We start from the raw sequence: 230,686 nt of genomic DNA, 5'->3' as shown, positions 1-230,686 counted from the left end.
TGAGGGCAAACTTCACACTACTTACCACATGAACCACCGTAATTCCCTTTTCTTGAAGCCATGAGGTCCAGGTCCTAGGGTTACCAGCTGATGTAAAAACGATTTTCACACCTTCCTCCACGATAATGTTCATGATTTCTTCTATGTTGGGGTATAGCATAGGCACATTCACCCCAAAAGGTTTATCCGTTGCTTGTTTGCATTTTTGAATGTGTTCTCTTAAAACATCGGGATACATACTCCCCGCCCCAATTAAACCTAAGATACCAGAATTGCTTGCAGCAGATGCTAACCTCCAACCACTATTCCAGATCATTCCAGCCTGTATAATGGGGTATTGAATTCCAAAAAGTTGTGTGATTCTATTTTGAGACATTAATCTTTAACGAGTTTGATGGTTTTATGATAATTTCCAGACTCTAACTGTAATAGATAAATACCACGATCCAAATGCTTCACATTAATGCTATTATTGGTGTTGGTAAGTTTTTGTTGCATCACCATTTTACCCAAGACATTATAAAGTTTTATTGAGGCCGAAGCCCACTCATCGGGTAAATAAATATTCAAATTAGCCTTTACTGGATTGGGATATACCTTAACTTCCGGAAGGTTAATAGTATTATTATCAGTGGACAAGGCTAAATTTAAGGCTAGTGATAAATCAGGGATACCATAACCCAATAAATAATCTGGGGAGTCAAATTGTGAGGCCGATTCCCTAACTAATTGCATAATCTCACCATTATCTAAATCTGGTAAGGCTTGCCATAAACAAGCGATTCCCCCTGCTAAAATAGGAGAACTAAATGAGGTACCGCTAGCAGTTACAATTTGATCATTAGAATTTATTACAGTAGAGCTTTGACCCTGAGCGGCTACATCGGGTTTGATGACCGGTTGAAAATCACTTCCTTGACTACTAAAGAGTGCATAAACACCACTGGAATTAACAGCTCCAATTGAAAACACAAATTCAGAATCTGCGGGTGCATTAACTCCATTTTCACCAGCGTTACCCGCCGAATTCACAATAAGAAGTCCTTTTTCAAACCCTATGTTGGCTCCTTGTGTAATGAAAGCTGTCTCGCCATCCATCTCTTCAGAGCTATAATTATAGGCTGCATTATCATAATAATCTTTGTACCCCAAAGAGGAATTTACTAAATCAACTCCTAAACTGTCGGCACGTTCCAAAGCTTCTACCCACAAACTTTCTTCTACTGGGTTTTCATTTGGGGCATTTTCAGTTCGAAATAAATAATACTCAGCATCAGGCGCTGTACCTACAAATTGATCTTCTACATAACCTGCCATATCGCTTAAAACCAAAGTACCATGTGAACTGGAGGTATTGGCATAAACATCTTCATTTCTATCATAAAAATCATATCCTCCTAAAATGCCATTATTGGTTCTTAACCTATCAAAACCATCCATGGTATCAACGTTGGGAAAGCCTGCATCTATAACGGCGATAACCATTCCCGCTCCCGTGAAATCCATTTCATGAAGCACATCTCCATTAAACATTTCAATTTGATTTCCTGAATTGCCATAAACAAAATCAACCATCACTTCCTCAGTTTCAAATTTGTTAGATATTTCACCTGGTCGTGCATTCAAACTACCATCGGCATAAACGATTTCATCTACAATTTCTAAACTCAGAAGCTCTGATATGGCCTCAAACTCTCCTCTTACATGAACACAGTTCATCCATTTGGATTTGGCTAAAATCGTAATACCGTCTTGATTTTTGATTTCGGATATGTAAGATTCAGTAACTGGAACATCACGGGCATCAATAAGCACGCCATGAGCAGCCTTTCTATCGATGGCTCTTTGAGTTAAAATGCTAATAGGATTTGCTATAGACTCAGTAACATTTTCTTTATCCACAAAATAAACCCAAGCATCTTGTTGGGCAAAATTAGATATACTGAAAATACAAAAAATGAATAGTGTAATTTTTCTCATCATAAGCGTTTAATTCAATTTAGGATATCACTCCAGATCCAATCAACTCATCACCAAGATACCATGCAGCAAACTGTCCCTCTGTTATAGCCGATTGTGGCTCAACAAACTCTATATATAATCCTGAATCCACTTGATATAATTTGGCTTCCTGAAGTTTTTGTCGATATCTTATCCTAGCCATAACTTTCATAGGACCATCAATAGGTAGCTTTAAATCTTCCCGTACCCAATGCACTTCATCATTTTTAATAAAAAGAGCTCTTTTAAATAGGCCTGGATGCGATTTCCCTTGCCCGGTAAAAATGATATTCTCTTTGACATCGGTATCTATAACGAAAAGTGGTTCAGTTGTTCCACCAACGGCTAGTCCTTTTCTTTGGCCTTTAGTAAAAAAGTGAGCCCCTTGATGTTTGCCAACAACCTTGCCATCGGTTAAGGCAAAATGATGCTTTCTAGATAAATAAGCCAACTTTTCTTCTTCTGAATTGAAATCTACAGACTCCTGAAGAAACTTCTCATCATTCTCCGGAATTTCAACAATAACGCCTTCTTTTGGTTTTAACTGTTGTTGGAGAAAATCGGGCAATCTAACCTTTCCTATGAAACATAACCCTTGAGAGTCCTTTTTATCTGCTGTAATGAGATCTAAACGTGATGCTATTTCCCTAACCTCTGGTTTTGTTAATTCTCCTATAGGGAATAAAGAACGTGATAGTTGCTCTTGACTCAACTGACAAAGAAAATAGGATTGATCTTTATTAGAGTCCACTCCTGCCAATAGTTGATAGATTTCTTTTCCATCTTGTACCAAAGTTCCTTTTCTACAATAGTGACCAGTTGCAACGTAGTCTGCTCCAAGTTCTAAGGCAATCTTCAAGAACACATCAAACTTAATTTCTCTATTACAAAGAACGTCCGGATTTGGGGTTCTTCCTTGTTCATACTCATTGAACATATAATCGACAATCCGTTCCTTATACTGTTCACTTAAATCTACAGTTTGAAATGGGATCCCCAATTTATCAGCCACTAACATGGCATCATTACTATCATCTAACCATGGGCATTCATTTGAAATAGTTACAGATTCATCATGCCAATTCTTCATAAATAAGCCGATAACCTCATAACCCTGCTCTTTTAACAAGTATGCCGCTACACTGGAGTCAACACCTCCAGACAATCCAACTATGACTCTTTTTCCTTCCATATTTAAGTGCAAAGATACATTTTTTAAACATCAAATTTGGACTCCTCTAGAAATCCAAAATTTAAAACTGTTTAAGTTTTTTATAATTTATTAAACATTTAACATCTTTTTGTTTAATCTTTTCTTAAGTTTGTTGAACAACAATTTAAAATCACTGATTATGAAAACATTAAAACTATTAGCAATCTTATTTATTGCTCCTTTCCTCGTAACTAATTGTAGTGACGATGATGACATGACTCCAATTAACACTCCTACTCCTACGGCAACTACTATTGTTGATTTAGCTATAGATACACCTGAACTAAGTTCTCTTGTGGCAGCTTTGCAACAAGCTGATGGTGATTTGACCACCGTATTGAGTGGTGATGGACCCTTTACTGTCCTTGCACCAACTAATGCAGCCTTTGCAACCTTTTTAAGTGCAAACGGTTTTGCTTCCTTAGACGAGGTTCCTACTGATATCCTTTCAAAAATATTATTGAATCACGTTATTTCTGGAAATGTTATGTCCACCGATTTAGTAGCCTTGGGCGAAGGATATACCTCCACAAGTACCAATGGTGCAGGAGGAATGCCCATGAGTCTTTATTTTAATACAAGCAATGGTGTTATGTTCAATGGTATATCTTCAGTAGAACAAGCGGATATAGAAGCTTCAAACGGTACCATTCATATTGTGGATGCTGTGATAGGCTTACCAAATTTAGTTGACCATGCCTTGGCCAATCCTAACTTCACCAATTTGGTAGGAGCCCTATCAGCTGCAGATGGAGATCTTGTGGATGTCGTTGGCAACAATGGTCCGTTTACCATACTCGCTCCAGGTAACGATGCCTTCGGAACATATTTAACTAATACCGGTTTTGCTTCATTAGATGAAGTACCTACAGACATTTTGGCACAAGTGTTATTAAACCATGTCTTATCCGGAAGTATCTCATCTTCCAATTTAGTAGAAGCAGGGGCAGGTTACACGACCACAAGTGCTACCGCAGCACCAGATGGGAATGCTTTAAGTCTTTACTTTAATACAAGCGATGGTGTTAGTTTTAACGGTGTTTCTAACGTTGCTACACCTGATATTGTGGCGACCAATGGTATTATTCATGTTGTAGATGGTGTTATAGGATTACCAACTGTTGTTGATTTTGCTTTGGCAGATCCAAACTTTACCTCTTTAGTAAGCGCTTTAACTCGCGATGATTTGACTTTTGATTATGTAGGAGCTTTATCTACACCTAATGGAACTGCACCCGCACCTTTCACAGTATTCGCCCCTACAAATGATGCATTCGCTTCTTTATTAGACGAACTGGGAATCTCAGGCTTAAATGATATTTCTGAACCAGTTTTAAAAGCAACTTTAGATCACCATGCCGTAGCTCAAGCCAATGTATTATCCTCAGATTTAATGGATGGAATGACTATACCTACCTTAGGTGGAAATATCACCGCACAATTAGAAGGTGGTGCTGCCTTGGTAGATGCAAACGGAAGAATTTGCCATATAATAGCTGTGGATGTTCAAGCTTCTAATGGTGTAATACATGTTTTAGATAAGGTTGTTTTACCACCTTTATAAAAAATAACAGAATTAAAAACGCTGTTAATTAGATTGTTATATTATTTTCGATTAAATGCCTGATTAAAAATTTGGGTGTGATGTAACAATTACATATCTTCGGAATCGTTATTTTTAGGTAACTTCCCACAAATAGATTGATTAATAGCTTATTCAAAAATGTGATAATTGATACCTAAAAAAGAAAAGCTCCTTTTTCAAGGAGCTTTTTCTTTTAATAAATTTAATATACCTACTTTTTTTTATAAGGATTTTTACTAACTCTAGTGAAGTCTTTTTCCTCCTTCAATTCACCATTTTCGTAATATTTCCATATACCATCCTTTCTGTCATTTTTATATCTTCCTTCTTGAACTAACTGCCCAGAGCCATCATAAAATTTTGCCTCTCCATGCAATAATCCATCTTTGTAATGGTAGATCTTAGTCACCACCCCTTGATCTGAATACCATGTAGCCTTCCCGTCTACGTTTCCATTTTTAAACATGCGTTTTTCAGCAATGTTTCCATTGGTGAAATAAACAATGCTCTCTCCTTCTAATACACCTCGTTCATTATAATTCTCTCGGTTCATGACGGCATTTTTATCCTTATGATAATAAATCCATTCACCTGTATGAAGCTTTCCTTTCATTTTGCCCTCACTTATCTTTTTACCTTTCGATGAGTAAAAAGTCACCTTAGCCTTACCATCTGGCAAAAATTCACGAGTAGCAGCCAACACAGCCTTTCCATTGATGTTTTTATAATATTTAAAGGTTCCTACTTCTTTACCATGGTTAAATTCACCTTCATACCTTAGCACATCAGAGTCTTCAAACTTTTTCTTCCAAACTCCATGTCGCTGCCCTTTATCATCCATTTGGTTTATATCTTGGGCATTCAAAACCATCGTTCCCGTGAAGAAACATATTAATACCACAACAATTATTGATTTCATTCCTGTCATATTGTTCTCTTTTATATCCTTAAATAACAAAAAAGCTGCCAATTTATTTGACAGCTCCTTTAATTATTTTTTGCGATTCTGATTTCGTTGCTGTTGTTCCGCCTGTTCCATCATTTCCTTCATCTTCCTCTGGAACTTGCTTTCCTTTTTAGGCTGAGCCTTTTTAACTTGAATTTGTGCATGAATTTTATCTTCATCCAAAATGTAGTTTTTGATGACTATCATAATTCCAATACTAATCAAATTGGATATAAAGTAATACAAACTCAATCCCGAAGCATAGTTATTAAAGAACACCAACATTAATAAAGGAGAGAAATAAATCATCACCTTCATCATTTTCTGCATATCAGGCATCCCCTCTTGCTGTGGTTGTGACATGGCAGTCTGTTGGCCTGTTGTCATTTTCATGTAGAAGAAAATTGCAATAGCCGCCAAAATAGGGAACAAACTTACGTGCTCTCCGTAAAAAGGTATCTTAACAGGCAATTGAGCTACCACATCATAAGAAGATAAATCTTCTGCCCATAAGAAACTTTTCTGTCTCAAATCAAATGCAGATGGGAAAAACTGAAACAGTGCATAAAAAACCGGTAGCTGTATCAGAGCTGGCAAACACCCACTTAACGGACTGGCACCAACCTGAGTTTGTAAAGCCATAGTTTCTTGTTGGATTTTCATCTTATTATCCTTGTGCTTTTCTCTAATTTGATCCAATTCTGGTTTGATCACCTTTAATTTAGCTTGAGACAAGAACTGTTTGTACTGAACGAAAGACATCAAAAGTTTGATCAAAATGGTCATGACAATGATAGCTCCCCCATAAGGCAAAATAGTAATCAAGAAGTTAAATAGAGGGATAAATAAGTATCTATTGATCCAACCAAAAATACCCCAACCTAGTGGAATGGAATCTTCTAGGTCATAATCATAATTCTTTAGAACCTTGTGATCTGTAGGTCCAAAGTACAATTTCAAATTTTCATTCAATTCACCGGCATTTAAAGCCATAGGTATTTTAGAACCGAATGTTTTGGTAAATAGTGTATCAACATCCTCATCTTCCACCATATCTTCTGAAGTCAATTTTACAGACTTATATGGTTTTTCAGAAATTAAAATAGAACTAAAGAAGTGCTGTCTGTAAGATAACCAAGTTAAATCTTCTACACTTTCATCATCAGATCCTGTAGGTGATAATTTGCTAATTTTACCATCATCATGTTGATAGGTTAATCTCGTATATCGATTTTCATAACTGATACTCTTATCATTCCTGAAACCTTTAAGACTCCAATCCAAATTTACTTCTTGGGAGCCATTGATTACTTGGCTAAGCCCTTGCGATTGGATTGAAAAATCCATCATATAGTCATTGGGCTTCAGAACATATCGGTACTCTAAATACTTAGTTGCAGAAACCTTCAATTTCATTGAAACCACTGTATTCTCACCATTTTTGGTTACAGATGGTTCAAAATATAAATCTTTGGTGTTTAAAATTCTGCTATCAGTCGTTCCAAAATTAACATTAAAGGAGCTATTATTCTCTTTGATCAAGTAGATAGGAATGGAATCATAATCTACAAAAGGCTTTAGGCGTACTTCTTTTAAAAACCCACCCTTATTGCTGAATTTCAAATCCAATAACTCGGTTTCTACCTGCGTAAATTCATCCTTAGCCGATGGTAAAGTAGCTGAGTATGCAAATGCTCCCAGTTTATTTTGTAATTCCAAAAACTTTAGTGAATCTTGTGCACTAGCGGTCGAGAAATCTTCTGAAGTTGCAACTTTAGGCTCTTGTTCCTGTTGCTTTTTTTGTTGTTCTACCTGTTCTTGCTTTTGTTTAGCCTCCAACTCCTCTTGGGTTGGTGTTTGCATGTAGAACATGTACAATAAAATTCCGAAAATAAGTACAAACCCTATTATCGAATTAATGTCTAATTTCTTTTCTTCCATTTAAGTATAATTAGTCCTATTCTCCTTGAAGAGAATTAATAACAGCATTGTGCAACTCAAAAAGTTGTCCAATTTTATTTTTGTGCCATACTGACACTTTTATTTTTCTTATGCTTGAATGCAGCTTTAACGAAAGCTACAAATAAAGGGTGTGGGTTGGCCACCGTACTTTTATATTCTGGGTGGTACTGAACACCTACAAACCATGGGTGTTCTGGTACCTCAACGATCTCAACCAATCCAGTATCTGGATTCAATCCCGTAGCAATCATACCTGCTTCTTCGATACGTTGCTTGTAATCGTTATTAAATTCATAACGGTGTCTGTGACGCTCTTGAATCAGGTCTTTCTTATAAATTTGTTTAGCTAAAGACCCATCTTTAATTTCGCAATCCCAAGCTCCTAACCTCATGGTACCTCCCTTATCGGTGATATGCTTTTGTTCTTCCATGATATCTATGACCGGGTCTGGGGTATCTGCTCTCATTTCGGTAGAACTGGCCTCAGACAATCCCAAAACATTTCTAGAATATTCAATAACTGCCATTTGCATTCCTAAACAAATTCCGAAGAAAGGAATGTTGTTTTCACGAACATATCTTACGGCATCAATTTTACCTTCAATACCTCGTTCTCCAAATCCAGGAGCTACCAACACACCATTCAAATGAGAAAGTTTGATTTTTACATTATCCTCATTTAAATATTCTGAGTGAATAGGCTCCACTTTAACCTTTACTTCATTGGCAGCACCTGCATGTATAAAGGCCTCTAATATAGATTTATAAGAATCTTGAAGTTCTACATATTTACCAATCAGACCAATGGTAATTTCGGTAATTGGATTTTTATGTCTTTGAAGAAATTTATTCCATTGCGTTAAGTCTGGATCAGAAGCTTCCAATCCAAGTTTCTTTAAAACTACCTTATCCAAACCTTGCTTCAACATTAAGTTTGGTACATCATAAATGGTAGACGCATCGATAGATTGAATTACAGCTTCTTCCCTTACATTACAGAATAAAGCCAATTTGGTGCGAAGCTCGATTGGTAAATCATGTTCAGTTCTACAAACCAAAACATCTGCTTGCACCCCACTTTCCATTAGAGTTTTTACACTATGTTGGGTAGGTTTGGTTTTTAATTCACCTGCAGCAGATAAAAATGGTACTAAAGTTAAGTGAATCACAATACCATTGTTTTCTCCCAAATCCCATTTTAACTGACGAACTGCTTCAATGTATGGCAAAGATTCAATATCCCCTACAGTTCCTCCAATCTCTGTGATAACGATATCCCACTCTCCAGATTTACCCAGTAATTGAATGCGTTCCTTGATTTCATCTGTAATATGAGGAATGACCTGAACAGTTTTCCCTAAGAATTCACCTCTTCGTTCTTTCTCAATAACACTTTGGTAGATTCTACCTGTAGTCACATTGTTAGCCTGACTGGTAGGTACATTTAAAAAACGCTCATAATGACCTAAATCCAAATCAGTTTCGGCTCCATCATCGGTTACATAACACTCCCCATGCTCATAAGGATTCAAGGTACCTGGATCAACATTAATATAGGGATCCAACTTTTGAATGGTTGTTCTATATCCTTGGGCTTGAAGTAATTTGGCTAGAGAGGCAGCTATGATTCCTTTTCCTAACGAGGAAGTCACACCACCGGTTACAAAGATGTACTTGGTATTCGTATTTGTTGTCATGTTGCGCTTTTAAACGCAGGCAAATTTACAAAATTAAAACCGTTAATAAAGGAATGTAGCAGTAGAAAAATAAGATTTATTAACACTGGTCATTTTGAAACCATCCAATTAAATATCAATCGCTTAGAAACTTACTTGGGATAATTCTCACGAATGTTTCTCACCAAAATTTCCAAGCCGTTTACTTTAAGTTCGTAAACCGTTTGAAGCATCTCCCCTAACTGACCTTTTGGGAATCCTTTATTATGATACCAAACCACATAGTACTCGGGTAAATCTATTAGGTATCTATCCTTATATTTACCAAAGGGCATTTTTGTATGAGCCAACTTAATTAAAAACTCCTTGCTTGGTCCTAAATTCATTTATACGATTCCAATTGTTTTAATTGGGTTGAAATATACGCTTGCCATTTTAATTGATTGGCCAAATCTCGAGAAAAATTGGTTTCACGATCATAGTCTTCTTGCATTTTGGCCCAATCCCTATTAATCTGTACGTGCAATCTATCTATGTCCTGAACTAGTTGCCGTGAAATTTTAACAGCATCCAATTCCATTCTAAAACGGCGGGCATGTAATTCCGTAATATCAAAATGCAATTGTTCATGATTCAAAATAACCGAGGTAGTATCAGCTAGTTTTACCCAAGATTTCTCAGGATAAAAAAAGGCATTCACCTTGGGTTCAAATCCTATTATGTTATCATCTGATGTTTTTAGAGCGTATTCAAACACAATACCTGATGCGGTAAGTGCCACTGCCTTGGTATTGTTATTGGGTTTCCCCTTAAAATCGTCCCATTGCAACTTTTGAGCTCCACTCCATTTTATGGAAGGCTCTGAACTTTTATCTGATATGAAAAAGGGAGACAAGCAAAGCAATATCCAAAAAACTAGTTTCATAGGTAAACCATTTACTAGTTAAAAACGAACAATCATCAAACTTTATTACTTGACTACAACAATCTTAAGATTATCATATTTTACTAAATAAGACGTATCGTTATAGTACCCCCCAAACAATTTTTTCTTGTATGCGAATTTATTTTCCACATACTCTGTCATAGGAGCATCTATAACCGACTGATATAGATCTGGCGAAGTCACCAATCTTAAAACAACATCCATTGTTAAATCAAAACCTCTTGTCGCCACCTTGTTAGGTGTAATATCAAAACGCTTTTCATAAGCCTTAACAAATGGATTTTGGTCATCTTCACTATATGATTTGGCAATGGATGGAAAATGGAATTGCAAATTAGACAAATGGTAATTTGAAACCTCATCATCCCTAAAAGCATCATTCATATTAGTGGTTGCAAGAATAATGGATTTATCTTCCAAATTAGTCATGGAATTCAATTTACTGGTCACGTTTGAAATAAATCCTGGATTATCAGACTCAAGGAAAACCAAGTTGACACCCTCCTTTAATCTACTCAATATATCATCATCCAAAACATAGAAAGCATCCTTCCCTTCCTTGTCCTTTCTTGAAAATACCTGTGATGCATACATAAACTGACGCTTCAACTCATCTGCTGCCTTAGTATGTTTTTGGTCTGAAATTATAATGGTATTCTGAATGAGACTATCTGCTTTAAAATAGTCTAATACGGTATTGTATAACAAATCTTCGGATGGTCTTGATTGGAATACATTATCAAACAACTGAACATTTTTTGTTACCGGCGAAATAACCGGAACGTTAAATGCTTTTAATTCAGATGCTACCCTTTCGATATTTGAGGGCATCAATGGACCAATAACAGCATCAACATTTTCAAAAGAATGATCTCTTAAAATCTCATTGATGGTGCTAATTTGATTTTTGGTATCATAGGTGTCCACTTTTAAATTAACACCTAATTTTTGAAGCGAATCAAAGGCTACGACAACCCCCGAATAAAAGTCTAACGACATATTTAAAAAAGGATCAGTATGCATCTGCTCCTTAGTATCCTGAATAGAATCCATTTCAAGTTTATTCAACTTAAATGGCAGCATCACAGCAATATGCTTTAACTCTCTTGATAACAGTTTTTCATCCAAACTAACCTCAGGTGTATCAATAGCAACACCATTCGCTTCCAACGTTGGATCGTAAGGCACCTTTAAAATCATACCTTCTTTCAATCCATCTATTTTCAAATCTGGATTTAAGGCTTCCAATTGACTTTGATCCAATCCCAATTTAATTTTTAACCTATAAAAACCTTCTTTTGGATTTACCTTATAATAAGAGTATTGATTGTCTATTGGTTTTTCAATTTCTGCAGAGATATTTGGCACATTAATCACTTGCCCCACATCCAAAGTATCTGCTATACCAGGATTAAGTTCATCTAACTCTTGAACAGAAATACCATATTTATATGCGATTCGCCATTTACCTTCTTTAGGAAGAACGGTGTATTTTTTTGTTTTTGAATTATCTACCACCTCAACAACTTCCACCACCGTTTTATAGACTGGGATTTTTATTTTATCACCCTTTTTCAAGTTACTGGCATATAAATCTGGATTGTGTTTTTTAATTTCTGAAACCTCAACCTGATATTCCTTAGAAAGACTAAACAAAGTCTCTTTTTTCTTGACCCGGTGCTCTTTAAAACCAACCAATTCCTTGGTTATTTTTGGTTCTGCTTTAACCTCTGCTCCTGATTTTGGGACAATAAGAACGGTGTTTGGCTTCAACTCTTTTTTAGCATCTGGATTCAGTGCATAAAGCGTTGAAGTTGAAACATTGTAGGTCTTTGCAATACTTTGAATAGTCTCTCCCTGCTTGACTTTATGGGTTCCGTAGTTTTGAGCCTGTATAGACGTCAAAACCCCCAGTCCAAGCATGAAAATAGTTACTAAAAATATTTTTTTCATGAATGAGGTTTTACACTTCTTGATAAAGTTAATGGAATATCCGGTAATTCAAAATTTAATGAATATACGTTCTATTCCCACTCTATGGTTGCCGGTGGTTTAGAACTTATATCATATACTACTCTATTCACACCTTTAACTTTATTAATGATTTCATTTGAAGTCTTTTGCAAAAACTCATAGGGTAAGTTAACCCAATCGGCTGTCATTCCATCTGTACTTTCTACAGCTCTTAAGGCCACACACTTCTCATAAGTTCTTTCATCTCCCATCACACCCACACTATTTACAGGAAGTAACATGGCTCCAGCTTGCCACACAGAATCATAAAGACCCCATGATTTCAAATTACTAATAAAAATGGCATCTACCTCTTGAAGGATTCTCACTTTTTCCGCTGTGATATCTCCCAATATTCTGATTCCTAAACCTGGTCCTGGAAATGGATGTCTTCCCAATAAATTTGGACTCATTCCCATAGAAGCACCAACTCGTCTTACTTCATCTTTAAATAACAGTTTAAGAGGCTCTACAACCTTCAATTTCATGAAATCTGGCAATCCCCCAACATTGTGGTGACTTTTTATGGTAGCACTAGGACCTCCAGTGGCCGAAACACTCTCGATCACATCTGGATAAATAGTTCCTTGAGCCAACCATTTTACATCACTTATAGCATGAGCTTCATCATCAAAAACTTCAATGAACACACGACCAATAATTTTTCTTTTTCCTTCTGGGTCACTTTCACCTTTAAGAGCATCCAAAAAACGTGCCGAAGCATCAACTCCCTTTACATTTAACCCCATTCCTTTGTATTGTTCCAAAACATCTTGGAACTCATTCTTCCTTAGCAACCCGTTATTAACGAAGATACAGTATAGGTTTTCACCTATGGCCTTATTCAATAACATAGCAGCCACAGAAGAATCTACACCTCCAGACAAACCAAGGACCACTTTATCGTCTCCTAATTTCTCCTTCAGCTCTTCTACGGTTTCTTCTACAAAGGATTGTGGTGTCCAGTCTTGATTCACACCAGCTATTTGAACTAAAAAGTTTTCTAAGATTCTTTTACCATCCATGGAGTGATAGACCTCTGGATGAAATTGAATGGCATACGTTGTTTCCCCTTCAATTTTATATGCAGCATTTTCCACATCGTGAGTACTGGCAAGAAGAACGCCATTAGTTGGTAAATGTTTAATAGTATCACTATGGCTCATCCATACCTGACTTCCTTCTGATACACCTTCAAAAAATGCATCTTCTTTAATGAATGACAAGTTTGCTCTACCGTACTCCCGTGTATTTGAAGGAGCTACTTCTCCACCAGAAAAGTGTGCTAAATATTGTGCTCCATAACAAACTCCCAATAAAGGTTTTTTTGCTCGAATGTTTGAAAGATCTGGGTGTGGAGCTTCTTCTGACCTCACTGATGAAGGACTTCCTGAAAGGATTACAGCTTTATAACCATCAATATCTTCTGGAACTTTATTGAACGGGTGGATTTCACAATAAATGTTGAGTTCTCTAACTCTTCGGGCAATCAACTGCGTGTATTGGGACCCGAAATCTAAAATAAGTACCTTGTTGTGTTGCATGCGCAAAATTAAAATTTATAGCTGAAATAGCCAGCTACTTTTTAAAATTATATCATAGACTCCAATATCGACTGGATATCTTGTTCGGTTGTATCAGGATTAATAAAACAAAAACGGGAAACAGTTTCAAATCCACTTTTTGATTTCCACTTAGTTGGTGTCACCAATGCAAACCCAGATTTATGGTTTTTATAGGTCCATTCCCTATAATCTTGAGGCTCCCAGTCTTTTCTTCTGAATAATACACAGGATAAGCTAGGTTCCCTAACCAGCTCCACATGATCCATTTCTTCAATCATTTTCCCAGCTATTTGAGCTAGCTCCAATCCACGTTCAATAGCTTCTTTGTAAGTATTTGTTCCATGCATTGCCAAGGAAAACCACAAAGGCAATCCTCTCACACGGCGTGTTAACTGAATTTGATATTCTGTAGGGTTAAAACCTATAGCACCTTCATCATTAAATATTTCCAAATAGGATCCTTCTTGATGATGCGCTAATTTAGCCAGTTCTGGTTGCTTGTAAATGACAGCTCCACAATCATAAGGAGAAAACATCCATTTATGAGGGTCAATAGTAATACTATCAGATTTCTCAATTCCTTTAAACAAATGTCTTACGGAATCAGCCGCCAGTGCTCCACCTCCATAGGCAGCATCAACATGAAACCATAAATTTTCACGTTCACAGACATCTGCGATTTCATCAAGTTCATCAATAATTCCTGCATTGGTTGTTCCGCCTGTTGCTACTACGGCAAATAACCTTCTCCTTTCAGCCTCCGAAAGTGAATCAATCATTTCAGTTAATTCCTTACCTGAAAGCTTTTCTTCAGAATCAACCAACATAATATCAACATCTGCAACCTTGGCCATAGCTTTAATAGATGAATGCGCTCCTATAGAGGTAATGATCAATCCTTTTTCGCCTTTAAATTCTTCCTTCTGCCTCCAACTTTCTCTTGCTGTTACTATTGCCGATAAATTAGCAGCTGTACCACCACTGGTAAAAACCCCAAAGGCACCTTCAGGCAAACCTGTTAAAGAAACTATCCACCTCATGGCTTCATTTTCACAATAAATACCACCAGCTCCTTCCATCCAATAGGCTCCATGAATACAAGAGGCCGAAGTCACCAAATCAAACATAACCGCTGCTCTCGATGGCGATGCTGGAACGAAGGCTAAATGCCTAGGATGATCGACAGGTACATTGGCTTTGGATAAATGTTCTTTCCATAGATTAAAGGCATTTTCTCCCCCAATCCCTTTTTCGGTAATGGTTTCACCCACTAAAGATTTTAGTTCCTTTTCTGATTTTGGATGACCTATGGGTTGGTCGGCGACGGTAATTCTATCAATAGCGTATTTCATGACGTCTAAGGTCATGGCAACCAAATTAAAATCTATTTTGTGCATGCTTAATCTAAGTTTAGTATTAAAAACTCACCTGACAGAGGTTGCAAATTTAACACTAACTGTTGGATTAATTGGTCTCCATACTCCAAATAAAACTCTGAAAAATTAGCTTGGCGTTCTTGAAGACTTTGGCTAGGAAAAAGTTCATTTTGCAGGTTAGAAGCCCTGTCCAAAACATCGTGCCATTTTCTTTTCTGGGCTTTTAAAAGTCTTTTCTCCAAATGCTCCAGACCTTTTATTTGTTTTCTTTCCTGTGCTCCAACCGCTCCAATAAACGAAGGGTCTGTTTGCTGAGCTACTTTATAAAGCTCTTCAAATTGATTTTGAAGAAACTGCTTTTGCTCAGAAAAGTCGATGTCAACCTCGGAAAGCTGCTTGGTTAATTTTGTTTTTAATTCAGACTGTTTTAAAAATAAATCCTGAATCTTGAGATTAAGTTTATCCAACTTAAGGCGCTGCTTTTTATTGGTGATTAAAACAGAGTTCCTAAGTAAAAGAACAGGAAATACCACTTGATTTTTATCAAAATTAGACTTCAACTGAAACCAATAAGCTAGTTCACCACCACCTCCAATATAACATAAATTAGGAAGGATTACTTCTTGGTACAATGGTCTTAAAATAACATTAGGACTAAATCTTTCAGGATAGTTTTCAAGTTCATTTAAAATACCATCTTTATCCCACGACATATTGGTTTCCAAAACAGAATAAGTACCTTCCTGCTCTACAATACGTTCGCGTATTCCTCCATGAATATAGAATAAATTGATTTCACGTGGATTTACCTGAATCTTATAATTTTTGGGTAATTGATTGATGGATTCATTTGTTTTTGAAACTTCTTGAAAAGAGGACTGCTCCAATAGCTCCTTTTTCATGTAAGGAACAAACAAGTTTTTTAACTCATGACTATTGGCATCTATAATCACCAAACCGTATTCAGAAAACAACTCATTAGCCAAGTATCTAGTAGCATCTGCCAAACTGCTGCTTTCCAAATAGGCATTTTGAAACAGCTTTTTTAGATACGTTGCATTTTTACTAGAGTTCAATTGATTTGAGAATACCTCAAAAACTTGGTCTACACCATCCAAACGCAATTCACCCACAGCGCCACTAGATGCTCTATCCCACTTTATTTTTTTACCTTCAAAATTGAAGTAATTGATTTCTTCAAAATCATGATCTTCTGAGGCCATCCAATAAATGGGAACAAAATTATAATTTGGGTAGGTCTCTCTTAATTCTTTACACAGATTAATCGTTGAAATGATTTTATATAAAAAATATAAGGGTCCTGTGAATAAATTTAATTGATGCCCTGTTGTAATTGTAAAAGTATTTTCATTTCCTAAGGCAGTTATATTTTGCTGGGTCTGTTCTGATATGTTCAAACCCTTATATTGCCTATTTAATGATTCAAGTAAAATTCGTCTGCTTTCAATTGGGTAGTTTAATTGCTTTTCTTCAATTTGTTTTGAAAAATTCTCTTTACTTGGGAAATGATTGTAAAAGTGTTTTAATTCTTCCTTTTGGTCTAGATAATCGTTTATTAAATCAGAAAAATAATTGCTCTCTTTAAAGGAAATACAGTCGGTTGGCATATAATAATTCAAAATTTCTGTAAATATACGGCTATTCCAATTTGAGAATTCTAAAAAATAAGTTAAGAGAATACCTTTATCCATTTGACAGGATTACATCTTTATATTATTGAATTGCAAACGAAAACCTAAAAACATTATCAAATTCAGAAAAATTCCGTATCTTATCAAAAGAAAATTAGGTAGACAAAACTAATAATCTATGAAGTCTCATGAAAACTTTACGCGTAACTTCACATTTCCCCAAATCGTTGCTCCTTCTAGCTGCCTTTTTACTTTCGGCATGTTATTTTAACGTTTCTGCTTTTTCAACTGAAAACACAACCTTAATTCAACAAAATTATGACGAATACAAAGGAAGTGTTTATGATGCCAAAACTAAAGATCCGCTCACTTTTGCAGATATCACTTTGAAAGGAACCAATATAAGCACCATCACCAATACTGAAGGTGAGTTTATGTTAAAAGTTCCAAAGGACCAAAGCAATGGTATCATTGAAATTTCATTCTTGGGCTATACCAAGAAAGAATTAAGCTTAACTGAATTTAAAAACAATTCTAAAATCTATTTAGAACCTTCCGTTTCAGAACTAAGTGAAGTGGTCATCAACAGACCAGAAACAGCATTAGCCCTGGTTGAGGCTACTTTAAAAAAGAAAGGTGAAAACTACATCAACCAACAAAATATTATGACTGGTTTTTATAGGGAAACTATTAAAAAACGTCGCAAAAACGCCTCCCTCTCAGAGGCCGTTGTAGAAATATACAAACAACCCTACAATTCCAATAAAAAGGATAAAGTAAAAGTCATTAAGTCAAGAAAAGATGTAGACTACTCAAGATTAGACACCTTAGCTCTTAAACTTCAAGGTGGCCCTTTTAGCACCCTGTATGTTGATATGATTAAATACAACGAGTTTATTTTTGATTTTGACACGATGAAATACTATGATTTCAGTTTTGATAATTCTACTCAAATCAATGATCAAAATGTTTTCGTGGTCAACTTCAAGCAAAAACCTGAGGTCGATTCTCCTCTTTATTATGGTAAGCTCTTTATAGACACTGAAAATTATGCCTTAGTAAGTGCCGTCTATAATTTAAATGTGGAAGATGAGAAAGAAGCGAGTAAGCTCTTTGTCAAGAAAAAGCCAGCAAGGGTTGACGTTTATCCTAAGGAAGCCGCCTATCGTGTAGACTACAGAACACATAATGGAAAGTGGCATTACAGATATAGTAATGTGCAACTCATGTTTGTGGTCGATTGGAAAGGAAAATTATTTAATAGTAGGTATTCGCTTAATAGTGAAATGGCCATTACCGATTGGAAAGAAGATGCTTCTAAAAGATTGTCTTCTGGCGAAAGCTTTAAACCTAGCATGATTTTAATGGAAGAAGCCTCTGGATTTTCTGATCCCGAGTTTTGGGGAGAGTACAATATTATCGAACCTGAAAAGTCTATAGAATCAGCCATTGAAAAAATCAGTAAAAAAATGGCTAAAAACTAATTTCAATACTTACCAAAAACTGAAAAGAGGCCGTCAAAATTCATGACAGCCTCTTTTTTATTTTATTAAACTAGTTTTCAATTAATACCTTCCTAAGTCAGTGACTTTCGCCCATGCTTCTACAAAATCATTTACAAATTTGTCTTTGGCATCTGCACTGGCATAAACTTCGGTCAATGCCCGCAATTCAGAATTAGATCCAAAAATTAAATCAGCTCTGGTTCCAGTCCATTTCTTTTCTCCTGTGGCTCTATCTTTTCCTTCAAACAACTCATTGTCCTCAGAAATAGGGCTCCATTTGGTACCCATATCCAAGATATTCACAAAATAATCATTGGTTAAAGTTCCTGGACTATTTGTTAATACACCAAGGCTGGATCCGTCATAATTAATATTAATGACCTTTAATCCTCCCATCAAAGCAGTAAGCTCAGGAGCTGTTAAAGTTAGAAGTTGCGCTTTATCAATCAACAATTCCTCTGAACTAACAGGAAACTTGGTCCCTCTGTAACTTCTAAATCCATCTGCAAATGGCTCTAGATAATCAAAAGCCTCAACATCAGTCTGTTCTTGAGACGCATCCATTCTACCCGGGGTAAATGGCACTGACACATTTTTACCTGCATTCTTAGCAGCTTTTTCTACCCCTGCATTACCAGCAAGGATAATCAAATCGGCCAGTGATACCTTTTTGTTACCACTTTGGGAATCATTAAAATCTTTTTGAATACCTTCTAAAACACCCAACACTTTAGATAATTGTGCCGGATTATTTACTGTCCAATCTTTCTGAGGTTCCAGTCGAACTCTAGCGCCATTAGACCCGCCACGTTTATCTGACCCTCTAAATGTTGAAGCAGAAGCCCATGCAGTACCAACCAATTCCGAAACGGACAAACCGCTTTCTAAAATTTTTGATTTAAGTGATTCTGCATCATCACTAGTTATCAAATCGTGATTAACTTCAGGCACAGGATCTTGCCAAATTAATTCTTCTTGCGGCACTTCTGGACCTAAATATCGCTCTACAGGGCCCATATCTCTATGAGTTAATTTAAACCATGCTCTAGCAAAGGCATCGGCAAACTCATCTGGGTTTTCATAGAATCTTCTAGATATTTTTTCATATTCTGGGTCAAACCTTAAGGACAAATCTGTAGTCAACATGGTTGGACGATGCTTTTTATTTGGATCAAATGCATCTGGTATACTTTCCTCTGTACTTTTAGCTACCCATTGTTTAGCACCAGCTGGACTTTTGGTCAGCTCCCATTCATTTTCAAATAAATTCTTGAAGAAAAAATTACTCCATTGTGTAGGCGTTTGTGTCCAGGTCACTTCTGGTCCGCCGGTAATAGCATCTTTTCCACTTCCTGTTTGAAAGCTACTTTTCCATCCAAATCCCATTTCTTCTATAGCAGCGGCTTCTGGCTCAGCTCCCACATATTTACTTGGATCAGCCATTCCATGTGTTTTCCCAAAGGAATGTCCGCCTGCAATTAAAGCAACGGTTTCTTCATCATTCATGGCCATTCTTTTAAATGTTTCCCTAATATCAACTGCTGCTGAAACCGGATCACCATTTCCATTGGGTCCTTCAGGATCTACATAAATCAATCCCATAACCACAGCTGCTAACGGGTCTTCCAAATCTCTCTCACCCGAATAACGTTTATCCCCTAGCCACTCCTTTTCAGAGCCCCAATACACATCTTCTTCTGGCTCCCACACATCTTCACGACCGCCACCAAATCCAAAGGTTTTGAAGCCCATGCTCTCTAACGCCACATTTCCAGCTAAAATCATTAGATCTGCCCAAGAAATCTTATTACCATACTTTTGTTTGATTGGCCACAACAATCTTCGCGCTTTATCTAGATTAGCGTTGTCTGGCCAACTGTTTAAAGGCGCATATCGCTGCTGTCCAGCTCCTGCTCCACCTCTACCATCACCTATTCTATAGGTTCCGGCACTGTGCCAAGCCATTCTAATAAAAAGTCCTCCGTAATGTCCAAAATCTGCTGGCCACCAATCCTGTGAATCGGTCATCAAATCATTCAAATCTTTCTTTAATGCATCATAATCCAAACTTTCAAAAGCTTCTTTATAATTAAAATCTTTATCCATTGGATTGGACAGTTCAGAAAACTGACGTAGAATATTTACTCGCAATTGGTTAGGCCACCAATCTCGGTTTCGAGTTCCTCCACCAGCCGCTTTTTGAGGCGCTGCCCCAGAAAAAGGACATTTGGCACTTGACTCATTAACTTCCCAGGCATTTCCTTGATCATGCCCATTTGAATGCATATGATTTCCCATATTTAATATGTTTTAGTTTATGTTTCTTAAAATTATAATAATCAATTCTTATGAAATCTAATTTTCAATCAATAAAATTTATATCGATATAAACCTCATAAAACACCTTTAATTTACGGAATTTCAAAGAGGTAGAAAAGACCTAAACGTTAATAAGCTATTAATTAAATACCGTTCTAAATAAACCTACATATTATACTTCTAATACTTATTTTTATCTGATATGATTATAAATTACCAACAAACTTATTTTTAATGTAATACATGTTACACAAGTTACGTTTGATATGTATTAATTTCATCCTCATGAAACACATATGGATTGGTTGCTTTTTCTTTTTAGCAACCCAAATGACAATCGGTCAAAACTGGATGACCAATTTTACCCAAGCAAAGAGTTTAGCAGCTAAAGAACATAAACCAATTGTTCTTGTATTTCAAGGATCAGATTGGTGTGCTCCTTGTATCAAATTAGATAAAGAAATTTGGAGTACCGAAGAATTTAAATCGTATTCCAAAGATCATTTTGTCATGCTCAAGGCAGACTTTCCACGGAAAAAAAAGAATACCCTTTCTCCAGAAATACAAAAACAAAATGGTGAATTGGCTGAAAGGTACAATCCCAATGGATTTTTCCCTTATGTTTTAGTATTAGATGAAAAAGGTCTGGTCAAAGGAAGTACGGGCTACCAAAAAACAACACCCAAAGAATTTATAAAACTTTTAGAATCATATCATTGAGAAAACTTGTTCTCATCGGGTTCGTAATTTTATTGGCTACCTCCCTGCAAGCCCAGACACCTTTCAAAAGGGTTTTGAAATTGATGGGAAGCCGCTTTGAAATTACTGTAGTGGCCAACTCTCAAAACGAGGCAGACCAATATATAGATCTGGCTGTTGATGAAATGAGTCGGATTGAAAAACTGATTTCCTCATGGGACCCAAAATCCCAAACATCCAAAATCAATGCCATGGCCGGGATAGAACCTGTTCAGGTGGACAAAGAGTTATTTGATTTAATCAAACGGGCTATTGGAATATCAAAAATTACTGATGGCGCCTTTGATATCACCTATGCTTCCATGGATAAAATCTGGAAATTTGATGGTAGCATGACCGAGATGCCTTCCCCGGAAGCCATTAAAAATTCGGTTTCAAAAGTGGGTTATCAGCACATCGTTTTGAATGAAAAGGAGCTTTCGGTTTACCTGGATCAAGAGGGGATGAAAATTGGCTTTGGCGCTATAGGAAAAGGCTATGCCGCAGATGTAGCCAAAAATTTATTAATAAGTAAAGGCGTTGTGTCTGGAATCATCAATGCCTCTGGCGATATGAATACTTGGGGAAAACAACCCAATGGAGAGCCATGGCAAGTGGCTATCACCAATCCTATGGACAAAGATAAAGCGTTTGGACTATTGCCAATCGAGCATGGAGCTGTCGTAACTTCTGGGAATTATGAAAAATTTGTCACCTTCAATGGTATCAGATATACCCATATTATTGACCCCAGAACTGGGTACCCTGCTACTGGTATTATAAGTGCCACCGTATTTGCACCCAAAGCCGAACTGGCTGATGCCTTGGCAACTTCCATTTTTGTTATGGGAAAAGAAGTTGGATTAAATCGAATCAATCAATTACCACAAATTGAATGTATTATCGTGGACGAAAACGGCCATGTTTTTACCTCAAAGAACATTAAAATTAATTAGTAGCTATGAAAAAATTAGGTCTTGCTATTGTTATTCTTTCAACTGTCACTTCTTGCATGACCGTTAAGGAATATGAAAAAATAAACATCAACGATCCAGATATGGCCCTTTCGGACAAACCTGCAGATCGTAACGTGACCACCTTCCACTCCTACAGAGAAGCCGCTTCTGGAGCCAACGGAGGAAAAACAGGAGGCGGTTGCGGATGTAATTAACCTTAATTCAAAAAAAGATGACAATTAAATCTCTCATATTTACCTCTGTAATCAGTCTGGGATTTGGAAGAGTTGTACAAGCACAAAACTCGCCCGTTTCAGATTCTACAAGAGTTTACAAAAAAAGAGTTCTTGAAAGTACTGAAGTGGATATTTTAAGCAGTTACTACAGTCAAGACGGAGACAATGCCGCCGTTTCAGGAGGTATCGGAACCGAAGAACTTACCGATGCAACAGGAACCATCATTGTGTCAATTCCACTTAATGATGATGATGTACTGACTATTGATGCCGGAATTTCAGCATATACTTCTGCTTCTTCAAGTAATATCAATCCATTTGACAGTAACGATCCGGCAGATCCTTTCACAGCAAGTTCTGGAGCATCCTCAGGCGACATTTGGGTTAACGGAAATATTGGTTACAGTCATTCTTCAGATGATAGAAATACCATTTATTCAGGAAAAGTATCGGTAGCCTCAGAATTTGATTATTTCTCTTTGGGATTTGGTGGAAGCATCACCAAATTATTTAAGGAGAAAAATACCGAACTGAGTTTACATGCTAGTGTCTATCTAGATACTTGGAAAATACTATACCCGTATGAATTAAGGCCATTTGCTGATAACGGACCAGGTTTGAATGATGAATTTTATCAGGGTCGCATCATTACAGGTAATCCAGATTATGCCCCCTCTTTACATGAAATAGATAGCAAGGGACGAAACTCCTATTCCGGTGGATTGAACTTTTCACAGATATTGTCAAAAAATATGCAGGGGTCCATCGCTTTGGATGTGGTAAAACAACAAGGCCAATTAGGAACGCCTTTCCAAAGGGTTTACTTTGCCGATGTAGCCAATTCCTATATTGAGAATTTTCAATTAGCCGACGATATCGAACAATTACCGGATTCGCGATTCAAAATAGCCGTTGGTGGCCGTTTGCACTACTTCATCAATGAATTCCTGGTACTGCGTACCTATTACCGCTATTATTCTGATGATTGGGGAATCAGTTCACATACCGCCAGTTTGGAAGTGCCAGTTAAGATATCAGATAAATTTACGCTTTACCCTTCATATCGCTATTACAATCAAACCGCCGCTGATTATTTTGCACCTTACGAAACCCATTTATCCACTCAAAACTATTATACCTCAGATTATGACCTTTCAAAATATTCGGCCAACCAATACGGTTTTGGAGTCTCATACACCGATATTTTCACCAAGGCCCATATTTGGAAGTTTGGTTTAAAAAGCGTCGACTTAAAATACTATCATTACGACAGAAACACATCCTTTAATTCTAATATCATTACGGTGGGTGTAAAGTTTGTTCAGTAGATATTCAAATTAGGTTGTATGGGTGTAATTTCTTATTATTATGAGAAATTAGCATCTCATGAAAAACAAATATATGGGGCTAGGTGTCGCTCTAGGCGTTGGATTAGGCACCCTTATTGGCTCTCTCTTTGATCAAACAAGTGTTGGACTAGCCATTGGAATTGCCATAGGCATTTCATTTGGATTGATGATGGATAGGAGAAAAAAGAAATAAAATAACGTTCAAAGTCATTTCTTTTCTCTTTAATCATTTCTTGTTCTAAACTCTAAAGATCACTTTTATGAATATATATATCATCGCGGCCATTCTGGTTTCCCTGTCAGCCGTATTCGGTTATATCAATACTCGATTTATTAAATTACCCAATACCATTGGTCTCATGCTTGTGACCATCATCTTTACCTTTTTTGCCTTTTTGGTAGGCTATTTTGATGATACCATACTAGATGCGGAAACAAATTTTGTGAAACAAATTGATTTTGAAACAGTTCTAATGGACGTCATGTTGAGCTTTCTGTTGTTTGCCGGAGCTTTACATACCAATTTCGAACAACTAAAAGTACAACGCTGGCCGATATTATTATTCTCTACGTTAGGCGTTGTTACTTCCACATTTTTGATAGGTGGTTTGACCTATGGCTTACTGGCATTATTGGATTTTAATATCCCATTTATATACTGCTTACTTTTTGGCGCCCTAATTTCCCCCACCGATCCCATTGCTGTTTTGGGTATATTAAAACAAGCAGGTGCTCCAAAAAAATTGGAAACCAAAATCGTAGGTGAATCGCTGTTCAATGATGGTGTGGGTGTTGTTGTATTTCTAACCATTTTCAAAATTGCTTCTGGAGGAACCGATATTGAAGTTGGCGAAGTGTTGCTCCTATTTGTTGAAGAAGTATTTGGTGGTATTTTATTAGGTGGTGTTTTAGGGTTTATAAGCTACCGACTCATGAAGTCTATTGATAATTATGATATAGAAGTGATTATAACGTTAGCTGCAGTGATGTTGGGTACGGTTATCGCACAACAATTACATGTATCTGCCCCTTTGGCTATGGTTACTGCTGGCTTAATTGTAGGTAATGACACCGTTAGAAAACATACCATGTCTGAAATCACCGAAACCTATGTGGATAAGTTTTGGGAGCTTATTGACGTTCTTTTAAACAATATCTTATTTGTATTAATTGGATTGGAAATCTTAATTCTATCAGTTGAAAAAAACTACGTTCTTGCGGGCATATTAATGATCCCTATAGTGTTAGCTTCAAGGTTTCTATCACTATTGATTCCGGTAAATGCTCTGAAGAAAAAACTTGATTTTGTTCCTAACACCAATTTGGTGATGACTTGGGGCGGATTACGGGGAGGAATATCCATCGCCTTGGCTTTGTCGCTTTCTCAAGATATGCACCGTGATTTGTTTTTAGTGATTACCTATGCCGTGGTGGTATTTTCAATCGTGGTACAAGGCTTGAGTGTAGGAACCTTGATTAAAAAATTAGGAATTAATGTGGAGCCTTCTGAGGGTGGACATTAAAAAAATTCAGAACTAGAAAACGAATTGTAAAAAAAGTTTAAAACTTAGATACTTGAATCAATAATCAACATTGAATGAATCATAATCAGTTTTACTAACAAAAGATTTATATTTACACTTCAAAATTCCATTTTAATATAATCACAATTGTGTTGTGATTTCTATAAACAACTGATAACCGTCCCAATGAAATTAAAAACCTATCTATTAAGCATCTTATTATTTTCATTTTTAATCAATAATATGTCTGGTCAAACTGAACAAACAAATTTTGATTATGGAGAAATCGATAATAATATTTATAAGAATTCATTTTTCAACTTTACGATTAATATACCAACTGATTGGGCCATTCAAAATAAGGAACAAATTGAAGCCATGAAAAGGCACGGAGAAGCTTTAATGGCTGGTGACAACGCGCAAATGAAAGCTATCCTGAAGGCCTCCGAAATTAATTCTGCCATCCTTTTAGGGGCATTCAAATATGAGCTTGGATCAGCAGTAGAATACAATCCAGGAATAAGTATCGTGGTAGAAAATATAAAAAATTTCCCGGGGATAAAAAGTGGAAATGAATATTTATATCAGGCTCGAAGAATCATGAAAAACTCTCAAATTAAGTATGACCATATTGATGAGGAATTTGAAAAAATTGAAATTGATGGTCTAGAATTTTACCGTATGAATGCCGAAATGAACTATATGGAACTAAACATTAAGCAAATATACTATTCAACTACTTTAAACGGATTTGGGTTTTCAATCATTGTGTCTTTTGTTAAGGAATCTAATAAGGAAGAATTGATGAATATTTTAAATACAATAAAATTTAGAGATTAAATAAAAGAAGATAGTCCAATCCTTAGGTGAATTTGATAATTTCATTATTTATTTCAAAATATTGCTAACCATATGTTATAAAAAAACCCATCTGAATTGATGGGTTTAATATTATATCTTTAAACAAGTTTAAACGACAACTTCCCCGTACAAATCAAAATCAGCGGCATCCGTAATTTTTACTTTGGTAAATTCTCCTGTTTTCAAATAAGTTGTTGAAGCATCGATTAACACTTCGTTATCGACATCTGGTGAATCAAATTCGGTTCTTCCCACAAAATAATTCCCTTCTTTTCTGTCTATTACCACCTTAAATTCTTGACCAATTTTTTCCTGATTCAGTTCCCAAGAAATTTGTGATTGAATCTCCATAATCTCATTGGCGCGATCTTGCTTAACTTCTTCTGGCACATCATCTTCTAAATTAAAGGCATGTGTGTTTTCCTCATGCGAATAGGTAAAACAACCCAAACGCTCAAAACGCATTTCTTGAACCCATTGTTTCAATTCTTGAAAATCCTCCTCAGTTTCCCCCGGGTATCCAACAATTAGAGTCGTTCTTATGGTCATTCCTGGAACTGCCTTTCTAAATTCTTGAAGCAGTTTGGTGGTCTTCTCTTTGGTGGTACCACGTCTCATACTTTTTAAGATGTGATCAGAAATATGTTGTAGAGGAATATCAATATAATTACACACTTTCTCCTCACGGTTCATGACTTCCAATACATCCATTGGAAATCCCGTAGGGAAGGCATAATGCAAGCGAATCCATTCAATTCCTTCCACTTTTACCAAAGCTTCCAATAACTCAGCTAAATTGCGCTTTTTATAAAGATCCAGGCCATAATATGTTAAATCCTGTGCAATCAGTATCAACTCCTTAACGCCACTTGCTGCCAATTTTTCTGCTTCAATGACCAAATCTTCAATAGGTGTGCTTTTGTGCTTTCCTCTCATAAGCGGAATCGCACAGAAACTACACGGACGGTCACAACCCTCAGCAATTTTTAAATAGGCAAAGTTTTTTGGAGTGGTTGTCAAGCGCTCTCCAATCAGCTCATGCTTGTAATCTGCTCCAAGTGCCTTTAATAATTGAGGAAGTTCTGTGGTACCAAAATATTGGTCCACATTTGGAATTTCCTTTTGTAAGTCTGGTTTATAGCGTTCACTTAAACAACCGGTCACAAAAACCTTATCCACCTCACCTGCTTCCTTTTTCTGCATAAACTCCAAAATGGTGTTGACGCTCTCTTCCTTGGCATTATTAATAAAACCACAAGTGTTTATAACAACGACATTTCCCTCTTCTTCATGAACAACTTCCTTCCCACTTGCCTTTAATTGTCCCATCAAAACCTCACTGTCGTAAACATTTTTACTACAGCCTAAGGTTACCACATTGATTTTATTCTTTTTAAGTGACTTGGTTCTCATAATAAATTTTAAGGATGCAAAGATACAACCTTAATTAAACCTTTTATATTTTTATACATCTAAATGTAAAACATTGTTATGAAGCGCCTTATCTACCTATTTTTAATCTTATCCCTATATGTATTTGGTTGTCAATCGTATGACGACGCACCCAATACAGACCCAGAAAACAATCTTCCCGAAACTCAAGATCTTTATTTCCCGCCTTTGAATTCTGAAGAATGGGAATCTATTCCTCCAACTTCATTGGGGTATCATGACAGTCAAATTCAACCCTTGTTGGATTTTTTAGAAGAAAAAAACACCAAAAGCTTTATCATGCTCCACCATGGTAAAATTGTGCTGGAAGCTTACATGAATGGTCACCAAGCAGGTACGCCATGGTATTGGGCAAGTGCCGGTAAAACACTATCTGCAACGGTTGCCGGCATCGCACAAGATCAAGGCTTTTTAAATATTGAAACACCTGTTTCCAATTACTTGGGAACTGGATGGACTAGTGCCCCTATGGAAAAAGAAAATTTAATAACCAACAAGCACCTCCTTACCATGACCTCGGGTCTGGATGACAGTTTGAGTGATGATGTCTCTCCAGAAAACTTGCAATACCTGGCAGACGCTGGTAGCCGATGGGCCTACCACAATGTTTATGTGAAAATTCAGGATGTGGTTGCAGCTGCCACAAACCAAAATTGGGACACCTATTTTGAAAATCAATTGAAAAATAAAGTAGGGATGTCGGGAAGTTGGATTGATCTGGACAATTTAAATGTCTATTTCAGTAACACAAGAAGTATGGCTAGGTTTGGACTAATGATTTATGCCAATGGAAAATGGGAGAATGAACAAATCGTTTCAGAATCCTATTTACAACAAGCGACCAACACCTCACAAGACATTAATTTAGCTTACGGGTATTTATGGTGGTTAAATGGTAAGTCTAGTTTTCATCTGCCTCAATCGCAATTAGAATTTCCAGGAGAGCTTATTCCTAATGCACCAGCCGATATGTATGCTGGTCTAGGGAAAAATGACCAAAAGATATATGTTGTTCCCAGTGAGCAATTGGTCATTATAAGAATGGGAGAATCTGCCGATGACAGTAATTTTGCCTTATCTAATTTTGACAATGACTTATGGGAAAAGATAAATGCGGTGATTCAGTAGTTAGTTTCTATTTTCAAAAGGAATTACGGTGCCTTTTTCAAGATAGTCTTTAAGTCCGTTGAGTAACATGCCCCAACAAAACGAAGAGAATTTTAGGTGATCGTTCATCTCGGGCCAATTGACATGACTAAACTTGACATAGGTTCCTTGGTCGTGTTCTTGTAAATCAAATCCAAAAGTAGTAGGATCCCAATCCTTGTCACTCTTGGTCATTTTAATATGGAAAGAATTATTTGGTTCACAAACCACTACTTCACCATACCAATCATACGCATCAGTAAAATTCAAATTGTAGGTTGTCCCAAGTTTTGGTTCGCCAGAACTTTTTAGAGGCCACCAATTATCCAAATGTTGTGGTTGTGACACAGCGTCATACACCTCTTTTTGTGGAGCTTTAATAATGAAGTTATGATATATGGAATGAGATGACATAAGCAACTATTCCTTTAAAGATACAAAATTCTTTACTTGAAAAATGAATCTACAAATTCATACTTATTGAAAACTTGAAGATCTTCAATTCCTTCACCCACGCCTATATACTTCACTGGGATTTTAAATTGATCAGAAATTCCTATCACCACACCGCCTTTAGCAGTTCCATCCAATTTGGTAACAGCTAATGAGGTAACCTCTGTAGCAGCGGTGAATTGTTTGGCCTGTTCAAAGGCATTTTGACCTGTAGAACCATCCAAAACAAGTAGAACATCATGAGGTGCATCACCCACCACTTTTTGCATCACGCGCTTCACTTTGGTGAGCTCGTTCATCAAATTCACTTTATTGTGCAAACGACCTGCCGTATCTATAATAACGACATCAGCATTTTGGTTGACCGCGCTTTGTAAAGTATCAAAAGCTACCGATGCCGGATCGCTTCCCATGGCTTGCTTTACAATAGGTACATCTACCCTATCTGCCCATACCTGAAGTTGGTCAATAGCGGCTGCCCTAAACGTATCTGCGGCACCCAAGACCACCTTCAATCCTTTCTTCTTAAATTGGTAAGCCAATTTACCAATGGTTGTGGTTTTTCCAACACCATTGACACCTACCACCATCATGACATAAGGTTTCTTATTTTCAGGAACAACAAATTCGGTAGCTTCTCCATAGTTGGTTTCACTCAACAAGGCCGCAATTTCTTCTCTAAGGATTTGATTAAGCTCATCGGTACCAAGATATTTATCTCTAGATACACGTTCTTCAATACGTTCAATGACCTTAAGCGTCGTATTTACACCCACGTCACTTGTTACCAATACTTCTTCAAGATTATCCAAAACATCATCATCTACTTTGGACTTTCCAGCTACAGCTTTGCTTAATTTATTTAAAAATGAAGTTTTGGACTTTTCAAGTCCCTTATCTAAAGTTTCCTTTTTTTCTGAAGAAAATATTTTTTTAAAAAAACTCATGGTCTGTTGATTATTGGCAATAAGCAAGTCAAAATGCTTGCCTAATTTTCAAAAGTGAAAATTTGTCATTAGTTGAAGAGCAAATATAAAACAAAAGCAGCTTTCAAAATATTGAAAGCTGCTTGTATATCTTAAAAAACTTACTGCTTGGTTTAGTTTTGTTTGCTTAACCAATCGTTAACTTCTTCAGGAGTCATAATTGATTCTACAAATGTATATGCCCCACTCTTAGGAGATTTAACCATTTTGATAGCTTTAGTTAATCTCTTAGATCCTGTTTGTAATGATGCTACTGATTTCTTTGCCATGATTCAAATGTTCTTTGAAATTTTTACAAAATGTAAAAAATCCTAATTATTTAATTTCTTTATGAATTGTCATACGCTTAAGAATTGGATTAAATTTCTTAATCTCCATTCTATCTGGCGTATTCTTTTTGTTCTTAGTAGTAATGTAACGAGAAGTACCTGGCATTCCAGACTCTTTATGCTCTGTACACTCTAATATAACCTGTATTCTATTCCCTTTCTTTGCCATTGTAGGTGTTTTTTCGCGTTATCTATTATTTTAAATATCCTTTAGCTTTCGCTTGTTTGATAGCGGCAGAAATACCAATTCTGTTGATCGTTTTCAAAGCGGCTGTAGAAACCTTTAAGGTTACCCACTTATCTTCTTCAGGAATATAAAAACGTTTTTTGATCAAATTTGCATCAAATTTACGTTTTGTTTTATTCATCGCGTGAGAAACATTGTTCCCAACCATTGCTTTCTTACCAGTAAGTTCACAAACTCTAGACATCTTTTTCTGACTTTAAATTGTTCTTATTTCAAAACAGGGTGCAAATTTAGTAAAACTTATCTATATCAACAAACTAATATTATTACTTTTTTAAAATTTCTTTATGTAATAATTCCAAAGCTTTATTTGCAGCCTTATTTATAACCCGTTCCCGATGGCTCCCAAAATGAAATTCATGCGTCAAAACCCCTTGTTTAGTGGCAATAGCAATAAATACCGTCCCCACTTCTGCTTCTGAGTCTCCTTTATCTGGACCTGCATTACCCGTGGTGGCTATAGCGTAATCTGTATTAAAAAGTAGTCGAGCTCTTTCTGCCATGGCTTGGGCTACCTCGGCACTCACTACCGAATATTTTTTAATCAATTCTTCCGAAAGCCCCAAAACCTTCACCTTGGTTTCCGTCGCATAAGTCACCACACTTCCCTTAAAATAGTGGGAAGCTCCCGGATGTGCTGTAAACATTTCAGCAATTTTTCCACCTGTACAGCTTTCGGCAGTTGCTATTGTTTGATGGTTTGCCTCTAAAGCCCCACCTATTAGTTCCTCAATACTTCCATCGTTCTCAAATCCTACAAACACATCTTCTATTTGAGGCATCAACAAATCGATTTGTTGCTTGATCTCATTTTGGATTATGGTTTTATCCATTCCCTTTGCGGAAAGACGTAATCGAACCCTTCCCAAATTTGGCAAATAGGCCAACTTGACAAACTTAGGTAAATGGTCTTCCCATGTTTCAATTCGTTCTGCTAAAGCACTCTCCCCTATACCGTGGGTTAGAACTGTTTGATGTTCTATATATGGAAACTTAAATTTCCTTCGGAGTCTTGGCAATACCTCATCAGTCATTAAAGCCTTCATCTCAAATGGCACTCCAGGCATGGAAACAAATACTTTCCCATTCCTTTCCAACCACATACCGGGAGCACTCCCGTTTACATTCATTAAAGCGGTTGCTTTTGAAGGCACAAGAGCTTGATCGATATTAACCTGAATCAGCGGTTTTTTTATATAGGTATCCCAGATGCGACGAATGTTTTCAAGAACAGCTTCATCCCTAATTAAGGTGTCATCAAAATACTCTGCAATAGTTTTTTTGGTAATATCGTCTTTGGTGGGTCCCAGTCCACCAGTAATCAAAATAATATCGGCATTCTCCTCAGCTTCAGCTAAAGCCTTTAGAATATGTTCCCGATCATCTTGAACAGAGGTGATTTGATATACCGAAACCCCTATCTGATTAAGGGCTTTACTAATAAATGCGGAATTGGTATCAACGATTTGGCCGATTAAAATCTCATCGCCAATGGTAATAATTTCTGCTTGCATGGGTTACAATCCAAAATCGGACTTGATTTCCTCAACAGCTTGGTCAACGGCAGTCAAAACAATGTCCAACTCATCCGATATATCCAAACCCGTTTTTTCAAACTTTCCCCAATCCTGAACTTCAATCAAGTTTGACAAAACACCCAATTCAAACAAATCTACGGTTGGTTTCATTTTATGGGCAGCCTGATAAGCCGTATAATAATCTTTTTCTGCTACTGCTTTTTTCAATCGTTCAGCATCTTCTGGAACTTCCTCCAAAAAAGCTGCAGCCAATGCAGCAACAAAATCTTCATCGCCATCGGCCATTTCCCTTACTCTATATAATTTATAATGCGCTTCCATAGTTATTTTACAGTTACGGTAAACATAGGTTGATTACCAATGTAACCTATTAATTCATCATTCGCTTCTACTTTACTCACACCGGCAGGTGTTCCTGTAAAGATAATATCTCCAATTTTTAAAGTGAAATATTTGGACACATATTCTATTATCTCATCAATTTTCCAGAGCATAAGACTCGTATTGCCCTCTTGCACCTTATTTCCGTTTTTGGTTAATGAAAACGAGACTTCATTCAAGTTTTCAAATTGCTCTTTTGGCAACCAGTCTCCTATAACGGCAGCGCCATCAAACCCCTTAGCCTTTTCCCACGGCAATCCTTTGGATTTTAATTGTGCCTGCAAATCTCTAGCCGTAAAATCAATTCCCAAACCTATTTGGTCATAATATTTATGAGCAAATTTTTTATCGATATGTTTTCCTACTTTACTGATTTTTACAAGAATTTCAACTTCATGATGTACGTCATCAGAAAAATCAGGAATAAAAAAGGGGTGTTTAGCAGGCAAAATAGATGTATCTGGCTTCATAAAGATGACCGGATCTGTTGGTCTTTCATTTGCCAACTCTGCAATATGATCGGTGTAATTTCTACCAATACAAATGAGCTTCATTCTAACTCAATTTATTATTAAAGTTTCTCAATTTAATAGCTGTTAGCACTTTTTTGGTATACAACGGAAAATCGGCATTTAACAACCAACCAAAATAGCCTGGTTCTTCTGTAAGTACGTCCTCGACTCTTTTGCCCTTATGTTTCCCAAAGGAAAAGCACTCCTCTCCTTTTTTATTAAAGGCAATAAAACCTGCAAAATCGGCATATTGTTTTCTGGAGCTAAACTCGGCTAAAAACTTCATGTCATTTTCCAAGGCTTCATAACGCTCTACTTGAGCCTTTAAAACCTCATAAGTTGCTTTGGTATCTGCTTCAGCACTGTGGGCATCCTCTAAGTTTTTATCACAATAGAATTTATAGGCTGCACTAAGTGTGCGTTGTTCCATTTTATGAAATATAGCCTGAACATCCACGGCCAATCTGTTTTTCATATCAAAATCTACTTCAGCCCTAAGCATCTCTTCGGCCAACAATGGAATATCAAACCTATTGGAATTAAAACCTCCCAAATCGGCATCTTTAATCATTTGACTCACCTCCTTGGCAATTTCTTTAAAGGTAGGCTTATCTGCTACATCAGCATCTGAAATACCATGTACTTTAGTTGTTTCTGCAGGAATAGGAATGGTTGGATTGACCAACTGTGTATAAATATCCTCCTTGCCGTTTGGATGGACTTTTAGAATGGAAATCTCAACAATTCGGTCTTTTGAAATATTGATTCCTGTTGTTTCTAAATCAAAAAAGCAAATAGGTTTGTTTAATTTAAGAGACATGCTACAATTTTTGGTAAAGATAAATAAATAAAAAGGCCTTAATCAACATTAAGGCCCTATATATTCTAAATTTAAATCTCTCGATTAGGATCCCAAGCTTCCAAATAATTTTTTACGGCTTGAACAAATTGTCCTCCCAGAGCTCCATTCACCACTCGGTGATCATAAGAGTGCGATAAGAACATGCGGTATCTAATACCAATAAAATCACCTTCTGGTGTTTCTACCACAGCTGGCACTTTTCTAATAGCTCCCAAAGCCAATATCCCTACTTGAGGTTGATTGATAATAGGCGTTCCCATGACACTACCAAAGGTTCCTACATTTGTAACTGTGTAAGTTCCCCCTTGAATTTCGTCTGGCTTTAATTGATTCAATCGAGATCTATTAGCCAAGTCATTGACTTTTTTAGTCATTCCTACCAAGTTCAATTGGTCAGCATCCTTGATCACTGGAACAATTAAGTTGCCATCAGGTAAAGCTGCCGCCATCCCTAAGTTGATATGTTTCTTTTTAATTATTTTATCATCTTGAACAGAAATGTTCATCATTGGAAAATCTCTAAGAGCCTTTGCAATAGCTTCCATAAAGATTGGTGTAAACGTCAAGTTTTCGCCTTCACGCTTAGCAAAACTGTCTTTAACCTTTTTACGCCAGTTCCAAATTTTGGTTACGTCGGCTTCAATAAAACTTTGAACATGGGCAGAGGTTTGCACCGACTGAACCATATGATGTGAAATGAGTTTCCCCATTCTCGTCATTTCAATTACTTCATCATCTCCTGAAGGAATTGGAGCTGGTTTAGGAGTTTCCTTAACAGGTTCTGATTTTTGAGGAGCAGAAACAGCTTGCTGTTTTACTGGCGTCGCATCAGTTCTATTTTCCAAATAACTTAAAATATCATTTTTGGTAACGCGACCGTCTTTTCCTGTTCCTGGTAAGGCATCCAGTTCCTCTTGTGAAATATTTTCTTTTTGAGCTATATTTTTCACCAAAGGTGAGTAAAAACGATCTCCAGATGAAATTACTGGTGCTGCCGTATCTTTTGCCACCTCAACGGTTTGATTAATTTCAGACACTACATCAGCATCAACACCTTCCTCGGCTTCAACTTGGGTCTCTTCCTTTTTTGGTGCACTTGCTTCCCCTTCGGTTTCAATAATGGCGATAGTCTGCCCTACTTGGACAACCTCATCGGCTTCAAATAATTTTTCCACCAAAACTCCATCCACCTCACTAGGGACTTCACTATCTACTTTATCAGTTGCAATTTCCAATACTGCCTCATCGGCTTCAATGGTATCACCAACTTCTTTTAACCAAGATGTGATGGTTGCTTCTGCAACACTTTCACCCATTTTAGGGAGCTTTAATTCGAATTTTGCCATATCCTCAATAAAATGATGTTTTTTTATTTTTCGACTGCAAAATTACTGAAAAAATATCCAATTCACTGAAATTTTGCTAATCATTATTTTTTAAATAGATTAATTCGCCCCGATTTTTTGAGCTATTACTACCTACTAAGTAGTGTGATTTTTGCATTAAAAACTTAAAGGTAAGACTTTTACTTTCCCGCCACTCCAAAAGAAATCCTATAATTTCCTTAAATGTCAAAAAGTCTGTATCAAACACTACTTCATCCTCTTCCTGCAAATTCCCTATATCTTCCAACAACTTTAACGGTTTATTCAATTTCTGCCTTAAGTCTGAAGGAATTTTATCAGAAAACAGTACATAACGCTCCACTTGTTTCTTCTCTTCTTTGGGTTCTCGCCTCATTAAAAAGGCCAATTTGATGCCCAACCAAACAACGGCGTTAAACAACGGGTTCTTTTTAAAATGCTTTTGATAAAAAATCTGCATTGCTCCATAGAACCTTTTGGCATAATGTAAATTCTTTAATGTACTTTCTCCCTTAAAATGAATGACAGTAGTATCACCAAAATAAAAGTTTTGATACCCTTTCTTTATCGCCTTATAAGAAATATCCACATCTTCTCCATACATAAAATAATCTTCATCAAATCCGCCTATATCTTGATATACCTCTCGCTTTAAAAACATAAATGCCCCCACCAAAATAGGCACCACTCCTTGCTGGGTTTCCTCCAATTGATTGGCGTAATAGGCATTGGATTTTCCAATCATTTTTTTCAAAGCAACAAAAGGTTTCGGAGTATTTCTTTTGCTTTCTGGCAGAAATTTACCTTTCCCATCTATTAATCTGCAGCCTACAATACCGAGATTTTCTTTAGAATCAGAAAAGGATAATAGCTTCTCAAAAGTATCTTCTGCAACAACCGTATCTGGATTAAGAATACAGATAAACTCTCCCTGAGCCTGCTCCACTCCAATGTTATTCCCTTTTGAAAACCCTACATTTTCTTTATTTTCAATAAGCTTTACATTAGGAAATAGTTTTTTAACCATCTCGCAACTCTCATCTGAAGACTGATTGTCCACCACAATAATTTCGGCATCCATATGCCTAATAGCGGACTCCACACTTTTTAGACATAATTCTAAAAAATAGCGAACATTATAGTTTAATATGACAACTGAAAGTTTCAAAAATGTGGTGTTACGATTTTATAGACACCTCAAAAGGAATACGGTTTATGATACTTCTTCCCAAAGTAATTTCATCTGTGTATTCCAATTCATTCCCTACTGAAATTCCTCTAGCAATTGTAGTTGTTTGAACTTCGTAGTCCTGAATTTGCTTATAGATGTAGAAATTTGTGGTATCGCCTTCCATAGTAGATCCCAAAGCAAAAATAAGCTCTTTCACCTCACCCTGCTTTACCTTATCTACCAAAGGTTGAATATTAAGATCATTGGGGCCAATACCATCCATAGGAGAAATTTTACCTCCCAATACGTGATAAAGCCCTTTAAAGGAGCTGGTATTCTCAATGGCCATGACGTCGCGTATATCTTCCACCACACAAATAATCTCTGGATTTCTGCGGGGATTGGAACATATATCGCACAATTCCGTATCACTGATGTTATTGCAGCTTTTACATAGTTTAATTTGCTGTCTCAGCGATTTTAGGGCATCTGCCAATTGTATTGTTTGCCCCTCTGGCTGTCTCAATAAATGCAAGACCAACCTTAGCGCTGTTCGCTTCCCTATGCCCGGTAATTGTGACATTTCGTCAACAGCTTTAGCCAACAATTTTGATGAAAATTCCATAAGTGCGAAGTTACAACTTTACATTAAAGAAATACTTATACATTTGTAATTTGTAACCAGGAATTCTTAGCTTGATGTCGCCCATTGTTATTGCCAGTCTTATATTAGGTTATTTTATTGTTTTAATCGCCATTTCCTATTTTACAGGAAAAGAAGACACCAACGAAGCCTTTTTTAAAGCCAACAAATCAGCCCCTTGGTATTTGGTTGCTTTTGGTATGATTGGAGCTTCTCTTTCTGGAGTCACCTTTATTTCGGTCCCTGGTGCCGTTGAAGACAAACAATTTGGTTACATGCAAGTAGTTTTTGGCTATTTGTTTGGTTACATAGCCATAGCTTATGTACTCTTACCCATTTATTACAAACTCAATCTGACTTCCATATACACCTATTTAAGGGACCGTTTTGGAAACGTTTCTTATAAAACAGGTGCCATTGCTTTTTTGGTTTCTAGGATTGTAGGAGCTGCTTTCAGGCTCTTTTTGGTAGCCAATGTCATGCAACTATTGATTTTTGATCAGTTCAACATTCCTTTTGTGGTAACCGTATTGATTACCATAGGTCTTATTTGGCTTTATACTTTTAGAGGAGGAATAAAGACCATTATTTTCACCGATACCCTACAGACCCTATTCATGCTGGTCTCAGTTATTGTTACCATCATTTTTGTGGCTAGTAAAATGAACCTAAATGGCATTGGAGATATTTACCAAACGGTGGTTGCTAGCCCTATGAGCAAAATGTTTTTCTTTGATGACATTAACGATGCCCAATATTTTGTAAAAAGCTTTTTATCTGGAATGTTTATCACCATTACCATGACTGGTTTGGATCAGGACATGATGCAGAAAAATTTGACCTGTAAAAATCTAAAAGAAGCACAAAAGAACATGATATCCTTTAGTGTGATCTTGATTTTTGTGAATCTTCTTTTTTTAACCTTGGGACTATTATTGACCCAATATGCGAGACAAAATGGCTTTGATGTCAACAAAGATGATTTATTCCCTACCATTGCTATGTTACCAGATATCGGACTGGCCATTTCCGCCTTTTTTATTCTTGGTTTGATTGCCTCGGCATACTCCAGTGCCGACTCAGCTTTAACATCCTTGACAACCTCCTTTTGCATTGATATTATAGAATTGGATAAAAAACCGCAATCCAAACAAAAAGATATTAGAAAGATTGTTCATGTGTGCATGAGTCTTGTCTTAGTATTGGTCATTCTTATTTACGACCTCATTTTTAAAGATGTATCTGTTATCTGGGAACTTTTTAAAGCCGCTGGTTACACCTATGGACCACTATTAGGATTATTCGCTTTTGGTATTTTCACCAAGCAACAAATTAAAGATCACTGGGTATGGATCATAGCCATAGTAGCCCCGATTCTTTCCTATTTTATCAACCAATATTCCACCGTCATGTTTAATGGTTATCAAATAGGATTTGAAATTTTGATCATCAACGGGTTGTTGATGTTTTTGGGCTTAGTACTGATTCGTAGAAAGGAGCACTAAAGTACAAGACGCCTCAAAAGGAATCTTTGCCTCTCTTAATATTTGATATAGCTCTGGATTTTCGGTTCCTGGATTAAAAATAACCCGCTTCGGATTTAAGGAAACGATATAATTATAGTATGCCGTTTGATTTTTAGGACCAAGATATAATGTTATTGTATGGACATCATCATAAGGAACTAGCTCTGTTTCGATAGATATCCCAGACACTTGTCCTTCTCTTTTACCAAAAGCGACCACATCATATCCTCTATCTATTAGACGTTCCAATGCATAATTGGAATATCTGTTAGGTTTTGTCGATGCCCCCATCACTAAAGTTTTTTTGCTCATATGTTAAAGTGTTGTTAAGGATTTTTAAAGATAGTAACATCCATCCACAACAGACGTCTATACTTTAAACAATCAATCAAAAAATCGATCATCAAAGAATGAAATCATTTATTTTATTTCTTGGCTTGTTCATGTGTTTTACATTTACCTATAGCCAAACTTCAGTAAACTTATTGGATAAACAAGGACTCATTACCGGAAAAGTATTAGACTCCAAACTCCAACAACCCCTTCCCTATGTAACCATTGTAGTAAAAAACAAATCAGGTGTAACCATTACCGGAGGCATCACCGATGACAATGGCGACTTTAAAATCACATCCGTTCCTGATGGAGATTTGGTAGTAAGTGTGCAGTATATAGGATATAAAACCGTTTCAAGGAACATTACCATTGATAAAAACAATAAAAACATTGAGCTAGGTAATATTCTCCTAGAGGAAGAAGCAACGAGTCTCAATGAAGTGACTATCGTGGCCGAAACTTCTACAATCGAACAAAAAGTAGACAGAAAAGTGATCAATGTGGGAAAAGATTTAACTACTTCTGGGGTATCGGCTTCTGATATCATGAACAACATCCCATCGGTGAGCGTGGATCAACAAACTGGAAACATTAGTTTAAGAGGGAATGAAAATGTAAGAGTGATGGTAGATGGAAAACTTTCTAATGTGCCTGTGGCCCAACTTTTGAAACAAATCCCTTCCACATCCATTAAAAGCATTGAATTGATTACGAACCCTTCGGCTAAATACAATCCAGAGGGAATGAGTGGGATCATCAATATCATCCTTCATAAAAATACCAAACTTGGATTTAATGGAAATTTGAATTTTGGATTGACCAAAGAAATCAATGCGCGATTCAACAGCTCCATCGATATGAATTACCGAAATGGGAAATTTAATTTATATGGTAATTACGGAAACAATATTGGAAGCAACACCAATTACGGGACTATTTATAGAGCATTTAACGAGTCAGAACAGAATGTCAACTTCCTTAATAACAATAAATCCCATTTATATAAAGTTGGTTTGGATTTTTACATGAACGATAAAAACACGCTTTCGTTTTTTACCAATCAAAACCTTTATGACGGCAAAGGCAATGGAGTTACAACTATCTTTTATGACAATGCCCCTACAGAAATCCAAGATTCCAATGACGAAACAGATAATAATACCTCACAATATAACCTAGCCTATAAAAGGGAATTTAAAAAGGAAGGTGAGCAACTGGATATCGAAGTTGACTACAATGTTTTTGATCAAAACCAAACGGCCAACTTTGATTTCACCAATATTCCAACTACGGATTATACGGATCATGTGGATACCAATAGAGACCAAACAACTATTAACGTAGATTATGTCAATCCATTAAATGACAACACCAAATTGGAATTGGGAGGTGAAGTGCGTTTGTTTAATAGTGACATTTATTATGACTCCTCTGGGTTTACTTTTAATTCTGAAGGTAATATAGCCCCAACTCCAAGTACTGATTTTGATTATGGCAGAAACATCTATTCGGCCTATGCTACCTTTGGGAAGAACTACGAAAAATGGACCTATCAAGTTGGTGCTCGTTTTGAAAGTGTCACTGTTGATGCCGAGGCATTACGCTATACAGAATCAGGCACAGAAGTAATCCCTTTTGAGAATGATTACATCCAAGTGTATCCTTCAGCCTTTTTAACTTATAATCCTAGCGACAAAAATACTTATCAGTTAAGTTTTAGCAGACGTGTAGATAGACCTGGCTTACAACAAGTCAATCCCATTAGGGAATGGAGTACGCCTTTAATTTCCTCTTATGGGAATACAGAATTACAACCACAGTTTACGAACTCCATAGAAAGTAACTACACCCGAAAGCTTAAAAATGGTTCTTTGACGGCAGGTGTTTTTTACAGAATTATTGAAGACGAAATCAACCGTGCGGTTTTTATTGACCGATTAGATTTGGAAAAAGTCATCCTGTCTTATGATAACTTTAGCAACACCTCGGCTTATGGTCTAGAACTATCCAGTAATTACAGACCAACCAAATGGTGGAGCTTTAATGCCAGTTTTGATTTGTACTCCAGAAAACAAAAAGGCGTAACCGAAATCCTTTCAACAACGGTAGATAATGCAACCATTGATGATATTTCTACCCAAACAGTTACTGCAGACAATGTGGTATGGAATTTTAGAGTTTTCAATAATTTTAAAGTCACTAAACAACTTGCCTTATCGTTGTTTGCGATGTATCGTGGACGTGAAGAAGGCATTCAGCTTAACAGAAAACCCATGTATTTTGTTAATAGTGGGTTAAGGTATTCGTTTTTACAAGATCAACGTGCTACCTTTAGCTTTAATTACAATGACATATTCAACACCATGCAGTTTAGGTTTGACGGGGACACACCCTATCCATCTACTGGTGAGTTCAACTGGGAAAGCAATACCTGGAATGTCAGTTTAGCCTATAGATTTGGTGGTGGAAAATATAGAGCCTTAAGCAGAAAGCAACGTGACAATAACGTTAAATCTGGTGAAGGTGGATTTATGTAAGATATTTAATAGCCAATACATAATAGTTGATGGTTAGTGTTAATGTCAGGCTATTAAATAAGAAAACCCAAAGTGTCACTGCTTTGGGTTTTCGATTTGTATAAGGTTTGTTAAAACCTAGTTAAATGTGTTAATGTTTGAAATAATTTCAAGGTTTTACCGTCTATATAAATGAGTGATAAGTTTTAAGTAATTAAGGATTTATAGAACATTCTAATAAAACAGTTTCGTTTTATAAATTTAGTGTTAGTTAAGTTGGTTAATAGTGAAAAACCCGAGGTAATTTTAAAATGCCCCGGGTTTTTCTATTTATTTTAATTTTATTTTGAAATTTACCATTTTATAATGGCACTTCCCCAAGTGAAACCACTTCCAAAGGCTGCCAACACAACCGTATCTCCTTCCTTAATCTTCCCTTTTTCCCATGCCTCTGTCAAGGCAATTGGAATGGAAGCCGCAGTGGTATTTCCATATTTTTGAATGTTGTTGTAAACCTGGTCGTCAGACAATTTAAACTTCTTTTGAATGAATTGTGCAATTCTCAAATTGGCTTGATGCGGAATCAACATGTCAATATCCTGAGGCGTCAATTCATTTTTATTCAATCCTTCCATGATCACTTCACTAAAGCGAACCACTGCATTTTTAAAAACAAACTGTCCATTCATATACGGATAGTAGCTTTCATCCTGCTCACTGTTATCAGCCAATATATCGGTCACCCATCTTTTCCCCATTCCGGGAGCGATAAGACTTAATTCTTCAGCATGTTCCCCTTCAGAATGCAAGTGGGTGGATAATATTCCTTTTGTTGTATCCTCCGTTCTCGATAAAACGGCTGCTCCAGCCCCATCTCCAAATATCACCGAAACGCCTCGTCCTCGTGTGGTTTTATCCAAACCATGAGAATGAAGTTCGCTACCAATAACCAAAACATGTTTATACATCCCTGTTTTGATAAATTGGTCTGCCACAGATAATCCATAAACAAATCCAGAACATTGATTTCTCACATCAAGTGCTCCCACCGTTTTGATACCCAATTCCTTTTGAACAGTAACACCTGGACCTGGAAAGTAGTAATCAGGGCTTAAGGTCGCAAAGACAATAAAATCAATGTCATTTTTATCTATTCCGGCGCGTTCAATCGCAATTTTAGCTGCTTTAACGCCCATAGAAGAAGTTGTTTCCCCAGAACCGGGTTTCACCCAACGACGTTCTTGAATTCCAGTTCTTTCTTGAATCCATTCATCACTGGTATCCATCAATTGGGTCAAATCATCATTACTGACTACGTGGTCTGGCACATAATAACCTAACCCACTAATTTTTGAATTGTACATAAAATTTAGAACATATTTGCTTGTGCAATTTAATTAATTCACCCCTATTTTATCAATAAAACAAAAGCTATCGTTATGCATGCATAACATATACAAAATGTCACTTTGTCATCTTTTTTCGGTTGGTATTTTTTTTGACTACCACTTTTCGAAAATTATTAAAAAACAGAAATTAAATTTTAGATACTATGGCAAAAGGAAATATTAATGTTTCGGTTGAAAATATCTTTCCATTAATTAAGAAATTCCTGTACAGTGATCACGAAATCTTTTTGCGTGAGCTAATCAGTAACGCGACAGATGCGACTTTAAAACTAAAGCATCTTACAGGTATAGGAGAAGCCAAGGTTGAATATGGCAATCCTCTTATTGAGATAAAAGTAGATAAAGATCAAAAAACCCTTCACATCATTGACCAAGGTATTGGTATGACGGCAGAAGAGGTAGAAAAATATATAAACGAGGTTGCTTTTTCGGGTGCCGAAGAGTTTTTAAACAAGTATAAAGACTCTGCCAAAGATAGTGGCATCATTGGGCACTTCGGATTAGGTTTTTACTCAGCATTTATGGTGGCCAGTAAAGTTGAAATCATTACTAAATCTTATTTAGAAAATGAGGAAGCTGTACACTGGACTTGTGATGGGTCTCCAGAATTTACCCTTGAACCGCATGATAAAACCGAAAGAGGTACTGAGATCATTCTTCACATCAATGATGAAGACAAAGAATTTTTAGAAGATTCAAGAATTAGGGAGTTGTTGGTGAAATACAACAAGTTTATGCCTATTCCAATTAAGTTTGGAACAAAAACGGAAACCCTACCAAAACCAGAGGATGCTAAAGAAGATGAGCCAGCTCCAACCCAAGAGGTTGATGATATCATCAACAACCCAACTCCGGCTTGGACCAAACAACCAACCGATTTAGAAGATGAAGATTATAAAAACTTCTATCGTGAGCTTTACCCAATGCAATTTGAGGAGCCTTTGTTCCACATTCATTTGAACGTAGATTATCCTTTCAATTTAACGGGAATCCTTTATTTCCCTAAAATGACCAATGACCTAAACGTTCAAAAGGATCGGATTCAATTGTACCAAAACCAAGTGTTTGTTACCGATAATGTAGAAGGAATTGTTCCTGAATTTTTAACCATGTTGCGAGGGGTTATTGACTCTCCAGACATTCCTTTGAATGTTTCGCGTTCTTATTTACAGGCAGATGGTGCGGTTAAGAAAATTTCTTCTTACATCACCAGAAAAGTAGCCGATAAATTAAAATCTCTTTTCAACAACAATCGTGAAGATTTTGAAAAGAAATGGAATGACATCAAAATTGTTATTGAATATGGAATGCTTTCAGAAGAAAAATTCTTTGAAAAAGCTGAAGCATTTGCACTTTATCCAACAGTTGATGGAAAATATTATACATATGAAGAATTGTATAACGCCATTAAGGCCAAACAAACTGACAAGGACGATAAATTAGTCATCCTTTATGCCTCTGATAAAGATGCCCAACACAGTTATATTGAAGCAGCTCAAGCCAAAGGCTATGAAGTATTGTTCCTTGACTCACCTATTGTTTCTCACTTAATGCAGAAATTGGAAGGATCTAAGGAAAATATCACCTTTACTCGTGTGGATGCAGATCACGTTGACAATTTGATCAAAAAGGATGAAAATAAAATCTCTAAATTAACAGAAGACCAACAAAAGGAATTGGATGAGTTATTAAAAGAGGTAATTCCGGCGGAGAAGTTTACCGTGAAATTAGAGAACATGGATAGCGATGCTGCACCATTTATGATTACCCAACCAGAATTTATGCGTCGAATGAAAGAAATGCAAATGACTGGTGGTGGTATGTTTGGAATGGGTAACATGCCAGACATGTACAACCTAATTGTCAACACAAATTCAGAATTAGTTGGAGAAATCATTAGCACCAAAACCCGTAAGAAACAAGAACGTTTAATCAACCAAAGTTTGGATTTAGCGCGCTTGTCCCAAGGTTTACTTAAGGGTGAAGAATTGACTAACTTCATTAAAAGAAGTTATGAAATGATCAAGTAAATGGTCTTTACATAAATGAAAAATAAAAGCCACTTCCCAACGAAGTGGCTTTTTTATTGGCGACAGCCTCATTAAATAGCCCCCTTAACTCAACCAAAGGGAGCTTTTGCTAAGTATGGATTTTATCATGGGTAATTCTTGAATAGGTTTGAGAAACTTTAAATTTCTAAATCATGAAAAATCAATTTAACTTAAACATCAAAACACCTTGCCAAGAGAATTTCAATTCATTTAGAAAAACCCCTAACGGTGGATTTTGTCAATCCTGCAAGCACGAAGTAGTCGATTTTACGACTATGGACCATAAAGAAATCTCTCTTTACTTCAGTTCAAAAGAGAATAATAATACCTGTGGTAGATTTAAGCAATCACAATTAGCCGCTTTTACAATTCCGGTAAGCAAGACTAAGATTAATTTCTTTAAAGGCATTGGATTGGCTTGTATTTCCTTTTTCTCTCTACACAATTTACAAGCCCAAGATGTAATCAAACAAACAGACTCCATGAACAATAGCACCAACATTCAAAACCAGGTTGCAAATAATCCTATAACAGTTTCAGGTATGGTTACAGAAAATTCAATACCATTACCCGGTGTAAACATTCTTTTACAGGGAACGAACATTGGAACAACCTCAAATTTTGATGGGTATTTTGAGTTTCCTAAAAAATTAAAAAAAGGCGATGTGCTTTTGTTTAGCTTTATAGGCATGGAATCCCAAAAGGTGGTTATAGAGGACGAATCTTCACCTCAATTAGAACTAAAAGTCAACATGAATTCCGATTCCTATATCTTAATGGGAAAAGTTGCTGTAAAAGAAGTTTATAAATCCAAGTAAACCATGAAGTATTCCTTTTTGATAGGCTTGTTCTTCATTTGGAAGTTAAGCTTTGGGCAAATTTTAGATTTCCATACGGTAGATTTTTCAAAGGCCGATTACATGGCCAAATTGAATCACGGCAGGAGCCTTGACAATTTGCCATTACTTGCACATCGTTTAACTTCCAATCTCACCACTGATGTTGAAAAATTTAGAGCTATTTATACGTGGGTATGTTATAATATTCAAGGGGATGCTGCTCAGGATTCTAAGGTTAGTAGGAAACGGAAAAAATTTAAAAATGATAGTATTTCCTATTTAGACTGGAATGACTCCTTCAAAAAAAAGGCGTTTAAACAGCTTCTCAAAAATAAAAAAACCATGTGCACGGGTTATGCTTATTTAATAAAGGAGTTATGCTTTTTAGCGAATATTGAATGTCAGATTATTAATGGATATGCACGAACAGCCGAGGCCAATATTGAAGAACTTGACATCGCTAATCATTCTTGGAATGCAGTGAAACTAAATAATAAGTGGTATCTATGTGACGCTACTTGGTCCAGTGGATATTTTATAAGGGATGTATTCATTAAAGATTTTAATGAAGGTTACTTTTTAGCAGATCCTGTGCTTTTTTCTCTTAGCCATCGCCCGTTGGACAACCAATGGTTACTAAATGATGATCTGACTAAAAATCCATTTACTCCCGCCCCTATCGTTTATGGAGAAACCTTTAAAAACCAAGTAGTCCCAGTTTATCCAAGGGAATTCCATATTTCAACCAAGAAGGGTCAGGAAGTTACGTTTAGCTTACATCCTCTAAATCCTAAATTTGAAGATTCCATTTCCTTGGTCCATTTTGTGGGTGTTGAACAACGACCCTTTTCTATTTATGACATAAAAAATGAAGGCGAAAAGATTTCCTTTAAATATACTTTTAAACATAAAGGCACTTATGATGTCCATTTAAAAGTTGGCGATGACATAGTGGCCACCCATACTGTACAGGTAGATAACAAATAAAAAATCTCTGAACCTGTTTAATTATTGAAAGGGTAGCGTTTAAAATAAATGAGAATGAAATCCCAAAACCACAACCCTCTATTTTTAAACCACTTGAAGTAAATTGTCCCTAATTTTTGTATTTTTAATTAAACAATTTTCTCATGACCATTTCAAAAATCCCTCAACCATTTCTACTGCTCCTTTTTCTGTCAACAATTTTAAATGCCAGTCTTTTTGCCCAATCCATTGAAGATGACATAAGCGCCTTAGTTAGTAAAGAATATCCCGAAGGAGGACCAGGGGTATCTATTTTAGTAGCCAAAAATGGGAAACCCATTTATAAAGAAGCATTTGGAATGGCCAGTATCGAATTAAACGTTCCAATGACCCCTGAAAATGTATTTGAAATTGGTTCTATTACCAAACAATTTACTGCAATTGCTGTTCTTATGTTAAAAGAACAAGGAAAGCTGAACCTTGAAGATGACATTACAAAGTACCTTCCAGATTACCCAACACATGGAAATTCAATCACGATTCACCATCTTCTTAATCATACCTCGGGCATCAAAAGCTATACAGATATGCCCAGTTTTATTCAAGAAGCACGAACCGACTTCACGCCGCTGGAATTGATCGACACCTTTAAAAACGAACCCATGGATTTTGAGCCGGGAGAAAAGTTTAGATATAATAATTCTGGATATATTTTATTAGGCTATATCATTGAAAAAGCAAGCGGTGAAACCTATGAAGATTTTATTGACAACCATATTTTTAAACCATTGGGCATGTCTAGTTCCTATTATGGCTCCAACTTAGAAATTATAACGAATAGGGCCTCTGGATACCAACAAGTGGAACAAGGGTTTGCCAACTCAAATTATATTAGCATGACCATTCCTTATGCAGCCGGTTCTTTGATGTCTACCACCACAGATTTATTGAAATGGCAAAATGCTTTAAATTCTCACCAACTTATCACCAATGCCTCTTATGAACTTGCCATTCACGGTTCTACCCTTAACAATGGTGAGCATATTGATTACGGGTATGGCTTAAGTGAAATGACTATTCAAGGTTCCCAAGCCATTTCACACGGAGGGGGTATTTTTGGTTATACAACCATGGGAATTTACTTTCCAAAAGAAGACATATTTGTTTCTGCTTTAAGTAATTGTTCCTGTAAAAATGTAACTGGTTTAGCCAATAAAATTGCAGCCATCGCGATTGGAAAACCGTTTCCTAATGTGGACGACGCTATTACTTTAAATGAGACCCAATTAAATAAATGGTTAGGAGCTTATCAATTTGAAAATGATATTGTAAGACATATTACTTTAGACGAAGGCAAACTATACAGTCAAAGAGAGGGAAGCACCAAGCTTCCTATTTTTCCATTATCAGAAAATCAATATCTATTTGAAGATGTTATTTATACGTATGATTTTTTTGAGGAAGACGGTGTCAAAAAGGTTACATTCAAATCACCATCCAATACCCAAATAGGCATCTTTACAAACAAACTTCCTCCTGCGGAAAGAAAAACTATCACCTTGACCGAAAAAGAAATAGAGCCCTATGTTGGTAAATATGAATTGATGCCTGGATTCATACTTACCTTTACCAAAAATGGAAACAAACTTTTCACCCAAGCTACAGGACAGCCGCAATTTGAAGTTTTCCCTGAAAGTAAAGACACCTTTTTTCTAAAAGTAGTTGAAGCGAAAATCATATTTAAAAAAGACACTCAAGGTAAAATTACCAGTCTTGATTTACACCAAAATGGCGTCATTCAGAATGCCAAAAAAATTGAATAAAGCCTGATGACCATTCAAGAAAAAGAATTTATGCAAAGAGCTATTGACTTAGCTAAAGAGGGCATGGACAAAAATGCAGGAGGCCCATTTGGTTGTGTGATTGTGAAAAATGGAAATATCATAGCCGAGGCACATAACTGTGTTACATCCTCCAATGACCCTACGGCCCATGCAGAAGTAACAGCCATAAGGAATGCATGTCAACATTTAAACGATTTTCAACTTGTAGATTGTGTTATTTATACCTCATGTGAACCCTGCCCTATGTGTTTAGGTGCCATTTATTGGGCTCGTCCCAAAAAAGTTTTTTACGCATGCAATAAAGATGATGCTCGTGAAATTGGCTTTGATGACCATTTTATTTATGAAGAAATAGATAAAAAGACAACTGAAAGATTGATACCATTTCAACAAATCTTACAAGAAAATGGCATAAAAATCTTTGAAAATTGGAAGGAAAAAATTGACAAAACTCCCTATTAATTTTTTATCTTTAGTACTCGCAATTACCTGACCAGCAACATTATGAAAAGACATCCAATTCAATCTCCGTTTCTTTACTTTCTACTATTTATGCTTTGTAATTTTCAATTAATGGGACAAAATGATACCATTGTTCTTAAAAACAAAGACAAATTGGTTGGAGAAATAAAACAAATGGAGAAAGGCGTCCTGACTGTCGAAACCGATTATAGTGAAGATGATTTTACCATTACTTGGGTTGAGGTTGGAGAAATTCTTAGTTCGCAATCTTATTTAATTACCCTTTCGGATGGTAGAAGAATTAGTGGCACCATTCATACAATAGATGATCATTTTGGTAAAGTTTTAATTAAAGGAGACGGTGAGGAATTTGAAGCCGACATTTCCGATATTGTATTTCTTAAAGCTGTGAAAAGTAGTTTTAAATCCAGATTGACCGCATCTCTTTCGGTAGGTTTTAACTACACTAAAAGTAATAATCTATCACAATTCACTGTTAGAAGCACCATTAGTTACACTACCTTCAGATGGTTACTTACAGGAAGCTACAACTCGGTAAGAAGCAATCAAGACAATGTGAGCGAAACACATCGTACAGATGCCAATGTTACCTACAAGTATTTCATGAATAAAAACAGGTATTATGAATTAACCTCTGCTTGGTTATCCAATGATGAACAATTGTTAAAATTACGTACCACTATCAGAAGTGGTTTGGGACAATATTTTATAAGAAATAATAAACTTTATTTAGGTGCTGGTGTAGGTTTAGCTTGGAACAACGAACAGTTTATTCCAGAGGCCAATCAAAGTGTTCAAAATTCAATGGAAGCCTATGGTGCAGTGGTTTTCAATATGTTTGATGTTAAAGATTTTAGTTTGAATACCAGTTTGGCAGTCTATCCTAGCTTAACGGAAGGTAGTCGTATAAGATGTGATTACACATTAGACCTCAAATATGATCTCCCTCTTGACTTTTTTATAAAATTGGGTCTGACTTATAACTATGATAGCAAACCAGTAGCTGGAGCTTCTACGAGTGATTATATTTTTCAAACAACTTTCGGCTGGGAATTCAACTAAACTATGTTGATAAAAAAACAGGTGTTTCTTTCACCTTTTATTCACACAAATTTAAAAGAGGTGTGCTTTTGAGTTCTTTATTAAAAACCAAGTCGTTTGTTATAAAAATGTTTCATCCAACTTACTTGAACCAACAACATCAAACCTAGAACCAATAAGGCGTACATGACTACTTGAGGCCAGTTTGTAGAAAAAGAAATTGCTGGAAGATTAAAGAATTGATCAAAGTCTATTTGACTAAACCATGAACTATTAACCAGGGTTGTTTTAGAAACCAAATATCCCATAAACGCCAGAAACAAACCACCAATTACAAACCAAACAGGCTTTGAAATTAAAGGCTTGTACTGAATTAACTCTTTCTCCCTCTTATTAGGAAGATTATCCATAACATGTGATAAAAAATCATTAGAGGGACTGTCCAACTCTGTTGATGACATGATTCTTTTAACAAATGCATCCAATTCTTTATTTTCTCGCTCTTCCATAACTTTCAATAATTTCTGGTTCCAGTTGGCTCTTTAGAATTGACGCCAGCTTTTTCCTAATTCGAAATAACTTAACCTTAACATGATTTGATTCGAGTGAAACAATCTTTGAAATTTCGTCCATACTCAAATCTTCAAAATAATATAATGTAATCAAAAACGCATCCTCACTAGGCAACTGTTCTAAACAAAATTGTATTTTCTGCTTTTGTTCCTGTTCCACCAACTGATTAAAGGCATTTTCCATTACTTCCACCTGTATAGGTCTGTCTCCATCCATAGATACATCCAAATAATGTCTTTTGTTCTTTTTCAATCTATCTAAACAAGCATGATAAGCTATCCTATAAATCCAAGTTGATAATTTAGAGTCTCCTTTAAAATTTGACAAAGACTTATATACTTTAATGAACGTATCTTGAGACACCTCTTCAGCTTCTTCACGATGTTTCATCATTCTTAAAGCTAAAGTAAAAACCAAATCCTTATAGCGATCTACCAGTATAGCAAATTGCTTACTGTCACCGGCATTAATTTGATTGATGATTATTTCGTCGCTGGTTGGTGTCATGTTTTCTTTGGACGACACCACTACTCAAACGGTTACAAATGAAATAAAAATATTTTTTGAAAAAACTGTAACCACAAGAAAAGTTATATCGTCATAGGCTATAAACAATTAAAATTAATCAATTAAAAACAAACAGTATGGGATCAGAATTTATCATCATGCCTCTTTTAATAGCGGCCGTTTTTGGAGTATTTTATCTTTTTTATTCTACCAGAAATAAAGAGCGTATGGCTCTTATAGAAAAAGGAGCCGATGCTAGTATATTTATCCAAGGAAAAAAACGAACAGCTCCCATTTGGAAGGTTGTTATTCTAAATTTAGCCCTACTACTTATGGGTATTGGTATAGGTATTTTTCTAGCGTCCTTATTAGACACATATTCATCATTAGCTTCTGATGCCATTTACCCAGCTACCATTTTTACTATGGCAGGAGTTGGTCTTTTTATAGGCTTCCATATGACTAAAAAATTAGATCAGGAATAAATCAAGTTACGTAAACTCTTAATAAGCAACCATCTTTTATCAAAGATGGTTTTTTTATTTAGAACTTTTTGAAAAAATAAGTATAACCTAGTAATAAACCAATAGAGCTGTATTTAGCCTCGGTAATGGTGGTAGCTCCTTTAAGCAAACTCCCTTCCGTAGGATTATTTAAATTTCCTTTTTGTTCATAATCATCCTTAGTTCCAGTACTATAAAGTAAACCAAGGCTCAAGCTACTATTCTCTCTTTTAAAAATAGCCCCAGCAGTAAAATGTAATAAGTCCCAAGAGCTTACTGTTGTTTTAATACCACCGTTATCTGCTCCTGTCTTATCCTTATCGTAATATGACATATCATTACGAACACTGGCCAATAACGATAAATGATCCTTTAAACGATATTCATAACCCAAGGCCACATTTACAACAGAACGTGCTCCACCCCTCACACTCAAAAATTGATCACTACTCAACTCAGGAGCTAAATCTGCCGGACGAACAAATGTCCTAGCTACAACATCCATGATTTCATAAGAATCCAATCCCGAATAATAATTAACCGATAACCCTAAAAAAGATTTTCCTTGATCGTAATTAACACCTACCCCTATTTGAAGTGGCGACTTAAACTTCGTTTTTAATTCTGCTTGCCTATCTGTTGCCACACCGCTTTGCCTATCAACACCATTAAATTTAACATTCCTAGCTGCAATATTGGAAGCCACTGTTCCCTGACCTCCAATATTTAGGGAAGGTGTAGTAAAGGTTGCTCCAAAGCTCCAAGATTCCATTTTATAAATAGCTCCTAATTTTAAAGCCATCCTTATGTTATAATAATCCACATTTTGGGAAAGATTCCCACCCACGAGAGATTCTTCTACATCATTTAAGAAAATATAGGCCGAATAGTTTCTATTATAGGTTTGAGAACGCACCGTAAACAAAGCGCTTGCTCCCACAGAAAAATTTTCACTGATGACCCTACCTGCTCCAAAGGCAAATAAAACTTCACTTAACTTGGAAGTTAAGCTACTCTCACCTACTAACTCTTCCAGTCCCGGACTCTCAGCTTCTTCTATAACATCATAATCCCCATCAACACGAGCTATCCCTTTAAAACTAAAATCTGTAGGAGCCATAAAACCATATCCTAATTTCCATTTAGGATCCTTCAATTTTATCATTCCGCCAGCCAATAATGGTACTGTTCCTAAATTGCTGCTTTTAAAATCAGCTCTATCACCAAGGGCATTAAAGATTTTTATATTCTCAATACGATAAGCATTTGCATTTACTGACAAGGAAGTATTTTCTAACAGGCCCAATCCTCCAGGATTATAAAACACCATAGAATTGTCATCAATCCCCCCTAAAATGGCTCCTGAAAGTAAAGCGGTTCTTGTTCCAAATTGTTGAGAACCATAATGGGTGTCTTGAGCATTAAGTTTAGAAAAAAAAAGCAAAGGACATAGAAATAATGACCAAGCGACGAAATGAAATTTTCATAGATAAGAATTTAAGGTTTGATCTTCCAACTTCAATATTTTATTAGACAACCTCAATCCTACAAGCAACGTGGAAGAAAATAAAAATAACACAAGTAACTTTAATGTTTAGTAAATATCATGTAACTTACTACTAAAAATAAACAATTAAATATCAATTCTTTATAAAAATATAATTTAATTCCATGTCCTTTTAACAGGTACTCTATCATCCTATGAAAAAATCACTTTATTCTAGTTTTTTAATACTGTTTTTTACAGTTTGTAGTTTCGCTCAAGAGGGCGAAATGGAGTTAGAAAATGAATCATTTGAAAGACATCAAATAGGTTTGTTGATTTCCCATGTCCATACTCCAAACACTTATAGTGGCGATAAAAAACAATGGCGGGCACTCCCCGGTTTTTCCCTTTATTACAACTTTTGGTTCAATAAGCATGGGGCTATTGGTTTACATACAGACCTCATTAATGAAACCTTTCAAGTTGAGAAATATTTAAGCTCAGAGGAAGAGTCACTTTTAGAAAGAGAACGACCTATAGCACCGGCTTTAATGGGCGTCTATAAACCGGGAGAGCATTTTGCTTTTTTATTGGGCGCTGGAGGCGAATTTGCCAAAGGGGACAATTTATTTTTAATAAGGGCCGAGGTTGCATACACATTAGAAATCCATAATAGACTGGAGTTTGAAGTGACTTTTGGAGATGATTTCAGAATTGATGCTTACAACACCCTTACACTGGGTGTAGGTTTATCTAAATCGTTCTGATAAAATGGATCATCACGTGGAATAAAACCTTAATTATGAGCCTAAACACCTTAACCATAGGACTTTTAATTATAGCTTCATTTTTTTGTCTTGCTAGCAATGCCCAAGAGCAACCTAAAGATTCTGTGCTTCTCGATTTTCACCCCTACGGAAGCTTTAGAGCCCATATGGCATACTACGACGATGAGTTGGAACTTCAAGAAAATGTCTCTAGAATTGGTTTTCAAATTGGCGTCACAAATAACAAAGGGCTTCGTTTTTTTGTTGGTGCTGAATTAGCGATGAATTTATTTAAGGGTCCTGTTCAGTTTAATACTGATGGAAATACCAATAGTGGTTTTTTGGCTATTCAAAATTCCCAAAACCGTCAGGTATTTTCCACTAGACTGGGTTACGTGGGTATTGATTTTAAAAAATATGGAACAATCCAGATGGGAAAGCAATGGAGTGTATATTACGACATTACTCAATTTACCGATAAATTTAATGTGTTTGGTGGACAAGGAAGCGCCACTTATGTAGGCAATTCAGATGGGGGTGGTTCAGGAACAGGAAGAGCTAACCAATCCGTTACCTATCGATTGCATTGGCACAACTGGTTTTTGGGTCTTCAAGGGCAATTTGACAGCACCTCTAACAACTATTTAGTAGATGGATATGGAATAAGTTTGCAATACGAGCTATTAGATGGATTAAAAATAGGTTCTGCCATTAATAAAAAACACCTTTCACGAAGTATTAGAGAAAATACCCTAGGACTCGATGGCAACCCTCTTTATTGGAGTCTTGGGGCTTCCTTTGAGAATTCCCATTGGGATCTTGGATTTGTTTATGCCTATCAAGAAAATGGTGATTATGCAGATACTGTAATTGAAAATGAATTGATTATTGGCATTTATGATGCTATTGGTCTGGAACTTTTTACCAAATTTAAACAACCACGCTATTCATTAATAGCCGGTTTTAATACGTATCAACCCAAAATTTCAAATGTTAAATTTCAATCAGACTTAAAACATAATTATATCATTCTGGGAGGGGAATACAAACCTTTTCGGTTTGGATTTGTTTACTTAGAATATCGAATTTCTAATGCCACAGATGAATTTGGAGTTAGTGATTTTAATGTATTAACGGCTGGATTAAGATTGGATTTAGAAACCAAGGGTTCCAAATTCTTAAAATTCCCAAAACTCTCACAAGAGCCATAAAAAAGTAATGCCCACAGTATCATATACTGAAGGCATTACCATAAAACAAAACATAAATGAAATTTATTTTTCTTCTTTGACTTCTACGATTTCATACATATTCTTGCCATCCACCTGAATAGGTTGATAATAAGTTTCTCCAAACTGCACATACGTTTGTTCTCCAATTTTAACTTCTTCTCCACCTTCAGGCAAATGAGGAACAATAGTTCCGGCGGTTGCAGGAACAACAATATACCCTTGATCATTTTCTTCGTAAAAAGCGCCTCCATAATAGTAATTATTTGTAGTCTCATTTACCGTCACCTTTTCCTTTTCTTCAGGCAATGAAGGCACTTGCGCTCCTACAGGCGGCTGCACAGCGACAAACCCATCTTCTGTTTTAAGATAGTAGGTTCCATTATCATAGTGGTACTCAGCTTTTTCATCTTCCTCATTTTCATGGATAATACTTACTATGATTGCCGTAGTTGCCAAAGAGGTAACAAAATACCCCCAAGGATGGTAATAAGGTCCCCAATAGAAAGGCACATAAGGATGATAAAAATAAGGTCTATGACAATAATACCCAAAGCCACCAAAGATATAAGGCGGTCTCACATAACGAACGGAGCTACTTCTTACTCTGGTATTTCGCACGTTGTAATGCCTGCTGTTATTGATATTGATGTTTACATCACCTCTATTTCTACTTCGATCAATGTTTACCTTATTTCTATCTTTGGTTTTAATATTTGAGGTTGGACGATTTCTAGTAGTTGCATTCCCCCGGTTTACCGTTTTCTCTTGTGTCTTAATTTTGGTATTAGCCCTATTATTATTGGTCGTTCTTGAAGGGGTTCTATTCTGAGTAGCTCTGTTGTTTGACGGTTTTGTAAAATTTCTAGAACTAGTTCTTTGGTGTCCGCCATTAATGGAGCCTCCCCTATTAGTAGGTCTTGCCGCGGGTCGTTGCATACTTCTACTTGGAGAATGGGACATGGTTCTAGCCCCTCCTCTTGAAGCTCCATGTCGCATTCTTTGAGCCTCCATATTTAAAGGCAGAATAAAAACTAGTAGGGTAGCAAACAATAATACTTTATAATTGAATGTGAATTTTAATTTAGATACCATTTGAAAGAGTTTAAATTAGGATTTAGCTAGGATACTGATCAACTTCGCATTGGGAGGCGGTGTGAAAGAAAAAATCGATTCTGGAATATCAGGATTCAAAATCCATTTTTCAAACGTAGCTTCATATTGCAAGGAATGGTCGTTTTTATAAACAATCAATAATTTTTTAGGTAGCATTTGACTATCATTGGTTACCCATAATTGGACTTGCATTTCTGAATTAGCTGCTGTTATATAAAAGCAAGGTGTATCATCTATTAAGCGCTTACCCATATATCTCACAGTATCATATCCTTCTATGATATCATCCGTAAAGTTTGGATAGAAAAAATCGGCAGCTGGAAATTTAAAATCATAGGCAACGTGCATACTGTCGATCATGGTTAAAATGGTATCTGGGGCTTCCAACGTCACATAATTATTCTCGTTATATGAATAATAGGACAAATAATCTCCGTCATACCAATAACCATATTCCCCTTTATCTCCTTGAACAATGGCCGTAAATTTATTCGGCCCCACCATTGAAACCTCACTATGCGCAAAATAGGTGGATAGTTCTCCATGAGCATTTAATTCATCTACAGATGTTTCCATAGAAAATTGAACAGCCTGCAGATCTCCTATGACATCTGCCATTTTATCCAAAATGTAAATAGCAGTGGAATCTTTCTGTTTTTCGTTTTGTGCTAAAAGAAAACTGGGACAAAGGCAAACTCCCAGAATAAAGAGTTTGACTTTAAAATTACAATACTTCATAAATGGGTTAGTTTAAAGTTTAAGATAATACGTCGTGGTGAACTAATTCTTTAAAAGGGATATTAAAATTAGGTAAATAATCATTTGAAAACAAACAAATTAAGTTAACATCTAGCAATAATTTCTGATTTATAAATAGTCTTTAAAAACTCAGAAATACCATTCGAAGATTTTAAGTCTTCCCTAAACCAATTCAGACATCAATTAGAATATTCGAAGAAAGAAAGTAAACAAGCATCTTAAAAAGTTCTCAATATCCTGAAACGAACCACCAAATCATTAGTTCTTATCAATTTATTGTCGTCTGCTCCCTGTTTTGTATAATGGTAGGCCAAACTGAATAGGAATTTAAAATCTGGATTAACTTGATACCCGATACCAGGGGAAATCCTTATGACATCATTAAACTGGGACACTTTTACTAAATTAAAGAAAGCCTCTATGGAAACAGGCAAGTAAAACCCACGGCCCTGTTGAAAAAGCACCCCCTTAAGATCAATGGTTCCGGTTACTTGGTACCGCAATCTCAAGCCAAAAAACTTATGGGTTTCATTGTTAGTAAACAAAAAGCGTTCTTCTGCTCTTACCAGCTGTCCCAAATTGAAACGTGGACTGATATTAAATCCTAAACTATAACCTTGAAATGGTCTGATTTCAAAACTATTTGGCTGATAATCGCTCATAAAGAAAAAAGTCCCCACCCCATACTGAAGCCCCTCACTATGTTTAAAGCCTTTAAATAAAATACTGTCTTTACTGGTGCGTTGGGAAGCCCGAAAAATCAATCTATGCCAGCTTTTGGGTTCAACTGTTCGATAGCTCACTTCTCCAACTAATTTACTTTGCTCACTTAAATGCCAAGATGGCTCCAAGTCAAACCATAATTGCCGAGTAAAATCATGATCCTCTATGGGGTCATCATTTTCTACTTGAGCCCAACCAATTGAGAATACAAGAAAGAGAACCAAAAAAATAAGAACCGTATATTTTTTCAAGACCAGATCTTTGTTTAGAATTGTTAATAATTGCTGCTTACAAAATAAAAAAGTCTAAGTTTAGAACTTAGACTTTTCTATTACTTGAATATTAAGGTTACTGATGTCCCTTTTTAACAACGGCATCCATCACACTAGACATATCAAAACTTTTACCGCCTTGTACTGGTGGGTAATCCAAAAGTGTTTTAATATGTTTATTCATTTGCTCTCCCATTGGGGCCATTAACCAAGATACCTTTTGCATAAGATGCCCATAAGCATCTTCAGAGTCGTAGCTTTCAAAAGGATCCATTCTTAAATTAAATATTAATGGCGCCGTTCTGGCCTCAGCTGTTCCATAATAAGTTTCCTTATATATAAAGTGGAATTTCCATGGTCCCATTCTTACGGCATTCAGCTTACTCTCATAATAATAATAAAACATATCTCTTTCCGATCTATTGGTTTCCCCCTTCCAATACGGCAGATTGTTGACGCCATCAATGTATTGTTTCTTTTGCTTCATCAACAAATCGGCCGCATCTGGTACACCTGCAGCAGCAGCTAAAGAAGTGAACATATCCATATGTGCCTGAATTCCATTTTTGACTTGTCCGGGTTCAATAACTCCTGGCCATTTTACCATACTTGGTACTCTTACTCCTCCTTCAGTAGTCCCCATTTTTTCCCCTCTAAAAGGAGTAGTTCCTCCGTGAGGCCAAGAATTGTGTTCAGGACCATTATCTGTTGAATACCAAATAATGGTATTTTCATCAAGACCATTGGCTTTTAAAAATTCCAATACCAATCCCACATCATGATCATGTTGCATCATCCCGCTACCATAATAATCAGCTTCTGAAGTATATTTCTCTGCGGCGTAACGCCACTCCTCATTTAAGCGCGTATACAAGTGCATTCTTGAAGTATTTAACCAAACAAAGAAGGGTTTACCATCCGCTTTAGCGCGTTTCATAAAATCTTCGGCAACAGGAATAACCTCACCTGCGTCAAAATTTTTCATGCGCTCCTGGGTGAGAGGTCCCGTATCTTCAATTCGTTGCTTCCCAACAACACCGAATCTAGGATCATTGGTATTGTCCATTTTATTGGTGGCCCACGAGTGAATAACACCACGGGTTCCAAATTTCTTTTCGTAACTTTCTAAATCTCCAGAATACTCTTTGGCAAAATTTTGATAATCGCGTTGCTCAGACTCCTCTTGAGTATTTAAATGATATAAATTACCATAGAACTCATCAAAACCATGCGCCGTAGGCAAATGTTCATTACGGTCTCCTAAGTGATTCTTACCAAAATGCCCTGTAGCATATCCCTCTGCCTTCAACACCTCAGCCAAACATGGAGATGCAGCCTGCAAGCCTAAGGCATCCCCTGGTTGCCCCACTGTGGTCATCCCACTTCTTATGGGATACTGCCCAGTAATAAAGGCAGCCCTTCCCGCCGTACAACTGGGTTGTGCATAGTGATCGGTAAATTTAATTCCATCATTCCCAATTTTGTCAATGTTGGGTGTGGTGTACCCCATAGTCCCCATACCATAGGCACTTACATTTTGCCAGCCAATGTCATCCCCCCAAATTACCAAGATATTGGGTTTTTGCTGGCTCCATCCCAATAGTGGCAATAAAAACACTATTGGGATAATAATCCATTTACGTAAAAAAGTACTCATAAATTTAACTTTAGAATTAATAACTTGATTTATTAGCTTTGAGTTTATGATATTGAACATTATCAAAAAACATTATTTCAATTCAAATACTACTTCACCCTCTTTAATCGTTTTAAACACTTTTATGTCTTTAATTTTCATGGGGTCAACTTTCAATGGATTTTTATCTAAAATTACAAGGTCAGCCATTTTGCCCGGTGTAAGGGTTCCTTTTCTATCTTCTTCAAAATGTTGGTAGGCTCCCCAAATGGTAATGGACTTTAACGCCTCATAGGGCGTCAATTTTTCAGTCTCTCCAATTACTTTACCGCTTCTAGAAACCCTGTTTACAGTAGTCCAAAGAATCATCATTAAATTAGGCAGTGCCACCGGAGCATCTGTATGGCTCGTCACGACTCCACATTTTTCCAAGGCAGTTTTGATAGGACTGATTTTATCACCTAGCTCTTCTCCAATTATTTGTTTGTGCCAATCTCCCCAATAATAGGTATGCATTGGGAAAAGCGATGGTATGATATCATATTTCGCTAAGCTGTCAATTTGATCATACCTAAGATACTGACCATGAATTAAAACATTTCTTCTGTCTGTATTTCCATATTTTTCAGCAGCTTTTGATATGGCGTTTATCATTTGATCAATGGCGGCATCTCCATTGGCATGAGTTAATAACTGCCAGTTATTTGCAAAGCAGGTATCAACTATTTTCTGAACTTTTTCCTCATCTGGAAATGCTGGGTACCCTTTATAATACTTATCTGCCCCAGGAGGAGGCATTAAATAAGGTTGCGTTCTCCAAGCTGTCCTTCCTTGTGGTGATCCATCCAAGGTAAGTTTATATCCAGCGATACGATAGTGATTTTTATAGGTTTTACTGAACCATTCGGTAGCCATGAGTTCTGGCCTAGAGTAATCAATATAAGCAGGTACATCAATTTTAAGTTTGCCACTTTGTGCAAAACTTGTTAAAGCTTCATGGCTAGAGGTAGTTCTGCCTTCCTGAGCTGTTGTATAACCATAACTAAAAGCCAACTTTTGAGCGGCATCCGTAAATTTATCAATCTTATCAGGCTCGGTTGGCGAAAGTATCTTTAACATATGAGGAATTGCAGCAAGTTCGTCTAAAGTGCCGTCTGGTTTCTTTGTACCATTGACCCTTCTTATTTGCCCCCCTTCTGGATCTTTTGTTTCGGATGTTATACCCAGTACTTCGAGCCCCTTACTGTTCACAGTCATGAAATGACCAGAAATATGGGTTGCCGCTACCGGAATATCGATTGAAACTTTGTTGAGGTCGTCTTTATTGGGGTGCCTTCCAAGGATGGCATCATCATAACCAATACCAACAATCCAGCCCCCAAATAAAGAAGTATCATTATTTTCGGACCAATTTATGAGCTCAGCAACCAAATTATCAACCGTTTCAACTTTTCCATCGGGTTCAGCTAGTAAATTAGCAGCCAATGCCTGAGATCCTAACGCTGAAAAATGAATGTGGCCATCAACAAAGCCAGGAACCATGGTTTTACCTTCCAGATCGACTTGTTTGGCATTTTCATAATTGGTTAAAGCCAAATCTTTTGCTCCAACAAAAATAATTTTACCATCTTCTTCCACTAGGGCTTCGGCATAGTCAGGAGTATCTCCTTCCATGGTAATGATATCCCCATTGAAATACATGGTTTGGTTTGAAGAAATAGCTTCTGGTTCCTTTTCCTTTTTTTGATTACACGAAAACAGCGTTAAAAGGGCAATGATAATAAGACCTGATTTTCTTGTCATGGTTCATGGATTATTAATTCTTACTCGATATGCGAGATTTAAATCCTCTGCAATCCGGTTCTTTAATTATCGGAAAGAGTAGTCGTCAGTATTTCGAGCTTAGAGGAACTGGAATATTTTGGTCATGTCCAGTTCCAATTTGCTTTGCTTTTGACTTAATCTAGTTTTTACTCGTCGGTGTTAATTTTCTAAGCTCTTCATCAACATTGAATTCCATACTTTTCATTCGGGGTGGATATTCTTTTAGAGATTGCATAAATTCGCTTATTTTTCCAAATGCAGGGGCGTATGTCCAAGCTCGGTCCTCTAACCATTCGTTATAGCCTCTGGAGTCAATAAAGCGCTCAAAAGGATCTAATTTTAGGTTAACAACAATAGGCGTTACCATATCTTGCTGCACCCCATTAAACCACTTATCTTGTTTTTTGAATAAAAATTTATAATCCCCATAACGAACGCCGTGAAGCGTGGTTTCGGTAAAATAAAAGAACTCTTTACGTTTAGATGGGCCTTTTTTGGTAATAAGGTCTGTTTGATCATATCCATCAAGATGAATTTTTTCATAGCTTCTTTTTCCTGCTTTATAACTATTAAGCATTTTTTCTTTAAGATTGGGCTCGCCTAACTGAGACATGATGGTTGGCAGCCAGTCTTCCATAGTCATAAACTCACCTGTAGTAGTTCCAGGAGGAATAACACCAGGCCATTTGACCATTACAGGTACCTTAAACCCACCTTCATAACCACCAACTCCTTTTTCACCACGAAAAGGATGGTTTCCGCCATCGGGCCACACAAAAGAATAAGCACCATTATCCGTAGAAAACATAACAATGGTATTATCGTCTACATCTAATTCTTCCAACAAGCCTAATAGCTCACCAACAATATCGTCCATTTCCTTAACTCCATCGGCATACAATCCGTATCCTGTAATACCATCGTATTTTTCAGAAAGGTGGGTATGCATATGCATACGCGTTAAATTATGCCAAACAAAAAACGGCTTATCATCTTTTACCGCATCACTAATGAACCGTTTTGATTCTTTTAAAATTTCCCAATCCAAAGTTTTTTGACGTTCTGCACCAAAACCACCTTTGTCTTCTATTTTTTGGCTACCGTCTGATTGTGCCCAGGAATGAATAACGCCTCGTTGTGCAAATTGTTTAGCGACTTCAGGGTCTTTCGGGAAATCGTAAAGCTCAGTGTATTCTCCTGCATTTAAGTGGTACAAAATTCCAAAGAACTCATCAAATCCATGATTTGTTGGTAAATGCTCATCGCGGTCACCTAAGTGGTTTTTACCAAATTGTCCGGTTGCATAACCCATAGGTTTAAGTAACGTTGCTAATGTTGGATCCTTTTCACTCATCCCTTGAGGAGCACCAGGAAGTCCCACTGTGGCAAGACCGACACGAATAGGATATTGTCCAGTAATAAACGCGGCCCGACCGGCAGTACAGGAAGGTTGCGCGTAGTGATCCATAAACAACATACCTTCATCGGCAATTTTATCTATGTTAGGAGTCGTTCCTCCCATCATACCGCGATGGTAGGCACTTAAGTTCCACATACCCACATCATCACCCCATATAATTAAAATATTAGGCTTCTTTTTGTTTTGTGCAGATGCAAACAAAGGAAGAATGAATACTAATAATAGTATCCGTTGAAATAAAATTTTGGATTTAATCATAATAATAGGAATTAAATGTTAATCATGATTTGTAGTATAATTCTTAAAAATACGCATAATAACAATTAAACGCAATAGGCAGCTTATTATCAGAATATTAAATTCAAAGAAATTACTATTTGCTGTTTTATAAAAAAAGTAAAAGAAAATCCCAGGTAATTGCCCAGGATTTTTGATATAACGTGTTTTATTGTTTACCTTCTCCTAATTGTTTTACTAGTTCAGAGAAATCTAACGTGGCTGCTTTTTGTACCGGCGGATATTCTTGAAGTGATTTGATATGTTCACCTAGAATTTCCTGAACAGGTTCATTTAAGAATTGTTTCTTTTGTACGATATCTGAACGATCTGTTAGGTTATCAAAACTTTCATAAGGATCGAAATGGATGTTATACATAATAGGAAACTTTTGTTTTTCATATGGTGCGTAATAGTTTTCGCTTGTTTCAAAGTGTAGTTTCCATTGATTAATTCTAATAGCTCTTATCGTAGATTCGTGATAATATATAAAGTTATTACGATTGCTATTTTCACTTTTACCTAACCAATAATCTAGGTTATTAACCCCATCGATATATTGTTTTTTCTCTTTCATCATTTTATCGGCTACATCAGGAACACCTGCCGCGGCTGCTATAGTTGTAAAAATGTCCATATGCGATTGAATGCCACTAAGTGTTTTACCAGCAGGAATATGATCTTTCCACATAACCATCATAGGAACGCGAACGCCTCCTTCATATGTGGTCATCTTTTCACCTCTAAATGGTGTGGTCCCACCATGTAAACGAGCACTGTGTTCTGGTCCATTATCAGTAGAATAGACAACAATGGTGTTTTCTAAAGCACCCATTTTTTCTAGTTTATCCAGCATTTCACCTATCATCATATCATGTTCCATCATACCACTACCATAAAAGTCGTGTTCTGTAGTATAAGGCTGTGCTAAATAGCGGTTTTCTGGTTTTAAATGGGTATACATGTGCATTCTACTTGGATTAAACCAAACAAAGTAAGGTTTACCATCTTTTTGAGCTCTTTTAATAAAATCGATGGACGCTGCCATAAACTCTTCATCTACGGTTTCCATGCGTTCTTTTGAAAGTTGTCCTGTATCTTCAATACGTTGTTTGCCAACTTTTCCAAAACGAGGATCTTCAGTCGTGTCATCTTTATCGATCGCCCAGGTATGTAATACACCTCGAGTCCCATATTTTTTAAAGAATTCAGGATCTTGAGGATAGTCTTTTTGTTGGTATTCTTCTTGTGTATTTAAATGGTATAGATTTCCGAAGAATTCATCAAAACCATGAACTGTTGGTAAATGTGAATTAAGGTCACCTAAGTGATTTTTACCAAATTGTCCTGTGGCGTAACCTTGTTCTTTAAGTACTTCGGCAAGAGTTGGCGATTCTTTTTTTAATCCTAACGGACCACCCGGTCTACCAACAGTAGTCATACCACTTCTAATAGGGTATTGACCAGTAATTAAAGCGGCACGTCCTGCTGTACAACTTGGTTGTGCATAATGTTCGGTAAACTTAGCACCTTCTTTAGCAATGCGGTCTATGTTTGGTGTTGTGTATCCCATAACGCCATTGCCATAAGCACTTACATTACTCCAACCAACATCATCTGGAAAAATGATTAAAATGTTGGGTTTCTTGTCTTGAGCAAATGATAAAATGGAAAACAGCAGTAGATTTAGAATCACTAATCTTTTAATAGCATCATGTTTTTTCATAAGAGTTAAGTTTATATAAGTTTTATAATTAAATGAACTCGTTTGATTGCTATTAAATTAAAAGGAGCATGAAGTTAATAAAAATCAAACAAATACTACCTTAAAAATAGAAACAAAAATGATATTAACAGTCATTTATTGTAAGTATATTCAACAAAATCATCTATATGAATGAATAAAAAAAGGGTCATAATTATGCCCCTTTTTATTAAATGAGATGGATTTTTATCGACCTCCCATGGTTGATTTAAGTTTTTCTTCGATGGAACTTAAATTAAATGAACCCGGGGTTTGACTAGGAGGGTACTCTTTCATAGTCATTAAAAAATCAGCAGCCAATTGCTGAATAGGCACTAAAACATAGGCCCGATCCAATAACCAATCATAATACACATTAGCATTATGTTGTGCTTTTTCAAATGGATCTCTTCTTAAATTTTCAATAACCGGAACTCGCAATTCTGTGAATGGCTCCATCCATACACCAAATTGCAGCCCTCTATTTTCTAGAAACACAACCTTCCAATCATCATATCGAGCTGCTACAATTTGACCATCATCATTAACATACCAAAATTCATGTCTTGGAGATTCTGCGGTTTTTCCAGATAAATAATCATTCATGTCATAACCATCAATGTAGGTTTATAGCTGCGTTCATTTTACATTTTATTATGAAATACAAGTTAATTTCACCCTAAAAATCATCCCTATCCTCCTCATTTTTAAAAGTAAAAAAAGAATAATATCAACACATACAATGAATTTCCGTATCTTTTATCTTGTTAAAAATCTTTGCATTTCATGTTCAATTCCTTTAAAACTTACAGAAAAAAGAGCTTCCTCATTTACGTGTTTATTTTTCTAATTCCAGCTTTAGTTTTAGCTCAGGAAAAGGATATAAAAAAGGACAGTACCTATACCCCTTACGAATTACTTTCAACTTATTACAATACCCATTTTAAACCATTTAAAAAGCGCAATGTCTATGTTGGGTTTGCCATGTCGTTTGAAGATAGACAACTGGAAAATACTAATTTTCTGGTACGGGAGATCTTGGATGGCGATCAAACCAAATATGATCTTAACTTGAAAGGTGGTTATTTTATTGGCAACTATGCCATGGTAGGGATCAATCTCAATTATAATCAAGATAAATTTACCGGGCTCGTCCTGAACGAGGGTGATACCATAAGTTCCAACTCGTTGTCTAGAGGTTTTGCCATCACCCCTTTTATAAGATCGTCTGTCCCTCTTACACCCAACGAGCGTTTAAGCTTTTTCACAGAACTAGGTCTAACTTATGGAAAAGGAACGAGCCTAACTAGAGATATTTCAAATGCGGATGAAATCAATAAAATCTATGAGACTAACAACCGGTTTAGAATAGGTATAAGTCCGGGCATCACTTTTTTTGCCATGGAAAACTTTGCCCTTGAGATTGGGCTAAATGTCCTTGGGTATGAAATAAATATACGTGAAAGGACTGTCAATAACATCGAGGAATCAAGAAGAACCACTCAAAATGTTGATTTCGAAATTAATATTTTATCATTACAATTAGGTCTTGCTTACTTTTTTGGAGCTGGAAAATAACATTGGGAATCATGAAAAAGATCATCTTTATTTTTTTAATTACGTTAGCTAGCTCATTCTTGAATTCATGTGTTGAAGAAGATTATTTTGGAGCATCTTCCTACGGTAATATCAAAGAGATTTTGGTTAGCAACCAAGCTGGAAATGCCATTATATTAACCGACAGTCTTCTAGTTAAAGTAGAAATTCCAGGCGGTGTGGATTTAACCCAAATTACTCTTGAAACATTAGAAATATCATCTTTTGCTTATGCCGATAAATCTGTAGGGGATGTTTTGAATCTTCAGGAAAATCAAATGATAGTGGTTACTGCAGAGGATGGTTCTGTCCATCCTTGGACCATTGAAGCCATTGTCGCTTCAGAAACGCCTCAATTAAGCAATGGAGATTTAAATCAATGGTATCTCACTTCATCAAATTATTATGAACCTGGCTCTGATGCCAACACAACCATCTGGGGAACGGGAAACCAAGGCACTCAAATTCTAGGTGATTTAGCCACTTTCCCAGAAAATTTGGGTAGCGGTAATTTGGCAGCCAAATTAATCACCTTGGACTTAGGACCATTGGCAGGAACCTTTGGAACCCCCATTGCAGCTGGATCTCTTTTTACAGGTTATTTCAATCCGGATAATATAGAAATAAGTGATCCAGAAGCTGCTATTGAATTCGGGACCCCTTTTGCAGCCAGACCTACCAAGCTTCGGTTTAAATACCAATACACACCTGGACCGGAAAACGAAGATCAAGATGGCAATCCTTTAAATTATGGAGATGCATGCGACATTTATGCCCTTTTGGAAATAAGGCAATCTGGAAATATTCAAAGGTTGGCAACTGCCTGGTTTAGAAGTGATGCAGAACAGGGAAGTCTTACTACACAAGAAGTGGACTTTATCTATGGCGAATTAGATGCCAGTTACCCAGCTTATATGTTCCCGGAGAATGGCATTTTTGTAAGTGATGATCTGGCGCAATTTGGGCTTTCTACCCATATAACCTTTGTGGCTTCATCAAGCTTTGATGGCGCTCATTTTGCAGGTGCCGTTGATAGTGAATTGATTATAGATGACATCGAACTAGTCTACGAATAATATTGAACTAAAAAGCTTCTCCAATTCTAAAATATATACCCCAGTCGTCTTTACCCAAAGCAGCATCCAAACCAATGTTAAACTTGGTTTGTTTAAAGGCCTGATATCTATAACCTATTCCTCCGCCAGGAAGAAACTCTCCATTGAAATCCTCATTGTCGGAGTCAAATAAGGTTGCAACCCCCACAAATCCAACAAAGCCCATTCGATTTATGTTGTAACGGTACTCGCCTTGAAGTGCCATAACGATATTGCCTCGGTACTTTCCTTCCGAATATCCTCTTATATCTTTCCCTCCCACTACTGTTTGTTGCTCAAAAGGCACTCTGCCCAAACCAAAGTCCCCTGAAAATCGAGCTGCCAAAACATCTTTTTCATGTCTCATTGGGAAATAGGTGTTATAATCTGTTTTAATTCGATTGGTTACCTCATCATTTCCAAACCAAGTAGGATATGTAATCCATTTCGCATTCACCTTTACACCTGAATGCGGGTAATACACATTATCTCTCGTATCGTACAATAAGTTGAAGTCTAAACCGTGAGTAATGGTAGTAGTTGCCTCCAAGATTTGGTCTTCATAGTCTGTATCATATTTAGCATAGTTATAGCTAAGTCCCCCATAAAAACCCTTAATAATCCTCTTTTGGAGACCAACACTTAACATGGTGGCATTTGTTGTATAATTGTAAAAACCAGCATTATCAAAACCATCCATAAAAAATTGGGAGTTAACATCTCCGTTAAAAAGATAAAAAGTTCCTCTCCAATTGTCTTCTTTAAAATAAAATCTATTAAAGATACCCACTACATATGACTTATTAGTCGTATAAACTGCTGAAGCACCAGATAAAGATTTAGGAGAAATGGTATCATTTTCTTGAAGACGATACATGACCATAGGAATGACTCCAATCATGAAATCTAAATTTCTATTGTAACTTATAAATGGCATGATGGTCAAGTCAACTTTTTTAACTTTCTGCTTGACATCGCTCAAACTATCCTTTTGGGTATTTTGGCCTTGAATCTGGATTGAAACCAAAAAAAATGAGAATACCAAAAATACGTTTTTCATTGACTGGGATATTAAAGAATTACACGTGATTATGGCTATTATTTAATTGGAATACTATAAACTTAAACATTCTAAATGACAATTACGACAGTACGAGCCTTCAAATAATCACACTTACAATTTTTAGGATGGTTAGTATCAAAAATAAATGATTACATTTATTGAAGCTGAAAAATTCACCCCTTATGAAACCGAAATACCATACCTTCCTAAAACTCACCTTTATTTTGGGAATGTTCTTTTGTTTTTCAACATCATTTTCTCAGGATTCTCAAAATTATATGGTTCAAGACAGCCTTGGAGTTAATACTCCTAAAGCCATCCCAACCATTCATGTGATTCAATGGATTGGATCCAAAAATCTTCAGATAAAGAAAATAGAAAGAGAATTAAACAACAACCACATCATAACAAAGTTGGATACGGTTTTACCTGAATTCAAAAAAAATATAGATAAGCAACAAACCTATGCTGTAGAATTTATCAAGGCCAATCCCAACAGCCAAAAAATAGATAATCTATATTCCAAATGGTTCAACTATGCAACTACTTTAAAAAAATGGCTCGCTGATTTAAATGACGAAGAAATAAAATTGATCCAGATAGCTCAGGATGTGGATTTTGACGAAAAAACAATTGAGCTCACCTATACCAATGCGCAAATAGAAGGCGTGCCTCCAGAATTATTGAACAATATCAAAGAATTATGGGATAAAATAAAGGGTTTAAGAAGTCGGATTTACAAACAGAGTAACCAAATGCTGCGATTGGAAGCCAATTTGGATAATCTGGGTATCGACATTGACCAAACCATGAATGACCTTTTATCCTTAAAGGATGCTGAAGTTTATGACATTCTTTACCAACGACATCCTGCTATTTGGAATTTATCATTTCAAAAGCCAACCTTTCAAAATCCTATTGATAAAGAAGAGTCGATTGTAGGCAATCTTAAATCGGTGGTTAAATATCTGAAAGAGAACATAAGCAGATTGGTCATCTATTTTATTTTATGCCTATTATTATTCGGTTTAATAAGACATCTAAAAAAGGCCTATACCAAATACCCATATCATGCTCCAAATAAGAATCTTGATATAGCCAAAAACGTCATTAGTGAATATTACATTGCTTGTACCTTTTTGTTGTCGTTTACATTATTTCATATCCTATTTCTGGATAGCCCAAAACTACTTTCCATTTTCATTTCCTTATTATTATTAATAGCTGTTTCTGAAATTTTAAAAACTAGTTTAGCACCAAAATTCAAGTATTTGCCCTACGCACTTATTTGTTTTTTTATTATTGATTCCATAAAAACCTTTGTTTGGTTTCAATCACTTTCATATCGAGTTTATTTAATCATAGAAGCCCTTTTAGTGGTCATCTGCCTTTACTATTTTACACACCCCTATTTAAAAATCAGAAAACTTGAGGTTAGTAAGCTTAGTAAATTCTTTATAAAATTAACTCCCGTACTTTATGTTTTAACTGTTATTTCTATTATCTCCAATTTATTGGGTTATACAAACCTTACCGACCTAAGTTTAAAATTATGCACCAAAAGTGGCGCCCTTACCATGATGATTTACGCCTTTTTACTAGCTGTTCAAGGAGTTTCAATCGGAGTTATTCATAATAGGTTTAGTGTCAAATCATTTGTTGATTATGAAAAAAAACAGTTTATAGAAATTAAACTACTTAGGAATGTAAGAATCGTTGTTTTCTTTTTATGGACGTTTTTCTTTCTTGCTATGTTGGGTGCCTTAAAACCCTTATTTACATTTTTAGGAGATATATTTTCTGAATCTTACACCGTAGGAAGCCTTACCTTTACTTTTGGAGGGATTGTAGGTTTTATTCTCATTTTATCCATATCTTTTCTAGTTACAAGGTTTATTTCATTTATCATCAACGACGGTGAAGGGGTATTAAAACCACTTAATTTACCAAAAGGAATTCCCGCGGCTATTTCTTTGGTAATTCGATATTTTATTTTGGGCTTTGGTTTTATTTTGGCTATTTCATCCTTAGGAATTAGTTTAAGTAAATTCAACCTAATGGCTGGAGCACTTGGGGTGGGTATTGGTTTGGGGCTTCAATCTATTGTTTCCAACTTTTTCTCCGGACTCATTTTGGTTTTTGAAAGACCTATACTACCAGGTGATACCGTTGAAGTGAACAACCTCTTGGGAACAGTGAGCCGGATAGGCATTCGCTCATCAAACATTAGAACCTTTGATGGCGCGGAAGTGATTGTTCCCAACAACAATCTAATTTCCAACGAGCTGATCAATTGGACCCTTTCTGATAGCATCAAACGGGTAGAAATACCGATAGGAACCTCCTATGATTCGGACCCCAACCAAGTCATTGATATTCTCAAGGAAATAGCAGATCAAACTCCTGAGGTCCTAAAAAACCCTCCTCCCATGGCATTATTTATGGAATTTGGTGACAGTTCTCTCAATTTCGTCCTTCGCTTTTGGATTGCCTATGAGGGCAGTCTTCAGGCACAAAGTGATGTATCTATTGCTATCTATAACAAGTTCAAGGAAGCCAATATTGAAATTCCTTTCCCACAAAGGGATATTTTTATCAAAAACCTTCCTCAGAAAAAGGAAGAAAATGATATTTAAACCTAAAACTTGATTTCTTAAATTTTAGTTTTGTTCCGTCCAATCCATTTTTCTGTAAACAGAATGCACAAAGGTTTCGACACTTTCCAAATGTATCTGGTATTGTTCTTCATTTAATAGGCCCTTGGCTTCTGTATTTAATTTTTTTATTTCATCATCAAACTTTTCTTTCATTTCTGGAAGGCTTAAGTTCTGATCTAAATCGTTCAACCTACTTACTTTGTAATAATGATAGCCTATGATGGAATTATAATCATCTCGCAAATTATCGTTCATATTCATTTTCTCAACTTGATCGTTGAACCAAACTTGCCTATTCCAGCGCTCTTCTTGAGTTATTAAGGTATCAATCTTATATTCCTCTCGAGCTAATTGTTTAGCCGATTTTTTTTGAGAAAAACCATGTTGAGCAATCAACACAAAGAATAGCAGTAAAAAGAATTTGAAGATTTTCATTATTTAAAAGACTTAAGATTAGACAACCCTAATTTAATAAATATGACTATACCAAATATGAATTTCGCTTATAATATTTTAGCAATGAATAGCTTACCAATTTGAATAACACTTAAATTAAAAGAAGTTTAAATTTAGGTGTAAAACCACCCAAATGTTTTCATTCGTTATAAAAATTTCTTTTTTTATTTTTCAAAAGGATAGATTATAGACCAATCTTTGGCCATATCAACAATAGTCCACCCCTTATTAACTGCTTCATCCCAACCTTTGTCAAAACCACCAATATGGGAACCTCTGTCATAAGACCATTCCCTAACAGAATCGGTATGATGAATATACAATTCGAAGTTTTTATAATCGGAAGACGCTGTCCATTGTAACATTTGAAGATCTCCGTCAGAGTTTCCAGCAGCAAAAACAGGTTTTTTCCCAATAAAGTGCTGTATTCCCACCGGTTTCCCTTCTTTATCATCAATAAAATCCAATTCCGGCAAACGCACCAAACGAGGGCCTTCATCGGTCATTTCAAATTGAGTTTTTATTACACTTCCTACTATTTGATCTTCTGGAATGCCATAAGCGTCAACGGCCCAAGCCCTCATAAAGTCTATGCCACCACCCGAAACAATATAGGTTTTAAAACCATTAGCTCTTAAAAATTCTAAAAGTTCCAACATGGGTTGAAAAATCATTTGATTGTAGGGTTGCTCTGTTTTGGGATGTTTTGCTGTAGCAATCCAGTTGACAACTTCTTCTTCAAAATCATCTGTGCTCATACCAGCATGGGTTGTCATTATCAAAGTCACAATAGCCTTCATGCCTTGTTTTGATAGAGAAGTCATATCTCCATCAATAACGGCTTGGTATGGTTGCTTCCCTTCCCACTCTGGATGGTCTTTGGCCATTTTTTTTACCTGATCTATAGCAAACAATAGTTGAAAATAAGCGGGTTGCTCACTCCATAAGGTACCATCATTGTCAAAAACCGCAACTCGATCTTTTATTGGAATAAATTCAGCTCCTCCTTCTTTAGTAACCGCATTCACATAATCTATAATGGCTTGTTTATTTTTCGTATCGTTCCAAGAGGGTAAGACATCCGTTATTTGTTCTTGTTGACCAACTGTTTCCTCTTGAATCGATTTTGGTTCCTCATTTGATGATTTACAGGAGCTCAAAAAGAATAGGACAGCGATTGCTGAGAATATTGGCTTTAAAAATGATTTTTTCATGATTTAAGAGGATTTAAGTTTACAGTATTAAGCATATAGGATTAAAAAATAGCTCATCTAAGGTAACAAAAATCACATCAACCTCAAACACAAAAACAACTGTAAATCAAAGTTTTAAAATAAAAAAAACCACTAACGCAAATGTTAGTGGTCTTCTGAGTTCTAATTTTTATAAGACAATCTCTATTCTGATTTTAATACACCATCTTCAATCATCTGATGTATGATAGCTTCCGAATAACTTTTGATGAAATCTTCCATATCTGCCGGATCATAGGTCTTTGACTGTGCAGACCAAAGCAACTCTTCAGTTTCTACATCATAAAGATTGGTTTCCAAATAAAAAGTTTTGGTTGTATCATAATATCCTGGCGTATATGTAATGGGAAAGGAATAATTATAATAGCCATAAAAGCTGTTATAATAGCCATACATATAAGGTGAATAACCAGACACATACATTTCATTTCCAGGATGGTATCTTGTTGTGGTTTCCTTGTCTTGTAGGTTGACCGTAAAAATAGTCTTTGCACCAGTAGCCTTAATTTCCCTTAAAAGATATTCTTTGGAAGGCATATCCTCTTTGGTGAATTTTTGTATAAAGATGTCCTTACTCTTGGTTGCTTTAATACCTCGTTGACCAGCTTGAAAGGCAATTTCTTCTTCCATAACATTTTTGGCCTGAGTATTATTGGTCATTGCCAAAATAAACACAGAACCTTTAGTCCTAGTGGCCAATTTATCTTTATTGGTCCAAGCACCTACAATTTTTGTTGATGACCCGCAGGAAACTAGTAACACACTAATACACAAAATAAGTAATTTTTTCATTGAATGATTTTATAGATTGATTATTGATTAACATTTATTATTTGGATGGCTAATGAAAGTTATTGCTTTTTAGGATAAAGCAATACCAGTCCAAACCGAAAACCAAAATCGGCAGCATTACCATTGCCATAATGAATTCTAGGTCCCAATAAAAGCTGTGCCATTTGGCTTCCCATAGTGATTACTTTAGATCCAACAATATTTATAGAGCCCGATGTCGATTTATAATCCCAATTTTGGGTCAATTCTGTATTAAGTGCCAAAGCATAACCTCCCGCAAAATTTTTAGCAAGAAACGGTTGTAAAAACGTAGCATTGACATCTTGCCGATTACTATCTCCAGCCACAGACCAAATATGGTTTACCAAAGCACCGGCAGTTAAAGTACCTAACTGCTTCAGGACAACTGCCGTGGGTCCCATCCCAAATTTTTTAGTTCCTAAATAATCATCGGTTGCTGTAGGCACCAACAACACGGGTCCAGCACCCCAAATTAATCCACCTGATGTCGGCTCCTTAGGCGAAAAGAACGCACTTACTACGGCATCACTTAACCCTGTTTGATTTCCGCTGTTACCATAAATGTCGGTTTGAGAAACAACAGGCAAAATAACTCTACCTATTAAATTCCAATTTTCGCTAATACTTATAGGGATGACTGGTTGGATATTCAAAGTGAATTTTGTTCCATTCTCGGGATTATAACCAAAATCCAAATTCCCTTGAAACGGAACACTTATCAAACTAGCAACAGGATTTTGAAGTTGCTTAGCTAAGGCATCTGCAGAGCTTGTCTCGTCTTGGGCATAAATAGAATATCCAAATAGTAGTGCTACGGCAAGCAAGCATTTTGAAAATAAAGACTTCATACAATAATTGTTCATAAAAACTTGTTTCCAAATTATCCCCCAATGGGCCTCATATAATTTCGAATTTAGAGCCTAATACTTTAAATTCAGTAAGGCTGCTAAACGTTTCTCTTTGAGCGTCAATCAAATGTACTATTTATTTGACAGATGTTAACTTTTTGGATTCATTTTTTGAAACACACTTTGAAATTTTAAATCTCCCAAATGTGTTTTTTAAAACTTACACTATAAAAGAATCGACATCAGATTTGACTTTGACCATATTTTATTAATATCTTTTGACTATGAAAAAATGCATCCTTTTAATAGTCCTTTTAAGCTTTGGATTGAACTTTGCACAAACCAAAATAATTGACAAAAAAACCAATGACCCTGTTTCATTTGCAACCATATCATTTGGTGATGGATTTGGAGTCTTTGCCAATGATCAAGGTAGCTTTACTTTTACAAAAAAACTTTATCCCGATATTGACACTTTATACATTTCTGCTTTAGGTTATAAGGACCTTAATATTCCTGCTGAACCACTCCCAGAGACCATCTTTATGGAGGAAGAAATAGATCACCTAGACGAAGTGGTAATTTATGCTAATTTAGAAGATCGCAAATACAAAGTAGAAAAACTAAAACCCTATTTAGATGATGACTATTACAGTTGCTGGCTTCCAACTTTGGAATCAGAAATTGCCGTGTTTTTCAAGAATGAGGGGTCCGAATTAAAGCAATTAACTTCTGTACAGTTTCCCATTGCCTTGGAATCTGAAGATTGGAACAAACGGAAACGGTCCAATGCTGATAAAAAAGAATTTTCGACCTTATTTAAAGCCCAATTTTATAAAAACGAAGGTGGTTATCCAGGAGACCCATTGACTTACCAACAAGTCACTTTTAGAGTTACCGAGGAAGATGGCGACCAATATGACTTGGATGTCACATCTAACCAAATCTTTATTCCAGAAAACGGTTTGTTTATTTCCATTCAGGTGATGGGTTATACTGATGAACAGGGAAATCTACTTCCTAACAAACAATATAAAGAAATCAAATCAAGAAGTGGTATGGTTAAAATACCTACCAACTTTAGACCTTTGTTGCCTTTTACAGATGAAATTCGAGAAACAAGAACCTTTATAAAAAGGGTGTTTCAATATACCAATGAATGGTCACCATTCCAAAAAGGAAGCTTTCAAGGGTCTACCCTTTTAAAGGCGGGTAAAAACAATTACGGCATGGGAATAAGTTACAGGAAATATAAAGATGAATAGTAACCCATGGCATCTGTACCTCATGGGAGGTCTTTACATCCTAGCAGGATTGATGCATTTTATCAAACCAAAGATGTATATGAGGATTATTCCTCTTTATTTACCTAACCATAAACTTCTGGTCTATTTGAGTGGTATCATGGAAATCCTTCTAGGCATTACTGTTTGCATCAAGGCCACCAGACCTTTTGCTGTTTTAGGAATTATTTGCATGCTACTGGTATTTTTAACGGTTCATTTCTATATGTTGAACGATGAAAAAATCAGTGCGAAAATCCCAAAATGGATTTTAATCTTAAGGATACCTTTACAGTTTTTTTTAATGTATTGGGCTTTTTATTACTTTTAATTAAAAGAACTCTCGGTATTGCATCACCCTAAAATCAAAGGTTGTAAAACTTGGGTTTCGCTGTTTTATTTGTTTGTATAATGGCATACTACCAACTGCCCTATTAGCACTACCGGAAGGCGCCGTCAACGAAACTGTTCTTATAGTTCGAGTCATATTTTTTTTATCCTTAATATCAAAAATATGAATTCTAGGAACCTCTTGACTTACCGGTGTAAGTTTCAATCCATTCAATTTTAAATGTTTTCTAAAAAAATATTCCGGACCATTTTTACTGTTCCCCCCAGTAAACAATAAGGTATCTATTTTAGGATGAACTTTAATATACCCCAGAAGATCTCTTAACACCACATCCTGCATGCCTATGTCGGAGGCATCTACTTTATCTCGAAGCGCACTTTCAACCATATCACAAATACCAATGCCATGTGATTTCAAAAAATTTTTACGCTGATCAATGGCATATTTGGTGTTTTCATAGACTAGATTTAAATCAAACAATTGGTCTAAAATTCGCCACAATTGCCCATCTCTACTTCCATAACAAAAGTCCACGTCGTCTGGTTTTAGATTGCCTGTTGAGAATCTGGGAGGTGGCAGTGTACCTACTATTAGTTTTGTAGCCTGCTTTGGAATGAATGGTTTATATGGATGTTTATGAATGAACATGAAATTCAGCTCTCATTTTTTCAACCTCCACAATAGTAGAGCGATAAAGCCTTCTATTCATTTTATTCATATATTTTGACTCCTGAAAAATTTCTTCAATTATTTCTTCACCATCTTCAACCTTGTTATTCCTCAACAAAAACTTGGCTAAAAGTAGTCTTTCCTCATAATTTGAATATCTTACATCTATAGGACGTAAGTTTGTTTCAGCCTCGTCTATTTTATTCAGTTTTTCTAAAGCCTGTCCAAATATGAATTGGGTTTTTGAACCTTGAAAACTCGAATCCTTTTTCAGCCTTTCACCATATAATAAAACTTCGTTATAATTTGAATTGAAAAACAAGGCCAGAATGAGGTTTTCTATGACATAAACATCATTTTCATTATGGTCTTCTAAGGTCCTTTTAAAATGAAAAATAGCATTTTCAAAATCTCCTATTTCCATATAAGCATCAGCAAGATCCACCCTGTTCTTATAAGTATCAGAAAACTCCAAACGTTTTCCTAAATCCTTTACCTTTTTAGTGGGATTAATAATAGAAGTTACATTGCTATTTATTTTACTCACATCTCTCCTGTTCAAAACTTGAGTAAGCAAATAAATAATACCTCCTACAAGAGGTAAAAACATAATAATTAAGTACCAGTAGTATTCTTTATGATTTTTTATGGCATGAAATATACAAAAGCCCTGAACGGCAATGACTAAATAATAATAACTCACTTCTAACGATAATTACAACAGTGAAAATAAAAAAATTATTATCTTGAGGACACACAATGCTAAAAAAATAAAATGGGCAAAGGAGACAAAAAAACCAAACGCGGTAAAATTAATAGAGGTTCACACGGGGTAAGGAGACCCCGAATCAAAAAGAAACCAAAACCTGAAGATAAGATAAACGTTAACAAAAAAGCACAGTAAGAATCCTAGGTACTTATCTCACTATCTTATCTAGTGAAAACCAATTCAGTTTTAGAAGATAGTTCTTCGCTGAAACCATAGCCTTCATAATTAAATCCTTTAAGGTCTTCCACGGTTTGAGCATTTGTTTCAATAATATATCTTGCCATCAACCCACGGGCTAGTTTCGCAAAAATAGCTATGTTTTTATATTCACCTCCTTTGAATTCTTTAAAGGTTGCTGTAATCACAGGTACTTTTAACGCTTTAGCATCAACAGCTTTGTAATACTCATTACTAGCCAAATTTAGAAACAATTCGTCATCTTCTAATTCCTCATTAAGCGCTTGGGTTACTTTCTTCTTCCAAAACTCATAAAGGTTCTTATTCTTGCCAACGGGCATTTTGGTTCCCATTTCTAAACGATAAGGCTGAATTAAATCCAGAGGCTTTAAAACCCCATACAAACCTGATAAAATCCTCACTGTATTTTGTACCCGATCCAATTTATCTAAAGAAATCTCATAAGCATCCAATCCACGATACACATCACCATTGAAAGCATATACAGCCGGTCTAGAATTTTCTGGTGTAAACGGCAATTCCCATTCTTGATTTCTCTCATAATTCAATTGCCCTAAACTATCGGATATATGCATCAATTTTGAAAGACTTTTGGCCGACTTCTTTTTTAATAATTTATTCAGTCTATCTGCCTCTTTTAAAAAACAGGCTTCCGTGTGTTTGTCTGTAGGTAATTGACTTTCGTAATCTAAAGATTTAGCGGGTGATAATACCAGTTTCATAAATTGATTTATTTACTCCAAAAATACAAATGGAAAGGCGATTCAGCAACCACATTCTTAAGAGTTTTACAATAAAGGAATAAGGAAAAATTATAATAGTTCCTGATGTTTTGCATAATTGCGCCATTTCTCTATACACAACTGCATATCTTCAGGCAACTCTGTATCAAAACGCAATGTTTCTCCAGTTTTTGGATGAACAAAACCAAGTGTTTTTGCATGAAGCGCTTGTCTAGGCAAAGTCTTAAAACAATTTTCTACAAATTGCTTATATTTTGTGAAAGTAGTCCCTTTTAAAATAAGATGTCCTCCATAACGTTCGTCATTAAACAAAGTATGTCCGATATGTTTCATATGCACACGGATTTGATGGGTTCTTCCCGTTTCCAACTTACAGGATACCAACGTTACATAACCTAATCGCTCCAATACCTTGAAATGGGTGATAGCTGGTTTTCCTTTATCAGCTTCATCGCCTTCAAAAACTGTATTTTGTAATCTATTCTTTGGGTGACGCCCGATATGGCCTTCTATGGTTCCTTCATCTTCCTCCACATTTCCCCAGACCAAGGCTACATACTCCCGTTCACTGGTTTTATCAAAAAACTGTTTGGAAAGATGTGTCATGGACTCTTCAGTTTTGGCAATGACCAATAAACCACTCGTATCCTTATCAATTCTATGAACCAAGCCTGGTCGATTACTAGAATTATTGGGCAAATTTTCAAAATGATAAATCAAGGCATTGATTAAGGTTCCAGAGTAATTTCCATGGCCTGGATGTACAACCAATCCAGCGGGTTTATTAATGACCAATACCTCATCATCCTCATAGACAATATCCAACGGTATATCTTCCGGCGTCAATAAATATTCATAAGGTGGATGTTCAAACATCACCCTAATTTTATCAAAAGGTTTGACCTTGTAATTTTGTTTTACAGGAATATCATTGACATAGATATTTCCACTCTTTGCGGCCGCTTGAATTTTATTTCTGGTTGCATTCTCAATAAAATTCATAAGGTATTTATCTATACGTAAAGGTTGTTGCCCTTTCTCTGCAGTAAAAGCATAGTGTTCATAGAGCTCATCATCCTGCTCATCGATATCATTGATTACCTCAGCCATAAACTATTCTGGTCTATTTCCGTTTCCTAATACTAAATCTATTTTGGATTTTTTGGGCAGCATTTCACCAGCCTCCAAAGGTTTTCCATCATAAATCACTCCTAAAACCACATCTTTCGCAATGTTGTCTTTATACGTTAATTCCCCCAATTCAAAACCCAAAGCCTCCAAGGTTGGTTTGGCCTGTCTTAAGGTTCTCTCCCTTAACTCTGGAACCATAACTTTTCTGTAACCGGATGGATTCAACGTTAAATAGATTTTTCGGTCCTCCTTAACTTGTTTCCCAGCTGGTGGATCTTGTTCTATAACCGAATACTTTGGATAATCGGGATTAAAATTTGAAGAATCCAATACTTCCATTTGCAAGTGGTTATCATCCAAGGCTATTTTAGCAACTTCTATGGATTTCCCCGTTAAATCTGGAACGGTCTCAAATTCACCATGATTGGTGGTACTATTCAACCATCTCAACAACAAAAAGCTGATAACAAAAATGGCTACTACAGCCAAGACAATTTGTTTTAAAAAAGCTTTACTTCTTAGGAAATTAATCAGACTCATTTATAATTTTTTACCCAACAAATATATAAAAACCGAACTGTTTTTACTTTTGATTTATTAGTGATATTTTAGCTTAACGATATTTTACCATCGTTTCTTATCTCTATGAAAAAAAACATAGCCATCATAATGGGAGGATATTCGAGTGAATATGAAATATCCTTAAAAAGCGGTAACGTAGTATACGAAACCTTAAACTCCAATAAATATACCCCTTATAGAATTCACATTTTCAAAAACAAATGGGTTTATGTGAATGACAATGACATTGAATTTCCAGTTGATAAAAATGATTTTTCAATTATCCATGATGGAGAAAAAATCACTTTTGACTGTGTTTTCAATGCTATACATGGTAGCCCTGGTGAAGATGGTTTTATGCAAGCCTACTTTAATTTATTAGGAATTCCCCAAACCAGCTGTGGGATGTATCAAGCAGCCTTAACATTTAATAAAAGAGACTGTCTTAGTGTTTTAAAACCATATGGCATCGCAACAGCAGAATCCTTCTATTTGAATTTTGGGGATGATATTGATGAAGAAGCTATAATCAAAAAAGTTGGGTTACCTTGTTTTGTAAAAGCTAATAAAGCCGGAAGCAGTTTTGGAGTCACCAAAGTTTATGAAAAGGAAAAATTGAAAGACGCTATTAATATTGCTTTTAAGGAAGATGATGAAATCATTATTGAATCATTTTTGGATGGCACCGAAGTTTCAGTAGGAGTCATCTCCTACCGGGGAGAAATCAAAGTATTGCCGATTACTGAAATTGTAAGCGACAATGATTTTTTTGATTACCAAGCTAAATACTTGGGACAATCTCAAGAAATCACCCCAGCCAGAATAAGTGAGGAGTGGACCAACAAGGTTTCGGAAAAAGCCAAAAAGATTTATCAAGTTTTAAAAATGACTGGCTTTTCTAGAAGTGAATTTATTTTTAAGGATGGAGAGCCGCATTTGTTGGAAATCAATACCGTTCCTGGCCTAACAAAAGAGAGTATTTTACCTCAACAAGCCAAAGCAGCTGGAATATCCTTGTCTGAACTCTTTGAAAATGCCATTGAAGAAGCTTTGAAATAAAATCTGTAATTTTATAACCTCGAAGGTTTATAACTATCAATCAAAATCTGCTACAAAATATTAATCGATGAAACGAGCTATATTTCCTGGATCTTTTGACCCAATCACATTAGGCCATTATGATATTATTCAAAGAGGCGTCAAGCTGTTTGATGAAATTATTGTTGCCATTGGAATAAACTCCGACAAGAAGTATATGTTTTCATTGGAAGAGCGAAAAAAGTTTATTGAAGATGCCTTTAAAGATGAACCCAAGGTGAAAGTGGTAACCTATACGGGTCTTACTATTGATTTTTGTAATGAAATAGAAGTTCCCTTTATCTTGCGAGGTCTGAGAAATCCAGCTGATTTTGAGTTTGAAAAGGCCATTGCACACACCAACAGACATCTTTCTGGAGGCATTGAGACTGTTTTCCTTTTAACGGCAGCCAAGACCTCCTACATCAGCTCTAGCATTGTTAGGGATGTTATCAAAAACAATGGAAACTACACCCAATTGGTTCCCGATAGCGTAGTCATTAAATAAACCTTTTAGAAATCGTATTCAGATAAAGATTTGGTGAATTTTTCAGGATTGGCAGCCAAATGATATCTGGGGTCATCAATATCTTCTACTACTACTTCCCTAAATTTAGGACTGGATTTATAAAGCAATTCTTTACAATCTTCACTTAAGTGTTTCAACTTGATTGACTTTCCTGCTTCTTCATATTTGTTAACCAAATTGTAAACTGCTTCCAAGGCAGAATGGTCACTAATTCTAGATTCCACAAAATCAATTTCTACCTTTTCTGGATCATTTTTAACGTCAAACTTTTCATTAAATGCCTTAATAGATCCAAAGAAAAGCGGTCCCCAAATTTCATAAATTTTAGTACCATCGGCACGCATTCTTTTTCTAGCTCTAATGCGTTTGGCGTTTTCCCAAGCAAAAACCAAGGCACTGACTATCACTCCTGAAAAAACCGCTATGGCCAAATCAAAAATTACAGTTAACCCAGAAACAAGAATTAAAACAAAAAGATCACTTCGAGGAATTTTATTGAAGATTCTAAAACTACTCCATGCAAAGGTCCCTATGACTACCATGAACATTACACCTACTAAAGCTGCAATTGGCACTTGTTCAATAAGCGAAGAACCAAAAAGAATAAACATGAGTAATCCTATAGCGGCCACAATTCCTGATAATCGTGTTCTTCCTCCTCCTTTTATATTGATAATGGATTGTCCAATCATGGCACATCCTCCCATTCCGCCAAATAAGCCAGTTACAATATTTGCCCCTCCTTGAGCTAAACATTCCCTATTGGCATTTCCTCTAGTTTCGGTTAATTCATCAATAAGATTTAAAGTCATTAAAGATTCTATTAACCCAACCGCTGCTAAAATCAGTGCATATGGCGCAATGAATTTTAAGGTTTGTAAATTAAGAGGTACTTTATTAAAAATATCCCATTGGAAAGAAGGAAGTCCACCTTCGAGACCACTACCTCCACCTTCACGAATAAAACTTCCTACGGTAGCAACATCCAAACCGCCAAAAATAACAATGGCCGATACCACTAATATAGCTATTAGGGCCTCTGGAAGTTTTTTGGTCAATTTAGGCAACCCAAACATAATTCCCATGGTAAGAGTTACCAGCCCAATCATTACCCATAATTCTTTTCCATGCATCCAAACTGCCGTTCCATTTTCTATGGATGTAAACATCCCAAGTTGGGCAATAAAAATAACGATGGCCAAACCATTGACAAATCCCATCATTACGGGGTGTGGAATCAGTCTTACAAATTTTCCAAGTTTAAAAACACCAGCCAACATTTGAATGATCCCCATTAAAATAACGGTTGCAAACAGGTAATATAATCCTAAGTTCTCCCCTTCTGCCCCCATCGCATTTCCTTCGGCAACCAAATGAACCATCACTACAGCCAGTGCCCCAGTGGCACCACTTATCATTCCAGGACGGCCTCCAAAAATTGATGTGATCAAACCAATCATAAAGGCTGCATATAAACCAACTAATGGATCAACTCCGGCTACAAAAGCAAAAGCAACCGCTTCTGGCACTAAAGCCAGAGCTACCGTAATTCCACTTAAAATATCATTTTTAGCATTTGCCGCTCTCTTTCTGATGAATTCCGTCATGATAAGTTGGTTTAAGCTGCAAAAATAAGGTTAATATCCAAGTTTACAAGTTTTAAAAGCAAACATAGTAGTCTGCTCCTCTATTCTAGAATGCCTTTAATAAAGATTCAAAATTGCCTATCTGAAATAAAATTTACAATTTTAGTCCCTAATTATTTTCTTCAAAAAGGAATTCCATGAAAAAAAGATTTTTTTACATCATTACAGGAATCTTATGCCTTTCGTTTAAGTATGGTTTTTGCCAAGAAAATTTCGTTACACAATTTGAAAAATCCAATGGATTGGAAACAGCTGCCTACTATGACGTCATTGCCTATTACCAGAACTTGGCAGCGGCCTATCCAACAATTACTGTGGACAGTATGGGCATTACCGATTCTGGGGAGCGACTTCACCTAGTCACCTTTGATCCTGATAAGAATTTTGATTTTGAATCAAACAGAAAAAACAAGAGTATCCTCTTAATTAATAATGGTATTCATCCTGGTGAACCAGATGGTATTGATGCTACCATGATGCTTTTTAGAGATTACGCCAGTGGCCAGCTAAAAGCTCCTAAAAATACGATTATAGCCACCATTCCTATTTATAATATTGGCGGTAGTTTGAATAGAAATTCAGGAACCAGGGCCAATCAAAATGGACCTAAGGAATATGGTTTTAGAGGCAATAGTAGAAATTATGACCTCAATAGGGATTTTATTAAATGTGACACCGAAAACGCTAAATCCTTTGCAGAAATATACCACTTGGTAAATCCAGATGTGTTTATAGACAATCACGTGAGTAATGGTGCCGATTATCAATATGTTCTCACGCATTTATTTACACAACACAATAAAATGGGAGGCCCCATGGGTGCCTTTATCAATGAAACATTCAGACCTCAACTGGAGCAAGAACTTGCATCAAAATCATGGGACATAACGCCTTATGTCAATGTATTTAACGCAGTCCCCGAAAAAGGATTCAGTCAATTTATGGACTATCCACGCTATTCCACAGGCTATACAACTTTATGGGGCACACTGGGAATGATGCTTGAAACCCACATGCTCAAACCCTACAAGCAACGTGTTGAAGGTACCTATTTATTCATGCAGACCGTTGTGAACTTGACCGAGACACATGGAGAAAAAATTCGAGTTTTTAAAGAACAACAAACTACTAAATACAAGCCTAACGAAAGCTACCCTTTAGATTACAAAATCGATACTACCAGATTTTCGACACTTGAATTTAAAGGTTATGAAGGAGAAATTATTACCAGTGAAGTCACGGGGTTAAGTCGTTTAAAATACCATCGCGACCAACCTTTTTCAAAACAGGTCAATTATCAAAATTATTTTGTTCCTTCGGTTGAAGTGGATATCCCAAGAGCTTATGTCATTCCTCAAGGTTGGCATCATGTGATTGAGCTTTTAAAACTGAATCAAATAGAAATGACCCAGATTCAAAAGGATACCACCATTTCTGTAGAAAGTTATAGAATCCAATCTTTCGAAACACGAAATTCTCCTTATGAAGGTCATTACCTTCATTACAACACTCAAATTCTTTTGTCAAAAGTTGAAAAAACATTTAGAGCAGGAGATTTCATCATCAATACACAACAGAAAGGAATCAGATATTTGTTGGAAACTTTTGAGCCTCAAGCACCAGATTCCTTTTTCAACTGGAATTTCTTTGATACTATTCTGCAGCAAAAAGAAGGCTTCTCACCTTATGTTTGGGAAGACAAAGCTTCCAAAATGCTGAAGCAGAACCCCGATTTGAAACGGGAATTTGAAAACAAAAAGTATACCGATGGTAACTTTGCAAAAAATTGGTATGCCCAATTGGAATGGTTATTTCAAAAAAGCGATAATTACGAGCTTGCCCACATGAATTACCCGATTTATCGTATTAATTAATAGAAAAGTTAAAATAAGTGTCGGGGAAAGGTTCATTTCTCAAAGTGAAATGCCACCATTCCTTGGAATAGCTTCTAAACCCATGTTTCTGCATGACTCTTTGTAGACGCAAACGGTTCTCCTTTTGTTTTGCCGAAATATTTTGATAAGACACCCAAGATTGAACACCAAAAAAATCATATGGACTACCCATGTCAAGGGGTTCTAAAGTCTCTGCATCAATAATGGTCAAATCTACAGTGCTCCCTCTACTATGTCCCGATTTGGAAGCTATATAACCTTCTTTAAAAAGGTTACCTTTTTTGACCTCTGGATAGAATTCCTGTTTATTTATAGTATCATTTAATTCCCTTGCCCAATGCACAAAGTGATTAACCGCCTGTTGTGGTCTATAACCATCATACACTTTTAGACATAAATTTTCATTTTCTAAATCTTCTTGAACCATTTTTAAGGCCTCTGCCGTCTCCAAGGTGAGAATCAATCTATTTGCATGATATCCGGCAATGGTATCGCCTACAAAATTATGGGTGGAATAATAACGTAATTCAACTTCTAAATCAGGGATGATTTCATCAACATAAACAAAGCCTTCAGGAATTGGTTCCTTTTGGGCGGAAAAAAAACCGAAAATCGCAAAGATTAAAACACTTATTGTATATTTCATAGAAAGCTAATTTAAATAAAATGTATGACTCTTTTTCCTAAGGATTTACAGACATTCCAATTGCCAGATGCTGAGCTAATATATAACCCTTGTTTCTATGATAAAACCACAGCTCTTCAAATTTTCAATTCACTAAAAGAAGAGATTCTTTGGCAGCAAGACGAGATCGCACTTTTTGGTAAAATTCATAAACAACCTCGGTTAACATCGTTATATGCCACCAATAGCATTCCTTACTCCTATTCAAATATTACTATGAGGCCCCATAAAATGACTCAACTTTTGTTGAAGCTTTTAAAGGATGTAGAATCGGCAACCAATGAAAAATTCACTACCATCCTTTTAAACTTTTACAGACATGGTAAGGATAGTAATGGATGGCATGCCGATAATGAGAAAGAATTGGGCTCTTCACCTACGATTGCATCCTTAAGTTTTGGAGAAACAAGAAAATTTCAATTTAAGCACAGAAATTTAAAAACAGAAAAACATCAATTGGATTTAACTTCGGGAAGCTTATTAATCATGAAACCTCCCATGCAACAATTTTGGTTGCATCAAATTCCAAAAACGCAAAAAGAAGTAGGAGAAAGAATTAATTTAACCTTTAGGAAAATTGCATAAAAAAACCGAGGCCCCTCAACCTCGGTTTAGTTTTATTTGCATCTTTTATAATGTAGTTAGATTTAGGGTCTCTAGTATCAACAACATAATGCAAATATTAATTAATTAATCCATTGAACTAAAAAGTATGTCTTTTAGTACATTTCAAAAGTATTATTTAATTTGATTTTAAACGTTTAAATACATCTTTTTTCGATGAAATACATATTTTTTTAACATATGTAGGTGAAATAACGCTTTTAATCGACGAATTACATAAAAAATAGAATGATAATTTATCATAAAATTCCATGGTAAATAAATTATTTGGTAGGATATTTACGTTATAGAAGTAGTTGCTAAGTCTATCCTTATTATTGTTTTATGTATATTAAATATTTTGTCATTGTCCTTTTCTTTTTGTCCGCCACTATAAAGGCACAGGAAAATGTGGATCTAGTGGAAGAAAACATTGCTATCAATGCCATGATTGACGGTAGTTTGTTATCTCCAAAAGAAACCACCCAGACTCTGGCAATCATTATTGCTGATTCTGGCCCTACCGATAGAGATGGCAATCAAAATTTCCAAAAGAACAACTCCTTAAAAAAATTGGCTATAGGCTTAGCACAAAATGGTATCGCCACTTTTAGATATGATAAGAGAACCGTTAAACAAATAAGAAGAGGCAATCTAGATTCTGATATTGTATTTAATGATTTTGTTACAGATGCAAAAGCTATAGTGCATTACTTTAAAAGTGAACGTCCCTTTGATAAAATTTTCATAATAGGTCACGGACAAGGAAGTTTGGTTGGAATGCTATCCAGCGAACAGCATGTAGATGGTTTTATCTCACTCGCTGGATCGGGAAAATCTTTTGATGACGTTCTTATTAAGGAAATTGAAAAAACAGCTCCCATGTATAAGGCAGATTCAGAAAGAGTCATTGCCATTTTAAAGGAAGGAAAAACAACCAGCGACTACCCGCAACAGCTTTCTTCTATATTCAATGAAAGTATTCAGCCTTTTATGAGCAGTTGGTTTCAATACAAACCAACAGAAGTTTTGTCTCAATTATCTATTCCTATTTTGATTGTCAATGGCTCCAAAGACTTACAAGTCCCCATTGAAGAAGCAGAATCTTTGCACAAAGCATCAAAAAATTCAAAATTGGTGATTATTGACGATATGAACCATGTTTTGTTTACCATAGAAGGTGATGATTTGGAAAATTCCAAATCTTATGCAGAAACCTTTAGAAAAGTAAACCCCGAATTGCTTACTACCCTGACAAAGTTTATAAAAAACCCTTCCAAGTAAATCGAAAAAAGCACCCCGAAAGGTGCTTTTTTACTTAACTAACCAACCAAAAAATATGAAAAAGTACTACACGCTTTTCAAGTAACCACACTGTCCAAGCACAATGTGTAGTAACATCTTGTATAAGGCAATTCCCGTGCCAAAGTTACCAAGTACAAAATTTTAAGAAATTATTAGCACCTATTAATTAATTTTAATATATTTATGATATCATTTTAATATCATAATCATGAAAGAAGAAAAAACTATTGTTCCTGCCAACGGTTATCTCATGTTGTTTGTTTTCCTTATTCTATTTTTTGGAGGTATTGCAAGCACCATTATTACTCAAAATCCGTTATTTCTTTTAATCATTGTACTTTCCTTACTCGTAGCTCCAGGTTTTATTATGGTACAGCCTAACGGTTCCAGAGTATTATTGCTATTTGGAAAATATGTAGGTAGTGTGAAACAAAATGGATTTTATTGGGTTAATCCGTTATATACTAAAAAGAAGATTTCTTTACGAGCTAGCAATTTTGATAGTGAACGATTAAAGGTAAATGACAAATTGGGAAATCCAGTTATGATAAGTACCATTTTGGTATGGAGAGTTCAAGACACCTACAAAGCAGCTTTTGATGTAGATAATTATGAGAACTTCGTAAAGGTTCAGACCGATGCTGCCGTGAGAAAACTGGCAAGTATGTATCCCTATGATAATTTTGCTGATGACGGCCATGAAGAAGACATTACCCTTCGGTCAAGCGTTAACGAGGTGAGTGAAGCTCTTGAAAAAGAAGTAGACGAACGCCTTTCAATAGCAGGGATAGAAGTTTTGGAGGCCAGAATTGGCTACCTTGCATATGCTCAGGAAATAGCCAACGCCATGTTGAAACGCCAACAAGCAACAGCCATTGTAGCAGCCAGACATAAAATTGTTGAAGGCGCCGTAAGCATGGTAGAAATGGCTTTAAACGAACTTGGAAAGAAAGAAATAGTGGAACTTGATGACGAGCGTAAAGCTGCTATGGTGAGTAACCTCATGGTGATACTTTGTGGAGATAAAGATGCCTCTCCTGTAGTAAATGCGGGCACATTAAACCATTAGAAATGAAAGAATATAAAGTAGTCAATACAAAGGCTGGAGTGATCAAGCGTAATGAAAAGCTGGAAACACTCCTAAATCAATACTCTCGAGAAGGTTGGGAATTAAAATTTATGCATCAAACTTTTTCAGTGGCCATCTTTGAACGCGATAAAAACAGATAGTAGCAACATGATTAAAGAATTTAACGAAACCCAACGCGTCGGGAATTGGATTTACATATTATTAAGCACCGATTTACTTGTCGTTTCACTTATTCTTTACAATGATGTCAAAAAAGGTAATATGAGTATGAATGAATTTATGTTTAGCCTAGGAATGATTTTATTGCTAAATGTTTTCATTGCTCTTTTTATAAGATTTTCCGCTTTGTACACCAAAGTGGATGCCCAGGGAGTTTCTTATAAGTATCCACCGTTTTGCATAAAATGGAAGCTTATTCCTTTTGAAAATATCAATGATTTTCAAATTCAAAATTATTCCAGCATGAATCATGGCTATGGTGTAGGTAAGTGGAATTTTTTTTCTAAAACGGATAGTATCACTTCCATTGGCACAGATAAAGCAATCAAAATAAATTATAATTCAAAAAAACCCATTTTAATAGGAACTCAGAAAGCTTCAGAATTTTACAATGCCATAAGAAAATTCAAGTCGAAAGAGTACGAAATTTAAAACCAGTACTATGAGCAAAAAGAAAGCCTTTGCGTTACGAATCAACGAAGACATGCTGAAAGCCATAGAAAAATGGGCTTCGGATGAATTTCGAAGTACCAATGGTCAAATAGAATGGATGCTCATGCAAAGTCTGAAAGAAGCCAAAAGAGAACCCAAAAAAGATAAAAACGACCGGTAGGTCGTTTTTTGTTTTATAAAGTATTCGGTAATTTGCCACTTTAACTTTTTATTTATGATAAAGGAAACTGTTTTTACCAATGATGCCATCGTTTTTGGTTTATTAATGTTGGCCTTAGGCTTTGTATTTTATACTGAATCTAGAAAAACAGGTTTTTGGCCTAAGTTCTACAAATACATTCCAGGACTCTTAATGTGCTATTTTATTCCGGCCATCTTTAGTTCTTTAAATTTAATTTCTGATGAGATTTCCAAAACCTATTTCATCGCCAGTAGATATCTTCTACCGGCATCTCTGGTTTTACTCACTCTAAGCATCGATTTAAAAGCGGTCTTTAATCTGGGTTGGAAAGCACTAGTTATGTTCTTTACTGGCACTATAGGAATTATCATTGGTGGACCCATCGCCATTTTAATCATTTCCATATTTTCTCCCGAAACGGTTGGTGGTGCCGGATTTGATGCCGTTTGGAGGGGATTGGCTACTTTGGCAGGAAGTTGGATAGGTGGTGGAGCCAACCAAGCAGCCATGTTGGAAATATATGAATTCAACCAAGAACTTTACGGCGGCATGGTCTTAGTTGACATTGTGGTGGCCAATATTTGGATGGCAGTTATCCTATTGGGAATCGGGAAACGAAAAAAAATCGACTCTTGGTTACAAGCTGATAACACAGCTATAGACGAACTTCAACACAAAGTTGAAAACTTTAGTGAAAAAATAAAAAGAATTCCCACGGTAACCGATTACATGCTCATATTAATGTGTGCCTTTGTGGCGGTAGGATTAGCGCATTTTGGCTCAGAAAAAATCTCCACTTTTTTAAGTAGTCATTTCGAAATTATTAGCGACCCTAAAAGTGCTCTATCATCCTTTGGAAGCGGGTTCTTTTGGCTAATTTCTATTGCTACTTTGATTGGTATCCTCCTTTCTTTCACAAAAGCAAAAAATTTAGAAGGCGCCGGAGCCAGTAAAATTGGAAGTGTTTTTATTTACATATTGGTGGCTACCATAGGAATGAAAATGGATCTCACCAAATTGTTTGAAAACCCGGGACTTATTTTAATTGGACTGGTTTGGATGCTAATTCATGTTATTCTTTTGATTGTAGTAGCTAAAATGATAAAAGCCCCTTATTTTTTCTTGGCCGTTGGTAGTCAAGCCAATGTTGGTGGTGCAGCCTCGGCCCCAGTAGTTGCAGCCGCTTTTCATCCCTCATTGGCGACAGTTGGTGCTCTTTTGGCTGTCTTTGGATATGTGGTGGGAACCTATGGCGCCATTGCTTGTGCCGAATTAATGAAAATAGCCTCGGGAGGTTAGTAAAAAACCAATAATTATAAGATATTTGCTTCCATTAAAATTTGAATTAACTCAATGAAACATCTAGCAGCCCTTATCTGTTTATTAGCCATTCTCTCTTGTAGTAAGGAACGTGATCTTACTGTAAAAGGACATATTGAAGGACTAAAAAAAGGAACCATTTATTTAGAAAAACAACAAGATTCTACCATTGTAACTGTGGACTCTGTTGCCTTGAATGGCTCCTCAGATTTTATACTTTATAGTGATATAGATACTCCAGAAGCTTTCTATCTAAGCTTAGATAAGAACAACCAAAGTAAACCAGATGAAAAAATTGTCTTTTTTGCAGACAAGGGGATTACCGAAATAAACTCTACCCTTAAAAACTTTATGGTAGATGCCAAAATTAATGGGTCTGAACAACAAAAATTGTATGAAGATTACCTAAAGGTTATTACTAGGTATAAGGATAAAAATCTGGAATTGATCAAGGAAGAATTTGAAGCCAAAAAAGCTGGAGATAGTGCCTTGATTGAAAAAAATATTCAAGATTGGGAGAAGTTACTAAAAAGCAAGTATTTATTTACCGTAAACTTTGCGATCAATAATAAAGACAGTGAAGTAGCTCCTTATGTTACCTTAACCGAGATTTACGATGCCCAAACCAAATGGCTGGATACCATTTACCAATCACTCACTCCAAAAGTGCAGGCCTCTAAATACGGGAAGATGCTTGAAAAGCATATAGCAGACAATAAAGAATAAAAAAATTCCACCTAATAGGTGGAATTTTTTTATGAGCCTCCAGAGGGACTCGAACCCACGACCTGCTGATTACAAATCAGCTGCTCTAGCCAACTGAGCTATGGAGGCAAAACGGCTGCAAATATCAATCATGGATTTGACATCTGCAAACATTTTTTTTAAATCTTAGCTCAGTTTATTTACTTTTTCTATCAGTTCTTTTCCTTTGCTTTCCAATTCTTGGTTAATAGATTTAAAGTGTGCTTTTTTATCTTCAACACTTCTATCACTAACCTTTGCCATTAATGAATCAAAAGTTTCAATTGCTTCATCAATAATTGCCTCACTTTTTTTAGTGTCCTTTTCCGGATTGGAATATTCCCAAACGTAAACAGCTTCAATAATATCACCTAAAACATAATTGATGTCTTTCTTAAGGTCTCTTTTACTTGCCATAATTTATAATTTTAATGTATCTGCAAAATTATACATAAACTTCCAATAGCTTTGCATTCTTAGCCAATATTTTAAAATGCTCTACAGCCGCTGGAAGAAGCACGGTTTCTCCTAGCTTAATGGTTTCTTTGTAATCTTGGGTTTGAATTTCTGCTTCCCCTTCCACACACATATAAATCAAGAAGGAATCCTTACTGTTATGCTTAATTAAGGTATCTGTCAAATGGATGAAGTTGGTTTTAAAATAGGGACATTCTACCATCTCATTTGTTTGGTTAACCGTCTTCTCATATGATATTTTGAAATTATCAGGCATATCATAGTTAATGGCATCTATAGCCAAATCATTATGAAGCTCCCTGGAATTTCCATGGTCATCTAGGCGATCCCAATCATAAACCCTATAGGTAATATCAGATGTTTGTTGGATCTCAGCTACCATAACTCCCGCACCTATAGCATGTATTCTACCTACTTCAATAAAAAAGGTATCACCTGCTTTCACTTTCTCAGTATTCAGAATAGCCGGTAAGGTTTTATTTTCCAAATTTTCCAAGTAAACTCCTGGAGTCACCTTCTGATTAAATCCCACAATCAAATTGGCATTTTCATCGGCCTGTACCACATACCACATTTCGGTCTTTCCAAAAGAATTATGACGCTCCATTGCCAATTGGTCATTTGGGTGCAATTGAATTGACAAATCTTCCTTAGCATCAATAAACTTGATTAGTAAAGGAAACTGGTCATTAAAGATTTTATAATTCTGAAGTCCAATAAGCCCCCCTTTATATTTAGTGAGTAATTCCTTCAATGTTGTTCCTTGTAAAGGTCCATTGGATACCACAGAGGTATCCCCTTTTACATCACTTATTTCCCAGCTCTCTCCTACTTTTTCCAATTTACTGGATTTTCCAAAATACGTTTTAAGCTTGGTACCTCCCCAAATTCGTTCCTTAAGTATAGGTTCAAATTTAATGGGGTATAATAATTCATTCATATAATTAACTACCTGTATAGGTTACAAAATTTCTTGGGGTTTCATAAAGGGTAACTTCCAAATCTACTTGTTCTCGTAATTTGGGACGTAATTTTTTATAAATAACGACAGCTATATTCTCGGCGGTTGGGTTTAAATCTTTAAATTCTTCAACTTCTAGATTGAGATTCTTATGATCAAAAGCCTCCTCTATTTCTTCTCTAATCAATTCCTTAAGAAACTTCATATCTATTACAAATCCAGTCTCAGGATTGATTCGCCCAGTGACACTTACAATTAACTCGTAATTATGACCATGGAAATGGGGATTACTACATTTACCAAACACCTCAAAGTTTTTTTCATCACTCCAATCCTTTCTGAATAATCTATGAGCTGCATTAAAATGTGCTTTTCTACTAACCGTTAATCTCATGCCTTTGAAATATTGATATGTTCGTAAAATTTATCAAAGATTATTTTAAACCACGCTGTATATTTTTCAGGATGTGAAGCTATGTCAGCATGAACTTCTTCCAACGTCATCCATTTCCAATCCATAACTTCATCCGGGTTGAGTTGTGGAGCTTCATTATAGTGCCCTATTAGAATGTGGTCAAATTCGTGTTCTGTCAATCCGTTGTCAAAAGGAGCCTTATAAATAAAGGATATTGTATCCTCTAAATCACAAGAAAACCCCATTTCTTCCATCAACCTTCTCTTTCCAGCTTCTATATTGCTCTCCCCTTCTCTTTGATGGCTACAACAGGTATTGGTCCATAAAAATGGGGAATGGTATTTATGGGCAGCTCTTTGCTGCAACATAAGTTCATTTCTATCATTAAAAACAAATACTGAAAAAGCCCTGTGAAGCAAACCCTTTTCATGTGCTTCCATTTTTTCCATCAACCCAATGGGTTCATCCTTTTCGTTAACTAAAATAACTTTCTCCTCTTTCATAGTGTAAAAATACCAATCCTGATTTAAAAATTTAATCAAACTTATATTAAAATTAAATCATAGACATACTCACTATCGATATGACATTAATAATAGTATCTTTGCAACCCATTTGAGTGAAAATATGAGTTTTATAAAAGAAATCAACAGAAGAAGAACCTTTGGAATTATTTCGCATCCAGATGCAGGTAAAACAACCTTAACAGAGAAGCTACTTTTATTTGGAGGTGCTATTCAAGAAGCAGGTGCTGTAAAAAGCAACAAAATAAAGAAAGGAGCAACTAGTGACTTTATGGAAATTGAACGTCAACGTGGAATTTCCGTTGCAACCTCTGTTCTAGCTTTTGAATATGATGGTTTTAAAATTAACATTTTGGACACTCCCGGGCACAAGGATTTTGCCGAAGACACCTTTAGAACCTTAACGGCTGTAGATAGTGTGATTGTAGTAATTGATGTGGCTAAAGGGGTTGAGGAACAAACTGAAAAGTTGGTTGAAGTTTGTAGGATGAGAAACATTCCTATGATTGTTTTCATCAATAAATTAGACCGAGAAGGAAAGGATGCCTTTGACCTATTGGATGAAATCGAACAAAAATTAGGGCTTCACGTAGTGCCATTAAGTTTTCCTATAGGTATGGGATATGAATTTAAAGGTATCTATAATATCTGGGAGAAAAATATCAATCTATTTACAGGTGATAGTAGAAAGGATATAGAGGAAACTATAGAAATCAATGATCTTGGTGCTCCCGAATTAGATAAATTAGTAGGAGAAAAAGCCGCCAATACTTTAAGGGAAGAGGTTGAGTTGGTTGAAGGTATCTACCCTACATTTGATAAGGAGGCTTACTTAAATGGAGAACAGCAACCAGTATTTTTTGGCTCTGCTCTTAATAACTTCGGAGTGCGTGAACTTTTAGATTGCTTTGTGGAGATTGCACCGAAACCCAGACCTAAACAAAGTGAAGAACGCTTGGTACAACCTGATGAAACAAGTTTTTCCGGATTTGTATTTAAAATCCATGCCAACATGGATCCCAATCACAGAGACCGATTGGCCTTTATAAAAATTGTTTCTGGAGAATTTAAGCGCAATACACCTTACCTACACGTACGCCATGGTAAAAAATTAAAATTCTCAAGTCCGAATGCCTTTTTTGCTGAGAAAAAAGAAATTGTAGATATCTCCTTTCCAGGAGATATTGTAGGACTTCACGATACAGGAAACTTTAAAATTGGAGATACCTTGACGGAAGGAGAAGAAATCCATTACAAAGGAATTCCTAGTTTCTCTCCGGAACACTTTAGATACATCAATAACGCTGATCCACTAAAATCAAAACAACTAAATAAAGGTATTGATCAATTAATGGATGAAGGTGTTGCCCAGTTATTTACATTGGAACTCAACGGTCGTAAAGTCATTGGAACTGTAGGAGCACTTCAATATGAAGTCATACAATATCGATTGGAGCATGAATATGGGGCTAAATGTACTTATGAAAGTGTTGCGGTACACAAAGCATGCTGGGTAGATCCTAATGATCCAAAAAATGAAGAATACAAAGAATTCTTAAGAGTAAAACAACGCTATTTGGCTAAAGATAAAAGAGGCCAACTCGTATTTTTGGCAGACTCGATGTTTTCATTACAAATGACACAACAAAAATATCCTAGTATTAAGTTTCATTTAACATCAGAATTTAATTAATAATTTAAATAACGATATCAATTCCGTAAGAATTATTATACGAAATTGAGAATATTTAAAAATAAAGATGCTGATTGTCGATTTTTTTATGAAAATATTAAAAACAATCTGTAAATTCATACTTGATTATAAACCCCAAAAATAATCTACTTATGGAAACACATGCCAATGTGTACAGTAATGAAGACATTACTGTAACCTACGAACCTAGGTTGTGTATTCATGCCGAAAGATGTGCTAAAGAACTTTCGGATGTTTTTAGAACATCAGTTATTCCATGGGTTAAACTCGATGGTGCTGAGTCTGAAAGAATTATCAACCAAATCAAGAAATGCCCTTCAAAGGCTTTGAAGTATTGTAGAAACACAAAGAAACAAGCAAGCTAACTAACTTTTAAAAAACAAAAAACCCTTTGAATGTTCAAAGGGTTTTTTGTTTTAATTAGGCTTCACCTGTAGGCCCAAAATTCAATGGAATCGGTGGTTGCTCATAATCTTTGATTTCACCATGATTATTTTCAAATCTTTGCACATTATCGGCTAAGGCTTTCAACAAACGTTTGGCATGTTGTGGTGTCAAAATAATACGAGATTTCACCTTACTCTTAGGTGTTCCTGGCATAATACTTATAAAATCCACTACAAATTCTGAAACCGAATGATTTATTATAGCCAGATTGGAATAAGTTCCTTCTGCTACTTTTTCATCCAATTCAATATTAATTTGTCCTGGCTTTTTATTTTTTTGATCTTCTGCCATAATACTTTGATATGAATTAAAAAAAGAATCCCGCTTAACGCGGGAATTCTTTTTAGTTATAATTTACTTCTTGTTTGGCTTGCATCATCTCTTCAAACTCCTCTTTAGAACCAACTATTATATTGTCATAGGTTCTCATACCAGTACCAGCTGGAATTCTGTGACCTACAATAACATTTTCTTTTAGTCCTTCAAGATAGTCTACTTTTCCATTTACAGCTGCTTCGTTAAGAACTTTAGTAGTTTCCTGGAAGGAAGCTGCAGAGATAAATGACTTAGTTTGTAGTGACGCTCTTGTAATACCTTGTAAAATCGGAGAAGCTGTAGCTGGTCTAGCGTCTCTAGCTACAACCAGATTCTTATCTTCTCTACGTAAAATAGAGTTCTCATCTCTCAATTCTCTTGGAGTAAGAATTTGACCTGGCTTCAAGTTATCAGAATCACCAGCATCTTCAACAACCTTCATTCCGAAAATCTTGTCATTTTCGTTAATGAAATCAGATTTATGAGCTAATTGATCTTCTAAGAACGTGGTATCACCAGAATCAATGATTTGTACCTTACGCATCATTTGTCTTACAATAACCTCAAAGTGCTTATCATTAATCTTCACCCCTTGTAAACGGTATACTTCTTGAACTTCGTTCACTAAGTACTGTTGTACAGCAGATGGTCCTTTGATATTTAAGATATCATCTGGAGTAATTGATCCATCAGACAATGGCATACCAGCTTTCACAAAGTCATTCTCTTGTACCAAGATTTGATTTGATAGTTTAACTAAGTACTTCTTAATTTCTCCTAATTTGGACTCAACGATAATTTCACGGTTACCTCTCTTGATTTTTCCGAAAGAAACAACACCATCAATTTCACTTACTACTGCTGGGTTAGAAGGATTACGTGCTTCAAACAATTCTGTTACACGTGGTAAACCTCCCGTAATATCCCCTGCCTTAGCAGATTTACGAGGTATCTTAACCAAGATTTTACCTACTTTAATCTTCTCTCCATCATTAATCATCAAGTGAGCGCCAACCGGTAGGTTGTAAGATCTAATAGTTTCTCCCTTAGAATCTTCGATATGAAGTGTAGGGATTAACTTTTTATTTCTAGATTCAGAAATTACTTTTTCTTGGAATCCTGTTTGCTCATCGATTTCAACTTGATATGTCACACCTTGTTCGATGTTTTCATATTTCACCTTACCAGCAAACTCAGAGATAATTACCCCGTTATATGGATCCCATTGACATACTACATCTCCTTTCTTAAGATCTTGACCATCTTTAATAAAGATGCTAGAACCATAAGGAATGTTGTTTGTACTTAAAACAATTCCTGTTTTCTTATCAACAAGTTTAAGTTCTGATGTTCTAGAGATAACGATATCTACTTCATTACCTTCATTATCTTCTCCCTTAACAGTTTTAAGGTCATCGATTTCAGCAACACCATCAAACTTAACGATCAATTTATTTTCTTCTGAAATGTTACCTGCAATACCTCCTACGTGGAACGTACGAAGTGTTAACTGAGTACCAGGCTCACCAATGGACTGTGCTGCAACAACACCAACAGCCTCACCTCTTTGAACCATCTTACCAGTAGCTAAATTGCTACCATAACATTTAGAACAGATACCTTGTTGTGCCTCACATGTTAATGGAGAACGTGCTTCAATCGACTCTAATGGAGAGTTTTCAATAGCCTTGGCAATTTTCTCATCAATTAGGTCACCTGAAGAAACCAATAACTCATCAGTTAACGGATCGTATACATCATTCAATGAAATACGTCCAATTAATCTGTCAGATAATGACTCAACAATCTCATCATTTTTCTTAAGTGCAGAAACCTCTACTCCTCTTAACGTACCACAATCCTCAGTGTTGATAATAACATCCTGAGACACATCCACCAAACGACGGGTTAAGTAACCAGCATCTGCCGTTTTAAGAGCCGTATCCGCAAGACCTTTACGAGCACCGTGGGTAGAGATAAAGTATTCAAGAATTGAAAGACCTTCCTTAAAGTTAGAAAGAATCGGGTTTTCAATAATTTCACCACCACCAGCAGTTGATTTTTTAGGCTTAGCCATCAAACCACGCATACCAGTTAACTGACGAATCTGTTCTTTAGATCCCCTTGCACCAGAGTCAAGCATCATATATACCGAGTTGAATCCTTGTTGATCTTCTCTAATACGTTTCATTGACAATTCAGTCAATTCAGCATTGGTAGAAGTCCAAATATCAATCACCTGGTTATAACGCTCATTATTGGTAATCAATCCCATGTTATAGTTCATCATGATACCGTCAACTTGTGTATTGGCACGGTCAATCATGCTTTGCTTCTCAGCAGGGATGATAATATCTCCTAAACTAAATGATAATCCACCTTGGAAAGCGAAACGATATCCTAATTCTTTGATTTCATCCAAGAAATCAGCTGTTTCAGGAACACTAGTAACTTTCAAGATTCTACCGATAATATTTCTTAAAGATTTTTTAGTTAAAACCTCATTGATATATCCTGCAGAATGTGGAACTGTTTGGTTAAACAATACACGTCCTACGGTAGTTTCTATAATTTGAAGTGCAATTTTTCCTTCTTCATTGAAATCAAAGGTTCTTACTTTAATTGCAGCATTCAAGTTAACACGCTTCTCATTATAAGCAATTACTACTTCTTCAGGAGAATAGAAGGTCAATCCTTCACCTTTGATTTTAACTTCATCAGTAGAACGACGCTCTTTGGTCATATAATAAAGACCAAGTACCATGTCCTGAGAAGGAACCGCTACAGGAGATCCGTTTGCTGGATTCAAGATATTGTGAGAAGCCAACATTAATAATTGAGCTTCCAAAATAGCTTCTGGTCCTAATGGTAAGTGAACTGCCATTTGATCCCCATCAAAGTCGGCATTAAAAGCCGTAGTTACCAATGGGTGCAACTGGATAGCCTTACCTTCAATTAATTTAGGCTGGAAAGCTTGAATACCTAAACGGTGTAATGTAGGAGCACGGTTTAGTAATACTGGATGTCCTTTAATGACATTATCCAAAATATCCCAAACCACAGGCTCTCTTCTATCTATAATTTTCTTAGCAGACTTAACGGTTTTTACAATACCTCTTTCAATCAATTTACGGATTACAAAAGGTTTGTAAAGTTCAGCCGCCATATCTTTTGGTAAACCACACTCATACAATTTCAATTCTGGTCCTACAACAATTACAGAACGAGCAGAATAGTCAACACGCTTACCTAATAAGTTTTGACGGAAACGTCCTTGCTTACCTTTAAGCGAGTCTGATAAAGATTTAAGGGGTCTATTTGAATCTGTTTTAACAGCAGAAGACTTACGAGTGTTATCAAATAATGAATCCACAGACTCTTGTAACATACGCTTCTCATTACGCAAAATCACTTCTGGAGCCTTGATTTCTACCAAACGCTTCAAACGATTGTTACGGATGATTACACGACGGTATAAGTCATTTAAATCTGAAGTTGCAAAACGACCACCATCTAATGGCACTAACGGACGTAACTCTGGTGGAATAACTGGAATCACCTTCATAATCATCCATTCTGGACGGTTTTCCCTGTTTTCGTTAGATTCACGTAACGCTTCAACAACTTGCAAACGCTTTAAAGCTTCTGTTTTACGTTGCTTAGAAGTTTCATTATTAGCCTTATGTCTTAATTCATATGATAAGCCATCAAGGTCAATTCTTTCTAACAATTCAATCAAACATTCAGCACCCATTTTGGCGATGAACTTGTTTGGATCTGTATCTTCTAAGTATTGATTTTCTTGTGGAATCGATTCTAAAATATTTAGATATTCTTCCTCCGTTAAGAAATCCATTTTTTGTAAAGGTTCTCCTTCTGCATTTTTAGCAATACCAGGTTGGATAACTACGTATCTTTCGTAGTAAATAATCATATCCAACTTTTTGGAAGGCAATCCTAATAAATAACCAATTTTGTTTGGTAAAGAACGGAAATACCAAATATGTGCTACAGGAACAACTAGGTTAATATGCCCAACGCGATCACGACGAACCTTCTTCTCAGTCACTTCAACACCACATCTGTCGCAAATAATTCCTTTATATCTGATACGCTTATATTTTCCACAAGCACATTCGTAATCCTTAACAGGACCAAAAATACGCTCACAGAACAAACCATCACGCTCTGGTTTGTGAGTTCGATAATTAATAGTTTCTGGCTTTAGAACTTCACCTCTAGATTCTGCTAAAATAGATTCAGGAGAAGCCAAACCAATAGAGATTTTATTAAATCTCTGTACTGTATTCTTATCTTGTTTTCTTGCCATAATATATGGTACTATCGAATTAATTGTAAACTAATGTTCACCACCAAAAAATTGGTGGTGAACGATATATTATTCCTCTAATCTAATGTCTAGTCCAAGACCTTTCAATTCATGCATCAATACGTTGAAAGACTCTGGTAATCCAGGTTCTGGCATAGGCTCACCTTTAACAATACTTTCGTATGTTTTAGCTCTTCCTATAACGTCATCAGATTTAACGGTCAAGATTTCTCTTAGAGTACTTGAAGCACCATAAGCTTCAAGAGCCCAAACCTCCATCTCACCAAAACGCTGACCTCCAAATTGTGCTTTACCACCTAAAGGTTGTTGCGTAATCAATGAGTAAGGACCAATAGAACGGGCGTGCATCTTATCATCAACCATGTGACCTAATTTCAACATGTAGATAACACCAACAGTTGCAGGTTGGTCAAAACGATCACCTGTTCCACCGTCATATAAGTAAGTATGTCCAAATCTTGGGATTCCAGCTTCATCAGTAAACTCATTGATCTGGTCTAGAGTAGCACCGTCAAAAATAGGAGTAGCAAATTTCTTCCCTAACTTTTGACCAGCCCATCCAAGAACCGTTTCATAAATCTGACCAATGTTCATACGAGATGGTACCCCTAGTGGGTTTAACACGATATCAACTGGTGTTCCATCTTCAAGGAATGGCATATCTTCTTCTCTTACGATACGGGCAACAATACCTTTGTTACCGTGACGACCTGCCATCTTATCCCCTACTTTCAGTTTACGTTTTTTAGCAATGTAAACTTTAGCTAGTTTGATGATCCCTGCTGGCAATTCATCTCCTACAGAAATGGTAAACTTCTCACGTCTTAAAGAACCTTGTAAGTCGTTTTCCTTGATTTTGTAGTTGTGAATTAAATCAGCAACCAATTTGTTTGTATAATCATCAGTAGTCCAAGAACCTGAAGTTAAATGCGTGTAATCATCAACAGCATGTAACATTTTCAAGGTATATTTTTTACCTTTTGGCAATACTTCTTCACCTAGATCATTAAAGATACCTTGAGCAGTTTTACCATTCACAATAGCGAATAATTTATCTACCAAGTTATCCTTTAACTCATCAAATTTACTAGTGTAAGCTGCTTCAAGTTGGGCGATATCCTCCTTATCTTTTGCACGTTTGCGCTTATCTTTGATAGCACGAGCAAATAATTTTTTATCGATAACAACACCATTCAATGAAGGAGAAGCTTTTAAAGAGGCATCTTTAACATCACCAGCCTTATCACCGAAGATAGCTCTCAATAATTTTTCTTCTGGAGTTGGGTCAGATTCTCCTTTAGGTGTAATCTTACCTATCAAAATATCTCCAGGTTTTACTTCAGCACCTACTCTAATCATACCGTTTTCATCAAGGTCTTTAGTAGCCTCTTCTGAAACGTTAGGAATATCATTTGTCAATTCTTCATTACCTAATTTGGTATCACGAACTTCCAATGAGTACTCATCAATATGAATAGAAGTAAAGATGTCTTCTCTTACTACTTTTTCAGAAATCACAATTGCATCCTCAAAGTTATACCCTTTCCAAGGCATGAATGCTACTTTCATGTTTCTACCTAGCGCTAATTCTCCAGTTTGAGTTGCATAACCTTCACAAAGTACTTGTCCTTTAGAAACTTTATCACCTTTTCTAACAATCGGTTTCAAGTTAATAGAAGTACCTTGGTTGGTTTTTCTGAATTTAACTAACGGATAGGTTTTGGTTTCAGCATCAAAACTAACTTTGGCTTCATCCTCAGTTCTATCGTAACGAATAGTAATTTCTCTAGCATCAACATATTCAACAACTCCTTCTCCTTCAGCATTAATCAATACTCTTGAATCTTTCGCTACTTGTCTTTCAAGACCAGTACCAACAATTGGAGAATCAGGACGTAACAATGGTACAGCCTGACGCATCATGTTAGATCCCATCAAAGCACGGTTCGCATCATCATGTTCCAAGAAAGGAATTAATGAAGCTGAAATAGAAGCTACTTGGTTTGGCGCAACGTCTGTGTAATGAACTTTATCTGGTTCAACAACAGGGAAGTCACCTTCCATTCTAGCAATAACCTTATCATTCAATACCTTTCCAGCGTCATCAACTTTTACGGTTGCCTGAGCAATCAATTTTTCTTCTTCCTCTTCGGCACTTAGATAGATTGGTTCTCCCTTAATATCAACAACACCATCTACAACAGGACGATAAGGCGTTTCAATGAATCCCATCGAGTTTACTTTTGCGTAAACTGAAAGAGAAGAAATCAAACCAATATTCGGTCCTTCTGGTGTTTCAATTGGACATAAACGTCCGTAGTGTGTATAGTGAACGTCACGAACCTCAAATCCAGCTCTTTCTCTTGATAAACCTCCAGGTCCTAAAGCAGATAGACGACGTTTGTGAGTGATCTCAGCCAATGGGTTCGTTTGATCCATGAACTGAGATAACTGGTTGGTACCAAAGAATGAGTTGATTACAGATGATAATGTCTTAGCATTGATCAAATCGATAGGAGTAAACACCTCATTATCACGAACGTTCATACGCTCACGAATGGTACGAGCCATACGAGCTAAACCAACACCAAACTGAGATGATAATTGCTCACCTACTGTACGTACACGACGATTTGATAAGTGATCGATATCATCGATTTCAGCTTTTGAGTTGATTAACTCAATTAAATATTTAATAATGGTAATGATGTCTTCTTTGGTAAGCACTTGCTTATCCATTCCGATATCAAGACCTAATTTTTTATTCATTCTATAACGCCCTACTTCACCTAATGAATAACGTTGATCACTGAAGAATAATTTATCAATGATACCACGAGCCGTTTCCTCATCTGGCGGTTCTGCATTACGCAATTGACGGTAGATGTGCTCTACTGCCTCTTTCTCAGAGTTTGTAGGGTCTTTTTGCAAGGTGTTATGGATAATAGCATAATCACCTTGTTGTGCATTTTCCTTGTGCAATAAGATCGTTTTTACACTAGTCTCAAGGATTTCTTCAATATTATCCTTGTCCAATACGGTATCACGATCTAAAATGATTTCGTTTCTTTCAATAGAAACTACTTCTCCTGTATCCTCATCAACGAAATCCTCATGCCATGTATTAAGTACACGAGCAGCCAATTTACGGCCAATAACTTTTTTCAATCCTGCTTTTGAAACCTTAACTTCTTCAGCAAGGTCAAAAATTTCAAGAATGTCTTTATCTCTTTCAAATCCAATAGCTCTGAAAAGAGTGGTAACAGGTAACTTTTTCTTACGGTCAATGTAAGCATACATTACACTGTTGATATCTGTAGCGAATTCTATCCAAGAACCCTTGAATGGAATAACTCTAGCAGAATATAATTTGGTTCCATTTGCATGGAAAGATTGTCCAAAGAAAACTCCTGGTGAACGGTGCAATTGGGATACAACAACACGTTCAGCACCATTGATAACAAACGTACCGCTTGGAGTCATGTATGGTATGGTTCCTAAATATACATCCTGAACGATGGTTTCGAAGTCCTCATGTTCTGGGTCTGTACAATAAAGCTTAAGTCTAGCTTTTAAAGGAACACTATAGGTAAGTCCTCTTTCAATACATTCCTCGATGGTATATCTAGGAGGGTCAATAAAGTAATCTAAAAATTCTAAAACAAATTGATTACGTGTGTCAGTTATAGGGAAATTTTCCATGAAGGTGTTATAAAGACCTTCTTTCCCTCTCTCTTCTGATTTAGTTTCCAACTGGAAGAAATCCTGGAAGGATTGAATCTGAATGTCCAAGAAATCGGGGTACTCAGTTCTATTGATAATAGAAGAGAAGTTTGTTCTTTCAGCTTGTTTTGCTAACATCAATGGACGGAATTTTGATTAAAAAATAAAAAGGTGTGCGTACGGTGCATTTATATACGCAAAATGGTCTAGGCCTAAAAGTGTATAAACTTTAGGCCTAAACCTTTATAAGTTTGAGCGTTTAAGCTTATTTAAGCTCAACTTCTGCTCCAGCTTCTTCTAAAGAAGATTTTAAGCCTTCAGCTTCGTCTTTAGCAATACCCTCTTTGATTGGGCTAGGTGCGTTATCAACTAATTCTTTAGCTTCTTTTAATCCTAAACCAGTTAATTCTTTAACCAATTTAACTACTGCTAATTTAGAAGCACCAGCTGCTTTAAGAATAACATCAAATTCAGTTTTTTCTTCAGCAGCAGCATCTCCACCACCAGCGGCTGGACCAGCTACAGCCACAGCAGCAGCTGCAGGCTCGATACCATATTCTTCTTTTAAGATATCAGCTAACTCGTTTACTTCTTTTACTGTTAAGTTAACTAATTGTTCTGCGAAATCTTTTAAATCTGCCATTTTTTCTATCGTTTTAAAATGTAATTAATTTATTTGTTGTAAAAAGTGCGTACTTATCAAATATTATCCTTCTTTCTCGGATAACGTTTTCAAAATACCTGCTAATTTTCCTCCTCCAGATTGAAGCGCTGAAACAACGTTCTTCGCAGGAGATTGTAACAATGCAATGATGTCTGCAATAACTTCTTCTTTAGACTTGATATTAACTAAAGCGTCAAGTTGTTCATCACCAATGTAAATTGCTTCCTCAATAAACGCTCCTTTTAATAAAGGTTTGTCTGATTTTTTACGGAAGTTTTTGATTACTTTGGCTGGACCATTACCAGTTTCAGAATACATAACAGAAGTGTTTCCTTTCAAAATAGAAGGAAGGTCACCAAAGTCTTTTTCTGAAGCTTCCATTGCCTTGGATAACAAGGTATTTTTAACAACTGCAAGCTTGATGTTAGCTTTAAAGCAAGCACGACGTAAATTAGAAGTGCTATCTGCATCCAAACCAGAAATATCTGCTAAATAGATATTAGGGTTATCGGCTAACTGTGCAGTTAATTCTTCAATTACTTGTGATTTTTCTTCTCTTGTCATAATGAATTTATTTAACTACTTAACCGACTTTTGGATCTACAGCTACACTAGGACTCATAGTGCTAGACATGTGAATGCTTTTCACATAAGTTCCTTTTGCTGCAGTTGGTTTAAGTTTGATTAATGTATGTATTAATTCGTTTGCGTTTCCTGCAATCTTATCTGGGCTAAATGATGCCTTTCCGATAGATGCATGAACGATACCAGTTTTATCAACTTTGAAGTCAATTTTACCTGCCTTTACATCGCTTACTGCTTTAGCAACATCCATGGTTACTGTACCAGTCTTAGGGTTTGGCATTAAACCACGAGGTCCTAATATACGACCTAATGGACCTAATTTACCCATTACAGCTGGCATAGTGATGATAACGTCAACGTCTGTCCATCCACCTTTGATTTTATCAAGGTATTCGTCCAATCCAACGTAATCTGCTCCAGCTTCTTTAGCTTCTGCTTCTTTGTCTGGAGTTACCAATGCTAAAACTTTCACGTCTTTACCAGTACCATGTGGAAGGGTTACAACCCCTCTAACCATTTGATTTGCTTTTCTAGGATCTACTCCCAAACGTACAGCAATATCCACAGAGGCATCAAATTTGGTATTGGTAATTTCTTTTACTAATGCTGATGCTTCAGCAACAGAATAAAGTCTTCCTTTTTCTATTTTCGCTAAAGCCTCTTTTTGCTTTCTAGTTAATCTTCCCATTTAATAAATTTTTAGATTACTTAGGGGCTTCGCCTCCTTTTACAGATATTCCCATTGATCTGGCTGTACCGGCTACCATTCTCATAGCAGAATCGATAGTAAATGCATTTAAATCTTGCATTTTGTCTTCAGCAATGGTTCTTATCTGATCCCAAGAAACTTTAGCTACTTTTTTAATATGAGGTTCTCCTGAACCCTTCTTCACCTTGGCCGCTTCTAATAATTGTACAGCTGCCGGAGGGGTTTTAACAACAAAGTCAAAAGACTTGTCCTTATAAACCGAGATAACAACAGGCAATACTTTACCTGGTTTGTCTTGGGTTCTAGCATTAAATTGCTTACAGAACTCCATGATGTTAACTCCAGCGGCACCTAAAGCGGGTCCAACCGGTGGCGACGGATTCGCAGCACCTCCCCTAACTTGTAGTTTAACTACTTTACTTAACTCTTTTGCCATTTTTAAAATAAAATTTAAAAGCGATGCATTTCTTTAAGTTGGAAGCAAAAGAACTGCACCTATCTATAATGTAACAACTATTATACTTTTTCTACCTGCATATAACTTAATTCCAATGGTGTCTTTCTTCCAAAGATCTTCACCATTACCTCAAGCTTACGCTTTTCCTCGTTAATTTTCTCAATAGTACCATCAAATCCATTGAATGGTCCATCAATTACCTTTACAGTCTCACCAACTTTGTAAGGAATCATCACATTAGAATCTGCTTCTACTGATAATTCATCAACCTTACCTAACATTCTATTCACCTCAGACTGTCTTAACGGCACTGGATCACCTCCCTTAGTTTCACCTAAAAATCCGATAACATTGGTTACAGATTTGATGATATGTGGAATTTCACCAGTTAAATTGGCTTGAATCATTATGTAACCCGGAAAATAAACCTTCTCTTTGTTTATTTTCTTACCGTTACGTATCTGAACCACCTTTTCCGTAGGAACCAAAACCTGATCAACATAATCATCTAAACCTAATCGAGCTATTTCATTCTCGATATAGTTTTTAATCTTATTCTCTTGACCACTAACGGCTCTGACTACGTACCATTTTTTCTCGCTCACTTCAGACATAATCGTATATTAACCGTTAATCAATTTAAAGTAGTAACCCACAACTTTACCAAAAACAGTATCTACTCCCCAAGTTGCCAAGGCAAAAATTACAGAGAATACTGCTACTAGTATAGTTAAACTTTGTGCCTCAGGCCAAGCTGGCCAAGTCACGTGGTTTTTCAATTCTTCAAATGATTCTTTTATATAGTTTACAATTCCAGCCATTATAATATCTATTTGCACGGGTTGAGAGACTCGAACTCCCGACACCTGGTTTTGGAGACCAGTGCTCTACCAACTGAGCTAAACCCGTAAATACAAGTCAAGGCATTCCGATATTTCGGAATACCTTAACTCTATATTTATTAACTAAATTAGTCTAAAATTTCAGTTACCTGACCAGCTCCAACTGTTCTACCTCCTTCACGGATAGCAAAACGTAAACCTTGGTTTAATGCAATTGGTTGAATCAAGTCAACAGTAATAGTTAAGTTATCACCTGGCATTACCATTTCAACACCTTCTGGTAAAACAATGTTACCGGTTACGTCAGTTGTACGTACGTAGAACTGAGGACGGTAGTTGTTGTGGAATGGCGTGTGACGTCCACCTTCTTCTTTTTTAAGGATATAAACCTCTGCTTTAAATTTAGCGTGAGGAGTAATAGAACCTGGCTTACAGATAACCATACCACGACGGATATCAGTTTTCTCGATACCTCTTAATAAGATACCAACGTTATCACCAGCTTCACCTCTATCTAAGATTTTACGGAACATCTCAACCCCTGTGATAGTAGAAGTCAATTTTTCAGCTCCCATACCAATGATCTCAACTGGATCTCCAGTGTTAGCAACACCAGTCTCAATACGACCAGTAGCAACAGTACCACGACCAGTAATAGAGAATACATCTTCGATAGGCATCAAGAATGGCTTGTCAACTTCACGCATTGGCTCTTCGATCCAGTTATCAACTGCATCCATCAATTCCATTACAGTGTCAACCCATTTTTGCTCACCATTAAGAGCACCTAAAGCAGAACCAGAAATTACAGGTCCGTTATCTCCATCATACTCATAGAAGTTCAATAAATCTCTAACTTCCATTTCAACAAGCTCTAATAATTCTTCGTCATCAACCATGTCCACTTTGTTCAAGAAAACAACCATACGAGGAATACCTACCTGACGTCCTAATAGGATGTGCTCACGAGTTTGCGGCATAGGACCATCTGTAGCAGCTACCACTAAGATAGCACCATCCATTTGAGCCGCACCAGTTACCATGTTCTTTACGTAATCCGCGTGACCTGGACAGTCAACGTGAGCATAGTGACGGTTAGCTGTTTGATATTCTACGTGAGATGTATTAATAGTAATACCTCTTTCTTTTTCTTCTGGAGCGTTATCGATTGAATCGAAGCTTCTCAGTTCAGATAAACCAGCGTTAGCTAATACAGTAGTAATAGCAGCTGTCAAAGTTGTTTTACCGTGATCAACGTGTCCAATTGTACCAATATTTAAGTGGGGTTTGGAACGATCAAAAGTTTCCTTTGCCATTTTTAATAAATTTAATCTTAGTTATATAATAATATTAGTGTCCTTTTTCCTGTTAAAACAGATAGAGCCAATGACGGGATTTGAACCCGTGACCTCTTCCTTACCAAGGAAACGCTCTACCCCTGAGCTACACCGGCTTTAAAAAAGAGCGGGAGACCGGGTTCGAACCGGCGACATTCAGCTTGGAAGGCTGACGCTCTACCAACTGAGCTACTCCCGCCTGATTTTAGAATAAAAAACCTCAGTTTTTCATTCAGCTCGGGGTAAACCCGAATTCAGTTTTTTCAATCTGTGCTTTACAGGAAAACAAACGTTTCAAAAGCCAATTGAAATTTAAAATGTGGGGAGAGCAGGATTCGAACCTGCGAAGTTAAAAAACAACAGATTTACAGTCTGTCCTCGTTGGCCGCTTGAGTATCTCCCCATTACCTTATTTTCTATATTTTTTAAAGAACTTATGAGCCTCCAGAGGGACTCGAACCCACGACCTGCTGATTACAAATCAGCTGCTCTAGCCAGCTGAGCTATGGAGGCTTTTCACTGCTTTTTTATCTAAAAAAAAGCCCGCTATTTCTAACGGACTGCAAATGTATATATTTATTTTCTTATTCAAAACATTTTTTGAAAAATTTTCTCATAAATGTGGTCTTAATTTTTCTTTTCTTCTTTTTAACTGTCTTTCTAAAGAGGCTACAGCCATATCTGCTCCCTCTTCAAAGGTCTTACATTGTTTTTTAACTACCAGACTATCACCGGGTACACTTATTTTTGCCTCAAATATTTTGTTGGCTTTGTCACTAGTGTTAGCGACCTTTAGAAAAACATCGGATTGAATCACCCGATCATAAAACAAATCTAACTTGTTCATACGCTTTTGGATAAAGTCTATCAATTTTCTGTCGGCAGAAAAGTTGACTGATTGCGTGTTTACTTTCATACTACATTGTTTTTAGTTAGACAAAAAGGCTATTTGATTTAATTTTGGTTTCTAGGGTGGGCATCTAGATAAACTTTTTTAAGTTCGGCAATACTATTATGGGTGTACACTTGAGTAGCTGCCAAACTAGAATGCCCTAATAATTCTTTTACTGAGTTCAAATCGGCACCCTGGTTCAATAAGTGCGTCGCAAACGAATGCCTCAAAATATGCGGACTCTTTTTCACCTTAGAGGATGCTAAACTAAAATACTCATTTATGATTCGGTAAACAAGATTTTCATATACTTTAACGCCTTTTTTGGTTAAAAATAACATCTCTTTATCGATGATCTGCACCAAGCTATTTCTTTCCTCCAAATAATTTTTTAAGCTAGTTAAAACTGAAGGTAACAATGGTACAAAGCGCTCTTTATTTCTTTTCCCTAAAACCTTAAGAAGTTGATTGGAGGTATCTATGTCACGTAATTTAATATTAATCAGTTCAATTCTTCTTATTCCAGTAGAATAAAACAGCTCAATCATCAATTTATCCCTTAAGCTTTCAAAATCATCCCCAAACTCAAAATCATCTAGCACAACTCCCACCTCCTTTTCTGAAAAAGGAACTTGAATTTTTTTACTTATTTTTAAAGCTTTGTGTTTGGCCAATGGATTCACTTCTAAATCCCCAACCTTCATTAAAAACTTGTAATAGGTATTTAATGCAGAAATTTTGCGGTTGACACTTCTATTCGAAATACCACTTTCAACCATAAAAACAATCCAACTCCTAATTTGAGAATAATGAATACCTGAAATTTCTGTTGTTTGGAATTCTTTTTCAATAAATTCTAAGAAACTATTTAAATCCCTATGATAAGCATCAACGGTGTTTTTGGAATAATTCTTTTCCAGAAGTAGGTAGTCCAAAAAGAATTTAAAAGACATTTAGTTGGGTTTTAGGTAACATTAAATATACTAAATTCTTTCCAACTATCTTTAATGAAATAAAAAATCCCGCAAGTAACTTACGGGATTTTTAAATATTATTTCACTCAAATTAGATATTCTCTTGATCTCTCAATCTTTGAATATACTGAGCTTTTTGTACTTGAGATCTTTTCTCTACAGAAGGTTTAGTAAACTGCTTACGTTCTTGCAACGCACGTTTAACTCCAGTTCTATCAAACTTTCGTTTGTAACGCTTTAAAGCTCTATCGATATTTTCTCCTTCTTTTACTGGTATAATTAACATAGAAACATCACCTCCTCTCTTTTAGTCATTTCGGTGCGCAAATATACTAACTAAATCTAGTTGCACAACAAAAAAAATATTTTTTTTAGCGTTGACCGCTAACTAGTTACAATTCAAGGCTATTATTATATTTCTACTCTTTATATAAGGAGTACTTTTGAGTTAAATCTTCTATAAGTTTTTCCTCCTCTTCGCTCTCTAATAAGGTGTTGTAACTTTTCCAAAATGACTTATCATAAGGTTTCGGGGAAAACATATCGGCATCCCAAGATTTACCAACAATTTGTTCTTGCACCTCTTCAGGATCTACAACTATCTCTGTAAACAAGACCTCCTGAACCGTAAAATAATAGCGTTCATCATTATTAGCGTTGTCTTGATTTGACTTATCGCCTACATTAACCAATTTTGGTGTTTCATAATATATGTAATTGAGATACATCCTTTCGTCATACTCCATATAGGATAATTCCAACTTGTGATTAACATAAGTATCAAAAAGCGTTTTACTTCTACTTTTTTGTGCATCTGAGGCAGCAACCAATTCATACTCTATTTTTTTTATAGCATAGTTATCCCAGTAAACATAGATCCAACCTTGAGCTTGAAACCCGTTATTAAAAATGCCTTTGGTATGGAGGTCTACAAAATCATTCCCTTCCTCTATTTTAATCTTATAGATCTTTCTTTCATTGTCTACCAAAATAGTATCTAATTCAAACTGGTGGCTTTCCAACATATTTTCACCGAACAATGCCTTGGGATCATGTGAGTTTCGAACCAAATTCAATTTACCTCTAAACAGGTTTTCCAATCCATTCACGCGACCGTCATTCCAGCGAATGGCTTTTACCAATGACGATGTCCTGATGGTGTCTCTTTTTAGGTTCCTTGATTTCATTTTGAAATTCCTAACATGATTTTTTAGATATGATGTATACACCAATAGACTGTCAACATCTCTTAAATCATAGCTCTTTCTTACTTGATCTACATTTATTTTAATGTTCTCATTAGCCGCAGATGGAAAACTGGAATCATACAACGTAATGGCACTTTCAATGAGCCATTTAAATTCCCTCTTATTTCTCTCCTTGTGTCTAATAAACCCCTTTTGAAGATATGGAGATTCTGGCAAATTACGCGGAAGGCGCTCTAGCGCTCTTTCAATAATTTCGTTTGCTGTTTCTGGTCTCGTATCGGCAACCAGCAAGACCTCATTCAAGGAAGCAATATCCTCCTCCAAAATAATTTCCATGGAGTCATCAAATTCGTTTACCGGAATTTTATAACTTTTATAACCGATATTGGAGACAATCAACGTATCAGTCTGATGCTTTTCTGGTATCAATAAAACAAACTTACCATCCTCATTAGTCACAGTTCCTATGGTCGTATTCTTCACATATACACTACAGTTTTCCAATGGAAGAAAGGACTGGAAATCCACCACTTTATTTTTAATTTCAATTTGGGAATGACCAATAAACCCTATCATTCCTATCACCAAAAAGAGAATCAGTCTTTTCATATTATTTTGGGGCGTGTTCTAAAGCAGGTTTATATTCTACCTTATCGATAATCATTTTTGACAAAACTTCTTTTAGAATTTCGGCAGTTCCTCCGCCAATAGGTCCCAACCTACTATCTCTAAACAAGCGAGCCATAGGGTACTCTTCCATATAGCCATATCCACCTAAAAATTGAATACATTCGTAAGCCACTTCATCAGCCATTTTGGTGGATTTTAATTTAGCCATAGTCGCTTCTTTAACCACATACTCTCCTTGATTCATTCTGTAAGCAATACCATAATTAAACTCTTTACAGAAGGTCATGTCAGTATATAGGTCAACAAACTTATGTCTCAACGCCTGAAACTCAGTAAGGGATTTACCGAAAGCCCTTCTGTTATTCATATAATCAAGAGCATATTCCAGAGCAAATTCAGCCCTTGCATGTGCATTGATCCCCATAATTAGACGTTCCAATGCAAAATGCTGCATGATATAAGAAAAGCCCTTGCCTTCCTCACCCATTAGATGGGATACGGGCACCTTCACATTATCAAATGCAATTTCTGCTGTATCTGATGCACGCCAACCTAATTTATCCAATTTGGTTGCTGAAATACCTGGAGTATCTCTATCGATTAAGATGATACTAATACCTTTGTGACCCAAATCGGGGTTCGTTTTTGCTGCAACTACCAAATAATCACTATAAACACCGTTGGTAATAAAGGTTTTGGAGCCATTTATGATATAATGATCACCGTCACGAACAGCCGTCGTTCTCATTCCAGCCACATCACTACCTCCAAAAGGTTCTGAAATACAAAGACATCCAATCAAATCTCCATGAATACTACCCGACAAGTATTTTGCCTTTAGCTCCGGACTCGCTTCAGCATTTACGTGTGTCATCGCTAAATAGGCATGTGCCCAGATATTGGCTGCAAATCCTCCAGAATTTATTTTCTGCAATTCTTCCAGTAGAATAACAGTATAGAAAAAGTCTAAATTCAATCCGCCGTATTCCTCTGGGGATGCTAACCCCAAATACCCCATATCACCAAATTTCTTCCAGATAAACCTCTCTACGGTTCCTGACTTTTCCCATTTATCTATATGAGGAACCACTTCTTTTTTAAGAAAATCCTTCAGGCTTTCTCTAAATAAATGATGTTCCTCTCCAAAATATAAATTGTTCATTAATTTCTAAGTCTTATTTTTTGTGTTTTTCTAATCTAAAGTCAAATACAATTTAATTATTTCCAATTTCACAATCGGAAAATCTTTAATTTTTAACAATTCATTAAAATTTTTAAACCCATCTCGCAAGGTTCTTTCTTCTATTATTTCATGAGCAATTTCATAATCAATATACTTGATTTGCACCAACTCATTTACTGAGGCCGAATTTAAGGCTATTTTGTCAATATGCCTTGGGGTTTTTATGGTAAAGTGCTTCCCTATTTCCTCAATAACTTCTGCAGATAGACCATAAACCTCAAACAGTTCAACCTGATCGGCAAAGCCATTTATCTTTGTACGGAATTTTATAATCCTTTCTGAAAGCGTTGGCCCAATACCGCGCACCTTTTGTAAATCACCAACAGTGGCTAGATTCAAATCCTTTTTTTCTGAAGGGTAATTACTATTGTTCGAAAACGAATTGGTCTTTTGTTTATTGTTAGAGCTTTTAGTCCATTCAGGAAACTTGAAATAGGGTGATATTTCTTTTAACAGGGAATCTGAAACTAAGGTTACTTTTTGAAATTCGCTAACAGAATTCAACCATTTATTTTGCTCTCGATACTTTAACAACCGATCTATTTCTTCATTGTTCATTCCTAACACATAACCTTTGTAATCCGTGATATAATTGGGATTGAAAGGATAAATTTTAGGCTTGCTGTTTTCCTCATAAACCTTAACCAAAGAATCCCTTTCTTTCAAAAAAGCATCAATCTCCTCTTGATTTCCATAGTCAATAGGCTTTGTAAAATCTGACACATAATAAATTGCCTGAACAGCCAACACCACAAGGATCAATAAAAAAATCCCATTTCGTTGTCTTCTTGTAAACAGGAAATGGGATTTCATCATATCTTATTTTTAAAAATATTACATGTGCTTAGTCAAATCTTCAGCCCCTTCATCCAAGGCCTCATGTTTCACATTAATAGCCTTCATATACTTCCTTAATTCTTTGCTAATGATTGGAGATAAAATGACAACCCCAATAATATTAGGTACTACCATGGCAAAAATCATAGCATCTGAAAAATCAATAACTGCCCCTAAACTAATTGAGGAACCTAATACCACAAAAATTAAGAAAAGTATTTTATAAACTAGATCACTTACTTTTCCTTTTCCGAATAAATATACCCATCCTTGCATTCCATAATAAGACCATGAAATCATAGTTGAAAAAGCAAATAAAATAACTGCAATGGTCAAAATAATAGAGAAATGCGGGATAACAGAATCAAACGCAGTTGCTGTTAGCTCTACCCCTTCCTTAATAGGAACACCATATTCCATAAATCCGCCTTCATAATTGGTGATAATGATTACCAATGCTGTCATAGTACAAATCACTACAGTATCAACAAAAGGCTCTAATAACGCTACTATTCCTTCAGATGCTGGGTATTTGGTACGAACAGCAGAGTGAGCAATTGCAGCAGAACCAACGCCTGCTTCATTAGAGAATGCCCCTCTTCTAATACCTTGAATCATAACTCCTACTAAACCTCCCGCAATTCCTAATCCTGAAAAAGCACCTTCAAAAATCAATCCGAAAGCATCACCAATATGCTTGTAGTTAGCTCCTAAAATAATTAGTGAAGCCAAAACGTAAATTCCAGCCATAAAAGGAACTATTTTCTCAGTAACCGAAGCAATCCTTTTAATACCACCTATTATTACCACGGCTACGATAACCGCCATAACCATACCGAAATACATTCCAGCATTATCACTTTGAAATTCAAATAACTTGGTAAACTGCGCTGCCGCTTGATTGGCTTGGAACATATTACCTCCTCCAAAAGAGCCTCCAATCACAAAAATGGCAAAAATAACAGCCAACACTTTTCCTATTCCCCCCATTCCTTTCTCTCTGAATCCTTTTGTTAGGTAGTACATTGGTCCTCCATAGACTGTTCCGTCTTCACCTACATCTCTATACTTGACACCAAGGGTACATTCAGCAAACTTAGAAGCCATACCTAAAAGTCCGGCAACAATCATCCAAAAAGTAGCCCCAGGACCACCAATGGATAACGCTACGGCAACACCAGCAATATTACCCAATCCAACGGTTGCGGAAAGAGCTGCTGTTAATGCTTGAAAGTGAGAAACCTCACCATGGGCACTATCATCTCGTAAGGTCTCAATGATATTATGATCTTCATTTGGTGTTTGATCACCATATAGTGTATCGGCACCATGCTTTTCAATATCCTCATATTTCCCTTGCACCACACGTAAAGCCGTTCTAAACCCAGTAATGTTGATGAACTTAAAATAAATAGTAAAGAAGATGGCACCACCTATCAAAACAATTAAAACCCATGGAATTTGGTAATTTTCAGAAAAGGGAATTTCATAAAAAATACCTTCAACAAACCAGCCAGTATACTCCTTGAAAATTCTATCAAATTTTTCAGAGGCCGATTCTTGGGCAAAGGTGATAAGGGGTAAAATCAAAGTAAAAATTGTAAGAAGATATCTTCTCATGCTATTTTAAGTTTTAGTTAGATTTATATTTCTTTTTTGTAAAGGGCGACAAGATGCAAAAAAAAATGCAGTTATTAAAACATTGGTTGTTAAAAACCCTTAGCTCAAGTTGAATTCAGAATTGAGTTTTTGGATCTGCTCTGGCCTTCCCAAAACGATAATTTTTGAGTTGGGAACTAGATTAATATCAGCATCTGGATTAACTATATATTCTCCTTCTGGACTTTTAAAACCTATCACATTACATCCTGTCTTTTTCCTTAGGTCTAAATCTCGAATGGTTTTTACAGTACTGGTATCATAAAGTTTTTCAACCTCTACTTCCTCGATATTGATATTGGACTTTCCTACAATAGAAAGGTTATCTATAAATTCTATTAAATCTGGAATAACTACTAAAGAAGCCATATGGTCGCCACCAATTCGGTCTGGTAAAATTACGTTATTAGCACCCGCAAATTTCAACTTTTCATAGGAAGTTTCTTGGGACGCTCTACTAATAATTGTCAACTTACTATTTATTTGTCTAGCAGAAAGAACCACAAATACATTATCTGCATCATTTGGCAAAGCGGAAATCAATGTGCTCGCTCTTTCAATTCCAGCTTCCTTTAATACATCATCTTCATTGGCATTTCCATTGACATACAAAATGTTCTCTTCATCCAATTTCTGTAAAAGTTCCTTATTTCTCTCAACCACCACAAACTGCTTTTTATAAGCCTTTAATTTTCGTGCTGCCTGACTCCCATTACGACCATATCCACAAATGATAATATGGTTATTAAGCGCTTCCATTTCCTTTTGCATCTTTTTGATCTTTAAATCTTCATAGTTATTTCTACTTAAAATGTATTCCGTAATCACGCTTATGGCATAACCCACAATAATGACACTTGTTAAAATTAAAATGATGGTGAAAATTTTCGAGGCATCATCCAAAGGCTGGACTTCACTGAAACCTACTGTGGTCATAGTAATGACCGTCATGTAAAGGGCGTTTATCCAAGAATAACCAGACAGAATTTTAAACCCTACCACTCCAGTCCCGACCAATAATGCTAGCAGGAACATCGCTGTGTAGATTTTAGACCTAAAAATTCTAAAAAAAGCTACTCTGGAAATCATAGATCGAAAACAGATGAACGCTTTGTATAAACCAAATCTTTAATACGCATCCAAAATGCGATGAACAAATACAAAGCAAAACCAAACCCTAAGGTTACAAATGTCAAGTACATAAAGGAAGTCCTAACCACCTTAGCCCTAATCCCCAATCTATCTGCAATTCGCTGACATACATGATACCCCCGTTTCTGGAAATAAAGTAAGCTATTGTAAAATATATTCATACCGCAAGATAAACATTTATTTGTACTATGAAATGTTGGTTTGCTCAAGATATCCTGAACCAAACCTTAATAAATCATTTAACTATCAATGCATTTCCTATGGCACATTGAAGGCATTTATTTTTATCACAATATTCTGTTTTCAGCTGCAGTAACCCTTGGGTTTGCAAAGAAGAAAAACCCACTTTTTTTAGTTGATCAAAAGCTTGGACTATATGATTTTTTTCAGGTTTAATTTCATGGGCCAATTGAAACAAATCCTCGGAAGGATCTTTTCCTAAAGATTGATAATATGCAAATTTTAAAGGGATTATGGTATTAATCATAAGCAAGTCAACAAACGATTTGCTCATTACCTTTTTGGACGTTTTGGATTCCTTTCCAAAACTATAATGAGAGTCCCAATAAGGAGAGGTCGATTTACGCAACAATTTATAAAATGCCTCCTTTTTGTTAAGGTCCATCAATTGAGAAAACAAATGTTCCTCTTCATGATATAACGTGGCTAGCTGTGACAATCGTAAAGTTGGAAAATTTTGAGGTCTCAATCGAAAAAACTGAATGGGCAAAACTCCTTGATTAGACAACTGAAACTTTTGATTCAAAAATTGATATTCCTTATTGAGGCTTTTAAAATAACCATCCTCCTGTTCGCCATCCAACAAACCAGCTTGCCCAAACAGTAAAGCTTCAATGGCCATTTGATTGGATCGTACCTTTCTTACAACATTAAAATCTAATGATTCTGCTAAACTTTGAAATGCCTCTCCATTAACCTTAAGGCCAAAGTTCTTTGCTAGTAAAACAAACAAAACAGCCTCCCAGTTATTCTTGGTCTTTTCTAGAAGTTTAAAAACGGCCTGGGATTTTCTTTCCAACCTTTCAACAAACAAGCGCTCCAACCAATTATTAATTGTAAATCCATGAACCTCGGAAAAATGGGTTTCACAATTAATCCATTTATCCTGCTTTGAAAAAAGCTCACGATATCCTGCTACAGTTCTTTCATCTAAGTAAGGTTTCAACTCCACGGTTGGTAACGTTGAATTATCACTACGGAAGACCTCAGTGTCATGTTGATAAACCACATGCAGAATCACATTATTATAGGCGGGGTCATTTTCATGATTATGCTGAAACCAGTCACTGGAATTCATATGAATTTCCACATTTCCAGCCCAAAGCTGGTCCCCTATTTTAATTTGAGCATTAAAAAAATCTGGACCAGAATTATGGTTATGGGTTCCTACATTCCAAATTTCAACAGGCTCATATTGGGTTGTTTCCAATTGCTCCTGATGAAATTTTTTATGTTTCCAGATAAAATGTAGAAAATCCTCTTGCATGGATTAAATTTAGCAGATATTAATCTCAAATGCAATAAATTAAAAATCCTCTTTTAGGATTGCAGTTATATTAAACTGTAAACTTGTCTAGCAATTTCCAATTCTTCATTTGTTGGGACAACCAGAATAGAAACTCGAGAATCTTGACCATGAATTGTCCTAACCTCTCTAGATCTTTTTTCATTCTTATCCAAATCCAATTGAATTCCCAGATAATCCATATCCCTACAAACCAAAGACCTCAACACAGAACTGTTTTCACCTATTCCCGCTGTAAACACAATGGCATCGAGACCGTTCATAGCAGCTGCATAACTACCTATGTACTTTTTAATTCGATACGCATTCATTTCTAATGCCAATTGACAATTTTTATTTCCTTTTTCAGCCTCCGATTCTATATCTCTCAAATCACTAAACCCTGTCAGACCCAACATGCCACTCTTTTTGTTGAGTAATTCATTAATTTCTTTAGAGGAATACCCATACTTATCAATCAAATAGAATATTACCGATTGGTCAATATCTCCAGAGCGTGTCCCCATGATCAACCCATTCATAGGTCCAAAACCTAATGAATGATCGATACAGATTCCATCTTTCACGGCTGATATGCTACAGCCATTTCCTAAGTGCACGGTTACCAATTTGGAGTTTTTTAGTTCCAACACTTCATTTGCTTTCTCTGAAACATATTTATGGCTCGTTCCATGGAACCCATAAAGTCTGATTTTTTTCTCGTAAAACTCGTTGGGAATGGCATATTTGTGTGCCTTTTCAGGAATAGTGGTATGAAAAGCGGTATCGAAAATAGCCAATTGTTTCGCGGATGGGAAAATTTCCTCAGCCACCTCAATTCCTTTAAAATTGGGAACATTATGCAAGGGAGCCAATGAAAATAGATCTTTTATTTTATCCTTTACCTCTTGATTCACAAAGGTTGTTTTGGTGAAATTTGCTCCACCATGAACCACCCTGTGTCCAACAGCATCTATATCATCCTTATTTTCAACGACTCCATTTTCCTTATCCAATAATAGTTGGGAAAGAATATTTAAGGCTTGGGTATGATCTGAAACATTTTCTTCCTTTTCGATAGAAAACGATTCCGATTGATATTTGATATTTGATTGCTCCAGTCCTATTCTATCTACCATTCCAGAAGCCAAAACCTCTTCGTTAGGCATTTGCAATAATTGAAATTTGATTGAAGAACTTCCGGAGTTTATTACTAAAATTTGTTTCATTTGATATCCATCAACAATATTAATACTATAGTTTTAGATCTTGGCAAAACCAATTATAATTGAGCCTGAATAGCAGTTATAATAATGGTATTGTATACATCATCAACTGTACATCCTCTACTTAAATCGTTTACTGGTTTATTTAGACCTTGAAGCATGGGACCTATTGCCAGCGCACCAGTTTCTCTTTGTACCGCTTTATAGGTATTATTCCCTGTATTTAAATCAGGAAATATCAATACATTGGCTTGACCAGCAACTTCAGAATCAGGCATTTTGCTTTTCCCAACAGCCATATCTACTGCGGCATCATATTGAATAGGGCCTTCTATTTTTAGATCTGGTCTTTGTTTTTTCACTATTTCGGTCGCTTCGCGCACTCGGTCGACATCTTCTCCTTTCCCTGAAGTACCTGAGGAATAGGACAACATGGCAATCTTCGGTTCAATACCAAAGGTTTTACTACTTTCTGCCGATGTAATAGCAATTTCAGCTAATTCAGCAGCAGTAGGATTTGGGTTAATGGCACAATCTCCAAAAATGGAAACTCGATCTTCCAAACACATAAAGAATATGGAAGATACCACAGAAACACCAGGCTTGGTTTTAATAAATTGAAGTGCTGGTCTAATGGTATGCTGTGTTGTATGTGCCGCTCCAGATACCATACCGTCGGCGTGCCCTTTGTAAATCATCATGGTTCCAAAATAGGAAACATCACTCATCCAATCCCTGGCGATATCCATATTGACATTTTTATGCTTTCTCAATTCATAAAACGTAGAAACATAATCTTCAAAATAATCGCTTTCAACTGGATTGATAATTGAAACCGTATTTAGATCCAATGGAATTCCATGAAGCATGACTAATTCTTCAATTTTATCCTTTTCTCCCAACAAGGTTAAATCAACCAAGTTTAAACCAGAAAGTCTTGCTGCCGCCTGAAGAATACGTACGTCATTACCCTCAGGTAAAACAATATGTTTTTTCGTTTTTTGGGCTCTTTGCAACAATCCATATTGGAACATTCTAGGTGTCATTCCTATAGGCTTGAAATTGATTAATTTTTCAACCATAGGGTCTATGGGAACATATTTTTCAAAGGCATTAAGACAAGTCTCTATCTTTTGAGAACTACTGGCATAAATTCTTGATTTTATTTGACCTATTTTATTCGTCACAGAAAACGTTCCTCCTTTAACCGAAATGATGGGAACAATTTGAGACAATCCCTCTATTAATTTCAAAATAGGTTCTTCAGGAATCAACCCTCCAGTCAACACGATTCCGGAAACTCTTGGGTAACTGGCAGAAATATTGGCTTGAAGTGCGCCCAAAATAATATCTGCACGATCCCCCGGCGTGATCACCAAGGCATCTTCCCTGAGAAATGTCAAATAATTTCTTAATTGCATTGCCCCAACCGCATAACTTCCTGTTTGATTATTAAGATATCCTTCTCCAAACAACACCGTTCCTTCTAGCTCATCTATTACCTCTTTAATTGTTGGGTTGGCCAAAGTTGGGATTTCTGGGATGGCATAAACTGCTACATCACTACCAAAAAATGCCTGAAGTTCCTTCTTTGTTGGTTTTAAATTGTCCTGCGAAACTTTATTGGCAATTACTCCCAGCACAGGCACCTCTTTTTGAGAGAATGATTGAAAGGCCATTTCCAAACCGTTTAACATCTCAGCTTGCGATTTATCTTGACCACTCCCAATTATAATAGCAGGGATTCTAAGATTTTTAGCCATTAACACATTAAAATCAAACTCAAACACCGTACCGTCAACCAAAAAGTCACTGCCCTCGACCAAAACGAAGTCAAAATCGTTTTCAAGTTGCTTGTATTTGTGAATGATTAAATCTAAAACCTGTCCAGACTTTCCTTGGTTAAGCATTTGTACCAATTGCGGTCTTGTGTAAGCATAAGCCTGCTCATAATCCAATTTTAAGTCAAAATTGGACAAAACCGTATCGAGATGGTTATCAACTCCGGTTTTATGGGTATCTATAATAGGTCTGAAATAAGCAACTCTAGCTACTTTTCCCAAAAGGGAATTCATTAGACCTAATGTAATCAGCGACTTACCACTATGAGATTCCATAGTGGCAACATATAGTCCTTTATTCATGATTAATTTTGTTGTATTAATTTTCAGATACTTCTGATAATGAACGAGTAAAGTTAGAAATTTAATAGTTAAATTTACTGATGTTTGTCATACTTTTGCTTATAAAATTTGATAAGAAAGAAGGAAAAATCGCAACATTTCTTGAAATTTCCTTCAAGAAAAAAGCCATTCCAAAATTTTGGAATGGCCTTAAAATTAAAACGACTGATCACACCATTACTGCCAACCGCCACCTAAATTTCTATAAAGGGTAACTCGAGCCAATAATTGTTCTTTTTTGGTTTCTACTAGTTCAATTCTAGATTCCAATGCATCTCTTTGAGTTAACAGAACTTCCATATAATCGGCCCTTGCTGATTTAAACAGTTTATTGGTAATATCTATTGATTGATTTAAAGCATCTACTTGATTCTCTTTAAGTTCATAGCTCTTTTTTAAATTGTCGATTTTAGACATTTCATTAACCACTTCTATATAGGCGTTTAAAATGGTCTTTTCATACTCAAAAATAGCTTGAAGTTGCCGGTCGTTGGCATTGAAATATTCAGCTTTTATAGCATTTCTATTGATTACAGGCGCCACCATATCACCCACCACCGAATACAATAAAGAAGCCGGGGATGTAGTCAAATATTTTAGGTTAAAAGACTCAAATCCCACACCTGCTTTAATGGTGAAAGAAGGATAAAAATTAGCTTTAGCCACTTTGACATCCAACTTGGCCGCAGCCAATTCATACTCCGCTTTTCTGATATCGGGTCTATTATTGAGTAATTGCGAAGGCACACCTGAGAACAAAGTATCCAATTCCTTTTCTACAAACACATCAGAATTTCTAACAATGTGTTGTGGCGTTCTTCCAATGAGAAAGTTGATTCTATTTTCGGTCTCTACAATTTCCTGTTTGACTGAAAACAGTTCACTTCGGTTTTTATAAACCTCAGCCTGCAATCTTTGTACTCCCAATTCGGTAGCTCGAGCGGCTTGTTTTTGAAGCTCAACTGTTTTTAAGGCGTCATTTTGAAGTTTTAGGTTTTGCTGAATGATCCCAAGCTTATTGTCCAGGGCTTCCAACTCGTAGTAGGAGTCAGCGATTTCGGAAATCAAATTGGTAACCATAAAGTTTTTTCCTTCAACAGTGGCCAAATAATCCATCATAGCTGCCTTTTTGGAATTTCTTAGCTTTTTCCAAACATCCAATTCCCATGTAGCAAACGCTCCAACTTGATAATTTGGAAGTGGTTCTGGAAATTCCTCGCCTGGTCTAATGTCCGAATTGGCATCATTAGCTCCTTGACTTGTGTATCTACCAACTTTCTCAACTTCTCCGGCTGCCTGAATTCCAACAAAAGGTAAGTACTCTCCTTTCCTAGCTCTAATTTCATTTTTAGACATATCCACCTGCATCATTAATATATTCAACTCTTGGTTGTTCACCAAGGCTGTATCAATAAGTGCTATTAACTGATCGTCATTAAAAAAGCTTTTCCAATTAATGGTAGCTACATTTGTGGTATCTCCAGAAATTTCTTCCTGATAACTTTGGGGAAGAGAGGCATTCTCTTCCCTTATTTCCTTAGTCGGGACACAACTGAAAAATAGCAGTATCACCAGACCCAAAAGACCCCAAGATTGAGGTATGTTATATTTTAAGATTATATTACTTCTCATCTTTTCGATTCTTCATTAATTTTTTCAATTGTTTATTCATCTCATTCAATTTCTGTCTTAAGCCACTTTGCTCCTCTCCATGCCTCATAAATTCTTCTGACATAGGCTCAAGATTTTCGTCCTTGATTAAGCTTCTGCCTTCAGCCATTTTTCCAAAAATGAAATACAATCCAGGAATTACCAAAACCCCAAATACGGTTCCAATCAACATGCCTCCTAAAGATGAACCTCCAATGGTTCTATTTCCAATAGCTCCTGCACCTGAGGCTAGAACCAAAGGAATCAAACCGGCAATGAAAGCAAATGAGGTCATTAAAATAGGTCTGAACCTCATCTTTGCTCCTGCAATTGCTGACTCAAGGATGCTGGCTCCTTGCCTATTTTTTTGCACCGCAAACTCGACGATCAACACCGCATTCTTACTCAATAATCCCACTAACATAATCATACCTATCTGCGCATAGACATCATTGGAAAGTCCCATAAGTTTTAGCATTAAAAAGGAACCAAAAACCCCAATGGGCAAGGATAAAAGGACAGCAAAAGGCAACAAGAAACTTTCGTATTGGGCAGCCAATACAAAATACACGAAAATGAGAACTACTATAAAGACATAAAGGGCATCATTTCCACGTTGCGCTTCATCATATGACAATCCTTCCCAAGCAATATCATAGCCTCTTGGTAATGTTTCCTTGGCTACTTCCTGAATCGCCTTTATCGCATTATCACTCGTATAACCTTTGGCTGGCAATCCTCTAATGGCAGCCGAATTGTATAAATTATAACGCGTGATTTCGTTAGGTCCCAGCTTTTTTTCCAAAGTCATAAAAGAAGAATAAGGCACCATTTGTCCTTCTTCGTTTTTCACAAAGAGTTTTTCAAGGTCTGTAGGAAGACTTCTGTATTCTGGAGCTGCTTGGGTATATACCTTAAAGAAGCGACCAAATTTGATAAAACCTTGCTCATAGGTACTACCAATTAAGATATTCAAATTTTCCATGGCCTTTCCAATGGAAACACCTTTTTGCATAGCCGCCTTATTATTAATCTTCAAATCGTACTGCGGATAATTGGCTGCAAAAAAGGTAAACAGACCGCTCAACTCTTTTCGTTCTCCCAAGGCTTCCAAAAATTCGTTATTGATTCTTTCAAATTCATGGTAATCAGTGCCATTGGTTTTATCAAGGAGTCTCAAAGAAAAACCTCCTGAGGAGCCAAATCCAGGAACTGCAGGGGGTTCGAAATATTCAATCACCGCACCAAGATTCTTTCCTTCTTCTTCCAATTCCTCCATAATCTCATGAACCGAATGCTTCCGGTCAGACCAAGGTTTTAAGTTGATTAAACAAGTTCCTGCATTAGATCCACGTCCTTCAGTCATAATCTCATAACCAGCCAAAGATGATACAGATTCCACGCCTTCTATTTCCTCACAAATGGCTTGAAGTTTACGTGCCACATCATTGGTACGTTCCAAAGTTGCACCTGGTGGGGTTTGGATAATGGCGTAGATCATCCCTTGATCTTCACTTGGAATAAATCCGGAAGGCAATATTTTATTCACCAATCCTGTTCCTACACAAAATGCAATTAGAACTGCAAAAGTAATTACCCTTCTATGCACTATATGCTTCAAAACGCCTACATAGCGCCCCGTCAACCTTTCAAAAAGTCTGTTAAAACTATCAATGAAACGATTCATTAAGGACTTTTTCCTAGGCTGCCCATGATTATTCTTTAAAATCATAGCACACAACACAGGAGTCAAAGTCAAGGCCACAATAGCCGAAATCACGATTGAACCAGCCATAGTTATGGAAAACTGTCGATAGAATACCCCTACCGGTCCTGTCAAGAAAGAAATAGGAATAAACACGGAAACCATGACCAATGTAATTGCGATAATAGCACCACCTATTTCACCCAAAACCGCCTGAGAGGCCTTATAAGGACTAAGATGTTGTTCTTCCATTTTTATGTGGACCGCCTCCACGACCACAATGGCATCATCCACAACAATTCCAATGGCCAAAACCAAGGCAAATAGGGTAATCAAATTGATGGAGAGTCCGAAAATTTGCATGATAAAAAATGCACCTACCAAGGATACTGGAACTGCAATTATCGGGATCAGGGTCGAGCGCCAATCTCCTAAAAATAGAAATACAACAATGGCCACTAAAATAAAGGCATCCCTTAAAGTATGAAGTACCTGTTCGATGGAAGCATCGAGGAAATTTGACACATCATAACTTATCTTATAGTCAATTCCTGGAGGCAAATCTTCTTTGAGTTCCTTGAGCTTCTCCTTGACAGCATCAATGACATCACTACCATTACTTCCAAAGGTTTGTTTAAGTACAATTGAAGCAGAAGGTTTTCCATCCAAATTGGAATAAATATCAAAAAACTCACTTCCCAATTCCACATCGGCAATATCTCCGAGGGTTATCATCTCCCCTTCGGCATTTGCTCTAATGATAATGTCTTTATACTGTTGGGGCTCACTATACCTATCTTGATAGGTCAACACATACTCCAAGGCCTGTGATTTTTTCCCAGAACTTCGACCAATCCTACCGGGACGTGCCAAAATACTTTGATCTTGCATTGCTTCAAGAACTTCTTCGGCTGAAATATTATAGGCCCGCATCCTGTCAGGCTTCAGCCAAACCCTCATGGCAAACTTACGGCTACCTAAAATCTGGGCACTGGCAATACCGTTTATCCTCTGGATTTCAGGTACAATTCTGGTGTAAGCATAATTATAAAGGAATTTTTCATCGGTATTATCCTTCTTGCTATAAAGGTTGACATACATCAACATACTGGGCTGAACAGGAGTTATGATAACCCCTTCTCTTTGAACCAATTCAGGCAGCAAAGGCATCACCTGATCAACCCTAGTTTTCACCCGGACTACGGCATCGTTGGGATCGGTACCTGGATCAAAAATAATTCTTACTGTTCCTTCTCCTGCACTAGTGGCATCGGAAGCAATATATCGCATGCCTTGGACACCATTGATAGCCGTTTCTAAAGGAATCAAAGTTGATTTCACCAACACATCGGCACTAGAACCTGGATAGGCTATAAAAATATTTACTGTGGTTGGTGCAATTTGCGGAAACTGCGAAATGGGCAGTTGTTTTATGGCCAAGAATCCCGTAAAAACAATAATTACAGAGATGACAATGGCCAATACTGGTCTTTGAATAAACTTTTTAAACATTGTCTGATAGTTTTGGGATTTCTACTCGGCGTATATGTCTAAATGAGCTAAAACGTCATCTGCCTTTTCCAACTCAAATTTTATTTTCTGACCATCCTTCACAAGTCGGATCCCCTCCAACAGAACTTTATCGTTTTCCTCAAGCCCTTGAGTAACTTCAAACAAATTGGATAATTCGGCGCCAACCTTGACTTCTCGTTGCCTAACTACATTATCCTGATCAACAACAAAAACGAAATGTTTATCCAACACCTCAAATGTGGCTTTCTGAGGAATCAACAAGGCATGATTCAAAGCTGTTTTCATAAGAACTGTTCCTGTTTCTCCATGTCGCAAAATGCCATCAGGATTTGGGAAAGTGGCCCTGAAAGCTATATTCCCGGTCTCATTATTGAACTCACCTTCAATGGTTTCTACAATACCATTTTGATTGAACTTTTTATTGTTGGCCATGAGCAAGCTTACTTCCTTTTTTTCTTCTTTTTTGGCGCTCATGATGTAATCTAAATATTCGGCTTCAGGAACATTAAAATATACCCACATCTGACTGTTATCTGAAAGAGTAGTAAGTAATTCTCCTTCTTCAAGCATACTTCCTTCTCTTACATGCAAATGGTCCATGATCCCATCAAAAGGCGCTTTAATATTTGTAAAACCTAAATGGGTTTCTGCCAGTTTCACTTCAGCTTTCGATTTTTCAAAATTGGCTTTTGCAAGTGCTAACTCATTGGGAGAAACCACTTGATTATCTGCCAAAAGCTTAGTGTTTTGATATTCAATGGAAGCCGCATCATTTTCTGCTTTCGCTTTTTGAAGTTCTGCTTGATATATGTTTGGCATGATTTGGAACATCATCTGTCCCTTTTGGACTTTTTGTCCTTCATCTACCTTAATTTCTTGAAGGTAGCCCTTTTCCATAGCTCTCAGTTCTATATTCCTGATGGAGTGAACCTGACAAACATATTCTTTGGTGATAGATGTATCTTTGTAAATGGGATTGGTTACTTGAAAAGTGCGTTCTTCGTGCTTCTCCTCTTTGTGGGATTCGCAACCAATACTAATAATAAACATGACCAACAGGCCCATGTAAATTGGGTATTTTTTCATAGTACAATGAAATTTTAAAATGAATAAATGTTGATAAGTAGTAGCCTGACTTAATTCTAGGACAGACTCATTTTGGGTAATGAAACGGATTCAAAAAATGGTAAATGAGATTTTACCATTGAAGATTTTCAGATTCTAAAAACTTGAAATTGGATATACTTCTTGTATACAGTCCTTGATAAGGATTCTTTTCGATCAAAAAGCGGGTTAGAATGTGCTTCTAATGTTCTTAAACAAGAAAAAGCATATAAAAAGGCAATACTTACCTGGTGGTGAAAAGAAATGGAATTGCCATTTTGATCATGACTACCTTCAACCTCCTCACTTTCCGTGATTTCAGTAAAAAACTTTTCGAAATCGAAATGACCCTGATTGTCTTTTGAAGATAAGGTCAACTGATTTGCATTGGAAGCTTCGGAAACATTTCCTATGATATCCTCTACAGAATCAACATTAAAATTGGAAGTTGCAAACAATTGGGCTAAACCTCCTAAAAGGATAGCGATACCTAGCAGATATTTTGCAAAAGTTTGCCTCATGATTTGGCACAAAAGTATTTTGGGGTTTTAATATGCACAAGAAAAATTTGTTAAATTCATGATAAACCTTAGACTTAACAATATAAAGGTTAACATTTCATTTATATGACAATTTAGGGCCCTAATATTTGAATAATTACCAACAAAAATTCTCCAAAAGAGGATTTAACCCACTGACAAAGTTGATTGCTTTTATTTTTTTTAGTATCTTTAAGGGAAATAGTATTTACTTCCTTAAGAGCAATCCGTAGCATGGAATTGTATGATTTGGATTTCTTTTTGAAATTCATACACCAATTTTTTTAATCTATCCCTAAAATTGGCCCCGAGGTTATTTGTCCCACTTCGTTAATTAAATGACATATTAAAAACCAATTTCTAACCTTAATTCAAACATTATGAAACGACTAGGGATTTTAATTGTACTCATTTTCGGATTTCAAATGAGTGCCATACCACAAGAAACCAGTAATAACGATCAATTACAAATTAAAGAAGCTATCGACACCTATTTTGTAACCATGTGGGAATTAGATAATGTTACCTATGTAGAAGAATTTAATCACAAAGGCCCCAACAGTTCCTCTTATTTTGAATCAGAAGTTTTAAAAAATTATAGTAAATACCATATTGACAAAATTAACCTCTTGTCTTCTAATAATGTAATAAGTAATTCACAATTGGATCAAGAAAAGGCAGAAGTCAAAGTCTATTTCGATACCTACGAAAGTGGGGGATTCTCTCATTGTGGCATGAAAATATTCAAACTCTCAAAAAGTTTAGGAGATTGGCGAATCAAATCTGTTGAATCTTTTGTACACCCAGAGGTGTGTCCTGAAATTGTAGATTAAAACATTTTTTTATTTCATAGAATTGAAAAATTAAAATGTCTATTAAGGATTTTAGCTGTTTATTGTTCTAGCTTATTCAGTCGTTGATTTTTATTAATCTGCACCATGGCCAATAAATTAAAATGATTATATTTAGCTGAATAACAACCTGCTATTAATCTAAATGCAATACATAAAACAACTTGACAGCTTACGAGCTATAGCTGTACTTTTTGTTATATTTCATCATTGGAAACCTGCCCAACATGTTAATAGATTCTCTTTAGGAGCTATGGGTGTCTACATATTTTTTGTAATTAGTGGATTTCTTATTTCCTCCATTCTTCTATTTGCCAAAAAAAATCACGAAACCAATCATACCTCTAAAAAGACCATTTTAAAAAGTTTCTACCGAAGAAGGGTTTTAAGAATATTCCCTCTATATTATTTTGCAATTACCTTAGGTTATATACTACAAAATCATATCAATCTGTATGTTGATTTTGAAAAGCTTCTTCCCTATCTCGCTACCTTTACCACCAATTATTACTTTTTATTCAACGAAACTTGGGGAGGTTTGTTCTCTCATTTTTGGTCTCTCGCTGTCGAAGAACAATTCTATTTAATTTGGCCTTGGATTTTGGTCTATTGCCACAAAAAATACCTGCCGGTGGTGATCATTATTTTCATCTTTATAGGAATTGGACACCAATATCTTTCTAATTATGAAATTGAACAAGTTGGTATCTCAACCCTTTCTTGTTTTGATGCCTTGGGTTTGGGGTCATTACTAGCCTTTTACTATGTATATAACCCTCCTACATTAATTAAATTTCAAAAAGTATTTGCTCCCTTGGGTATTATTATACTTGTATTATTCTTAATGAAATACCTATTCCTATATGGCGTAATTTTTATCCCAAATTTACCCTTAGGAACCTCAATGGCCATTATGACCACTGCTCTAATCAACCACTTCATAGTTCATCATGAGAACAAAAATTTTAAAGAAGCTTTCTTCTTTAAAAATAAGATTCTAATTTGGATCGGGAAATTGAGTTATGGTTTGTATGTATACCACTACTTTATTCCAGAAATATTTGGCCCTATTATTTTTGGCCAAAACACCCAAACATTCAAAAATCAAAATTTTAGTTTAAATCATTCGTTTCAGTTTGTTACCTACCTCCTTATTACTTTGTTTATTTCATTCATTTCTTACAGATTCTTAGAGCAAAGATTTTTAAAACTTAAAAACCTATTTAAATATTAGTTCTATTCTATCAAACTCCTGAAGTACAGGCAAATATTAACTTTTCAAATTTATATTTAAAGTAAAAAACTTGTATCTTTATTAGCATCTTAAGATACCTAGAAATCATTTTAAATACATTCATCATGTTTGCGGTTATCTATTCCTTTAAAGTAAAACCTGGGTTGGAGTCAACCTTTGAAAGAGCATGGAATGAAGTCACAAGATTAATTAAGATGCATGAAGGGGGATTAGGTGCCGTACTTCACAAAAAATGCCAACAACACTATATTGCTTATATGCAATGGCCAGATGAGGATACTTGGCAGCTGGCTGGTAAAAACCTGCCTTTAACTTCCAATAAAATAAGGAAGTTTATGAAAGATTCTTGCAATTCCATTGAAACCTTATTCAAATTAGAGGTTTTAGATGGCGTACAAGGCTCCTTTATTCAACAACATTAATTTTAAGTAAACTCTCATTCTCATTTTCTTTCAATCCATAGGTATCGGCATATACCTTAGTGAATTGCGCTCCAAAAAAGAAAATTAAGGATGCGTAACTAGCCCATAAGAGCACTAAAACCAGTCCTCCTGCAGCTCCATAAGTAGACCCCGGATCTGATTTCCCAAAGTATAGTCCGAGTAAAAATTGGCCCAAAACAAACAAAACTGCTGTAAAAAATGCACCTATCCATACATTTTTCCATTCAATTTTACGGTCTGGCATAAATCTAAACATCAAGCCAAACAATAGAAAAATAATAGCTGATGATAGGATTCCGTCCAAGCCATAAGCCAAATAAACCACCAAATCTGGAAAAAGAGTTCCCAAATAATCAGTAGTTGCTGATAAAACTGCCGTCAAAGCAAAACTAATCAGTAATAAAAAACCAATGACCAAAATGAATGCAAAGCTTCTTGCTCTATCTGTAATCAATTCCCAAATTTGGTTTTTAAAATGTTTTTTAGTGGATTCCACACGCCACAATTTATTCAATGAAATTTGTAGTTGATAAAAAACACCGGTAGATCCATAAATCAAGGTGGCTAACCCAATCACCGTAGACCAAATACTTTTCTTTTGATCTTGAGTATCTTCTACAATTGCCACAATTGTTTGGGCAGCATCGGCACCCAAAGCTGATTTTATTTCATTGATCAACCCACCTCTAATTAATTCTGAACCCCAAATCCCACCAATGATGTTGATAATAACTACCAACAAGCCAGGCAAAGACAATACAGCGTAATAAGCCACAACCGCACTCATTCTCCAAGGGTCTGAAGCCATCCAAGCCTTAAAGGTTTTGGCAGTTAATTTTGGTAAATGCTTGAATTTAAATTTTTGCTCAGTCATGTTAAAAGGTTGAATAGGATTCCCACTCAAACCTTGAAGCTAATCATTTTGATTTGTAAAGGAAAATTTACTCTTGTTTTTTAAAGATTCATTCAATTCAAGCCTATTCCTCCAAAAAACCCATTTTTTTCATCCAATCATTATTGAACATCTTGCCAACATACCGGCTACCGTGGTCATGAAACAATACCACCACAACATCATCTTTGGAGAAATGTTCCTTTAGCTGCAATACACCTTTAATGGCGGCACCAGCAGAATTTCCTAAAAACATGCCTTCTTCCTTTGCTAATTTCTGAGTAAAAATGGCAGCGTCCTTATCTGTTACCTTAGTAAAACCATCAATAATACTGAAATCAACGTTCTTTGGAAGTATGTCTTCACCTATACCTTCTGTTATGTACGGATAGATTTCATTTTCATCAAAAACACCAGTTTCGTGATACTTTTTAAACACACTTCCATAGGTATCCACTCCCCAAATTTTAATATCTGGATTTTGCTCTTTCAAATATTTTCCAACACCAGAAATGGTACCCCCAGTTCCTACACCCACCACAAAATGGGTGATTTTACCTTCTGTTTGTTTCCAAATTTCTGGACCTGTACTTTCATAATGTGCCAAAGCATTACTAGGGTTATCATATTGATTGACATACCAGGAGTTAGGTGTCTCCTCAGCTAGCCTTTTAGATACTGAATAATAACTACGAGGATCATCCGGTGCCACAGCCGTAGGACAAACCACCACTTCTGCTCCCATAGCTCTGAGTACATCCATTTTTTCCTTGGACTGTTTATCGTTTATTACAAAAACACATTTATATCCTTTTACAATGGCAGCCAAAGCCAATCCCATACCTGTATTTCCAGAAGTACCTTCAATAATCGTTCCTCCAGGTTTTAACCTCCCATCCGCCTCAGCATCTTCAATCATCTTTAAGGCCATTCGGTCCTTAACAGAGTTTCCTGGATTAAACGTTTCATATTTGGCTAATACCAAACAAGGTAATTCCTTGGTGAGTTTATTGATTTTCACCAAAGGTGTATTACCTATGGTATCCAAGATATTTTTAGCGTATTCCATAATGTGGTTTTGGTTGGCAAAAATAGGGAAAAGAAAAAGTTTTCATAAAAATCCATTCTTAAATCCTTGAACTATTCAAATCTAATTGCCTTAACAGGAGAAATTTTAGTGATGATTATCGAAGGTATTAAAAGCATTGCAAGACACAATAAAAAGGTTCCCAAATTAAGGGCTAAAATATATCCCAAACTCATATAAACAGGGGCTTCTGTCACATAATAGACTTCTGGATTTAAAGGAAATAGTTTTAAGTACTTTTGAGCAAATAACAATCCCAACCCAATCAGATTCCCCCAAAACAACCCCAAGACAATTAAATAGGATGCATTGTATAAAAAGATTTTACGGATGCTCCAGTTATCACTTCCCAAAGCTTTTAAAATCCCAATCATTTGTGTTCTCTCTAGAATTAGTACTAGTAGAGCCGTTATCATATTAATCCCGGCAACAATAATCATGATGCCAATAATTCCATAGATATTTTTATCAAAAATCTTTATCCATTCAAAAATAGAGGGGAATTTTTCTTCAACACTATAAGTATTCAACATAGAAGGTGTGTTCTGATAAACTTCCATCATTTTTTCATTTATTTGACTGTAATCGTCCAAATAAATTTCAAAATTCCCTACTTCATTTGGCCCCCATCCATTCAATCTTTGTAAGTGACGAATATCACCAACGATATAAGTTTCATCAAATTCCTTAAATCCAGAGTTGTAAATTCCAACCACATTATAGGTAATCATGCTTGGTGGTTTATTAGGATCTTCCTTTCTGAACAGAGTTGTAAACCGATCCCCCACTTTAAAATGCATTCTATTCGCCAAATAATCTGAAATCAACACCTCTTCACTCCTTCCATTGGAATAATCAGGGAGACGCCCTTCAAGAAGAAACTCTTTAAAATAGTTCCAATGATAATCCTGCCCAACTCCTTTCACTATGATGGCTTCAAAGTCATCCTCTGTCCTTATAACACCAAATTTGGAAGCCACTCCTTGAATATGTTTGATACCAGAAACCGATTTGAACTCCGGATAAAAATCTTGATCTAGAGAAACAGGGACACCACTTTCTTGGGAATTGTTACTATCAAAATTGGAAATAATAAGGTGCCCATTAAACGCTGAAACCTTTTCTCTTATTTTTTGCTGAAGCCCTATCCCCGTTGCTATAGCAACAAGCATAACGATAATTCCAATGGCAATTGCCGTGATTCCTATTTTTATAATTGGAGCCGAAACGCTACTTTTATACGTTTTACTATCAATTATACGTTTAGCTGTAAAATATTCGAAATTCAAATTATGATTCACGGTTTAAAGATGCTCAAAAATACCATTTTATTCTTTGTCTTGATACTCATTTCCTGTGGAAACATTTCCAGACCAAAAGATTCTTTAAATAATAGAGAAATGTCTTCGTCTAATAACGAGATAGAGGACCAACCTATTATAGTTGGTGCCAACAGAACCGAAATTTATTTACCAGAATTAAAAGGAAAGAAAGTTGGTATTGTAGCCAACCAAACCAGTGTCATTTTTAAAAACGACCAAAGCTATACCCACCTTGTTGATTCTCTTGTGTCCTTGAACGTCTCTATTAAAGCCGTTTTTGCTCCAGAACATGGATTTAGAGGTAAGGCTGATGCAGGTGAACATGTAAATGACGGCATGGATTCAAAAACAGGTTTACCAATTATTTCTCTTTATGGTAACAATAAAAAACCAAAACCTGAACAACTTGAAGACATTGACGTTCTTGTTTTTGACATTCAGGATGTAGGTGCTCGATTTTACACATATATATCGACCTTACACTATGTAATGGAAGCTTGTGCTGAACTGAACATTTCTATAATTATCTTAGACCGTCCTAACCCAAACGGACATTATGTTGATGGCCCTATTTTAGAGCCCGAATTTCAAAGTTTTGTTGGAATGCATCCCATTCCAGTAGTTCATGGTATGACTATAGGTGAATATGCCCAAATGATTAATGCTGAGGGTTGGTTAAAAGATAAAATTACTTGTGATTTACTGGTAGTCCCTATGGATAATTACAATCATAAAAAATCTTATGATTTGCCAATAAAACCTTCTCCAAACCTACCAAATGCACACGCCATTAATTTATATCCCAGCTTGTGTTTTTTTGAGGGCACTAATGTAAACGCAGGAAGGGGTACTGAAAAGCAGTTTCAGGTTTTTGGAAGTCCGCATTTAAGGGCTTCCACTTTTCCCTATTCTTATACTCCTGAGTCTAATGAAGGAGCCAAACACCCCAAGCATGAAGGTAAGCTTTGCTATGGTATGGACTTATCCAATTTAGAACCTTTAGATCAACTAGATTTATCTCATATCATTAAAGCCTACCGACATACAACTAATCAAGAAGCGTTTTTCAATTCTTTCTTTGATAAATTGGCTGGAACGAAAAAGTTAAAACAACAAATAATGGATGGCCTTTCAAATGAAGAAATAAGAGCCTCCTGGAAAGAAGGATTGGAAGTCTTCAGAATGAAAAGAGAAAGGTATTTGATATATCCGTAAATGAAAAAGGATGGCATCTGCCATCCTTTTTTTAAAATACTATTCTACTAATTAAAGCTGTAAGACACTCTTGCATTGAAGCTATTGAGTCCTGTTCGATCGGCAAAATTCAGCACTTTGGAATTAGTCACGTATCTAATGCCAACATTGAATTTAGCTATATCAACGCCCACACCTAATTGCAACCCATAAATAACATCTCTAAGTTCAAATACGTAGTAATTATCTACCTCAACGTTATCCTTATGCTGGTCTACCTCCATAGAACCAGATAACGAATAATTAAAGCTTGGACCAGCTTCTAAAAAGGGAACTATCTTTTGATTATTAGTATTGAAACGGTATCGTACCATTAAATTCAAATAAATAGTAGATAAATCAAACTTCAAATTTTGGTGGCTCTTATAATCTAATGCGGCACTATATACATAAGAGTATTCATATGAATCTTCAACTGAAAAATATCCCAGTTCTCCTAAAACAGACCATTTTTTCAATTGGTCATTTATAAATATCTCATAAAATCCGCCTACATTATAACTAACCGTATGCTCAGGTTCAAATCCTTCAAAAACACCAGTTGTTCTTTCAAATTTTAGTTGGGTTAGTCCTACACCCACAAAAACTCCGTAATCACTTTTTATTTTATTTTTCTTTTTGAACTTATAGTCCGTTTCACCACAATGGTTGTACTTTTCAATTACCTCCATTAACTCTTCTCTTTTATAATCCAGAGAATTACTCGCTTTGACACTTTTACAATCGGAAAAAAGTAAATTCAATTGGCCAATAAAATTTTTCTGAGGTCTCAACTTGGAATCCTTTGTTAACATTTGCCTGTAATTCAATTCTCTAAAATCATCTCCTTTCTCAACAAAATAGTGACTTCTACTATCAAAATATTCAAAAAGATTTATGGTTCCACGAACTATTTGTTTCATAAAAACATGCACATCCATAAACTCAACTGGCGTATCTGCATGCATTTTATCTAAATTTTGTTCGGTCACATCCAATGATGTATATCTAGAAATATATGTTTCCTGATTTACAGTAAATTCTTGAAGCAAATCTGGCGTATAAATCATAGTTTCATTACCATTTCGAAACTCAATTTGTTTGGGAGATCGTTTCCAATCTTGAAAATTAATTTCTCCATTACGTGTTGTCCCTTCAGCAGTAATGACACTTCCTGGGATAAAATTATTTTGTGCATGCATTAGCACAGAAATGAAGAAAAGGCCTAAAAATGAAATTTTTATTCTCATGTTGTTTAAATGATATATAATGGTTAATTAAAGTTGTAGTAAGCTCTTAGCATAAATGTTTGTAAATCACTAGAATCAGCAAAACTGAAAACTTTGGAGACAAATCCATATCTCAATTCAAGGGCAAACTTGGAAACTTCCAATCCAGCCCCTAAGGAAAGACCAAAGTTCATCTTTCTAGGTTCAAACTTATAGTGATTTGTTCCATCAGATCCATCTTTGGTCTGAAAAACTTCTAAATTTCCAGAAGTGAAATTTACTCCGACACCTCCGCCCAAAAACGGAATCAGCTTTTGATTATTCGTATTGAATCGATACCTAATTAATAAATTGAAATCGACAGATGAAATTTGGTATTCAAACTGTTGGCGATTATGATAATCAAACAATTCAAAATAAACATGGGAATACTCGGTATCCCCTTTAACTTTAAAGAAACCTAGTTCTCCTAAAACGGACCATTTCTTTAAATCTTTATTGATAAATAGTTCATAAAACCCTCCAAAATTGATGGACATATTATTTTCTGGGCTGTAGTTTACAAACGCCGATTCCGAACTTTCTGTATTCAAATTTAGTTTGGTAACCCCAACACCTATAAAGGCCCCAGAGCCGTTTTCAATTTCTCTCTTTTTTTTGTAAACATAGGTTTGGTCTCCACAATGGTTATACTCATTTATCAATTTGACTAGTTGTTCCTTTTTATAGCTCATTGATTCCTTGACATGAACATCTTGGCAATCGGAAAGTAATAAATTCAATTGCCCAATAAAGGTTTTCTGAGGTTTCAACTTCAAATTATCAGTTAACATCTCTCGATAATTCAACTCTCTAAAAACGTCATCCTTTTCAAAAAAATAGTGTGACCTATAATCAAAATATTCATAAAGATTAATGTTTCCTTCAACCAGTTGTCTTAAAAATATATGAACATCCATAAACTCAACAGGAGTTGAAGGATGCATTTTATTCAAGTTTTGTTCGGTAACATCCAATGAGGTTAATCTCGAGATATAAGTTTCTTCCCCTACTGTAAATCCTAGTAATCTCTCAGGGCTAAAAGTAATGGTACCATCACCGTTTCGAAATTCTATTTGTTTTGGAGATCGTTTCCAATCTTGAAAATTAATATCTCCCTTATGGATAGTTCCATCCAATTTTGTGATACTTCCGGGAATAAAATTGTTTTGTGCGTGCAAGAGCACAGAAAGAAAAAATAAAAATAAAATGGTTCCTGTTTTTCTCATTCTTGATAAAAAATATATAGTGATTAATTAAAGTTTGCTTATCTATTTGGCAAAAGATTGCCTGTTCAAATAATCTTTGAACACTGTATCTTAAAAAACTTGAAATGAATTAATTAATAAATTTTTCTAGTAAATCTCCCTGGAATGATTGCTGAGATCATATTGATGGGATAAAGTTGAAAGTTGAATCATGTAGGTTAAATATTTTTGGTTTTTTTAATTTATTAGGGCTATTAATTTATCTGGGTAATCTGTAATTATACTATTCACTTGGTAGGCTATCATCCGTTCCATGTCCTCTGGATCATTAACGGTCCAGGGAATTACCAAAAATCCTTGATTTTGGTAGGCACTCACAGTTTCTTTGGACAATAGTTCAAAGTAAGGACTTAAAATTTTTGGCGTAAAACTTAGTTCTTTCAGCTTGTCTTCAATTGATTCCTTTTCATCTATCAAAAGGGCGACAACCATATCAGGATCTTGTTTTTTGATTTCCTCTAGAACTCTGACATCAAAAGATTGCAAATTACAACGAGAAGCCACACCATATCTTCTAACCTCATCCAAAACTAGGCTAACAAACTCATGTGGTTTAGGAGTATATAGGTCATCAAAATCTGGTTTTGATTTGATTTCAATATTATATTTAATATTTGGATTTAAGGAATCTGATAATTTAAAGACCTCTCCTAACAATGGTTTATGGGTCTTAAAATTCCTTTGATCTGGAAACCTAGGGTGCTGTTTACTGCCGCAGTCAAATTGTTTAATTGAATCATAGGTCATTTGAAAAAAATTGTACTTCATATCCAATCTTCTTGGAATAACCTCTCCATATGAATCCAAGCAATAATAACGACTAATAAAAGGCTCATGAGATACCACAATTTGCCGATCTTTTGAAATGGCTAAATCTAGTTCTAGCGTGTTCACCCCCAACTCTATGGCCTTTTGAAACGCGGGCAATGTATTTTCTGGTAGCAATCCGCGACACCCTCTATGTCCCTGAACACCGATATTTGGATTTGATTCACAACTCATAAGAACCAGGGTTGTTAAAATGAAAACAAAGGATTTAATTAGATTCATTCGTTGGTAAAACCGTTGGCTTTTTATATTTCTGAAAGGGCTGAGTCAATAGATTGCCTAAATTCCCATTTTCCTTTTCATTAGGGAACACATCTACCCCATAGACTAATTCATCTCTATTTAGCTCCATGTATGTACCAAAGATACGATCCCAAATGGAAAAAATATTTCCATAATTAGAATCGGTATAAGGCAACACATGGTGATGATGTACTTTATGCATATCTGGGGATACAAAAAAATAACTAATCATTTTATCCAATTTGGGCGGCATCTTTATGTTGGCATGTGTTAACTGAGTAAAAACAACTGATAGGGATTGATACATAAAAACTAGCGCTATAGGTGTTCCTACCACCAATACCCCCAATGTTGTAAACGCAAATCTAATAACACTTTCGATAGGATGGTGACGGTTTCCCGTAGTGGTATCCACATGATGGTCTGTATGATGTACTAAATGGACCATCCATAAAGGTTTAATCCTGTGCTCGACATAATGAGCTAGATAAGCTCCAAAAAAGTCCAAAAGCATAACCCCTAATAAAGCATATAACCACAATGGCATATCGGGCAACCAATTGATTATTCCAAAGTTATTGGCTTTAACCCAATCGGCTGTTTTCAATAAAACAAAAGCCAAACTGAAATTAATCAAGATGGTGGTGAAGGTGAAAAAGAAATTTGGAAAGGCATGACGCCATTTTTTATACTTAAAATGGAATAGTGGTACGGCACTTTCTATAAGCCAAAAACAGGTAATTCCCCCAACCAGAATAAGGCTCCTGTGTAAAGATGGAATGGTTTCGAAGTAGGAAATGATTGATTCCAAATTAATTGTCTGTATGATTAATTAATTGCATGATCTTTTTTAAGTCTAACATCGACATCTTCGAGCGCCATTGAGAAGCATTATCTTCATCATTTAACATTCTGTAAGCCGAAAAGTACAAAAAAGCGAGCAATTTTTCATTGGCTTTATCCAATTCAGTTGTATCAATTCTATTCAACTGCCTCAACACCTTTTTAGGTTTATTGGTCAGTAGCGAGGATTGTATTTCAAGTAGCTCAATTCGTTCCAGCATGACCTTTTTATCTTCTTCATCGGGAATTCCGTTCAAAAATTCCAGAGCCTCCTCCAGATAAATCAAAGATAAATCGGTTACTTCTGGTCTGATATCCTCCTTAAGAAAAAAGGCAAAATCCATATACTTGGCTGCCAAATAAAATGCAGAATAAAAGTTTTTTTCCTGTCTGTAATTAATGTATTCATTTTTTATGAGTGACACATCCAACGCATATTTACCTATGAACTTGGAAAGATTAGTCAAATAAACATCTTCATCCATTTTGTTAAGAATGTTGCCATTGACATCCATAATTTTCATACTATCATCATTGAATTTCTGAATATAATCATAGGATCTATCCTTAATCTTGGCGTACAAATCTGGATATGCATCTTCACTTAAAACAACAGGTACAAAATGGGCCCACACAAGACTATCTATAACGGGAGAATTGTAACTGTCTTCTATAAGAACCTCTTTCCCTTGCTCGTTATAAAGTATGGCAGGTGTCTTTTGATAAAAGGCATTTTCCCATACAACCAACAACAATTTATTCTGAAATAAGGCCAACCGTTCAGCAATCTCTAAGTTGGTCATCCAATCTTGTGATTGTCCAACAAAGCAAACCAAGAACATCAAAATTGTTAATACCTTTCTCATGGTTTTATCATTTACTTTATTCGCTTTTTCATTTCTTCAACAATATTAAAAGCTGCAGGACAAATGGCCACATTCTTTAAGGTCAAATTAGATATTTGCTGAAACTTTTTCCGATCGGTATGTGGATACTCTCTACAAGCCTTTGGTCTTACCTCATAAATCGAGCAATAATTATCTGCTCCCAAAAAGGTACAGGGAACCTGCTGCAGTACATAATCCCGATCTTCATCTATACGCAAATAGATATCAATGAACTGCTGGGGCTTCATTTTGAAATGCTTGGAAATACGCTCCACATCTTTATCTGTAAACAAAGGTCCAGTGGTTTTACAGCAATTAGCACACTTCAGACAGTCCGTTCGCTCAAACTCTTCTTCATGCAATTCCTGCATGATATAATCCAGATCCTTTGGAGGCTTCTTTTTAAGCTTCTGAAAGAATGATTTATTTTCCTTATGCTTATCTTTGGCCAATTCTGGCAGATGTTTAATGACCTCTTCCATAACACAAAAATAGTGTTTTAATATACAACCTTGACAAGGCCTAAAAACCTGATTCTTTAATAACCATGAAAGATATTTTTGGACTAGCTCTTTTAGATTTTCAAAACGGAAATTATACAGAAGATTTGATTACTTGGACTAACATTTCTGACGAAGATGAACTCCCACTTCCCTATTTGTTCAGAAGCTTTAAAGACATGCCTGCTTTAGAGCAAAAGGCCCTGAAACTAGCTAAAGGGACTGTTTTAGATGTGGGTTGTGGAGCAGGTAGCCATAGTCTTTACCTTCAAAAAAAGGGATTACAGGTCAAAGCCATTGACATTTCTCTAGGAGCTGTCACAGTTGCCAAGGCCAGAGGTGTCATCTCAGTTGAGAACTTAGACATATTGGCTGAGACCGGAACCTATGACACCATCTTATTGCTCATGAACGGAACCGGAATTTTCAAGGAACTTTCACAAGTGGCCACTTACTTGAAACATTTAAAAAGCCTATTAAAACCCAATGGACAAATCCTTATTGACTCATCAGATATACAATATATGTATGAAGACGAAGATGGTGGTCTGTGGATAGACACTCATGCCAACTACTATGGTGAATTGGATTATTTCTTGAGCTACAAAGGACAGGAAGAAATTCCCATGACCTGGTTATATCTGGATTTCAATACACTTTATACGGCGTGTACTGCTCTAGGTTTAACATGTGAATTGGTAGCCGAAGGTGACCATTATGACTATTTAGCCAAACTTTCACTTTCGTAAACCACCTCACCTCCAATAACAGTCTGTAAAACCTTTGTTTGCGGAATCTTTGCAACTTCAACGGTCATCAAATCTTGATCTAGAATGACAAAGTCGGCCAATTTCCCTATTTCTATACTTCCTTTTTCGTTTTCTTCAAAGTTTGAATAAGCTGCCCAAATGGTCATCCCTTTAATTGTCTCCTCTCGACTCAAGTGGTTTTCCATTTGAAATCCTCCTTCTGGAAAACCTTTTAAATCTTGACGTCCAACAGCAGCATAAAATGTTAAGAAGGGGTTCACTTGCTCAACAGGAAAATCGGTCCCTAAGGCTATCTTACCATAAGCATCCAAAAGTTGTTTATAAGCATAAGCCCCTTTAATTCGCTCCTCACCCAATCGTTCCTCTGCCCAATACATATCACTTGTTGCATGCGTAGGCTGGACAGAAGGCAAGATGTTATTGAATTTAGAAAAATCGTCCGAGGCAATGACTTGGGCATGCTCCATTCTCCAACGTCTATCATTCTGTCCCTCTAGGGCCTTCTCATAGGTATTTATAAGTAAATGATTGGCAGAATCCCCAATGGCATGGGTATTCATCTGGAAATCAGATTTGGCTATACGACCGGCAATTTCAGTTAATTCTGAAACTGGAGTTAATAACAAACCAAAATGATTGTCTTTATCCTGATACGGGGCTCTCAACAAAGCACCTCTAGAACCAAGCGCTCCGTCTGCATACACCTTAAAGGAACGTACATTAAGACGGTCTGTTTTATAAATGCCTTTGTTTAAATAAAGATCCAAATTCTTTGGGCTATTGGACACCATAGCATAAACTCTTGTTTTAAGGCTTCCCTCCTTTTGCATTTGGTCAATCATATCAATAATTGCTGGTTCCAAACCTGCGTCATCCACAGTCGTCAATCCAAATTTTGAACAAATGACTTGCGCATCCAACAAACCTTTTAAAATTTCCTTTTCTGTTGGCTGTGGCCATTGGTCTAAAACCAAATCTACCGCATTGTCAATTAAAATTCCAGTAAGCTTTCCATCCTTCACCTCAATCTCACCACCATCAACTTTGGTATTGACCGTGATCTTACCCAGGTCTAAAGCAGCTTGATTACAAATAGCTGCATGTCCATCAACTCGCCTAAGTATAACTGGCATATCAGGAAATAATCTGTTTAAAAGCATATTGGTTGGAAGTGTTTTATCTTCCCAGTCGGTTTCATCCCATCCTCTCGCTTCAATTTGTCGCGGTTGCGTTTGGTTATTGAAATCCAAAACCCGTTTCATGACATCATCAAAATTTCGTGTTCCTACCAAATCAACGGTTTGTTGATTCATCCCCATACCATAGAAATGGCAATGGGCATCAATTAACCCAGGAAAAATAGGCTTACCCTTTAAATCTATAGTGTTTTGGGATCGGTATGTATTGGTTATCTTTTTGGTGGTTCCCACATCAATAAATTTACCGTCTTTGATTGCAAAAGCCTCTGCAATGGCAAAATCTTGGTTAACCGTATACACTTGGGCATTGAAAATTATGGTATCTACTTCTTCCTTGTTTTGACAGGATAGTGCCAAACAAAGAACAAGCAAAAGGGCGAATTTTTTCATTGGGTTGTTAGTTTTATGGAGCATAAAAATAGAAATTATGATTTAAAGTTGTAGGAACAAGAAATGAATTAGGTTAAAATGGATTAACTTATTCTATAATGCTAAAACAAGCACCTCAAAACATTTTATTTCAACCATGACATAAAACTCATTTTTTTTTCTTTACTTGATAACTCATTTTCAATCTTTTGTGCAATGTCTCTGAAACAACTATTTAATCATTTAGTAAAAAAAAATAAAACAAATAAAGAAAAAATAAATTGGGTCACTAATCCTCCAAAAAAAGACTTTATAGATTTTATGACCAATAAAAATTCTGTAACTAAGACAATTGGAGATGAGTGGGAGGGTCATGCCTATTATGATAAAGCGGAAAACTGGCTTTATAAATTCTGGGAAGAAGACACTGTTTTTTACCAAAGATTTCAGGAATTAGACTGCACCCATATAGTGGAAATCGCATGTGGACATGGTAGACATGTGCAATTCTATTTGGAGAAAGCAAAATCCATTACATTATTGGATATAAATCAAAATAACATTGAATATTGCAAAAATCGATTTTCAAGTGAGAGCAAAATATCCTATTATGTTACAAATGGAAATAGTTTAACAGGAATTGAAACTAATTCACAAACAACAGTTTTCACTTATGACGCTATGGTTCATTTTGAGATGCTTGATGTAATTGAATATTTAAAAGAAGCCAATAGGGTTTTAATCAAAGGAGGAAAAATTCTTTTTCACCATTCTAATGCTGGCTACTTACCAACGGTTTATTACACTTCCAAACCTCATTGGAGAAATTTTATGTCAGCAGATATTTTTGCTCATTTAGCTTCTAGATTTGGATTCCAAGTAATAAGTCAAGATATTTTTTCTTGGGGAGAAGGCGAAGACTTGGTTGAAAATGTTGATTGTTTGTCTTTGTGTATTAAAGTTAAAAACATTGACCCCTGACAAAAACGTTTAGGATTAAACGACAATCTAATTTTATTAAAAATTAAACTTATAGGTCACGCCTCCCAAAACTTGAATGCCTTGAACGGGAAAGTTCATCCATCTTTGGTAGTTTTGACTCGCTAGATTATTACCCTTTAAAAATACCGACCAACGATCATTAATGTGGTAACCAGCATGTAGGTTCAAATCAAAATAACCATCCAAAGAAACTACCGAAGACTCCATAGGCACTAAAGAATTAGCAAATACTAACTCATCCTTTCTTTCTCCAACAAAAAACATGCTAGCACCTGCAAACCAATGTTCGTCTATTTGGAAATCCCCAAACAACGAGCCTTTAAAATTAGGCAAGTTCCACGCCTCGGTTTGATCATCTGTACCGTAGATAAAGTAATCGGCTTTCACTCCTACCGTAATGTTTCTATTTAAATCCACGCTCAGCTCACCACCAATATTGAACGTATTGACATCGTCATAAACCACATTAAAGGAATTTCCGTTTTGGTAAACTTCCTCGGCGCCCACGACCAAAACTTCGTTGCTTTTGAATAACGCTTTACCTCTATCGGCCATATAACCTCCAGAAATGGTATAGCTCATGGTATTGCTTACCTTTCCTCGTAACCCTACATAGGCATTATACTGCTGATCGGTTGGCATTATATTCAACGTTGGTGATATAAATGGGTTCTCTTGGGCAAAATCATAATATGAGTTCTGGATCAAGCCTCCTTTAATTCCTCCATAAGCAATCAGTACTTCGTTTACAATACGATAGGAAGCTTCAATATTCGGGTAGATATAGAACTTGTTACCACCATTTTCAAAGTCATTTAAATAATAAGTACTCACCCCTAAATCAAGTGTTAAATCATCTTGTATCAATCTGTAGGTAGGTGCCAGCCCGATATTGAAATTCCCATATTTAATTTCATCGGAAGTCCAATAATTTCTATCAAAAGAACCTCCTACATAATCAAACATAATATCTGCAGTGATAGCTGCCTCACCGATAGTCACATCTCCTGAAACTTTGGCATTGAATCTATTTTCTCCAGAGCCGTTATTATCTCCAAAATGCCTTAACAACACCTTTGCGGTTTTAATATATCCATCTTCAAAGCCTATATCCCCTCCTATATTCCCACCATAAAATGTGTGACTCACGCCAAGAGAACTTTGCTCAGATAGTGGTGTGAAAAATGGTTGTGGCAATCCATACCAATTATAAACTTGATGGATAAATCCAGCATCTACATTCCAAGTTAAATCCCGTAAATATCTCGAATAATTCAAATCAATCTTAGAATCATAAAAATAATGATCCAATAAGGCTTCGTCAATACCGGTTTGGGATGAATGATGGCTTACAGAAGCACCCACATGATCTGTCCTGCTTAAGGCATAATTTAAATACACATCACCTACAAGGGTTGTATAGCTTCCACCTGCTAGTGTGGCATAATTATCAAACAATTTGGCTGGGGTTGTTTTTTCCAAAGTAGCGGCTTTTCCCTTTGCTGGTGTAAACGTAGAAGCTACTGGAACTGATAAAATATTGTATTGTACATCCTTTTTGGTTGTATTGACATCATCATCCAAATTAGGCGTTTCCTTGACCTTAAAAGCGTCTGAAATAGATGGCGTGTATGGTTTGACAACATTAATGACCCCTGTTTGTAAAGTATCATTGTCTTTATCTTGAGCCCAAAGGCTTCCTACCGTTAAAAATAAAAATATGTATAGAATTTGAATGTGCTTACGCATAGAATCGTTTTAAAAATGATGAAATTAATTACCTGCCTCGGGTTGAATAGATGAATTTGTTTTAGCTTGCTCTTTCTTGATTTTTGAAAGTTCGGATTGAGCTTCCTCTACCACGTCTTCAAAATCCTTGAAATTTTCAATAACACTTTCTAGAATATAGGTTGCTTGAAAAGCATCTCCCAATTCATTGAAGTTTTTGGCCATGACAACCAAACCTTTGGCACTGTAATATTTATATCCTGAATAATCCTTAACTAATTTTTGAATGGACTCATTGGAAGCTTCATGGGCTCCTTCCTTATTTTTGAAGAAAGCATTATAGAACAATGCTTCTGCAGCAGCCTCACCTATAGCTGTTTTTTCCACTTCGGCATAAGCCGCTTTGGCTCTTTGCTCATTGCCAGTCTTTATGGCCGAACGTGCTATGATGATTTGAGCATCGCTTTTTATTTTATTATCAATACTGCTTTGAGCCAATACCTTCTCTGCATAGTTTACCGCTTCGTTATACTTATTCAGCTGGTAATTGGCCTTCATAAGGTTTGACTGGGCAAAAACAATATTCTGAGGGAAACTCGATTCGTTTTCAAGTCTTTTTAATACAGGTATGGCCTCCACCCAATTCTTTTTTTCCAAATAAATTTGGGAAACCCTAGATAATGATTCCTCGGTAAACTCACTAGGGGTTGCCTCCAATACAAATTGGTAATGTGGTAAGGCATTTTCGCCTAATTCCTTTTTGGTGTACAATTGCGCCAAATAGAAATGGGCAGACAAAGCATTCATTCCGCGAGGAAACTCATTAAGATATTTATTGAACTGACGGATGGTGTCATCTGTTTTGTTATCCAAGTATTTTTTCTCGGCAGATTCATAAGTGGCATTATCCAAATCGGCATCAGTAACATCCACATAATCCAAGGTTCTCACCCATGAGGCATAGTCTTCAACTTTACCCATATCAATATAGATCAAACGGGCAGTCGAAACGGCTTGATTTGCTTCTGGTGTGCCAGGATAATCAGTTGCCACTTCCTTAAACTTCACAAGGGCATAGTCATTTTTCCCTGCATTATAATGAATCAAACCTTGACGCAGCAACGCTTTAGGAACAAAGGCACTCATTTGATACTCGGCTCTTAAGCGGTCATAAATTTTTATTGCTTTTACATCTTCTCCAGCCTTTACATAGGAATTACCCAACTCATACATGGCATCATCCCTAAGCGGGGAATCTGGATACTTTTGAATAAAGGTTTCCATTTCAGATATCTTTTTAGAAGCATTCCCCATATAACCATAACTGATAGACTTCTGGAAAAAAGCATACCCTGGATCTACATTGTTCATAGCGATGGCTTCAGAATAAGCATCGATAGCTTTGTTGTAATCACTTGAAACAAAATAGGCATCACCCAACCTTAAATAGGCATCATTTAACCTAACCGCATCATTAGGATTACTTTGAATATACTGATTGAAAAAAGATAATGCTTGTGAATAATTTTTTTGCTTAAAATAGGTGTAGCCCAAATTGTAATCAATGTTTTGGCTCTCTGGAACTGAAATTCCCGAAGACATACTCTTGAATTGTTTTAATCCGATCAAAGCCTCTTCAAAATTGGATAAGTGATAATCGGTTTCTGCCTTCCAGAAGATAGCTCTTGCTGTAAAAGTTTCATCAATGGCCTCTTTGGCAGATTTTTCAAATAAGGCATGCGCTTCCTTATAATTCCCATCATTGTAAAGTTCCAATCCTCTGTAAAAGGCAACCTTCTGGTAAGCCTTTTTATTTTCAAAACTTCTTCTCCCCTCCAACAACAATAAAGCCTCTTCATAATTCTTTGAAGTGATATAAGAATCAATAAGTAAAGTTTCAACTTCTTCCCGATGTGCCGATTCTGGGTAGGATTTCAAATAGCCATCCAAAACTTGTGGAACCGATTGATACGGATTCCCTATCTCATAACTGATTTTTGCATAATTTAAAAGGGCATCTTCCTTTATTTGAGCATCATATTCCATTTGAGAGGCGTTTCTGAAAGCATTCAATGCCTCTTGCTTCTTACCTTGCTCCACATAACTTTCCCCTAAATGATAATAGGCGTTCTGAGCAACAAAGTCGTTACCTCCAATGATTTTGTTGAATTCGGAAATGGCTTTTTCAAAGTCATTTTGTTTATAGTAAGCATAGCCCAATTGGTAGTAATCGGTATTGCTCCATTTACCACGCTTACCTTGGTATTGGGTTAGATAAGGGAGCGCCTGATCATACTGCTCTAAATTAAAATAACTTTCGCCTATAATTTTATTAAGCTCTGAAACTTCATTTCTATCGCTTTTGGGAAGTTGTTCCTTTGCTAATTTGATGGCTTCTTCAAACTTGCCCAGTTTAAAATTCAAATCGGCTTGATAGTAAGAAAGCTTCTCTTTGTATTTCTCATTATCTCCAACCTGTTCAAAATATTGATTGGCTTGTTGATAATCATCGCCCTGGTAGGCCATATAGCCAATATAATATTTGGCTTGAGCACCATATTTTTTAGAGTTTTCTACCTTGCTCAAGTATGATTTGGCATCGTTATAATTTTTTGTAGAAAATGCTACATACCCATTATTAAAATTGAATTTCTCCCTTTCATTAATCGCTAGAGAACCCTCATCTACTTTATCATACCATTTCTTGGCATAGGCATATTTGGCATTGTTGAAATAATATTCTGCCACATCCACATAGGCGGTGTTGCGCTTGGGACTGGTAGGGTATTCCTCCACAAATCGCTCCATTAATTGATCAGCATTTTGTTGATTTAACCTCACTGCACAATTGGCTATATAGAAAGCACAATCAGATTTCACCACATCTGTAGAAGCTTGATTTTTAACTTCTTTAAACAATGATTGAGCAGCCAAATATTGATCATTATTGTACAAGGACAATGCTTTTTGGAAATCTACCAAGTCACTGGTATATGCTGCTGTTTGTTGTGAATATATATGTAGGGAAATACTTAATGTCAGAATGAAAAAAAGGATGCTTTTTCGCGTCATATAACTTGTTTTTATCACCATCAAAGATAATTTAATCTAACTTCTATAACGTAGAATTAGTAGGATAATTATAAACACATTTATTAAAGTTTTGCTTTTGTCTTCAAAGGAGAACAGACAGTCATGCTTTTTAGCTTTTGGTTTTTCTAATTTGGTTTTTAGTGATACATTTACAAATGAAAATTAAAGTTTAGCACATGTCAAATCCCGTATTAAAGTTGAAGGACGTTTCTATTTTTCAAGGAGACAATCTCGTATTATCTGATGTCAATGTAGAAGTCAACAAAGGAGATTTTGTCTATTTGATTGGTAAGACAGGAACGGGCAAAAGTAGTTTGATGAAAACTTTATATGGTGATTTACCTTTAACCAAAGGAGAAGGTCACATTGTAGATTATGACTTGAGCCAACTGAAGGAAAAAGAAATTCCTTTTTTAAGGCGAAAATTGGGAGTCGTTTTTCAAGATTTCCAACTTTTATCTGACAGGACGGTAAACGGCAATTTGGAATTTGTATTGAAAGCAACAGGCTGGAAAGACAAAAAAGAAATTTCTGCTAGAATTGAAACGGTACTTGCCAAAGTTGGAATGAAAACCAAGGGTTTTAAATTCCCTCATGAACTTTCTGGTGGTGAGCAACAACGTGTCGCCATTGCGCGTGCCTTATTGAACAACCCAGAACTCATTTTGGCCGATGAGCCCACTGGTAATCTAGACCCCCAAACCAGTATTGAAGTGATGGAAGTGCTGCAGGATATCAACAAAAATGGAAACACCATTTTGATGGCAACCCATGATTATGCTCTGTTATTAAAATATCCTAGTAAGACACTAAAATGTGATGAAGGACAAGTTTTTGAAGTGGTTCAACGTAAGGCGTCAGCTGGTTAAAAGCATACCTTTGTTTTTGCTTCAGAATTTAGAACAGAGACAAATTCCTCAAGAATACGACATTTAAATTCAGATAAGATGCATTCATGCTTTCCATCTTAATCCCTACATATCATTATAATGCCTTCCCATTGGCTTCTAATGTTGTTTCTCAAGCGGAAAAGGAACAAATTCCCTTTGAGTTATTATGTATTGACGATGGCTCAAATTCGGAGTTAAATAGTGAGAATCATAAAATAAATGATTTAAAAAACAGCTCCTTCATTTCTTTGAAAGAGAATGTAGGTAGATCTTCAGTAAGGCGAATACTTGCTGAAAAAGCCCAATTTGATTGGTTGCTATTTTTGGACGCAGACGTTATTCCCAAGTCCAACGACTTTTTAAAAAATTACATCCAATTAATAAATGAAGATTTTGAGGCCATATTCGGTGGATTTGCATACACAAGCAATTATGAAAGTTCGGGTAAAGAACTTCGGATTACTTTTGGAAAAAATCGTGAAGAAGTACCTGGATCAATAAGGAATAAAACGCCCTACAAAGTCATTATTTCAGCCAACTTTTTGATAAAAAGGAATATTTACACAGACGGTTTAAATATCAGTCAAGACAACCTTTACGGCATGGATTATTTATTTGGAGCCCTACTTAAAAAACATCAAATAAAAATAAAACATATAGACAATGAGGTTTATCATCTAGGAATAGATTCCAATGACCTTTTTTTAGAAAAGACCAAGAAAGCGGTAGAAACATTGGCATATTTGGTGCGCACTGATAAAATGAAAGAACATCAAAATTCACTTTTAAAAACATATAAATTTTTAAAATCCATGCATTTTGACACTTTGTATGGTAAATTAAGTAAAATGATTAACCCTCAATTGGAGAAAAATTTGAAGGGGTCCAATCCAAATTTATTTGTATTTGACTTATATCGATTAGGCTATTTGTGCCAAATTATGAATTAAACCTCTTTTGATTTCAAAAAGTTATTAAAATCCCTAATATAATCCCCCTCTTCAAACACATCTGACGCAAGTACCAAACATACAGCGCCAGAAGAAAAGTTATCCAATTCTCTCCAAATACCTGTGGGTATTAGCAATCCTTTATTAGGTTTGTTGAGAGTCACACGCCTAGAGCCCATACCATCATTTAAAATCACCTCAAAACTACCGCTAACCGCAATCAAAAATTCCAATTGTTCTTTATGAGCATGCCCACCTCTATAAGCGTCACTGGGGACATCATATAAGTAATACACCCGATTAATTTTAAAAGGAATGGTATCCTTTTCTATAACCGAAAGGTTCCCACGAGTATCTGCTATTTTTGGGACCTCCATTATTTTAATATCCTCAAGTGATGTTTTCATACCAAATAAAACTATTAAAAAGATAATTTATTTCTTTTCCAATCCTTTAAAATCTCTGATTCCTTTAAATCCCATGCTCACCTTATTAAAAAACTCGTTGGCCTCAATCTCTCCTTTCCTCCATACCAAATACAAATATTTCAATATCCTTACGTAACCTAAATACCCAGAATATTTATAAAATAAAGCTCCTCGAGCATAAACTATTCGATCACTACCTGCATCTTGACCCGAACTCATTTTTGGATGAGACAAAATAACTTTGGGTTGATAGTAAATTTGAAGGTTGGCAGAGAGGGCGTTCCGTAAAAAAACATATTCATTTGCGGTTTGGAAGGTTGATCCAATACCAAAATGCTCATCAAATTTAACTCCTTTATTTTTGACTGCTTTCAAAAAAAAACTAATCACTACAGAATTAGCTGTGCTTATGCTTTTTTTGTCGTGTTTGGTTTTATTTGGATAATCCCTGAACAAATTTCCCTCATCATCCTCCATTTGAAAAGTTATCATTTCTGCCCTCTCATTTTCCTGATAGGATTCTAAAATACTCTTTTCAAAATCTTTAGCATATATGACGTCGTCATCAGCAATTAAACAGATATCCCCTAAGGCATGCTTCAAGGCTAAGTTCCTGCTGGCTGGCAACCCTTTTTCAAATGTATTTACCACCCTAATTTTTTCGATTTCGGAAATCAATAAATTATCAGGTGAGGTCTGGTTAATAATTAAAATATTATAATCCTTACCTTGATTATTAATAAACATATCATCCAAAAAGCTCAAAGAACTTCTATTCATTGTAGAAATTAGAATTTCTAAATTGAATGCTTCTATGTTTGGATTAATCATTAACAACTATATTTATGGCAAAAATAAGATAATGAAGATTCTTTTAATAGGAGAATTTAGCCGATTACATAATTCATTGAAAGAAGGTCTAATATCACTGGGGCATGAAGTTACTTTAGCAGGGACTTCTGATGGTTTTAAAAACTTCCCAGTGGATTTAGATTATGGCGTAAAACTTCTATCCAAACCAATCTTCAAACCTCTAGTCAAAGTAACACACAAGTTTTTTGGTTATGATTTATTTGCACTTGAACACTATTGCAGATTTAAAAGATTTCTACCTGATTTAAAAAACTTTGACGTGGTACAAATCATCAATGAAAACAGCATTAAAACCACACCTACTTTAGAAAAAAAGCTTCTTCATTCCATATTCAGTAACAATAGAAAAGTATTTCTTCTTTCCTGCGGTACAGATTATATTAGTGTAAAATATGCCCATGACCAAAAGTTTAAATATTCCATTTTGACTCCTTATTTTGAAAAACCTGAATTAAAAAATTATTATCAATTTATCTTAAAAAAAATATCTAAAAAGCAATATCAGTTACATCAATTCATTTATAACCATATCACAGGAGTTATTGCTACAGACATGGATTACCACATACCTCTTTTAGGGCATCCTAAATACCTTGGCATGATTCCAAACCCCATTAACTCTGAATCAATAAAAAAAACCGAATTAGACGTATCTCACAAAATAATTATTTTTCACGGAGTTAATAGAAGCAACTATTTTAAAAAAGGAAATGACATTTTCGAAAATGCTCTCGAGCTACTAAGGGAAAAATATGCTTCCCAAATTGATATTATTCAAACCGAAGATGTTCCTTATCAAAAGTATATTGAAAGCTACAACAAAGCCCATATCATCTTAGACCAAGTATATGCCTATGACCAAGGTTATAATGCCTTAGAAGCCATGGCTAAAGGCAAAGTAGTTTTTACTGGCGCCGAGGAGGAATGGTTAAATTACTACCAATTAGAAGAAGATACAGTTGCAATTAATGCTTTACCTGACAGCCAACTAATTTTCAATAAATTAGAATGGTTGGTTACGCATCCAGATAAAATTTTAGAAATTTCGAAGAATGCCAGAAATTTCATAGTTAGTCATCACGATTATAAAAAAATTGCGCAAAACTATGTTGCTATATGGAATTCTAATTAAGTTATTCACTTAACTTGACCAATAACACTTGCCGGGTTTCCCGCAATTATAACATTATTTGGAAAACTTTTGGTCACCACAGAATTGGACCCAATCACAGAATTCGCTCCAATAACAACACCTTTTAGAATAGTCACATCATTACCTATGAATACATTTCTATCAATGATTACTTCCTGTGGGCTAGGATCTGTTTGTTTTCTTTTTTCAGCATTCAAATCGTGAAAGTTACTATCCGTTATCTTACAATTCAACCCAATAAGTACGTGGTCATTTATGGTAATTCTCTTTTCTGAAACTGCTGAAAAATTGTTGTTAACACTAATATTGTTACCAAAAACAACCTTTGCTTCCTTGTTTCTTGCTTCTAAATAGGCATAACTATTATGATAAAAAGGCGAATTCACCACGCCCATCTGTACATTTTCTCCAATGATGATTTCTCCCTGACCTCTGAAAACAACAGGATACTTTCCCTTAAATCTTCCCGACACAAACTTATTGTTGGACCAAAAGGAATATTTTAATTTCCTAAATTTTAAACATAAATCCCTAATCATTTTCATGGTCTAAATCCTCATTATCATCTTGTAATAGTTCCTCTTCTGGTAATACGCCAAAAAGTGAATGATTAAAAATGAATAAAATAAGTGCAAAATGCAAGACTTGGGTTACAAAATGCCCTATCACTGCTCCTTGAACGCCAAAAATATCTACAAACAAAATACTCGAAATATAAAGGATTGAAACAGAAAAAGCCTCCACTATCAAATAATGCCAAACCATATTTTTTGCCAAAAATTGATATGCTATAACTATAGATAACACATTGATAAAATCCCCTAAAAGTTGCCATAGAAACAAGCTTTCAACTGGTTTAAACTCACTTGAAAAAATAACAGCTATCAGTATATGCCTCATTAAATAGATAGCCAACAAACCTAAACCAAAAATAGGGAGAACGGTTTTGTAGAAATTAAAAACCTCAGTTCTAAATTCCTTGATGGTATTAATTTCAGAAAATCTAGGAAGGATATAAAGAGACATTAATGAGCTAATAAACATTAAATAATATTTAGAAATCCGGTTCATCGCTTCCCAAAAACCTGCTTCTTTAAAACCTACATGATCTATTAAATAAGTTCTGATTGCTATAGCGACTAAAGGCAGCGCCATAGCCGAAAATATTTTCATTATTGAAAAAGAACTTAACTTTTTTACGAAATCTAATCTGAAATGACTCAACTTTAAAAGAGGTGCCAAAGACCTTTGATTAGAAATACCAACTAGCGTAATAAGAAAAATAAGGGATTCAGAAATAGCTACTGAAATGAGAGCCCCGTCTATTCTTTCCTGATAAATCAATAATAAAGTAATGGAAGCAGCCAAAATCTGCCCAATTATATTGATGATAATAAGAATCTTAAACTTTGAAAAACCATTTAAAATAGAATATGTAAACATATTCAAAGAATAAAATGGCAAAGCCAAGGCAAAAATTCTTATGATATAGGCGTAATCATTATAAGTTGGAAAAAGGTAATTATTGATTTCATTTGAAAAGAAATAACACAAAAACCCACAAAGCACAGTGGACATAAAACCCATATAGTAGGCCGTAGACAACATTTTACTGAGCTCCTTGGTGTTATTCTTAAACTCAGCGACATACTTTACTACACCATTATAAAGCCCTAAAATAGAGAAGGATTGCAACGTCCCAACAAAATTTCTAAAATTACCTATCAAAGCCAAACCTTCTGCTCCTACAAACAAGGCAATGGCTTTAGAAGTAAGAAAACCAGCAATAATTCGAGTAATTACCGAGGCAGAATTTAATGAGGCAACCCTTACCAATACATTGTTATTAATGTACTCTACAAACTTTTTCAACTAGTAATGGTTTATGGTTTTAATAACATAATCAATTTCATTCTCTTCAAGAACTGGACTTATGGGCAAACTTACCACTCTCTCATGAATGGATTTGGTCAAAGGCAATTCCAATTCTTGAAATTGTAGAAAAGCTTCCTGTTCTGAAGGGGAAATGGGATAATGGATTAAGGATTCAATATTACTATTTTTTAAATACTCAATGAAATTTTTTCGATGATCTACCATCACCACAAACACATGAAACACATGATTTTCAGAACCATCGTATTGGGGTAGTACCAGTTTTTCATTATTAATTTCTTTAAGATACCTTTTTGCAATCTGCCTTCTTCTTATGTTATCTGCATCCAAAGTGGCCAATTTAATATTTAAAATACCAGCTTGAAATTCGTCCAAACGGTTATTGAATCCAGCATATTGATTGATGTACTTTTCTTTATTTCCGTAATTACGAAGTTTTCGAATGACCTCTTTCAACTCCAAATCATTGGTTGTTACCGCTCCAGCATCACCTAATGCTCCTAAATTTTTAGACGGGTAAAAACTGAATCCGGAAGCAATTCCAAAATTACCAGCTTTAACACCGAATTTATTTTGGGCCCCATGTGCTTGAGCTGCATCCTCTATGACCAATAATCCATTGGCTTCTGCAATGGGCCCTATTTGATTCATATCAGCTAATTGACCATACAAATGAACAACAAGAATAGCCTTTGTTTTAGAAGTTATTTTATCAAGAATATGATTGGGAGAAATGTTATAAATATGCAAATCTGGCTCAATAAAAATTGGGTTTAAACCAGCATGTAAAACGCTTAAGATACTCGCTATATAAGTATTTGCAGGAACTAAAACCTCATCCCCTTCCTTCAGCTTTCCCAATTGTTTTAATGCCTCAAATATTAGGATTAAAGCATCTAGACCATTACTTGTACCCACACAATATTTAGTTCCACAGTAAGACGCAAAGTCTTCTTCAAATTTTAATACTTCTTTACCTAGGATATAATGTCCCGAATCTAAAAAAGACTTGAATTTTTCCTGAAATTCCGTTTCAAAACGAGCATTCAGTTTATGAAGATCTAAAAACTTGATCATATTAAAACTTGTTTCAGTTTAGAATGGTTTGTCACGTCAACCCTGTAAAAATCCTGAGTAATGGTTCTAGCCCCAAAACCTTCTTTCCAATATTGCAAACCTTGGTTGACATGTCTTCCTTGACTTTCATTTGAAATTCCAAAGTCAAAATAGGATTTGTTTTGGAATACGTTTTTCAATAAATAATCATGTAAAAAGTCCAAACTACCCAAACTATTTTTATCTGGATTCCCCGAAATATACTGAGAATGAGCGACAAGTTTCGATATAAAAATAGTGGTTCCAGCAACCAATTTATTATTATGGTATACATTGAACTGTTTAATTTGAGCAGGAAATTTTTTCTTTAAGGACTTTATTTCATTCAAGGTGTGCACCGGTTTCGCTTGATGTTTTCCTTTCAGGTTTGGGATAAGTATGGTGTTCCAAAAGTCATCAAACACATCATCTTCCACTATTTGAAGTTCATTTTTAAAACCTCGTTTAATGCCATCTCTTCTATCTTTAGAGTATTTATATGGAATCTGTAAATTCAGAACAGATAAAGAATCCCTTCTTAGCAATTGAGCGTCCAATAAAAACATCAAGTACGAAAGTTCTTCATTCGGGTATTCAGAATAAATAGAAGGAAGCATTTTAAGTTCCAAAAATTTAATTCTTTTAGCTTCACAATACTGCAGCACTGAAGCAAATATGTCTATAACCTGATGAAATTTTAATTTATGATGGTAAATTAAACCACCGTAGGTGAGCCCCTGATGAGAATAAAGCACATCACCCAAAATATTGGCTGGAAGGAGAGCAATTAGAATATCCCCTTTAAAAACCATTAGGGAATGGTCTTTAAACCTATCCTGATGATAATCCATAAAGTCTCGATAAAACAAAAAAGTACTATTTTTTGCTTTCGAAACGAATTGATCCCATGTTTTCTGGAATCTTGAATTATAAATTACAACTGAAAAAATAAAGTTTAGTTTTTAGAGAATTCAACGTAAAAATAAAGTTAATATTTATTTTCGACCAACATTTTTGTTTATAGATCAATTAGATCCTTGTCTTTACGCATTCGACAAAGCCCTTTCAAGTCATAAATTGGAAAAATGCAAATACCGTTTCGTTTTATTTTTCAGCTTCTCTCTTAATATTCTAGAAACAAGAAAGTAAAAATTAGACATTGCCCTTTTAAGAAATCAAATTAACAAAGAAGAAGTCCTTAATAAAAAAGCCAACTCCTTAGAGTTGGCTTTTTTAAATTTATATCGCTTTACTTCGTTTTCTATCAACATCCTTTAATAGGATTTTTCTAATACGTAAGTGGTTTGGTGTCACCTCTACATATTCATCTTTCTGGATATATTCCAAAGCTTCTTCCAATGAAAATTTAATAGCAGGAACAATTCGAGCTTTATCATCGGCACCAGAACTACGCACGTTACTTAATTTTTTGGTTTTAGTCACGTTGACAACCATATCATCTTGACGGGAATTCTCTCCGATTACCTGTCCTTCATAAATATCCTCTCCCGGATCAACAAAGAATTTACCTCTATCTTGAAGTTTATCTATAGAGTAAGGAATCGCTGTACCTGTTTCCATAGAAACCAAAGAACCATTTTGTCTTTCTGGAATACCACCTTTTATTGGTTGATATTCTTTAAATCTGTGCGCCATAATAGCTTCCCCGGCAGTAGCTGTCAAAATTTGATTTCTCAAACCAATGATACCTCTTGAAGGAATGATAAACTCACAAACCATACGTTCTCCTTTGGCCTCCATACTTAGCATCTCCCCTTTTCTCATGGTCACCAATTCGATGGCTTTCCCAGATACAACCTCTGGCAAATCAATAGTCATTTCTTCAACGGGCTCACACTTTACACCATCAATCTCCTTGATAATTACCTGCGGTTGACCAATTTGAAGTTCGTAGCCTTCACGTCTCATAGTTTCAATCAAAACAGATAAGTGTAATACCCCACGTCCGAAAACCATAAACTTATCGGCGCTATCTGTTTCTTGAACTCTCAAGGCTAAGTTTTTCTCTAATTCCTTAGTCAAACGATCCTTAATGTGACGAGAGGTTACAAACTTTCCGTCTTTTCCAAAGAAAGGTGAATCATTAATAGTGAATAACATGCTCATTGTTGGTTCATCTATGGCAATAGATTTCAATCCTTCAGGATTTTCAAAATCGGCAATCGTATCACCAATTTCAAAACCTTCCAAACCAACCACAGCACAAATATCTCCAGCAGTCACTTCCTCAACCTTAAGTCTTCCAAGACCTTCAAATGTAAACAGCTCCTTAATACGTGATTTGGTAATACTTCCATCACGCTTCACCAAAGAAACAGGCATTCCCGCTTTAAGCATTCCACGTTGAAGTCTACCAATGGCAATTCGTCCTGTAAATGAAGAGAAATCCAAAGAAGTAATCAACATTTGCGGTGTACCTTCAACATCTACTTTTGGTTCTGGGATATGCTCCACAACCATATCTAACAACGGTTCAATGTTTGAGGTTTGATTTTTCCAATCTTCACTCATCCAATTATTCTTGGCCGATCCATATACAGTTGGGAAATCCAACTGCCATTCTTCTGCCCCTAATTCAAACATCAAATCAAAAACGGCTTCATGTACTTCATCTGGCGTACAGTTTTCCTTATCAACCTTATTAACGACTACACAAGGCTTTAATCCTAGACTAATGGCTTTTTGCAAAACAAAACGTGTTTGTGGCATTGGCCCCTCAAAGGCATCAACCAACAAAAGTACACCATCTGCCATATTAAGAACACGTTCTACCTCACCCCCAAAATCGGCGTGACCAGGAGTATCAATAATATTGATTTTGGTTCCTTTGTAAACAACAGAAACGTTCTTTGAAGTAATGGTAATTCCTCTTTCACGCTCCAAGTCGTTGTTATCCAGAATCAAATCCCCGGTATTTTCATTTTCACGGAACAATTGACAGTGATACATAATTTTATCTACCAAAGTTGTTTTACCGTGATCTACGTGTGCAATAATTGCAATGTTTCTCATATTAGCCATAAGTGAAGCCTTGTTTTAAGCGCGCAAAGGTAAGCTATATTTTAACATCTTGGACAGGTATTTACTAATTTTTAGTTAATTATATGTTAGACCCTTTCCCCTTGAAAATATGGATTGTTATATTTCGTTCACATATAAAGTGTTTACTAATCAACCAAATCATGTAAACCTTTAAACAAACCCTTATGAATTTAATTAACAAATACGCCAAGTTCATCCCCTATCTCTATTATATAACGGTTATTGCCTTTTGGTTCACCTCCATCAATAGAGCTGAAGGATTGATAGCTTATCCCATCCTTTTAGCAGGGGTACCTTTTTTATGGCAATTGGTTAAGCCAAATAAAAAACTAAATGCTTTATTGGGTATCACATTTGCCTGTCTTTCATCCTACATGATTATTGCATATGTTTCAGATAAACTACATGTCATACAGCTTTCTTATGGTCTTAAGGAATATTTCTTCTACGGAGGTTTCTTTGTCCTGACCAATTTTGTGATGGCTGTTTGGATGATTAAAAATGCTTTAAGGCAGAGCTTTTAAAAAAAAGGTCTTCTAAATTAGAAGACCTTTTTTTTTTAATTTTTAACTATTCGCCTTAGGACAGTCCTATTCTTCGTCTGTATCCGAGCAAAATAAACACCAGATTTAAGACTATTCAAATTTAATTGACCTGATTTTTTTTCTTGATATACCTTTTTTCCTAAAACATTAAAAAGTTGAACATCCAGAATATCTTGACCTCCTAATAAATCAATATTAACAATACCGTTCGTTGGATTTGGATAAATTCTAAATGTATCTTCTGCATCAAATTCCATAACCCCTAAAGATTCTGAGGTTGCAATTAATTCAGATAAATATGCAGAAGTTGGTAAAGGCCCTACAAAACTAAGCATCAAATGCTTATTATTATTTGTAATATTTATTGAAATTGGATTGGGAAGATCTGAAGTTCCAAAAACACCTCCATTGGCCAATACATAATTGGAATAATCAGAATAACTGTAATCACCAGAAGTATTTTGACTTTGGTTTGCGACTGCATCTAAAATAATATATGTTCCCGGTTGAGACCAACCTGCAAGACTTACTGAATAATTTCCAGGCTCCAATTCAGGGCTAATTAAAGTGAATAAGTTGTTCATCCCAGCACCAAACCCATCATAAAAACCATTAAAATTAACTGAATTGCTTCCAGAATCTAATAGAACCCAACAATCTGGGATACTAGTATCTGAAATGCTTAAGGTTATAGATGATTGGACATCACACTGAGCGACAAGCTTATAAGAAGGAAATAACAGAAGTAAATAAAGTAATTTTGTTTTCATTAATGTTTATTTTTTTATTAACTAATTTAAAGACAACTTAAGAAGCATATAGGGTGACAAATTGGATTGAAAAATTTCAAATTTTTAGGAGGTAGTATAGATTATACTAATTACCTATCTTTGTAAAAAATCTTTATCATTTTAATAAAATGAACCTGGAAACGATCCCTCAAATAAAACATACCCAATCCGACAATTTCTTTTTATTGGCAGGCCCATGCGCCATTGAAGGCGAGGAGATGGCGTTAAGAATTGCCGAAAAAATTGTTGAAATAACCAACAAGCTTGAGATTCCTTACGTTTTTAAGGGTAGCTTTAAGAAAGCAAATAGAAGTCGTATTGATAGTTTTACAGGTATTGGTGATGAGAAAGCTTTGAAAATTTTAAGAAAGGTTTCTGAAACCTTTGATATACCAACCATTACAGATATCCATGAAAATAGTGATGCCCAAATGGCTGCGGAATATGTGGATGTCCTTCAAATACCCGCTTTTTTAGTTCGCCAAACAGACTTGGTGGTAGCTGCGGCGGAAACAGGCAAAGTTGTCAACCTTAAAAAGGGACAATTCATGAGTCCTGAAGCGATGAAACATGCCGTTCAAAAAGTAAAGGATACGGGTAGTAATAAAGCATGGATCACCGACCGAGGAACCATGTTTGGCTATCAAGATATGATTGTTGACTTTAGAGGTATTCCAACTATGAAAACCTATGCCCCGGTAGTTATGGACGTTACACATTCCTTGCAACAGCCCAACCAGACTAAAGGTGTTACTGGAGGCAGACCAGATATGATTGAGACAATAGCAAGAGCTGCTGTTGTAAATCATGTGGATGGCTTATTTATTGAAACCCATTTTGATCCGGCAAACGCCAAAAGCGATGGAGCAAATATGTTGCATTTAGACAATTTGGAAGGCCTACTTACCCGCTTGGTAGCTATTAGAAAAACAATTACTTCCTTCTAAAAATTCAGACAAGAAAAATTTCATATACTATTGCAAAACTAAAATATAATTACTTACTTTGTTTTTCAAAGTACTTTATATGGAATCATCAAAAGACTATTTGAAAGACATTTCTGAGATCAAAAACCTCATGAACAAATCCTCGCGATTTATTTCACTGAGTGGACTTTCAGGTATTATGGCTCGTATTTATGCCATAGTTGGGGCGGCAATAGCCTACTACCTTGTCATCAATTACAGCAGTGGCACCCTATTACTGGATGGAAAAATATTCAGATGGGTCATGTTCGATTTGTTTATGATTGCCTTTTTGAGTGCTGTAACTGCCATAGTCTTGACTACCAGAAAAGCCAAAAAAAATGGAGCAAGCATATGGGATCCTTCATCAAAACGCTTGATCATAAACTTTTTAATTCCCATGGCTGTAGGAGGCATTTACATATTAACCATATTGAGCCAACAAAAGTATGGACAAACAGGAGCCCTCATGTTGATATTTTATGGTTTGGCCTTGGTCAACGCATCAAAATATAGTTTGGGAGATATCAGGTATTTAGGATATTGTGAAATTGTTTTAGGCCTTATTTGTGCCATTTACCCGGGATTTGGATTTTGGTTATGGGTATTAGGTTTTGGCATTTTACACATAGTATATGGCACTGTGATGTACCTAAAATATGACAGACAATAGTTTTGAGCATTATAAACAATATAAATAAAGCATTTGACCACCGCATCAGACTAGGTATTATGTCTGTTTTGATGGTCAATGAGTATGCAGATTTCTCTACTTTAAAAGAGCTTCTAGGTGCTACAGATGGCAATTTGGCCAGTCATGCCAAAGCTTTGGAAAAAGAAGGATATATTAAAGTTGAAAAGCAATTTATAGGACGAAAGCCAAATACTAGATACTCAACAACCAAATCTGGAAGGGAGGCTTTTCAAAAGCACATAGATGCTTTAGAAAAATTAATAGGCAAACCATAATTTTTTTATCAATCCACTTTGAATTTCAAAGTAAAAAAAAGATAACATGACACATAAATTAATCTTCAATAAGGCATTAGATTTCAAACGCTTATTAAAACGAACCAAAATTTCGTGGCTTGTGGCCTCATCACTTCTAGTTTTGTTCTTAATACTAATTTCTTTCAAAGTAGGAAAAGTAGAATCATGGATGTGGGTACCGTTAGTGACTGTATCAGTTGGCAGTATTGCCGCGGGAATTCTATACTATTTCCTAGTTGACCACCTAGCTTCAACACCTAAAATCAAGTTTCTGATGACATTTGTTTCCATTTTGGGTTTTATTGTAGCCTGTTGGTTGTCTTTTATTTTCGCCCTTGATCAGGTTGGTTTATGGCATTAATCAAATAACAATTTACCTATGAAACCTTTTGTAAACAAAAATTCCATCGTTCGAGAAATTTGGGGGAAAAGTGATACCATTCTTTTCGTCTTCGCTGGAGCATCTGCAGAATTCGCCTTAAATAAAGCTGTGGATTGGCTCTATTATACTGGTAAACTTCCTAAAGATCCTCTAGGTCGTTTGTTCTCAACCGTTGCTTATGCCCGTCATATTGTTTTTTCGGATGAGTCTACCGCATATCAATCCATAGATATGATTAATAAAATCCATCAGAATGTAGAATCCTGTCGGCAAAAGAACATTCCAGATTGGGCCTATAAAGATGTTCTCTTTATGTTGATTGATTATTCTATCAGATCCTATGAAATGTTGGAACGAAAACTGAGTTTGATGGAAAAAGAAGATGTTCTTGAAGTATTTAACAGGGTGGGAACTAGAATGAATATCAAAGACCTCCCCCCTACCTTTGAAAAGTTTGAAAAAATGCGTCTGCAGCATATGGAATCAGACCTGCAATTTGCTGTATACACACAAGACCTTTACAACCAATACCGAAAACATCTAGGTTGGTTGAGATACAAATTACTGTTGGAAGTCCAAATTAAGTTGCTCCCAACCCCAGTACGCTCCAAATTGAACCTAAGAAAACATTCATTTATTGGAATACCTTTAATCGCCTATAAATGGAGCCGATTATTACGAATCGATTGGTTTATAAAAGATCTCATTTTACCATCAGAATACAAACCTAATATCAAAGCCTTAGATCAAATGGCTGCCTAAAACAAAAATTTTTAACTATATACTTTGTATTTCAAAGTACTTTAACAATTAAAAAAACATTATGGAACATTCATCACCTCAAAACAGCAACAAATTTGGAAACTGGTTTAAAACTTCAATCACTGCACGAATGCTTATGGTTGGTTTTTTAGTCTTAATTTTATTAATCCCTTTAGCTTTTATTGACAACCTAATCTTAGAACGCTCTCACCGACAGGATGAAGTTGTTGATGAAATTAATGATAAATGGGGTAGCGATGTTTTGGTATACGGTCCCATGGTAAAATTGCCTTATAAAACTTATTCTGAAACAAAAACTTATCATGAACCCACAAAAACATACATTAAAGAAATTCAAACCCATATCAACTATGCCTATATTTTTCCTGAGGAACTAGCAGTAGACACCAAGGTTACTTCCAAATCCTTAAAACGAAACAATTATGAATCGGCCGTATTTACTACAAACATGTCTTTTAGCGGCCAATTTTCTCAGATCGATTTATTAAAAAAAGATATTAAAAATGAAGATATTATTTGGGATAAGGCCAAACTACTCATCAAAACTTCTAACTTAAAAGGTATTAAAAATGAAATCATTGCTTCTATCAATGACCACCCCTATCCTTTTGAAACAATTGCAGACAATTCTAATGAATACTCTGGTTCTCTAGATGGTTTAGAAACTTCATTCTTAACCGAAAAAGATTTCTCTAAAGAGTTAATAACCTCTTTTAAGTTAGAAATGACCTTTAATGGTTCTGAAAGCATAAAAATAATCCCAGTGGGCAAAACCACCAAAATGTCCATGACCTCCAATTGGGCCAACCCTAGTTTCACAGGAAACTATTTACCAGATGACGAAACCAAAGAGATTACCCCTCAGGGTTTTAAAGCCAATTGGAAAATTCTACATATCAATAGACCCTTTTCACAAGAATACTTGAATAAAGTTCCTGTACTTAAAAAATTTGCTTTTGGCACAGACTTTATAGTATTAGTTGATCAATATCAAAAAAGTCAACGGTCTTCAAAATATGGCTTTTTGGTTATCGGATTAACCTTTTTAATTTTCTTTTTAATTCAAACATTAAGTAAAATTTCAATTCATCCGTTCCAATATCTCATGATTGGATTAGCATTAACCATGTTTTACACCCTATTGATCTCCATTTCGGAACATAGTACGTTTTTAAAGGCTTATTTTATAGCAGGTATATCAGTCATAGGCTTAATTACTCTTTACTCTAAAACAATTTTAAAGTCCACCAAATTTTCGATTTTTATCGGATTATCTTTAACCTTGCTTTACACCTTTATTTATGTCATTATCCAATTGGAGAATTATGCTTTATTAGTAGGAAGTATAGGCTTATTTTTAATCTTGGCTACCGTAATGTTTATTTCTATAAAAATCGATTGGAACCATGATTAATAATATCATCCTCCTTAAGATTCCCTAAAAACATGAACCTCACTTTCAACCTAAAATACTTCATGGCGTTTTTAGTGCTTTTTATTACTGAAGCCCTCATCGCCTATTTCCTAAAGTCTGGTTTTATACGGCACACTTTTGGAGACTTTTTGATTGTCATTTTGATGTATTGCTTTTTAAAAAGCTTTTTAATCATAGCTCCAAAGAAGGTTGCATTGGTAGTATTAGTAATTTCATTTGCTATAGAAATTTTACAATACTTCAACCTGAATCATTTTTTGGGACTACAAGATTCCCATTTAGCCAAACTCATCTTAGGAAGTACTTTCCAGTGGTCTGACCTATTGGCCTACTGCCTAGGTGTCCTATTTGTTTTAATACTAGAATCTCTATCAACCAAAACCTCAAAATCATGAAATCTTTCTTATTTAAACATTATTCTATATTATCTCAACTATTCCTATCCATGGGTTTTAGCTTTTTCCTATTAATGGTTCGTATGAAACTCAATCAATCCTTTTTCCTATTATTCATGGTCTGGAATTTGTTTTTGGCAATCATTCCTTATGCCATTTCCAGCTACCTACTTAGCAAAAAACAACCATCAAAATTAACCGTACTAACATGATTGACTTTGTGGTTGCTGTTTTTACCCAATGCCCCCTACATGATTACTGATTTATTACATTTAAAACACAATGCCACTTCCCTAATTTGGTTAGATATTTTGGTAATTACATCTTTTGCCTTAAACGGACTCGCTCTCTTCTTTCTATCCATTTTTGATGTCAAAAAACTTCTTTCCTCCATTCTAAAACCTGTTTGGGTACAGATATTAAGTATTACCATTTTAATTGCTACAGCTTTCGGCATTTACTTGGGAAGGTTTTTAAGATACAACTCATGGGAAATACTCCATAAACCGGGAGAACTGTTACTTGACATCGGAAATATTCTTTTGTTCCCCAAGCAACATACAACCGCCTGGTTGTTTACCTTTTGTTTCTCCACTTTTCTTTGGTTTGGGTATAAATTTGCTGGACATTTTCTTATAATTAACAGAAAATACTGACAAAAATAAATGATAGTTTTCTATATTTGACTGAATGTGAACCATTAGCACTTTTAATGTTTTAATCAAATCTCAATCTTTCCATGAAAAATCCAATTATTTATTTAGCCATTTTATGTACCATATTATCTTGTAAAAAGGAAGAAAAAGAGGTGGTACTTAAAAAGCAAACATTAGGTCATTTCACCCTATCTAAGGACAAAATACAACCGGGTGACACCCTACAAATATCCTATAACGGAGAAGACTCAGACATGTCTGCCATCTACTATTATATGGTTAATAATACTTATTTCCCTGAAGATATCGAGTTTAAAGAAAAGGAATCTCAAATTATAGTTCCTGATTCGGCTACGGGATTGGCATTCAATTTTAAGGAAAATGGACAATATGATTCCAATAACAAGAAAGGTTATTTACTTCCGTTATATACCAAAGATGGAGAAATGCTCCCAGCCAGTCAACCATCTTTATATTATTACACTTTAAACGAAGGGAAAAACTATGACATTGAATTTGAGAAGGAAAGCATCTTAGATTCCTTAAATAAAGCTGTTTCAACCAATTCTGAGTTAAAAGAATTGTGGGGAGACAACTACATATACTTTATTTATAGACAGGACAAAGAAGCTGGGAAAACGCTTATGGAAGATGAAGTAATAGCATTAAATGCTAACGAGGACCTCACCGAAGATGATGCCATTAGACTCTACGGTTTTAAGAATGCCTTAGGAGAAAAAGAATATGCAGATTCTCTAAAAACTGTGATTTTAGAAAAGTATCCCAATGGAAGTTTTGCCAATAGGCAAATCGTCATGGAGTTTAGTCGGGAAAAAGATTTCAACAAGAAATTAGAACTCTACAATTCATACCAAAGCCCAGTTGAAGGAGAGGATAATATGAAAAATTACATGTTAAGCCAAATCGCCAATTACTATGCTGGCCAAGGAGATTTTGAAAATTTTAAAGAATATGCTCAGCAAATGGATAGCAATTCTTCTAAAGCATCTTTATTTAACAGTGTTGCTTGGGACAATGCTGAAAAGGGACAATATCTAGAAGAGATGTCAGTGATTTCAAAGCAATCCTTAGATCTAATTAAAGAATTGGAAAACGACCCAGACAACAAACCAAACTACCTTACCACATCTCAGCACAAAAAAAATCTTGAAAGAAACTATGGTATGTATGCAGACACCTATGCCTACATTCTTTATAAAACGGGCAACTTAAAAGAGGCTCTTGAATACCAAAAAGTGGCTTTTGAACAATATGAGGATGTAGAAATCGCCGAGAGATATCTAGAATACCTTGTAGAAGATAACCAATATGAAAAAACGGAGAAAGAAGCTTCAAGCATGATTGAAAATAGTATTTCTTCAGATAAGATTATCAATCTATATGAAACAGCTTACAAGGAGACCAAACCTAACGATACTAATTTTAGTGAAACCCTATCCAAACTTGAAAAAATAGCATTTGATAAAGAAACTGAAGACATCCGAAATAAGATGGTAGACAAATCTGCTTATGACTTTACACTTAAGGATATGTCGGGCAAAGAGGTTTCTTTAGCAAGTTTGAAAGGCAAAACTGTGGTTTTGGATTTCTGGGCCACTTGGTGCGGTCCCTGTAAAGCATCCTTCCCAGGAATGCAACAAGTTGTTGACAAGTATAAAGATGATGAAAACATAGAAATATTGTTTATTGATACTTTTGAAAATGGACCTAAGCGCGAACAGCAAGTAGCTGAGTTTATTAAAAACAATAAATATACCTTCCATGTTCTTTTTGATAAATCTGAAGAAAAATCAAATGGTTTTGAAGTAGCAGAAGCCTATGGAATAACTGGTATTCCCACTAAAATAATCATAGGCCCTGATGGCAAAATAAAATATGAACAGGTTGGTTTCTCGGGAACTGAAAAGTTGGTTCAAGAATTGGAAATCCTTTTTGAAATCTTGAAAAATTCTTAGTTAGAAAATAAATTAGAAAGCCAAAGAAAATTCTTTGGCTTTTTTTTTATCGGTTATTTACCATCCACATAATCCTGCAAGTATTTAAATCTAGGGGTCAAATGTCCGTTTTCGGTGATTTTTGCCCTTTCTAAAACACCATCCTGATCACCATTAAAAAAGGCCGGTATTACATGTTCTAAAAACATTTCCCCAAAACCTTCACTGGCATCTTTAGGCAATTCACATGGTAAATTATCGACAGCCATAACTACAATGGCGTGTTCATCCATAAAATCAACTTCGCTTTCAGTTTGTGGATCATATCCATAAACGGGTTCCGCAATAGTAGATGGTCTGATAGTAGAAGCTACTGGCCCATCTATATCGCAGCTGATATCGGCCACCAGTTTAATATTAAAATCGTCTGACTTGGCATCTTCCCTAGTAAATAAATAGGGCGCGCCATCTCCATAAAAATGGCCAGCTATAAACATATCAGACACTTTGGCAAAACGCATAAAGTTTGATTCATAAGCCTCTGGATGCTCATAAAAATCTTGATTATCCAAAGTACTTCCATCTTTCCTTTGGTTGTAATCCAACACATCAATCAAACAGTATACAGGCTCATTGAAAGATTCCCTTAAATATGCGTCAACAGAAACCTGTCTCATGTTCATGGCATCCAACATTTCTTTGGCTCCAAAGGCCACCTTTCCACTTCCAGTCAATAGCACCTTAATTGGTGGTACTTCACATTGTTTTAATTCTTTAATCAATGCTTGTTGATCAGCCAATGTTTCCGCCTTTGGTAATTCCCAAGATTGGTATTTCAAACCCCAAGCCCGAAAACCATTATAAGCCCCCACAATACCAGCATACCTTCCAAAACCAATCAATCGTGCACCGTTTGCCTTAACAATGGTTTCATGATCATATAGCTCTATGTTCTTCTCTAAAATGGTTTTTAGCAATTCCCTATTGTATGGCTGTTTTTTAATAGTATGCGAAAAGAAAAAGTATTTTTTATTCGGAATGAGTGCCTCTTTAGGCACCTCTTTCACTCCCAACATGACATCACATGAACTCACATCAACTGAAACATGAAATCCTTTTTCCTGATAACTAGCATCAGAAAACACTCTAATATCAGATGATTCCACCTCAAATTCAGCATCAGGAAATTGCTCCCTAGCTTTCACTAATTCGTCTGGAGAAAATACCACACGTCTATCAGGTGGATTCTTACGTTCTTTAATGATGGCAAACTTCATGTAAATATCATTTTTATTGAAACCTGACACCGCCAGGTTGGTATGGAATTTGCACGAAAATACATAGAATTGGAAGGTTGCACAACATTTTTTAGTAACTTCGCCATCCATTTAAAAATGGTCTTTGAATTATTGGGGTCGACTGGTTTTGACAGCGAGACTTATTGAACTGTAAGCATGCCGTGTAATGAAATTGAAACACGTTAAAGGCTATTTCAACAGTTAAACGGCGAGAATAACTACGCTTTAGCTGCTTAATAACTGAATTATAGTAAGTTATAGCCTTTGTCCCGCGAGGCGGGAAAGCTAAATGTTCCTGAAAAGCCTTGGTTAGCGGCGTTTCGTCAAGGAGCATCGTAAAAGTTAACATAGAACGGTTCTTGTTTCGATAACCGTTTGAAATTTAAGAAACTAAGCTGTAGGTGGGTTGTTTTTTGCCAGCCTATAGCCGACAATTAAGTTAAAACTAAGCATGTAGAAAGCACTTTGATGGCTTGTTTGGACGAGGGTTCGAACCCCTCCGACTCCACAAAAACCCTTGTAAACACCAATGTTTATGAGGGTTTTGTTTTTTAGTTGACATTTTAGTTTGCATTTTCAAATATTGTAAAAAATCATTTTACATACATATTTCTCTAACCAAAACAGGGGCTTTGTCAATAGTGATTATTGATCTTAATCAATCCTTAAGAAAATTATTCTTGACATACCTTTTTGAATAACCAACCCTTTTGGAAATCTCTTCCAATGAGTTACCATGGTCATACATATCAATTGCAATTTCTTTCATCGTGGCTTTAAGGAGCACCAAACCAGTTGTTTGCTCATTTTTTAAGTGTCTGTTAATTTGAACCACACTCGTATTTAAAAATTCGGCAAGTTGTCCAACAGATAATATTTTAGGATTATTAATGAGCACCTCCCTTATTACCTGCTTTTCTATAACAGTTTTCTTTTTAAGTAAATAATTTTTTTTGTTTTGTTGCTTCTTCTTTTTAATCATTAATAAAGAAACAAAAAGAAGGATCAAAATGACTACTGTTGAAGTAATTATTATAAAAGTATGATCCGTCTTCAAGATGGTTGGTCGATTAAAGATTATATCTTTTAACTGGTTGTTTTTAATAACATATAATCCGTTTACACTACCAGCATAAAGATAGTACTGATCCTGATGAAGAGCCATTTTATTGAACTCAATATTCTCAACTAACGGAGATATCACTTCTTCCGAAAAATAATACAAACCCAAATTGTTACTAAATATTATCTTTCCCTGATATTCTAATGCTTGCACAATTTCAGTATTAGGTATTACCTCCAATATTTTAGAATCTTTTAAAATAAAGAGCCCCGAACTCGTTCCAATTAATAAACCACCATCAAAAGTGCTTAGGTCATTGATGGGTGCTTTTAAATTATATTTTGAAATCCCTCCCTCTACATTCATTTCATACAGAACAGAACTTAATGAAGATATATAAAGTTTGTCCTTATACTGCAGGAAATCAGTAAATTCGTCATGTATCAAATAGGTCCTCTCTTCTGTTTTTAAATTGACTTCTCCAAACGCATTGTTGTAAAGAGCAAATATCTTGTTATTAAACTTCAGTAATTTTCTAAAACGAGGACTACCCTCTGTATTTATAACCGTTTCGGGTTCTTTAGAAACCCTACTATATTTGATTAAATTGTCTTGGCACAAATAATACAAGGAATCTAGCTTCACAAATTCACCATTGGAATACTTTGTCATGTATTCATCCATTTTAATATTAGAGAATTGGTCAAAAATAGTATCGATGAAAACGCCGTCATAAGATGATATAACTCGAAATCCTGGTTCGGTGTAAATATGCCTAATTGAATTTCCCCTATGGATTCTTGTAATTTCGGGAGTAATATTATATTCAAGCACTAAACCATTATAGCAAACATATAATTTGTTGCCTAAATTTGCGATGGTGGTTGTGTAGTTATAAGTACCTGGAAGCAAATTGGCCATCCTTTTTGAAGAAGTTATAACACTTTGTTTAATGATGTCATTATGGCTAATCACTTTAGCATTTCTTCTAACATCAAAGTTTACCCAGCTATATTTAAATTTTCCTTCTTGAACAAAGTTCAATTCATCAAAATCATTCCAGGTATAAAGACTATTATCAAATCTTAAATAAAGAAACTCGCCATCAGAATCTATGTTTCGCACATTTTTATTTAAAGGAAGTGATCTAATAAACGTTGTGTCTTGAGAAAAAGTAGCTATGACAAATAAAAACGTCATTAAAAACAAAAATTGTTTCATTTTATACATTTTGTTTCATATGAGTCAACTATTGTTCTCAATTATAACCTTTCAAAAAAACCAATTAAGGGTAAAAATACGAGTTTTGTTTGAAATTACATACAACATTAAGAAGAAGTTACACCTTTATTTGAACAAAGAATTGTCATTTAAAAAATCAACAATAACACTTCAAAAAATTGCGGAATCCGAAAAGCACGAGAGTAGGAATTATTAAAAAATATAAAAAATGAAAAAAAGAATTGCCCTATTAAGCTTATTGTTTATTTCACTTTATTCTGTTGCCCAAGAAAAAGGCACAAACGATATTAATTTTGGTATTGGATTTGAAACTAGTAATGAATTCCTCAATACTGTAGAAGATATTATAAGTGGAGTTTCTTATAGAAATACTACGGTGACGCCAGCATTTATACTAACCTATAAAATTGCTGTTAAAAATAAATGGTTTGTCTACGCAGATGGAGCATATCAGCAAGTAACAGAAGATGTGGTGGAAAATAATTTAACAACAGGAGATGCAACCCATCGCTATATCACTGTTGGATTCGGTTCTAGCTATCACTACATTTCAAAAAATTGGTTTCAAATGTATTCTGGGGCCAGTGTAGCTTACACTTCCCAATATTCTAATTTTAGTACGTCCTCAAATTTAGAAGATAAAAGTGACGGCTATTTTAATTTTCATGTAAGTGCTCTGGGATTTAGGTTTGGAAAAGCATTAGCTGGATTTGCCGAAATAGGAGTTGGGTACAAAGGTTTTGCCAATGTAGGTATATCTTATCAATTTTAGAAAGCACTAAATTCTTTATTAAGGATTAATATAATCCAAAAATTATTCTTTTTTATTAAAGTCAATAATTTTCACGCATAAAGACCTTTTAATCAATTTTTTAAAAACTTTTTAGTAACACTAATTTATTTAAAAATGAAAAAACTTATTTCGATAACCCTGCTAGTTTTTTTCGGACTTCTTACTTCATGCAGTAAAGATGACGTAAATGATTCACTTGATTGTTTTGGTGAGGCATTGGTGACCCATATACATCATCATACGGACTCCACAAATTCCCATATCATTAATTTTGATGTTGAGTATAATGGTGATAGAACCATATCTTCAGTTAAATGGAATTTTGGTGACGGTAGTACAGGGACAGGGAATGAAGTATCACACACTTATGCGACAACAGGTACGTATGAAGTTAAAGTGTCCATTACAGTCACAGAAGGTGGAAAATCATGTTCGTTTGTTCCTATCAAGAGCGTAACCATTAATTAAGTTTTGATTTCAAAGTATTTTAGACTTCTATCTATAAAGTAAATAGAAGTCTATTAATTTATAATTCTATTGCCATGAAATTCTTAAAACCTGCTTTATTTTTTTTGTTTTTATTCCTTTCCAATTGTCTGTTGGCGCAAAACGATATCGTTCTTAAAACAAATGGGGATGAAATGAGAGGACATGTGACTAAAATAAATGATAAGGACATTCAGTTTATATACGAAAATGAAACGCTGGAATACAATATTCCGATTTCAGAAATCATAAAAATAACTTTTAGTTCTGGAAGAATAGAATATTTTGATAAGGAAGAAAAAGTTTCTTTCCAAAATCTAGAAGACCATCACAATAAAGTTGCCATTTTGCCTTTTGGTTATATTAAAGATCTGGAAACCAGTAACGCCACAATGACCAAGAAAATTCAATTAGAAACTTATACTATTTTTAAATACAAGGCTGTAAACTTACAATTTCAAGACCCAAATACAACCAATTCCTTATTAATAAAAGCCGGCCTTATTAACAATAACATAGAAGGTTATACGATGGGAGAGATTTGTAATATTTTAGGAGTGGAATATGTAGTGCAAGGTTTGGTTTCAATTGAAAGATCTACTGTGACAGGCTTTAGCAATACCCAAACAACAAAAAAAGACCACCATAACAATGCCTATGTAGATCGAAGAGGTCATATTGTAGGTGATATTTCAAATAACAACAGGAGCAATACCAGCTCCTTTAATACAACAACACAAAATTATTCAACCAATATTACCATGAACATCTATACAGATAAAGGTGATAATGTTTTTAGTAAAGAGCATAGTTCATTTTGGCAAACAGAAGATGCTTACAAAATAACATTAGATTTTTTAGCTAGAAAAACTCCTTTGTTCAAAAAATAAATTAAAACCTTAAGATTAGTAATCAATCAAATATAATTAAGGTCTTCCTCCGACTCCACACGAAAAAACCTTGTAAACTTTTTGTTTACAAGGTTTTTTTATTTAGAATGGAATTTTCAAATTTAATTCCTACACATCGTCTGAAGAATTTACCCAGCTTGTATAAATTTGGTGCATTATAGCCAACACTACGGTCCCTACAAACAGTCCAATAATACCATGAAGCATAACACCTCCTATGGCTCCCAAAAATATTATAACTGTAGGCGTTTTTAAACCTTTAGACAGCATAATAGGTTTTAAGAAGTTATCCAATAAAGAAACCATTACGATATAGATAGTAAAAATAATAGCATGTGTGGTATTCTCCATAAGAGTAAAAGCCAAGGCTATTGGAGGGATAACAGCCAAAGTTACCGGAACTTGAATAATAGCACAGAAAAGAACTAACAAAGTAAATAATCCAGCCAATGGAATACCAGCTATTTTAAGGCCAATAAAACTCAACAGGGCCTGTATAATGGCCACCAACAAAATACCTTTTACAACACTACGAATGGTATTCCTCGAAATTATAACAAAATCCTCGCCATCTTTACCAATGACTTTTTTTGCAAATTTTAGAGCTGTTCCATAAGAGGAATCAGCATTTGACATGAAAACAACGGCTATAATGAATGACACGATAAATAAGAGAAGGGTTCCCATAAGCCCTAGCAAGCTTCCAAAAATATTTTTCCCTTTTTCAAGTAGATATTCTCTATGATCTATAGCATATTCCTTGGTATCTATTGACAATTGATGCCATTCCCGATACAATTTTTCCCCAAATAAAGGCAGCGTTCTCACCTTCTCGGAAGGAGGTGAAATTTCAAAAGTACCAGCCTTTAGGTCCTTTAAAACTTCGGTAGTACTTTCAATAGCAGAACTAAAGACCATATATGACGGCACAGCCATAATAGCTATTACCACAATTGAAAAAATGAAACTTTTCAACTTAGACCCTTCAATCCTTTTTTTATAAAAAGGATAAATCGAAACGGCTAAAATAACAGCCCAAGCAAGTACCCCAATGAATGGCGACAACAATTTAAAGGTCCAAATCAGTAATAGAGAAACAAGGGCAATCCTGATAAAAATGGTTAATGTAGACTTATTCATAAGATTACTTTTTAATTGATTATTATGATTGATTCAAACTCCAACCACCTCCTAAAGCCAGATATAACTTAACAATAGAATGTAATTGCAGTTTATAGCTTTCCGATGCATTTAACTGCGCTTCAAATAGCGAATTTTGAAGATTTAAAAATTCTAAAAAAGAAGAAACTCCTTCATTGTACCTTACCCAAGATAGATTTAAGGCTTCTTCAGACAGCAACAATTGTTCATTACGAATGTCTACCTCCATTTTATAGGTATTGATAGCAATTAAGGCATCCTCTATTTCTTGAAGAGCGACTAAATAGGCCTGTTTATATTCATTCTCCAATTGTCTATAAACTTCTCCCTGTAATGCAATGGCATTTTTGATTTTATGGCTGTTAAAAATAGGGCCTACTAATTCACCAATTATTGAGGAAAAAAACATGGAAGGGTTTGTTAATTGACCTCCCAAATCAAATGAAAGGGTAACATTTGGATATTGTAACGCCTCTGTGGCTCCTACTGTTGCCAGTTGTGATTTCAATCGATGTTCTAATACCATTATGGAAGGGCGACGTTGTAATAATTGAGATGAGACACCAACCGGTAATTCTGAAGGAAAAACTTGCTCTTGCAACAACAATCCTCTTGGGATAGATTTAGGTTCACTACCCAAAGCAATGCTAATAGCGTTCTCTAATTGCTTTCTAGCCCGTAAAAGAGTTTGCAGTGCAATTTCAACATCCTTTATTTCAATGGTAATTTGATTTACATCTACCTTAGAAATAAACCCTCCATCATAACGAGCATCTATAATGTTTTTGTAGTCATTCATGGAATTCACCATATTCTCTGCAACTATAATTTTGTTATCCACATCTCGCAACGAAAAATAGAGCGTAGCAATTTGGGTTACTAAAGTTGCTTGCACCTGATAATATGCCATTTCGGTACTAAGATAGGCTTCAAAAAAAGCAAGGTTTTCATTTTTTATCCTACCCCAAAGATCTATAGTATAGGAAACATTGGCAGCGATTAATGCTTGATCTGTAATGTCTGAAGTGATGGAATTAGTGGAAGCTTGGTAAGAGGCACCATAATTAATGGCTGGAAATAAATCGGCACGCGCGATGTTATATTGCAGCTGTGATTGCTTAAGAGCAATAATGGTATTTTGTAGTGATAGGTTATTTTCTAAGCCTTCTTCAATAAGTTCGGATAATGTTGGGTCATTGAATATGTCCCACCATTTTGTATCTGCAAAACTGGTTGAATCAGTAGTTTTATCACCTATAACATACGAATCTGCCACTTCAGGTGACACATAGCTTTTTTGAATGGAACACGACATGAATGTTGTCATCCAACCAAAAACACCCAACAAATATGTAGCCCTAAGCAGTTTCATTTTCAAGAAAAGGATTATTTAATGTGTTAACTGTTTTGAAAGCCACTATGAGATATAAGATAGCAAGCCCCAACTGTAATAACCTGTCGGAAATAGTACTGGCTGCCGATGTATCTGAAACAGAAACAGAACCCATAACCACAAAAAAAGTTTTAAAGGCGAGGTCATAAATAGCAGCTGTTTGCTGGCCAGAAAATATTTTTTGCACAAAATAACCTCCTACGGAAATGATTAATAAAATATAAATCAAATAATTAGGTGCAATAACCAATATATTGTAGGCCAAAAGCCCTAAAGCTCCACCAAGTAAATTACCTATAAGCATAACTTTTCCTTTGTTAGAGCGGTACATAAAAGGATCAAATCCCAATATAACTATAAATACCAGGGTTATGGGAAGAATGTTAAGGTTATAAATTAAGAATATAGCCACCACAGGCAACAGGACTATTACACCATTGAGAGCAAGTTTGTCTAAATTAAGTTTTGGCTTTTCTAATGGCTTTTTCTGTTCTTCAGTTTGGATTTGAGTCGAAACTGGAAAAAGCAGGAATGAAAACTGAATGACAGCCAACGCAATTGCCAAGTGTAGCAATAAAAGTTTCACAACAAATGTCCCTAAAAAGTTTCCTTGCACATTTACAAAAGTCAATAAAACAGCAAGCATTAAAAATAATAACCTCACGGCTGCAGGTATTTTGTTTAATCGATAGCTCCAAAAAATAATGAGCCCAAGAATGGGAAGAACCACCAATGGCATATCAATTAAATATTTACCAATAGAATTGCCAATGACTCCCAGTAGACCAAACGCAATCCAAATTAAGATTGACTTCTTTATTGTTGGTCTTTCCCCTTCCTTTCCCAAAAACATAAGAGTTAGAATAGGAGTAATGTGGGGTGTGAATAAATTAATAGAAGTCGTCAAAATGAGGGATAAACTGACACCGAATAAACATCTTAGTAATGCATTGTCCGTTTTTATTTGGAGCCTTATGTAGTTAATCCTATCTAACATAAGAGAGTTTTGAAAGCAACCATATTCTAAAGGCCGCTAAACCGTTAAGTACAAAGTTATTCCCAGTGTAAACAACAACCTCAGCTTGACTTCCTTGACGTAGTTCTTTAATGATTTCACTATTATCTATTTGAATAATTACTGGAAATCGCTGTGGATCTCGCAACCAACCCTGAGATGAGTTTACAGTCGGTAAATCACCGGAATTCGTTCTATCTGTACTGACACCATAAGCTACGCTACTAACAGCACCCTTGTAAACCTTTCCAGGTCGTATATCAAATACAATTGAAACTTCATCCCCAATTTCTATATTCCCAAGATTATTCTCTTTGAGATTAGCTTGGATCCAAATATCCTGATTTGATACCAGAGTTACTAGTGAATTTCCAGCTCTTGCAAAATATCCCTTCTCTATATTAAAGCTTTCAATAATCCCTTCAGATGGAGCAACTATGGCAGTATTGGATAAATCCCATTGTGCTTTCTCAATTTGATTCAAAACCGCTTTAATGTTTGGATTGTTTTCATCAGTTGGCCCCAAAGCAGCACGTTGTTGGTCCAAAGCTGCTTGAGCTGAAACCACTTGTTCTACAGCATTTAAATAAGAAGCTTCAGAACGATCTTTGTCTGCCTCAGACAAGGCACCAACATGTTTTGTAATCACTCGCTGGGTGCGTTCCCAGTTCTTGGATGCTCTATCTAAATTAACCTTAGCTCGATTTAAACGAGCCACAGCCGACTTGATTGCAGAGGTTCCCGCATCTACAGATTGGGTTGCGTTTTCTAAGTTACTTTCAGCAATTCTAAGAGCAATTTCAAAAGGTTCTTTATCTATAAGGAAAAGAGTGTCTCCTTGCTTTACCTCACTGTGAAGCCCAACATTTACTTGGGTAACATAGCCGCTCACCATGGGCGCCATAGGTAAAATTAAACCTTTTACTCGAGCCTGATCTGTACTAGGAGTAAGTCTATCTGAGAATATATTCCAAATAAATATCAAAACCGTAAACAACAAAGTATAACGGGTAATAGCCTTGGTGGCACTTCCTTTTTTAGGAGATTTTATCATCTTTCGGAGTATTTTTTTGTGAATTTTTGTAATAATGAATACATCATTGCTGTTGTCCAACCAATCAGCATAATTCCATTAATAGCCTCAAAACCTGACAACAATCGCCAATTACTATTTAAAGTAATATCTCCATAACCTAAGGTTGTAAAAGTGACCATAGAAAAATAAAGTGCCTCAAAATAATCATTAAAACTGGAGGTCGTTAATGGATTATAGTAATAACCCATCGCCCAAATAGCCGTTTGAACAAAGTGCAAAAGAGAAAAAACCAAAAAAGAAAGAATTAAAAGTTTTAAAACCTTATGCGTATTTAATCTCCTCTCATTCAAATATTTAGAAACTTTTTTTAGCCAAAAAAGGGTACAATAAGCTTGTAACAAAACACTTATAGCGACCAGAATACATCCAATTAACAGCAGACTAATCATTTAAATTATGTTATTCATAGCAGAATTAAACTTACTTAAAATCGAAGATTGGAAGAAACGCATACAACAGTCTAAACTTCAATTCTATAACTAATGTAAGAAATAAAATACTTAATTCGCCTCTACTTAATAAAAGTTGTTCTTTCTAGAAGAATATCATAGTTTATAACATTTAATTTTTTTCGTAATGGGTCTTTCTTCCAAGCACAACTAAACTTATTTTTCAAGCAAAAGATTAAATTGACGAAATACATAGGATAAAAAACGAAAGCCATCGCCACTCTAATTATAATAAACCATTAAGTTGTGAAAATTTAAAGAAATGGAATTGATGCTCTTTTTGTTATCTTCAATCAATAATTCTTAAAAACACTTAAATGTTCTCAACAGAGGTAAAAAATAATAAATCGTCTTTGCCAAAATCTTTTTTTTTGACACTTCAAATTTTAGGGGTTGCTTTTTCACTCTTATTTACTACTTCTTGCAATCAAAAAGGGTACAACAAAATCCCTCAAAAATCCTCTGAAACTTCTCCCCAAAAAAACAACCAAGAATTCGCTCCCTTCCCAGAATATGCAGAAAAAACAAAAAAGCATGCTACTTTCAATGGTAAAGTAAGTGAGTTTATTTGGCAAATTTACCAAGACAAAAACGCACATTATTGGTTTGGAACAAACCATGATGGCATCTTATTCTATGATAATAACTCACTAAAACACTACACGTCAAAAGATGGCATAGGTGGAAATGCTGTAAGAGCCATTTTAGAGGATCAAGAAGGCAACCTTTGGTTTGGAACCTCTAATGGCCTAACTAATTACAACGGTAATATCTTTAAAAATTATACTGTAGCAGACGGCTTGATAGACAATGAAATTTGGTCCTTATCAATTGATAGAAATGGGCTGATTTGGATTGGAACAGTTGGCGGTGTCAGCACCTTTAACGGTACAACCTTTAAAACATTTGAGGTGCCAAAGCCTCAAATATACAATGCAGAACCCATGCTATCACAAAATAGAGTTAGTGATATTTTAATTGATAAAGACAATGAGATATGGTTCGTAAATGATGGTTATGGGGTGACCAAATACAATGGGCATACTTTTGAATTTTACAGCAAAGTAAATGGACTAACAGACAATAGTGTAGCTGATCTATTTGAAGACAGTAATGGTACCATTTGGATTGGTACTTATTATGGGGGGGTTAGCACTTATGATGGCAAAGACTTTACCAACTTCACTGAAAAAGGTGTCATTAAAGGAATCGAAACCTATAATTTTTTTGAAGACAAAAAAGGCAACATTTGGTTTTCAGCTGAAAATGAAGGAATCTATCGTTACAATGGTAACGAATTCAAACTATATACCATGGCAGACGGATTGGCAACCAATGGCATACAAAGCATCTTCCAGGATCATAAGGGGCAAGTGTGGTTTAGCACCTGGGATGGTTTAAGCCTATTTGATGGCACCCAAATTGTTAATGCTTCTGAAAGAGAGCCTTGGACAGATTAAAAAATCATTTGTTTTTGATTTTTCTTTCAGAAGTGTGAAAGCATTTTAATAGTATCTATAAAAAACCCTGCAACATAGTTACAGGGTTTGAGTATCATAATTCCTTTCAGTTTTTTTAATCATCATCAGTCATATATGTAACAGCTCCTTTGGGTTCCAAAATGCCGTCCACAACTAGCCAATATATAATCATTCTTCTTCCAACCATGATGCTTAAGGCATGTCTACCTATAGGCATTTTATCTATTGGTATATCAATTTTATTGGCATTGACTTGTACCTCATAATTAAATTCGTCACTAAAAATTTCTACATCCTTGATTTTGGTAAGACTTGTAATTTTCAAGGTATCGTTCATAACATCAGTCGTTATCCCCTTACCGTTTACATTCGGCATGACATAACTTTGTCCGCATACCCAAAAGGGTATTAACAAAAATAGTAGGTTCTTCATTTGGTAGTAGATTTGGGTTAATCTTCATTAAAAACGTCTCATTCTGGAATTTATTCTATTCCAAATTTTTTATCATCTAATAAACGTACTTTTCAATTCGGATTAACTTCTGGGTAAGGATAAATATAGGTTAAAATTTTTAATATGGAGCATTTTCAATTAATTTAACGACAAAACGATTATCTAAAAAACAAATATTATCATTTAAAAATCAATCATTTACAGTCAATATTTTGTCGCCATCAGTTTGAAGTCGTTCTATTTTCCAAACTCTTTTTCTTTTTTCTTTTTCCCAAAAAGACGTTTAAAAAACCCATCTCGCTTTTCGGGATTACAGTCCAAAGATTCCAAGACTTCTTTTGAAGGAGCATTAAATTGAGCCAAAGTATAAGTTCGATAGTCTCGGTCATTATTCAACTCAACTAAAAAATTAGCAACAATAGGCAAAGCCGAGTTGGCACCTTGTCCTATAGCTGTTGTTTTAAAACCTATTTGATGGTGGTCATTTCCTACCCAAGATGCCATAATTAAATTGGGCGTAATCCCAACAAACCAACCATCTTTATTATCCTGTGTAGTTCCCGTTTTACCTGCGATATCATTCTTTAAACCATAGGTTGAGCGAAGACGTCTGGCGGTCCCTTCATTTACAGTAGACTTCATAAACTCTATCATGGTTTCTCTGGTTCTGTCTGAATAAGCCGGTTGAAAAGAAGCTTCAGGCCTATACTCATATAAAACAGTTCCTGATCTATCTTCTATTTTATTAATAAAATATGGTTTCACCGAAACATTGGAATTTGCAAATCCGGTATAGGCAGTAGACAACTCAAGAAGTGAAAGTTCTGCTGTTCCTAAGGCCAACGAAGGGACTTCTGGCAATTCGGAGGTTATTCCCATATTTTCTGCAAGCTGCACTACAGGCAGTATACCCACCTCATCCAAAACTTTAACGGCAATCGTATTAACCGAATGACTTAAGGCTTTTTCTAAAGAGTAATTCATATGAGGATCATTCTCATCTTTAGAGGCATTTGAAGGAGTCCATCCTTCTTGATCCGTATATGTTACTTCCTTAATAGAGAAATAAGTGCACGGATCCATTCCATTTTCTATGGCTGCCGTATAGACAATTGGTTTAAAGGTAGAACCCACTTGTCGCTTTCCCATACTCACATGATCATATTTAAAATGCTCAAAGTTGATACCCCCCACATAAGCCCTTACTGCTCCCGTATGTGGATCTAAGGCCACAAAACCAGCATTTAAAAACTTGAGATAGTGTTTTAAACTATCAATGGTTGACACCTCCATAATGGTATCTCCCTCAAGGGTGAAAAGAGATTTCTTTTCCTTTCTTTTAAGAGAATCTAAAATTTGTGATTCAGATAATCCTTTTTTCTGAAGTTCCTTATACTTGGGAAGATTTTTCACCAATTGATTTAATAGCTTTTCATCCGTAATCCAAGGTGCTGAATTTCCATAAGAAGCCTCAAACTGTTGTTGCAATTTTCCCATGTGCTTATCTGTAGCCCGTTCTGCATAGGTTTGCATGCCATTATCCAGGGTGGTAGTAATTTTCAACCCATCGGTGTACAAATTATAAGATGATCCATTTTCGTTTTTGATAGAATCCAAAATAGCTTCCGCCTCAAGCCTTACATGCTCTCTAAAATAAGAGCCTAAGCCTTCATTATATGAAAATTTATGATAATCAATTTCCAGCGGTTGGTTACTAACTTCCTGTCTCTTGATTTCATCGATGTAACCGTATTTTTCCATTTGCTGAAGAACAACATCCCTTCTCAGCTGACTTCTTTCTGGAAACAATCTAGGGTTGTAGCTGTGATTAGCTTTTAAAGTACCCACTAATGTAGCTGCCTCTGATAAGCTAAGGTTTTGGGTGTTGGTATTAAAAAATTTTTGGGAAGCACTCTCAATACCAAAGGTATTCTCACTAAATGGGACAGTATTCAGGTAGAGTTCAATAATTTCTGCTTTACTGTAAACCTCTTCAATGCGAGAGGCAGTAATCATCTCCTTTATTTTATTAACTGGCATTGAAAATGGCCCATAGCTCTTGCGACCAAATAAATTTTTGGCTAATTGCTGTGTGATAGTACTACCTCCACCACTCGATGCATCTTGCATCAAAATACTTTTGAAGGCCACCCTAAAAAAACTGGTATAGTCAATACCATGATGGTCGTAGAATCTAGCGTCCTCGGTCGCTACCAATCCATCCACTAGATATTTTGGCAAGTCCTCATATTTGACAATCTGCCTATCAAAAACAAAATATTTCCCTAGGATTTTTTGATTGTGATCAAATACAATACTAGCCTCTGCTTGTTTGAAATTCTTTAAATCCTTCTTTGAGGGTAGGCTACCCCATAATCCCACATAAATACTTAGAAAAAAAAGTAATGAAAACAGTGCCAAGGCACCAATTATCTTAAGAAGTTTGGAAAGCCATTTTTTTTTGTTAGCTCTAGTTTTTTTATTCACAAAATAGGATTTGAAATCTTTAGTTCCTGTTAATTAATAAGTTTATACGTCTAAAAGGTAAAAATAGATTTCAAAATAGGCATTAGAATTAAGAGTTTCTTATGAAATGTAGAATCCAAAAAACACATGTATGATTTACAAACTATTTTCCATTCTATAAATCAGGGAAAAAATTATTCTGGTAAAATGACTTTTAAGCCTTCGTGCTCCCATGCCGAAATACCGCCGTCCAAATCATAGACTTTTACAAATCCAGCTTCTATCATCTTTTTGGCGCATCTAGCGCTTCTGCCTCCGGTGCGGCAATAAAGAATTACAGGTTTTGTTTTGTCTAGTTTTTGAATATCCTCATTAAAGGTTTCCGATTCAAAATCAATATTTTGGGCACCAGCAATAAAGCCTTCGTCAAACTCCTCGGGTGTTCTGACATCCAATAGTTGCACATCATCCATTTCCAGTAAAGTTTGCATTTCTTCCGTGCTAATTTCCTCTATTCCGTCATAATTTTCATTAATACAGCCTGACACTGCCAACAAAATTGACATCAGGAAAAGGAATACCCATTTTTTCATAACCAATTACTTTGTTACTACATCACCTTCCCATTCTATAAAACCACCCAAAAGGTTGTAGGCTTTATCAATACCTATTTGGTTTAAAATGGAACAAGCTTGCCCGCTTCTAACCCCAGAACGGCAATAGATATAGTAGGATTTATTTTTATCAAATTTTTGAATTTCATCCATGAATTCCTGTGACTCGTAAATATCCAAATGTAGAGCATTAGGAATCATACCTAACTCCTCTAATTCTTCTTCGGTTCTTACATCTAAGATCACTGCATTTTCATCATGCGATAATTGCTCCATCCACGCTTCTTGTGATAGATCTGCCATATGTTTGTTTAAAAAGGTTTGGAACAAAATTAATGTTTCTTCCGAAATATTAACGAAAAAATCCGAAGAGTTAGTACCCCTCGGATTTTTTAAAGCTCACTAAACATTCACTTTAGCTACACCTTAATGGTACAACCAATAGCTCTTGTGGTCTTTTCTTTAATTTCTTTTCCAGCTAAAAGAGCATCAACTGCATCTTCAACATACTTTTGGTTCACAGCGTTCGCATCTTGGAAATTATCATCGATAGCTCCAATATATTTAACTTCATTTCCTTTTGAAGTTTTTTGTAGCACATAAACATGAGGTGTTTTGGTAGCGCCGTATTGTGGATAAATTTTTTGTCCTTTATCCATTAAGTAAGGAAAGGTGTAGCCTTTGGCTTTGGCTCTTGCTTTCATTTCTTCCATACTATCTCCTGGTTTCACATCGGTATTGTTGGGCATAATAGCAATAACAGGATACCCTTTTGATGCATATTTCTTGTCTAAAGCGATAATTCGATCTTCATAAGCGATGGCATATGGGCAGGTATTACAAGTAAAAACAACAATAAATCCTTTGGCGTCTTTGTAATCAGATAAAGAGACCATAGTCCCATCAATATTCTCTAGTTCAAAATCGGTCGCCATATCGCCAATTTTATAACCATCGCTATCACTCTTTATGGTGAAAGCAGATAAGGCGACGAAAGCCACCATTACTAATAAAGTTTGTAAAGTTTTCATAGGTATTTTAGTTTAAAAAAGGTTTTAGTTCATTCTCCAATTCTTCAAGCGTAAATGATTTCTCAAAGAATTTTCTGGTTTCCTTATTATAGATAACTGTTGCGGGAATAGCGCCAGACCAACCTTCATCCACTTTAGGAATCCATGTGTTCATATCAGGGTCGTTCAAAGCAACCACTTGAGAGGTCAGCTTTTTCTCTTGGATAAACGGCTTCAATTTACTATCATATTGGTTTGGAAAATCCAAGCTCACCAAAAGTACTTCCACATCCTCATCTTTATATTTTTGATTTAATTCCTCGAAATGAGGAAGCTCTTTGACACAAGGCACACACCAAGTCGCCCAAAAATTTACCACATACGTCTTTTCATCCTTTTTATTCAAAAGACTCTCGAGACCATCAAAATCGTAGATCTCCAAAGCCACTTCTGGACTTTCAACTTTAGTTTCTTCAACCGCCGGAACCTCATCGACAGAAGATTCAGGATGAGACGATTGGTTCTCCTTGCAACCGAAGGCAAGTACCAAACCAATCATTAAGATCATTTTATTCATAAGTTAAAGTTAACAAGGGTATTTAAGGAGACTTTGGTTTTTAACAAAAGATTATAAAATACCCATAATATTTGAATTGCAAGATTCCATAACAAGTAATCCCCTCATCATAAAAAAATCAAAACTATTTGAAAATCAATTTAGGATTTCTATCTTTGAACTCTATTTCAAAGAGAATGAAACATTTATTAAATAACAATTGGTGGTGGAGCTTCCGAAAATCAAACTTCGTGAAGTAGATCTCCTATTGTATATTTATCTAAAAATATAAAGGCTTGTCTTCACGACAAGCCTTTTTTAATTGAAAAAAATGAAGAAATTCAGCCTTTACACCCATTACAAAAAAATCCTCGCAGACACCATTACCCCTGTGAGCATTTACCTAAAGCTTAGGGATAAATATCCTAAAAGCATTTTATTGGAAAGTAGTGATTACCATACCAATGACAACAGTTTCTCATACATCTGTTGCAACCCAATCGCCACCTTTAAAATTCAAAACCACGAAATCACAGAAACCTTCCCAGATGGCAGTCAAATGTCTTCTAAAATTGACAAAGAAACCCAAGTTTCTGAGAAGATTCACAAATTCACTAGACGTTTTCGAGTCAACTCTGATACCCATTTTAAATTTATTAATAATGGCATTTTCGGTTATATGGCTTATGATGCCGTGACTTATTTTGAAGACGTTGATATTTCAAAAAAAGAAGGGACGTTAGGTATTCCTGATGTTTTTTATGCTGTTTACCAAAATATCATTGCAATCAATCACTTTAAGAATGAGGCCTATATTTTTGCTCATTGTTTTAATTCAGAAAACAACATTGACGAAATCCATCATGCCATACAATCTAAAAACTTTACCTCTTTTTCATTCCAACCAGACGGTGAAACCCAATCCAATTTAACCGATGACGAATATAAAGGTCATGTGGAACTAGCAAAAAAACATTGTGCGCGAGGTGACGTTTTTCAGCTTGTGCTATCCAAAAAGTTCACTCAAAGGTTCAAAGGTGATGAATTCAATGTGTATCGGGCTTTAAGAAGTATCAATCCTTCCCCCTATCTCTTTTATTTTGACTATGGTGACTTTAAGATCTTCGGAAGTTCGCCAGAGGCGCAACTTATCGTCAAGGAAGGAAAAGCAGAAATTCATCCCATTGCGGGCACCTTTAGAAGAACCGGAAATGATGAACAAGATGCCGAGTTAGCCAAAAAACTATCAGAAGACCAAAAAGAAAATAGCGAACATGTGATGTTGGTAGATTTGGCTAGAAATGACCTAAGCCGACATGGTCGTCAAGTGCAAGTTGAAACCTATCGAGAAGTTCAATTTTTCTCCCATGTGATTCATTTAGTAAGTAAAGTAACTAGCATGAAAGATAAAGAATCAACTACCATGGAGGTAGTCGCCGATACTTTTCCTGCAGGTACCCTTAGTGGTGCTCCTAAACACCGCGCTATGCAATTAATAGAACAATATGAAAAAACAAGCAGAGAGTTTTATGGTGGTGCCATAGGTTTCATGGACTTCCAAGGTAATTTCAACCACGCCATCATGATCCGGACCTTTTTAAGCAAAAACCATGAATTACATTGGCAGGCTGGTGCTGGCCTGGTATCAAAATCCAATCCAGACCAAGAATTACAGGAAGTGTATAACAAACTTGGTGCTTTAACAAAAGCCATCGAACTAGCAGAAACCTTATAAAATGAAAAAGATTTTAGTCATAGATAATTACGATAGTTTCACTTATAACTTGGTGCACTATTTAGAGGATTTGGATTGTGATGTGACAGTCAAAAGAAATGACCAATTAACATTAGAAGAAGTAGAACCCTTTGAAAAGATCCTATTATCCCCTGGCCCAGGCATTCCCGATGAAGCAGGCCTATTAAAGGATATTATAAAGACTTATGCCAACTCCAAAAGTATTTTCGGGGTTTGTTTGGGACAGCAAGCCATAGGCGAGGTTTTTGGTGGTAGTTTACAAAATTTGGACACCGTTTATCATGGTGTCGCTACCACCATTGATGTTTGTGTGGATGACGAACCTATTTTCAAGAATCTACCAAAGCAAATGGAAGTAGGCCGGTATCATTCGTGGGTGGTAATCAATGAGCTTCCAGATGAATTGGAAGCTACTTCATTTGACGAAAACGGACAAATCATGTCACTAAGACACAAAACCCTTGATGTTAAAGGGGTCCAATTTCACCCCGAATCCGTATTAACACCAAACGGTAAAGACATGTTGAAAAACTGGATAAATAGTTAAGATGAAAAACATTTTAAATAGATTGATCAACCAAGAGAGCATCTCAACAGAAGAGGCCAAACAAGTCTTGGTGAACATTTCAAAAGGTGATTACAACCAAAGCCAAATTGCTTCCTTCTTGACCGTTTACATGATGCGTACCATCACCGTTGAGGAGCTGCAAGGGTTTAGAGACGCCTTATTAGAGTTGTGCATTCCAGTAGAATTGGAAGGATACAACACCATTGATTTATGTGGTACTGGTGGTGATGGAAAAAACACATTCAATATCTCAACACTGGCGTCCTTTGTAACTGCTGGCGCTGGAATTCCTGTGACTAAACATGGTAACTATGGTGTATCATCTGTTTCGGGATCCAGTAATGTGTTGGAATACTTCGGAATCAAATTCAGTAGTGATATTGATTTTTTAAAAACCTGTTTAGACAAAGCGAATATTTGTGTTTTGCATGCCCCACTTTTCCATCCCGCTATGAAACACGTGGCGCCCATCAGACGGGAATTAGGCGTCAAAACCTTTTTCAATATGCTAGGTCCTATGGTGAATCCAGCCTTTCCAAAGAACCAATTAGTAGGAGTTTTTAGCTTGGAATTACTAAGGCTGTACAGTTACCTTTATGAAAATTCAGATAAAAATTACTGCATCGTTCATGCCATGGATGGCTATGATGAAATTTCACTGACCAGTGATGCCAAAATAGTCAAAAATCAAGAAGAATTGATTTTAACACCAGAGCATTTTTATTCTCCAAGATATGACCAATCCACAATTCACGGTGGAGAAACCATAGAAAGTTCGGCAAAAATCTTTGAACATATTATTATGGGACAAGGTACCGAAGCCCAAAATAATGTGGTCTGTGCAAATGCCGCTTTGGCTATTTCAACCGCCAAAGGATGCTCCATCCAAGATGGCTTTGATGAAGCCGTTGACTCCCTATTAAGCGGCGCAGCTAGAGAACAATTTGAAACCCTAATAGAATTAAGCAAATGACCATTTTAGACCAAATCATAAACGATAAACGCCAAGAGGTTAGTCTTAAAAAAGGTTTGATTCCTATATCCCAATTGGAATCATCGATTTTATTTTCAAAGCCCACTTATTCTTTGTGTTCTGCCCTAAAAAAAAGTGCTTCAGGTATTATTGCTGAACACAAAAGACGTTCACCTTCAAAAGCAGTTATAAACCAAAACTTAGACGTTGAAGCCGTAGCCAAGGGATATGAAAAAGCTGGCGCTTGTGGGATGTCTGTTTTAACGGATGGAAAATATTTTGGAGGTTCTTTAGATGATTTGCTACTTGCTAGAGCGTCATGCCAACTGCCTTTACTTCGGAAAGAATTCATCATCGATGAGTACCAAATCATCGAGGCTAAAGCTTATGGTGCGGATGTGATTCTACTTATTGCTGCTGTTTTAACACAACAAGAAATCAAGAAGTTTTCAGAACTGGCCAAATCCCTAAACCTAGAAGTCCTTTTGGAAGTTCACAATTTAACTGAATTGGAAAAATCCATCATGCCAAGTTTGGATATGATTGGCGTTAATAATCGCAACCTTAAAACCTTTGAGGTAAGTTTGGAGATCAGTAAAGATTTGGCATCGCAAATTCCAAATGATTTTGTTAAAGTGTCTGAAAGCGGTATCAGTTCGGTTGAGGCTATCAAGGCATTGCAGCCTTTTGGATATAAGGGATTTTTGATAGGCGAGAATTTCATGAAAACAGATGGACCAGGTGAAAGTGCTCAGGAATTCATTAAACAACTTGAGTCATGAAATTGAAGGTGTGCGGCATGAAATATGGGGAAAACATTAAGGCAGTTAGTCAATTGCAACCTGACTATATTGGCTTTATTTTTTATGATCAATCTGCCCGTTATTTTGATGGTGACATCCCTGAGATATCGGAAAGCATCAAAAAAGTAGGCGTCTTTGTAAATGCCTCTATGGACGAAATCATTACCAAGATAAACACATATCAATTACAGGCGGTCCAACTGCACGGGGATGAATCCCCTGACCTTTGTAATGCGTTGAAGCATCAATTTCCACAATTGGAAATCATTAAAGTGTTCTCTATTTCTAATCATTTTGATTTTAAAAAATTGCAACCCTATGAAACATATGTTGATGCCTTCCTTTTTGACACTAAAGGAATACTCCCAGGGGGAAACGGCTATACCTTTGATTGGAACGCTTTGGAAGGATATCCTTCCGAAAAGCCATTCATATTAAGTGGTGGCATTGGCTTGGATGAAGTACCTCAGTTGAAAACCTTCTTAAAGTCGCCCCTATCCAAACACTGTTTGGCAGTTGACATCAACAGTCAATTTGAAATCGAGCCCGGACTAAAAAACGTTCAAAAACTTAAAGAATTTAAATCTGAATTATGAGCTATCACATCGATAAAGACGGATATTATGGAATTTTTGGCGGCGCCTACATTCCCGAAATGCTCTATCCGAATGTGGAAGAGTTAAAACAAAACTATATCCAAATCATGGAAGACCCTTCGTTTCAAGAAGAATTCCATCAGCTATTGAGGGATTATGTTGGTCGACCCTCTCCATTATACTTTGCCAAACGTCTTTCAGAACATTACGGTACCAAAATATATCTAAAACGTGAAGATCTCAATCACACAGGTGCCCATAAAATCAATAATACAATTGGACAAATATTGGTTGCCAAAAGATTGGGTAAAAAACGGATCATTGCCGAAACAGGTGCCGGACAGCATGGAGTGGCTACTGCCACAGTTTGTGCCCTAATGGGTATTGAGTGTGTGGTTTATATGGGCGAAATTGATATTGCCAGACAAGCACCCAATGTAGCCAGAATGAAGATGTTGGGAGCGACCGTGATTCCGGCTACTTCGGGAAGTAAAACGCTTAAAGACGCTACCAATGAAGCCATTAGGGACTGGATTAACAATCCGGTGGACACCCATTACATCATTGGCAGTGTGGTGGGCCCCCATCCGTATCCCGATATGGTCGCTCGATTTCAAAGCATCATTTCTGAAGAAACCAAAAAGCAGTTATTAGAAAAGGAAGGCAGAGAAAGCCCCAATTATGTCATGGCTTGTGTAGGTGGCGGTAGTAATGCAGCTGGCGCTTATTATCATTATTTAGAGGATGTCGATGTCAAACTGATTGCTGTTGAAGCCGCTGGCCATGGTATTGATTCAGGTGAAAGTGCTGCTACGTCGGTATTGGGTCACGAAGGGATTATTCATGGCAGTAAGACCCTATTGATGCAAACCCCTGACGGACAAATAACCGAGCCCTACTCCATTTCCGCAGGATTGGATTATCCTGGGGTGGGTCCGTTACATGCTCATTTGCACCAATCAGGACGTGCCAAGTTCATCTCAATTACTGATGAAGAAGCCATGAAAGCTGGTATGGAATTGTGTCAATTGGAAGGCATCATTCCCGCTATAGAAAGTGCGCATGCTTTGGCGGCCTTAAACAAAAAGACGTTTAATCCCGACGACATTGTGGTATTATGTCTCTCGGGACGCGGTGACAAAGACTTAGAAACGTATATCAACTATTTTAATTTATAAGATGGCAAACCGAATTCAAAACAAATTACTGGAAGATAAAAAACTCCTTTCCATTTACTTTACGGCAGGTTACCCCCATTTGAATGATACCGTCAATATCATAAAAGATTTGGAACAGGCTGGTGTAGATTTCATTGAAATCGGATTACCGTTTAGTGATCCTTTGGCAGACGGCCCTACCATTCAGGAAAGTTCTACCCAAGCGTTAAAAAATGGCATGACTACCGAGGTTCTTTTTGAACAACTCAAGGACATCAGAAAATCAGTTTCCATTCCGCTGATTGTAATGGGGTATTTTAACCCGATGTTACAGTACGGCATTGAAAAATTCTGCCAAAAGTGTTCGGAAATGGGTATTGACGGACTCATCATCCCAGATTTGCCTGTGGATGTTTACCACAAACAATACCAATCTATTTTTGAAGCTCATGGACTGACCAACATATTCTTGATTACACCACAAACCTCAGAGGAACGCATCAGGTATATCGATTCCATTTCCAACGGATTTATCTACATGGTTAGTTCGGCGAGTACAACGGGTTCGCAATCTGGATTTGGAAAGGAGCAACAAGCCTATTTTAAACGGATTGCAGATATGAACCTCAACAATCCACAAATTATTGGTTTTGGGATCAACAATAAAGAAACCTTTCAAACCGCGACCCAATTTGCTAAAGGCGCCATCATAGGAAGTGCGTTTATAAAGTATGTAACTGAAAAAGGAACACAAAACATTTCTGAGTTTGTAAACAAGATCATTGACTGATTTTATAATAGTTTTAATAAAATTAGAGTTTCTATTTCTTATCTTCTATGTGAACCCAAAAAACAAAAATGATGAGTATTACAGAAGACAAAAGAAAGTTTAAACGTAAAAAAGAGCAAACTAATCCTACCAACCCAACTGGGAATAGGAATATCGATACCAACGATTTTGATATTGACAAAAAAACCATCAAAGATCAACAAAACAAGAAATAAGATCTCAAGCTAGCAGTATAAAAATATGAAACTGCCATTCTGAACGTGTCTGCCCACAGGCAGGCTTGTTTCAGAATCTAAACTCTTGAGTTATCTGTTTTTATAAGAACCTGAAACAAGTTCAGGTTGACATAAACTATTTTTTAAATAGAAACTTCTGACGCTTAGAGTCTACAGTGATGTATTCACTAAAACAAACCTACGTAGTTCTACGTAATTTTGGTGTTGTTAACCATTTAATAACCTCCAGGACGGTTTTTATGTGATAAAAATCAAAAGACTTTTTTATATTTAGGCAAAAAAGCATGAGAAAGACCTACTATGTTTTATTGCTTTTGTTCTCACTCTTAAGCTTAGGAGGCTGCAAAAACGATGACGACAACACCCCAGAAATAAACAAACTACCACCCGCCACACAAACGGGAGCAGGCACTTTTGGTTGTCTTGTTAATGGGGAAGCATTTGTAGAAACAGGGACTTATTTTAATTGTTATTATCAAAATGTTGATGGCGAGTATTATTTTGCCTTAGGAGCTGAGAATGATTCTCACAATATCATTAGACAAATTATATTAGGATCTAACGCAGCCGAAATTGATAGTAACTATTCTTATGAATTAGGTTGTTTTGAAATACCTCATTCGCATTATGGTGAAGTTTCATTTACAAACATAATGGGAGATTATTTCACTTGCGAAACAGATTATGGCTATTTAGAAATAACCAAATTAGATTTTACAAACCATATCGTTTCAGGCACTTTTGAATTTGATATAGAACACCCAACCACTGGTGAAATTATAAAGATTAGAGAAGGCCGTTTTGACACCCTCTTTACCCAATAAAACTTAACCCCATGAAATCCCAAGTCCTTTTTCTTTGTTCTTTTCTCTTTGTTCTACTAGGTTGCAACAACGATGACGATAACACCCCAGAAATAAACAAACTACCACCCGCCACACAAACAGGAGCAGGTACTTTTGGCTGTCTTGTTAATGGGGAGGCCTTTGTAGAAACCGGGACTTATTTTAATTGCTTCTATCAGTTAATAGATGGAGAATACTATTTTTCTATTTCAGCAGAAAATGATGATATGGAACCGTGTAATATATACCTAGGGAGTATCGCTTTGGAGTTAAATGAGGACAATACATATTTATTGACCTCCGTTTCAGAGGGAAATGCAGGAGCTGGAATCTTTTTTTGTAATGAACTTGAGGATTATGAAACCAATAGTGAATACTCAGGCGAACTTACAATTACCAAATTTGACTTTGAAAATCATATTGTTTCAGGCACCTTTAATTTTAATGTATTAAACACACAAACCAATAAGCTTTATGTTATAACCAATGGGAGGTTTGACACCCTCTTCACCCAATAAAACTAAAGTCTATTTTCTTTGTTCTTTTCTCTTGGCTCCTACTTTCTACATTCTATCAGGCACCTGAATCCCAAGCAAACTAAAACCGTTTTTAATAATCTGTCCTACCGAATGCGCCAACTGCACTCTAAACAATTTTTCGTTGGCATCATCTGCGCCTAAAATAGATACATTTTGATAAAACGAATTGAACTCCTTCACCAAGTCATACACGTAATTAGCAATCAACGCTGGACTAAAATTTTCAGCAGCCTGTTGAATCACTTCTGGGAACAGTTGCATTTGTTTCAGAAGTTCCTGTTCCTTTTCGTGAAGTTCGATGTCTGTAATTTCAGCTGTTAAATCCAAACCATCAGCTTTTCTAAGAATGGATTGAATTCTCGCATAGGTATATTGAATAAAAGGCCCTGTATTCCCTTGGAAATCGATAGATTCCTTAGGATCAAAAAGAATACGTTTTTTAGGATCAACCTTTAAGATATAATATTTCAAAGCCCCCAAACCAATGGTTTGGTACAGGTCTTTTTTCTCTCCTTCAGAATAACCGTCCAGTTTACCTAATTCTTCTGAAATCTCCTCGGCTGTATCTGCCATTTCTTGAATCAAATCATCGGCATCTACCACGGTTCCCTCTCTACTTTTCATTTTCCCACTAGGAAGATCGACCATTCCATAACTCAAATGGTACAAGTGTTGTGCCCAATCATATCCCAATTTCTGTAAAATCAAAAACAGCACTTTAAAGTGGTAATCCTGTTCATTTCCAACCGTATAAACCAAGCCACCCACATCTGGATAATCCTTGATTCTTTGTATGGCCGTACCTATATCTTGAGTCATGTAAACGGCTGTTCCGTCTGCTCTCAACACCAACTTTTCATCCAAGCCTTCATCGGTCAAATCACACCATACTGAACCATCCTCCTTCTTGAAGAAGACCCCTTTTTCCAGTCCAATTGCGACAACTTCTTTTCCAAGCAAATAGGTATCGCTTTCATAATACAAACAATCAAAATTGACACCTAGATTCTCATAAGTCACATCAAACCCTTTATATACCCATCCGTTCATGGTTTTCCATAAAGTAACTACTTCTGGATCACCTGCTTCCCATTTTCTGAGCATTTCCTGGGCTTCCAATAAAATAGGTGCTTCAGCTTTAGCTTCTTCTTCGGTTTTTCCGGTAGCCATTAATTCTGAAATCTCCTTCTTGTATTCTTGGTCAAATTTAACGTAGTAATTCCCAACCAATTTGTCTCCCTTTATTTCTGAGGACTCTGGAGTTTCTCCATTTCCGAAGCGTTTCCAAGCCAACATACTTTTACAAATATGAATCCCTCTGTCGTTAATGATTTGTGTCTTATAAACCTTTTTACCAGCAGCTTTAAGTATCTCAGAAACACTATAACCCAATAAAATATTTCTAATGTGTCCCAAATGTAGGGGTTTGTTGGTGTTGGGAGAGGAATACTCTACCATCATGGACTTTTCACCTTCCTGAACAGGAACAAATCCGTAATTGGTTTGTCCTTTCATTCCATTAAAAAAGTCCAAGTAAAATTGTGGATCAATTTCTACATTCAAAAACCCTTTGACCACATTGTATCCCTTTACGGTCTCAACATGTTTCACCAAGTGTTCTCCAATGGCTTCTCCTATCTGTACCGGATTTCCTTTTACAACACGAAGCATGGGAAATACAACAACAGTAATATCGCCAGCAAATTCCTTTCTGGTGGCTTGAAATTCGACTGTTTCCAATTCTTGGCCGTAAATATTTTTTACTGCTTCCTTAACGTGTTGAGCGAGGGTGTCCTGAAGGTTCATTGTCTTAACTTTAAATGAATGTGCAAATTTAAAATTTTATGTAGGGAAATTCGATAATCTTTAGAAGAATTTATCTGTTTAAAAAATGACCTAAAGCAAATCCATTTCATGAAAAAAATCGACGAAATGCATCAGCGATATCCATTTTTAAAATTGTGCATTTCATCGACAAAAGTGCCGTTATTCCTATATATTTGCCTTTTGTCGAAGTTCAAAAATCAGGCGAAAAAATAAGGCATCCTTTCGTCTAATTTTTTGGCAATAAAACGCATAAATTAGTTAAAGAATAGCCTTTTTACAAAATTTGTTTGTCAATGCTATTTAGACCCCAAATGAATTTTCTTAAACTAACTAAAGACTTTACACTTGTAATTAGAGTAAGCTAACTTAGCTTAAACATGTTGCGGTGACCGTTAAAATGAAAAAGTTAACTTCTTTAATTGCCTTTTTATTGGTAAGTGCTTTTTGTTTCTCACAAACAAGGGAACAAGATAGTCTTACTATTCAGTTAGCTTTTCAAAAACCAGATACGGCAAAAGTTAAAACGTCTTTAAGGCTAATTCAATCGCTATACGATTCCCAAGAATATACAAAGGCTCTACAATATATTTCCCAAAGTGAGAAGCTATCAAACGATTTAAACTTTGAAGTAGGTATTGCTGAAATCACTTATTTCAAAGCTCTCATATATGCCGAAAAAGGAGACTATATCAATGCTGTCAATAACTACCTAAAATCAAAAGAACTTTATTCCAAACTACAGGATACTTTAAGTTTAGCTAAGGTGAACAACCGTATCGGTTTGATTGAGATAGAAAGAGGCAATTATGAAAAAGGGTTGGAATTTTCACTTTCAGCCATTGATATTTTTGAAAAACGAGGACTCACAAAAGACCTGCTGTGTGCCTATAATAATTTGGCAAATGCCTACCACAGTATTCACAACTATGAAAAGGCCATTGAGTTTTATGAGAAAACTTTGGAGCTTGAAAAACAACTTAACAAACAAGGTTCCATCAACACCTTGCAGCGATTAGCTGAATTGTATTCTCAAAAACGTGAAAACCGTAAAGCTATAGACTATTACGAAAAAGCTTTGGTAGTTACGACTTCCAATGATTCTGTAAGAGGTGAAATTCTTCCCAAACTTGGTGGAGAATATTTACTTTTTAAGGACTATGAGAAATCGGCAGATTATTTGGTTGAAGGATTAAAACTGAACAGACGCACAAAGAATGAAAACGGTCTCCTTATCTCTTTAAATGCCTTAGGTGACCTTAACTTGCAAAGAAGTTATTTGAAGTATGCTGAAGATCAATTAATGGAAGCTTTAAGCATTGCTGAACAAGTTGACAATAAAAGTGAGCAATTAAAAAATTACAAACTTTTAAAGGCATTAGATTCGACCAAAAAGAAATACGACCGTGCTTTTGTTTGGCAGAGAAAATATTACGATCTCAAAAGCGAAATAGAAGATGAAAACCGTCCTAATTTTGAGAGGTCATATACTAGCAATGTATTATTCACTCCAGACTTAACTACTAAAACAAAGGAGCCTACCCCTGAAACAGATTTGGTTACTGAGCAACAAGTTCTGGACAGTCAAAAAGAACTGAATAGATTAAAGCTTATATTCTATGCCTTGATAGGAGCACTTTTGGTAGTCTCTACATTTTTGGTACTCATTTACATGAAACGAAACAATCGCATTAAATACATGCGAGAGCTGGAGGAGAAAAACAAAAAAATTGAACTTCAAAAGGAAGCGCTCTCAGAACAGGCGCAACACCTAGAAGAAATAAATAAAGTAAAGGACAAGTTGTTTTCTATTGTTTCCCATGACCTTAAAGACTCTTTGACATCCATCAAAGGGTTTATTGATTTACTTAGGGATGGTTCTTTGACCAAGGAAGAATTCAACAACCTAATTCCTGAACTTAGTGAAAACGCAAACAATGCCTCCCTTCTACTTTTCAATCTATTGAATTGGTCCAAATCACAAATGCAATCTTTGGAGGCCAAACCTACCTTGTTTGATGTTCAGGAGGTGTTTGAGGAAAAAGTACAGTTATTGGAGCAAAAACTTCTGAATAAATCCATTAAACTGAGAGATAAAACCCTGAAGGACTTTATCTATGCCGACAAGAGCATGGTGGAAATCATTATCCAAAATTTAATGACTAATGCTATTAAATTTAGCCGCCCAGGAGACACCATCACCGTTTCAAATCATATTAGTGGAGGGAAAGCGATTATTAGCATTTCTGACACAGGCGTTGGTATTTCCCAAGAGAATATTGACAAACTCTTTAAAAATACTTCCTTCACAACAACGGGAACCAACAATGAAAAAGGAACTGGTCTTGGTTTGACCATTTGTAAAGAATTAGTCGAGCTAAACCATGGACAGATTTGGGTTGAGAGTGATTTGAATGTAGGAACTACCTTCTATGTGGAACTCCCTAAATCAAAACCCCAGCACCTAGACTAAGCTTTTGGTAAAAACACCTCTGCCATCATACATCTGGCACTTCCTCCTCCGCATGCTTCTATAGTATCTAAAGAACTTGTAATGATTTCACAGTGCTTTTCTATGGCCTTTACCTGTTCTGGTTTTAAGGAATTATAAGCCGCCTGACTCATCACCAAATATTTTTGGTTTTCTGTCCCAGACACTTGTAGCATATTACCAGCAAAATTATTGACCTGTTCCTCTGAAATAGAAATAAGCTCCAAACCGTCTTCTTTCAAACTATTTGCTACAGCTTTTCGCTCCTTTTTATCGTCAATACAATCCAAACAAATAACAGCAAACGTTTCTGCAACACACATCATGACATTGGTATGGTAAATCAACTTTCGCTCATTATTAACCGTTTGGTATGCGTGAAATATAATGGGCGTATATTCAAAATCTTCGCAAAATTCTATAAAAAGGTCTTCGTCAGCTCTTGGTGAAAGTGCGCAATAGGCTTTCTGATGTTTTCTATCTAAAACAATACTGCCTGTTCCTTCCAGAAATATCTCTTCTTCCTCTGCCGAAGTATAATCAAAAACTTGATCTATATGGAATCCATCATTCTCAATTTGTTCCAAAATATCCTCACGACGTTCCAACCTTCTGTTTTCAGCAAACATAGGATACAGGGCAATATTACCTGACTGATGGAATGAAATCCAATTATTAGGAAAAATGGAATCTGGTGTATCAAATTCGCTTGAATCTTGAGCAACAATCACTTGAATTCCCTTAGCTCTCAATTTATCTACATAGGTATCAAATTCTTGTTGTGCCTTGGCATTCACTGTTTGTGGCATTAAATTATCCAGTACTTTTTGGTAATAATTGTTAACGGCCGTTTGTTCGTTCATCCTGAAATTAATAGGGCGAACCATAAGTATGGTATTAGTTGTTTGTTGCATCCTGAGTTATTTTCCAGGCACAAAATTAATCCAAATATTAGGAAAGATATGTTAAAAGAAAAAAATCTGTAGTTACTCTTTGGCGACCAGCATAAATTCTATAGGACCGCCATCTATCATAGCACACTTCAACATGCCGTTGTCATAAACATATTTATTGCCACGTTTTCGAAGATCCATTTTCACATAAGTATGCTCCCCTACCTGTTTAATTTGATTAAATTCACCTAATTGTTCTGAGTAACAAATATCTTGATCCTTCGGCTCAAAGAAATAAAGCATGATTGCGGTAAAAGGAATATCAGTTTCAACCCTTATGCGATCCTCATCTTTATGAATAATGTAACCATCATGCTTTTTAACCGTGACAGTCTCTGTATGAGATTTCCCATCAAGATCTACCTGCACCTCTGATCTCTCTAATACACCATCTTTGTAGACAACCTCATAGTGGTAATCTATTTGCAACTTTTTAAAAAACACATCAGCCAATACTGAGGTCTCACATGAATAATGGATTTCATTTTGATTTTCGGTCATGGTAATACCCAAAGTGCCATAAACCTTATTCTCATAAACAATGTCAAAATCAACAATTTTCTCTTGGGACAAAAGCCCGATTGGAACCACAATACTTATCAATAAAAGCATGTATGGTCGTGTAAATAGGGCTACAATTCTCATAAGCTTTAAGGTGTTGAATTAGATACCTGTAATAATTTTCCGTTATAAAATTTATTGCTATTGAGGGAGAATTCAACTATATAATCGGCCATTTCCATAGCCGTAATTGGAGCTTGATAACCTGGAAAGGCTTCCTGCAGCATTTCTGTTTGGACCGCTCCAAGAGCTAAAACATTAAAAGAAATTCCAGAGTCCTTATATTCTTCGGCAAGTAATTCAATTAGGGTTATAACAGCTCCCTTGCTTGAACTATAGGCTGATAAACCTGCAAATTTCATACTACCTTGTACCCCACCCATTGAACTTATAGTAACGATATGGGCCTTAGGTTTCATAAAAGGAATAACTGTTTGAATCATTTTTGCAACACCAAACACATTTGTAGCATAAACCCTTTCAAAATCTTTCATAGACGTTTCGGAAAAGGGTTTATTTACCAAAGCACCTGCGTTGTTTATTAAAACATCAACATGAGACCAATTTTCACTTACAAAGTGATTGACTTTCTCAAAATCATCCTCTTTTGAAAGGTCAAAAGAAAAGCTAGTTACACCTCTTAGCTCTTGTATATCAATGGGATTTGAATTTCTTGACAGAGCCAGAACGTTATGTCCCATACCTGAAAAAAGTTTAACCATTTCAAAACCAATGCCTCTACTTGTACCTGTAATGATGATGTTTTTTGACAAATCTTAAATTTTAAAGCTTATTAAATATAAAAAAATCCTGCTTGTTGCAGGATTTTAATATTTGTTTTTAATGAATTCTTGCGAATTCATATTTAAAATTTTTATTCTTTTAATTAATTAAGTCTCTATTTAATTTTTAACAATAACTTTCTCTGAATGATTATTCCAATTCAGAATATAAACACCAGCAGAGACAAATGAAGGAATCGTAATTCGTGCTATTCCATTACCTAAATCATAGCTAACTTTTTGAATTTGAATATCTCTACCACTTAAATCATATAATTTAAATTGGGTTTCACTATTTATATGGGTTACTAAAATGTCATGACCAGATTGCACAGGGTTTGGATATAATTTAGAATAAACCATAAAATCAGGCACACTTAAAGTACCGTAGAAATATGGTACGGCAAAATCGTAAGCTTCCACTCCTATATCAGCCCCCATCAACCTACCCGGAACATCATCTGATGGTGGGTGAATACCACCCCAAATACGAGACAAACTACATTGATCTGAAGCATCTCTATAAGTCGCCCATTGCAAAATAACATCCACAGATGGTCCTTCTTCAAATACTAAAAATTCATTTTGTCTGGCCACAAACTCACCCATTCCTCCAGGAAAATATTCATCCCCAGTAATTAAGGTCATCACTTCAGCTGCCGCCCTCGAGAATGTAGAATGACCCGAAACATATCCCGCAAATGGTGGAGTCACGAAAGATGGTCTTTGGTAAGGCCACCAATTTTCTGAAAGAATCCAACCTACTCCGGCCGTATCTGTATCTGGATCGTAAACAGCGCTATGTCCCAACCAAGAATACAATTTTATTTTTCCTGCGAATTGGTTTTCAGCTCCTGCTAGAGGGTCTCCTTCTTGAACCAATTCTACATAACCCGGAATTAATGGAATCCCTTGAGGATTATAACTAGGAAGGTTCTCATCACTACTTTGTCCCATGCTGGCCATATAGCGTATGGCTGATATGGGTCTGATGTAATCATACCACCCTTTTACACTCCAAGCACTGATGGCTGAATCATGCATTGCACCTCCCAGAATGAAATATGTTTTTACATCCCATTCTAAACTTGGAAGTACGTCTCCCTGTCCGTTTAACTTCTTTTCCAATAAGGGATGATCAGACACATAGTTTAAGATAGTAAACCAATGCCCGGGAGGTGTTTCAGAATGAGGTCCATCTGCCCAAAACTCGGCCAGTACTCTTGTATAATCACCTCTAGGAACCAATTGTTGGTCATAAGGCATTCCTGTAGATGGATTGATATCATGGCCTGTTCCAGGGTCACCTCCATCAAAAAAATCATAAAAATTAGGATGCTCTAAATAACTTGTAGGCAACGACTCCAAAGTCAGTCCACCGATGCTATTTGGTGAAACATCCCACATAACCCCATCGGTTGGATCTAAATGAGAACCCCAAACCGACACCATTTCAAATGCCCACTTGTAAGCCTCACTAGAAGTACCTATACCATCCTCAGATAAATACGGAGGATCTGAAGGATCGTGATATACATAATAAATATCTCCATCCCGTTGGTAAGTAGATTGATCTTCATCTGAAAGTGAAAAACCATGAACATTACCCCATTCTGGGCCTAAAAAATCGATCATATCTCCCTCTATCAAATTACCACTCTGATCTATATATACATCCAAACTTAATGGTTGCCAACGATTGGGATTCAATACCGTGCTGTTTTCATACTGTGGTGAAAGTGGGGGGTTTACTGATTCATAATACTCATTGGCATAACCTCCAGATTCATTAGATCCATCTCCTAACCCATAATTAATAATCGTTTCAGCTATATAATTTCCTAAAGCCGCCGGATCGCCGTTAATGTAATCAGTGGCTGTATTGTTTATATCATAATTTAGTTGATCCATGAGATAATCAAACCGAGCCTGTGTTTGGGCATGATTAGGTGACTCCTGGAATCTATGAGTTAAAAGTCGATACATAGCAAAACTAATAGCCTTATTTCTGGATTCCGGAATGTCTTCATTGGACACAAAATCCTCAAGACTACTACTAAAACCATGAACAGTCTTACCCACCAAATAAGTTGTAGCTTCTTCATCATAAGCCGCCCATGCGTCATACATGGCCACACTGGAATGAAATAAGTTCCTAGCATGAACTGTAGGTCTTGCATAATCTTTTCTTATGGCGGCTAATAAAGCTTCATTCCATAATCGCGCTACAGTTACATCTTCTGGAACCCCTTCGTTACCTAAAACAATTGACAAAGATGTTGATTGACTTACACAATCTCCATTATTTTCAATGACTGAAATTTCACCAGCTTGATTTAACCCCCATTTCACCAAAATACTTCCGGTCCCCTGTCCTTCTAGTAATTCTCCTCCAGTCACTTGCCATTGTGCGGAAGACCCAACCGATATTGGATATACATAGGTCTCTTCAGACAAAAAGCCTACTGCACTAGGCCCTGAAATTTCTTGAGGTGTTAAATAAATACAACTATCATCACTCAAAGTAGCTTCTGGATTATAATTACAAGAACTAGGATCTGTACATCCGTAAATTTTAGGACTTGGAGCAATATTCAAATTGACTATTCCCTCTCCTTCTGTGGCCTTAAAGAATGAATTAATTAATAATTCTTCAGAATAAATTTCTTCAAGTCCAGAAGGCCACTTAATAATTAACTCCTGAATAGTTTCGTCGGCTTGAAGCCCAAAATGTAAAGGCTTGATGCTTTGGCTTAAAAAACCAACTCCTGAAAAATACCTGTGAATGGTTCTATTTTCAGTGATAAGAATAGCAATCGTTCCTATAGCATTCCTGTTTGATTCAGTTCCTTCCAACGAAAGTTGAAACCAGTTAGCATTGCTTACTTCTGAATCAAAATTCAATAATTTATTTTCATAGAAAAAAGAAAAGGTATCAGAATTAGATAGAAACAAATCCAAATCACCATCATTGTCATAATCAAAATCAACAGTACTGATACTAACAGTTGATTCTGAAATCCCAACCTCATTTGCTTGGTTAGTAAAAACATTTTGTGGTGCATTAGGATCATTCACATAATAGAAGTTGTTATATGAACCAGAATTATAATAGCCATTAGCAACAAACAAATCCTCATCACCATCACAATCAAAATCGGCAAAAATAGGAGCCCATGCCCAACTATTATCAAATACACCCTCATCAGAAGCCACATTAACATAAGATCCTTGATCTGATTTCAAAAGAGCTGACTCTCCAATACCAGTGACAAAAAAATCAAAATTCCCATCTAAATTAAAATCACCCACAGCTACTCCCATATCATCAATCATACTGTTTACACCATAACTTGAAGCTCCTTCTGCAAATGATCCATTTCCTTGGTTCATGTACAAATAGTTAGGGGCATCAAAATCATTGGTAACATATAAATCCATCCATCCATCAGCATTAAAATCAAAAGGCACCGCCACAAAACTGTATCTAGAGTTGGTTTCTAAAATGTTAGATTCTTCTGTAACATTGGAGAAAGTACCATTGGCATTATTTTTAAACAAGAGATTTGAATCACAATTACCCCACTCACTGATATAGATATCCAAAAACCCATCGTTATTATAATCAAACCAAGTAGCACCTGTGTATTGGCAATCAGTGGCTAGAGAAAAACCAGCGGATTCCGTCACATCAATAAATGTTCCATCACCTTGGTTTTTAAATAGTAAAACATTGTATGTGTTTGTAAAAAAAAGATCTAGGTGACCGTCATTATCGTAATCGCCCCAAAAAGCACCAACTTTAGGTCCATCAAAAACATAAAAGGTATTGTCTTGACTGTAATCCTGATCCAACATATTGCTTAATCCAGCCTCCTCTGTCACATCTGTAAAAGCTCCATTATTCTCATTTCTAAAAAGTCGACTACGAGACCATTCCAAACCATTTTGATCTAGGGCTTTTGCAACAACAAAAAGATCTAAATCGTTATCCCCATCATAGTCAGCGACAGAAACACCATGGTTTTCTTTGAGGATCCCTAAGCCAACTACATTATCGACCCTTTCAAAAGTTTGAGACCATGAATTAAAAACAGAAAAAGTAAAGGAAATGAATAAAAAACAGGGAAGTAATTTTTTTACCATAAGCTATTGTTATTGGAAAATGCTATTAGTTAATTAGAGCGGTAATTTAACATAATTTTAGCAATTCACTAACATTTTAACAACAATCCTTTCAATTCTACGGATTGAAAGAAAAAACCTTCATAAAACAAAAAATCCCACCTTTTAAAGGTGGGATTCATATTATAGAAAATATTTTGACAATATTCTTAAACCAGCATGGTTACAGGGTTTTCTATGTACCCTTTTAACGTTTGTAAAAACTGTGCTCCCGTAGCCCCATCAACAGTTCTATGATCACAGGCCAAACATAATTTCATTGTGTTTCCTGGTACCACTTGACCATTCTTAACAACAGGCTTTTGGACAATAGCTCCCACAGAAAGAATCGCAGAATTCGGTTGGTTAATGATTGAAGTGAAACTTTCAATTCCAAACATTCCTAAATTAGATACAGTGAAGGTACTTCCTTCCATTTCCTGCGGTGTTAATTTTTTATTTCTTGCTTTAACTGCAAAATCCTTAACTGCAGCTCCTATTTGAGGTAAGCTCATTTCGTTAGCAAACTTAACTACAGGAACAACCAAGCCATCAGGAACAGCAACAGCCACACCCACATGCACATGATTATTCATTCGCATTTTATCTGCAAACCACTGAGAATTTACCTGAGGGTGTTGCTTTAATGCCAAAGCACAAGCCTTAACAACGATATCATTAAATGAAATTTTGATATCTGGCAACGAATTATATTGCTCACGGAATGCGATAGCATTATCCATATCAAATTCAACATTCAAATAATAATGTGGAGCTGTAAACTTAGACTCTGCCAAACGCTTAGCAATTGTCTTACGCATTTGAGAATTTGCTACTTCATCAAAATCCTCTTGTCCAGCTGGAACAAATTTCCCTACTGAAGCAGCAGAAGCTGCCGGTGTATAATTTTCAATATCACGTCTAATGATACGACCGTTCTCACCACTTCCTTTAACTTGAGATAAGTTAATATTTTTCTCTTCAGCCATTTTTTTGGCCAATGGTGAAACAAATATGCGTTCTCCACTACTTGCAGTAGCAACTGTTTCTTGAACTTGAGGCTTAGCTACCTCTTGTTTAGGTGCTTCTTTTGGCGCTTCCGCTTTAGGAGCCGCTGCTTTCTCAGCTTTGGGCTCATCTGCTTTTTGAGAAGCCCCACCTACTTTAAAGTTTTTGGCAACATCAGAAACATCAGTTCCTTCTGGGCCAATGATAGCTAATAAAGAATCTACTTTTGCAGATTGTCCCTCTTCAAGTCCGATAAATAGTAAGGTACCCGATTGAAAAGATTCAAATTCCATAGTAGCTTTATCTGTTTCAATTTCAGCTAAAATATCTCCTTCCTCAACAGCATCACCTACTTCCTTTAACCAAGTGGCAACAGTTCCTTCTTCCATGGTGTCACTTAATCGTGGCATGGTTACAACAGTTACGCCATCAGGTAATTCGGCAGTCTCATTAGAAGTTTCTTCCTCTGAATTAGGTTCAGCTTTTTCTTCCTTTTCTTCTGAAGTTTCTGGCGATGCTTCTTTTTTAGTCTCTACGGGCGAACCATTTACTAAATCAGAAACATCTTCACCTTCTTCTCCTATAATAGCTAATAACTCATCTACTTTAGTTGTCTCTCCCTCCTGCACCCCTATGTACAATAAGGTCCCTTCATGAAAGGACTCAAATTCCATAGTTGCTTTATCTGTTTCTATTTCAGCTAATATATCTCCTTCTTCAACCTTGTCACCTACTTTTTTTAACCAAGTAGCAACAGTTCCTTCCTCCATGGTGTCACTCAAACGAGGCATGTTAATTACTTCTGCCATAACTATAGTTTATGTTGTAAAAATGGATAATCTTCTTGCTCGTAAACTGAATCATACATCACATTTAGCTCTGGGAATGGAGATTCTTCTGCAAATTTCTCGCATTCGCTTACCAAATCTTTCACTCGCTTATCAATCTTTTTGATTTCAGCTTCAGTAGCATATTTGTTTTCAAGAATAACGTCTTTCACCTGGGTAATAGGATCGATCTTTTTATATTCTTCAACTTCTTCTTTGGTTCTATAATGTTGGGCATCACTCATAGAATGACCTCTGTATCGGTAGGTTTTCAATTCCAAGAAAGTTGGTCCATCACCTCTTCTTGCCCTTTGAATGGCTTCATCAAAGGCCTCTGCTACTTTCACTGGGTTCATTCCGTCTACTGGTCCACAAGGCATTTCATAACCCAAACCTAATTTCCAAACATCTGTATGGTTTGCAGTACGTTCTACCGAGGTACCCATGGCATAACCATTGTTTTCACAAACGTATACTACAGGAAGTTTCCATAACATGGCCAAGTTAAAAGACTCATGCAACGCCCCTTGTCTAGCAGCACCATCACCAAAACAGCAAATGGTTACGGCTTCTTTTCCTCCAAACTTATCTCCAAAAGCCATTCCGGTTCCTAAAGGAATTTGACCTCCAACAATACCATGACCGCCATAAAAACCGTGCTCTTTAGAAAAGATATGCATAGAACCTCCTAAACCTTGTGAAGTCCCTGTGGCTTTACCATAAAGCTCAGCCATAACCCTTTTGGGATCAACTCCCATACCAATAGGTTGCACGTGGTTACGATAGGCCGTAATCATTTTATCCTTACTTAAATCCATAGCGTGTAAGGCACCAGCCAATACTGCTTCCTGACCATTATAAAGGTGAAGAAATCCTCTAACCTTTTGTTGAATATAAACTGCAGCTAGTTTGTCTTCAAACTTTCTCCAGAATAACATGTCCTCGTACCATTTCAGGTATACTTCTTTCGTTATTTTTTGCATCGATTACATTATAAATTATGAACGGGATAACAAAAATACTACTTTGTTTACTAATGGAAAAACTGTAAATAGTAAAAAATTACCGAAATCGTTATAGAACGGAGCGATCGAAAATAAGTGGAAGCAAATTTGCCAAAGATTTTGATTTCACCACCTTACCAGTCTCACCCATAAAATAAATTTCTATCGATTCTTTTTGATTTACCTCATACTCCGCGATGGCTTGTCGGCAAGCCCCACAAGGTGGAATGGGCTCTGTAGTGGGATGCAAATTGGACCCTGCAATTATGGCCATCATTTTCATTTTGGAATGGGGAAACTTGGCTCCAGCATAATAAATTGCAGTTCTTTCTGCACATAAGCCCGAAGGATAGGATGCATTTTCTTGATTGCTACCAGTGACTATCTCTCCATTTTCCAATAGCAAAGCGGCTCCCACACTAAAATTGGAATAGGGGGAATAGGAATCCAGACGAGCTTCTTTGGCTCGATTCATAAGCTCTTGAACGGGCTTGGGAAGCTCATCCAGTTGCTCGTAAACCTCTAGTACGGTCTCAATTTTAATTTCTTTCATAGACAAATATTATATTAAATGTAACCATTTTAAACAAAAAAGCCATCGTTTCTTCAACAATGGCTTCTTTAATTTTTATATAGACAGTTTTAATATTCGCGGTATGCTTCCCTATCGATATTAAATGACAAGGAAAACCTAAGAGTATTTTCTAAAGGACTAGGAACCTTTGATGCCGAAAATAAATAAGAAATATCCAAGCCTACAATATTGTAATTAAAACCGGCGCCTAAAGCAAAGAATTTCCTTGCTCCCTTATCATCACTTTCGTTAAAATAACCTGCTCTGAAAGCAAACGAATCCTGATAAGAATACTCTGCTCCCAATGCCCAAGTTATTTCTTTCATTTCTTCACTGAATCCTCCCGGGGCATCACCAAAAGACTGAAACATCCCTTTTACAAATCCCACATCATCATCTTTTCCTTCTACAATATAATTGGGATCATAGGCCAATAAATTATCTTCATCGGGATCAAACTCACCATTTCCATTTATATCTTCATATTGCCTGTAGGTTCCTCTAATTGGTGGTGTAGGCACTAAAAGTTTAGTAACCTCTGCAGTCACTCCTAATTTATTATAATTATCAAAGATGAAATCAAATCCACCTCCCAATCTTAGGGTTGTTGGTTGAAAATTTTCACGACCCTGTTCGTCATATTTAAATTTAGGTCCTACATTTTGAATAGCGAATCCCAGTCGGGTTCTTCCGTTAAAGCTATTGAAGGCCTCCTCTTCACTTTGATAATATCCCGATATATCCACTCCAAACGTACCTGCTGCCTTAGTATCTGTAAATTCAGAAGGAATTCTTAAATCGGAATTCAGATACCTCATGGTTACTGCCATGGAAAATTGTTGACTTAATTTTAATGCATAAGAAACGTCAACGGTAAACTCATTAGGTCTTTGCACTAGAGGAATTGAAAATTCATCTTGCACAAACTCAATATCTCCCAATGAAAAATATCTAAAACTAGCTGCAAAAGCACTCTTTTCATCAATTCGATTAAAATAAGTAATGCTCCCCAAGAAAATATCTTTCACCAACTTGGTTAAATAAGGTGTATAACTTACACCCACCCCCTGTTTAGTTTCTGAAAACGCATATTTTGAAGCATTCCATTGTTGAGAAAAGGCATCAACTGATGTGGCTACCCCCATATCTCCCAAAGAACCTGCACGGGCATCAGCAGCAATCAAAAGAAACGGCACTCCAGTTGTTATCACCCTTGTATCAAAGGGGTTTGGAGTAATTTCGGTGATGACTTCCTGGGCCTTTATGTTTAAAGTTAAAAGAAATAATCCAAGAATTAAAATCTGGTGTCTCATGTGTTATTTTTAGTTCGACAAATATAATGCTTTATTAAAGTATCACAAGCTTTTCAATCTTCTCGACCGTTTTATTCAGGCTAGGAGAATGTACTTTAAGCTTATAAATATAGACTCCCTTCCCTATACGGTCTCCAAAATCATCTCGTCCATCCCAAATCATATCTCTTGAAAGGGATGAATTCCCATTATTACAGCAATTTGAGGTGTTGGTTTGTCCGTTAATCGTTTTAACCAATTTACCTGAAACAGTAAATATTTGTACTGAAACGTCTAAAGGCTGTGAACTATTGTGGTTAAACCAAAATTCTGTGTAGTTTACAAAAGGATTTGGATAATTAAGAACTTTATCGATAACGAGTTCTTGATTTTCGTTCTGCACCATGAATTGTATTTCTGCGGTGGCCGAATTGTTATAAACATCCCATGCTTTTACCGTTAACGTATGCAAACCATTTTCTAGATCTCTAAATGGATAGTTTACAGTACCTCTTTGGTAATCATCAAGCTCTGTCTCATAATAATCATTAAGTACATATGGAGAAGTTTCATCACCATCCAAAATAGCTACAATATCATGTCCAATACCACTTGCCGTATTTATACCATTGTCATCTTGAAGCTTCAGCAAAAGGGCCGGAGAATTATTGGTAAGGCCTCCAGACACAAAACTTTCATCATTCATGAAAACTTTAATCAAAGGTCCCTGTTCATCCGTTTCAGCATTTGGGTTCAATCCCCCTATTTTTACTGTTTCTACACTTGCTCCTGATCGATCAAAAAGGACTCCTTCCTGTTTGGCATAAAAACTTACCTTGCCGTAGCCTTCGGGGATAGCGATATCTCTAGGAACAACAAACTCCATTTCAAACTGACCTCCTGTAATGGTAGATTGCCCTTTAAATATAGTGGGACCCAAAGTTTCAAAATCCATAATAATCAAACCATTTGAGCCAGTGACACCATTGTTCCCAAGAGTTTGCCTCTCTATGTTTTTATCAAATACCGTAGTAGATAAAACACCGTTAAAATTGGAAAGTAAATTTCCTGAACCATCGATTACTTCACCCGCCAATTTAACTTTACTGAGAGCTTGTAATACGTCTGTATTTCCACTAATTGGCTCATCATTAATAGTTATCAATTGAATATTGGGTTTACCAAAGGTTAGCTTCATTGCTGGGTCACCTATAAAAAACACCAATCTTCTTTGATCATAACCAGAAATTTCGGGATCAATTTTGGTTAACCTAAGTGCTTCGGCCATAGATGGGTATTCGCCTTCTGCAAAACTATCATCATAACCAAAAAGGAACTTCTCCAAGTGGACATTAAAGTCGATACCCACGTTAACAATTACCTGTCTTGTGGTGGTTATCAAACCAATTGCCCCTCCTTGCGTATTCCAGAAAGTATATTCTCCTGCTGTTGGCCTTAATGGATTATCAAACCGAGTGAATTCACAAGTAACTGTAACAAAGCAATTCAACTGACAAATATTATTTAAACTCTGAGCATCTGATCTTTCAAAAATCCGTTCTCGGGCCAATCCATCCTCACCTCCATGTCCAAAATAATTAACAACCAAAGCTCCTTTTTCCAAGGCATTAACTATTGCGGTATTTACTGTAGGGTAACGATCTCCTCCAGAAGAGGATTCCTGCTCAAAGGCATCGGAATGTATTTTTACTACATTGATAAATGGTTTTTCCTCAGATATTTCATCTGATATATTATCAGTGGTTTGCTGCAATTGAGCCTCCCAGGCCTCATCCACATCATCAGAAATGAAAACAGCAGTATTTCTCCAATTTCCAAAGGATGCTTCCGAATGATAATTCTGAATTTTATCCACCATTTCTTTAGCTTGTTGTGGTGAATCAGCCAATACTCTACCAACAGCAATATCCAACAAATTACTAATGGACATATCTCCTTCCGTTTCATCCATCATTCCAAAAAAATCATCGGACACATAAGAACTAGTTAAATTAAAACTCTCATATGCATGCCAACTCGGAACAAAATTGGTATTGTTTGGAAGTCTGTTTTTATAATCAAATGAGGCATCTCCAAACAGACATAAATATTTCAAACGTTGACTTGGACTACTGGCATTATCATATATATATTTCACAAAATTCCTAATGGCACCAATATCTGGATTTCCAGTACTAAACTCATTATAAATCAAACCCAATGGAACCACTTTGACATTCAATCCGTATTGGTCTCTATTGATTTGAGCCAATCTATTAGCTTGCCCCAAAAATACTTGAGGTGTTAAGATTAAATAATCAATATCTTGAAAATTACCTAGGTCATCATTAAAAATAGTCCCTTTTAAATTTTGGTTAAAAACTTGTGAATTGGACTCCCGGAGGGGCGTGTAAAAATCAGAAGAAGTCACCAAAGCATAAGATTTCTCAGAGCCCATTTGAGATTTAAAGCTCAAAGTTGAATTACCGTCACCATTTACAAGGGTTGTAACATTATACAAATCACTTACGTCCCAAATTTCAGAAACTTGGGAAGTATTCGTCACGGTATATTGAGCGATACCTGACTCATTGCTAGTTTCTAAATTTCTAAATGTATATTGGCTACCTGAAAAATTTAAATTCCTTTTCGCTCTTACAGCAACGTAATCCACATAGGCCAATGCTGAGGGACTACCATTATTATTGTATTGCAGAGTTACATTGATGTTTGATGAAGTAATTGGCACATAATTAGCAAAAGTAGCACCTACAGCAAGATTATAATTTGAAGTTGCAGGGAGATTAAGCGTCGTTACATTTGTTCCATTTACTGTCAAGCCCATGGTGCTCGTAGCTGGAGATGTAGAAGCAACAACTACATTTAAATAAATAGGTTCTGATTCTATCCTATCTGGAAACGAAAATTCAAAAGATTTTGTATCCTCAATATCAAAGCGATCTCCAAACCACCTTCTACCTACATTTACGAGATTATACTCATCCAGTTCATGAAATTTATAATCATCAAATGTAGTTATCTCCATATCTACGGATCCAGAAGGCTGAATAAAAGGCTGAACCCGCTTACCATTACCCGGACTTATATTGATATAATAATAAGTCTTATCTGTGTAACTATTAATATGTGTACGCTTTTCAGAATCCCATCCTCTCGGTCCTTGGGCATAGAATAAGATATAATCGGAATCATTAAATTGCGCATCGCTCTCACCAACCACCCTAATAGCATTTTCAACCACATCAAAAGGATAGTCTTGGTCATTCCCGAAAGGAATCATCTTACCGCCATTACCATAAAGTTTAATGGTACGGGGATCAACCTGATTGACATTAACTCCCAGATCAGCCAAAAACGATTTGGATATTCTATGCACTCCTGATCTTTCTACATAAAACTTATACCAACTTCCACTACTTAATGCAGAATTGGTGATTTGCTGCATTTGAAATGAGTTGGATGTTCTAGCACCAGGACTACTATTATATATTAAGGTAAAAGAGATCAATTTTTTGTATCCATTATTCTCCTTTATAATAGGTGTAACCTCCAAAAGGGCAAACTGCTCATTTCTGGCCCTAGAATTTTTTAAGGATACTTTGAGCTGGTTTGGAATAAGCTGAGCATCTAAATCCTTTAAATCAGAAATCGAAACGGGTTCAAAAACTTGGTTTTGAATGACAACTGATTGTTCATTTATTGGATTGGAAACCGACCATCTAGAAACAAAAGTCATTCCATCAGTTGGATTATAATTTAATATCCCTCCTGAAAATGAAGGTATTTCTCTTTTTACAAAATTTGTAGAAACATCCTTGACCCCATCCCAATTAAGATTAAACGTTTTTTGTTGGGAAAAGATACTGAAGGAGGTAATTAAGATGGTAAGTAAGATAATTTTCTTTTTCATTGATAAAATAACGGCAATAAAAAGGTGTTATTATTGATAATCCAACAATTTTTAAAAAACGTTTCAAAATTACAATAATATTTTATAATTATGCGCGTTCTAAGAAACACTATTAACCGGTAAAAAACGCAAAAATCATCGGTGTAACGTTCAATAAATAGGACGAAATGCATATTTTTTCATCAAAATTTGTTCTTTTCTCTTGTTTTGTAACCGATAATTACTATATTGCGTCACCAAAAATATTATAAGCTTACTTAAACGTATGGATATGAAAAAAGTAACAGCACTAAAGTTCTTGATGATTTTCGCCGTCGGATTGACGTTCGTCGGTTGTAAAAGGTCATCAAACGCTAACAGCTCCAGAGCTACTGGATGGGATATCAATTCCAAGGACGGTGGTTTTCAATACAACACCGACTTTAAAGAGCAAGAAACTGCTCCAGGATTGGTATTTGTAGAAGGAGGAACTTTTACCATGGGTAGAGTTCAAGATGATGTCATGCACGATTGGAACAATACTCCTAACCAACAGCACGTGCAATCCTTCTATATGGATGAGACCGAGGTTACCAATAAAATGTATTTAGAATACCTAGATTGGATCAAGCGTGTTTATCCTCCAACTGAAGAAAATTACAGAGGCATTTATGATGGTGCCCTTCCTGACACTTTGGTTTGGAGAAACCGATTAGGATTTAATGAAGTTATGACCGAAAACTATTTACGTCACCCTGCATATGGAGAATATCCTGTGGTTGGTGTAAGTTGGATTCAGGCGGTAGAATTTGCCAACTGGAGAACTGATCGTGTCAATGAGTTATACTTAGAAGAATCTGGATATATTGTTCGCGATGCCAAAATTGCTGTTGAGGCAGGTGAAACCTTTAGTACTGATACTTATATCAATGCACCTACACTAACCTACGGTGGAAATGATAGTATCACTAACCCAGAAAATTCAAGAAGAAGAGTTCAAACTACTGCTTCAGGAGACACTATTAACGTTTACGCAGGAAGAGAAACTGGGGTTCTTACACCAGACTATAGACTTCCTACCGAGGCAGAATGGGAATATGCTGCTTTAGGATTGACTGAGTTAAGATCTTATAATATCTATAGAGGAAGAAAAAAATATCCTTGGGATGGTCAATATACACGTTCAGGTAAACGTAAAACAAGAGGTGACCATTTAGCAAACTTTAAGCAAGGTAAAGGAGATTACGGCGGAATCGCTGGTTGGTCTGATGATAACGCTGATATCACAAACAAAGTAAAATCTTATGAGCCAAACGACTTTGGATTATATGATATGGCTGGTAACGTGGCCGAATGGGTAGCTGACGTTTACAGACCTATAGTTGATGATGAATTCAATGACTTCAACTACTATCGTGGTAACGTTTATACCAAAAATCAAATTAATGATGATGGTACAGTTAAAATCGTAACTCCAGAAGAAGTTGTATTTGATACTTTACCTAATGGTAAATTAATCGCAAGAGATTTACCAGGAGAAATTGCTCAAGTACCAATCGACGAAAATGAAACTTATCTAAGAATCAATTTCGACGGAAGTGATAACAGAAACTTTAGAGATGGTGATAAGAGCTCCTCTAGAATGTATAGAGAAAGCTTTGATGAATTTAGTGATGAGCCTGCAGATAACGCCCACACCAGCAAAATGTACAACTCTCCAAAACACCATATTTCTGTAGATTCTACAGGAGAAATGATCAGAGAGTATGATAAATCTGATAAGAGAACTTCTTTAATCAATGATGAAGTAAGAGTTTATAAAGGAGGTTCTTGGAAAGACAGATCTTACTGGTTGGATCCAGCACAAAGACGCTACTATCCACAAAATATGGCAACAGACTATATTGGATTTAGATGTGCTATGTCGAGAGTTGGTTCTAAATCAAAATCTCAAAACAAAACTAAGCACTAAAAGAATTCTAGTGATTATACTTTAAAGTCCTGATGAAAATCAGGACTTTTTTTATACATTTAATTTTATGGAAATAGCTAAAATACATGAACTGTTTCTGGAATGTCATGCAGTTTGCACAGACACCAGAAAACTAGAACCTCGAGATTTGTTTTTCGCCTTAAAAGGAGACAATTTTGACGGACATAAATTTGCCGAAATGGCATTAGAGATGGGCGCTAACTATGCCATCATAGACGATCCCGCTTATCAGGTTTCAGAAGCCTATATTTTAGTTACAGATGTTCTTAAATGCTTGCAGGACTTGGCAGCTTTCCATAGAAGATATCTTGAAATACCAATTCTTTCATTAACAGGAAGCAACGGTAAAACAACCACCAAAGAACTTATAAACGCTGTTTTATCAAAAAAATTCAAAACAACCGCCACACAAGGTAATTTAAACAATCATATTGGCGTTCCGTTGACATTGCTTTCCATGAACAAAGAAACAGAACTCGGTATTGTTGAAATGGGTGCCAACCACCATCATGAAATTGACTTTTTATGCCAAATCGCACAACCTGACTTTGGTTTGATAACCAACTTTGGGAAAGCCCATTTAGAAGGATTCGGTAGCTTGGAAGGTGTTGTAAAAGCTAAATCAGAACTCTACGATTACTTAAAATTTCACCATAAAACCATTTTTGTAAATACAGATGATCTAAAACAACTAGAACAAGTTGGGAGCTACGAAAAGATAGTCACTTTTGGAAAATACGACGAACATACCAAAATAGAGCTGTTTGATGCGCAACCATATGTTTCGGTTACCTTTGACACCTTGCAAATTACTAGCGCCCTTACTGGTATCTATAATTTCAATAACATTGCAGCATCTATTGCTATTGGTTCTTATTTTGGTGTTCTACATCACGAAATAAAAGAAGCTATTGAAACTTACGTCCCGACTAATAATAGATCGCAAATTATTTTAAAGGGTTCTAATAAAATATTAATGGATGCCTACAATGCCAATCCAACTAGCATGATGGCTGCTTTAAATAATTTCAATAGTTATGAGGACGTTAATAAGATGGTCATATTGGGCGATATGTTTGAATTAGGTGATGATGCCCTACAAGAACACCAAACCATTGTAAATTTCCTTGAAAACACTAGTATTACACACATCTTTTTGTTAGGCAATACTTTTTCACATACCCGTTTTAATTCGGAAGCAATTAGAGCCTTTAGCAGCTTTGAAGATTTTGAAATCTTTGCGAAAGAAGAGAATTCAATACTAAAAAATCAATTTATTTTAATTAAAGGGTCCAGAGGAATGAAATTGGAACGTGTTTTAGACTTAATATAAAAAAGTGTTTACAAATTTTACATTTTCATGTAAAACCGTAAACACTTAACATCCCTTTGATTAATAATAGCTAATACAAATGTGCTTAAAACATCACTTTCTTACAATACTCAAATTGAGTATTTTTAAAAGAGTCCCTTGTTTGATTGATAGAACCCTATAAGTTCACCTGTTGAATTGATTTTCAATTTTCTTAGAATATTTCTTCTATGGGTATCTACGGTGTTTGGACTAATATTCAACTTTAAAGCAATTTCTTTACTACTCTTTTTGAGTACCAACAACCTTATGATATCTCGCTCTCTATTACTAATGTTAGATTCTAACAACTTTTGTGAAAAGGTATTGAAATACTTGGTTTCATAAGTATTGGAATCATTCAAATACTTGGCAGTAGCAGTCACTTCAAACTTTAATCCGGGCTCTACTATGGTATAGTGCGCCAATCCAATAACAGGTTTCTTAAAGGCATCAAATGCAAGCGGTGTGGTATTTTGTATAACATTGACATATTCGTCCTGCCCATTCTTAAAACGATAGTTCCAAGTATAACTCATTCTGTGCCTTTCTTCTTCTGAAATCTCATTCATGGTATACTCCATTAGAGAATTTAATGCTTCCAACCATTGCTCCACATCATCTGGATGAATCCTACTCCAAAAATATTTCATGGCTTGGGTTTTAAACAAATGAGGCTCTATTCCAATGCAGGAATACATATTTTTACTCACATACTCAAAACCTAATTCCTGGGTATTCGTAATACAAAAAAATGTCGAGTTATGCGGAAGAAAGGCATCCAGTTCGATAATCTTTTTTATATGCTCTTCAATGGAAGGTGTTTTATAGGATTGAAAGATATCCTCATATAGCTTTTTGATATTTTTTAAAATCATGTAGTTAAAGTAGTGTGGAATAAATCTACTAAAAAAGCTATAAATATCAGAAAAATTGTGGGTCATACTGGATTCGAACCAGTGACTTCTACCCTGTCAAGGTAACACTCTGAACCAACTGAGTTAATGACCCTTTTTAAGTTACAAGGTAAAAAAAATCTCAACACTTCAGTATTGAGATTTTTTACTCTTGTGGGCGCTGAGGGATTCGAACCCCCGACCCCCTCGGTGTAAACGAGGTGCTCTGAACCAACTGAGCTAAGCGCCCTTGCTAACGGAATGCAAATATAAGGCAGTTTTTGATATGGCAAAACTTTTTTTGCAAAAAAAATTAAATTATTTCTGCCACCACAAAAGTACTCCCACCCACAAAAATAAGGTCCTTTGAATTCGCCTGATTTTTAGCTTCTGTTAAAGCTTGATTTACACTATTATATGCACTTCCTCTATAACCTTTTGCATGGAATTGCTTCATTAAAAGATCAGCATCCAATCCTCTAGGAACATCCGGTTTACAAAAATAATAAGTAGCTTTTTTAGGAAGCAATGTCCAAACATCTGTCAAATCTTTATCATTTACTACTCCAAACACTATATGAAGATGCTCAAATTCCAGATTATTTATTTGACTCATAGAATAGGTCAACCCCTCTTTATTATGACCTGTGTCACAAATCACCAACGGATCGTTGCCAATTATTTCCCATCGCCCTCTTAATCCTGTATTTTTAACCACGTTTAAAAGACCTGCCTGCACATGCGCTTCGGAAATAGCATACCCCTTAGATCGAAGAACTTTTACAGTAGCAACAACCGTTTGAATGTTCTTTTTTTGATATTCGCCTTTCAAATCACTCTCATATAAGTGACTATCTGTTTGATCAGCAAAATAAATATCCGATTCACAATTTTCAGCCATTTCAATGAACACCTGTTCTGTTTCCGATTGGGTTTCACCAATGATCACCGGAATATGAGCCTTAATAATCCCTGCCTTTTCCGCCGCTATCTTTTCCAAGGTATTCCCCAAGAACTGTACATGATCCATCCCAATATTTGTTATCACAGAGGTCACTGGTTTAATAATATTAGTGGAGTCCAATCGCCCACCCAGACCAACTTCGATTACAGCAATATCGACTTTCTTTTGATAGAAATACTCAAATGCCATTCCTGTTGTCATTTCAAAAAAAGACAAATTTTCTTGTTCAAAAAACGAACGGAATCTTTGAATAAAGCCAATCACAAATGCCTTTGACACAACCTGCCCATTGATACGTATACGCTCCCGGAAATCCTTCAAATGTGGCGATGTAAATAAACCTGTTGTATATCCTGCTTCCTGAAGTATGGAAGCTAACATATGACTGGTAGACCCTTTACCATTGGTTCCCGCCACATGAATCGTTTTGATTTTTTGTTCGGGGTGTTTTAAATGTTTGGCTAGCTTTTGAATATTGGCTAAATCTGCGCGAAATGCAGACTGACCTTGACGTTGGTACATAGGCAATTTACCAAACATCCATTTTAAGGTTTCTTGATAGGTCACAACTTTATTGTCCTAAAGTAAAATTAACTCTTACAAATCCGATTTGCTTTGCTGGAGCCTTACTATCTGGGCGCCATTTATGGGATAAAGCTATTTTCCTTGCTGGCTCCAATAAACAAGAAGCCGTATTAGTGGTTCCTTTAACCCCTGGAGTTGCCTCTATCACATCTCCATTACGGTTAACTACAATTTTAACAATGACCATTCCGGCCTCATTACAATCTTGTCTTAAGGTTTGGTAGGTTGCTTTTCCCCTTCCATTCAAACCGTATCCTACACCACCACTTCCGCTACCTGGGCCACCGAAATAACTTGGCGCATAGGGATCACCATCCAATTGACCTTTATCTCCGGCCCGATTATCATCCCCTTCACTACCTGAAGACGTCCCATCAGATTTACTGACACCTCCAATCAAGGCATCCAGTTTTTTCTTTTTGGCCTCCTGTTCTGCTTTTTCTTTGGCTACCCTTTCTGCTTCGGCTTTTGCTTTAGCGTCAGCCTCTGCTTGAGCTTTTGCCTTAGCTTCGGCTTCTGCCTTAGCTTTAGCGTCAGCCTCCTTTTGTTTCTTTATAGCAATCGCATCTTCTGTGTTTTGCGTTACAACTTCTTCTGCTTTAGCCTGTTCAGCAGCGGCAGGTTGGGATTCAACTTGCTCGGGCTGTGCTGCTTCCTCGGGTTGTCTATTAACCTCTCGAGGTTCGGATTTAACAGGTTCCTTTGGCTGAATATTACCCGAACCAAAATCAGTATTACCAAAGTTGACAGCAACTCCATATTCCTCAGGAGGATCCATATAAGGTGGACCAACAACAAACAACAACAGCAAGATAATAACCACTATCAATGTGGTAATCTTAGCCGAATCCTTCTCGTGTTTGGTCTCTAAATATTTCATCTTAGTTAGGGCGAACTGCCAAAATAACTTTATACTTATTTCTGTTGGCTATATCCATAACCTTCACAACATTATCTACCGGCACCGACTTTTCAGCACGTAAAACAATAACAGGATTGTCTTGGCTAGAAAGTGCTTTCTTTAATTCACCCTCAAGCATACTTTCTCCCACAACGCGTTGGTCTATGTAATAGGTCAAATCTTTTTTAATGCTAACAGCTACGGTTCTTTTATTCTCAGTTTTACCACTCGCTTTAGGCAACAAAATATCTATAGCATTAGTAGTAACCAAGGTAGAAGCCAACATAAAAAAGATGAGCAACAGAAAAACAATATCCGTCATGGACGACATATTGAATTCTGGTGTTACTTTATTTCTTCCTCTAATATTCATATTAGATAGGCTCGTTTAAGTGATCTAAAAACTCCAAGGAATTTGCTTCCATTTGATAAACAACCTTGTCTGTTTTAACCACTAAATGGTTATAAGCCATATAGGCTACAATACCAACAATTAAGCCTCCAACTGTCGTGGTCATTGCAGTGTAAAGACCATCAGCCAAAAGTTTAATATCAATATTCCCTCCAGAATTGGCGATTTCGAAAATAGATAAAATCATACCGATTACCGTTCCCAAGAACCCAATCATAGGAGCCGCACCCGAAATGGTTGCCAGTACACTCACATTTTTCTCTAGGTTATAGATTTCCAAGCGGCCTGCATTTTCCAGTGCCGTGTTTATGTCGGCAAGCGGTTTTCCAATTCTTGTAATTCCTTTAGAAATCAATCGGGAAACTGGGGTATTCACCTGAGCACATAACATTTGTGCTGAATCAATTTTGCCATGAGATACATGGTCTTTTATTTGATTCATAAAATTGGCATCAATTTTTGAGGCAGCTTTGATGGCCAAAATACGTTCAAAGTAGATATAGATAGCACCAACCAGTAAAATAAAAAGTACCAAAATGATAAAGATACCAGCGCTTCCACCACTGGAAATCAATTCGATAATTGAAAGTGTTTTTTCAACAGACTCCTGATCGGTTAGTACTTCAGCGCCTTCCTGAACGTCTTGTAAAAGTAGGTTTAACATATAAATTGGTTTTGGATAGCTTAAACGCTAATTATATAACAAAATTGTATTTAAAAAATTGTTCTTGTAAACATAAAGGCAATGGCTCCTGCTAAAAAGCCCACTAGAGCCAACCATGAAATCTTTTTTAGATACCAAAAGAAATCAATCTTCTCCATACCCATAGCTACCACTCCAGCAGCCGATCCTATAATTAGCATACTTCCTCCAGTACCCGCGGAATAAGCTATAAAATGCCAAAGTTCATTATCCATCGGTTCCGAGAACATTCCCAAACTAGCGGCTACCAAAGGGACATTATCAATAACTGCCGATCCAACACCAAGTAATAAGACTACCAAATCGGATACTCCTGCATGGTGTAATTCTGTTCCCAACATAGGGGTATTAGCCTGAAGCGACTGAGCAAACTCAAATAATATCCCTAAAGATTCTAAAGCAGCTACAGCCATCAAAATACCCAAGAAAAACAATATACTTGGCATTTCAATTCGTGACAAGGAATGATGCACCGGACTATGATGTCCTTCATAATTGTTTCCTTCTCCTTCTGCTTGCGTGATGCTAAATCTGGTGCTACTGTAAATCTCGGCAAAAATCGCTACAACACCCAACGCCAGCATCATTCCGACATAAGGGGGCAAATGAGTAATAGTTTTAAAAATTGGAACAGATACAATCCCTCCCAATCCTAAATACAACATGGTAGAACTGAATCTATTTTTTGGTTTATCTTCAGTTTCTTCTTCCTCAATTTCACCTTTAAAAATAGGCAGGAAAGAAGCTATAAAAGTTGGCACTACCATACAAATAAGAGAGGGTAAGAACAAATAGACAAACAAATGCCCTGAAGATACTTTTTTACCAATCCAAAGCATGGTTGTTGTTACATCTCCAATTGGTGACCAAGCGCCACCAGCGTTAGCTCCAATGATTATTAAACCTGCAAACCAGATTCTTAATTCTCGGTCTTTAATTATTTTTTGAAGAATCGATATTAATACAATCGTAGCGGTTAAATTATCGATGATAGCTGAAAGACCAAAAGCTAAAAAGCCAAACATCCATAGAATACGCCTTTTGCTTTTGGTTTTCACATATCCCTTTATGGTAGAAAAACCATCAAAATAGTCTATAATTTCAACTATTGTCATCGCTCCCAACAAGAAGACAACAATCTCTGCAGTTTTACCCAAATGATGGAGCAAGGTTTCCTCCATCAGTTCGATTTTAGCTTCATGACCCAAAGTTCCAAAGGCTTCCATCAAATGATGCTCTGCAGAATTAAACCAATGCGGAAAAGCATCTATCCCCAACGCAATAATGGCCCAACAAATAGCCATCATTAGCAATGCTGGAATTAATTTATCAATTTTTAGATTGTGCTCCAAGGTTATGGCCAGATAGCCAAGAACAAATGTGAGAACGATAATAGTTTCCATAAATATGTTTATTAAATAAGCTGGCTCAAGGCAATCTCAAAAGCGGTCTCGCTTATACCAGTCTTGTTTTGATTTTTCTCATAAACTTTTTCCAAAGCTTTTCTAATTGTGTCTGAGGTATCAGAAAAAATGGATTCGTCAGTCATTTGTACACGACGTTCCATAAAATAAGCAAATACTCGAGCCATACCACAATTGGAAATGAAATCTGGAATTAAACTTACTCGGTTATCTGTATGCTCCATAATAGGACCAAAGAAAATTTCTTTATCGGCAAATGGCACATTAGCTCCACATGAAATTACTTCAAGTCCCGTATCGATCATTTCATCTATTTGTCCTTTAGTAATCAATCTAGAAGCGGCACATGGTGCAAAAATCTCGGTTCTTAATGACCATACCCTCTGATTCATTTCTTCAAAAGGTATTAAATTTTCAGCGATTAACTTATTACCCTGTTTAGCCAAAAACAAATCGGTGATTTCTTCAAAGGTAAATCCTTCCTCTTTAATTAATCCACCTGCGATATCGATAATTCCAACAATTTTGGCTCCCATCTGAGACAGATAAAAAGCTGCTGCTGACCCTACATTCCCAAATCCTTGTACAATGGCACGTTTGCCTTCTACTGTACCTCCGTATATGTGATAATATTGCTTGACTGCTTCGGCGACACCAAACCCAGTTATCATATCAGCAATAGTATACTTTCTTTGCACACTTGGCGAAAAATAAGGATTTTCAATTACCTTAATAACTCCTTGACGCAATTGTCCTATCCTATTAATCTTATCGGCTTCAGTTGGCTTAAAATGTCCACTAAAAACCCCTTCTTGAGGATGCCATACGCCACTCTCTTCAGTAATAGGAATCACTTCATGAATTTCATCAACGTTCAAGTCTCCTCCAGTACCATAATAACTTTTCAACAAAGGAGATACTGCTTGATACCAACGCTCTAACACGCCTTTTTTTCGAGGATCATTTGGATCGAAATTAATACCTGATTTTGCACCTCCGATAGGTGGTCCAGACACGGTAAATTTCACTTCCATGGTTTTAGCCAAAGACAACACTTCATTCATATCCAATCCCTTTCTCATTCGGGTTCCACCTCCGGCAGCACCACCTCTTAAGGAGTTAATAACGGTCCATCCTTCTGCCTCGGTTTCTGGATCTTTCCAATTAAAAATAATTTCTGGTTCTTTAGCTTCGTACTTTTGAAGTAATTCTTTCATTCTAGGTTAGTAATTGAAGTTAACAAATATAAAAAACTTGCTATCCTTAAAAGTTAATTTTGCAATAATTTTAAGGATAATATATCATTCCGGAACTATGGTCTTTCCTAGCTCCCGTAACACTTTTTAAACAATTGATTTCATTATGCAATTTTAACACACCCAAAAAGCCGAATACAATAGCTTCTTTAAAATCAACGATTAATGTTTCTGGTATAATAACGTATGGTTTTGCATGGGATTTGATGCGCTCCATTAAGAATTGGTTATGCGCTCCTCCCCCAGTAACCAATATATTTTGAGAAGATACTCCTTGAAGATTTTGTCCAATTTGAAAAGCGATATGCTCTACAAAAGTCCTTAATATAATTGGTAGTTCTAAACTACAACTATCTATTCTAGGAAAAACCTCTGTATTTACCCATTCCAATCCCAAAGATTTTGGATAGGATTCGCCATAGAATGGTATTGCATTTAATTCTTTCAACAAACCTTCATCCACTCCCCCAGACTTGGCTAATACACCGCCTGCATCAAATTCCTTCCCTACTTTACTCACGTAATGGTTCAATACAATATTAACCGGACATATATCATAGGCAATTCGGTTACCATCAACCTGCATAGACACATTAGCAAACCCTCCTAAATTGAGACAATAATCATAAGATCCAAATAACAATTGGTCGCCAATGGGTACTAGCGGAGCTCCTTGCCCACCCAGAGCCACATCCTCGATCCTAAAATCACATACTACGGGCAACCCTATCTTCTTGGATATTTTTGGTAAATTTCCAATTTGATAAGTCAAGCCCCTTTCAGGTTGATGTAATGCGGTATGACCATGAGAACACACCATATCAATTGTTCCTTTTGGATACTGGTCAACAAAATCTACAATAATATGGGCTAAAAAATCGGTGTATTCAACATCCAAATCCAATAACTCATCCTTAGAAAACGCGACTAACCCCTGAAGTTTACGCTTCCAATTTGGGGGGTAAGAAACAGTCACTGCATCATGACACACAAATTGCCAAGTTCCGTTTAATTTAGTGAAGGTAACATAGGCCAAGTCTATTCCATCTAAAGAAGTTCCAGACATCACCCCTACAACATTAAATGTTTCCATTATCATATGGCGTAAAAATATAAATCATTATTGAAAAAATGATACTAAAAGGTTATATTTGGCAACAATTTTTATCAAATCATTAATAAACAATCGTTTCTATGGATTTTTCATTAACTGAAGAACATATCATGATTCGTGATGCCGCTCGCGATTTTGCGAATACCGAACTTTTACCTGGCGTCATTGAAAGAGATGAAAAACAACAATTCCCTAAGGAATTGGTCAAAAAAATGGCCGACCTTGGTTTTATGGGAATTATGGTCGATCCCAAATACGGAGGAAGTGGCATGGATACCATTTCATATGTATTGATCATGGAAGAATTATCTAAAATTGATGCCTCGGCATCTGTAATGGTTTCTGTTAACAATTCCCTAGTTTGCTACGGTCTTGAAAAATATGGAAGCGAAGAACAAAAACAAAAGTATCTGACCAAATTGGCCTCAGGTGAGTTTATAGGAGCGTTTTGTCTTAGTGAACCAGAAGCAGGAAGTGATGCCACTTCACAAAAAACAACAGCCATTGACATGGGAGATCATTACCTTTTAAATGGTACCAAAAACTGGATCACCAGTGGAGGACGTGCCGATGTTTACCTAGTCATTGCTCAAACAGACAGAGACAAGGGACACCATGGAATCAATGCCCTAATTGTTGAAAAAGGAATGCCTGGATTTGATGTGGGCCCTAAAGAGGACAAATTAGGAATCAGAGGTAGTGACACGCACACGCTTCAGTTTAATGATGTAAAAGTCCCTAAAGAAAATAGAATAGGAGAAGATGGTTTTGGATTTAAGTTTGCAATGAAAACCCTTTCTGGAGGTCGTATCGGTATTGCTTCTCAAGCATTGGGAATCGCCTCTGGAGCTTACGAACTAGCAAAAAAATATTCTAAAGAAAGAAAAGCCTTTGGAACAGAAATCTGCAACCATCAGGCCATTGCATTTAAATTGGCAGATATGGCAACAGAAATTGAAGCTGCCAGACATTTGGTTATGAAAGCTGCTTGGGATAAAGACCAAGGAAACAACTATGATACATCCAGTGCTATGGCCAAAGTGTATGCCAGTAAAGTTGCCATGGACACAACTGTTGAAGCTGTACAAGTTCACGGTGGTAATGGTTTTGTAAAAGAATACCACGTAGAAAGATTAATGCGTGACGCCAAAATCACCCAAATCTATGAAGGGACTTCAGAAATTCAAAAAATAGTTATTTCAAGAAGTATTTTAAGAGATTAAAAAAATCATTTAAATATGAAAAGGCCCAAACTATGTTAGTTGGGCCTTTCTCATTTATTGCTTATTGCGTTTTAAATTGACAGTAAGAATATACCCTTCTGCCAAAAAATACTTCTCTGATTTAATAACGTTAAGCAACCAATCCAAATGGTTTTTTGTACGTCTTTTAAAAGTGTAGTTGAGTGTGGGTTTCATAGGTTGTTGGTTTTAAAGTTCAACAATTATTTCACCGGCTAGTATTTAAATTTAGGCACGAAACAGTTAACTATTTGATTACCAATTGAAATTTTAGTTAAAAGGAAGAAATAATCCCTTCTACCGTTAGATTTTGCTATTTTCTTCGATTAAAAACATAATGAAAATCATATTTCGGGGATCTTTCACCTAACAAAAGACATATCTTATCTTTAGTTTTATGCTTAAATAAAAGAAAACAAATAAATTAGCAAATGAATTCTACCTAAAGGTCGATTCGAAAAATATCATTCTATTTCAATGAAAGTTAAAAGCCTTTTCTTATGCCTTATGTTTTCAAACCTTTGGATGTTTGCCCAAAACTGGTGCCTCACAACACAGTTTGAAAATCAGCTTAAAGAAATAGATTCCTCATATTTAAAATCCCTTCAAGAACAAAATCTAAGATGGGCTCTTTATAACAGTAAAAAGCTTTATGAAAAAGAGTCTTCAACCAATGAAATTTACCAAATCCCCATTGTCATTCATGTCATTCATACAGGCGAAACCATTGGCACACCTAAAAACCCAAGTGATGCCACCTTATTTGCATTGGTTGATGAATTAAACCAAGAATATGCCGCCACTTGGTTTGAAAACCCCAATCAAGATGAAGGAGGGACACCGATTCCTTTTGAATTCATTCTAGCACAAAGAACACCTGATTGTGAAGAAACAAATGGCATTGTTAGAATAGACGGCAGTGCTTTGGATGGCTATTCGGAATATGGTGTAGCATACCCGGGAGAAACCATTGGCGCCCTCGACTCAGATTTAAAAGCTTTGAGCATCTGGCCTAATACGGATTATTTAAATATTTGGATTGTTTCAAATATTCAAGGCGGCTTGGAAGGCAGCGGTGTAGCAGGATACGCCTATTACCCTGGGGTGGACCCAAGTATTGATGGCGTAGTACTTCACCACAGTTATACTAATTGGGCCATTACTCATGAAGTAGGTCATTCCTTCGGACTTCGACATACCTTTGAAGGTGCTGATGGTGACATTTGCCCAATTAATGACGACTGCACTACCCAAGGTGATTTGGTATGCGATACTGACCCCCACCTCTTGGTAAGTGGATGTCCTACCAATACAAATACATGTACTGGAACCTCCTTTGATCCCGTCAATCACAATTTCATGAACTATTCTTGGTGTCCCGACAGGTTTTCTGAAGGGCAAAAAGATCGACTGATATTTATACTTGAAAACTATCGTCCTGGACTCCTCAATTCACTTGGTGCCACACCTACAGATGACACCACTGAATTCCCTTCGCAACCAATAGCATCATTATGTGAACCAACAACCATCCAATTTCCCGAAAACGAATTCAACATTGGTATATACAATGTGAGTTTAAATGATTTACAATATACCTCTTCTGGATATTCAGGAGATGGCAACCAGTTTTACATCGATCATTCAACCCAACAAGATTGTTATACCCAACTACCACTTATTGCTAACTTAGTAGCAGGAACAACTTATACTATAAGTATTACCACAGGCTTCAACTCTGAAAACGTGAGAGGCTGGATTGATTTTAACAACAATGGTATTTTTGAAGTTGAGGAATTAATCATATCAAGTGATGCAACCGGAGGTAGTTATGAAATACATACAGCAAACTTTGAAGTACCCAATAGCGCCATTCTTTCAGAAACCTTGAGGATGCGTATTGCCAGTGATTATCAAGATTCCGCTATTCCTCAACCCTGCTCTGAACCATCGTTTGGGCAAACAGAAGATTTCATGGTCATTATTCAAGAAGCTTTGAGTGTTGCATCGTTTCAAGTCTCAAATTTCAAGATATATCCAAATCCAACCAAACACATGATACAGGTCAACAAAGACCTGAAACAATCCAAAGTTTACAACATGAGCGGTAAGCAAATTTTATTTTTTGGTAACCAAAACAAATTGGATGTTTCCCAATTATCATCAGGCATTTATTTTTTGGAATGTGAATTATGGACTGGAGAAAGACACAT

General features: G+C 36.0%; 212 protein-coding genes, 8 tRNA genes and 1 other RNA gene (2 of these 221 only partly in view). 80 read left to right on the top strand and 141 right to left on the bottom strand.

Features of this window, described 5'->3' with window-relative positions:
- The 3 genes in view from LOK78_RS06665 to mnmA are tightly spaced (at most 16 nt apart) and all read right to left on the bottom strand, a layout consistent with a single transcriptional unit that may run on beyond the window.
- Nucleotides 1–376, bottom strand: partial view of an NAD(P)H-dependent flavin oxidoreductase gene (locus tag LOK78_RS06665; RefSeq protein ID WP_166959599.1) — the 5' end (the start) only. 569 nt of this gene lie to the left of the window's left edge; 376 of the gene's 945 nt are visible here — the first part of the coding sequence; it begins with the start codon at nucleotides 374–376; its stop codon lies beyond the left edge, outside the window.
- Nucleotides 376–1,983: a S8 family serine peptidase gene (locus tag LOK78_RS06660; RefSeq protein WP_232634393.1), complete on the bottom strand. Its 1,608-nt coding sequence runs from the start codon at nucleotides 1,981–1,983 to the stop codon at nucleotides 376–378. Before LOK78_RS06660 ends, LOK78_RS06665 begins: the two co-directional genes overlap by 1 nt.
- A 16-nt stretch (nucleotides 1,984–1,999) precedes the next feature.
- Nucleotides 2,000–3,193, bottom strand: coding sequence for a tRNA 2-thiouridine(34) synthase MnmA (gene mnmA, locus LOK78_RS06655; protein WP_232634392.1), 1,194 nt, complete (start codon nucleotides 3,191–3,193; stop codon nucleotides 2,000–2,002).
- A gap of 160 nt (nucleotides 3,194–3,353) precedes the next feature.
- Here mnmA and LOK78_RS06650 point away from each other — a divergent pair, with 160 nt between their 5' ends.
- Nucleotides 3,354–4,778 (top strand): fasciclin domain-containing protein, encoded by a 1,425-nt coding sequence (locus LOK78_RS06650; protein ID WP_232634391.1) that lies wholly within the window; start codon nucleotides 3,354–3,356, stop codon nucleotides 4,776–4,778.
- A 232-nt stretch (nucleotides 4,779–5,010) separates the two neighbouring features.
- Here LOK78_RS06650 and LOK78_RS06645 read toward each other — a convergent pair whose 3' ends face one another.
- From LOK78_RS06645 to bshC, 9 genes are all read right to left on the bottom strand, one after another.
- On the bottom strand, nucleotides 5,011–5,718 hold the full coding sequence (locus LOK78_RS06645) for a toxin-antitoxin system YwqK family antitoxin (protein ID WP_232634390.1): 708 nt from the start codon (nucleotides 5,716–5,718) through the stop codon (nucleotides 5,011–5,013).
- A 72-nt stretch (nucleotides 5,719–5,790) separates the two neighbouring features.
- On the bottom strand, nucleotides 5,791–7,686 hold the full coding sequence (gene yidC, locus LOK78_RS06640) for a membrane protein insertase YidC (RefSeq protein WP_232634389.1): 1,896 nt from the start codon (nucleotides 7,684–7,686) through the stop codon (nucleotides 5,791–5,793).
- A gap of 74 nt (nucleotides 7,687–7,760) precedes the next feature.
- Nucleotides 7,761–9,404 (bottom strand): CTP synthase, encoded by a 1,644-nt coding sequence (gene pyrG / locus LOK78_RS06635; protein ID WP_166959581.1) that lies wholly within the window; start codon nucleotides 9,402–9,404, stop codon nucleotides 7,761–7,763.
- Nucleotides 9,405–9,535: 131 nt separating this feature from the next.
- Nucleotides 9,536–9,769 carry a DUF3820 family protein gene (locus LOK78_RS06630; protein ID WP_053972448.1) on the bottom strand — a complete coding sequence of 78 codons (234 nt, stop codon included), beginning with the start codon at nucleotides 9,767–9,769 and terminating at the stop codon, nucleotides 9,536–9,538.
- Nucleotides 9,766–10,308: a DUF922 domain-containing protein gene (locus LOK78_RS06625; protein ID WP_232394345.1), complete on the bottom strand. Its 543-nt coding sequence runs from the start codon at nucleotides 10,306–10,308 to the stop codon at nucleotides 9,766–9,768. The genes LOK78_RS06630 and LOK78_RS06625 overlap by 4 nt, the downstream gene beginning before the upstream one ends.
- A gap of 45 nt (nucleotides 10,309–10,353) precedes the next feature.
- Entirely contained in the window at nucleotides 10,354–12,282 is a 1,929-nt protein-coding gene (locus LOK78_RS06620) for a LysM peptidoglycan-binding domain-containing protein (RefSeq protein WP_232634388.1), read from the bottom strand.
- Between the two features lie 71 nt (nucleotides 12,283–12,353).
- Nucleotides 12,354–13,886, bottom strand: a complete 1,533-nt coding sequence (guaA, locus tag LOK78_RS06615) for a glutamine-hydrolyzing GMP synthase (RefSeq protein WP_166959572.1) — start codon at nucleotides 13,884–13,886, stop codon at nucleotides 12,354–12,356.
- Nucleotides 13,887–13,933: 47 nt separating this feature from the next.
- A complete protein-coding gene (locus LOK78_RS06610; protein ID WP_232634387.1) occupies nucleotides 13,934–15,304 on the bottom strand; it encodes a pyridoxal phosphate-dependent decarboxylase family protein in 1,371 nt (456 codons plus the stop codon).
- 2 nt (nucleotides 15,305–15,306) lie between these two features.
- On the bottom strand, nucleotides 15,307–16,911 hold the full coding sequence (bshC, locus tag LOK78_RS06605) for a bacillithiol biosynthesis cysteine-adding enzyme BshC (RefSeq protein ID WP_232634478.1): 1,605 nt from the start codon (nucleotides 16,909–16,911) through the stop codon (nucleotides 15,307–15,309).
- 212 nt (nucleotides 16,912–17,123) lie between these two features.
- Between bshC and LOK78_RS06600 the strand changes: the two genes are divergently transcribed.
- The gene (locus tag LOK78_RS06600; RefSeq protein WP_166959566.1) at nucleotides 17,124–18,419 is read left to right on the top strand and encodes a carboxypeptidase-like regulatory domain-containing protein; all 1,296 of its coding nucleotides are present in this window, start codon (nucleotides 17,124–17,126) and stop codon (nucleotides 18,417–18,419) included.
- Between the two features lie 81 nt (nucleotides 18,420–18,500).
- Here the strand turns inward: LOK78_RS06600 and katG are convergent, their stop codons facing one another.
- The gene (gene katG, locus LOK78_RS06595; protein ID WP_232634386.1) at nucleotides 18,501–20,738 is read right to left on the bottom strand and encodes a catalase/peroxidase HPI; all 2,238 of its coding nucleotides are present in this window, start codon (nucleotides 20,736–20,738) and stop codon (nucleotides 18,501–18,503) included.
- Between the two features lie 306 nt (nucleotides 20,739–21,044).
- Between katG and LOK78_RS06590 the strand changes: the two genes are divergently transcribed.
- From LOK78_RS06590 to LOK78_RS06560, 7 genes are all read left to right on the top strand, one after another.
- Complete coding sequence (locus LOK78_RS06590; protein ID WP_232394351.1) at nucleotides 21,045–21,479, top strand: thioredoxin family protein; 435 nt, start codon at nucleotides 21,045–21,047, stop codon at nucleotides 21,477–21,479.
- The gene (locus LOK78_RS06585) at nucleotides 21,476–22,453 is read left to right on the top strand and encodes an FAD:protein FMN transferase (protein WP_232394352.1); all 978 of its coding nucleotides are present in this window, start codon (nucleotides 21,476–21,478) and stop codon (nucleotides 22,451–22,453) included. The genes LOK78_RS06590 and LOK78_RS06585 overlap by 4 nt, the downstream gene beginning before the upstream one ends.
- Before the next feature lie 5 nt (nucleotides 22,454–22,458).
- The gene (locus LOK78_RS06580; protein ID WP_053972439.1) at nucleotides 22,459–22,668 is read left to right on the top strand and encodes a DUF4266 domain-containing protein; all 210 of its coding nucleotides are present in this window, start codon (nucleotides 22,459–22,461) and stop codon (nucleotides 22,666–22,668) included.
- A 17-nt stretch (nucleotides 22,669–22,685) separates the two neighbouring features.
- On the top strand, nucleotides 22,686–24,017 hold the full coding sequence (locus LOK78_RS06575) for a DUF3570 domain-containing protein (RefSeq protein WP_232394353.1): 1,332 nt from the start codon (nucleotides 22,686–22,688) through the stop codon (nucleotides 24,015–24,017).
- A gap of 58 nt (nucleotides 24,018–24,075) precedes the next feature.
- Nucleotides 24,076–24,231, top strand: coding sequence for a glycine zipper domain-containing protein (locus tag LOK78_RS06570; RefSeq protein ID WP_166959558.1), 156 nt, complete (start codon nucleotides 24,076–24,078; stop codon nucleotides 24,229–24,231).
- 67 nt (nucleotides 24,232–24,298) lie between these two features.
- Nucleotides 24,299–25,561: a cation:proton antiporter gene (locus LOK78_RS06565; RefSeq protein ID WP_232634385.1), complete on the top strand. Its 1,263-nt coding sequence runs from the start codon at nucleotides 24,299–24,301 to the stop codon at nucleotides 25,559–25,561.
- 186 nt (nucleotides 25,562–25,747) lie between these two features.
- Nucleotides 25,748–26,401: a hypothetical protein gene (locus tag LOK78_RS06560; RefSeq protein WP_232634384.1), complete on the top strand. Its 654-nt coding sequence runs from the start codon at nucleotides 25,748–25,750 to the stop codon at nucleotides 26,399–26,401.
- Between the two features lie 129 nt (nucleotides 26,402–26,530).
- Here the strand turns inward: LOK78_RS06560 and rimO are convergent, their stop codons facing one another.
- Nucleotides 26,531–27,835 carry a 30S ribosomal protein S12 methylthiotransferase RimO gene (rimO, locus tag LOK78_RS06555; protein WP_232634383.1) on the bottom strand — a complete coding sequence of 435 codons (1,305 nt, stop codon included), beginning with the start codon at nucleotides 27,833–27,835 and terminating at the stop codon, nucleotides 26,531–26,533.
- A gap of 78 nt (nucleotides 27,836–27,913) precedes the next feature.
- On the opposite strand from rimO, the gene LOK78_RS06550 reads away from it, so the two are divergent.
- Nucleotides 27,914–29,002 carry a serine hydrolase domain-containing protein gene (locus LOK78_RS06550; protein WP_232634382.1) on the top strand — a complete coding sequence of 363 codons (1,089 nt, stop codon included), beginning with the start codon at nucleotides 27,914–27,916 and terminating at the stop codon, nucleotides 29,000–29,002.
- Here LOK78_RS06550 and LOK78_RS06545 read toward each other — a convergent pair whose 3' ends face one another.
- The 12 genes from LOK78_RS06545 to recR form a co-directional block, all read right to left on the bottom strand.
- A complete protein-coding gene (locus tag LOK78_RS06545) occupies nucleotides 29,003–29,434 on the bottom strand; it encodes an SRPBCC family protein (RefSeq protein ID WP_232634381.1) in 432 nt (143 codons plus the stop codon). It abuts the gene before it with no gap.
- Nucleotides 29,435–29,466: 32 nt separating this feature from the next.
- Complete coding sequence (gene ftsY, locus LOK78_RS06540) at nucleotides 29,467–30,420, bottom strand: signal recognition particle-docking protein FtsY (protein WP_232634380.1); 954 nt, start codon at nucleotides 30,418–30,420, stop codon at nucleotides 29,467–29,469.
- Between the two features lie 152 nt (nucleotides 30,421–30,572).
- Nucleotides 30,573–30,728, bottom strand: coding sequence for a DUF4295 domain-containing protein (locus LOK78_RS06535; protein WP_082316619.1), 156 nt, complete (start codon nucleotides 30,726–30,728; stop codon nucleotides 30,573–30,575).
- A gap of 46 nt (nucleotides 30,729–30,774) precedes the next feature.
- A complete protein-coding gene (gene rpmG, locus LOK78_RS06530; RefSeq protein WP_053972430.1) occupies nucleotides 30,775–30,957 on the bottom strand; it encodes a 50S ribosomal protein L33 in 183 nt (60 codons plus the stop codon).
- A 25-nt stretch (nucleotides 30,958–30,982) separates the two neighbouring features.
- Nucleotides 30,983–31,219: a 50S ribosomal protein L28 gene (gene rpmB / locus LOK78_RS06525; RefSeq protein WP_053972429.1), complete on the bottom strand. Its 237-nt coding sequence runs from the start codon at nucleotides 31,217–31,219 to the stop codon at nucleotides 30,983–30,985.
- Between the two features lie 82 nt (nucleotides 31,220–31,301).
- Nucleotides 31,302–32,549, bottom strand: coding sequence for a competence/damage-inducible protein A (locus LOK78_RS06520; RefSeq protein ID WP_232634379.1), 1,248 nt, complete (start codon nucleotides 32,547–32,549; stop codon nucleotides 31,302–31,304).
- A 3-nt stretch (nucleotides 32,550–32,552) separates the two neighbouring features.
- Nucleotides 32,553–32,894, bottom strand: coding sequence for a hypothetical protein (locus LOK78_RS06515; RefSeq protein WP_053972427.1), 342 nt, complete (start codon nucleotides 32,892–32,894; stop codon nucleotides 32,553–32,555).
- Between the two features lie 2 nt (nucleotides 32,895–32,896).
- On the bottom strand, nucleotides 32,897–33,508 hold the full coding sequence (locus LOK78_RS06510; RefSeq protein ID WP_232634378.1) for a fumarylacetoacetate hydrolase family protein: 612 nt from the start codon (nucleotides 33,506–33,508) through the stop codon (nucleotides 32,897–32,899).
- A 1-nt stretch (nucleotide 33,509) separates the two neighbouring features.
- Nucleotides 33,510–34,286, bottom strand: coding sequence for a 3'-5' exonuclease (locus LOK78_RS06505; protein WP_053972425.1), 777 nt, complete (start codon nucleotides 34,284–34,286; stop codon nucleotides 33,510–33,512).
- Between the two features lie 71 nt (nucleotides 34,287–34,357).
- A complete protein-coding gene (locus tag LOK78_RS06500; RefSeq protein ID WP_232634377.1) occupies nucleotides 34,358–35,674 on the bottom strand; it encodes a dihydrolipoamide acetyltransferase family protein in 1,317 nt (438 codons plus the stop codon).
- Nucleotides 35,675–35,750: 76 nt separating this feature from the next.
- The gene (locus LOK78_RS06495; protein ID WP_232634376.1) at nucleotides 35,751–36,860 is read right to left on the bottom strand and encodes a glycosyltransferase family 2 protein; all 1,110 of its coding nucleotides are present in this window, start codon (nucleotides 36,858–36,860) and stop codon (nucleotides 35,751–35,753) included.
- Nucleotides 36,861–36,870: 10 nt separating this feature from the next.
- Nucleotides 36,871–37,488, bottom strand: coding sequence for a recombination mediator RecR (gene recR, locus LOK78_RS06490; protein WP_053972422.1), 618 nt, complete (start codon nucleotides 37,486–37,488; stop codon nucleotides 36,871–36,873).
- Nucleotides 37,489–37,562: 74 nt separating this feature from the next.
- Between recR and LOK78_RS06485 the strand changes: the two genes are divergently transcribed.
- Nucleotides 37,563–39,011 (top strand): sodium:solute symporter, encoded by a 1,449-nt coding sequence (locus LOK78_RS06485; RefSeq protein ID WP_232634375.1) that lies wholly within the window; start codon nucleotides 37,563–37,565, stop codon nucleotides 39,009–39,011.
- Here LOK78_RS06485 and LOK78_RS06480 read toward each other — a convergent pair.
- Nucleotides 38,982–39,344, bottom strand: a complete 363-nt coding sequence (locus LOK78_RS06480) for a CoA-binding protein (protein WP_232634374.1) — start codon at nucleotides 39,342–39,344, stop codon at nucleotides 38,982–38,984. The two genes, LOK78_RS06485 and LOK78_RS06480, sit on opposite strands and share 30 nt — an antisense overlap.
- Nucleotides 39,345–39,442: 98 nt before the next feature.
- Between LOK78_RS06480 and LOK78_RS06475 the strand changes: the two genes are divergently transcribed.
- Entirely contained in the window at nucleotides 39,443–41,905 is a 2,463-nt protein-coding gene (locus LOK78_RS06475) for a TonB-dependent receptor domain-containing protein (protein WP_232634373.1), read from the top strand.
- A gap of 332 nt (nucleotides 41,906–42,237) precedes the next feature.
- Here the strand turns inward: LOK78_RS06475 and LOK78_RS06470 are convergent, their stop codons facing one another.
- On the bottom strand, nucleotides 42,238–43,248 hold the full coding sequence (locus tag LOK78_RS06470; RefSeq protein ID WP_232634372.1) for a 3-oxoacyl-ACP synthase III family protein: 1,011 nt from the start codon (nucleotides 43,246–43,248) through the stop codon (nucleotides 42,238–42,240).
- 188 nt (nucleotides 43,249–43,436) lie between these two features.
- Between LOK78_RS06470 and htpG the strand changes: the two genes are divergently transcribed.
- The 6 genes from htpG (at nucleotide 43,437) to LOK78_RS06440 (ending at nucleotide 50,538) form a co-directional block, all read left to right on the top strand.
- Nucleotides 43,437–45,323 (top strand): molecular chaperone HtpG, encoded by a 1,887-nt coding sequence (htpG, locus tag LOK78_RS06465; RefSeq protein WP_232634371.1) that lies wholly within the window; start codon nucleotides 43,437–43,439, stop codon nucleotides 45,321–45,323.
- 173 nt (nucleotides 45,324–45,496) lie between these two features.
- The gene (locus LOK78_RS06460; protein ID WP_232634370.1) at nucleotides 45,497–46,162 is read left to right on the top strand and encodes a carboxypeptidase-like regulatory domain-containing protein; all 666 of its coding nucleotides are present in this window, start codon (nucleotides 45,497–45,499) and stop codon (nucleotides 46,160–46,162) included.
- Nucleotides 46,163–46,165: 3 nt separating this feature from the next.
- Nucleotides 46,166–47,170 (top strand): transglutaminase domain-containing protein, encoded by a 1,005-nt coding sequence (locus tag LOK78_RS06455; protein ID WP_232634369.1) that lies wholly within the window; start codon nucleotides 46,166–46,168, stop codon nucleotides 47,168–47,170.
- A 143-nt stretch (nucleotides 47,171–47,313) separates the two neighbouring features.
- Nucleotides 47,314–48,972 carry a serine hydrolase gene (locus LOK78_RS06450; protein WP_232634368.1) on the top strand — a complete coding sequence of 553 codons (1,659 nt, stop codon included), beginning with the start codon at nucleotides 47,314–47,316 and terminating at the stop codon, nucleotides 48,970–48,972.
- A 6-nt stretch (nucleotides 48,973–48,978) separates the two neighbouring features.
- Nucleotides 48,979–49,455, top strand: a complete 477-nt coding sequence (locus LOK78_RS06445) for a nucleoside deaminase (protein WP_237691522.1) — start codon at nucleotides 48,979–48,981, stop codon at nucleotides 49,453–49,455.
- Between the two features lie 42 nt (nucleotides 49,456–49,497).
- Nucleotides 49,498–50,538 (top strand): DUF481 domain-containing protein, encoded by a 1,041-nt coding sequence (locus tag LOK78_RS06440; protein WP_232634367.1) that lies wholly within the window; start codon nucleotides 49,498–49,500, stop codon nucleotides 50,536–50,538.
- An 80-nt stretch (nucleotides 50,539–50,618) separates the two neighbouring features.
- On the opposite strand, the gene LOK78_RS06435 is transcribed toward LOK78_RS06440, so the two are convergent.
- Nucleotides 50,619–51,026 carry a hypothetical protein gene (locus LOK78_RS06435; protein WP_166959497.1) on the bottom strand — a complete coding sequence of 136 codons (408 nt, stop codon included), beginning with the start codon at nucleotides 51,024–51,026 and terminating at the stop codon, nucleotides 50,619–50,621.
- A complete protein-coding gene (locus LOK78_RS06430) occupies nucleotides 51,007–51,597 on the bottom strand; it encodes an RNA polymerase sigma factor (RefSeq protein WP_053972406.1) in 591 nt (196 codons plus the stop codon). Before LOK78_RS06430 ends, LOK78_RS06435 begins: the two co-directional genes overlap by 20 nt.
- A gap of 137 nt (nucleotides 51,598–51,734) precedes the next feature.
- On the opposite strand from LOK78_RS06430, the gene LOK78_RS06425 reads away from it, so the two are divergent.
- On the top strand, nucleotides 51,735–52,082 hold the full coding sequence (locus LOK78_RS06425) for a DUF6249 domain-containing protein (protein ID WP_166959491.1): 348 nt from the start codon (nucleotides 51,735–51,737) through the stop codon (nucleotides 52,080–52,082).
- Nucleotides 52,083–52,140: 58 nt separating this feature from the next.
- Here the strand turns inward: LOK78_RS06425 and LOK78_RS06420 are convergent, their stop codons facing one another.
- On the bottom strand, nucleotides 52,141–53,544 hold the full coding sequence (locus LOK78_RS06420; protein ID WP_232634366.1) for a hypothetical protein: 1,404 nt from the start codon (nucleotides 53,542–53,544) through the stop codon (nucleotides 52,141–52,143).
- A 257-nt stretch (nucleotides 53,545–53,801) separates the two neighbouring features.
- Between LOK78_RS06420 and LOK78_RS06415 the strand changes: the two genes are divergently transcribed.
- Nucleotides 53,802–54,353 carry a hypothetical protein gene (locus LOK78_RS06415; RefSeq protein ID WP_232634365.1) on the top strand — a complete coding sequence of 184 codons (552 nt, stop codon included), beginning with the start codon at nucleotides 53,802–53,804 and terminating at the stop codon, nucleotides 54,351–54,353.
- Nucleotides 54,354–54,388: 35 nt separating this feature from the next.
- The gene (locus LOK78_RS06410; RefSeq protein ID WP_232634364.1) at nucleotides 54,389–55,564 is read left to right on the top strand and encodes a porin; all 1,176 of its coding nucleotides are present in this window, start codon (nucleotides 54,389–54,391) and stop codon (nucleotides 55,562–55,564) included.
- 63 nt (nucleotides 55,565–55,627) lie between these two features.
- Here the strand turns inward: LOK78_RS06410 and LOK78_RS06405 are convergent, their stop codons facing one another.
- The 8 genes from LOK78_RS06405 to LOK78_RS06370 form a co-directional block, all read right to left on the bottom strand.
- Complete coding sequence (locus LOK78_RS06405; protein WP_232634363.1) at nucleotides 55,628–56,677, bottom strand: DUF6515 family protein; 1,050 nt, start codon at nucleotides 56,675–56,677, stop codon at nucleotides 55,628–55,630.
- A gap of 15 nt (nucleotides 56,678–56,692) precedes the next feature.
- The gene (locus LOK78_RS06400) at nucleotides 56,693–57,436 is read right to left on the bottom strand and encodes a DUF2092 domain-containing protein (protein ID WP_232634362.1); all 744 of its coding nucleotides are present in this window, start codon (nucleotides 57,434–57,436) and stop codon (nucleotides 56,693–56,695) included.
- A gap of 239 nt (nucleotides 57,437–57,675) precedes the next feature.
- Nucleotides 57,676–58,431 carry a DUF2490 domain-containing protein gene (locus LOK78_RS06395; RefSeq protein WP_232634361.1) on the bottom strand — a complete coding sequence of 252 codons (756 nt, stop codon included), beginning with the start codon at nucleotides 58,429–58,431 and terminating at the stop codon, nucleotides 57,676–57,678.
- A gap of 97 nt (nucleotides 58,432–58,528) precedes the next feature.
- A complete protein-coding gene (locus tag LOK78_RS06390; protein ID WP_232634360.1) occupies nucleotides 58,529–60,109 on the bottom strand; it encodes an arylsulfatase in 1,581 nt (526 codons plus the stop codon).
- A 72-nt stretch (nucleotides 60,110–60,181) separates the two neighbouring features.
- Complete coding sequence (locus LOK78_RS06385; RefSeq protein ID WP_232634359.1) at nucleotides 60,182–61,891, bottom strand: amidohydrolase; 1,710 nt, start codon at nucleotides 61,889–61,891, stop codon at nucleotides 60,182–60,184.
- Between the two features lie 160 nt (nucleotides 61,892–62,051).
- Entirely contained in the window at nucleotides 62,052–63,590 is a 1,539-nt protein-coding gene (locus tag LOK78_RS06380) for an arylsulfatase (RefSeq protein ID WP_232634358.1), read from the bottom strand.
- A 187-nt stretch (nucleotides 63,591–63,777) separates the two neighbouring features.
- Nucleotides 63,778–65,334, bottom strand: coding sequence for an arylsulfatase (locus LOK78_RS06375; RefSeq protein ID WP_232634357.1), 1,557 nt, complete (start codon nucleotides 65,332–65,334; stop codon nucleotides 63,778–63,780).
- Between the two features lie 225 nt (nucleotides 65,335–65,559).
- A complete protein-coding gene (locus LOK78_RS06370; protein ID WP_232634356.1) occupies nucleotides 65,560–65,958 on the bottom strand; it encodes a hypothetical protein in 399 nt (132 codons plus the stop codon).
- Between the two features lie 180 nt (nucleotides 65,959–66,138).
- Between LOK78_RS06370 and LOK78_RS06365 the strand changes: the two genes are divergently transcribed.
- Both LOK78_RS06365 and LOK78_RS06360 read left to right on the top strand, forming a co-directional pair.
- Nucleotides 66,139–66,930 carry a hypothetical protein gene (locus LOK78_RS06365; RefSeq protein ID WP_232634355.1) on the top strand — a complete coding sequence of 264 codons (792 nt, stop codon included), beginning with the start codon at nucleotides 66,139–66,141 and terminating at the stop codon, nucleotides 66,928–66,930.
- 11 nt (nucleotides 66,931–66,941) lie between these two features.
- Complete coding sequence (locus tag LOK78_RS06360; protein WP_232634354.1) at nucleotides 66,942–68,024, top strand: PCMD domain-containing protein; 1,083 nt, start codon at nucleotides 66,942–66,944, stop codon at nucleotides 68,022–68,024.
- Nucleotides 68,025–68,031: 7 nt separating this feature from the next.
- Here LOK78_RS06360 and LOK78_RS06355 read toward each other — a convergent pair whose 3' ends face one another.
- Nucleotides 68,032–69,102: a BamA/TamA family outer membrane protein gene (locus LOK78_RS06355; RefSeq protein WP_232634353.1), complete on the bottom strand. Its 1,071-nt coding sequence runs from the start codon at nucleotides 69,100–69,102 to the stop codon at nucleotides 68,032–68,034.
- Between the two features lie 185 nt (nucleotides 69,103–69,287).
- Here LOK78_RS06355 and LOK78_RS06350 point away from each other — a divergent pair, with 185 nt between their 5' ends.
- Complete coding sequence (locus tag LOK78_RS06350; protein ID WP_232634352.1) at nucleotides 69,288–71,741, top strand: mechanosensitive ion channel family protein; 2,454 nt, start codon at nucleotides 69,288–69,290, stop codon at nucleotides 71,739–71,741.
- A gap of 24 nt (nucleotides 71,742–71,765) precedes the next feature.
- On the opposite strand, the gene LOK78_RS06345 is transcribed toward LOK78_RS06350, so the two are convergent.
- From LOK78_RS06345 to LOK78_RS06330, 4 genes are all read right to left on the bottom strand, one after another.
- On the bottom strand, nucleotides 71,766–72,197 hold the full coding sequence (locus LOK78_RS06345) for a hypothetical protein (RefSeq protein WP_232634351.1): 432 nt from the start codon (nucleotides 72,195–72,197) through the stop codon (nucleotides 71,766–71,768).
- A 185-nt stretch (nucleotides 72,198–72,382) separates the two neighbouring features.
- Nucleotides 72,383–73,432 (bottom strand): HAD family hydrolase, encoded by a 1,050-nt coding sequence (locus tag LOK78_RS06340; RefSeq protein ID WP_232634350.1) that lies wholly within the window; start codon nucleotides 73,430–73,432, stop codon nucleotides 72,383–72,385.
- Between the two features lie 183 nt (nucleotides 73,433–73,615).
- On the bottom strand, nucleotides 73,616–74,263 hold the full coding sequence (locus tag LOK78_RS06335; protein ID WP_053972392.1) for a hypothetical protein: 648 nt from the start codon (nucleotides 74,261–74,263) through the stop codon (nucleotides 73,616–73,618).
- Between the two features lie 59 nt (nucleotides 74,264–74,322).
- Complete coding sequence (locus tag LOK78_RS06330; RefSeq protein ID WP_232634349.1) at nucleotides 74,323–75,132, bottom strand: hypothetical protein; 810 nt, start codon at nucleotides 75,130–75,132, stop codon at nucleotides 74,323–74,325.
- Nucleotides 75,133–75,416: 284 nt separating this feature from the next.
- Between LOK78_RS06330 and LOK78_RS06325 the strand changes: the two genes are divergently transcribed.
- Together LOK78_RS06325 and LOK78_RS06320 are read left to right on the top strand one after the other, a co-directional pair.
- Entirely contained in the window at nucleotides 75,417–76,397 is a 981-nt protein-coding gene (locus LOK78_RS06325; protein WP_053972391.1) for a carboxypeptidase-like regulatory domain-containing protein, read from the top strand.
- A complete protein-coding gene (locus LOK78_RS06320; RefSeq protein ID WP_232634348.1) occupies nucleotides 76,390–76,746 on the top strand; it encodes a DoxX family protein in 357 nt (118 codons plus the stop codon). Before LOK78_RS06325 ends, LOK78_RS06320 begins: the two co-directional genes overlap by 8 nt.
- On the opposite strand, the gene LOK78_RS06315 is transcribed toward LOK78_RS06320, so the two are convergent.
- The gene (locus LOK78_RS06315; RefSeq protein WP_232634347.1) at nucleotides 76,747–77,415 is read right to left on the bottom strand and encodes a uracil-DNA glycosylase family protein; all 669 of its coding nucleotides are present in this window, start codon (nucleotides 77,413–77,415) and stop codon (nucleotides 76,747–76,749) included.
- Nucleotides 77,402–78,046 (bottom strand): CDC27 family protein, encoded by a 645-nt coding sequence (locus LOK78_RS06310; protein WP_166959431.1) that lies wholly within the window; start codon nucleotides 78,044–78,046, stop codon nucleotides 77,402–77,404. Before LOK78_RS06310 ends, LOK78_RS06315 begins: the two co-directional genes overlap by 14 nt.
- 165 nt (nucleotides 78,047–78,211) lie before the next feature.
- Here LOK78_RS06310 and LOK78_RS06305 point away from each other — a divergent pair, with 165 nt between their 5' ends.
- Nucleotides 78,212–78,340 (top strand): 30S ribosomal protein THX, encoded by a 129-nt coding sequence (locus LOK78_RS06305; RefSeq protein ID WP_082316616.1) that lies wholly within the window; start codon nucleotides 78,212–78,214, stop codon nucleotides 78,338–78,340.
- A gap of 26 nt (nucleotides 78,341–78,366) precedes the next feature.
- Here the strand turns inward: LOK78_RS06305 and yaaA are convergent, their stop codons facing one another.
- From yaaA to LOK78_RS06290, 3 genes are all read right to left on the bottom strand, one after another.
- On the bottom strand, nucleotides 78,367–79,125 hold the full coding sequence (gene yaaA / locus LOK78_RS06300) for a peroxide stress protein YaaA (RefSeq protein ID WP_232634346.1): 759 nt from the start codon (nucleotides 79,123–79,125) through the stop codon (nucleotides 78,367–78,369).
- Between the two features lie 90 nt (nucleotides 79,126–79,215).
- Complete coding sequence (locus LOK78_RS06295) at nucleotides 79,216–80,256, bottom strand: RluA family pseudouridine synthase (protein ID WP_232634345.1); 1,041 nt, start codon at nucleotides 80,254–80,256, stop codon at nucleotides 79,216–79,218.
- Nucleotides 80,257–80,259: 3 nt separating this feature from the next.
- A complete protein-coding gene (locus LOK78_RS06290; RefSeq protein ID WP_053972386.1) occupies nucleotides 80,260–80,817 on the bottom strand; it encodes a PASTA domain-containing protein in 558 nt (185 codons plus the stop codon).
- Nucleotides 80,818–80,922: 105 nt separating this feature from the next.
- On the opposite strand from LOK78_RS06290, the gene LOK78_RS06285 reads away from it, so the two are divergent.
- Nucleotides 80,923–81,897, top strand: a complete 975-nt coding sequence (locus LOK78_RS06285) for a D-alanine--D-alanine ligase (protein ID WP_232634344.1) — start codon at nucleotides 80,923–80,925, stop codon at nucleotides 81,895–81,897.
- Between the two features lie 67 nt (nucleotides 81,898–81,964).
- On the top strand, nucleotides 81,965–82,423 hold the full coding sequence (coaD, locus tag LOK78_RS06280; RefSeq protein ID WP_166959419.1) for a pantetheine-phosphate adenylyltransferase: 459 nt from the start codon (nucleotides 81,965–81,967) through the stop codon (nucleotides 82,421–82,423).
- Nucleotides 82,424–82,428: 5 nt separating this feature from the next.
- On the opposite strand, the gene LOK78_RS06275 is transcribed toward coaD, so the two are convergent.
- Nucleotides 82,429–84,051, bottom strand: a complete 1,623-nt coding sequence (locus tag LOK78_RS06275) for a SulP family inorganic anion transporter (RefSeq protein ID WP_232394395.1) — start codon at nucleotides 84,049–84,051, stop codon at nucleotides 82,429–82,431.
- Nucleotides 84,052–84,227: 176 nt separating this feature from the next.
- On the opposite strand from LOK78_RS06275, the gene LOK78_RS06270 reads away from it, so the two are divergent.
- On the top strand, nucleotides 84,228–85,964 hold the full coding sequence (locus tag LOK78_RS06270) for a M14 family metallopeptidase (RefSeq protein ID WP_232634343.1): 1,737 nt from the start codon (nucleotides 84,228–84,230) through the stop codon (nucleotides 85,962–85,964).
- On the opposite strand, the gene LOK78_RS06265 is transcribed toward LOK78_RS06270, so the two are convergent.
- Nucleotides 85,957–86,631, bottom strand: coding sequence for a M15 family metallopeptidase (locus LOK78_RS06265; protein ID WP_232394397.1), 675 nt, complete (start codon nucleotides 86,629–86,631; stop codon nucleotides 85,957–85,959). The genes LOK78_RS06270 and LOK78_RS06265 overlap by 8 nt on opposite strands.
- A gap of 24 nt (nucleotides 86,632–86,655) precedes the next feature.
- Between LOK78_RS06265 and LOK78_RS06260 the strand changes: the two genes are divergently transcribed.
- From LOK78_RS06260 to LOK78_RS06225, 8 genes are all read left to right on the top strand, one after another.
- Nucleotides 86,656–87,255: an alpha-ketoglutarate-dependent dioxygenase AlkB family protein gene (locus tag LOK78_RS06260; RefSeq protein ID WP_232394398.1), complete on the top strand. Its 600-nt coding sequence runs from the start codon at nucleotides 86,656–86,658 to the stop codon at nucleotides 87,253–87,255.
- A 363-nt stretch (nucleotides 87,256–87,618) separates the two neighbouring features.
- Complete coding sequence (locus LOK78_RS06255; protein WP_232394399.1) at nucleotides 87,619–88,557, top strand: alpha/beta hydrolase; 939 nt, start codon at nucleotides 87,619–87,621, stop codon at nucleotides 88,555–88,557.
- Between the two features lie 229 nt (nucleotides 88,558–88,786).
- Nucleotides 88,787–89,647, top strand: a complete 861-nt coding sequence (locus LOK78_RS06250; protein WP_166959404.1) for an SPFH domain-containing protein — start codon at nucleotides 88,787–88,789, stop codon at nucleotides 89,645–89,647.
- Nucleotides 89,648–89,649: 2 nt separating this feature from the next.
- Nucleotides 89,650–89,808, top strand: a complete 159-nt coding sequence (locus LOK78_RS06245; RefSeq protein WP_082316615.1) for a DUF4177 domain-containing protein — start codon at nucleotides 89,650–89,652, stop codon at nucleotides 89,806–89,808.
- A 7-nt stretch (nucleotides 89,809–89,815) separates the two neighbouring features.
- Nucleotides 89,816–90,319: a hypothetical protein gene (locus LOK78_RS06240; RefSeq protein ID WP_232394400.1), complete on the top strand. Its 504-nt coding sequence runs from the start codon at nucleotides 89,816–89,818 to the stop codon at nucleotides 90,317–90,319.
- Nucleotides 90,320–90,329: 10 nt separating this feature from the next.
- On the top strand, nucleotides 90,330–90,500 hold the full coding sequence (locus tag LOK78_RS06235; RefSeq protein WP_082316614.1) for a type II toxin-antitoxin system antitoxin: 171 nt from the start codon (nucleotides 90,330–90,332) through the stop codon (nucleotides 90,498–90,500).
- 54 nt (nucleotides 90,501–90,554) lie between these two features.
- Nucleotides 90,555–91,820, top strand: coding sequence for a DUF819 family protein (locus LOK78_RS06230; RefSeq protein ID WP_232394401.1), 1,266 nt, complete (start codon nucleotides 90,555–90,557; stop codon nucleotides 91,818–91,820).
- Between the two features lie 54 nt (nucleotides 91,821–91,874).
- Entirely contained in the window at nucleotides 91,875–92,567 is a 693-nt protein-coding gene (locus LOK78_RS06225; protein WP_232394402.1) for a DUF4369 domain-containing protein, read from the top strand.
- Between the two features lie 34 nt (nucleotides 92,568–92,601).
- On the opposite strand, the gene LOK78_RS06220 is transcribed toward LOK78_RS06225, so the two are convergent.
- The 5 genes from LOK78_RS06220 to idi form a co-directional block, all read right to left on the bottom strand.
- Nucleotides 92,602–92,675: transfer RNA gene (locus tag LOK78_RS06220), tRNA-Thr, on the bottom strand.
- Between the two features lie 57 nt (nucleotides 92,676–92,732).
- A complete protein-coding gene (locus tag LOK78_RS06215; RefSeq protein WP_053972374.1) occupies nucleotides 92,733–93,002 on the bottom strand; it encodes a hypothetical protein in 270 nt (89 codons plus the stop codon).
- A gap of 28 nt (nucleotides 93,003–93,030) precedes the next feature.
- On the bottom strand, nucleotides 93,031–94,002 hold the full coding sequence (locus LOK78_RS06210) for a type I phosphomannose isomerase catalytic subunit (protein ID WP_232634342.1): 972 nt from the start codon (nucleotides 94,000–94,002) through the stop codon (nucleotides 93,031–93,033).
- 4 nt (nucleotides 94,003–94,006) lie between these two features.
- Nucleotides 94,007–94,417, bottom strand: coding sequence for a 6-pyruvoyl trahydropterin synthase family protein (locus LOK78_RS06205; protein WP_053972372.1), 411 nt, complete (start codon nucleotides 94,415–94,417; stop codon nucleotides 94,007–94,009).
- The gene (idi, locus tag LOK78_RS06200; protein ID WP_166959388.1) at nucleotides 94,414–94,941 is read right to left on the bottom strand and encodes an isopentenyl-diphosphate Delta-isomerase; all 528 of its coding nucleotides are present in this window, start codon (nucleotides 94,939–94,941) and stop codon (nucleotides 94,414–94,416) included. The genes LOK78_RS06205 and idi overlap by 4 nt, the downstream gene beginning before the upstream one ends.
- A gap of 124 nt (nucleotides 94,942–95,065) precedes the next feature.
- Between idi and LOK78_RS06195 the strand changes: the two genes are divergently transcribed.
- Nucleotides 95,066–96,655, top strand: coding sequence for a peptide chain release factor 3 (locus tag LOK78_RS06195; protein ID WP_232634341.1), 1,590 nt, complete (start codon nucleotides 95,066–95,068; stop codon nucleotides 96,653–96,655).
- Between the two features lie 152 nt (nucleotides 96,656–96,807).
- On the top strand, nucleotides 96,808–97,041 hold the full coding sequence (locus LOK78_RS06190; RefSeq protein WP_232634340.1) for a (4Fe-4S)-binding protein: 234 nt from the start codon (nucleotides 96,808–96,810) through the stop codon (nucleotides 97,039–97,041).
- 55 nt (nucleotides 97,042–97,096) lie between these two features.
- Here the strand turns inward: LOK78_RS06190 and LOK78_RS06185 are convergent, their stop codons facing one another.
- The 31 genes from LOK78_RS06185 to LOK78_RS06035 form a co-directional block, all read right to left on the bottom strand.
- Nucleotides 97,097–97,414, bottom strand: coding sequence for a DUF3467 domain-containing protein (locus LOK78_RS06185; protein ID WP_053972368.1), 318 nt, complete (start codon nucleotides 97,412–97,414; stop codon nucleotides 97,097–97,099).
- A 52-nt stretch (nucleotides 97,415–97,466) separates the two neighbouring features.
- Nucleotides 97,467–101,768: a DNA-directed RNA polymerase subunit beta' gene (gene rpoC / locus LOK78_RS06180; protein ID WP_166959383.1), complete on the bottom strand. Its 4,302-nt coding sequence runs from the start codon at nucleotides 101,766–101,768 to the stop codon at nucleotides 97,467–97,469.
- Between the two features lie 69 nt (nucleotides 101,769–101,837).
- Entirely contained in the window at nucleotides 101,838–105,650 is a 3,813-nt protein-coding gene (rpoB, locus tag LOK78_RS06175; RefSeq protein WP_053972366.1) for a DNA-directed RNA polymerase subunit beta, read from the bottom strand.
- 127 nt (nucleotides 105,651–105,777) lie between these two features.
- Nucleotides 105,778–106,155 carry a 50S ribosomal protein L7/L12 gene (gene rplL / locus LOK78_RS06170; protein ID WP_053972365.1) on the bottom strand — a complete coding sequence of 126 codons (378 nt, stop codon included), beginning with the start codon at nucleotides 106,153–106,155 and terminating at the stop codon, nucleotides 105,778–105,780.
- A gap of 63 nt (nucleotides 106,156–106,218) precedes the next feature.
- Nucleotides 106,219–106,740, bottom strand: a complete 522-nt coding sequence (gene rplJ / locus LOK78_RS06165; protein WP_053972364.1) for a 50S ribosomal protein L10 — start codon at nucleotides 106,738–106,740, stop codon at nucleotides 106,219–106,221.
- Between the two features lie 19 nt (nucleotides 106,741–106,759).
- Nucleotides 106,760–107,449, bottom strand: coding sequence for a 50S ribosomal protein L1 (gene rplA, locus LOK78_RS06160; protein WP_053972363.1), 690 nt, complete (start codon nucleotides 107,447–107,449; stop codon nucleotides 106,760–106,762).
- 16 nt (nucleotides 107,450–107,465) lie between these two features.
- Entirely contained in the window at nucleotides 107,466–107,906 is a 441-nt protein-coding gene (rplK, locus tag LOK78_RS06155; RefSeq protein ID WP_053972362.1) for a 50S ribosomal protein L11, read from the bottom strand.
- Between the two features lie 80 nt (nucleotides 107,907–107,986).
- Nucleotides 107,987–108,541 (bottom strand): transcription termination/antitermination protein NusG, encoded by a 555-nt coding sequence (gene nusG / locus LOK78_RS06150; protein ID WP_053972361.1) that lies wholly within the window; start codon nucleotides 108,539–108,541, stop codon nucleotides 107,987–107,989.
- 9 nt (nucleotides 108,542–108,550) lie between these two features.
- The gene (gene secE, locus LOK78_RS06145) at nucleotides 108,551–108,748 is read right to left on the bottom strand and encodes a preprotein translocase subunit SecE (protein WP_166959380.1); all 198 of its coding nucleotides are present in this window, start codon (nucleotides 108,746–108,748) and stop codon (nucleotides 108,551–108,553) included.
- A 15-nt stretch (nucleotides 108,749–108,763) separates the two neighbouring features.
- Nucleotides 108,764–108,836, bottom strand: a tRNA-Trp gene (locus LOK78_RS06140).
- A 61-nt stretch (nucleotides 108,837–108,897) separates the two neighbouring features.
- Nucleotides 108,898–110,085 carry an elongation factor Tu gene (tuf, locus tag LOK78_RS06135; protein WP_232634339.1) on the bottom strand — a complete coding sequence of 396 codons (1,188 nt, stop codon included), beginning with the start codon at nucleotides 110,083–110,085 and terminating at the stop codon, nucleotides 108,898–108,900.
- Nucleotides 110,086–110,150: 65 nt separating this feature from the next.
- Nucleotides 110,151–110,222: transfer RNA gene (locus tag LOK78_RS06130), tRNA-Thr, on the bottom strand.
- 10 nt (nucleotides 110,223–110,232) lie between these two features.
- Nucleotides 110,233–110,305 (bottom strand) — tRNA-Gly (locus LOK78_RS06125).
- A gap of 121 nt (nucleotides 110,306–110,426) precedes the next feature.
- Nucleotides 110,427–110,509, bottom strand: a tRNA-Tyr gene (locus LOK78_RS06120).
- Nucleotides 110,510–110,545: 36 nt separating this feature from the next.
- Nucleotides 110,546–110,619, bottom strand: a tRNA-Thr gene (locus LOK78_RS06115).
- Nucleotides 110,620–110,719: 100 nt separating this feature from the next.
- Nucleotides 110,720–111,022, bottom strand: a complete 303-nt coding sequence (hpf, locus tag LOK78_RS06110) for a ribosome hibernation-promoting factor, HPF/YfiA family (RefSeq protein WP_053972359.1) — start codon at nucleotides 111,020–111,022, stop codon at nucleotides 110,720–110,722.
- A 38-nt stretch (nucleotides 111,023–111,060) separates the two neighbouring features.
- A complete protein-coding gene (locus tag LOK78_RS06105) occupies nucleotides 111,061–111,951 on the bottom strand; it encodes a tyrosine-type recombinase/integrase (protein ID WP_232634338.1) in 891 nt (296 codons plus the stop codon).
- Nucleotides 111,952–112,063: 112 nt separating this feature from the next.
- The gene (gene rpsU / locus LOK78_RS06100; RefSeq protein WP_053972357.1) at nucleotides 112,064–112,258 is read right to left on the bottom strand and encodes a 30S ribosomal protein S21; all 195 of its coding nucleotides are present in this window, start codon (nucleotides 112,256–112,258) and stop codon (nucleotides 112,064–112,066) included.
- A gap of 133 nt (nucleotides 112,259–112,391) precedes the next feature.
- A complete protein-coding gene (locus tag LOK78_RS06095; RefSeq protein WP_232634337.1) occupies nucleotides 112,392–113,789 on the bottom strand; it encodes a carboxypeptidase-like regulatory domain-containing protein in 1,398 nt (465 codons plus the stop codon).
- 1 nt (nucleotide 113,790) lies between these two features.
- Nucleotides 113,791–114,972: an acyl-CoA dehydrogenase family protein gene (locus LOK78_RS06090; RefSeq protein ID WP_232634336.1), complete on the bottom strand. Its 1,182-nt coding sequence runs from the start codon at nucleotides 114,970–114,972 to the stop codon at nucleotides 113,791–113,793.
- 30 nt (nucleotides 114,973–115,002) lie between these two features.
- Nucleotides 115,003–115,869, bottom strand: coding sequence for a ComEA family DNA-binding protein (locus LOK78_RS06085; protein WP_232634335.1), 867 nt, complete (start codon nucleotides 115,867–115,869; stop codon nucleotides 115,003–115,005).
- Between the two features lie 18 nt (nucleotides 115,870–115,887).
- Nucleotides 115,888–117,510 carry an alanine/glycine:cation symporter family protein gene (locus LOK78_RS06080; protein ID WP_232634334.1) on the bottom strand — a complete coding sequence of 541 codons (1,623 nt, stop codon included), beginning with the start codon at nucleotides 117,508–117,510 and terminating at the stop codon, nucleotides 115,888–115,890.
- Between the two features lie 99 nt (nucleotides 117,511–117,609).
- Nucleotides 117,610–118,584, bottom strand: coding sequence for a potassium channel family protein (locus tag LOK78_RS06075; RefSeq protein WP_231628687.1), 975 nt, complete (start codon nucleotides 118,582–118,584; stop codon nucleotides 117,610–117,612).
- A gap of 50 nt (nucleotides 118,585–118,634) precedes the next feature.
- The gene (locus tag LOK78_RS06070) at nucleotides 118,635–118,862 is read right to left on the bottom strand and encodes a PspC domain-containing protein (protein WP_082316613.1); all 228 of its coding nucleotides are present in this window, start codon (nucleotides 118,860–118,862) and stop codon (nucleotides 118,635–118,637) included.
- Between the two features lie 74 nt (nucleotides 118,863–118,936).
- On the bottom strand, nucleotides 118,937–120,208 hold the full coding sequence (locus LOK78_RS06065; RefSeq protein WP_232394410.1) for a DUF2851 family protein: 1,272 nt from the start codon (nucleotides 120,206–120,208) through the stop codon (nucleotides 118,937–118,939).
- A 65-nt stretch (nucleotides 120,209–120,273) separates the two neighbouring features.
- Nucleotides 120,274–121,455 carry an acetate/propionate family kinase gene (locus tag LOK78_RS06060; protein WP_232394411.1) on the bottom strand — a complete coding sequence of 394 codons (1,182 nt, stop codon included), beginning with the start codon at nucleotides 121,453–121,455 and terminating at the stop codon, nucleotides 120,274–120,276.
- A 53-nt stretch (nucleotides 121,456–121,508) separates the two neighbouring features.
- Nucleotides 121,509–123,596 (bottom strand): phosphate acetyltransferase, encoded by a 2,088-nt coding sequence (pta, locus tag LOK78_RS06055; RefSeq protein ID WP_053972349.1) that lies wholly within the window; start codon nucleotides 123,594–123,596, stop codon nucleotides 121,509–121,511.
- Nucleotides 123,597–123,812: 216 nt separating this feature from the next.
- On the bottom strand, nucleotides 123,813–125,267 hold the full coding sequence (locus LOK78_RS06050) for a TolC family protein (RefSeq protein ID WP_232394412.1): 1,455 nt from the start codon (nucleotides 125,265–125,267) through the stop codon (nucleotides 123,813–123,815).
- The gene (locus tag LOK78_RS06045) at nucleotides 125,257–128,502 is read right to left on the bottom strand and encodes an efflux RND transporter permease subunit (RefSeq protein WP_232394413.1); all 3,246 of its coding nucleotides are present in this window, start codon (nucleotides 128,500–128,502) and stop codon (nucleotides 125,257–125,259) included. The genes LOK78_RS06050 and LOK78_RS06045 overlap by 11 nt, the downstream gene beginning before the upstream one ends.
- Before the next feature lie 21 nt (nucleotides 128,503–128,523).
- Entirely contained in the window at nucleotides 128,524–129,609 is a 1,086-nt protein-coding gene (locus LOK78_RS06040; RefSeq protein ID WP_232394414.1) for an efflux RND transporter periplasmic adaptor subunit, read from the bottom strand.
- 128 nt (nucleotides 129,610–129,737) lie between these two features.
- The gene (locus tag LOK78_RS06035; RefSeq protein WP_166959351.1) at nucleotides 129,738–130,148 is read right to left on the bottom strand and encodes a hypothetical protein; all 411 of its coding nucleotides are present in this window, start codon (nucleotides 130,146–130,148) and stop codon (nucleotides 129,738–129,740) included.
- Between the two features lie 398 nt (nucleotides 130,149–130,546).
- Between LOK78_RS06035 and LOK78_RS06030 the strand changes: the two genes are divergently transcribed.
- The 3 genes from LOK78_RS06030 to LOK78_RS06020 all read left to right on the top strand — a co-directional run bounded on the left by LOK78_RS06030 (nucleotide 130,547) and on the right by LOK78_RS06020 (nucleotide 132,694).
- A complete protein-coding gene (locus tag LOK78_RS06030; protein WP_232634333.1) occupies nucleotides 130,547–130,999 on the top strand; it encodes a hypothetical protein in 453 nt (150 codons plus the stop codon).
- A 163-nt stretch (nucleotides 131,000–131,162) separates the two neighbouring features.
- Nucleotides 131,163–132,251 carry an acyltransferase family protein gene (locus tag LOK78_RS06025; protein ID WP_232634332.1) on the top strand — a complete coding sequence of 363 codons (1,089 nt, stop codon included), beginning with the start codon at nucleotides 131,163–131,165 and terminating at the stop codon, nucleotides 132,249–132,251.
- Nucleotides 132,252–132,376: 125 nt separating this feature from the next.
- Complete coding sequence (locus LOK78_RS06020) at nucleotides 132,377–132,694, top strand: antibiotic biosynthesis monooxygenase family protein (RefSeq protein ID WP_053972342.1); 318 nt, start codon at nucleotides 132,377–132,379, stop codon at nucleotides 132,692–132,694.
- Here the strand turns inward: LOK78_RS06020 and LOK78_RS06015 are convergent.
- From LOK78_RS06015 to LOK78_RS06005, 3 genes are all read right to left on the bottom strand, one after another.
- Entirely contained in the window at nucleotides 132,678–133,589 is a 912-nt protein-coding gene (locus tag LOK78_RS06015) for a YihY/virulence factor BrkB family protein (protein WP_232634331.1), read from the bottom strand. The genes LOK78_RS06020 and LOK78_RS06015 overlap by 17 nt on opposite strands.
- Before the next feature lie 103 nt (nucleotides 133,590–133,692).
- Nucleotides 133,693–134,676, bottom strand: coding sequence for a PLP-dependent cysteine synthase family protein (locus LOK78_RS06010; RefSeq protein ID WP_232634330.1), 984 nt, complete (start codon nucleotides 134,674–134,676; stop codon nucleotides 133,693–133,695).
- A 71-nt stretch (nucleotides 134,677–134,747) separates the two neighbouring features.
- Nucleotides 134,748–135,983, bottom strand: a complete 1,236-nt coding sequence (locus tag LOK78_RS06005; protein WP_232394532.1) for an ABC transporter permease — start codon at nucleotides 135,981–135,983, stop codon at nucleotides 134,748–134,750.
- Between the two features lie 3 nt (nucleotides 135,984–135,986).
- Here LOK78_RS06005 and LOK78_RS06000 point away from each other — a divergent pair, with 3 nt between their 5' ends.
- Nucleotides 135,987–137,231, top strand: coding sequence for an exo-beta-N-acetylmuramidase NamZ family protein (locus tag LOK78_RS06000; RefSeq protein ID WP_232634329.1), 1,245 nt, complete (start codon nucleotides 135,987–135,989; stop codon nucleotides 137,229–137,231).
- Nucleotides 137,232–137,278: 47 nt separating this feature from the next.
- On the opposite strand, the gene LOK78_RS05995 is transcribed toward LOK78_RS06000, so the two are convergent.
- The 6 genes from LOK78_RS05995 to LOK78_RS05970 all read right to left on the bottom strand — a co-directional run bounded on the left by LOK78_RS05995 (nucleotide 137,279) and on the right by LOK78_RS05970 (nucleotide 143,068).
- The gene (locus LOK78_RS05995) at nucleotides 137,279–138,499 is read right to left on the bottom strand and encodes a porin family protein (RefSeq protein WP_232634328.1); all 1,221 of its coding nucleotides are present in this window, start codon (nucleotides 138,497–138,499) and stop codon (nucleotides 137,279–137,281) included.
- A gap of 23 nt (nucleotides 138,500–138,522) precedes the next feature.
- Nucleotides 138,523–139,746: a porin family protein gene (locus LOK78_RS05990; protein WP_232634327.1), complete on the bottom strand. Its 1,224-nt coding sequence runs from the start codon at nucleotides 139,744–139,746 to the stop codon at nucleotides 138,523–138,525.
- A gap of 216 nt (nucleotides 139,747–139,962) precedes the next feature.
- On the bottom strand, nucleotides 139,963–140,787 hold the full coding sequence (locus LOK78_RS05985) for a glycerophosphodiester phosphodiesterase (RefSeq protein WP_232394423.1): 825 nt from the start codon (nucleotides 140,785–140,787) through the stop codon (nucleotides 139,963–139,965).
- Between the two features lie 34 nt (nucleotides 140,788–140,821).
- Nucleotides 140,822–141,667: a sterol desaturase family protein gene (locus LOK78_RS05980; RefSeq protein ID WP_232634326.1), complete on the bottom strand. Its 846-nt coding sequence runs from the start codon at nucleotides 141,665–141,667 to the stop codon at nucleotides 140,822–140,824.
- 1 nt (nucleotide 141,668) lies between these two features.
- Nucleotides 141,669–142,565, bottom strand: a complete 897-nt coding sequence (locus LOK78_RS05975) for a hypothetical protein (RefSeq protein WP_232394425.1) — start codon at nucleotides 142,563–142,565, stop codon at nucleotides 141,669–141,671.
- 11 nt (nucleotides 142,566–142,576) lie between these two features.
- Nucleotides 142,577–143,068 (bottom strand): YkgJ family cysteine cluster protein, encoded by a 492-nt coding sequence (locus LOK78_RS05970; RefSeq protein ID WP_232634325.1) that lies wholly within the window; start codon nucleotides 143,066–143,068, stop codon nucleotides 142,577–142,579.
- 65 nt (nucleotides 143,069–143,133) lie between these two features.
- On the opposite strand from LOK78_RS05970, the gene LOK78_RS05965 reads away from it, so the two are divergent.
- Nucleotides 143,134–143,835, top strand: coding sequence for a class I SAM-dependent methyltransferase (locus tag LOK78_RS05965; protein WP_232634324.1), 702 nt, complete (start codon nucleotides 143,134–143,136; stop codon nucleotides 143,833–143,835).
- Here LOK78_RS05965 and LOK78_RS05960 read toward each other — a convergent pair.
- Nucleotides 143,808–145,445: an amidohydrolase gene (locus LOK78_RS05960; RefSeq protein ID WP_232634323.1), complete on the bottom strand. Its 1,638-nt coding sequence runs from the start codon at nucleotides 145,443–145,445 to the stop codon at nucleotides 143,808–143,810. The two genes, LOK78_RS05965 and LOK78_RS05960, sit on opposite strands and share 28 nt — an antisense overlap.
- A 195-nt stretch (nucleotides 145,446–145,640) precedes the next feature.
- Here LOK78_RS05960 and LOK78_RS05955 point away from each other — a divergent pair, with 195 nt between their 5' ends.
- Nucleotides 145,641–146,405, top strand: a complete 765-nt coding sequence (locus LOK78_RS05955; RefSeq protein WP_232634322.1) for a class I SAM-dependent methyltransferase — start codon at nucleotides 145,641–145,643, stop codon at nucleotides 146,403–146,405.
- A 36-nt stretch (nucleotides 146,406–146,441) separates the two neighbouring features.
- On the opposite strand, the gene LOK78_RS05950 is transcribed toward LOK78_RS05955, so the two are convergent.
- Nucleotides 146,442–148,175, bottom strand: coding sequence for a TonB-dependent receptor (locus LOK78_RS05950; protein WP_232394431.1), 1,734 nt, complete (start codon nucleotides 148,173–148,175; stop codon nucleotides 146,442–146,444).
- A 24-nt stretch (nucleotides 148,176–148,199) separates the two neighbouring features.
- The gene (locus LOK78_RS05945) at nucleotides 148,200–151,226 is read right to left on the bottom strand and encodes a tetratricopeptide repeat protein (RefSeq protein ID WP_232634321.1); all 3,027 of its coding nucleotides are present in this window, start codon (nucleotides 151,224–151,226) and stop codon (nucleotides 148,200–148,202) included.
- A gap of 197 nt (nucleotides 151,227–151,423) precedes the next feature.
- On the opposite strand from LOK78_RS05945, the gene LOK78_RS05940 reads away from it, so the two are divergent.
- Nucleotides 151,424–152,116: a cell division ATP-binding protein FtsE gene (locus tag LOK78_RS05940; RefSeq protein ID WP_053972328.1), complete on the top strand. Its 693-nt coding sequence runs from the start codon at nucleotides 151,424–151,426 to the stop codon at nucleotides 152,114–152,116.
- 86 nt (nucleotides 152,117–152,202) lie between these two features.
- Complete coding sequence (locus tag LOK78_RS05935) at nucleotides 152,203–153,087, top strand: glycosyltransferase family 2 protein (protein WP_232634320.1); 885 nt, start codon at nucleotides 152,203–152,205, stop codon at nucleotides 153,085–153,087.
- On the opposite strand, the gene LOK78_RS05930 is transcribed toward LOK78_RS05935, so the two are convergent.
- Together LOK78_RS05930 and LOK78_RS05925 are read right to left on the bottom strand one after the other, a co-directional pair.
- Entirely contained in the window at nucleotides 153,084–153,494 is a 411-nt protein-coding gene (locus tag LOK78_RS05930) for a sugar 3,4-ketoisomerase (RefSeq protein WP_166959307.1), read from the bottom strand. The genes LOK78_RS05935 and LOK78_RS05930 overlap by 4 nt on opposite strands.
- Nucleotides 153,495–153,521: 27 nt before the next feature.
- A complete protein-coding gene (locus LOK78_RS05925; protein ID WP_232634319.1) occupies nucleotides 153,522–154,346 on the bottom strand; it encodes a glycosyltransferase family 2 protein in 825 nt (274 codons plus the stop codon).
- A 31-nt stretch (nucleotides 154,347–154,377) separates the two neighbouring features.
- On the opposite strand from LOK78_RS05925, the gene LOK78_RS05920 reads away from it, so the two are divergent.
- Nucleotides 154,378–155,520 carry a glycosyltransferase family protein gene (locus tag LOK78_RS05920; RefSeq protein ID WP_232634318.1) on the top strand — a complete coding sequence of 381 codons (1,143 nt, stop codon included), beginning with the start codon at nucleotides 154,378–154,380 and terminating at the stop codon, nucleotides 155,518–155,520.
- Between the two features lie 5 nt (nucleotides 155,521–155,525).
- On the opposite strand, the gene LOK78_RS05915 is transcribed toward LOK78_RS05920, so the two are convergent.
- From LOK78_RS05915 to typA, 5 genes are all read right to left on the bottom strand, one after another.
- Nucleotides 155,526–156,014 carry an acyltransferase gene (locus LOK78_RS05915; protein ID WP_232634317.1) on the bottom strand — a complete coding sequence of 163 codons (489 nt, stop codon included), beginning with the start codon at nucleotides 156,012–156,014 and terminating at the stop codon, nucleotides 155,526–155,528.
- A gap of 58 nt (nucleotides 156,015–156,072) precedes the next feature.
- On the bottom strand, nucleotides 156,073–157,413 hold the full coding sequence (locus tag LOK78_RS05910) for an O-antigen translocase (RefSeq protein WP_232634316.1): 1,341 nt from the start codon (nucleotides 157,411–157,413) through the stop codon (nucleotides 156,073–156,075).
- Nucleotides 157,414–158,514 (bottom strand): DegT/DnrJ/EryC1/StrS family aminotransferase, encoded by a 1,101-nt coding sequence (locus tag LOK78_RS05905; RefSeq protein ID WP_232634315.1) that lies wholly within the window; start codon nucleotides 158,512–158,514, stop codon nucleotides 157,414–157,416. It lies immediately after the preceding gene.
- Nucleotides 158,511–159,383, bottom strand: coding sequence for a GNAT family N-acetyltransferase (locus LOK78_RS05900; RefSeq protein ID WP_232634313.1), 873 nt, complete (start codon nucleotides 159,381–159,383; stop codon nucleotides 158,511–158,513). Before LOK78_RS05900 ends, LOK78_RS05905 begins: the two co-directional genes overlap by 4 nt.
- Nucleotides 159,384–159,771: 388 nt before the next feature.
- Nucleotides 159,772–161,574, bottom strand: a complete 1,803-nt coding sequence (gene typA / locus LOK78_RS05895; protein ID WP_166959295.1) for a translational GTPase TypA — start codon at nucleotides 161,572–161,574, stop codon at nucleotides 159,772–159,774.
- A 185-nt stretch (nucleotides 161,575–161,759) separates the two neighbouring features.
- Here typA and LOK78_RS05890 point away from each other — a divergent pair, with 185 nt between their 5' ends.
- A complete protein-coding gene (locus tag LOK78_RS05890) occupies nucleotides 161,760–162,119 on the top strand; it encodes a hypothetical protein (RefSeq protein ID WP_166959293.1) in 360 nt (119 codons plus the stop codon).
- Between the two features lie 35 nt (nucleotides 162,120–162,154).
- Here the strand turns inward: LOK78_RS05890 and LOK78_RS05885 are convergent, their stop codons facing one another.
- Nucleotides 162,155–162,910: a T9SS type A sorting domain-containing protein gene (locus tag LOK78_RS05885; protein WP_232634311.1), complete on the bottom strand. Its 756-nt coding sequence runs from the start codon at nucleotides 162,908–162,910 to the stop codon at nucleotides 162,155–162,157.
- Nucleotides 162,911–163,059: 149 nt separating this feature from the next.
- Here LOK78_RS05885 and kdsA point away from each other — a divergent pair, with 149 nt between their 5' ends.
- The 10 genes from kdsA (at nucleotide 163,060) to LOK78_RS05835 (ending at nucleotide 170,513) form a co-directional block, all read left to right on the top strand.
- Nucleotides 163,060–163,878: a 3-deoxy-8-phosphooctulonate synthase gene (gene kdsA / locus LOK78_RS05880; RefSeq protein ID WP_232634310.1), complete on the top strand. Its 819-nt coding sequence runs from the start codon at nucleotides 163,060–163,062 to the stop codon at nucleotides 163,876–163,878.
- 79 nt (nucleotides 163,879–163,957) lie between these two features.
- Nucleotides 163,958–164,569: a hypothetical protein gene (locus LOK78_RS05875; protein WP_232634308.1), complete on the top strand. Its 612-nt coding sequence runs from the start codon at nucleotides 163,958–163,960 to the stop codon at nucleotides 164,567–164,569.
- A gap of 2 nt (nucleotides 164,570–164,571) precedes the next feature.
- Nucleotides 164,572–164,865 (top strand): winged helix-turn-helix domain-containing protein, encoded by a 294-nt coding sequence (locus LOK78_RS05870; protein WP_053972316.1) that lies wholly within the window; start codon nucleotides 164,572–164,574, stop codon nucleotides 164,863–164,865.
- A gap of 46 nt (nucleotides 164,866–164,911) precedes the next feature.
- Nucleotides 164,912–165,247 carry a hypothetical protein gene (locus tag LOK78_RS05865; RefSeq protein WP_232634306.1) on the top strand — a complete coding sequence of 112 codons (336 nt, stop codon included), beginning with the start codon at nucleotides 164,912–164,914 and terminating at the stop codon, nucleotides 165,245–165,247.
- Nucleotides 165,248–165,265: 18 nt separating this feature from the next.
- Complete coding sequence (locus tag LOK78_RS05860) at nucleotides 165,266–166,030, top strand: oxygenase MpaB family protein (RefSeq protein WP_232634304.1); 765 nt, start codon at nucleotides 165,266–165,268, stop codon at nucleotides 166,028–166,030.
- A gap of 61 nt (nucleotides 166,031–166,091) precedes the next feature.
- Entirely contained in the window at nucleotides 166,092–167,465 is a 1,374-nt protein-coding gene (creD, locus tag LOK78_RS05855) for a cell envelope integrity protein CreD (RefSeq protein WP_232634302.1), read from the top strand.
- Between the two features lie 32 nt (nucleotides 167,466–167,497).
- The gene (locus tag LOK78_RS05850) at nucleotides 167,498–167,881 is read left to right on the top strand and encodes a ribosomal maturation YjgA family protein (RefSeq protein WP_232394449.1); all 384 of its coding nucleotides are present in this window, start codon (nucleotides 167,498–167,500) and stop codon (nucleotides 167,879–167,881) included.
- Nucleotides 167,878–168,093 carry a hypothetical protein gene (locus LOK78_RS05845; protein ID WP_232634301.1) on the top strand — a complete coding sequence of 72 codons (216 nt, stop codon included), beginning with the start codon at nucleotides 167,878–167,880 and terminating at the stop codon, nucleotides 168,091–168,093. The genes LOK78_RS05850 and LOK78_RS05845 overlap by 4 nt, the downstream gene beginning before the upstream one ends.
- A complete protein-coding gene (locus LOK78_RS05840) occupies nucleotides 168,094–168,537 on the top strand; it encodes a DUF1361 domain-containing protein (protein ID WP_336246330.1) in 444 nt (147 codons plus the stop codon). It begins immediately after the preceding gene.
- A gap of 83 nt (nucleotides 168,538–168,620) precedes the next feature.
- Complete coding sequence (locus LOK78_RS05835) at nucleotides 168,621–170,513, top strand: TlpA disulfide reductase family protein (RefSeq protein ID WP_232634297.1); 1,893 nt, start codon at nucleotides 168,621–168,623, stop codon at nucleotides 170,511–170,513.
- 53 nt (nucleotides 170,514–170,566) lie between these two features.
- Here the strand turns inward: LOK78_RS05835 and LOK78_RS05830 are convergent, their stop codons facing one another.
- A complete protein-coding gene (locus LOK78_RS05830) occupies nucleotides 170,567–171,769 on the bottom strand; it encodes an NAD(P)-dependent oxidoreductase (RefSeq protein ID WP_232634295.1) in 1,203 nt (400 codons plus the stop codon).
- 134 nt (nucleotides 171,770–171,903) lie between these two features.
- Here LOK78_RS05830 and ssrA point away from each other — a divergent pair.
- Nucleotides 171,904–172,301, top strand: a transfer-messenger RNA (tmRNA) gene (gene ssrA / locus LOK78_RS05825).
- Between the two features lie 147 nt (nucleotides 172,302–172,448).
- Here ssrA and LOK78_RS05820 read toward each other — a convergent pair.
- Entirely contained in the window at nucleotides 172,449–174,074 is a 1,626-nt protein-coding gene (locus LOK78_RS05820) for a hypothetical protein (protein ID WP_232634293.1), read from the bottom strand.
- Between the two features lie 229 nt (nucleotides 174,075–174,303).
- Here LOK78_RS05820 and LOK78_RS05815 point away from each other — a divergent pair, with 229 nt between their 5' ends.
- From LOK78_RS05815 to LOK78_RS05805, 3 genes are all read left to right on the top strand, one after another.
- Nucleotides 174,304–174,867: a hypothetical protein gene (locus LOK78_RS05815; RefSeq protein ID WP_232394453.1), complete on the top strand. Its 564-nt coding sequence runs from the start codon at nucleotides 174,304–174,306 to the stop codon at nucleotides 174,865–174,867.
- Nucleotides 174,868–175,002: 135 nt separating this feature from the next.
- Nucleotides 175,003–175,356 carry a PKD domain-containing protein gene (locus LOK78_RS05810; protein ID WP_232394454.1) on the top strand — a complete coding sequence of 118 codons (354 nt, stop codon included), beginning with the start codon at nucleotides 175,003–175,005 and terminating at the stop codon, nucleotides 175,354–175,356.
- Between the two features lie 74 nt (nucleotides 175,357–175,430).
- Complete coding sequence (locus tag LOK78_RS05805) at nucleotides 175,431–176,264, top strand: hypothetical protein (RefSeq protein WP_232634291.1); 834 nt, start codon at nucleotides 175,431–175,433, stop codon at nucleotides 176,262–176,264.
- Nucleotides 176,265–176,393: 129 nt separating this feature from the next.
- Here LOK78_RS05805 and LOK78_RS05800 read toward each other — a convergent pair whose 3' ends face one another.
- The 5 genes from LOK78_RS05800 to LOK78_RS05780 form a co-directional block, all read right to left on the bottom strand.
- The gene (locus LOK78_RS05800) at nucleotides 176,394–177,425 is read right to left on the bottom strand and encodes an AI-2E family transporter (protein ID WP_232634290.1); all 1,032 of its coding nucleotides are present in this window, start codon (nucleotides 177,423–177,425) and stop codon (nucleotides 176,394–176,396) included.
- Nucleotides 177,426–177,447: 22 nt separating this feature from the next.
- Nucleotides 177,448–178,818, bottom strand: a complete 1,371-nt coding sequence (locus LOK78_RS05795) for an efflux transporter outer membrane subunit (protein WP_232634288.1) — start codon at nucleotides 178,816–178,818, stop codon at nucleotides 177,448–177,450.
- Nucleotides 178,805–179,692, bottom strand: coding sequence for a hypothetical protein (locus LOK78_RS05790; protein WP_232634286.1), 888 nt, complete (start codon nucleotides 179,690–179,692; stop codon nucleotides 178,805–178,807). Before LOK78_RS05790 ends, LOK78_RS05795 begins: the two co-directional genes overlap by 14 nt.
- 133 nt (nucleotides 179,693–179,825) lie before the next feature.
- Complete coding sequence (locus tag LOK78_RS05785; RefSeq protein WP_232634285.1) at nucleotides 179,826–180,908, bottom strand: HlyD family secretion protein; 1,083 nt, start codon at nucleotides 180,906–180,908, stop codon at nucleotides 179,826–179,828.
- Nucleotides 180,905–181,183, bottom strand: a complete 279-nt coding sequence (locus LOK78_RS05780) for a potassium channel family protein (RefSeq protein WP_232634283.1) — start codon at nucleotides 181,181–181,183, stop codon at nucleotides 180,905–180,907. Before LOK78_RS05780 ends, LOK78_RS05785 begins: the two co-directional genes overlap by 4 nt.
- Nucleotides 181,184–181,770: 587 nt before the next feature.
- Between LOK78_RS05780 and LOK78_RS05775 the strand changes: the two genes are divergently transcribed.
- Nucleotides 181,771–182,859 carry a ligand-binding sensor domain-containing protein gene (locus LOK78_RS05775; protein WP_232634281.1) on the top strand — a complete coding sequence of 363 codons (1,089 nt, stop codon included), beginning with the start codon at nucleotides 181,771–181,773 and terminating at the stop codon, nucleotides 182,857–182,859.
- 115 nt (nucleotides 182,860–182,974) lie between these two features.
- Here LOK78_RS05775 and LOK78_RS05770 read toward each other — a convergent pair whose 3' ends face one another.
- The 6 genes from LOK78_RS05770 to LOK78_RS05745 form a co-directional block, all read right to left on the bottom strand.
- Nucleotides 182,975–183,313, bottom strand: coding sequence for a hypothetical protein (locus LOK78_RS05770; protein WP_157492153.1), 339 nt, complete (start codon nucleotides 183,311–183,313; stop codon nucleotides 182,975–182,977).
- A 258-nt stretch (nucleotides 183,314–183,571) separates the two neighbouring features.
- The gene (locus LOK78_RS05765) at nucleotides 183,572–185,821 is read right to left on the bottom strand and encodes a transglycosylase domain-containing protein (RefSeq protein ID WP_232634279.1); all 2,250 of its coding nucleotides are present in this window, start codon (nucleotides 185,819–185,821) and stop codon (nucleotides 183,572–183,574) included.
- Between the two features lie 173 nt (nucleotides 185,822–185,994).
- The gene (locus LOK78_RS05760; RefSeq protein WP_232394462.1) at nucleotides 185,995–186,393 is read right to left on the bottom strand and encodes a rhodanese-like domain-containing protein; all 399 of its coding nucleotides are present in this window, start codon (nucleotides 186,391–186,393) and stop codon (nucleotides 185,995–185,997) included.
- 6 nt (nucleotides 186,394–186,399) lie between these two features.
- Nucleotides 186,400–186,717 carry a rhodanese-like domain-containing protein gene (locus tag LOK78_RS05755; protein WP_166959250.1) on the bottom strand — a complete coding sequence of 106 codons (318 nt, stop codon included), beginning with the start codon at nucleotides 186,715–186,717 and terminating at the stop codon, nucleotides 186,400–186,402.
- 116 nt (nucleotides 186,718–186,833) lie between these two features.
- Entirely contained in the window at nucleotides 186,834–187,445 is a 612-nt protein-coding gene (locus tag LOK78_RS05750) for a thioredoxin family protein (protein WP_232634277.1), read from the bottom strand.
- Nucleotides 187,446–187,452: 7 nt separating this feature from the next.
- Entirely contained in the window at nucleotides 187,453–188,001 is a 549-nt protein-coding gene (locus LOK78_RS05745) for a TlpA family protein disulfide reductase (RefSeq protein ID WP_232634275.1), read from the bottom strand.
- Nucleotides 188,002–188,311: 310 nt separating this feature from the next.
- Here LOK78_RS05745 and LOK78_RS05740 point away from each other — a divergent pair, with 310 nt between their 5' ends.
- From LOK78_RS05740 to LOK78_RS05695, 10 genes are all read left to right on the top strand, one after another.
- Entirely contained in the window at nucleotides 188,312–189,715 is a 1,404-nt protein-coding gene (locus tag LOK78_RS05740; protein ID WP_232634273.1) for an anthranilate synthase component I family protein, read from the top strand.
- Between the two features lies 1 nt (nucleotide 189,716).
- A complete protein-coding gene (locus LOK78_RS05735; protein ID WP_232634271.1) occupies nucleotides 189,717–190,283 on the top strand; it encodes an anthranilate synthase component II in 567 nt (188 codons plus the stop codon).
- A 1-nt stretch (nucleotide 190,284) separates the two neighbouring features.
- Nucleotides 190,285–191,277 carry an anthranilate phosphoribosyltransferase gene (trpD, locus tag LOK78_RS05730; RefSeq protein ID WP_232634270.1) on the top strand — a complete coding sequence of 331 codons (993 nt, stop codon included), beginning with the start codon at nucleotides 190,285–190,287 and terminating at the stop codon, nucleotides 191,275–191,277.
- Nucleotides 191,274–192,059: an indole-3-glycerol phosphate synthase TrpC gene (gene trpC, locus LOK78_RS05725; RefSeq protein WP_232634268.1), complete on the top strand. Its 786-nt coding sequence runs from the start codon at nucleotides 191,274–191,276 to the stop codon at nucleotides 192,057–192,059. The genes trpD and trpC overlap by 4 nt, the downstream gene beginning before the upstream one ends.
- A complete protein-coding gene (locus tag LOK78_RS05720) occupies nucleotides 192,056–192,676 on the top strand; it encodes a phosphoribosylanthranilate isomerase (protein ID WP_232634267.1) in 621 nt (206 codons plus the stop codon). Before trpC ends, LOK78_RS05720 begins: the two co-directional genes overlap by 4 nt.
- Entirely contained in the window at nucleotides 192,673–193,854 is a 1,182-nt protein-coding gene (trpB, locus tag LOK78_RS05715; RefSeq protein ID WP_232634265.1) for a tryptophan synthase subunit beta, read from the top strand. The genes LOK78_RS05720 and trpB overlap by 4 nt, the downstream gene beginning before the upstream one ends.
- Before the next feature lies 1 nt (nucleotide 193,855).
- The gene (gene trpA / locus LOK78_RS05710; RefSeq protein WP_232634264.1) at nucleotides 193,856–194,623 is read left to right on the top strand and encodes a tryptophan synthase subunit alpha; all 768 of its coding nucleotides are present in this window, start codon (nucleotides 193,856–193,858) and stop codon (nucleotides 194,621–194,623) included.
- 68 nt (nucleotides 194,624–194,691) lie between these two features.
- Nucleotides 194,692–194,838, top strand: coding sequence for a hypothetical protein (locus tag LOK78_RS05705; RefSeq protein ID WP_157492152.1), 147 nt, complete (start codon nucleotides 194,692–194,694; stop codon nucleotides 194,836–194,838).
- A gap of 305 nt (nucleotides 194,839–195,143) precedes the next feature.
- A complete protein-coding gene (locus tag LOK78_RS05700; RefSeq protein ID WP_232634262.1) occupies nucleotides 195,144–195,683 on the top strand; it encodes a Riean_0653 family protein in 540 nt (179 codons plus the stop codon).
- Nucleotides 195,684–195,694: 11 nt separating this feature from the next.
- A complete protein-coding gene (locus tag LOK78_RS05695; RefSeq protein ID WP_232634260.1) occupies nucleotides 195,695–196,222 on the top strand; it encodes a Riean_0653 family protein in 528 nt (175 codons plus the stop codon).
- Nucleotides 196,223–196,267: 45 nt separating this feature from the next.
- Here LOK78_RS05695 and argS read toward each other — a convergent pair whose 3' ends face one another.
- Nucleotides 196,268–198,049 (bottom strand): arginine--tRNA ligase, encoded by a 1,782-nt coding sequence (gene argS, locus LOK78_RS05690; RefSeq protein ID WP_232634258.1) that lies wholly within the window; start codon nucleotides 198,047–198,049, stop codon nucleotides 196,268–196,270.
- Between the two features lie 418 nt (nucleotides 198,050–198,467).
- On the opposite strand from argS, the gene LOK78_RS05685 reads away from it, so the two are divergent.
- Nucleotides 198,468–200,540: a tetratricopeptide repeat-containing sensor histidine kinase gene (locus tag LOK78_RS05685; protein WP_232634256.1), complete on the top strand. Its 2,073-nt coding sequence runs from the start codon at nucleotides 198,468–198,470 to the stop codon at nucleotides 200,538–200,540.
- Here the strand turns inward: LOK78_RS05685 and ctlX are convergent.
- The 9 genes from ctlX to porU all read right to left on the bottom strand — a co-directional run bounded on the left by ctlX (nucleotide 200,537) and on the right by porU (nucleotide 215,654).
- Nucleotides 200,537–201,472 (bottom strand): citrulline utilization hydrolase CtlX, encoded by a 936-nt coding sequence (gene ctlX / locus LOK78_RS05680; protein WP_232634248.1) that lies wholly within the window; start codon nucleotides 201,470–201,472, stop codon nucleotides 200,537–200,539. The genes LOK78_RS05685 and ctlX overlap by 4 nt on opposite strands.
- 72 nt (nucleotides 201,473–201,544) lie before the next feature.
- Nucleotides 201,545–202,156, bottom strand: a complete 612-nt coding sequence (locus tag LOK78_RS05675) for a DUF6134 family protein (protein ID WP_157492151.1) — start codon at nucleotides 202,154–202,156, stop codon at nucleotides 201,545–201,547.
- 5 nt (nucleotides 202,157–202,161) lie between these two features.
- Nucleotides 202,162–202,845, bottom strand: a complete 684-nt coding sequence (locus LOK78_RS05670; RefSeq protein WP_232634247.1) for an SDR family NAD(P)-dependent oxidoreductase — start codon at nucleotides 202,843–202,845, stop codon at nucleotides 202,162–202,164.
- 129 nt (nucleotides 202,846–202,974) lie between these two features.
- A complete protein-coding gene (locus LOK78_RS05665) occupies nucleotides 202,975–207,000 on the bottom strand; it encodes an FG-GAP-like repeat-containing protein (protein WP_232634245.1) in 4,026 nt (1,341 codons plus the stop codon).
- A 188-nt stretch (nucleotides 207,001–207,188) separates the two neighbouring features.
- Nucleotides 207,189–208,835, bottom strand: coding sequence for a pyruvate dehydrogenase complex dihydrolipoamide acetyltransferase (locus LOK78_RS05660; protein WP_232634244.1), 1,647 nt, complete (start codon nucleotides 208,833–208,835; stop codon nucleotides 207,189–207,191).
- 2 nt (nucleotides 208,836–208,837) lie between these two features.
- Nucleotides 208,838–209,836 carry a pyruvate dehydrogenase (acetyl-transferring) E1 component subunit alpha gene (pdhA, locus tag LOK78_RS05655; protein WP_232394479.1) on the bottom strand — a complete coding sequence of 333 codons (999 nt, stop codon included), beginning with the start codon at nucleotides 209,834–209,836 and terminating at the stop codon, nucleotides 208,838–208,840.
- A 91-nt stretch (nucleotides 209,837–209,927) separates the two neighbouring features.
- Nucleotides 209,928–210,410: a cytidine deaminase gene (gene cdd / locus LOK78_RS05650; RefSeq protein ID WP_053972281.1), complete on the bottom strand. Its 483-nt coding sequence runs from the start codon at nucleotides 210,408–210,410 to the stop codon at nucleotides 209,928–209,930.
- An 89-nt stretch (nucleotides 210,411–210,499) separates the two neighbouring features.
- Complete coding sequence (gene porV, locus LOK78_RS05645) at nucleotides 210,500–211,744, bottom strand: type IX secretion system outer membrane channel protein PorV (RefSeq protein ID WP_166959210.1); 1,245 nt, start codon at nucleotides 211,742–211,744, stop codon at nucleotides 210,500–210,502.
- A 34-nt stretch (nucleotides 211,745–211,778) separates the two neighbouring features.
- A complete protein-coding gene (gene porU, locus LOK78_RS05640) occupies nucleotides 211,779–215,654 on the bottom strand; it encodes a type IX secretion system sortase PorU (protein WP_232634242.1) in 3,876 nt (1,291 codons plus the stop codon).
- Nucleotides 215,655–215,919: 265 nt separating this feature from the next.
- Between porU and gldJ the strand changes: the two genes are divergently transcribed.
- Together gldJ and LOK78_RS05630 are read left to right on the top strand one after the other, a co-directional pair.
- On the top strand, nucleotides 215,920–217,605 hold the full coding sequence (gldJ, locus tag LOK78_RS05635) for a gliding motility lipoprotein GldJ (RefSeq protein ID WP_206080420.1): 1,686 nt from the start codon (nucleotides 215,920–215,922) through the stop codon (nucleotides 217,603–217,605).
- A gap of 67 nt (nucleotides 217,606–217,672) precedes the next feature.
- Entirely contained in the window at nucleotides 217,673–218,959 is a 1,287-nt protein-coding gene (locus LOK78_RS05630) for a UDP-N-acetylmuramoyl-tripeptide--D-alanyl-D-alanine ligase (RefSeq protein ID WP_232634241.1), read from the top strand.
- 125 nt (nucleotides 218,960–219,084) lie between these two features.
- Here the strand turns inward: LOK78_RS05630 and LOK78_RS05625 are convergent, their stop codons facing one another.
- The 10 genes from LOK78_RS05625 to LOK78_RS05580 form a co-directional block, all read right to left on the bottom strand.
- The gene (locus tag LOK78_RS05625; protein WP_232634239.1) at nucleotides 219,085–219,855 is read right to left on the bottom strand and encodes a response regulator transcription factor; all 771 of its coding nucleotides are present in this window, start codon (nucleotides 219,853–219,855) and stop codon (nucleotides 219,085–219,087) included.
- Between the two features lie 58 nt (nucleotides 219,856–219,913).
- Nucleotides 219,914–219,988 (bottom strand) — tRNA-Val (locus LOK78_RS05620).
- A 60-nt stretch (nucleotides 219,989–220,048) separates the two neighbouring features.
- Nucleotides 220,049–220,123, bottom strand: a tRNA-Val gene (locus LOK78_RS05615).
- Between the two features lie 63 nt (nucleotides 220,124–220,186).
- Nucleotides 220,187–221,404 carry a bifunctional folylpolyglutamate synthase/dihydrofolate synthase gene (locus LOK78_RS05610; protein WP_232634237.1) on the bottom strand — a complete coding sequence of 406 codons (1,218 nt, stop codon included), beginning with the start codon at nucleotides 221,402–221,404 and terminating at the stop codon, nucleotides 220,187–220,189.
- A gap of 4 nt (nucleotides 221,405–221,408) precedes the next feature.
- The gene (locus LOK78_RS05605; protein WP_232634235.1) at nucleotides 221,409–222,302 is read right to left on the bottom strand and encodes an energy transducer TonB; all 894 of its coding nucleotides are present in this window, start codon (nucleotides 222,300–222,302) and stop codon (nucleotides 221,409–221,411) included.
- 1 nt (nucleotide 222,303) lies between these two features.
- Nucleotides 222,304–222,696, bottom strand: a complete 393-nt coding sequence (locus LOK78_RS05600; RefSeq protein ID WP_053972274.1) for an ExbD/TolR family protein — start codon at nucleotides 222,694–222,696, stop codon at nucleotides 222,304–222,306.
- A gap of 1 nt (nucleotide 222,697) precedes the next feature.
- Nucleotides 222,698–223,399: a MotA/TolQ/ExbB proton channel family protein gene (locus LOK78_RS05595; protein ID WP_053972273.1), complete on the bottom strand. Its 702-nt coding sequence runs from the start codon at nucleotides 223,397–223,399 to the stop codon at nucleotides 222,698–222,700.
- Between the two features lie 50 nt (nucleotides 223,400–223,449).
- On the bottom strand, nucleotides 223,450–224,841 hold the full coding sequence (gene nhaD / locus LOK78_RS05590) for a sodium:proton antiporter NhaD (protein WP_232394486.1): 1,392 nt from the start codon (nucleotides 224,839–224,841) through the stop codon (nucleotides 223,450–223,452).
- A gap of 11 nt (nucleotides 224,842–224,852) precedes the next feature.
- Entirely contained in the window at nucleotides 224,853–226,079 is a 1,227-nt protein-coding gene (locus LOK78_RS05585) for a Glu/Leu/Phe/Val dehydrogenase dimerization domain-containing protein (RefSeq protein WP_232634233.1), read from the bottom strand.
- Nucleotides 226,080–226,149: 70 nt separating this feature from the next.
- Complete coding sequence (locus tag LOK78_RS05580) at nucleotides 226,150–227,211, bottom strand: anhydro-N-acetylmuramic acid kinase (protein WP_336246329.1); 1,062 nt, start codon at nucleotides 227,209–227,211, stop codon at nucleotides 226,150–226,152.
- A gap of 101 nt (nucleotides 227,212–227,312) precedes the next feature.
- On the opposite strand from LOK78_RS05580, the gene LOK78_RS05575 reads away from it, so the two are divergent.
- Nucleotides 227,313–228,455, top strand: a complete 1,143-nt coding sequence (locus tag LOK78_RS05575; RefSeq protein ID WP_053972269.1) for an acyl-CoA dehydrogenase — start codon at nucleotides 227,313–227,315, stop codon at nucleotides 228,453–228,455.
- Nucleotides 228,456–228,509: 54 nt separating this feature from the next.
- On the opposite strand, the gene LOK78_RS05570 is transcribed toward LOK78_RS05575, so the two are convergent.
- Nucleotides 228,510–228,650, bottom strand: coding sequence for a hypothetical protein (locus LOK78_RS05570; RefSeq protein WP_232634229.1), 141 nt, complete (start codon nucleotides 228,648–228,650; stop codon nucleotides 228,510–228,512).
- Nucleotides 228,651–228,950: 300 nt separating this feature from the next.
- Between LOK78_RS05570 and LOK78_RS05565 the strand changes: the two genes are divergently transcribed.
- A protein-coding gene (locus tag LOK78_RS05565) for a zinc-dependent metalloprotease (RefSeq protein ID WP_232634228.1) crosses the window boundary here: on the top strand, nucleotides 228,951–230,686 show its 5' portion. The gene runs 22 nt beyond the window's last position; the window shows 1,736 of its 1,758 coding nt (coding positions 1–1,736); it begins with the start codon at nucleotides 228,951–228,953; its stop codon lies off the right edge, out of view.

Source organism: Mangrovimonas futianensis, assembly GCF_021245805.1.
GTDB lineage: Bacteria > Bacteroidota > Bacteroidia > Flavobacteriales > Flavobacteriaceae > Mangrovimonas > Mangrovimonas futianensis.
The sequence above is the reverse complement of the archived record's forward strand: the minus strand, read 5'-3'. Positions and strand labels throughout refer to the sequence as shown.

What these genes read in the sequence shown, in the direction of transcription:
- LOK78_RS05660 (WP_232634244.1), bottom strand. Translation starts at nt 208,835, where the DNA reads ATGGCAGAAGTAATTAACATGCCTCGTTTGAGTGACACCATGGAGGAA.
- LOK78_RS06245 (WP_082316615.1), top strand. Translation starts at nt 89,650, where the DNA reads ATGAAAGAATATAAAGTAGTCAATACAAAGGCTGGAGTGATCAAGCGT.
- mnmA (WP_232634392.1), bottom strand. Translation starts at nt 3,193, where the DNA reads ATGGAAGGAAAAAGAGTCATAGTTGGATTGTCTGGAGGTGTTGACTCC.
- LOK78_RS05735 (WP_232634271.1), top strand. Translation starts at nt 189,717, where the DNA reads ATGAAAAAGATTTTAGTCATAGATAATTACGATAGTTTCACTTATAAC.
- LOK78_RS05940 (WP_053972328.1), top strand. Translation starts at nt 151,424, where the DNA reads ATGTCAAATCCCGTATTAAAGTTGAAGGACGTTTCTATTTTTCAAGGA.
- LOK78_RS05890 (WP_166959293.1), top strand. Translation starts at nt 161,760, where the DNA reads ATGAATTTAATTAACAAATACGCCAAGTTCATCCCCTATCTCTATTAT.
- LOK78_RS06345 (WP_232634351.1), bottom strand. Translation starts at nt 72,197, where the DNA reads ATGAAAATCTTCAAATTCTTTTTACTGCTATTCTTTGTGTTGATTGCT.
- LOK78_RS05755 (WP_166959250.1), bottom strand. Translation starts at nt 186,717, where the DNA reads ATGGCAGATCTATCACAAGAAGCGTGGATGGAGCAATTATCGCATGAT.
- LOK78_RS06515 (WP_053972427.1), bottom strand. Translation starts at nt 32,894, where the DNA reads ATGGAAGCGCATTATAAATTATATAGAGTAAGGGAAATGGCCGATGGC.
- LOK78_RS05575 (WP_053972269.1), top strand. Translation starts at nt 227,313, where the DNA reads ATGGATTTTTCATTAACTGAAGAACATATCATGATTCGTGATGCCGCT.
- LOK78_RS05925 (WP_232634319.1), bottom strand. Translation starts at nt 154,346, where the DNA reads ATGATTAATCCAAACATAGAAGCATTCAATTTAGAAATTCTAATTTCT.
- secE (WP_166959380.1), bottom strand. Translation starts at nt 108,748, where the DNA reads ATGGCTGGAATTGTAAACTATATAAAAGAATCATTTGAAGAATTGAAA.
- htpG (WP_232634371.1), top strand. Translation starts at nt 43,437, where the DNA reads ATGGCAAAAGGAAATATTAATGTTTCGGTTGAAAATATCTTTCCATTA.
- rplL (WP_053972365.1), bottom strand. Translation starts at nt 106,155, where the DNA reads ATGGCAGATTTAAAAGATTTCGCAGAACAATTAGTTAACTTAACAGTA.
- LOK78_RS05585 (WP_232634233.1), bottom strand. Translation starts at nt 226,079, where the DNA reads ATGAAAGAATTACTTCAAAAGTACGAAGCTAAAGAACCAGAAATTATT.
- LOK78_RS05850 (WP_232394449.1), top strand. Translation starts at nt 167,498, where the DNA reads ATGAACCTCACTTTCAACCTAAAATACTTCATGGCGTTTTTAGTGCTT.
- LOK78_RS06265 (WP_232394397.1), bottom strand. Translation starts at nt 86,631, where the DNA reads ATGAAATATACAATAAGTGTTTTAATCTTTGCGATTTTCGGTTTTTTT.
- LOK78_RS06500 (WP_232634377.1), bottom strand. Translation starts at nt 35,674, where the DNA reads ATGGCAAAATTCGAATTAAAGCTCCCTAAAATGGGTGAAAGTGTTGCA.
- LOK78_RS06075 (WP_231628687.1), bottom strand. Translation starts at nt 118,584, where the DNA reads ATGTTCCTGCTAGCATTATTGGTCGGGACTGGAGTGGTAGGGTTTAAA.
- LOK78_RS06610 (WP_232634387.1), bottom strand. Translation starts at nt 15,304, where the DNA reads ATGCACAAAATAGATTTTAATTTGGTTGCCATGACCTTAGACGTCATG.
- coaD (WP_166959419.1), top strand. Translation starts at nt 81,965, where the DNA reads ATGAAACGAGCTATATTTCCTGGATCTTTTGACCCAATCACATTAGGC.
- trpD (WP_232634270.1), top strand. Translation starts at nt 190,285, where the DNA reads ATGAAAAACATTTTAAATAGATTGATCAACCAAGAGAGCATCTCAACA.
- LOK78_RS05785 (WP_232634285.1), bottom strand. Translation starts at nt 180,908, where the DNA reads ATGATAAAATCTCCTAAAAAAGGAAGTGCCACCAAGGCTATTACCCGT.
- LOK78_RS06195 (WP_232634341.1), top strand. Translation starts at nt 95,066, where the DNA reads ATGAGTTTTATAAAAGAAATCAACAGAAGAAGAACCTTTGGAATTATT.
- LOK78_RS06250 (WP_166959404.1), top strand. Translation starts at nt 88,787, where the DNA reads ATGAAAGAAGAAAAAACTATTGTTCCTGCCAACGGTTATCTCATGTTG.
- LOK78_RS06225 (WP_232394402.1), top strand. Translation starts at nt 91,875, where the DNA reads ATGAAACATCTAGCAGCCCTTATCTGTTTATTAGCCATTCTCTCTTGT.
- LOK78_RS06020 (WP_053972342.1), top strand. Translation starts at nt 132,377, where the DNA reads ATGTTTGCGGTTATCTATTCCTTTAAAGTAAAACCTGGGTTGGAGTCA.
- LOK78_RS06240 (WP_232394400.1), top strand. Translation starts at nt 89,816, where the DNA reads ATGATTAAAGAATTTAACGAAACCCAACGCGTCGGGAATTGGATTTAC.
- LOK78_RS05800 (WP_232634290.1), bottom strand. Translation starts at nt 177,425, where the DNA reads ATGAATAAGTCTACATTAACCATTTTTATCAGGATTGCCCTTGTTTCT.
- argS (WP_232634258.1), bottom strand. Translation starts at nt 198,049, where the DNA reads ATGAACCTTCAGGACACCCTCGCTCAACACGTTAAGGAAGCAGTAAAA.
- LOK78_RS06190 (WP_232634340.1), top strand. Translation starts at nt 96,808, where the DNA reads ATGGAAACACATGCCAATGTGTACAGTAATGAAGACATTACTGTAACC.
- LOK78_RS06070 (WP_082316613.1), bottom strand. Translation starts at nt 118,862, where the DNA reads ATGAATATATTTTACAATAGCTTACTTTATTTCCAGAAACGGGGGTAT.
- LOK78_RS05770 (WP_157492153.1), bottom strand. Translation starts at nt 183,313, where the DNA reads ATGAAGAACCTACTATTTTTGTTAATACCCTTTTGGGTATGCGGACAA.
- LOK78_RS06485 (WP_232634375.1), top strand. Translation starts at nt 37,563, where the DNA reads ATGTCGCCCATTGTTATTGCCAGTCTTATATTAGGTTATTTTATTGTT.
- yaaA (WP_232634346.1), bottom strand. Translation starts at nt 79,125, where the DNA reads ATGAAACTGGTATTATCACCCGCTAAATCTTTAGATTACGAAAGTCAA.
- LOK78_RS05810 (WP_232394454.1), top strand. Translation starts at nt 175,003, where the DNA reads ATGAAAAAACTTATTTCGATAACCCTGCTAGTTTTTTTCGGACTTCTT.
- LOK78_RS05685 (WP_232634256.1), top strand. Translation starts at nt 198,468, where the DNA reads ATGAAAAAGTTAACTTCTTTAATTGCCTTTTTATTGGTAAGTGCTTTT.
- pdhA (WP_232394479.1), bottom strand. Translation starts at nt 209,836, where the DNA reads ATGCAAAAAATAACGAAAGAAGTATACCTGAAATGGTACGAGGACATG.
- LOK78_RS06205 (WP_053972372.1), bottom strand. Translation starts at nt 94,417, where the DNA reads ATGAGATTAACGGTTAGTAGAAAAGCACATTTTAATGCAGCTCATAGA.
- LOK78_RS06340 (WP_232634350.1), bottom strand. Translation starts at nt 73,432, where the DNA reads ATGAAAAAATCATTTTTAAAGCCAATATTCTCAGCAATCGCTGTCCTA.
- LOK78_RS06580 (WP_053972439.1), top strand. Translation starts at nt 22,459, where the DNA reads ATGAAAAAATTAGGTCTTGCTATTGTTATTCTTTCAACTGTCACTTCT.
- LOK78_RS06590 (WP_232394351.1), top strand. Translation starts at nt 21,045, where the DNA reads ATGAAACACATATGGATTGGTTGCTTTTTCTTTTTAGCAACCCAAATG.
- LOK78_RS05845 (WP_232634301.1), top strand. Translation starts at nt 167,878, where the DNA reads ATGAAATCTTTCTTATTTAAACATTATTCTATATTATCTCAACTATTC.
- LOK78_RS06520 (WP_232634379.1), bottom strand. Translation starts at nt 32,549, where the DNA reads ATGCAAGCAGAAATTATTACCATTGGCGATGAGATTTTAATCGGCCAA.
- gldJ (WP_206080420.1), top strand. Translation starts at nt 215,920, where the DNA reads ATGGATATGAAAAAAGTAACAGCACTAAAGTTCTTGATGATTTTCGCC.
- LOK78_RS06215 (WP_053972374.1), bottom strand. Translation starts at nt 93,002, where the DNA reads ATGGCAAGTAAAAGAGACCTTAAGAAAGACATCAATTATGTTTTAGGT.
- LOK78_RS06235 (WP_082316614.1), top strand. Translation starts at nt 90,330, where the DNA reads ATGAGCAAAAAGAAAGCCTTTGCGTTACGAATCAACGAAGACATGCTG.
- LOK78_RS06425 (WP_166959491.1), top strand. Translation starts at nt 51,735, where the DNA reads ATGGGATCAGAATTTATCATCATGCCTCTTTTAATAGCGGCCGTTTTT.
- LOK78_RS06430 (WP_053972406.1), bottom strand. Translation starts at nt 51,597, where the DNA reads ATGACACCAACCAGCGACGAAATAATCATCAATCAAATTAATGCCGGT.
- trpB (WP_232634265.1), top strand. Translation starts at nt 192,673, where the DNA reads ATGAGCTATCACATCGATAAAGACGGATATTATGGAATTTTTGGCGGC.
- porU (WP_232634242.1), bottom strand. Translation starts at nt 215,654, where the DNA reads ATGAAAAAGAAAATTATCTTACTTACCATCTTAATTACCTCCTTCAGT.
- LOK78_RS06570 (WP_166959558.1), top strand. Translation starts at nt 24,076, where the DNA reads ATGAAAAACAAATATATGGGGCTAGGTGTCGCTCTAGGCGTTGGATTA.
- LOK78_RS06560 (WP_232634384.1), top strand. Translation starts at nt 25,748, where the DNA reads ATGAAATTAAAAACCTATCTATTAAGCATCTTATTATTTTCATTTTTA.
- LOK78_RS06105 (WP_232634338.1), bottom strand. Translation starts at nt 111,951, where the DNA reads ATGTCTTTTAAATTCTTTTTGGACTACCTACTTCTGGAAAAGAATTAT.
- LOK78_RS06040 (WP_232394414.1), bottom strand. Translation starts at nt 129,609, where the DNA reads ATGAAAAAATACCCAATTTACATGGGCCTGTTGGTCATGTTTATTATT.
- LOK78_RS06335 (WP_053972392.1), bottom strand. Translation starts at nt 74,263, where the DNA reads ATGAAAAAATTACTTATTTTGTGTATTAGTGTGTTACTAGTTTCCTGC.
- recR (WP_053972422.1), bottom strand. Translation starts at nt 37,488, where the DNA reads ATGGAATTTTCATCAAAATTGTTGGCTAAAGCTGTTGACGAAATGTCA.
- LOK78_RS06415 (WP_232634365.1), top strand. Translation starts at nt 53,802, where the DNA reads ATGAAAAAATCACTTTATTCTAGTTTTTTAATACTGTTTTTTACAGTT.
- LOK78_RS05795 (WP_232634288.1), bottom strand. Translation starts at nt 178,818, where the DNA reads ATGAAACTGCTTAGGGCTACATATTTGTTGGGTGTTTTTGGTTGGATG.
- LOK78_RS06270 (WP_232634343.1), top strand. Translation starts at nt 84,228, where the DNA reads ATGAAAAAAAGATTTTTTTACATCATTACAGGAATCTTATGCCTTTCG.
- LOK78_RS06025 (WP_232634332.1), top strand. Translation starts at nt 131,163, where the DNA reads ATGCAATACATAAAACAACTTGACAGCTTACGAGCTATAGCTGTACTT.
- LOK78_RS06460 (WP_232634370.1), top strand. Translation starts at nt 45,497, where the DNA reads ATGAAAAATCAATTTAACTTAAACATCAAAACACCTTGCCAAGAGAAT.
- LOK78_RS06645 (WP_232634390.1), bottom strand. Translation starts at nt 5,718, where the DNA reads ATGAAATCAATAATTGTTGTGGTATTAATATGTTTCTTCACGGGAACG.
- rplA (WP_053972363.1), bottom strand. Translation starts at nt 107,449, where the DNA reads ATGGGAAGATTAACTAGAAAGCAAAAAGAGGCTTTAGCGAAAATAGAA.
- katG (WP_232634386.1), bottom strand. Translation starts at nt 20,738, where the DNA reads ATGGGAAATCATATGCATTCAAATGGGCATGATCAAGGAAATGCCTGG.
- LOK78_RS06620 (WP_232634388.1), bottom strand. Translation starts at nt 12,282, where the DNA reads ATGAAAAAAATATTTTTAGTAACTATTTTCATGCTTGGACTGGGGGTT.
- LOK78_RS05600 (WP_053972274.1), bottom strand. Translation starts at nt 222,696, where the DNA reads ATGAATATTAGAGGAAGAAATAAAGTAACACCAGAATTCAATATGTCG.
- LOK78_RS06470 (WP_232634372.1), bottom strand. Translation starts at nt 43,248, where the DNA reads ATGTACAATTCAAAAATTAGTGGGTTAGGTTATTATGTGCCAGACCAC.
- LOK78_RS05580 (WP_336246329.1), bottom strand. Translation starts at nt 227,211, where the DNA reads ATGGAAACATTTAATGTTGTAGGGGTGATGTCTGGAACTTCTTTAGAT.
- LOK78_RS06380 (WP_232634358.1), bottom strand. Translation starts at nt 63,590, where the DNA reads ATGATTAAATCCAAAATTTTATTTCAACGGATACTATTATTAGTATTC.
- nusG (WP_053972361.1), bottom strand. Translation starts at nt 108,541, where the DNA reads ATGTCTGAAGTGAGCGAGAAAAAATGGTACGTAGTCAGAGCCGTTAGT.
- LOK78_RS05570 (WP_232634229.1), bottom strand. Translation starts at nt 228,650, where the DNA reads ATGAAACCCACACTCAACTACACTTTTAAAAGACGTACAAAAAACCAT.
- nhaD (WP_232394486.1), bottom strand. Translation starts at nt 224,841, where the DNA reads ATGGAAACTATTATCGTTCTCACATTTGTTCTTGGCTATCTGGCCATA.
- LOK78_RS06355 (WP_232634353.1), bottom strand. Translation starts at nt 69,102, where the DNA reads ATGAAAAACGTATTTTTGGTATTCTCATTTTTTTTGGTTTCAATCCAG.
- LOK78_RS06330 (WP_232634349.1), bottom strand. Translation starts at nt 75,132, where the DNA reads ATGAAGTCTTTATTTTCAAAATGCTTGCTTGCCGTAGCACTACTATTT.
- LOK78_RS05595 (WP_053972273.1), bottom strand. Translation starts at nt 223,399, where the DNA reads ATGTTAAACCTACTTTTACAAGACGTTCAGGAAGGCGCTGAAGTACTA.
- LOK78_RS06255 (WP_232394399.1), top strand. Translation starts at nt 87,619, where the DNA reads ATGTATATTAAATATTTTGTCATTGTCCTTTTCTTTTTGTCCGCCACT.
- LOK78_RS06295 (WP_232634345.1), bottom strand. Translation starts at nt 80,256, where the DNA reads ATGGCTGAGGTAATCAATGATATCGATGAGCAGGATGATGAGCTCTAT.
- LOK78_RS06455 (WP_232634369.1), top strand. Translation starts at nt 46,166, where the DNA reads ATGAAGTATTCCTTTTTGATAGGCTTGTTCTTCATTTGGAAGTTAAGC.
- LOK78_RS06375 (WP_232634357.1), bottom strand. Translation starts at nt 65,334, where the DNA reads ATGAAAAAACATGATGCTATTAAAAGATTAGTGATTCTAAATCTACTG.
- LOK78_RS05675 (WP_157492151.1), bottom strand. Translation starts at nt 202,156, where the DNA reads ATGAGAATTGTAGCCCTATTTACACGACCATACATGCTTTTATTGATA.
- LOK78_RS05885 (WP_232634311.1), bottom strand. Translation starts at nt 162,910, where the DNA reads ATGAAAACAAAATTACTTTATTTACTTCTGTTATTTCCTTCTTATAAG.
- LOK78_RS05920 (WP_232634318.1), top strand. Translation starts at nt 154,378, where the DNA reads ATGAAGATTCTTTTAATAGGAGAATTTAGCCGATTACATAATTCATTG.
- LOK78_RS05875 (WP_232634308.1), top strand. Translation starts at nt 163,958, where the DNA reads ATGGAATCATCAAAAGACTATTTGAAAGACATTTCTGAGATCAAAAAC.
- LOK78_RS06365 (WP_232634355.1), top strand. Translation starts at nt 66,139, where the DNA reads ATGTTCAATTCCTTTAAAACTTACAGAAAAAAGAGCTTCCTCATTTAC.
- LOK78_RS06390 (WP_232634360.1), bottom strand. Translation starts at nt 60,109, where the DNA reads ATGAGTACTTTTTTACGTAAATGGATTATTATCCCAATAGTGTTTTTA.
- LOK78_RS05805 (WP_232634291.1), top strand. Translation starts at nt 175,431, where the DNA reads ATGAAATTCTTAAAACCTGCTTTATTTTTTTTGTTTTTATTCCTTTCC.
- LOK78_RS06370 (WP_232634356.1), bottom strand. Translation starts at nt 65,958, where the DNA reads ATGAATGATTATTTATCTGGAAAAACCGCAGAATCTCCAAGACATGAA.
- LOK78_RS05990 (WP_232634327.1), bottom strand. Translation starts at nt 139,746, where the DNA reads ATGAGAAAAACAGGAACCATTTTATTTTTATTTTTTCTTTCTGTGCTC.
- kdsA (WP_232634310.1), top strand. Translation starts at nt 163,060, where the DNA reads ATGAACCTGGAAACGATCCCTCAAATAAAACATACCCAATCCGACAAT.
- LOK78_RS05740 (WP_232634273.1), top strand. Translation starts at nt 188,312, where the DNA reads ATGAAGAAATTCAGCCTTTACACCCATTACAAAAAAATCCTCGCAGAC.
- pyrG (WP_166959581.1), bottom strand. Translation starts at nt 9,404, where the DNA reads ATGACAACAAATACGAATACCAAGTACATCTTTGTAACCGGTGGTGTG.
- LOK78_RS06650 (WP_232634391.1), top strand. Translation starts at nt 3,354, where the DNA reads ATGAAAACATTAAAACTATTAGCAATCTTATTTATTGCTCCTTTCCTC.
- LOK78_RS06410 (WP_232634364.1), top strand. Translation starts at nt 54,389, where the DNA reads ATGAGCCTAAACACCTTAACCATAGGACTTTTAATTATAGCTTCATTT.
- LOK78_RS05995 (WP_232634328.1), bottom strand. Translation starts at nt 138,499, where the DNA reads ATGAGAATAAAAATTTCATTTTTAGGCCTTTTCTTCATTTCTGTGCTA.
- LOK78_RS06480 (WP_232634374.1), bottom strand. Translation starts at nt 39,344, where the DNA reads ATGAGCAAAAAAACTTTAGTGATGGGGGCATCGACAAAACCTAACAGA.
- LOK78_RS05945 (WP_232634321.1), bottom strand. Translation starts at nt 151,226, where the DNA reads ATGACGCGAAAAAGCATCCTTTTTTTCATTCTGACATTAAGTATTTCC.
- creD (WP_232634302.1), top strand. Translation starts at nt 166,092, where the DNA reads ATGGAACATTCATCACCTCAAAACAGCAACAAATTTGGAAACTGGTTT.
- ftsY (WP_232634380.1), bottom strand. Translation starts at nt 30,420, where the DNA reads ATGAGTTTTTTTAAAAAAATATTTTCTTCAGAAAAAAAGGAAACTTTA.
- cdd (WP_053972281.1), bottom strand. Translation starts at nt 210,410, where the DNA reads ATGAAAGAAATTAAAATTGAGACCGTACTAGAGGTTTACGAGCAACTG.
- LOK78_RS06400 (WP_232634362.1), bottom strand. Translation starts at nt 57,436, where the DNA reads ATGAAGTATTGTAATTTTAAAGTCAAACTCTTTATTCTGGGAGTTTGC.
- LOK78_RS05985 (WP_232394423.1), bottom strand. Translation starts at nt 140,787, where the DNA reads ATGAGTTGTGAATCAAATCCAAATATCGGTGTTCAGGGACATAGAGGG.
- LOK78_RS06285 (WP_232634344.1), top strand. Translation starts at nt 80,923, where the DNA reads ATGAAAAAAAACATAGCCATCATAATGGGAGGATATTCGAGTGAATAT.
- LOK78_RS06045 (WP_232394413.1), bottom strand. Translation starts at nt 128,502, where the DNA reads ATGTTTAAAAAGTTTATTCAAAGACCAGTATTGGCCATTGTCATCTCT.
- LOK78_RS06445 (WP_237691522.1), top strand. Translation starts at nt 48,979, where the DNA reads ATGACCATTCAAGAAAAAGAATTTATGCAAAGAGCTATTGACTTAGCT.
- LOK78_RS05950 (WP_232394431.1), bottom strand. Translation starts at nt 148,175, where the DNA reads ATGCGTAAGCACATTCAAATTCTATACATATTTTTATTTTTAACGGTA.
- LOK78_RS05630 (WP_232634241.1), top strand. Translation starts at nt 217,673, where the DNA reads ATGGAAATAGCTAAAATACATGAACTGTTTCTGGAATGTCATGCAGTT.
- LOK78_RS05970 (WP_232634325.1), bottom strand. Translation starts at nt 143,068, where the DNA reads ATGGAAGAGGTCATTAAACATCTGCCAGAATTGGCCAAAGATAAGCAT.
- LOK78_RS06600 (WP_166959566.1), top strand. Translation starts at nt 17,124, where the DNA reads ATGAAAACTTTACGCGTAACTTCACATTTCCCCAAATCGTTGCTCCTT.
- LOK78_RS05760 (WP_232394462.1), bottom strand. Translation starts at nt 186,393, where the DNA reads ATGAAAAAATGGGTATTCCTTTTCCTGATGTCAATTTTGTTGGCAGTG.
- LOK78_RS06450 (WP_232634368.1), top strand. Translation starts at nt 47,314, where the DNA reads ATGACCATTTCAAAAATCCCTCAACCATTTCTACTGCTCCTTTTTCTG.
- rpmB (WP_053972429.1), bottom strand. Translation starts at nt 31,219, where the DNA reads ATGTCTAGAGTTTGTGAACTTACTGGTAAGAAAGCAATGGTTGGGAAC.
- LOK78_RS05700 (WP_232634262.1), top strand. Translation starts at nt 195,144, where the DNA reads ATGAGAAAGACCTACTATGTTTTATTGCTTTTGTTCTCACTCTTAAGC.
- rplJ (WP_053972364.1), bottom strand. Translation starts at nt 106,740, where the DNA reads ATGACAAGAGAAGAAAAATCACAAGTAATTGAAGAATTAACTGCACAG.
- hpf (WP_053972359.1), bottom strand. Translation starts at nt 111,022, where the DNA reads ATGAAAGTAAACACGCAATCAGTCAACTTTTCTGCCGACAGAAAATTG.
- LOK78_RS06320 (WP_232634348.1), top strand. Translation starts at nt 76,390, where the DNA reads ATGAATAGTAACCCATGGCATCTGTACCTCATGGGAGGTCTTTACATC.
- LOK78_RS05790 (WP_232634286.1), bottom strand. Translation starts at nt 179,692, where the DNA reads ATGTTTTTGGGAAAGGAAGGGGAAAGACCAACAATAAAGAAGTCAATC.
- LOK78_RS06095 (WP_232634337.1), bottom strand. Translation starts at nt 113,789, where the DNA reads ATGAAAAGACTGATTCTCTTTTTGGTGATAGGAATGATAGGGTTTATT.
- LOK78_RS05695 (WP_232634260.1), top strand. Translation starts at nt 195,695, where the DNA reads ATGAAATCCCAAGTCCTTTTTCTTTGTTCTTTTCTCTTTGTTCTACTA.
- LOK78_RS06185 (WP_053972368.1), bottom strand. Translation starts at nt 97,414, where the DNA reads ATGGCAGAAGATCAAAAAAATAAAAAGCCAGGACAAATTAATATTGAA.
- LOK78_RS05830 (WP_232634295.1), bottom strand. Translation starts at nt 171,769, where the DNA reads ATGAAGTTTGCCATCATTAAAGAACGTAAGAATCCACCTGATAGACGT.
- rpsU (WP_053972357.1), bottom strand. Translation starts at nt 112,258, where the DNA reads ATGTTAATTATACCAGTAAAAGAAGGAGAAAATATCGATAGAGCTTTA.
- LOK78_RS05865 (WP_232634306.1), top strand. Translation starts at nt 164,912, where the DNA reads ATGACACATAAATTAATCTTCAATAAGGCATTAGATTTCAAACGCTTA.
- LOK78_RS06630 (WP_053972448.1), bottom strand. Translation starts at nt 9,769, where the DNA reads ATGAATTTAGGACCAAGCAAGGAGTTTTTAATTAAGTTGGCTCATACA.
- LOK78_RS06210 (WP_232634342.1), bottom strand. Translation starts at nt 94,002, where the DNA reads ATGAATGAATTATTATACCCCATTAAATTTGAACCTATACTTAAGGAA.
- LOK78_RS06510 (WP_232634378.1), bottom strand. Translation starts at nt 33,508, where the DNA reads ATGAAGCTCATTTGTATTGGTAGAAATTACACCGATCATATTGCAGAG.
- LOK78_RS05905 (WP_232634315.1), bottom strand. Translation starts at nt 158,514, where the DNA reads ATGATCAAGTTTTTAGATCTTCATAAACTGAATGCTCGTTTTGAAACG.
- LOK78_RS06310 (WP_166959431.1), bottom strand. Translation starts at nt 78,046, where the DNA reads ATGTTTTTACCTCTTGTAGGAGGTATTATTTATTTGCTTACTCAAGTT.
- LOK78_RS06350 (WP_232634352.1), top strand. Translation starts at nt 69,288, where the DNA reads ATGAAACCGAAATACCATACCTTCCTAAAACTCACCTTTATTTTGGGA.
- LOK78_RS06535 (WP_082316619.1), bottom strand. Translation starts at nt 30,728, where the DNA reads ATGGCAAAGAAATCAGTAGCATCATTACAAACAGGATCTAAGAGATTA.
- LOK78_RS06505 (WP_053972425.1), bottom strand. Translation starts at nt 34,286, where the DNA reads ATGTCTCTTAAATTAAACAAACCTATTTGCTTTTTTGATTTAGAAACA.
- LOK78_RS06475 (WP_232634373.1), top strand. Translation starts at nt 39,443, where the DNA reads ATGAAATCATTTATTTTATTTCTTGGCTTGTTCATGTGTTTTACATTT.
- LOK78_RS06260 (WP_232394398.1), top strand. Translation starts at nt 86,656, where the DNA reads ATGACTCTTTTTCCTAAGGATTTACAGACATTCCAATTGCCAGATGCT.
- LOK78_RS06545 (WP_232634381.1), bottom strand. Translation starts at nt 29,434, where the DNA reads ATGTCATCTCATTCCATATATCATAACTTCATTATTAAAGCTCCACAA.
- rpoB (WP_053972366.1), bottom strand. Translation starts at nt 105,650, where the DNA reads ATGTTAGCAAAACAAGCTGAAAGAACAAACTTCTCTTCTATTATCAAT.
- LOK78_RS05960 (WP_232634323.1), bottom strand. Translation starts at nt 145,445, where the DNA reads ATGAAAAAATTCGCCCTTTTGCTTGTTCTTTGTTTGGCACTATCCTGT.
- LOK78_RS05815 (WP_232394453.1), top strand. Translation starts at nt 174,304, where the DNA reads ATGAAAAAAAGAATTGCCCTATTAAGCTTATTGTTTATTTCACTTTAT.
- LOK78_RS06405 (WP_232634363.1), bottom strand. Translation starts at nt 56,677, where the DNA reads ATGGTATCTAAATTAAAATTCACATTCAATTATAAAGTATTATTGTTT.
- LOK78_RS06065 (WP_232394410.1), bottom strand. Translation starts at nt 120,208, where the DNA reads ATGCAAGAGGATTTTCTACATTTTATCTGGAAACATAAAAAATTTCAT.
- LOK78_RS05835 (WP_232634297.1), top strand. Translation starts at nt 168,621, where the DNA reads ATGAAAAATCCAATTATTTATTTAGCCATTTTATGTACCATATTATCT.
- LOK78_RS05820 (WP_232634293.1), bottom strand. Translation starts at nt 174,074, where the DNA reads ATGAAACAATTTTTGTTTTTAATGACGTTTTTATTTGTCATAGCTACT.
- typA (WP_166959295.1), bottom strand. Translation starts at nt 161,574, where the DNA reads ATGGCTAATATGAGAAACATTGCAATTATTGCACACGTAGATCACGGT.
- LOK78_RS06015 (WP_232634331.1), bottom strand. Translation starts at nt 133,589, where the DNA reads ATGACTGAGCAAAAATTTAAATTCAAGCATTTACCAAAATTAACTGCC.
- LOK78_RS06435 (WP_166959497.1), bottom strand. Translation starts at nt 51,026, where the DNA reads ATGGAAGAGCGAGAAAATAAAGAATTGGATGCATTTGTTAAAAGAATC.
- LOK78_RS06010 (WP_232634330.1), bottom strand. Translation starts at nt 134,676, where the DNA reads ATGGAATACGCTAAAAATATCTTGGATACCATAGGTAATACACCTTTG.
- LOK78_RS05720 (WP_232634267.1), top strand. Translation starts at nt 192,056, where the DNA reads ATGAAATTGAAGGTGTGCGGCATGAAATATGGGGAAAACATTAAGGCA.
- rpmG (WP_053972430.1), bottom strand. Translation starts at nt 30,957, where the DNA reads ATGGCAAAGAAAGGGAATAGAATACAGGTTATATTAGAGTGTACAGAG.
- LOK78_RS06035 (WP_166959351.1), bottom strand. Translation starts at nt 130,148, where the DNA reads ATGAGGCAAACTTTTGCAAAATATCTGCTAGGTATCGCTATCCTTTTA.
- bshC (WP_232634478.1), bottom strand. Translation starts at nt 16,911, where the DNA reads ATGCCAACCGACTGTATTTCCTTTAAAGAGAGCAATTATTTTTCTGAT.
- guaA (WP_166959572.1), bottom strand. Translation starts at nt 13,886, where the DNA reads ATGCAACACAACAAGGTACTTATTTTAGATTTCGGGTCCCAATACACG.
- LOK78_RS05745 (WP_232634275.1), bottom strand. Translation starts at nt 188,001, where the DNA reads ATGAATAAAATGATCTTAATGATTGGTTTGGTACTTGCCTTCGGTTGC.
- porV (WP_166959210.1), bottom strand. Translation starts at nt 211,744, where the DNA reads ATGAGACACCAGATTTTAATTCTTGGATTATTTCTTTTAACTTTAAAC.
- LOK78_RS06230 (WP_232394401.1), top strand. Translation starts at nt 90,555, where the DNA reads ATGATAAAGGAAACTGTTTTTACCAATGATGCCATCGTTTTTGGTTTA.
- LOK78_RS06625 (WP_232394345.1), bottom strand. Translation starts at nt 10,308, where the DNA reads ATGAAACTAGTTTTTTGGATATTGCTTTGCTTGTCTCCCTTTTTCATA.
- LOK78_RS06315 (WP_232634347.1), bottom strand. Translation starts at nt 77,415, where the DNA reads ATGTTCATTCATAAACATCCATATAAACCATTCATTCCAAAGCAGGCT.
- LOK78_RS06550 (WP_232634382.1), top strand. Translation starts at nt 27,914, where the DNA reads ATGAAGCGCCTTATCTACCTATTTTTAATCTTATCCCTATATGTATTT.
- trpC (WP_232634268.1), top strand. Translation starts at nt 191,274, where the DNA reads ATGACCATTTTAGACCAAATCATAAACGATAAACGCCAAGAGGTTAGT.
- LOK78_RS05665 (WP_232634245.1), bottom strand. Translation starts at nt 207,000, where the DNA reads ATGGTAAAAAAATTACTTCCCTGTTTTTTATTCATTTCCTTTACTTTT.
- LOK78_RS06085 (WP_232634335.1), bottom strand. Translation starts at nt 115,869, where the DNA reads ATGATGAAATCCCATTTCCTGTTTACAAGAAGACAACGAAATGGGATT.
- trpA (WP_232634264.1), top strand. Translation starts at nt 193,856, where the DNA reads ATGGCAAACCGAATTCAAAACAAATTACTGGAAGATAAAAAACTCCTT.
- LOK78_RS06385 (WP_232634359.1), bottom strand. Translation starts at nt 61,891, where the DNA reads ATGACAAGAAAATCAGGTCTTATTATCATTGCCCTTTTAACGCTGTTT.
- idi (WP_166959388.1), bottom strand. Translation starts at nt 94,941, where the DNA reads ATGAAAGAGGAGAAAGTTATTTTAGTTAACGAAAAGGATGAACCCATT.
- LOK78_RS05750 (WP_232634277.1), bottom strand. Translation starts at nt 187,445, where the DNA reads ATGAAAACTTTACAAACTTTATTAGTAATGGTGGCTTTCGTCGCCTTA.
- tuf (WP_232634339.1), bottom strand. Translation starts at nt 110,085, where the DNA reads ATGGCAAAGGAAACTTTTGATCGTTCCAAACCCCACTTAAATATTGGT.
- LOK78_RS06030 (WP_232634333.1), top strand. Translation starts at nt 130,547, where the DNA reads ATGAAACGACTAGGGATTTTAATTGTACTCATTTTCGGATTTCAAATG.
- LOK78_RS06360 (WP_232634354.1), top strand. Translation starts at nt 66,942, where the DNA reads ATGAAAAAGATCATCTTTATTTTTTTAATTACGTTAGCTAGCTCATTC.
- LOK78_RS06275 (WP_232394395.1), bottom strand. Translation starts at nt 84,051, where the DNA reads ATGACGGAATTCATCAGAAAGAGAGCGGCAAATGCTAAAAATGATATT.
- LOK78_RS06050 (WP_232394412.1), bottom strand. Translation starts at nt 125,267, where the DNA reads ATGAGAAGTAATATAATCTTAAAATATAACATACCTCAATCTTGGGGT.
- yidC (WP_232634389.1), bottom strand. Translation starts at nt 7,686, where the DNA reads ATGGAAGAAAAGAAATTAGACATTAATTCGATAATAGGGTTTGTACTT.
- ctlX (WP_232634248.1), bottom strand. Translation starts at nt 201,472, where the DNA reads ATGCAACAAACAACTAATACCATACTTATGGTTCGCCCTATTAATTTC.
- LOK78_RS06060 (WP_232394411.1), bottom strand. Translation starts at nt 121,455, where the DNA reads ATGAAACAAATTTTAGTAATAAACTCCGGAAGTTCTTCAATCAAATTT.
- LOK78_RS06440 (WP_232634367.1), top strand. Translation starts at nt 49,498, where the DNA reads ATGAAAAGACATCCAATTCAATCTCCGTTTCTTTACTTTCTACTATTT.
- LOK78_RS06305 (WP_082316616.1), top strand. Translation starts at nt 78,212, where the DNA reads ATGGGCAAAGGAGACAAAAAAACCAAACGCGGTAAAATTAATAGAGGT.
- LOK78_RS05705 (WP_157492152.1), top strand. Translation starts at nt 194,692, where the DNA reads ATGATGAGTATTACAGAAGACAAAAGAAAGTTTAAACGTAAAAAAGAG.
- LOK78_RS06080 (WP_232634334.1), bottom strand. Translation starts at nt 117,510, where the DNA reads ATGAGAAGATATCTTCTTACAATTTTTACTTTGATTTTACCCCTTATC.
- LOK78_RS06090 (WP_232634336.1), bottom strand. Translation starts at nt 114,972, where the DNA reads ATGAACAATTTATATTTTGGAGAGGAACATCATTTATTTAGAGAAAGC.
- LOK78_RS05955 (WP_232634322.1), top strand. Translation starts at nt 145,641, where the DNA reads ATGTCTCTGAAACAACTATTTAATCATTTAGTAAAAAAAAATAAAACA.
- pta (WP_053972349.1), bottom strand. Translation starts at nt 123,596, where the DNA reads ATGAATAAAGGACTATATGTTGCCACTATGGAATCTCATAGTGGTAAG.
- LOK78_RS05930 (WP_166959307.1), bottom strand. Translation starts at nt 153,494, where the DNA reads ATGAAAACATCACTTGAGGATATTAAAATAATGGAGGTCCCAAAAATA.
- LOK78_RS06000 (WP_232634329.1), top strand. Translation starts at nt 135,987, where the DNA reads ATGATTCACGGTTTAAAGATGCTCAAAAATACCATTTTATTCTTTGTC.
- LOK78_RS05975 (WP_232394425.1), bottom strand. Translation starts at nt 142,565, where the DNA reads ATGAGAAAGGTATTAACAATTTTGATGTTCTTGGTTTGCTTTGTTGGA.
- LOK78_RS06325 (WP_053972391.1), top strand. Translation starts at nt 75,417, where the DNA reads ATGAAAAAATGCATCCTTTTAATAGTCCTTTTAAGCTTTGGATTGAAC.
- LOK78_RS05625 (WP_232634239.1), bottom strand. Translation starts at nt 219,855, where the DNA reads ATGATTTTAAAAAATATCAAAAAGCTATATGAGGATATCTTTCAATCC.
- LOK78_RS05860 (WP_232634304.1), top strand. Translation starts at nt 165,266, where the DNA reads ATGAAACCTTTTGTAAACAAAAATTCCATCGTTCGAGAAATTTGGGGG.
- rplK (WP_053972362.1), bottom strand. Translation starts at nt 107,906, where the DNA reads ATGGCAAAAGAGTTAAGTAAAGTAGTTAAACTACAAGTTAGGGGAGGT.
- LOK78_RS06290 (WP_053972386.1), bottom strand. Translation starts at nt 80,817, where the DNA reads ATGAGTCTGATTAATTTCCTAAGAAGTAAAGCTTTTTTAAAACAAATT.
- LOK78_RS05965 (WP_232634324.1), top strand. Translation starts at nt 143,134, where the DNA reads ATGAAAGATATTTTTGGACTAGCTCTTTTAGATTTTCAAAACGGAAAT.
- rpoC (WP_166959383.1), bottom strand. Translation starts at nt 101,768, where the DNA reads ATGGCAAGAAAACAAGATAAGAATACAGTACAGAGATTTAATAAAATC.
- LOK78_RS06575 (WP_232394353.1), top strand. Translation starts at nt 22,686, where the DNA reads ATGACAATTAAATCTCTCATATTTACCTCTGTAATCAGTCTGGGATTT.
- rimO (WP_232634383.1), bottom strand. Translation starts at nt 27,835, where the DNA reads ATGAGAACCAAGTCACTTAAAAAGAATAAAATCAATGTGGTAACCTTA.
- LOK78_RS05935 (WP_232634320.1), top strand. Translation starts at nt 152,203, where the DNA reads ATGCTTTCCATCTTAATCCCTACATATCATTATAATGCCTTCCCATTG.
- LOK78_RS06660 (WP_232634393.1), bottom strand. Translation starts at nt 1,983, where the DNA reads ATGATGAGAAAAATTACACTATTCATTTTTTGTATTTTCAGTATATCT.
- LOK78_RS05900 (WP_232634313.1), bottom strand. Translation starts at nt 159,383, where the DNA reads ATGGATTATCATCAGGATAGGTTTAAAGACCATTCCCTAATGGTTTTT.
- LOK78_RS06565 (WP_232634385.1), top strand. Translation starts at nt 24,299, where the DNA reads ATGAATATATATATCATCGCGGCCATTCTGGTTTCCCTGTCAGCCGTA.
- LOK78_RS05605 (WP_232634235.1), bottom strand. Translation starts at nt 222,302, where the DNA reads ATGAAATATTTAGAGACCAAACACGAGAAGGATTCGGCTAAGATTACC.